The sequence below is a fragment of the Streptomyces sp. NPDC012827 genome, assembly GCF_042900905.1.
GTDB classification, from domain to species: Bacteria; Actinomycetota; Actinomycetes; order Streptomycetales; family Streptomycetaceae; genus Streptomyces; species Streptomyces gulbargensis.
Genome location: NZ_JBIBBY010000008.1, coordinates 115,344 through 346,029, shown reverse-complemented (window position 1 = coordinate 346,029; position 230,686 = coordinate 115,344). Strand labels below are relative to the sequence as shown.

General features: G+C 73.7%; 187 protein-coding genes, 1 tRNA gene and 2 pseudogenes (1 of these 190 running past the window's edge). 109 read left to right on the top strand and 81 right to left on the bottom strand.

The features are described from left to right. On the top strand, positions 1 to 310 hold the final stretch of the coding sequence (locus ACFY60_RS20090) for a MerR family transcriptional regulator (RefSeq protein WP_388612134.1). The gene continues 776 nt to the left of window position 1, outside the view; the window shows 310 of its 1,086 coding nt (coding positions 777-1,086); the start codon falls outside the window, past its left edge; the stop codon is at positions 308 to 310. Positions 311 to 349: 39 nt separating this feature from the next. Beyond that, on the top strand, positions 350 to 562 hold the full coding sequence (locus tag ACFY60_RS20085) for a hypothetical protein (RefSeq protein ID WP_388612098.1): 213 nt from the start codon (positions 350 to 352) through the stop codon (positions 560 to 562). A 5-nt stretch (positions 563 to 567) separates the two neighbouring features. Here ACFY60_RS20085 and ACFY60_RS20080 read toward each other — a convergent pair whose 3' ends face one another. Then, positions 568 to 1,104, bottom strand: a complete 537-nt coding sequence (locus tag ACFY60_RS20080) for a DUF309 domain-containing protein (RefSeq protein WP_388612097.1) — start codon at positions 1,102 to 1,104, stop codon at positions 568 to 570. 128 nt (positions 1,105 to 1,232) lie between these two features. On the opposite strand from ACFY60_RS20080, the gene ACFY60_RS20075 reads away from it, so the two are divergent. Further along, positions 1,233 to 1,306, top strand: a tRNA-Pro gene (locus ACFY60_RS20075). A gap of 246 nt (positions 1,307 to 1,552) precedes the next feature. On the opposite strand, the pseudogene ACFY60_RS20070 reads toward ACFY60_RS20075, so the two are convergent. The 3 genes and pseudogenes from ACFY60_RS20070 to ACFY60_RS20060 form a co-directional block, all read right to left on the bottom strand. Further along, a pseudogene (locus ACFY60_RS20070) lies at positions 1,553 to 1,765 on the bottom strand (integrase); the annotation flags it as partial. A 548-nt stretch (positions 1,766 to 2,313) separates the two neighbouring features. Beyond that, entirely contained in the window at positions 2,314 to 2,595 is a 282-nt protein-coding gene (locus ACFY60_RS20065; protein ID WP_388612096.1) for a hypothetical protein, read from the bottom strand. 116 nt (positions 2,596 to 2,711) lie between these two features. Further along, complete coding sequence (locus ACFY60_RS20060; protein ID WP_388612095.1) at positions 2,712 to 8,957, bottom strand: RHS repeat-associated core domain-containing protein; 6,246 nt, start codon at positions 8,955 to 8,957, stop codon at positions 2,712 to 2,714. Positions 8,958 to 9,779: 822 nt separating this feature from the next. Here ACFY60_RS20060 and ACFY60_RS20055 point away from each other — a divergent pair. After that, entirely contained in the window at positions 9,780 to 11,654 is a 1,875-nt protein-coding gene (locus ACFY60_RS20055; RefSeq protein WP_388612094.1) for an amino acid adenylation domain-containing protein, read from the top strand. 79 nt (positions 11,655 to 11,733) lie between these two features. On the opposite strand, the gene ACFY60_RS20050 is transcribed toward ACFY60_RS20055, so the two are convergent. Next, the gene (locus tag ACFY60_RS20050) at positions 11,734 to 12,006 is read right to left on the bottom strand and encodes a phosphopantetheine-binding protein (RefSeq protein WP_388612093.1); all 273 of its coding nucleotides are present in this window, start codon (positions 12,004 to 12,006) and stop codon (positions 11,734 to 11,736) included. Positions 12,007 to 12,242: 236 nt separating this feature from the next. Here ACFY60_RS20050 and ACFY60_RS20045 point away from each other — a divergent pair, with 236 nt between their 5' ends. Together ACFY60_RS20045 and ACFY60_RS20040 are read left to right on the top strand one after the other, a co-directional pair. Beyond that, positions 12,243 to 12,515 carry a phosphopantetheine-binding protein gene (locus ACFY60_RS20045; RefSeq protein WP_388612092.1) on the top strand — a complete coding sequence of 91 codons (273 nt, stop codon included), beginning with the start codon at positions 12,243 to 12,245 and terminating at the stop codon, positions 12,513 to 12,515. Positions 12,516 to 12,532: 17 nt separating this feature from the next. Further along, the gene (locus ACFY60_RS20040; RefSeq protein WP_388612091.1) at positions 12,533 to 14,284 is read left to right on the top strand and encodes an amino acid adenylation domain-containing protein; all 1,752 of its coding nucleotides are present in this window, start codon (positions 12,533 to 12,535) and stop codon (positions 14,282 to 14,284) included. A 98-nt stretch (positions 14,285 to 14,382) separates the two neighbouring features. Here the strand turns inward: ACFY60_RS20040 and ACFY60_RS20035 are convergent, their stop codons facing one another. From ACFY60_RS20035 to ACFY60_RS20025, 3 genes are all read right to left on the bottom strand, one after another. Next, complete coding sequence (locus ACFY60_RS20035) at positions 14,383 to 17,514, bottom strand: amino acid adenylation domain-containing protein (protein ID WP_388612090.1); 3,132 nt, start codon at positions 17,512 to 17,514, stop codon at positions 14,383 to 14,385. Positions 17,515 to 17,554: 40 nt separating this feature from the next. After that, positions 17,555 to 18,643, bottom strand: coding sequence for an amidinotransferase (locus tag ACFY60_RS20030; protein WP_388612089.1), 1,089 nt, complete (start codon positions 18,641 to 18,643; stop codon positions 17,555 to 17,557). A 67-nt stretch (positions 18,644 to 18,710) separates the two neighbouring features. Next, on the bottom strand, positions 18,711 to 18,914 hold the full coding sequence (locus ACFY60_RS20025) for an MbtH family protein (protein WP_388612088.1): 204 nt from the start codon (positions 18,912 to 18,914) through the stop codon (positions 18,711 to 18,713). 405 nt (positions 18,915 to 19,319) lie between these two features. Between ACFY60_RS20025 and ACFY60_RS20020 the strand changes: the two genes are divergently transcribed. The 7 genes from ACFY60_RS20020 (at position 19,320) to ACFY60_RS19990 (ending at position 36,919) form a co-directional block, all read left to right on the top strand. Continuing rightward, complete coding sequence (locus ACFY60_RS20020) at positions 19,320 to 20,300, top strand: fatty acid desaturase family protein (protein WP_388612087.1); 981 nt, start codon at positions 19,320 to 19,322, stop codon at positions 20,298 to 20,300. 234 nt (positions 20,301 to 20,534) lie between these two features. Continuing rightward, complete coding sequence (locus ACFY60_RS20015) at positions 20,535 to 29,660, top strand: amino acid adenylation domain-containing protein (RefSeq protein ID WP_388612086.1); 9,126 nt, start codon at positions 20,535 to 20,537, stop codon at positions 29,658 to 29,660. Position 29,661: 1 nt separating this feature from the next. Then, positions 29,662 to 31,410, top strand: a complete 1,749-nt coding sequence (locus tag ACFY60_RS20010; protein ID WP_388612085.1) for an ABC transporter transmembrane domain-containing protein — start codon at positions 29,662 to 29,664, stop codon at positions 31,408 to 31,410. 5 nt (positions 31,411 to 31,415) lie between these two features. Further along, positions 31,416 to 33,218: an ABC transporter ATP-binding protein gene (locus ACFY60_RS20005; protein WP_388612084.1), complete on the top strand. Its 1,803-nt coding sequence runs from the start codon at positions 31,416 to 31,418 to the stop codon at positions 33,216 to 33,218. After that, complete coding sequence (locus ACFY60_RS20000) at positions 33,209 to 34,468, top strand: acetyl-CoA carboxylase biotin carboxylase subunit family protein (RefSeq protein ID WP_388612083.1); 1,260 nt, start codon at positions 33,209 to 33,211, stop codon at positions 34,466 to 34,468. Before ACFY60_RS20005 ends, ACFY60_RS20000 begins: the two co-directional genes overlap by 10 nt. Before the next feature lie 10 nt (positions 34,469 to 34,478). Beyond that, on the top strand, positions 34,479 to 36,086 hold the full coding sequence (locus ACFY60_RS19995; protein WP_388612082.1) for a PhpK family radical SAM P-methyltransferase: 1,608 nt from the start codon (positions 34,479 to 34,481) through the stop codon (positions 36,084 to 36,086). Between the two features lie 104 nt (positions 36,087 to 36,190). Then, entirely contained in the window at positions 36,191 to 36,919 is a 729-nt protein-coding gene (locus ACFY60_RS19990) for a thioesterase II family protein (protein ID WP_388612081.1), read from the top strand. Here ACFY60_RS19990 and ACFY60_RS19985 read toward each other — a convergent pair. Continuing rightward, positions 36,914 to 38,041 carry an aminotransferase class I/II-fold pyridoxal phosphate-dependent enzyme gene (locus ACFY60_RS19985; RefSeq protein WP_388612080.1) on the bottom strand — a complete coding sequence of 376 codons (1,128 nt, stop codon included), beginning with the start codon at positions 38,039 to 38,041 and terminating at the stop codon, positions 36,914 to 36,916. The genes ACFY60_RS19990 and ACFY60_RS19985 overlap by 6 nt on opposite strands. Beyond that, positions 38,038 to 39,096 carry a fatty acid desaturase gene (locus ACFY60_RS19980; RefSeq protein WP_388612079.1) on the bottom strand — a complete coding sequence of 353 codons (1,059 nt, stop codon included), beginning with the start codon at positions 39,094 to 39,096 and terminating at the stop codon, positions 38,038 to 38,040. Before ACFY60_RS19980 ends, ACFY60_RS19985 begins: the two co-directional genes overlap by 4 nt. 463 nt (positions 39,097 to 39,559) lie before the next feature. Between ACFY60_RS19980 and ACFY60_RS19975 the strand changes: the two genes are divergently transcribed. From ACFY60_RS19975 to ACFY60_RS19950, 6 genes are all read left to right on the top strand, one after another. Then, positions 39,560 to 39,907 (top strand): hypothetical protein, encoded by a 348-nt coding sequence (locus ACFY60_RS19975; protein WP_388612078.1) that lies wholly within the window; start codon positions 39,560 to 39,562, stop codon positions 39,905 to 39,907. Between the two features lie 121 nt (positions 39,908 to 40,028). Beyond that, a complete protein-coding gene (locus tag ACFY60_RS19970) occupies positions 40,029 to 41,360 on the top strand; it encodes a pyridoxal phosphate-dependent decarboxylase family protein (protein WP_388612077.1) in 1,332 nt (443 codons plus the stop codon). A 15-nt stretch (positions 41,361 to 41,375) separates the two neighbouring features. Further along, positions 41,376 to 41,693: a Dabb family protein gene (locus tag ACFY60_RS19965; protein WP_388612076.1), complete on the top strand. Its 318-nt coding sequence runs from the start codon at positions 41,376 to 41,378 to the stop codon at positions 41,691 to 41,693. 6 nt (positions 41,694 to 41,699) lie between these two features. After that, positions 41,700 to 42,614, top strand: coding sequence for a phytanoyl-CoA dioxygenase family protein (locus tag ACFY60_RS19960; RefSeq protein ID WP_388612075.1), 915 nt, complete (start codon positions 41,700 to 41,702; stop codon positions 42,612 to 42,614). 78 nt (positions 42,615 to 42,692) lie between these two features. After that, positions 42,693 to 43,706 (top strand): 4-hydroxyphenylpyruvate dioxygenase, encoded by a 1,014-nt coding sequence (hppD, locus tag ACFY60_RS19955; RefSeq protein WP_388612074.1) that lies wholly within the window; start codon positions 42,693 to 42,695, stop codon positions 43,704 to 43,706. Further along, a complete protein-coding gene (locus tag ACFY60_RS19950; protein WP_388612073.1) occupies positions 43,703 to 46,159 on the top strand; it encodes an aminotransferase class I/II-fold pyridoxal phosphate-dependent enzyme in 2,457 nt (818 codons plus the stop codon). Before hppD ends, ACFY60_RS19950 begins: the two co-directional genes overlap by 4 nt. A 54-nt stretch (positions 46,160 to 46,213) precedes the next feature. Here the strand turns inward: ACFY60_RS19950 and ACFY60_RS19945 are convergent, their stop codons facing one another. Then, the gene (locus ACFY60_RS19945; protein ID WP_388612072.1) at positions 46,214 to 47,536 is read right to left on the bottom strand and encodes an ROK family protein; all 1,323 of its coding nucleotides are present in this window, start codon (positions 47,534 to 47,536) and stop codon (positions 46,214 to 46,216) included. Positions 47,537 to 47,712: 176 nt separating this feature from the next. Here ACFY60_RS19945 and ACFY60_RS19940 point away from each other — a divergent pair, with 176 nt between their 5' ends. From ACFY60_RS19940 to ACFY60_RS19925, 4 genes are read left to right on the top strand one after another with little or no spacing between them, the layout of a single operon-like run. Further along, positions 47,713 to 49,023 (top strand): ABC transporter substrate-binding protein, encoded by a 1,311-nt coding sequence (locus ACFY60_RS19940; RefSeq protein ID WP_388612071.1) that lies wholly within the window; start codon positions 47,713 to 47,715, stop codon positions 49,021 to 49,023. 14 nt (positions 49,024 to 49,037) lie between these two features. Continuing rightward, complete coding sequence (locus tag ACFY60_RS19935) at positions 49,038 to 50,033, top strand: carbohydrate ABC transporter permease (RefSeq protein ID WP_388612070.1); 996 nt, start codon at positions 49,038 to 49,040, stop codon at positions 50,031 to 50,033. A 31-nt stretch (positions 50,034 to 50,064) separates the two neighbouring features. Continuing rightward, positions 50,065 to 50,904 (top strand): carbohydrate ABC transporter permease, encoded by an 840-nt coding sequence (locus ACFY60_RS19930; protein ID WP_388612133.1) that lies wholly within the window; start codon positions 50,065 to 50,067, stop codon positions 50,902 to 50,904. Between the two features lie 34 nt (positions 50,905 to 50,938). Continuing rightward, positions 50,939 to 52,294, top strand: a complete 1,356-nt coding sequence (locus tag ACFY60_RS19925) for a GH1 family beta-glucosidase (protein ID WP_388612069.1) — start codon at positions 50,939 to 50,941, stop codon at positions 52,292 to 52,294. Between the two features lie 37 nt (positions 52,295 to 52,331). Here ACFY60_RS19925 and ACFY60_RS19920 read toward each other — a convergent pair whose 3' ends face one another. Next, positions 52,332 to 53,351 carry a LacI family DNA-binding transcriptional regulator gene (locus ACFY60_RS19920; protein WP_388612132.1) on the bottom strand — a complete coding sequence of 340 codons (1,020 nt, stop codon included), beginning with the start codon at positions 53,349 to 53,351 and terminating at the stop codon, positions 52,332 to 52,334. A 217-nt stretch (positions 53,352 to 53,568) separates the two neighbouring features. Between ACFY60_RS19920 and ACFY60_RS19915 the strand changes: the two genes are divergently transcribed. The 4 genes from ACFY60_RS19915 (at position 53,569) to ACFY60_RS19900 (ending at position 61,799) form a co-directional block, all read left to right on the top strand. Then, complete coding sequence (locus ACFY60_RS19915; protein ID WP_388612068.1) at positions 53,569 to 55,770, top strand: discoidin domain-containing protein; 2,202 nt, start codon at positions 53,569 to 53,571, stop codon at positions 55,768 to 55,770. A 140-nt stretch (positions 55,771 to 55,910) separates the two neighbouring features. Beyond that, positions 55,911 to 58,088, top strand: coding sequence for a discoidin domain-containing protein (locus ACFY60_RS19910; protein WP_388612067.1), 2,178 nt, complete (start codon positions 55,911 to 55,913; stop codon positions 58,086 to 58,088). A gap of 141 nt (positions 58,089 to 58,229) precedes the next feature. Continuing rightward, entirely contained in the window at positions 58,230 to 59,321 is a 1,092-nt protein-coding gene (locus tag ACFY60_RS19905; RefSeq protein WP_388612066.1) for a DUF1996 domain-containing protein, read from the top strand. A 42-nt stretch (positions 59,322 to 59,363) separates the two neighbouring features. Beyond that, on the top strand, positions 59,364 to 61,799 hold the full coding sequence (locus ACFY60_RS19900) for a glycoside hydrolase family 3 C-terminal domain-containing protein (protein WP_388612065.1): 2,436 nt from the start codon (positions 59,364 to 59,366) through the stop codon (positions 61,797 to 61,799). 13 nt (positions 61,800 to 61,812) lie between these two features. Here ACFY60_RS19900 and ACFY60_RS19895 read toward each other — a convergent pair whose 3' ends face one another. Beyond that, complete coding sequence (locus tag ACFY60_RS19895) at positions 61,813 to 61,977, bottom strand: hypothetical protein (protein WP_388612064.1); 165 nt, start codon at positions 61,975 to 61,977, stop codon at positions 61,813 to 61,815. Between the two features lie 138 nt (positions 61,978 to 62,115). Further along, a complete protein-coding gene (locus ACFY60_RS19890; RefSeq protein ID WP_388612063.1) occupies positions 62,116 to 62,502 on the bottom strand; it encodes a thiol-disulfide oxidoreductase DCC family protein in 387 nt (128 codons plus the stop codon). Positions 62,503 to 62,692: 190 nt separating this feature from the next. Between ACFY60_RS19890 and ACFY60_RS19885 the strand changes: the two genes are divergently transcribed. Together ACFY60_RS19885 and ACFY60_RS19880 are read left to right on the top strand one after the other, a co-directional pair. Next, the gene (locus tag ACFY60_RS19885) at positions 62,693 to 64,174 is read left to right on the top strand and encodes a serine/threonine-protein kinase (RefSeq protein ID WP_388612062.1); all 1,482 of its coding nucleotides are present in this window, start codon (positions 62,693 to 62,695) and stop codon (positions 64,172 to 64,174) included. Between the two features lie 125 nt (positions 64,175 to 64,299). Further along, positions 64,300 to 65,223, top strand: coding sequence for a YihY/virulence factor BrkB family protein (locus ACFY60_RS19880; protein ID WP_388612061.1), 924 nt, complete (start codon positions 64,300 to 64,302; stop codon positions 65,221 to 65,223). A gap of 145 nt (positions 65,224 to 65,368) precedes the next feature. Here ACFY60_RS19880 and ACFY60_RS19875 read toward each other — a convergent pair whose 3' ends face one another. Beyond that, positions 65,369 to 65,584 (bottom strand): DUF6243 family protein, encoded by a 216-nt coding sequence (locus tag ACFY60_RS19875; RefSeq protein ID WP_388612060.1) that lies wholly within the window; start codon positions 65,582 to 65,584, stop codon positions 65,369 to 65,371. Between the two features lie 298 nt (positions 65,585 to 65,882). Here ACFY60_RS19875 and ACFY60_RS19870 point away from each other — a divergent pair, with 298 nt between their 5' ends. The 11 genes from ACFY60_RS19870 to ACFY60_RS19820 all read left to right on the top strand — a co-directional run bounded on the left by ACFY60_RS19870 (position 65,883) and on the right by ACFY60_RS19820 (position 75,111). Continuing rightward, positions 65,883 to 66,734, top strand: a complete 852-nt coding sequence (locus ACFY60_RS19870; protein ID WP_388612059.1) for a DUF72 domain-containing protein — start codon at positions 65,883 to 65,885, stop codon at positions 66,732 to 66,734. Positions 66,735 to 66,954: 220 nt separating this feature from the next. Continuing rightward, positions 66,955 to 67,347 carry a hypothetical protein gene (locus tag ACFY60_RS19865; protein WP_388612058.1) on the top strand — a complete coding sequence of 131 codons (393 nt, stop codon included), beginning with the start codon at positions 66,955 to 66,957 and terminating at the stop codon, positions 67,345 to 67,347. 49 nt (positions 67,348 to 67,396) lie between these two features. Further along, positions 67,397 to 67,831, top strand: coding sequence for a MaoC family dehydratase (locus ACFY60_RS19860; RefSeq protein ID WP_388612057.1), 435 nt, complete (start codon positions 67,397 to 67,399; stop codon positions 67,829 to 67,831). Between the two features lie 3 nt (positions 67,832 to 67,834). Beyond that, positions 67,835 to 69,085: a cytochrome P450 gene (locus ACFY60_RS19855; RefSeq protein WP_388612056.1), complete on the top strand. Its 1,251-nt coding sequence runs from the start codon at positions 67,835 to 67,837 to the stop codon at positions 69,083 to 69,085. 26 nt (positions 69,086 to 69,111) lie between these two features. Beyond that, on the top strand, positions 69,112 to 69,873 hold the full coding sequence (locus ACFY60_RS19850) for a 4'-phosphopantetheinyl transferase family protein (RefSeq protein WP_388612055.1): 762 nt from the start codon (positions 69,112 to 69,114) through the stop codon (positions 69,871 to 69,873). 93 nt (positions 69,874 to 69,966) lie between these two features. Continuing rightward, positions 69,967 to 71,640 (top strand): AMP-binding protein, encoded by a 1,674-nt coding sequence (locus ACFY60_RS19845; RefSeq protein WP_388612054.1) that lies wholly within the window; start codon positions 69,967 to 69,969, stop codon positions 71,638 to 71,640. A 46-nt stretch (positions 71,641 to 71,686) separates the two neighbouring features. Further along, positions 71,687 to 72,478, top strand: a complete 792-nt coding sequence (locus ACFY60_RS19840; RefSeq protein WP_309051929.1) for a ferritin-like domain-containing protein — start codon at positions 71,687 to 71,689, stop codon at positions 72,476 to 72,478. After that, positions 72,475 to 73,020, top strand: a complete 546-nt coding sequence (locus ACFY60_RS19835) for a PaaI family thioesterase (protein ID WP_388612053.1) — start codon at positions 72,475 to 72,477, stop codon at positions 73,018 to 73,020. The genes ACFY60_RS19840 and ACFY60_RS19835 overlap by 4 nt, the downstream gene beginning before the upstream one ends. 69 nt (positions 73,021 to 73,089) lie before the next feature. Next, on the top strand, positions 73,090 to 73,353 hold the full coding sequence (locus ACFY60_RS19830) for an acyl carrier protein (protein WP_388612052.1): 264 nt from the start codon (positions 73,090 to 73,092) through the stop codon (positions 73,351 to 73,353). A gap of 4 nt (positions 73,354 to 73,357) precedes the next feature. Continuing rightward, positions 73,358 to 74,209, top strand: a complete 852-nt coding sequence (locus ACFY60_RS19825) for an SAM-dependent methyltransferase (protein ID WP_388612051.1) — start codon at positions 73,358 to 73,360, stop codon at positions 74,207 to 74,209. Between the two features lie 8 nt (positions 74,210 to 74,217). After that, complete coding sequence (locus tag ACFY60_RS19820) at positions 74,218 to 75,111, top strand: acyl-ACP desaturase (RefSeq protein WP_388612050.1); 894 nt, start codon at positions 74,218 to 74,220, stop codon at positions 75,109 to 75,111. A gap of 99 nt (positions 75,112 to 75,210) precedes the next feature. On the opposite strand, the gene ACFY60_RS19815 is transcribed toward ACFY60_RS19820, so the two are convergent. Then, the gene (locus ACFY60_RS19815) at positions 75,211 to 77,142 is read right to left on the bottom strand and encodes an FAD-dependent oxidoreductase (RefSeq protein WP_388612049.1); all 1,932 of its coding nucleotides are present in this window, start codon (positions 77,140 to 77,142) and stop codon (positions 75,211 to 75,213) included. A gap of 217 nt (positions 77,143 to 77,359) precedes the next feature. On the opposite strand from ACFY60_RS19815, the gene ACFY60_RS19810 reads away from it, so the two are divergent. Together ACFY60_RS19810 and ACFY60_RS19805 are read left to right on the top strand one after the other, a co-directional pair. After that, positions 77,360 to 79,237 carry a hypothetical protein gene (locus ACFY60_RS19810; protein ID WP_388612048.1) on the top strand — a complete coding sequence of 626 codons (1,878 nt, stop codon included), beginning with the start codon at positions 77,360 to 77,362 and terminating at the stop codon, positions 79,235 to 79,237. A gap of 411 nt (positions 79,238 to 79,648) precedes the next feature. Beyond that, positions 79,649 to 80,152, top strand: a complete 504-nt coding sequence (locus ACFY60_RS19805) for a MarR family winged helix-turn-helix transcriptional regulator (RefSeq protein ID WP_388612047.1) — start codon at positions 79,649 to 79,651, stop codon at positions 80,150 to 80,152. An 11-nt stretch (positions 80,153 to 80,163) separates the two neighbouring features. Here ACFY60_RS19805 and ACFY60_RS19800 read toward each other — a convergent pair whose 3' ends face one another. The 6 genes from ACFY60_RS19800 to ACFY60_RS19775 form a co-directional block, all read right to left on the bottom strand. Continuing rightward, the gene (locus ACFY60_RS19800; RefSeq protein WP_388612046.1) at positions 80,164 to 81,963 is read right to left on the bottom strand and encodes a PP2C family protein-serine/threonine phosphatase; all 1,800 of its coding nucleotides are present in this window, start codon (positions 81,961 to 81,963) and stop codon (positions 80,164 to 80,166) included. Further along, positions 81,960 to 83,036, bottom strand: coding sequence for a SpoIIE family protein phosphatase (locus tag ACFY60_RS19795; RefSeq protein ID WP_388612045.1), 1,077 nt, complete (start codon positions 83,034 to 83,036; stop codon positions 81,960 to 81,962). The genes ACFY60_RS19800 and ACFY60_RS19795 overlap by 4 nt, the downstream gene beginning before the upstream one ends. Then, complete coding sequence (locus ACFY60_RS19790) at positions 83,033 to 83,476, bottom strand: anti-sigma regulatory factor (protein ID WP_388612131.1); 444 nt, start codon at positions 83,474 to 83,476, stop codon at positions 83,033 to 83,035. The genes ACFY60_RS19795 and ACFY60_RS19790 overlap by 4 nt, the downstream gene beginning before the upstream one ends. After that, complete coding sequence (locus ACFY60_RS19785) at positions 83,476 to 83,895, bottom strand: STAS domain-containing protein (RefSeq protein ID WP_388612044.1); 420 nt, start codon at positions 83,893 to 83,895, stop codon at positions 83,476 to 83,478. The genes ACFY60_RS19790 and ACFY60_RS19785 overlap by 1 nt, the downstream gene beginning before the upstream one ends. Then, complete coding sequence (locus tag ACFY60_RS19780) at positions 83,892 to 84,788, bottom strand: STAS domain-containing protein (protein ID WP_388612043.1); 897 nt, start codon at positions 84,786 to 84,788, stop codon at positions 83,892 to 83,894. The genes ACFY60_RS19785 and ACFY60_RS19780 overlap by 4 nt, the downstream gene beginning before the upstream one ends. Before the next feature lie 108 nt (positions 84,789 to 84,896). Beyond that, positions 84,897 to 86,087, bottom strand: coding sequence for a PP2C family protein-serine/threonine phosphatase (locus tag ACFY60_RS19775; RefSeq protein WP_388612042.1), 1,191 nt, complete (start codon positions 86,085 to 86,087; stop codon positions 84,897 to 84,899). Between the two features lie 192 nt (positions 86,088 to 86,279). Here ACFY60_RS19775 and ACFY60_RS19770 point away from each other — a divergent pair, with 192 nt between their 5' ends. Then, positions 86,280 to 86,714 (top strand): MarR family transcriptional regulator, encoded by a 435-nt coding sequence (locus ACFY60_RS19770; RefSeq protein WP_388612041.1) that lies wholly within the window; start codon positions 86,280 to 86,282, stop codon positions 86,712 to 86,714. 315 nt (positions 86,715 to 87,029) lie between these two features. Here the strand turns inward: ACFY60_RS19770 and ACFY60_RS19765 are convergent, their stop codons facing one another. Then, a complete protein-coding gene (locus tag ACFY60_RS19765; protein WP_388612040.1) occupies positions 87,030 to 87,671 on the bottom strand; it encodes a hypothetical protein in 642 nt (213 codons plus the stop codon). Then, a complete protein-coding gene (locus ACFY60_RS19760) occupies positions 87,671 to 88,288 on the bottom strand; it encodes a hypothetical protein (RefSeq protein WP_388612039.1) in 618 nt (205 codons plus the stop codon). The genes ACFY60_RS19765 and ACFY60_RS19760 overlap by 1 nt, the downstream gene beginning before the upstream one ends. Before the next feature lie 151 nt (positions 88,289 to 88,439). On the opposite strand from ACFY60_RS19760, the gene ACFY60_RS19755 reads away from it, so the two are divergent. Further along, positions 88,440 to 88,766, top strand: coding sequence for a YkvA family protein (locus ACFY60_RS19755; RefSeq protein ID WP_388612038.1), 327 nt, complete (start codon positions 88,440 to 88,442; stop codon positions 88,764 to 88,766). A gap of 24 nt (positions 88,767 to 88,790) precedes the next feature. Here ACFY60_RS19755 and ACFY60_RS19750 read toward each other — a convergent pair whose 3' ends face one another. Further along, the gene (locus ACFY60_RS19750; RefSeq protein WP_388612037.1) at positions 88,791 to 90,599 is read right to left on the bottom strand and encodes a SpoIIE family protein phosphatase; all 1,809 of its coding nucleotides are present in this window, start codon (positions 90,597 to 90,599) and stop codon (positions 88,791 to 88,793) included. A 584-nt stretch (positions 90,600 to 91,183) separates the two neighbouring features. On the opposite strand from ACFY60_RS19750, the gene ACFY60_RS19745 reads away from it, so the two are divergent. Then, entirely contained in the window at positions 91,184 to 91,630 is a 447-nt protein-coding gene (locus ACFY60_RS19745; protein ID WP_388612036.1) for an SSI family serine proteinase inhibitor, read from the top strand. 230 nt (positions 91,631 to 91,860) lie between these two features. On the opposite strand, the gene ACFY60_RS19740 is transcribed toward ACFY60_RS19745, so the two are convergent. From ACFY60_RS19740 to ACFY60_RS19730, 3 genes are all read right to left on the bottom strand, one after another. Continuing rightward, complete coding sequence (locus ACFY60_RS19740) at positions 91,861 to 92,076, bottom strand: hypothetical protein (protein ID WP_388612035.1); 216 nt, start codon at positions 92,074 to 92,076, stop codon at positions 91,861 to 91,863. 74 nt (positions 92,077 to 92,150) lie between these two features. Beyond that, a complete protein-coding gene (locus tag ACFY60_RS19735; protein ID WP_388612130.1) occupies positions 92,151 to 93,200 on the bottom strand; it encodes a TerC family protein in 1,050 nt (349 codons plus the stop codon). 240 nt (positions 93,201 to 93,440) lie between these two features. Continuing rightward, positions 93,441 to 93,995 carry a helix-turn-helix domain-containing protein gene (locus ACFY60_RS19730; protein WP_388612034.1) on the bottom strand — a complete coding sequence of 185 codons (555 nt, stop codon included), beginning with the start codon at positions 93,993 to 93,995 and terminating at the stop codon, positions 93,441 to 93,443. Between the two features lie 189 nt (positions 93,996 to 94,184). Here ACFY60_RS19730 and ACFY60_RS19725 point away from each other — a divergent pair, with 189 nt between their 5' ends. Both ACFY60_RS19725 and ACFY60_RS19720 read left to right on the top strand, forming a co-directional pair. Further along, positions 94,185 to 95,309: an aryl-sulfate sulfotransferase gene (locus ACFY60_RS19725; protein ID WP_388612033.1), complete on the top strand. Its 1,125-nt coding sequence runs from the start codon at positions 94,185 to 94,187 to the stop codon at positions 95,307 to 95,309. Further along, complete coding sequence (locus ACFY60_RS19720; protein WP_388612032.1) at positions 95,306 to 96,667, top strand: uracil-xanthine permease family protein; 1,362 nt, start codon at positions 95,306 to 95,308, stop codon at positions 96,665 to 96,667. The genes ACFY60_RS19725 and ACFY60_RS19720 overlap by 4 nt, the downstream gene beginning before the upstream one ends. A gap of 58 nt (positions 96,668 to 96,725) precedes the next feature. On the opposite strand, the gene ACFY60_RS19715 is transcribed toward ACFY60_RS19720, so the two are convergent. From ACFY60_RS19715 to ACFY60_RS19700, 4 genes are all read right to left on the bottom strand, one after another. Beyond that, entirely contained in the window at positions 96,726 to 97,760 is a 1,035-nt protein-coding gene (locus ACFY60_RS19715; protein WP_388612031.1) for a LacI family DNA-binding transcriptional regulator, read from the bottom strand. 126 nt (positions 97,761 to 97,886) lie between these two features. Then, positions 97,887 to 100,790, bottom strand: a complete 2,904-nt coding sequence (locus ACFY60_RS19710) for a protein kinase (protein WP_389458883.1) — start codon at positions 100,788 to 100,790, stop codon at positions 97,887 to 97,889. A gap of 330 nt (positions 100,791 to 101,120) precedes the next feature. Next, on the bottom strand, positions 101,121 to 101,690 hold the full coding sequence (locus ACFY60_RS19705; protein ID WP_388612029.1) for a GNAT family N-acetyltransferase: 570 nt from the start codon (positions 101,688 to 101,690) through the stop codon (positions 101,121 to 101,123). A 142-nt stretch (positions 101,691 to 101,832) separates the two neighbouring features. Beyond that, complete coding sequence (locus ACFY60_RS19700; RefSeq protein ID WP_388612028.1) at positions 101,833 to 103,041, bottom strand: hypothetical protein; 1,209 nt, start codon at positions 103,039 to 103,041, stop codon at positions 101,833 to 101,835. Between the two features lie 105 nt (positions 103,042 to 103,146). On the opposite strand from ACFY60_RS19700, the gene ACFY60_RS19695 reads away from it, so the two are divergent. The 14 genes from ACFY60_RS19695 to ACFY60_RS19630 all read left to right on the top strand — a co-directional run bounded on the left by ACFY60_RS19695 (position 103,147) and on the right by ACFY60_RS19630 (position 120,074). Continuing rightward, a complete protein-coding gene (locus tag ACFY60_RS19695) occupies positions 103,147 to 104,133 on the top strand; it encodes an ABC transporter substrate-binding protein (RefSeq protein ID WP_388612027.1) in 987 nt (328 codons plus the stop codon). 122 nt (positions 104,134 to 104,255) lie between these two features. Then, positions 104,256 to 105,182 carry a FecCD family ABC transporter permease gene (locus ACFY60_RS19690; protein ID WP_388612129.1) on the top strand — a complete coding sequence of 309 codons (927 nt, stop codon included), beginning with the start codon at positions 104,256 to 104,258 and terminating at the stop codon, positions 105,180 to 105,182. A gap of 215 nt (positions 105,183 to 105,397) precedes the next feature. Further along, the gene (locus ACFY60_RS19685) at positions 105,398 to 106,330 is read left to right on the top strand and encodes a FecCD family ABC transporter permease (RefSeq protein WP_388612128.1); all 933 of its coding nucleotides are present in this window, start codon (positions 105,398 to 105,400) and stop codon (positions 106,328 to 106,330) included. A 94-nt stretch (positions 106,331 to 106,424) separates the two neighbouring features. Then, positions 106,425 to 107,222, top strand: a complete 798-nt coding sequence (locus tag ACFY60_RS19680) for an ABC transporter ATP-binding protein (RefSeq protein ID WP_388612026.1) — start codon at positions 106,425 to 106,427, stop codon at positions 107,220 to 107,222. An 82-nt stretch (positions 107,223 to 107,304) separates the two neighbouring features. Then, positions 107,305 to 107,418, top strand: coding sequence for a streptamidine family RiPP (amiA, locus tag ACFY60_RS19675; protein ID WP_309051450.1), 114 nt, complete (start codon positions 107,305 to 107,307; stop codon positions 107,416 to 107,418). A gap of 85 nt (positions 107,419 to 107,503) precedes the next feature. Next, complete coding sequence (locus ACFY60_RS19670) at positions 107,504 to 108,430, top strand: hypothetical protein (RefSeq protein WP_388612025.1); 927 nt, start codon at positions 107,504 to 107,506, stop codon at positions 108,428 to 108,430. Then, positions 108,427 to 109,911 (top strand): CocE/NonD family hydrolase, encoded by a 1,485-nt coding sequence (locus tag ACFY60_RS19665; RefSeq protein WP_388612024.1) that lies wholly within the window; start codon positions 108,427 to 108,429, stop codon positions 109,909 to 109,911. The genes ACFY60_RS19670 and ACFY60_RS19665 overlap by 4 nt, the downstream gene beginning before the upstream one ends. Continuing rightward, positions 109,908 to 111,311 carry a YcaO-like family protein gene (locus tag ACFY60_RS19660; RefSeq protein ID WP_388612023.1) on the top strand — a complete coding sequence of 468 codons (1,404 nt, stop codon included), beginning with the start codon at positions 109,908 to 109,910 and terminating at the stop codon, positions 111,309 to 111,311. The genes ACFY60_RS19665 and ACFY60_RS19660 overlap by 4 nt, the downstream gene beginning before the upstream one ends. Before the next feature lie 8 nt (positions 111,312 to 111,319). Then, on the top strand, positions 111,320 to 112,525 hold the full coding sequence (locus ACFY60_RS19655; RefSeq protein WP_388612022.1) for a SagB/ThcOx family dehydrogenase: 1,206 nt from the start codon (positions 111,320 to 111,322) through the stop codon (positions 112,523 to 112,525). Further along, on the top strand, positions 112,522 to 114,261 hold the full coding sequence (locus ACFY60_RS19650) for an ABC transporter ATP-binding protein/permease (protein WP_388612021.1): 1,740 nt from the start codon (positions 112,522 to 112,524) through the stop codon (positions 114,259 to 114,261). Before ACFY60_RS19655 ends, ACFY60_RS19650 begins: the two co-directional genes overlap by 4 nt. After that, entirely contained in the window at positions 114,258 to 116,003 is a 1,746-nt protein-coding gene (locus ACFY60_RS19645; protein ID WP_388612020.1) for an ABC transporter ATP-binding protein, read from the top strand. The genes ACFY60_RS19650 and ACFY60_RS19645 overlap by 4 nt, the downstream gene beginning before the upstream one ends. A 115-nt stretch (positions 116,004 to 116,118) precedes the next feature. Beyond that, positions 116,119 to 116,604, top strand: coding sequence for a TrkA C-terminal domain-containing protein (locus ACFY60_RS19640; protein ID WP_309050806.1), 486 nt, complete (start codon positions 116,119 to 116,121; stop codon positions 116,602 to 116,604). Between the two features lie 537 nt (positions 116,605 to 117,141). After that, the gene (locus tag ACFY60_RS19635; protein ID WP_388612019.1) at positions 117,142 to 118,359 is read left to right on the top strand and encodes a cation:proton antiporter; all 1,218 of its coding nucleotides are present in this window, start codon (positions 117,142 to 117,144) and stop codon (positions 118,357 to 118,359) included. Between the two features lie 86 nt (positions 118,360 to 118,445). Beyond that, positions 118,446 to 120,074, top strand: a complete 1,629-nt coding sequence (locus tag ACFY60_RS19630) for an adenosine deaminase (protein ID WP_388612018.1) — start codon at positions 118,446 to 118,448, stop codon at positions 120,072 to 120,074. A 220-nt stretch (positions 120,075 to 120,294) separates the two neighbouring features. On the opposite strand, the gene ACFY60_RS19625 is transcribed toward ACFY60_RS19630, so the two are convergent. Then, on the bottom strand, positions 120,295 to 121,515 hold the full coding sequence (locus ACFY60_RS19625) for a cytochrome P450 (protein ID WP_388612017.1): 1,221 nt from the start codon (positions 121,513 to 121,515) through the stop codon (positions 120,295 to 120,297). 331 nt (positions 121,516 to 121,846) lie between these two features. Here ACFY60_RS19625 and ACFY60_RS19620 point away from each other — a divergent pair, with 331 nt between their 5' ends. Together ACFY60_RS19620 and ACFY60_RS19615 are read left to right on the top strand one after the other, a co-directional pair. Then, on the top strand, positions 121,847 to 122,044 hold the full coding sequence (locus ACFY60_RS19620) for a hypothetical protein (protein ID WP_388612016.1): 198 nt from the start codon (positions 121,847 to 121,849) through the stop codon (positions 122,042 to 122,044). Between the two features lie 126 nt (positions 122,045 to 122,170). Beyond that, positions 122,171 to 122,680, top strand: a complete 510-nt coding sequence (locus ACFY60_RS19615; RefSeq protein WP_388612015.1) for a DUF5709 domain-containing protein — start codon at positions 122,171 to 122,173, stop codon at positions 122,678 to 122,680. Between the two features lie 38 nt (positions 122,681 to 122,718). Here the strand turns inward: ACFY60_RS19615 and ACFY60_RS19610 are convergent, their stop codons facing one another. Next, on the bottom strand, positions 122,719 to 123,753 hold the full coding sequence (locus ACFY60_RS19610) for a DNA topoisomerase IB (RefSeq protein WP_388612014.1): 1,035 nt from the start codon (positions 123,751 to 123,753) through the stop codon (positions 122,719 to 122,721). A gap of 194 nt (positions 123,754 to 123,947) precedes the next feature. On the opposite strand from ACFY60_RS19610, the gene ACFY60_RS19605 reads away from it, so the two are divergent. Continuing rightward, complete coding sequence (locus ACFY60_RS19605; protein ID WP_388612013.1) at positions 123,948 to 124,421, top strand: hemerythrin domain-containing protein; 474 nt, start codon at positions 123,948 to 123,950, stop codon at positions 124,419 to 124,421. Between the two features lie 263 nt (positions 124,422 to 124,684). On the opposite strand, the gene ACFY60_RS19600 is transcribed toward ACFY60_RS19605, so the two are convergent. Then, the gene (locus ACFY60_RS19600) at positions 124,685 to 125,101 is read right to left on the bottom strand and encodes an STAS domain-containing protein (RefSeq protein WP_388612012.1); all 417 of its coding nucleotides are present in this window, start codon (positions 125,099 to 125,101) and stop codon (positions 124,685 to 124,687) included. A gap of 132 nt (positions 125,102 to 125,233) precedes the next feature. After that, positions 125,234 to 125,635 (bottom strand): ATP-binding protein, encoded by a 402-nt coding sequence (locus ACFY60_RS19595; protein ID WP_388612011.1) that lies wholly within the window; start codon positions 125,633 to 125,635, stop codon positions 125,234 to 125,236. A gap of 277 nt (positions 125,636 to 125,912) precedes the next feature. Between ACFY60_RS19595 and ACFY60_RS19590 the strand changes: the two genes are divergently transcribed. Further along, positions 125,913 to 127,280 carry a family 2 encapsulin nanocompartment cargo protein terpene cyclase gene (locus ACFY60_RS19590; RefSeq protein WP_388612010.1) on the top strand — a complete coding sequence of 456 codons (1,368 nt, stop codon included), beginning with the start codon at positions 125,913 to 125,915 and terminating at the stop codon, positions 127,278 to 127,280. 16 nt (positions 127,281 to 127,296) lie between these two features. Further along, a complete protein-coding gene (locus ACFY60_RS19585; protein WP_388612009.1) occupies positions 127,297 to 128,190 on the top strand; it encodes a geranyl diphosphate 2-C-methyltransferase in 894 nt (297 codons plus the stop codon). Positions 128,191 to 128,267: 77 nt separating this feature from the next. Here the strand turns inward: ACFY60_RS19585 and ACFY60_RS19580 are convergent, their stop codons facing one another. Both ACFY60_RS19580 and ACFY60_RS19575 read right to left on the bottom strand, forming a co-directional pair. After that, on the bottom strand, positions 128,268 to 130,664 hold the full coding sequence (locus ACFY60_RS19580; RefSeq protein WP_388612008.1) for an ATP-binding cassette domain-containing protein: 2,397 nt from the start codon (positions 130,662 to 130,664) through the stop codon (positions 128,268 to 128,270). 121 nt (positions 130,665 to 130,785) lie between these two features. Continuing rightward, positions 130,786 to 131,739: a glycerophosphodiester phosphodiesterase gene (locus ACFY60_RS19575; RefSeq protein ID WP_388612007.1), complete on the bottom strand. Its 954-nt coding sequence runs from the start codon at positions 131,737 to 131,739 to the stop codon at positions 130,786 to 130,788. 210 nt (positions 131,740 to 131,949) lie between these two features. Here ACFY60_RS19575 and ACFY60_RS19570 point away from each other — a divergent pair, with 210 nt between their 5' ends. Together ACFY60_RS19570 and ACFY60_RS19565 are read left to right on the top strand one after the other, a co-directional pair. Beyond that, complete coding sequence (locus ACFY60_RS19570) at positions 131,950 to 132,696, top strand: IclR family transcriptional regulator (protein WP_388612006.1); 747 nt, start codon at positions 131,950 to 131,952, stop codon at positions 132,694 to 132,696. A gap of 165 nt (positions 132,697 to 132,861) precedes the next feature. Continuing rightward, positions 132,862 to 133,332: a hypothetical protein gene (locus ACFY60_RS19565; protein ID WP_388612005.1), complete on the top strand. Its 471-nt coding sequence runs from the start codon at positions 132,862 to 132,864 to the stop codon at positions 133,330 to 133,332. A 74-nt stretch (positions 133,333 to 133,406) separates the two neighbouring features. Here the strand turns inward: ACFY60_RS19565 and ACFY60_RS19560 are convergent, their stop codons facing one another. From ACFY60_RS19560 to ACFY60_RS19545, 4 genes are all read right to left on the bottom strand, one after another. Next, entirely contained in the window at positions 133,407 to 134,849 is a 1,443-nt protein-coding gene (locus ACFY60_RS19560) for a GH1 family beta-glucosidase (protein ID WP_388612004.1), read from the bottom strand. A gap of 116 nt (positions 134,850 to 134,965) precedes the next feature. Next, complete coding sequence (locus ACFY60_RS19555) at positions 134,966 to 135,880, bottom strand: carbohydrate ABC transporter permease (protein ID WP_388612003.1); 915 nt, start codon at positions 135,878 to 135,880, stop codon at positions 134,966 to 134,968. Between the two features lie 4 nt (positions 135,881 to 135,884). Next, positions 135,885 to 136,889, bottom strand: a complete 1,005-nt coding sequence (locus tag ACFY60_RS19550; RefSeq protein WP_388612002.1) for a carbohydrate ABC transporter permease — start codon at positions 136,887 to 136,889, stop codon at positions 135,885 to 135,887. 94 nt (positions 136,890 to 136,983) lie between these two features. After that, the gene (locus ACFY60_RS19545; RefSeq protein ID WP_388612001.1) at positions 136,984 to 138,324 is read right to left on the bottom strand and encodes an ABC transporter substrate-binding protein; all 1,341 of its coding nucleotides are present in this window, start codon (positions 138,322 to 138,324) and stop codon (positions 136,984 to 136,986) included. Between the two features lie 391 nt (positions 138,325 to 138,715). Between ACFY60_RS19545 and ACFY60_RS19540 the strand changes: the two genes are divergently transcribed. Further along, positions 138,716 to 139,756 (top strand): LacI family DNA-binding transcriptional regulator, encoded by a 1,041-nt coding sequence (locus ACFY60_RS19540; protein WP_388612000.1) that lies wholly within the window; start codon positions 138,716 to 138,718, stop codon positions 139,754 to 139,756. A 58-nt stretch (positions 139,757 to 139,814) separates the two neighbouring features. Here ACFY60_RS19540 and ACFY60_RS19535 read toward each other — a convergent pair whose 3' ends face one another. The 3 genes from ACFY60_RS19535 to ACFY60_RS19525 form a co-directional block, all read right to left on the bottom strand. Beyond that, on the bottom strand, positions 139,815 to 140,564 hold the full coding sequence (locus tag ACFY60_RS19535; protein WP_388611999.1) for a D-Ala-D-Ala carboxypeptidase family metallohydrolase: 750 nt from the start codon (positions 140,562 to 140,564) through the stop codon (positions 139,815 to 139,817). 184 nt (positions 140,565 to 140,748) lie between these two features. Continuing rightward, positions 140,749 to 142,500, bottom strand: a complete 1,752-nt coding sequence (locus ACFY60_RS19530; RefSeq protein ID WP_388611998.1) for a glycoside hydrolase family 6 protein — start codon at positions 142,498 to 142,500, stop codon at positions 140,749 to 140,751. A 17-nt stretch (positions 142,501 to 142,517) separates the two neighbouring features. After that, on the bottom strand, positions 142,518 to 144,065 hold the full coding sequence (locus ACFY60_RS19525) for a cellulase family glycosylhydrolase (RefSeq protein ID WP_388611997.1): 1,548 nt from the start codon (positions 144,063 to 144,065) through the stop codon (positions 142,518 to 142,520). A 264-nt stretch (positions 144,066 to 144,329) separates the two neighbouring features. Between ACFY60_RS19525 and ACFY60_RS19520 the strand changes: the two genes are divergently transcribed. The 4 genes from ACFY60_RS19520 (at position 144,330) to ACFY60_RS19505 (ending at position 149,747) form a co-directional block, all read left to right on the top strand. Beyond that, on the top strand, positions 144,330 to 147,248 hold the full coding sequence (locus ACFY60_RS19520) for a glycoside hydrolase family 48 protein (RefSeq protein ID WP_388611996.1): 2,919 nt from the start codon (positions 144,330 to 144,332) through the stop codon (positions 147,246 to 147,248). 225 nt (positions 147,249 to 147,473) lie between these two features. Then, a complete protein-coding gene (locus ACFY60_RS19515; RefSeq protein WP_388611995.1) occupies positions 147,474 to 148,538 on the top strand; it encodes a LacI family DNA-binding transcriptional regulator in 1,065 nt (354 codons plus the stop codon). Further along, positions 148,519 to 149,058: a SigE family RNA polymerase sigma factor gene (locus ACFY60_RS19510; RefSeq protein ID WP_388611994.1), complete on the top strand. Its 540-nt coding sequence runs from the start codon at positions 148,519 to 148,521 to the stop codon at positions 149,056 to 149,058. The genes ACFY60_RS19515 and ACFY60_RS19510 overlap by 20 nt, the downstream gene beginning before the upstream one ends. Continuing rightward, positions 149,058 to 149,747 carry a hypothetical protein gene (locus ACFY60_RS19505; protein ID WP_388611993.1) on the top strand — a complete coding sequence of 230 codons (690 nt, stop codon included), beginning with the start codon at positions 149,058 to 149,060 and terminating at the stop codon, positions 149,745 to 149,747. The genes ACFY60_RS19510 and ACFY60_RS19505 overlap by 1 nt, the downstream gene beginning before the upstream one ends. 61 nt (positions 149,748 to 149,808) lie before the next feature. On the opposite strand, the gene ACFY60_RS19500 is transcribed toward ACFY60_RS19505, so the two are convergent. From ACFY60_RS19500 to ACFY60_RS19445, 12 genes are all read right to left on the bottom strand, one after another. Beyond that, on the bottom strand, positions 149,809 to 150,960 hold the full coding sequence (locus ACFY60_RS19500) for a pectinesterase family protein (RefSeq protein ID WP_388611992.1): 1,152 nt from the start codon (positions 150,958 to 150,960) through the stop codon (positions 149,809 to 149,811). Between the two features lie 143 nt (positions 150,961 to 151,103). Next, entirely contained in the window at positions 151,104 to 152,405 is a 1,302-nt protein-coding gene (locus tag ACFY60_RS19495) for a polysaccharide lyase family 1 protein (protein ID WP_388611991.1), read from the bottom strand. A gap of 3 nt (positions 152,406 to 152,408) precedes the next feature. Continuing rightward, positions 152,409 to 153,215 carry a rhamnogalacturonan acetylesterase gene (locus ACFY60_RS19490; protein ID WP_388611990.1) on the bottom strand — a complete coding sequence of 269 codons (807 nt, stop codon included), beginning with the start codon at positions 153,213 to 153,215 and terminating at the stop codon, positions 152,409 to 152,411. Continuing rightward, the gene (locus ACFY60_RS19485) at positions 153,212 to 154,552 is read right to left on the bottom strand and encodes an ABC transporter substrate-binding protein (RefSeq protein ID WP_388611989.1); all 1,341 of its coding nucleotides are present in this window, start codon (positions 154,550 to 154,552) and stop codon (positions 153,212 to 153,214) included. Before ACFY60_RS19485 ends, ACFY60_RS19490 begins: the two co-directional genes overlap by 4 nt. Positions 154,553 to 154,663: 111 nt before the next feature. After that, the gene (locus tag ACFY60_RS19480; protein ID WP_388611988.1) at positions 154,664 to 156,208 is read right to left on the bottom strand and encodes a family 43 glycosylhydrolase; all 1,545 of its coding nucleotides are present in this window, start codon (positions 156,206 to 156,208) and stop codon (positions 154,664 to 154,666) included. Beyond that, positions 156,205 to 157,050: a PmoA family protein gene (locus tag ACFY60_RS19475; protein ID WP_388611987.1), complete on the bottom strand. Its 846-nt coding sequence runs from the start codon at positions 157,048 to 157,050 to the stop codon at positions 156,205 to 156,207. Before ACFY60_RS19475 ends, ACFY60_RS19480 begins: the two co-directional genes overlap by 4 nt. Continuing rightward, positions 157,047 to 158,216 (bottom strand): Gfo/Idh/MocA family protein, encoded by a 1,170-nt coding sequence (locus tag ACFY60_RS19470; protein ID WP_388611986.1) that lies wholly within the window; start codon positions 158,214 to 158,216, stop codon positions 157,047 to 157,049. The genes ACFY60_RS19475 and ACFY60_RS19470 overlap by 4 nt, the downstream gene beginning before the upstream one ends. Next, positions 158,213 to 159,130, bottom strand: a complete 918-nt coding sequence (locus ACFY60_RS19465) for a carbohydrate ABC transporter permease (protein ID WP_388611985.1) — start codon at positions 159,128 to 159,130, stop codon at positions 158,213 to 158,215. The genes ACFY60_RS19470 and ACFY60_RS19465 overlap by 4 nt, the downstream gene beginning before the upstream one ends. Further along, complete coding sequence (locus tag ACFY60_RS19460; protein WP_388611984.1) at positions 159,127 to 160,065, bottom strand: carbohydrate ABC transporter permease; 939 nt, start codon at positions 160,063 to 160,065, stop codon at positions 159,127 to 159,129. Before ACFY60_RS19460 ends, ACFY60_RS19465 begins: the two co-directional genes overlap by 4 nt. A gap of 184 nt (positions 160,066 to 160,249) precedes the next feature. Beyond that, a complete protein-coding gene (araD, locus tag ACFY60_RS19455) occupies positions 160,250 to 161,971 on the bottom strand; it encodes an L-arabinonate dehydratase (RefSeq protein WP_388611983.1) in 1,722 nt (573 codons plus the stop codon). After that, positions 161,968 to 162,870: a dihydrodipicolinate synthase family protein gene (locus ACFY60_RS19450; RefSeq protein WP_388611982.1), complete on the bottom strand. Its 903-nt coding sequence runs from the start codon at positions 162,868 to 162,870 to the stop codon at positions 161,968 to 161,970. Before ACFY60_RS19450 ends, araD begins: the two co-directional genes overlap by 4 nt. Before the next feature lie 2 nt (positions 162,871 to 162,872). Continuing rightward, complete coding sequence (locus ACFY60_RS19445) at positions 162,873 to 163,523, bottom strand: GntR family transcriptional regulator (RefSeq protein WP_388611981.1); 651 nt, start codon at positions 163,521 to 163,523, stop codon at positions 162,873 to 162,875. A 215-nt stretch (positions 163,524 to 163,738) separates the two neighbouring features. Between ACFY60_RS19445 and ACFY60_RS19440 the strand changes: the two genes are divergently transcribed. After that, positions 163,739 to 164,470: an alpha/beta fold hydrolase gene (locus tag ACFY60_RS19440; protein ID WP_388611980.1), complete on the top strand. Its 732-nt coding sequence runs from the start codon at positions 163,739 to 163,741 to the stop codon at positions 164,468 to 164,470. Positions 164,471 to 164,526: 56 nt separating this feature from the next. On the opposite strand, the gene ACFY60_RS19435 is transcribed toward ACFY60_RS19440, so the two are convergent. Further along, positions 164,527 to 167,403: a glycoside hydrolase family 3 C-terminal domain-containing protein gene (locus ACFY60_RS19435; RefSeq protein WP_388611979.1), complete on the bottom strand. Its 2,877-nt coding sequence runs from the start codon at positions 167,401 to 167,403 to the stop codon at positions 164,527 to 164,529. Positions 167,404 to 167,737: 334 nt separating this feature from the next. On the opposite strand from ACFY60_RS19435, the pseudogene ACFY60_RS19430 reads away from it, so the two are divergent. The 3 genes and pseudogenes from ACFY60_RS19430 to ACFY60_RS19420 form a co-directional block, all read left to right on the top strand. Then, a pseudogene (locus ACFY60_RS19430) lies at positions 167,738 to 167,986 on the top strand (carbohydrate ABC transporter permease); the annotation flags it as partial. 35 nt (positions 167,987 to 168,021) lie between these two features. Then, entirely contained in the window at positions 168,022 to 168,228 is a 207-nt protein-coding gene (locus tag ACFY60_RS19425; RefSeq protein WP_388611978.1) for a hypothetical protein, read from the top strand. Beyond that, on the top strand, positions 168,225 to 170,519 hold the full coding sequence (locus tag ACFY60_RS19420) for a glycoside hydrolase N-terminal domain-containing protein (RefSeq protein ID WP_388611977.1): 2,295 nt from the start codon (positions 168,225 to 168,227) through the stop codon (positions 170,517 to 170,519). The genes ACFY60_RS19425 and ACFY60_RS19420 overlap by 4 nt, the downstream gene beginning before the upstream one ends. 46 nt (positions 170,520 to 170,565) lie before the next feature. Here ACFY60_RS19420 and ACFY60_RS19415 read toward each other — a convergent pair whose 3' ends face one another. Then, positions 170,566 to 171,588: a zinc-binding dehydrogenase gene (locus tag ACFY60_RS19415; protein ID WP_388611976.1), complete on the bottom strand. Its 1,023-nt coding sequence runs from the start codon at positions 171,586 to 171,588 to the stop codon at positions 170,566 to 170,568. Continuing rightward, positions 171,585 to 172,739: a mandelate racemase/muconate lactonizing enzyme family protein gene (locus tag ACFY60_RS19410; RefSeq protein WP_388611975.1), complete on the bottom strand. Its 1,155-nt coding sequence runs from the start codon at positions 172,737 to 172,739 to the stop codon at positions 171,585 to 171,587. Before ACFY60_RS19410 ends, ACFY60_RS19415 begins: the two co-directional genes overlap by 4 nt. Positions 172,740 to 172,938: 199 nt before the next feature. Here ACFY60_RS19410 and ACFY60_RS19405 point away from each other — a divergent pair, with 199 nt between their 5' ends. Further along, the gene (locus ACFY60_RS19405) at positions 172,939 to 173,709 is read left to right on the top strand and encodes an IclR family transcriptional regulator (protein WP_388611974.1); all 771 of its coding nucleotides are present in this window, start codon (positions 172,939 to 172,941) and stop codon (positions 173,707 to 173,709) included. A gap of 236 nt (positions 173,710 to 173,945) precedes the next feature. Here the strand turns inward: ACFY60_RS19405 and ACFY60_RS19400 are convergent, their stop codons facing one another. Together ACFY60_RS19400 and ACFY60_RS19395 are read right to left on the bottom strand one after the other, a co-directional pair. Then, the gene (locus tag ACFY60_RS19400) at positions 173,946 to 175,526 is read right to left on the bottom strand and encodes an arabinogalactan endo-beta-1,4-galactanase (RefSeq protein ID WP_388611973.1); all 1,581 of its coding nucleotides are present in this window, start codon (positions 175,524 to 175,526) and stop codon (positions 173,946 to 173,948) included. Positions 175,527 to 175,671: 145 nt separating this feature from the next. Continuing rightward, the gene (locus ACFY60_RS19395; protein WP_388611972.1) at positions 175,672 to 177,705 is read right to left on the bottom strand and encodes a beta-galactosidase; all 2,034 of its coding nucleotides are present in this window, start codon (positions 177,703 to 177,705) and stop codon (positions 175,672 to 175,674) included. A gap of 210 nt (positions 177,706 to 177,915) precedes the next feature. On the opposite strand from ACFY60_RS19395, the gene ACFY60_RS19390 reads away from it, so the two are divergent. From ACFY60_RS19390 to ACFY60_RS19375, 4 genes are read left to right on the top strand one after another with little or no spacing between them, the layout of a single operon-like run. After that, positions 177,916 to 179,232, top strand: a complete 1,317-nt coding sequence (locus tag ACFY60_RS19390; RefSeq protein WP_388611971.1) for an ABC transporter substrate-binding protein — start codon at positions 177,916 to 177,918, stop codon at positions 179,230 to 179,232. Next, positions 179,229 to 180,161 carry a carbohydrate ABC transporter permease gene (locus tag ACFY60_RS19385; RefSeq protein WP_388611970.1) on the top strand — a complete coding sequence of 311 codons (933 nt, stop codon included), beginning with the start codon at positions 179,229 to 179,231 and terminating at the stop codon, positions 180,159 to 180,161. Before ACFY60_RS19390 ends, ACFY60_RS19385 begins: the two co-directional genes overlap by 4 nt. Next, positions 180,158 to 181,078 carry a carbohydrate ABC transporter permease gene (locus ACFY60_RS19380; protein WP_388611969.1) on the top strand — a complete coding sequence of 307 codons (921 nt, stop codon included), beginning with the start codon at positions 180,158 to 180,160 and terminating at the stop codon, positions 181,076 to 181,078. Before ACFY60_RS19385 ends, ACFY60_RS19380 begins: the two co-directional genes overlap by 4 nt. A 29-nt stretch (positions 181,079 to 181,107) precedes the next feature. Next, the gene (locus ACFY60_RS19375; RefSeq protein ID WP_388611968.1) at positions 181,108 to 182,133 is read left to right on the top strand and encodes a LacI family DNA-binding transcriptional regulator; all 1,026 of its coding nucleotides are present in this window, start codon (positions 181,108 to 181,110) and stop codon (positions 182,131 to 182,133) included. Between the two features lie 25 nt (positions 182,134 to 182,158). On the opposite strand, the gene ACFY60_RS19370 is transcribed toward ACFY60_RS19375, so the two are convergent. The 4 genes from ACFY60_RS19370 to xylA all read right to left on the bottom strand — a co-directional run bounded on the left by ACFY60_RS19370 (position 182,159) and on the right by xylA (position 186,264). After that, positions 182,159 to 182,806 carry a lactate utilization protein C gene (locus ACFY60_RS19370; RefSeq protein ID WP_388611967.1) on the bottom strand — a complete coding sequence of 216 codons (648 nt, stop codon included), beginning with the start codon at positions 182,804 to 182,806 and terminating at the stop codon, positions 182,159 to 182,161. Beyond that, entirely contained in the window at positions 182,803 to 184,227 is a 1,425-nt protein-coding gene (locus ACFY60_RS19365; RefSeq protein ID WP_388611966.1) for a lactate utilization protein B, read from the bottom strand. Before ACFY60_RS19365 ends, ACFY60_RS19370 begins: the two co-directional genes overlap by 4 nt. After that, positions 184,224 to 184,940 (bottom strand): (Fe-S)-binding protein, encoded by a 717-nt coding sequence (locus ACFY60_RS19360; RefSeq protein WP_388611965.1) that lies wholly within the window; start codon positions 184,938 to 184,940, stop codon positions 184,224 to 184,226. The genes ACFY60_RS19365 and ACFY60_RS19360 overlap by 4 nt, the downstream gene beginning before the upstream one ends. Positions 184,941 to 185,094: 154 nt before the next feature. Continuing rightward, positions 185,095 to 186,264, bottom strand: a complete 1,170-nt coding sequence (gene xylA / locus ACFY60_RS19355) for a xylose isomerase (RefSeq protein WP_388611964.1) — start codon at positions 186,262 to 186,264, stop codon at positions 185,095 to 185,097. A 207-nt stretch (positions 186,265 to 186,471) separates the two neighbouring features. Between xylA and xylB the strand changes: the two genes are divergently transcribed. Together xylB and cpt are read left to right on the top strand one after the other, a co-directional pair. Then, positions 186,472 to 187,956 (top strand): xylulokinase, encoded by a 1,485-nt coding sequence (gene xylB, locus ACFY60_RS19350; protein ID WP_388611963.1) that lies wholly within the window; start codon positions 186,472 to 186,474, stop codon positions 187,954 to 187,956. Between the two features lie 254 nt (positions 187,957 to 188,210). After that, positions 188,211 to 188,744 (top strand): chloramphenicol phosphotransferase CPT, encoded by a 534-nt coding sequence (gene cpt, locus ACFY60_RS19345; protein ID WP_388611962.1) that lies wholly within the window; start codon positions 188,211 to 188,213, stop codon positions 188,742 to 188,744. Between the two features lie 126 nt (positions 188,745 to 188,870). Here the strand turns inward: cpt and ACFY60_RS19340 are convergent, their stop codons facing one another. Further along, on the bottom strand, positions 188,871 to 190,229 hold the full coding sequence (locus ACFY60_RS19340; protein ID WP_388611961.1) for an erythromycin esterase family protein: 1,359 nt from the start codon (positions 190,227 to 190,229) through the stop codon (positions 188,871 to 188,873). Positions 190,230 to 190,454: 225 nt separating this feature from the next. On the opposite strand from ACFY60_RS19340, the gene ACFY60_RS19335 reads away from it, so the two are divergent. The 3 genes from ACFY60_RS19335 (at position 190,455) to ACFY60_RS19325 (ending at position 193,754) form a co-directional block, all read left to right on the top strand. After that, entirely contained in the window at positions 190,455 to 191,270 is an 816-nt protein-coding gene (locus tag ACFY60_RS19335) for a S1 family peptidase (RefSeq protein WP_388611960.1), read from the top strand. Between the two features lie 120 nt (positions 191,271 to 191,390). Beyond that, entirely contained in the window at positions 191,391 to 192,596 is a 1,206-nt protein-coding gene (locus tag ACFY60_RS19330) for an ROK family protein (RefSeq protein WP_388611959.1), read from the top strand. Positions 192,597 to 192,878: 282 nt separating this feature from the next. Then, a complete protein-coding gene (locus tag ACFY60_RS19325) occupies positions 192,879 to 193,754 on the top strand; it encodes an alpha/beta fold hydrolase (protein WP_388611958.1) in 876 nt (291 codons plus the stop codon). A 27-nt stretch (positions 193,755 to 193,781) separates the two neighbouring features. Here ACFY60_RS19325 and ACFY60_RS19320 read toward each other — a convergent pair whose 3' ends face one another. Together ACFY60_RS19320 and ACFY60_RS19315 are read right to left on the bottom strand one after the other, a co-directional pair. Then, complete coding sequence (locus ACFY60_RS19320) at positions 193,782 to 194,765, bottom strand: M23 family metallopeptidase (protein ID WP_388611957.1); 984 nt, start codon at positions 194,763 to 194,765, stop codon at positions 193,782 to 193,784. Positions 194,766 to 194,822: 57 nt separating this feature from the next. Further along, on the bottom strand, positions 194,823 to 195,935 hold the full coding sequence (locus ACFY60_RS19315) for an SPFH domain-containing protein (RefSeq protein WP_388611956.1): 1,113 nt from the start codon (positions 195,933 to 195,935) through the stop codon (positions 194,823 to 194,825). A gap of 223 nt (positions 195,936 to 196,158) precedes the next feature. Here ACFY60_RS19315 and ACFY60_RS19310 point away from each other — a divergent pair, with 223 nt between their 5' ends. Both ACFY60_RS19310 and ACFY60_RS19305 read left to right on the top strand, forming a co-directional pair. Then, entirely contained in the window at positions 196,159 to 197,592 is a 1,434-nt protein-coding gene (locus ACFY60_RS19310) for a WGR domain-containing protein (protein ID WP_388611955.1), read from the top strand. Next, the gene (locus ACFY60_RS19305) at positions 197,589 to 198,065 is read left to right on the top strand and encodes a hypothetical protein (RefSeq protein ID WP_388611954.1); all 477 of its coding nucleotides are present in this window, start codon (positions 197,589 to 197,591) and stop codon (positions 198,063 to 198,065) included. Before ACFY60_RS19310 ends, ACFY60_RS19305 begins: the two co-directional genes overlap by 4 nt. Positions 198,066 to 198,087: 22 nt before the next feature. Here ACFY60_RS19305 and ACFY60_RS19300 read toward each other — a convergent pair whose 3' ends face one another. Then, positions 198,088 to 198,510, bottom strand: coding sequence for a DUF350 domain-containing protein (locus ACFY60_RS19300; RefSeq protein WP_309050956.1), 423 nt, complete (start codon positions 198,508 to 198,510; stop codon positions 198,088 to 198,090). 271 nt (positions 198,511 to 198,781) lie between these two features. Here ACFY60_RS19300 and ACFY60_RS19295 point away from each other — a divergent pair, with 271 nt between their 5' ends. Both ACFY60_RS19295 and opcA read left to right on the top strand, forming a co-directional pair. Next, positions 198,782 to 199,321: a DoxX family membrane protein gene (locus ACFY60_RS19295; protein WP_309050963.1), complete on the top strand. Its 540-nt coding sequence runs from the start codon at positions 198,782 to 198,784 to the stop codon at positions 199,319 to 199,321. A gap of 108 nt (positions 199,322 to 199,429) precedes the next feature. Further along, on the top strand, positions 199,430 to 200,344 hold the full coding sequence (gene opcA, locus ACFY60_RS19290) for a glucose-6-phosphate dehydrogenase assembly protein OpcA (RefSeq protein ID WP_388611953.1): 915 nt from the start codon (positions 199,430 to 199,432) through the stop codon (positions 200,342 to 200,344). A 124-nt stretch (positions 200,345 to 200,468) separates the two neighbouring features. Here opcA and ACFY60_RS19285 read toward each other — a convergent pair whose 3' ends face one another. Beyond that, positions 200,469 to 201,440, bottom strand: a complete 972-nt coding sequence (locus tag ACFY60_RS19285) for an acetylxylan esterase (RefSeq protein ID WP_388611952.1) — start codon at positions 201,438 to 201,440, stop codon at positions 200,469 to 200,471. A gap of 356 nt (positions 201,441 to 201,796) precedes the next feature. On the opposite strand from ACFY60_RS19285, the gene ACFY60_RS19280 reads away from it, so the two are divergent. The 4 genes from ACFY60_RS19280 to ACFY60_RS19265 all read left to right on the top strand — a co-directional run bounded on the left by ACFY60_RS19280 (position 201,797) and on the right by ACFY60_RS19265 (position 204,729). After that, a complete protein-coding gene (locus tag ACFY60_RS19280) occupies positions 201,797 to 202,078 on the top strand; it encodes a hypothetical protein (protein WP_388611951.1) in 282 nt (93 codons plus the stop codon). Positions 202,079 to 202,205: 127 nt separating this feature from the next. After that, positions 202,206 to 202,631, top strand: coding sequence for an aspartate 1-decarboxylase (gene panD, locus ACFY60_RS19275; protein WP_345289176.1), 426 nt, complete (start codon positions 202,206 to 202,208; stop codon positions 202,629 to 202,631). A 460-nt stretch (positions 202,632 to 203,091) separates the two neighbouring features. After that, positions 203,092 to 204,519, top strand: a complete 1,428-nt coding sequence (locus ACFY60_RS19270) for a transglycosylase family protein (protein ID WP_388611950.1) — start codon at positions 203,092 to 203,094, stop codon at positions 204,517 to 204,519. A gap of 9 nt (positions 204,520 to 204,528) precedes the next feature. Further along, positions 204,529 to 204,729 (top strand): hypothetical protein, encoded by a 201-nt coding sequence (locus tag ACFY60_RS19265; protein WP_388611949.1) that lies wholly within the window; start codon positions 204,529 to 204,531, stop codon positions 204,727 to 204,729. A gap of 332 nt (positions 204,730 to 205,061) precedes the next feature. Here the strand turns inward: ACFY60_RS19265 and ACFY60_RS19260 are convergent, their stop codons facing one another. Beyond that, positions 205,062 to 205,823 carry a carbonic anhydrase gene (locus tag ACFY60_RS19260; RefSeq protein WP_388611948.1) on the bottom strand — a complete coding sequence of 254 codons (762 nt, stop codon included), beginning with the start codon at positions 205,821 to 205,823 and terminating at the stop codon, positions 205,062 to 205,064. A gap of 171 nt (positions 205,824 to 205,994) precedes the next feature. On the opposite strand from ACFY60_RS19260, the gene ACFY60_RS19255 reads away from it, so the two are divergent. From ACFY60_RS19255 to ACFY60_RS19245, 3 genes are all read left to right on the top strand, one after another. Further along, positions 205,995 to 206,708 carry a (2Fe-2S)-binding protein gene (locus ACFY60_RS19255; protein ID WP_388612127.1) on the top strand — a complete coding sequence of 238 codons (714 nt, stop codon included), beginning with the start codon at positions 205,995 to 205,997 and terminating at the stop codon, positions 206,706 to 206,708. A 54-nt stretch (positions 206,709 to 206,762) separates the two neighbouring features. Further along, positions 206,763 to 208,238 (top strand): SDR family NAD(P)-dependent oxidoreductase, encoded by a 1,476-nt coding sequence (locus ACFY60_RS19250; RefSeq protein ID WP_388611947.1) that lies wholly within the window; start codon positions 206,763 to 206,765, stop codon positions 208,236 to 208,238. Between the two features lie 293 nt (positions 208,239 to 208,531). Next, a complete protein-coding gene (locus tag ACFY60_RS19245) occupies positions 208,532 to 208,702 on the top strand; it encodes a hypothetical protein (protein ID WP_309053903.1) in 171 nt (56 codons plus the stop codon). A 121-nt stretch (positions 208,703 to 208,823) separates the two neighbouring features. Here ACFY60_RS19245 and ACFY60_RS19240 read toward each other — a convergent pair whose 3' ends face one another. The 3 genes from ACFY60_RS19240 to ACFY60_RS19230 are packed head-to-tail and all read right to left on the bottom strand — an operon-like array spanning position 208,824 to position 211,766. Further along, entirely contained in the window at positions 208,824 to 210,248 is a 1,425-nt protein-coding gene (locus ACFY60_RS19240; RefSeq protein ID WP_388611946.1) for a lipase maturation factor family protein, read from the bottom strand. Between the two features lie 22 nt (positions 210,249 to 210,270). Further along, positions 210,271 to 210,834, bottom strand: coding sequence for a DUF1990 family protein (locus ACFY60_RS19235; RefSeq protein ID WP_388611945.1), 564 nt, complete (start codon positions 210,832 to 210,834; stop codon positions 210,271 to 210,273). Between the two features lie 29 nt (positions 210,835 to 210,863). Continuing rightward, positions 210,864 to 211,766: a YndJ family protein gene (locus ACFY60_RS19230; protein WP_388612126.1), complete on the bottom strand. Its 903-nt coding sequence runs from the start codon at positions 211,764 to 211,766 to the stop codon at positions 210,864 to 210,866. Positions 211,767 to 212,070: 304 nt separating this feature from the next. Here ACFY60_RS19230 and ACFY60_RS19225 point away from each other — a divergent pair, with 304 nt between their 5' ends. The 8 genes from ACFY60_RS19225 to ACFY60_RS19190 all read left to right on the top strand — a co-directional run bounded on the left by ACFY60_RS19225 (position 212,071) and on the right by ACFY60_RS19190 (position 222,229). After that, the gene (locus ACFY60_RS19225; RefSeq protein ID WP_388611944.1) at positions 212,071 to 213,321 is read left to right on the top strand and encodes a DUF6777 domain-containing protein; all 1,251 of its coding nucleotides are present in this window, start codon (positions 212,071 to 212,073) and stop codon (positions 213,319 to 213,321) included. A gap of 65 nt (positions 213,322 to 213,386) precedes the next feature. Next, positions 213,387 to 215,489: a SpoIIE family protein phosphatase gene (locus ACFY60_RS19220; RefSeq protein ID WP_388611943.1), complete on the top strand. Its 2,103-nt coding sequence runs from the start codon at positions 213,387 to 213,389 to the stop codon at positions 215,487 to 215,489. A gap of 127 nt (positions 215,490 to 215,616) precedes the next feature. Continuing rightward, positions 215,617 to 217,002 (top strand): wax ester/triacylglycerol synthase family O-acyltransferase, encoded by a 1,386-nt coding sequence (locus ACFY60_RS19215; RefSeq protein ID WP_388611942.1) that lies wholly within the window; start codon positions 215,617 to 215,619, stop codon positions 217,000 to 217,002. A gap of 58 nt (positions 217,003 to 217,060) precedes the next feature. Next, positions 217,061 to 217,936 (top strand): Fpg/Nei family DNA glycosylase, encoded by an 876-nt coding sequence (locus ACFY60_RS19210; protein ID WP_388611941.1) that lies wholly within the window; start codon positions 217,061 to 217,063, stop codon positions 217,934 to 217,936. A 31-nt stretch (positions 217,937 to 217,967) separates the two neighbouring features. Then, entirely contained in the window at positions 217,968 to 218,720 is a 753-nt protein-coding gene (locus ACFY60_RS19205; protein WP_309051051.1) for a LytTR family DNA-binding domain-containing protein, read from the top strand. 140 nt (positions 218,721 to 218,860) lie between these two features. Beyond that, positions 218,861 to 219,247 (top strand): hypothetical protein, encoded by a 387-nt coding sequence (locus tag ACFY60_RS19200; protein ID WP_388612125.1) that lies wholly within the window; start codon positions 218,861 to 218,863, stop codon positions 219,245 to 219,247. Positions 219,248 to 219,257: 10 nt separating this feature from the next. After that, positions 219,258 to 221,024 carry a cation acetate symporter gene (locus ACFY60_RS19195; protein ID WP_388611940.1) on the top strand — a complete coding sequence of 589 codons (1,767 nt, stop codon included), beginning with the start codon at positions 219,258 to 219,260 and terminating at the stop codon, positions 221,022 to 221,024. After that, positions 221,021 to 222,229 (top strand): histidine kinase, encoded by a 1,209-nt coding sequence (locus ACFY60_RS19190; protein ID WP_388611938.1) that lies wholly within the window; start codon positions 221,021 to 221,023, stop codon positions 222,227 to 222,229. The genes ACFY60_RS19195 and ACFY60_RS19190 overlap by 4 nt, the downstream gene beginning before the upstream one ends. Positions 222,230 to 222,262: 33 nt before the next feature. Here the strand turns inward: ACFY60_RS19190 and ACFY60_RS19185 are convergent, their stop codons facing one another. The 3 genes from ACFY60_RS19185 to ACFY60_RS19175 form a co-directional block, all read right to left on the bottom strand. Beyond that, on the bottom strand, positions 222,263 to 222,781 hold the full coding sequence (locus ACFY60_RS19185) for a hypothetical protein (RefSeq protein ID WP_388611937.1): 519 nt from the start codon (positions 222,779 to 222,781) through the stop codon (positions 222,263 to 222,265). Between the two features lie 179 nt (positions 222,782 to 222,960). After that, positions 222,961 to 223,374 (bottom strand): PaaI family thioesterase, encoded by a 414-nt coding sequence (locus tag ACFY60_RS19180; protein WP_309051056.1) that lies wholly within the window; start codon positions 223,372 to 223,374, stop codon positions 222,961 to 222,963. Between the two features lie 4 nt (positions 223,375 to 223,378). Then, the gene (locus ACFY60_RS19175; protein ID WP_388611935.1) at positions 223,379 to 223,945 is read right to left on the bottom strand and encodes a sigma-70 family RNA polymerase sigma factor; all 567 of its coding nucleotides are present in this window, start codon (positions 223,943 to 223,945) and stop codon (positions 223,379 to 223,381) included. Between the two features lie 259 nt (positions 223,946 to 224,204). On the opposite strand from ACFY60_RS19175, the gene ACFY60_RS19170 reads away from it, so the two are divergent. After that, entirely contained in the window at positions 224,205 to 225,416 is a 1,212-nt protein-coding gene (locus tag ACFY60_RS19170) for a CapA family protein (RefSeq protein WP_388611933.1), read from the top strand. A gap of 122 nt (positions 225,417 to 225,538) precedes the next feature. After that, positions 225,539 to 226,420 (top strand): polysaccharide deacetylase family protein, encoded by an 882-nt coding sequence (locus ACFY60_RS19165; protein ID WP_388611931.1) that lies wholly within the window; start codon positions 225,539 to 225,541, stop codon positions 226,418 to 226,420. A 67-nt stretch (positions 226,421 to 226,487) separates the two neighbouring features. Here the strand turns inward: ACFY60_RS19165 and ACFY60_RS19160 are convergent, their stop codons facing one another. Continuing rightward, positions 226,488 to 227,150, bottom strand: a complete 663-nt coding sequence (locus ACFY60_RS19160) for a class F sortase (protein ID WP_388611929.1) — start codon at positions 227,148 to 227,150, stop codon at positions 226,488 to 226,490. 414 nt (positions 227,151 to 227,564) lie between these two features. On the opposite strand from ACFY60_RS19160, the gene ACFY60_RS19155 reads away from it, so the two are divergent. Further along, positions 227,565 to 228,047 (top strand): hypothetical protein, encoded by a 483-nt coding sequence (locus ACFY60_RS19155; RefSeq protein ID WP_352060282.1) that lies wholly within the window; start codon positions 227,565 to 227,567, stop codon positions 228,045 to 228,047. A 106-nt stretch (positions 228,048 to 228,153) separates the two neighbouring features. On the opposite strand, the gene ACFY60_RS19150 is transcribed toward ACFY60_RS19155, so the two are convergent. Further along, positions 228,154 to 228,720, bottom strand: a complete 567-nt coding sequence (locus ACFY60_RS19150; protein ID WP_388611928.1) for a hypothetical protein — start codon at positions 228,718 to 228,720, stop codon at positions 228,154 to 228,156. A gap of 164 nt (positions 228,721 to 228,884) precedes the next feature. Continuing rightward, positions 228,885 to 229,649 carry a hypothetical protein gene (locus tag ACFY60_RS19145; protein WP_388611926.1) on the bottom strand — a complete coding sequence of 255 codons (765 nt, stop codon included), beginning with the start codon at positions 229,647 to 229,649 and terminating at the stop codon, positions 228,885 to 228,887. Positions 229,650 to 230,686 lie beyond the last annotated feature (1,037 nt).

Here is a 230,686-nt window from a genome sequence, read left to right as displayed (position 1 = left end):
CCACCCCGACCGCGCCCTGCTCCTGCGCGCCCTCGACGGCACCGGTCCCGCCACGCCGGACCTCACCGTCCACGAGGCGCGTCCCGGCGACCGCTACCTCCTGTGCACCGACGGCCTCTCCGCCGTCGTCCCCGCGGACGACATCCGCCGCGCCCTCGCCGCCCACGGCACCCCGGAGGAGACCGTCCACGAACTCACCGCCCTCGCCCACGCGCACGGCGGGCCGGACAACCTGGCGTGCGTCGTCGCGGACGTCACGCCCGTGTCACCCGGCGGGGAACCCCACCCGGCTCCCGGGCGTCTCTCCTGACACCAGGAGATCGATGGTGCACGAACCGAGCGAGGTGCCATGCACGCGAACGACCCGACGAAGCTCGAAACCACCCTGGCCGACGGCAGGCGCATCACGCTGACCCTGCCCCCGACGAACGCGCCCTGGGCCGCCGACGGCCTCGGCTCCCTCCGCCCGGTCCGCCCCACCCACACGGGCCGCCGGGAGAACCCCCCGGTCCTCCCGGAAGAACCCCCGCTCCCGCTCCAGGTCGCCCTCCTGGGCCTCTGACCCCGTCAGCCGGCCGCCCCGTCCCCCCGCTCGCCGAGCAGACGGGGCGCCTCGGCCGCGGCGTCCGGCACCGGAGCCCGCCCCGCGACGGTCGGGCGCTCCAGCCGCGCCGCGAGCTCCCGGGCCCAGCCCGCCAGCCCGGCGACATCGATCCCGTACGGCGCGGCGTCAGGCCACCCGGCCTCGATCCGGCCCGCGCCGCGCCGCAGCAGCCGCGCGCCGCCCGCCGCGTTCCCCCGGGCCCCGTGCGTGAGCCCCACCGCGAGCTGCGCCAGCCCCTGCCACAGCTCCCGTTCCTCCTCCGGGCCCGACTTCCAGGCGTCCTCGAACACCTCGTGCGCGTGGAACGGCATCCCCGCGTCCAGCAGCCGCTGCGCCTCCCGCACCGTCTCCGCCGGCCCCCGCACCACCCCCTCGGGCTGCCGCGGCACCCCCTCCACCCCGTACGGCAGAGGCCGCCCGAGCCCGTCCCGCGGCCGCGCGTTCCGCGCCCGCCCCTCCGCGTCCCGATCCCTGCCGTGCTCCCTCGGTGTCCCGTTCATCCCCCCATTCTCCCCACCACCCCCTCCACCACCACCGACGCGGTGACAGCCCGTGCGTCACCGCACCCCCGGAGTGAGGTAATGTTCTCTTGCACGCCGCGCCGGGGAAACCCGGCGAAGACGGGCACCGGGACGTGGCGCAGCTTGGTAGCGCACTTGACTGGGGGTCAAGGGGTCGCAGGTTCAAATCCTGTCGTCCCGACTCGAAAGAGTCGCAGGTCAGGGGCCGTTTCAGAGCAATCTGAGACGGCCCCTTGACCGTTTTCGGGGACCACTTGGGGACCGGCGCGGGCGGACGACGGCGACCGGGCTCGGCGGCGAACGTGGGGACGCGGAGCACGCTCAGGTGGGCGGTGAGGGCGGCGCCTGCGGCGGTGATCTGGCGGACGTCGGGGTGCAGGTATCGCTGCGTGGTGGTGAGCGATCCGTGGCCGGCAATCTTGCGGAGGACGTGCACGGGGACGCCGGCGTCGGCGAACCAGGTGAGTCCGGTGTCGCGGAGGTCGTGCCGGCGCAGGCGTTCGTGGCCGAGCTTGGTGACGACCTCGTCCCGGTGAGTGGCGTCGCGCAGAACGGCGGTGGAGATGCGACCGCCGCGAGGTCCGGTGAACAGGCGGGCATCGGGGCCGGCGGCCCCGGTGGTTGCCGTAGAACGCCGCACCGCTGAACCCGCCCGTGATCGAGCGTATCTCTCGTTCCTTCCGCCCGGTGCTGTGCACGGCGGTCGGCCGGGCCCCGTGCCGCTCCTGGCGGGACATGCGATGTCACGGGCCCGTGATCCTCACCCTGCCAAGACCGTCGAGGCCGCCCCATGGCGGCTCAGCCGGCGTTCGACGGTCGCGGGCTGGTCGGGTCGGTGCCGGGGGCGAGCGGTTGCCGGCCGAGGAGTTCGGCGAGGCCGCGGCGGGGTCCGCGATGTCGAGGGCCAGGACGTGCCAGGCACCGGGACGGAACGCCTCGGCGACGGTGCGTCCTTCCAGCTGGGGGTGCCCGGCGAGATGCAGGTCGCGTCGAGGACACCGTCCTCGGTCACGTCGCCGAGCACCACGGGGACGCCCAGGTCACGGGCGAGAGGGAGGCCACGGGCCTCGGGGTCCTGCTCGACGCGAGTGATCGAGCGGGTCACGCACGTTCCCTGACCGCCGGGCGTTCAGCAGTTTTCCTGGAGGAAGGGACGGACTCAGCAGCGACCGCGTGCTCTGTGGCTCCTCAAAGGCCGACGAAGGGCAGGAGGTGTGCGTCTTCGAGGAGGTCGGTCATCGAGAACAGCTGTGCTACAGCCTGCAAGGTCCCGTATTCCTCCGCGGTGATACGGACGCCGAAGAATCGGATGATGTGACACAAGTCGTCCAAGGCCAGTTCCGGCTCGGCATTCTCGATGGCCTCGGCCGTGGACCGCAAGGCCTCACGTGCTGGGTGAGTGGGTTCCAGCCGGGCTCGTACGGCCGCCACGACGGTGCCGAGGTCGGTGTTCGTGTCGTCTTCTCGCACTGCTCTTTTTCCTTCTGTCTGCCGTGGTTTCGAAAGGCCCCGCCCAGGGCCGTGCCCCCGGACCCGTGGTGGGGTCCGGGGGCACGGTGTGAGGGGCAGGGGTCAGCTGCTTCGTATCACTGGCTGGGGTTGATGAAGGCGGACATCACGCCGACTGGCTTTCCGTCGGGGGCCGCGAAGGTCCGGTAGTACACCGTGACGGTGTACTTGGTCTTCGTCCGGCTGCATATGCACTTCCTCTTCGAGTAAGTGTAGGTGATGTCCCACTTGCCAGCAGTGGCGGTGCCCCACTGCCAGGCCCACTTGCCGTTGTCCAGCGCCTTCTTGAGGTCATTCACCATGTTGTCGTTGTTCCGCCAGGAGCTGGGCTTGCCCCTGCCGACGTGCCGGTCCCTGATGTGCTCCAGACCGAACTTCGTGTAGTGCTTGCTGACGTTGGTCCGGCTTCCCTCGCGGATGGTCCGCCAGTGGCTCCAGCTGCCTCGGGACCACATCAGGATGCGCCACTTGTCGCACTTCTTGAAGGGGTTGCCCCAGGCTCCGCAGCGGCCGTCGAGGTCGACGGCGTTCACCGGGTCGGCGCAGCCGTAGTCGTAGGCGTTGCAGTTGCCGCCGAAGACCGGGTCCGACTGGAGGAAGCGGCCGGTGTTCGGGTCATAGAGGCGTACGCCCATGAGCGTGACGCCCGACGGAGTCTCACTGGAGCGCTGCTTGCCGCCCAGCCAGCCGTAGCGGGCGGAGGACTGCCCCGCGCGCGCTGCGCCGTTCTCGTCACTGTCGAGAGCGACCGGCGCCTTGCCCGCGTCCAGCGGCAGCTGGAGCATCACGTCGCCGTGGATGTTGGTCAGGTGCAGGACGGTGCCACCCGTCTTGGTGGTCGTGGCGCCCAGGCCACCGCCGGCAGCGGCGACATTGCGGGTCACCGTGCCCGCCGCGGTGTCCTCGGTCACCCACCGCGGGCTGTCCTCGTCGTTGGCGTAGTGGTTGACCTTCGATGCGGTCTGGGTCCAGGTGCCGCCGCTTTCGCTCTCCGTCTTCCACGAGCGGAAGCGCAGGTTGGCGTCGAGCTGCCAGGTCTGCCGCTTGCTGCCCGCGGTCTGCTGGTGGACGAGGTCGTTGGCGTAGTAGCCGATCGTCGTGCCCGGCAGGGAGGTGGTGCGTCCGAAGGCGTCGTAGACGTGGCTGCCACCGGCGATGCGGTCGGCGCTGTCGTAGCCGGTCGTCTTCGACGTGGCGCCGGTGCTGGTGCACGCGGTGCCCGGAGCAGCGATGGCCGTCGTGGCCGCGGTGCGGTTGGACCGCTTGTCCAGGGTGTAGGTGCGTCGGGTGCAGATCGAGTCGACGGTGTCGTCGACACCGGTGAGACGTCCTACCGCGTCGTAGCTGTAGTCCTGGTACGACCAGCCCGTCGCCGAGGTCACCCGGCCGTGCACGGACTCCAGGACGGTGCTGCCGGCCAGCACGGTGCCGTCACTGTCGCGCGTGTAGGCGCGGCTGACGACGGCTCCCGTCGGGTCCTTCTCCTGCCGCAGTGTGTAGCCGCCGGGAAGCTGCTCGGAGGTCACCGCACCGTCGGCGTCGTAGGCCGCGGTGAAGGCGCCCGCGATGGAGTCGGTGGACTTCGTCAGCATGCCGCGCGGCTCGATGGCCGTGTCGTAGCCGTAGACGGTGGTGGAAGGGACGTTGTCCGTCGTCTTCGTCGGTCGTCCGAGCAGGTCGTATTCCTTGGTGGTCACGCCACCGTCGGAATCCGTGTAGCTCACCTGTCGGCCCAGCTTGTCGTACTGCCGGGTGATGGTGCCGCCGGTCGGGGAGACGGTCCGCACGGTCTCTCCGTTGGCGGGGTCGTACTCCGTGGTCCTTGTGGGGACCGCTTGTCCGAGGCCTCCGGTGATCGTGACGGTGGCGGGTCGCCCGGCGCCGTCGAAGGTCTGCGTGGTGGTGCGGGTGACACCGCCCGCCGTCTCGGTGGTCTTGGCGGGGTTGCCCCACCAGTCGTATTCAAGGGTGGTGGTGGGCAACTGCGCGGGATTCGTTCCGCCGCCCGCCACCGGACCGGCCGAGGCGACCGAGCAGACCATGCCGTCCCATTCCGGGCGACCTGAGCATGCTCCGGTCCCGCCGGCGGACCAGTACGTGGTGACCTGGGTTCCGGCGTCCGTGCTGCCGGCTCCGGGGCTGGTCAGCCGGGAGACCCGGCCCTGCGCGTCGTACTCGGTGGTGGTGGTGATCGCCAGGCCCGCCGGATCCTGGATCACCTGGGTCGGGGACCCGGTGGTCCAGTCGTACCGCATGTCCGTGACGTCGGCGTCCGCCAGCAGGTCCGGGTACTCGCGTACCTGGGCGCCGACCGTGGTGCGGGTCAGCAGGTCCTGAGGCGCGAAGGGGTCGCCGGTGGGACGGCCCGTGTCGTACTCGTTCACCGTGCGGGCCCGGGCGACGACCGGGGCGCCGGCGGACAGGACGACGGTGCTGCCCGAGACCAGGTTGCGGGTGAGTTCCACCCGGCTGAGCGGGCCGAGCTGTTCGGTCTTGCGCTGGCCGGCGCTGTAGGTGGTGCGGGTGGACAGCAGGGAGGCGCGTTCCGCGGAGGGCAGCCCGGCGATGCCGAGTTCGGCCTGGGCCGCGCGGTCGTCAGCGGTCAGGCCCAGGGCCAGGGACCGGTTGCCCGCCGACAGGTCGCTGACGACATTGCCGAAGGTGTCGTACTCGGTGGCGGTGATGTGACCGCCGGGCGCCGCGGTGTTGGTCTGCCGTCCGGAGACATCCAGATAGTGGACCGTGCCCCGGGTGTAGGCGCCTGCGGCCAGGTCACCACCCGTGTGCGAGGCCGGTACGGAATCCGCAGGGAAGACGGCCGCCGCGTAGAGCGGTGCCCGCTGCTGGCCCCACTTGCGCACCTCGGAGGCGCTCATCTGGTACGGAGCACTGGTGCCGGAGAGCGGCACGTCATAGACGAGGGAGGTGGCTGCCACGCCCTCAGCGACGTCCGTCGTACCGGGCTTCAGACCCGGCCGCGAAGCCTTGAGGAGCATGCCGTCGCCGGACGCCGTGTCGTTGCCCGCGTGGCCGTAGGTGAAGGTCCAGGGGAACTCACCCGGCTCGGTGAAGCCGGTGACGCGGCCCGCGGCATCGTAGACGTACTCGGTCTTCAGCGACGGGGTGATCTGGGGGTCCCAGGCCTGGGTCAGCCTTCCGGCACCGTTGTACAGATAGGCCTGGACGGCCTTCGAGGTGGCTGCGGCAGCTCCCGGGGCGGTCGACCAGAGCCGGATCTCCTTGACCTGGCCGGCGATGTCGCCCGGAGCGGTGTCGGTCGCCGTGGTGGCCCCGGCGTAGACGTACTCCATCACCCGGCAGCCCTTGGTGGCCGGAGTGGCGGAGCAGGTGGCGGCGGAGACGGAGGAGGAGGCGATCAGCTGCTTGGGGCGCGCGAGCGTCTTGCCGCCGCTGACCACGGACTCGGAGACCAGGCTCGTCGTGGAGTCGGCCTGACCGATCTGGGAGGTACTCGTGAGCTGCCAGGTCGTCGCGGCCGGCGCGACCTTGGCGAACTTGGCCGTACCGCCCTCGCCGTCGGACAGCGAGAAGGTGCCGGTGACCGAGCCGGTGAGGGTCAGGTCCTCCAGACCCGGTTCGGAGACCCAACCGGTCCGCGCCGCGTTTGCCGTGAAGTGGAGGGTGCTGTTGTCCTGCAGGACCAGGTCCACGGCGGTGTCGGACACCTTGCGGATGTGGCTGTACTCCGTCTCCGTCTGCTGCGCGACGGTGCCCGCGACCCACTGGGGACCGAAGATGGCCGCCTGGCCCTCCTGCTTGCCACCCGCGTCGGGAGTCCGGGAGGACGCCGTGCGGTTGACGGACAGCCCGAAGCGCGCGGTGTCCTCCTCGACGATGGAGAAGTCACCGGTGAGAAGATTCGCCACTCCGGGACCGACCTGGTTGCTGGCCGCCCCCTCAGCGTTGCGGTCGACCACCAGGGCGACGGGCTCGCTGCTGCCCGAGGTGCTGCCGGTACCACTGAAGTCGGCCTTGATCTCGACCGCTCCATCGGGATTGACGGTGCTGGCCGCGTTCCAGGTCAGCGGCGCGTTGCGCCCGGCGACCAGAGGCACCGGCCAGCCGGCGATGGCGTCACCGTTGTCCGTGACGTCGGCTGCCGGGATCGGCACCCACGGGTCGGCCGCGGAGCGTCGCCAGGAGAAGGAGACCTGGCTGTACAGGGCCGCGGACCCCTCCGCGACGAGCTGCAGATGCCGGGCGGTGCGGTCACCGTCCCAAGGCTGGACCAAAGCTCCCGGACCGGCCTGGAAGTTGTACTGGGCGACGTCGGACTTGTTGTCGGCCTTGTCCACCGCGCGAACCAGCAGGGTGTGCGAGCCATTGCGTGGCGGAGTGACCGAGAGGGCCTTGGCGGCGGTGGAGCCACCCGTGGTGACCTTGGTCCAGGTGACGCCGTCGAGCGACCACTCGAGCCAGTTGTGGTCGGTGCCGCTCGGGGTGACGGTGAAGGTGCCGGGCTGCCCGGCCCCCTTGACCCACTGCCCCGTCGGGTAGTCGGTCGAGGTGATGCCGGCGGGCGCAGGGGGGGCGGTGGTGTCGACCGTAAAGGTCTTCCACTCCGACCAGCCCAGGTTGTAGTGCGAGCCGTCGTACGGGCTGCTGCGGAACTTGTACGTCTTTCCGTTGGCCAGCACCCCGGCCGGCACGGTCACCGGGGCAGCCTGCCCCGACGGTACGAATCCAGATCGCAGTACGGCACCGACCTGTGCATTCGTGACGGAGTCGAAGATCTGGTACGCGCCCTGGACCTTGTCACCGTTGGGGTCGACGAAGGTGTCCCGAAGGGTCGGCGTCACCGTGTTGACCACGTACGAGCCGGAGTACGAGAAGAAAGGCGGGCCCGCCTCCTGCTTCGTACCCGTGCGCGGCCGGTAGTTGTAGGTGACGACCAGCTTGGGCGGATTGGTGGCTGCGTTGGCGGAGTTGACCCGCTTCCACTGCCCCGTCAGAGTCTCGTCGGAGGCGCGCAGACCCATGTGGGACTTGGCGGCCTTGGCCGAGGCCCACTCCTGCACCATCGTCGTGACGTTCGCGTTGATCCAGCCGTCCGGCTGCGTGCTGCACGAGGCGTTGCCGCGCGTCTCCGAGGACGTGGCCTTCTCCGCGATCCACGCCGGCTGGTTGGGCGCGGCCCAGCGCGAGGAGGTCGTCGCGGCGCCGGTGGACCACACCTCCCAGGGCTGCGTGGGACAGGAGGTGCCGGTGTAGTTGCCGGAGTGGAAGTTCCACAGCGACAGCTTGGCGTCCGTCACCAGCGCGTCCGCGATCGGCGCGGTGTTCCAGGAGACGAACGAACGCGCCGTGCGGTAGGTGCCGTCGGCGTTCTTGGTACCCGGGTTGCCGAGGTCGAGCTCGACGTCCGTGGACCAGTCGACCGTGGTGCCCTGCTGGACGTACGTGTCGAAGACGTTCGACAGGGCCGAGGTCGACGGGTCGACCGTGACCGGGTACTTCGTGGCCGGATCGGCCAGGAACGTCGCGTCGGGCGTGAGGACCAGGTCCACGCCGCCCTTGGCCTTGACGACCTTCATGCCGACCCTGACCTGGCGGGCAGGCTTGCCGGACACGGGGTCGACGGTCGCGTCCCACATCACCGGGGCGGGCATGACCGCGGTCTTCTTCGACTTCTTGTCCGTGAAGAGCACACTGCCGTCGGCCTGCTCCTCCACCTTCAAGCCCTTGGCCCTGAGCGGCAGCGTGTAGGAGTAGCCCTCGGCCGGCCTCTCCTTGATGTCCACGAACTGCTCGAAGCCCGTACGCGTCGCCTCCACGATCACGTCGGCGCCGGGCACCGCATTCACATAGGTCGCGCGGGTCCCGTCGAGCTTCGGCGCGGGCAGACCGCCCCTCCACTGGAGGGTGATCTGCTCGTCTCCCTGGCCAAGCGTGACCAGGTCCGTGGCGGGAGCGGACTGCGCGGCACGCAGCGAGCGTGCGGGTACCCCGCTCTTGCCCGCGAGGGTCAGCCCCTCCGGGTGTGCCTTGGCAGCGACTGAACCGTCGGTCTGAGCGGCCAGCTCGACATCGACATCGCGCCAGTCACCCGCGACGGCGTCCCTGAAGCGGATCGGCCCGGCGGACAGCTCGGTGGTCAGCGAACCGTCCTTGTTGGCCCACGTCGTGGAGGTCTCGGACCGTTCCGACAGAGCCTCCACCCGACGCCCGGACAGTCGAGCCGCCACACGCGCCGACGCGACGTCGGCCGCCTGCGTCACCGCCTTCTGCTCCGGTTCGGCTGCGGGCGCCTGCTGTGGCTGAGCCATGACGGAACTTGTGCCGTCCAGCAGAGTGATGGCCATGGCCAAGGCGAGACCGCTCGCTGCGAAGCGGACTTTCCTCCCGGGTCCCGGTCTTCCGCGCCTACTTGGCACAGATATGTGAATCGTCATCGTTCCCCGGTCTCTTATGTTTTTCATGCACCTTCTGTGATGCACCTGTGAACGTACCGGAGAAGGAAAAGGCGTAGATGCCATGAACGCCGCAAATCGACGACGAGGGTTCCCGTTCGCGAAGTGATCTGCAACACTTTGTTGACCCGGTGTCACGTAAAGACGGAGAACCATAGCTGAGAAGGTCAAGGGCGGGATGGGCCCGCCTCACTTCTCAGCAGCGCAGCACCGCAGACGAGCGCGAGCAGGCCCTTGATCGGATCGGAGAGGTCCCTCCATCGGCCACGTTCGCCCCACCGGCTCCACCCGCGCCGACGGCCGGCGGGTTGAACCCCGCGGTCACCGTGCACTCCGAACAGCACGTGGTCGACGCAGCGCGCATCATGGGAGTGATCTTCGGCCTCACGGCCGTCACGGAGCGGCTCCGGCGGCGCAGACTCAAACGCCTGGGCCTGCGGGGGATGCACCCCCAGCAGGGTCCGGACGGGTGAGGCCGAGGGAGGCAGGGCACCGTCACGGAATCGCACGGCCGGTTCTTCGATGGACCGGCCTGATGCTGATCGCCCGGCTCCGACGGCCCCCCGCCGCTCCCGCGACGTGACCCTCCTCGCGCCGCCCCGCACCGGTACCCGGGTCCGGCGGCGGAGAGCGCTCGCCTCCTGCCGGACCTGCTGACGAGCCGGTGGTGACTCCGCTACCGTCGGCGTCTCCGGACGACCTTGAGGAGCTCAAGTGCGCGACAGAACCAACCCGTTCGACGATCCGGATGCCTCCTTCACCGTCCTGTCGAACGTGGAGGGGCAGCACTCGCTGTGGCCGGTGTCCGTGCCGGCGCCGGCGGGCTGGAGTGCCGTCCACGGCCCTTCCGGTCGGGACGCGTGCCTCGCGTACGTGGCGGAGCACTGGACGGATCTGCGGCCGTCGAGCCTGGGCTCCCGCGCCGGCGATCCCTGGGCCGCCGCTGCCGACGCCGCGGGCGCCGCCGACCGTGAGGACCGTGCCGGCGGGCCGCCGGCGTCCACCCCGCTCCACGGCCCGAAACGGGCGCGGAACGTCGGCGACACCCTCGACGGACTCATCTGCCGCTACGCGGAGACGACTCCTGACGCGATCGCCGTCACGGACCCCGAGGGGAGCCTCACCTACGCCGAGCTGGTGCAGCGGGCCCAGGGTGTGGCGGCGGCGCTGCGCGCCAGGGGGATGGAGACCGAGACCCGGGTCGGCGTGCTGGTGCCCCGCTCCTGCGACTACGTCGTCGCCGTGCTCGGCGTCATGCTCGCCGGCTGCGCGTTCGTGCCGCTCGACCCGGAGTACCCGCTGGCCCGGCTGACGCAGGCGCTGCGCGACTCGGGCGCCGCCGGGATGATCTGCCGCAAGGACACCGCGACACTGCTTCCGTTCGACGGAGAGACCGTCCGGCTGGACGAGACCGAGGCCACGGAAGCGCCGGCGCCCGTCAGGCCCACCGGCCCCGGCCCCGGTGGCGTGGCCGACGACGCACGCCGGCTGGCGTGCGTCCTGTACACCTCGGGCTCGACGGGCCGGCCCAAGGGCGTGGCCCTTCCGCACGCGGCGCTCGTGAACCACTTCCTCTGGGAGGCGGAGTTCCTGCGGGTCGGTCCGGCGGACCGGATCGCGCAGCGCGCGCCGAGCGGCTTCGACGCGGCCCTGTGGGAGCTGGCGGTGGCGCTGCTCTCGGGGGCCACGCTGGTCGTCGTCCCGACCGAGGTCGGCACCCTCACCTCCGCGTTCCGGGACTACGCCGCCGCGCGGGGCATCAGCCTGATGCTCGCGGTGCCGACCTTGCTCCAGGCATACCTGGAGTCCGGGGTGCTGCGGGAGGTGCCGTCCCTGCGGACCGTCGTGTCCTGCGGCGAGGCCCTGCACCGGTCCCTGGCGGAGTCGATCAGGGCGGAGACCGGGGCGCGCGTCGTGAACGTGTACGGGCCGACCGAGGGCGGTGTGGGGGCCATGGAGTTCTCCCTGGACGCCGACGTGGTGTCGGCCACGGTGCCCATCGGGAAACCGGCCGGGAACGTGACGATCCACCTCCTCGACGACCGCCTGCGGCCCGCCCCGACCGGGGAGGCCGGCGAGGTGTACATCGCCGGACCGCAGCTCGCCCGGGGCTACTTCGGCGCACCGGCCCTGACCGCGGAGCGCTTCGTCGCCGACCACCTCGGCGGAGCCCCGGGTGCGCGGATGTACCGGACGGGGGACCTGGCCCGGCTGCTGCCGAGCGGAGACCTGGAGTATCTGGGCCGGGGCGACGGGCAGTTCAAGCTCCACGGCGTCCGCGTGGAGACGGCCGAGGTCGAAGCGGTCCTCGCCGCCTGCCCCGGCGTCAGCGCGGCGGCGGTCGCCGTCCGGCCGGCGGCGGCCGGCAGGTCGGTCCTCGTCGCGTACGTCGTCCCGCTGCCGGAGGCGGGGGAAGGGCTCGTGTCACGCCTGTACGCGTTCGCGCGGGACCGCCTGCACGGGGCCATGATCCCCGCGCGGTGCGTGCTCATGGACCGGCTGCCGCTGCTGCCCAACGGGAAGGTCGACCGGTCGTCGCTGCCGGCCGTGACCGAGCGGCCCGGAAAGCCGGCCAGGGCGACCCCTTAGGGCGGCCCGGAACCCGGACGCCCGGAACTCGGACGCCGGGCCCGTCGTCACGACGGCGGGCCGGCGTCCCCGCGCGTCGTCACCACTCGGTGACGACGGTGCCGTCCGGTGCGGGCAGGTTCGCCGCCTCCCGTTCCGCGTCGATCGCCGACGCGAGCGCTCCCAAGGTACTCAGCGTCATGATGGATTTCATCGGGACATAGACGTCGAAGGTCTCTTTGATCATGTTGGCGATCCTGAACGCGTCCATGCTGTTGCCGCCGTATTCGAAGAAGTTCGACTCGCTGTCCACCTCGTCGACGTCGAGAATCTTCTGCCACATCGCGGCGAGCAGCTGCTCCGTCTCCGTCAACTCTGCTGTCCCCCACCTCGACCGGGCATCGCGCTGGACGCCGGGAGTCTACCCATCCGAGTACGTCGTGTACATGTACCTCAAGCGGGGAAAGAAGGTCCGCGGTGGGAATTCCGCGCCCTCAACTGCCGCTGCGGAACACCGTCTTGCGCGGCACGGAGTGGTGATCGTAGGCTCGTCGAGATCATCCTAACTGGCAGTTCCGGTCGTGGGGATACGCGGGGAGGGCTCCAACCATGCCTGTGCGGGAACAGCAAGTCTCCGAAATCTGGGCGGAAGTCCTCGCACTACCCGAAGTGGACGTCGACGCCAACTTCTACGATCTCGGCGGACATTCCCTGCTGCTGATAGAACTCGTCGGCCGGCTCAACCAGAAACTGGGAATCGAGACGGACGTCGTCACGGTGCTGGAACACCCCACCGTCGTCGACTTCACCGCGCACTGGAATTCCCTCGGCGCGGCCGGGACGGACACCCAAACCCCCACCGCGACCGGGGTCGACCGCTGACAGGATCCGGAGGCGTCATGACCCCCGACCGGCCCGACGGGCTCGCGCGGCTCTTCCTGGCGTCCGCCCGCCGCGCGCCCGACCGGGCCGCGGTCCGGGACGCGGACGGATGCTGGACCTACGCGGAGGTCGCACGGGCGGCCTCCGCGCTGGCCGGCCGGATCGCCGCCGCCGGGGTGGCCCCCGGCGACCGGGTGGGTGTCATGGCCGCGCGCCGGGCGGGCGGTCCGGTGGCGATCCTCGCCGTTCTGTGGAGCGGCGCCGCCTACGTACCGGTCGACCCCGACTGGCCCGCCGAGCGCCGGGCCGCCGTCCTGCGGGACGCGCGGGTACGGCTGCTGCTCGCGGTCGACACGGCGCGGGAGACACCGGACGAGGTCCCGCGACTCGACCTGACCACGGGGGCCGTGCTGACCCCCGCCGGACCCGGCGACGAAGCTCCCGCCGCCCCGCGCCCCCGCCCGGAACCGGGCGCGGCCTACGTCATGTTCACCTCCGGCTCCACCGGGACGCCCAAGGGCGTCGAGGTGCGATCGGCCTCCGCGGCCGGCCTGGTGACCTCGGTGGCTTCGCTGATCGGCATGGGCGAGGACTCCGTCTTCGTGGCGATGTCCTCCTTCGCCTTCGACATCTCCGTGTTCGACATGTTCGCCCCCTGGTCCGTCGGCGGCGAACTGGTCGTCGTCACCGATGTGCAGATCCTCGCCAACCAGGTGGGACCACTCCTCGACGCCCCCGGCCGCCAGGTCTTCACACAGACCACCCCCACGGTCCTGGGGCACCTGCTCGACGCCGGGCTGGACGTACCGGCCTCCACCGTCCTGTTGCTCGCCGGAGAGCGCCTGCGCCGCTCGCTCGTCGCGCGCGTCACGCACCTGCGGCAGGTGTGGAACCTGTACGGGCCGACCGAGACCACCATCTACGCGACCGCGCACGCCTGTCTGCCGCTGGACCCCGACGACCCGGAGCCCGACCTGCCCATCGGGACCGCGGTCAACGACGCGGAGCTGGAGATCCGGCCGCTGTCCGACACCCGGCCGGACGCCGGCGAACTCGTCGCCGGCGAGCTCGTGATCGGGGGCCCCGGTGTCGCCCTGGGGTACTTCGGACGCCCCGACCTGACCGCCGAGCGCTTCCCCGACGGCGGGACGCGGTACGCCACCGGGGACCTGGTCCGGCGCCGCGCCGACGGCCTGCTGGTGCACGCCGGACGGCTGGACCGGCAGGTGAAGATCCGCGGCAACCGGGTCGAGCTGGACGAGGTCGAGACCGCGCTCGCCGACCTCGTCGGTCACGGCCGCGTCGCGGTCCGCGTCGACACCCACCGCGTCCTTGGCCCGCACCTCGCCGCGTACGTCAGCGATCCCCCCTGCGACGCCCCCGCGCTGCGTCGTGGGCTGTCCGGCCGCCTCCCCGCGTACATGGTGCCCACCCGCATCCACCAGGTGCCCGAGATCCCGACGACCAGCAGCGGCAAGACCGACCACCGGGCCCTGCGCGCACCGGACGACGACGGGACGGGAGAGGAGGGCGCGGTCCTCGACACCGTCGCGAAGCTGTGGGAGCAGCACCTCGGCGCGCCTGCGGCGCCCGACGCCAACTTCTACGCGGCCGGCGGCGGACCGGCCGCCGCCCGGCGGATCGCGGAAGGGCTGCGGCAGGCCCACGCCACCGGCGTCGACGCCGCGCTGGTCCTGCGCCACCCGGTCCTGGCCGACCTCGCGGCGGCCGTCACCGCACGCGTACGGGAGACCCGCTCGCAGGGCTGAACCACCGGAAAGCCGCCCGCCGCGCTCGCGGCGCGGCGGGCGGCCCTCGCGGTGTCGCGGACCGGCCGGCCCGTCGGCGTACCGCTCCCGGAACGCTCTCAGGGGAGCCGTACCGGCATCCCGTCCACCGGCGTGTCCGGGTCGGCCAGGCCTGCGGCGAGCAGGGCCAGCAGCACGTCCTGCCACTGCCGCGCGGAGCCCCGGTCGAAGCGGTCGGACGCGTACTCGATCTCGCCCGCGAACCCGGTGGCGTCCTGCCGCACCGTCCAGGTGAGCGCGACCCTCGCGGTCCCCGGGTGGACGAACTGTTCGGCGATGTCGAGACCCTCGATGTCCCCGAAACCGTCCAGCGGGGTGGACTGCAGCGCGAAGATCGCCTGGAACAGCGGGTTCTCGCCGACTCCGCCGGACCGCCGCAGGCCTTCCACCAGCTCGGAGAACGGCAGCTCCTGGTGGGTCAGCGCCCCCGCCAGCGCCTCGTCCGTCCGGGCGATCAGCTCGCGGAAGGTCATGCCCTCGGTGAAGCGCATCCGCAGCGGCACCGTGTTGACGAGGTAGCCGATCAGTTCCTCCGTGCCGGGCCGGTTCCGGCAGGCCATCGGCACGCCGACCACCGTCTCCCCGACGCCGCTCGTCCGCCGCAGCGTCGCGAAGAAGGCCGCCAGGAGCACCGCGAAGTCCGTCGTGCCGCACCGGCCGGCGACGTCCCGCACCGCCGCCGGGTCCACGGCGGTACGGGGCAGCTCCAGAGCGAACCCGTCGGTGCCGGCCCGTCCGCCGGACGCCGGTGCGGGGAACGGATCGGGGGCCGGCAGCTCGCCGGCGAACCGGTCCCGCCAGTACGCCCGCTGCCGCTCCGCTTCCGGACCGCGCAGCCAGAGTTCCTGCCAGGCCGTGTAGTCGGCGTACTGGACGCCCGGCTCCGGCAGGGGCCGGCCGGAGTAGAGGGCGCCGAACTCCCGCCAGAACACGGCGAGCGACCAGGCGTCGAAGACCGCGTGATGCACGTCGAGGAGCCACAGGTGCTCCTCGGCGCCCACCCGGAAGCACGCCGACCGCAGCAGCGGTCCGGTGGCCAGGTCGAACGGCCGGCCGGCCTCCCGCCGCGCGAGCCGGACGGCCTCGTCGGCGTCGGCGGCGACGGTCAGCGCGGTGTGCACCGGGCCCGGCGGCAGGATCCGCTGCCGGAGCCCGCCGTCCCGGTGCTCCAGCACCGTGCGCAGCGCCTCGTGCCGGGCGACGACGCCGGTCAGTGCGGCGTCGAGGCGGTCGAGGTCGAGCGGGCCGCCGATCCGGTAGCAGACCGGGATCGCGTACGTGGGGGAGCCGCGGTGCACCTGGTCCACGAACCACAGGGCCCGCTGCCCGCGCGAGGCGGGGGGCCGGTCGCCGTGCCCGCCGGTGGGCACCACGGCGGCACCGGCCGCGGTACGCCCGTGCTCCCGCCGCACCACGGCGGCGAGGCCCGCCACCGTCGGGGCCTCGCGCAGCTGGGCGAAGGTGAGGGCCACGCCCGTCACCTCGGTGACCTGGCTGAGCAGCCGCAGGCCGCGCAGGGAGTCACCACCGGCGGCGAAGAAGTTCTCGTCGCGGCCGACGGGCGGGCCGTCGAGCACGTCTCCGGCGAGGCCGGCCAGGACCCGTTCGAGGGTCGACGTCCCCGGCGCGGCCGGATCGTCGGCGCGGGCGGGGCGCCCCGCGCGCGGGGGTGCGGTGGCGGGCAGCCGGGAGCGGGCCACCTTGCCGTTGAGCGGCGAACGCGGAATGCGGTCCAGGAGCACGAAGGTCTGGGGCACCATGGCCTCGGGCAGCCGGCCGGCGGCGTCGGCGCGGATCGCCGCCTCGTGCACGCCGGGCTCGGCCTCGACGTACGCGACGAGCCGGGAGCCGAACGGCGGGTCGTCGACCGCGATGACGACGGCGTCCCTGACGCCGGCGCAGTGCAGGACGGCGCTCTCCACCTGGCCGGGCTCCACCCGGTGGCCGCGCACCTTGACCTGCCGGTCCGAGCGGCCCAGGAAGAGCAGCGTCCCGTCCGGCCGGCGGCTGGCGCGGTCGCCGGTGCGGTACATGCGGGAGCCGGGCGGGCCCTGCGGGTCGGGCAGGTACCGTTCGGCGGTGGCGACCGGGTTGGCGTGGTAGCCGCGCGAGACGGGCGGCCCGCCGACCCACAGATCGCCCGGCTCGTCGTCCGGCACCGGCCGCAGGCCGTCGTCGAGGACGTAGAGGGCGGCGCTCGCGAAGGCGCGCCCGATGGGGACCAGCGCGTACGCGTCGGGGCCGGGGTCGGTGACCTCGCCGTCCGGGCGGTGGAGCGCCACGCTGATGGAGGTCTCGGTGGGACCGTAGTCGGAGACCCAGTCGATCTTCTCGGCGCCGGGGACCCGGTACCAGGCGGCGAGCTTCTCCACGTGGATCTTGTCGCCGCCGATGAACACGACGCGCAGGCAGGCGGGAAGCCGGACGAGACCGCTGGTCAGGTCGTCGACCCACTGGTGCCAGTAGGCGCTGGGCAGGCTCACCATCGTCACGGCCAGCCGCTCGACGAGATCGGTGAACTCGACGCTGGTGAACTGGCGTTTGCCGGGCATCACGACGGTGCCGCCGGCCACCCACGCCGGCCAGATCTCCTCCAGGGCGGCGTCGAAGGCGATCGCCGTCGACTGGAGGAGTCGGTCGGTCGCCTCCAGGCGCAGCTCGGCCCGGAGCGACCGCGCGTGGTTGACGAAGCTGTCGTGCTGGACGGCGACCCGCTTGGGTTTGCCGGTGGAACCGGAAGTGAACACGCAGTACGCGAGGTTGGAGGGGTGCAGGGCCGGCCGCGGCGCGGTCGCGGGACGGTCGGACAGGTCGATCCCGTCCGCCTCCCACACGGGCACGCCCCCGGGGGCCACGGGGAGCCGCGCGTCCCGGACGACCAGGACCGCCCCCGCTTCGGTGAGCATCGCCTCGGCGACGTCACGCGGCAGCGACGGATCGACCGGTACGTACACGCCGCCGGCCTTCCAGATGCCCAGCATCGTGACGAGCAGCCGCGGTGACGGCTCCATGACGACACCGACCAGGCGCTCGGGACCGATGCCCTCGGCGGCCAGCCGCTGCGCGAACCGGTCGGCGTGCCGGTCCAGTTCGCGGTACGTGAAGGTGCCGCCGTCCCAGGCGGCCGCCACCGCGTCCGGGGTGCGCGCGGCCTGGGCCTCGAAGAGGTGATGAATACAGGGACCGGGCATCAGGCTCCTCGCTCCGAATCCGGTGTACGGGTGGGGGACGTCAGAAGTAGGAGCGGAGGCTGCCGCGCCGGCGGATGTCGGTGGTCGCGCAGTGGAAGGAGCCGCCGAAGCTGTTGAAGTTGCGGAACGGGCAGGGGACGGCCTCCATCCCCCAGCCCTCGGCCAGCCGGCGCATCGGTTCGTCCTGCGCCTCGACGATCATCGTCTCCTCGTCGATCATCAGCACGTTCATGTTGATCCACTTGCTGGTCATGTACAGCGGATGCCCGTCCGGGATCACCGGCGCCGGCGCGGACCGGACCTCCCAGTCCTTGAAGATGTCGGGCACCTCCGGCACCCGCTCCGGATGGATCAGCAGCTTGCCCTCGGCCAGCGGCATCAGGCTGGCGTCGATGTGCATGGGATGGTCGTCGGCCAGCCGCAGCTCGTGGACCCGGTAGTCGTCGCCGAGGTGCCGGCGGACCCACTCGATGCCCAGGGCGTTGGTGACGTGGCTGCGCTGCGCGAAGATGTCCCGGCCGCAGCGGATGAAGTCGGCCGCGTCGAAGGTCGGCTCGTACTCGGTGATCACCGAGCGGAACGGTTCGCCCTCCGGCTGGTCGGTCCAGTCGGCCACGTACAGCTCGTCGGGCAGTTCGGGCTTCGGAGGGGAGGTCCAGCGGGCACCCTGCTGGAAGTACTCCTTGAGGAGCGTCCGGTAGGCCGACGTCGCGTGCGCGCGCGACCGCCAGGCCATCGGGGCCTCGATGACGTCCTGTCCGACGACGAGCAGGAGGTCCCGGGGCATCGCGTCGTACAGGCCGGTGCTCGACCAGCCGGGCGCCCCGTAGGCGCGGCTGTGGTCGCGCACGTCGGGCCGCCGGACCTTGACCCCCCGGCCCTCCAGGATGTCGACCAGCTGGTCGAGTTCGTCGCGCGCGGCGGCGACCTGGTCGGCGGGGAACGGCTGCCCGGCCCGCTCCCGGAACACGGCCCGCTGCTCGGGCGACAGCGGGGCGCCGACCGCGACGTGCCACGGCGGGAAGTGCGCCCCGTCGACGATGCCGACGATCACCTCCTCCAGCGGATCCCACTCGTTGTAGGAGCTGACGGGGCACTCCGGCTCGGCCGAGACCTCTGATTCACGCATGGCGACGCTCCATTTGTGGGGGGCTGGCGGGAGGAAAATCGGGGAATCGCTGCCTTCCAGGGCCTTTTCAGGCGCCCGCGTCCATGAAGGTGCGCAGGCTCGCCGGCCGCAGGTCCGTCCACCGCTCGGCGATCAGGTCCAGACAGACGGAACGCGGCGCCGGACCGCAGACGGTTTCCCAGCCGGCCGGGACTTCGCGGCTCGCGGGCCAGAGCGAGTACTGGTCCTCATGATTCCGCACGGCGAAGCACAGGTCCTCGGGCTCCAACATGATTGCCTTCCTCGGCAGGTCGGATCATCCAGACGGACAGCGGTCGTTTCGACACCTTTGTGCCGGGCTTCCGATGCGCATGTGCGGGACGACTTCGGTGATCACGGCCCGGCGCACAACGTGCAGTACTTCACCAAGGTCAAGTTGCCGTGTCAATAGCGCACACGTCTTGCCCTTTTCACTCGCCATCGATCCAACTCGGGCCTGCCGCCGAAGAAGTTGACAGACGTGTTCTTGAGGTATCGATCACCAAGGTCTAGGGTCGGGACCCGCCTCGGCGAACGCGACCCGCATGCGTACGGGTGCCGAACCTGGAAACCGTGGACGAACGATCCGAACCCCCACCCCCCGTTGCGATCCGACGGCGGTGACCGGGGGTGCGGCCATTCGCAACGAGGGGAATCAGTGAAGATCTGGAAGAACACCCCCAAGGACTCGATCCTCGTCGCACTGAGCCTGGGACAGTTCGGCGTGACGCTCGGCCTGGCGCTCACCTGGAACACGAACGGGCTGTCGGCCAGAGTGGCCGGAGGAGCCCTGCTCACCGCGATGATGACCTACAACATCATCGTCATCTCTCATTTGTTCACCCATGTCCCGTGGTTCGTGAGCAATCGGCTGAACGCCGTGATATCCCTCGTCAATTCTGTCAACATCGGACAGTCCGTCCAGGCGTACCAGCTGACGCACGTCCGCAACCACCACCGCTTCAACAACGACCGCCCGGGCCCCGACGGCGCCACCCGGGACACGTCGTCCACCTACCGCAAGGGGAAGAACGGGCAGCACCAGCCGCTCGCGGCCTATGCCCTCGGCGGCGCCGTCGACTCGTTCGCCGGCCGCGCGAAGGACGTGGCCGCGGTGACCCGCCTGTGGAGCGTCGGCCGGAACGAGGAGCAGCTGCTGTCGCTGGCCTCGCGCCGCGAACCGCGAAGAACGCGCGAGCTGCGGCAGATCCAGGCCGACCGCGCCGCCCATTGCCTGTCCCTGGTCGTGTTCGCGACGCTGTCGTGGGAGTGGACGCTCCTGTGCTACCTGCCGGCGTACTTCGCGGCGCTGGCGCTGGTCAACGTGCAGAACTACTACCGGCACTACGGCGCCAACCCGGAGGACCGCGCGGCGGACTCGGTCAGCCACTACAGCCGCCTCTACAACCTCCTCACCTTCAACGACGGATACCACCAGGAACACCACCTCAGCCCGGGTTCCCACTGGTCCCAGATGCCCGCCGTCTCCTCCCGCCACCGCGACCGCCTCGACGGACAGCCGCGGATCGTCAGCCCGGTGCCCGCCATCGTCGGCTTCCTCCACCGCGATCGGCCCCTGCTGCACGAGGCGGGCGCGGCGGGCACGTCCCCGGCCCGGGACACCCCGACCACGACCTGACCGCCGCCCACGCCGGGAGCCGGACGCCCGCTCGCCACCGGCACCCCGGTCCGCGGGGAACCCGCGCGCCGGCGTGCCCGTCCGGCACCCGGCCGTCCCGGCTCCCGCCACCCACGCACCGGAGTCCTCGCAACGCTGCCCTCGCGCGAGCCTCACCGCCCGTCGCCACGGATGCGGCGACCGCCGCCACCGCGGCCGAGCGTCGCCGCATGACCAGAGAGTTAGGAGATCGCAGTGGTATCTCAGGGGGAAGCAGCGGCAGCCGGAGACCCGCTGTCCTTCGTGCGGGAGCTGGGTCGCCGCGGCGTGCGCTTCTACCTGGAGCAGGGCGCGCTCAAGTCCGTCGGCACCGGTGAACTCTCCGACGGGGAAGCCGCCTTCGTACGACGGCACAAGGCCGAGATCGTCGCACACCTGCTGGCACAGGCCGGTGGCGAGCTGGACGCCGCCGACACCGGCGGACCGGCACCGCTGAGCTACCAGCAGGAGCGCCTCTGGGTCCTCGACGACATCGCGGAGCGCTCCGAGGAGTACAACTCCGTCGAGGCGTTCCGCGTCCGGGGCGCCGTCGACCTCGACCGGCTCGGCGGAGCCCTGCGGCGCCTGGTCCGGGAGAACGAGATCCTGCGCACCGTGTACCGGATGACGGGCGACACGGTCGGCCAGGTCGTCCTCGACACGGAGCTGCGCATCGACCGCGAGGAGGCGGCGACCCCCGAAGAGGCCCTGGAGAAGGCCCGGGCGGCCCAGCTCGCCGAGGCGGCGCACCCGTTCGATCTCAGCGCCGAGATCCCGGTACGGTGCCGGCTGATCGTCGCGCCCGGCGACGAGTGCTACGTCGTCCTGAACTTCCATCACATCGTCTGCGACGGCTGGTCGATGCCGGTCCTGTGGCGGCAGCTGAGCCGCTTCTACGACACGCCGGACGCCGCGCACCGGACCCCCGGGACGCCGTACGCCGCGTACGCCCGGTGGCAGCGCCGCACCCTCACCGGCGACGTCCTCGACACGCTGGTGGACCATTGGCGGGACCGCCTGGACGGCGCGCCCCTGACCCACGCCCTGCCGGTCGACGGCGGGGCCCCGGACGCGCGCAGGCAGGTCGCAGGCATCCACACGCGGCGCGTCGACGGTGACGCGTACGAGGCGTTCACCAAGCGCTGCGTGGCCGCCGGCGCCCACGAGTTCGCCGGCCTGCACGCCGTCCTCGCGATCCTGGCGGCGATCGTCAGCGGCCGGCCGGAGACCGTCATCGGCAGCCCCATCGCCAACCGCGAACTGCCCGGCATCCAGGAGACCGTCGGCTTCTTCGTCAACATGATCTCGGTGCGCGGCGAGGTCCACGACGACGACACCTTCGCCGGCGTCCTCGCCGCCAAGAAGGCCGAGATCGAGTTCGGGTACGCCTTCCAGCAGGTGCCGTTCGAACGGGTCGTCGCGGCCGTCACCGACGGGCGCAACGACACGTCCCCCGTCTTCCAGATCGTCCTCGCCCTCCAGAACGTCGCCACCGGCGGGCCGGCCCTGGCCGGCACGCGGATCGACGCGCTGCCGGACGTGCAGGAGCGCAGCCGCTACGACCTGGAGGTCTTCGTCCACGACGACGGCGACGGCGGCAGGGAACTGCGGTGGGTCTACGACGCCGGCCTCTTCGACCGGGCGACCGTCGAGCGGTGGGCCGGCTGGTTCACGGAGATCCTCCGGACCGTCGCCGCCGACGCCGACACCCCCGTCGCGGACCTGCGGACCGCCCTCGCCCGGCGGACCCCCCAGGACGCCGCCGTCACCGACGCCCCCGACCTCGTCCCGGCGGCCTCCGCCGACGAGATCGACGTCCTCGCGCGGATCGCCGCGACCGCCGCCGCCGACCCCGACCGGGTGGCGGTCAGCGACGGCGACCGGCGCACCACCTACGGCGAACTGCTGCGCCGCGCCACGGAGATCGGCGGCGCCCTGACCGAACGGTACGGTCCGCAGGCCGTGTTCGCGCTCGACATGGACCGGTCCGTCGAGCTGGTCGAGACGATCGTCGGCATCATGGCCGCCGGCGGGACGTACGTCGCCCTCGACCCGCACGACACCGCGGCCCGCCGCGCCGCGGTCCTCACCGCCGCCGCACCCCGCTGCCTCCTCACGGCGGGCGGGCACGGCCCGCTCGACGCGGCCGGTGGCCTGGAGGCCGTCGACGTACGGACCCTCACGTCGGACGGTCCCGGCCCGCGGGGCCCGCTGTCCCCGGACTGCGACCTCTACCACGTGTTCACGTCCGGCTCGACCGGCCGGCCCAAGGGCGTACGGGTCACCTACCGCAACCTCGCCGTCTACCTCGGCGGCGTCACCGGCAGGCTGGACCTGCGGCCCGGGTACCGGTACTGCTGGCAGTCCAGTGTGGCCACCGACTTCGGCAACACGGTCCTGTTCGGAGCCCTCGCCACCGGCGGCCGGCTCGACGTCGCCACCCGGGACGACATCCTCGACGGCGCCGCCCTGAGCGCCTTCCTGCGCCGGAACGACACGGACGTCCTGAAGATCACGCCCAGCCACCTGGCCGCCCTCCTCGACACGCACCCCCTCACCGCCCTCCTGCCGAAACGGACCCTCGTGCTCGGGGGAGAGGCGGCGTCCCCGGCGGTCGTCCGCGCCCTGCGGGACGTCCCGCCGTCGGTCGCCGTCCACAACCACTACGGGCCGTCCGAGACGACGGTCGGCGTGTTCGTCGCCGACGTGACCGACCCGGCGGCCGCCGCGGCGCTCCCCATCGGGCGGCCCCTGCCCGGCGTCACGTTCACGATCGAGACCCCCGACGGCGCCCCGGTGCCCTTCGGGGCGGCGGGCGAGCTGGTGATCCGCGGTCCGCAGGTCGCCGCCGGCTACCTCGGCGCATCCCAGGACGGGCCGTCCGCGTTCTTCGCCACGGACACCGGACGCGGCTACCGGACCGGCGACCGGGTCCGTCTGCGCAACGACGGCCAGGTGGTCTTCCTCGGCCGGCAGGACGAGCAGGTGAAGATCCGCGGCCATCGCGTCGAACTCGGCGAGATCCGGGCCGCCCTGGAGTCGACGCCCGGCGTCGGACGCGCCGAGGTCCTCGTCGACGAGGACGCCCACGGCGCCCCGCGCGTGGTCGCCTTCGTCCGGAAGTCCGACGGCCCGGGACCCGACGGCTCGGAACCCGACAGTCCAGGACCCGACGGCCCCGCCCACCAGGACGCGCCGGCCCCGGTGGACGCCGACGCCGTGGTCGAACAGTGGCGGGAGGTCTACGACTTCGCGTACGCCGAACGGGTCAGCGGGAACGTCGAGTTCAACGCCTCCGGCTGGATCAGCTCCTACACCGGCGAGCCCATCCCGGAAGCGGAGATGCGCTCCTGGCTCGCCGGCACCCTCGACCGCATCGCCACCGTCCGGCCGAAGAGCGTCCTGGAGATCGGCTGCGGACTCGGCATCATCGCCTACCCGCTCAGCCGCCGCGTGGACTCCTACCTGGCCTGCGACTTCTCCTCGCAGATCATCGCCATGAACGAACGGAACGCCGCGCGGATCAGCACCGGGCCCCTGTCGTTCTTCACCTGCGACGCGATCGACATCGACCGCCACGCGGCCCGCATCCGCGAGGCGGGCGTCGACACCGTCGTCATCAACTCGGTGGTGCAGTACTTCCCCGGCCTGGACTACCTGGAAGAGGTGCTGGACAAGGTCCTCGCCCTCGACTGCGTCCGCCACGTCTTCGTCGGCGACGTCCGCCACCACGACCTGCTCGACGAACTCAGTCTCTCCCTCGTGGACGCCCGGACCCCGGACGGCGAGACACGGTCGGACCTGGAACGGCTCCAGCTGGCGGACGCGCAGTCCGCGCAGGTCACCGAGCTCCTCATCTCCGACACGTACTGGACGCGGTTCGCCGCCCGGCGCGACGACGTGACCGGCGTCAGCGTCCTCCCGCGCACCGGCCCGGTCGCGAACGAGCTGTTCGACTTCCGGTACGACGTCATCCTGAGCAAGGACCCCGACCGGCTGCACCACATCGGCTCCGGTGGCCCGGTCGAGGTGCGGGACGGGGACCTCGCCGTGACCGACGACCTCTGGCGCTCCCTCGCCGCCGGCGAGACCGGCACCGCCGTCGTCCGGGGCGTCCCCCACCCGCGTACCGCCGCACACTGTGACGCCCTGCGGGCCGCACGGGCGAACGTGACCGCCGGTCCGGCCGCACCACGCCCGGCCGCGCCGCACCCTCCGCAGGACGCCCTCGCCCGGCTGCGGCGCGCCGCCGACGCCCACGGACTGCGCACCAGCGCCCACTACGCCCGTGACGAGCACGGCTACGTCAGCCGTCTCGACGTCGTCGTCTTCCGGTCCGACCACGCCCGGTACGCCGACAGTACGGCCCTCGGCGACTCCCACGCCGACCGCACCCGGCCCCTCAGCACCACGCCGACGGCCGGGCGGCCCGCGGGCACCCTGCTGGACCGGGTCGCCGAGACCGCCGCCACCCTGCTTCCGCCGCACCTGCGCCCCGACCGGCTCGTCCTGGTGCCGGCCTTCCCCCTCGGCAGGACCGGAAAGCTCGACCGCCAGGCGCTGCGCGCACTGGCGGCCCGCCAGGAGGCGGCCGGCGGCCTCGGGGAACTCGTGGGCGACACCGAGACCGCCCTGGCCCGGATCCTCCGGGACCTCCTCGCGAACGGCGAGCGGATCGACCGCGAGAGCGACTTCTTCGCCGTCGGCGGACACTCCCTCCTCGCCGCCCGCTACGCCCACGCCGTCAACCGCGCCTTCGGTCTGGAACTGCGCGCCAAGTCCGTCTTCGACCGGCCGCGCCTGAAGGACTTCGCCGCACTCGTGACCGCCGGCCGCGACCGGACCGGCCCCGAGGGCGCGGCCGGCGACCCCCTCGGCCTGGCGAAGCGGGCGATCTCACCGCTGCAACAGCGCTTCTGGACGATCGCGAAGTCCTCCGGACCGTCCACCCTCTACAACACGACCCTGCTGCTCGAACTCACCGGCCCGCTCTCCGTGAGCGCGCTGCGGACGGCGTTCCAGCAGGTCGTCGCCCACCATCAGGTGCTCAGGAGCCACTTCGAGGAGGAAGGCGACAGCGTCTTCATCCGGCTGCGCGACGCCGCCGACCTCACCCTGTCGTACCTGGAGATCCCCGGCCTGACCCCCGAACGCGCCGAACGGCTGCTCATCGAACGGATCAACCGGCCTTTCGACCTCGCGACCGGCCCGCTCGTCGAGGCGGCGCTCGTCGCGGCGTCGCCCGACACCCACTACCTGATGCTGTGCATCCACCACATCATCACCGACGGCGCCGCCGAGGCGATCCTCGTCGAGGACCTCCAGGAGTGCTACGAGGCGGCCCTGGAGGGCCGCGAGCCGCGCTGGCGCGACGACGGCGCCACCTTCTTCCGCTACCTCGCCCGGACCGAGTGGCCGGGCCGGGAGAGCCTGGACTTCTGGGCACGGCAGCTCGACGGCGCGCCCCTGCGGCACAATCTGCCGCTGGACGGCGACCGCGCGCCCCAGTCCGTCCACGACGGCGCCTCCTTCAGCTCGGTGCTGTCCGTGGAGGCCACCGCCGCGCTCGCCGCCCTCGCCCGGCGCCACCGCACCACGATGTTCGTCGTGCTGAACGCCGTCGTCGGCGTCTTCTTCTCGTTCCTGTCCGGGGAGGACGACCTCGTCGTGGGCGCCCCCTACGACTGCCGGGAGACCGAGGCCGACAACGTGGCGACGGGCATGTACGTCAACACGGTCCCGTTCCGGCACCGGATCGACTGGACGCGCACGCTGGACTCGCTGATCGTGACGGAATGGGCCTACTACCGGGAGGCGTTCGCCCACCGGCACGTGCCCTTCGACCGCCTCGTCGAGCACATCAACCCGGAGCGCGTCGCCGGGATGAACCCGATCCTCCAGATCGTGCTCGCGCTCCACCCGGAAGGGCGCAGCGTCTTCCCCTTCCACGACTGCCAGGCACGCCCGATCAAGGCGGCGGCGGTCGACTCCAAGTTCGACCTCCTGTTCAACTCCAAGGTGATCGACGACCGCCTCACGATCCACTGGGAGTACAAGAAGCACCTGTTCTCGGCCCGTCGCGTGGAGGCGATGGCGGAGTTCTTCGGCTCCTTCGTCGAGACCGCCGTCGGCCACCCGGACGTGCCGCTCGGCCGGCTCGACTTCGCCGGCCGCGCCGGCGACGAGGCGTCCCTGGCCCTGCTGAGCGGCCCCACCGTCCCCCTGACGGACTCCAGCTACCTCGACGCCTTCGCCCGCTCGGCCGCCGCCGCGCCGCGGCGGCCCGCCGTCCGCGGCGCCTCCGGCGACTTCGTCGACTATCGCACGCTGGACGAACGGTCGGACGCCCTGGCCGCCCTGCTGCGCGACCACGGGGTACGCGAGGGCGACCTGGTGGCCGTGTGCCTGCGGCGGTCCGCCGAGTTCCTGCTGACGACGCTCGCGGTGAACAAGGCGGGAGCCGCGTACGTCCCCATGGACTCGGAGTACCTGCGGAAGAACCGGACGGCCCTGCTGCGCGAGCACCGTGTCGTCTGCGCCGTCGTCGAGGACGACGACGTCCCGGAGCTCCCGCGCGACGTCACGGTGCTCCGCCGGCGGGACATCCCGCGGGCCGGCAGCGGCGCTCCCGCCGCCCGGCCCGAACTGCGGCACGACGACCTGTGCTACGTCATCTTCACCTCCGGCTCCACAGGGAAGCCCAAAGGCGTCGCGGTCACCCACGGATCGGTGGTGAACTACCTGGCGCACTGCTCCGCCACCTACCTCGAAGGCGACCCGCGGGTCGCGGTCCTGTCCAGCCCCCACTCGTTCGACGCCACCGTCACCACCAGCCTGTTCGCCCTCGCCGCCGGCCTCACCGTACGGGTGGTCGAGACGGACCGGGAGATCAGCGGACTGCGCGACCTGCTCACCGAGGACCAGGGCGAGCGGCTGCTCCTCAAACTGACGCCCTCCCACCTCGTGGCCCTGTCGAACCTCGGGGTCACCCGGCAGCCGTCGGACGCCCGGCACGTCTTCGTCATCGGCGGCGAGGACCTCAAGGCCGCCGTCGCGGCGCCCTGGTACCGGGCGTTCGGGCGGAGCCGGTTCTTCAACGAGTACGGCCCCACCGAGGCCACCGTCGGCTGCGTCGTCCGGGAGATCACCGAGCCGGACGTCCGCACCGGCTCCGTCCCCATCGGCACCCCGATCTGCAACACGACGATCGCCGTGGCGCACCGGGACATGCTGTGCGTCCCGTACCAGCGCGGCGAACTCGTCATCATGGGCGCCGCGCTGGCCCGCGGCTACCTGGACGCCGAACAGACCGCCGCCGTCTTCCGGCCCGTGCCCGCGGCCGGCGGCGCGATCGGCTACCACACCGGCGACCAGGCATCGCTCGTCGGCGAGACGTTCCGCTACCACGGGCGCGGCGACGGCCACATCAAGATCCGTGGATTCCGGGTCAGCCTGGCCGAGATCGAGGCGGTGATCGGCGGCATCGACGGGGTCCTCGACTGCGCCTGCGCGATCTCCGAGGACGGCACACGGCTCTCCGCCTACGTCGTGCCGGCGGCGCCGGACTCCCGCACCTGGGGGAACGAGACCGAACTCCGCAACGCCGTCCGGCAGCTGCTGCCCCGGTACATGGTGCCCGACACCCTCACCCTGCTCCCCGAGCTGCCGCTGACCGCCCACGGAAAGGTCGACCTCGCCCGGCTCACCGCCCCCGGCTGCGAGCCCCCCGCCCCGCGCGACGACACCGCGGAACCGGCCGACGAGACCCTGGCCCGGCTCACGGCGATCTGGCGGAAGGTCCTCGACGTCACCGGCGACCTGCCCACCGACGCCTCGTTCTTCTCGCTCGGCGGCAACTCGCTGCTGGTGACGCTGCTGCTGATGCGGATGAACGAGGAGTTCGACACCGACATCGGCCTCGACGTGCTCTACCGGCACGCCACCCTCGGCGAACAGTGCGCGCTCCTCGCCACCGACCCGGCGGCGGCCCCGGCCCCCCACGACGCGCCCGAGCCGCCCGCACCGAGCGCCGCCCCCGGCGAGGTCCCCCTCACCGCCGCCCAGCGCCGGTTCTACTTCATGGAGAAACTGGGCTCCGGCACCGACCACGCCGTCTCCCTGTGCTTCCACATCGACCGGGGCGTCGACCCCGGCCACCTCAGGGACGCGCTGCTGGCGGTCATGGAACGGCACCCGATCCTCACGTCCCGGGTGTCCCTGCGCGCCGGACTTCCCGTCCTCACCCCCGGCGACGCCACCCCCGCCCGGGACCGCGTCGTGATCGTCCCCTGCGCCGACGGCGACGAGTCGAGGCAGCGGATCCTGGCCCGCCGCGACAGCGCCGTGAACCTCTTCCACGACCCGCTGTGCAAAGCGTTCGTCCACGACGTGCGGGACGGCACCGTCGACCTCCAGATCATCGTGCACCACATCGTCTTCGACGACTGGTCCGAGAAGATCCTCCTGGAGGACCTGACCCGCCTGTACGCGGAGATCGCGGCCGGCCGGACGCCGTCACCCGGCCGCGCGGTGCCCTTCCAGCAGTACGCCGCCGGAGCCGCCGGCGACGCCGACACCGTCCGGGCCCACACCCGCTGGTGGATCGAGACGCTCAAGGGCGCCCCGGCCACCCACGGCCTGCCCAGGACCGACCGCCCGGCCGCCCCGGGCGAGCCGGCCGGCGTCCTGGAGTTCCCCCTCGGCAAGGACACCCTCGACCGCCTCGACGACACCTGCCGGCGCCGCGGCGTCACCCGCTTCAACGCCGTGCACACCGCCCTGGCCCTCGCCCTGTCCACCGTGAGCCGCAGGCGCGAGACGGTCATCGGCGTGCCGGTCACCAACCGGGCCGACGCCACCTACCGGGACACCATCGGACTCTTCATGGAGACGCTCCCGCTCCGGACGGACACCGGCGACGGCGACGCCTCGTTCGGCACCCTCCTCCAGGACAGCCACGCCCGCTTCGCCGACGCCCTCGGACGCACGGAGTTCCACGTCGAAGAGGTGATGAACGCCCGCGCCGCCGAACACGCCGACGGCACACGCTCGTTGTACGAGATCATGCTCACGCTCCACAACGACGGCGGAACCACTCTCGACTTCGGGGGCGTCCCCGCCCGACGCGTCCTGATGCCCCGCCAGGAGGCGAAGCTCGACCTGATCATCGACGTGAAGCGCGTGGGCGAACAGCTCCACACCTACTGGGAGTACGACACCGCGGTGCTGTCCGGGACGACCGTACGGCACCTTCTCGACGAATTCGGCACCTGGCTCGACTGGGGCCTGACGCGACCGGACGAACCCGTCCGGAACCGAGGCACCCTGCGGAAAGAACAGTGACGTGAAAAAATTCCCCGTCCCCGACCCCGGCGTCCCCGACCACCGCTCGGCCGCCCGCTACCTGCTGTGGCTCGCCCGGCGACAATGGCAGCCGGTCGCCCTGGGCACCGTCTGGGGCGTGCTCTGGCTGGTCTCGCTCGCCCTGATGCCCGCCGTGCTGGGCCGGGCCATCGGCGAGGGCATCGCCGCCAAGGACAGCGACGCCCTGCTCCGCTGGAGCCTCCTGGCGCTGCTGCTCACCGTCCTCACCGTGACCTCGGGCATCGGACGGCACCGCAGCGCCATGGCCAACCTCTACGCCTCCGAGTTCCGCACGGTCCAGGTGGTCACCCGGCACGTGACCAAGCTCGGGGCGACCCTGCCGAAGGTGGTCCGCAACGGCGAGGTCGTCACCATCGGCAGCGCCGACATCGGCTCGATCGGCGGAGTCTTCCAGCACCTCCCGGTCACCATGGGCGCGGCCGGCGCCATCATCGTGGTGGGCGTGCTCATGTTCAGCGCGTCCGTTCCGCTCGGCCTCACCGTCCTCATCGGCACCCCCGTCCTGATGGGCGTCACCGCCCTCCTGACGAAACGCCTGCAACAGCGCCAGTCCAGCTTCCGCACCCTCCAGTCGCAGCTCACCTCCATCGCCGTCGACATCGCCGCAGGCCTGCGGGTGCTCCGGGGCATCGGCGGCGAGAAGGCGTTCGAGCGGCGCTACCGGAAGCAGTCCCAGAACCTCCGCGAGGCGGGCGTCCACGTGGCCCGCGTCCAGTCGCTGTTCGACGCCATGCAGGTCCTCGCGCCCGGCGTCTTCGCCGTCGGCGTGACCTGGCTCGCGGCCACCCTCGCGATCAAGCAGGAGATCTCCGTCGGCGACATGATCGCCTTCTACGGCTACGCCACCTTCCTCACCCTGCCCCTGTCCATCATCGCCGCGGCGGCGAGCGCCACGACCAACGCCTACGTCGCCTCCGGGCGGGTCGCGGACTTCCTCCGCCTGGAGCCCGAGTTCGGCCCGGCCGCACCGCCCGCCGACGGTGACGGCGACGACCTGGCGGCCGGCGTGCCACCCGCCGCCGCGGTGCCCGCGGCACAGCTCGCCGACGGCGCGTCCCGGCTGTCCGTGCCCCGCGAGGGCGTGCTCGGCGTGGTCTGCTCCGACCCCGCCGAATCCGCGCGCCTCGCCCTCCGCCTCGCGCGGTTCGCCGACTCCGGAGCCCCGACCCTCGGCGGCGTACCGCTGGCGGAGCTGCCGCTGCCCTGGCTGCGGCGCCGCGTCGTCCTCGTACGCAACGAGGACGCGCTCTTCGGCGGCCCGCTCAGCACCGAACTCGCCCCCGCCGGGCGGGAGATCGACCGGGACGAACTGGAACGGGCGCTCCACGCGGCCGGCGCCGAGGACATCGTCCGGGGCCTGGACGGCGGCCTGGACACCGTGCTCCAGCACGGGGCGAAGAACCTCTCCACCGGCCAGCAGCAGCGGCTCCGGCTGGCCCGGGCCCTGGCCGCCGACCCCGAGACCCTCATCCTGATCGACCCGACGAGCGCCGTCGACGCGCTCACCGAGGCCCGCATCGGAGAACGCCTCGTCCGCCACCGCGAGAACCGCTCCACGGTGGTCTTCACCTCCAGCGCCCTGATGCTCGCCCAGGCCGACTCGGTCTGCGTGGTGGAGGACGGCGTCGTCACCGCCGCCGGCAGCCACCGCGAGCTGCTCGCCGAGTCCCCCGCCTATGCGGCCGTCGTGAACCGCGGAGAGGCGTGATCCCCGTGCCCCCCAAGATCCTCCCCGTCTCCGACCCCGCCGCCGCCCGCCGGTACGGCTGGCAGACCATGCGCCGCCACCCGAGACTGCTGCTGGGCGCGCTGGGACTGAACGCCGCCGCGGCGGCCGCGGGACTCGTCGGCCCCCGGCTCCTCGGCGAACTCGTCCAGGACGTGTCCGGCGGCACCACCACCGGACACGTCACCCGGGTCGTCGCCGTCCTGCTGTTCTTCGTGCTGCTCCAGTCGTGGCTCATCCGCGGCGCCACGGTGTTCGGCGGCCGCCTCAGCCAGGCCGTCCTCGCCGAGATGCGCGAGACGTTCATCGAACGGGTCCTCAAACTGCCGCTGTCCACGGCCGAGAACGCCGGAGCCGGCGATCTCATCTCCCGGGCGTCCCGCGGCGTCGACGAGATGCAGCGCACCGCCCAGTACGCGCTCCCGGCGATCCTGACGGCCGCCTTCACCTTCCTCCTCAGCATCGTCGGCATGCTCGCCGTCTCGCCCGCGCTGACCGTCGTCATCCTGGTCGCCGTGCCGCCGGTCGTCCTGGTCACCCGCTGGTACCTGAGCCGGTCGACCGAGGCCTACCGCGCGTACAAGACCGCCGCGGCCGGCATGACCGAGGAACTGGCCGCCTCCACGGACGGCGCGGCGACCATCGAGGCCCTGGGCCTCGCCCGGCGTCGCGTCGCCGCCGGAGACGCCTCGGTGGGGGCCACGTACGCCGCCGACATCGGCACCCTCCGGCTGCGGACGGTCTTCCTGCCGACCGCCGAGATGGGCTACCGGCTGCCGATGATCGCCGCCCTGCTGATCGGCGGCTACTTCTACACCGAGGGCTGGGCGAGCCTCGCGGCCGTCACCGCCGTCGTGCTGTACACCCAGCAGATGTCGGAGCCCATCTCGCAGGCGCGGGACTGGCTCACCGAGATGCAGACCGCCACGACCTCGCTCCAGCGGCTGCTCGGTGTGACGGAGGTCCCGCCGGACCGCCGGGTCCGCGAGCACACCGTGGACGCCGACCAGGGCCTCGTCCTCGAGAAGGTCACCTTCGGCTACGGAGACGGCGAAGGCCCCGAGGTCCTGCACGGCATCGACCTCACCGTCCGCACGGGTGAACGCCTCGCCATCGTCGGACCGTCCGGCGCGGGAAAGTCCACCCTGGGCCGTCTCATGGCCGGCATCCACGGCCCCACCACGGGCTCCGTCCGGCTCGGCGGCGCCCCCCTCGTCGAGCTGCCGCTGGAGCAGCTGCGCAGCGAGGTGGCGCTGGTCAGCCACGAGCAGTACGTGCTCGGCGGCACCCTCCGCGAGAACCTGGCCCTCGCGGTCAGGGACGGGGACACCGCCGGGGACGAGGTGATCTGGGCGGCGCTGAAGGCGGTCGAGGCGCAGGAGTGGGTCCAGGCGCTCCCGGACGGACTGGACACCGTCATCGGCTCCGGCGGCACCGGCCTCACCCCGGCGCAGTCCCAGCAGCTCGCCATCGCCCGCCTCGTCGTCGCCGACCCGAAGGTCCTCGTCCTCGACGAGGCGACCTCCCTGCTCGACCCCACCTCGGCCCGCGACCTGGAACGCTCCCTGAACGCCCTCCTGGAGGGCCGGACCGTGATCACCATCGCGCACCGCCTGCACACCGCGTACGACGCCGACCGCATCGCCGTCATCGACGACGGCCGCGTCGTGGAGCTCGGCTCCCATGCCGAGCTGATCGCGAACGAAGGCTCCTACGCGCGGCTCTGGCGGTCGTGGCACGGCGGGGCCCCGGAAGCGCCGGCCGGCACGGAGGGGGAGCGATGCTCGTAGTGCCGTACACCGTCGGCCCCGCGAGCCCCGTGCAGATAGCGGAGGCGTGCGAGGGGCGGACCGACCTCGTGTTCCTCGTGGACGCCCACGACCCCCAGGCCACCCCGCTCGTCCCCCTGCTGGAGGAACTGGCGCCGGTGGTGGTGCACGACGGGGACACCGCACGGGTGATCGACGCGCTCGCGCCGCTGGGCCCGCGCGGCGTGGTGACCTTCGCCGAGCCGACCCTGCGGATCGGCGCGGCCGTCGCCGACGCCTTCGGCCTCCCGCACCACGGCGAGGAGACCTGCGGGCTGCTCACCAGCAAGCTGCGGCAGCGCGAGCGGCTGAACGCCGCCGGAGTCGGCCACGTCCCCACGGCCGCGTTCCGGCTCGACGATCCGGCGGCGGTGACCCTGCCGCCGGGATTCCCCTTCCCGGCGATCGTCAAGCCGGAGGAGGGCGTGGCCAGCCGGGACACGGTGTACGTGGCGTCGGCGGGCGACCTGCCCGCCCGGCTCCGCGAGCTGCCGACCGGCCGGACCTACGTCTGCGAGGCGTACATCCCGGGCGCCGACCTCTACGGCACCGACTGGCTCGCCGACTACGTGTCCGTCGAGTCCGCCGTGTCCGGGGGCGCGGTCGGGCACCTCGGGGTGAGCGGGCGGCTGCCGCTGGTGGCGCCGTTCCGGGAGGGCGGCCTCGTCTTCCCGGTGCCCCCGGAGGAGAAGACCGCGGCGGCCATCACCGACCTGGCCGAACGGGCCATCGCCGCCCTCGGCATCACCACCGGCCTCGTGCACACCGAGATCAAGATGTCCCCCGACGGCCCGCAGGTCATCGAGGTGAACGGGCGCCTGGGCGGCACCATGTCCCGGCTGATCCCGCGCGCCCTCGGACTCGACCCGGTCAGCCTCGCCGTCGACCTCGCCCTGGGCGCCCCGCTGCCGGCCGGCTTCGGCACGCCGAGCCGGGTGGCGATGCTCGTCTACGTCCAGGCGCCCATGGAGGCCACCGAGCTGGCGGCGACGCCCCCCGCCGCGCGCCTGCGGGCCCTGCCGGGCGTGTTCGGGGTGGACGTCCTCGCCAGGCGCGGCCGGCCCGTCGACTGGCGGAGCGGGTCGCTGGGGCGGATCTGCGACGTCTGGATCGACGCCCCGTCGACCGAGCGGCTGCGGGAGCGGTACCGGGCCGTTCTCGACGTCCTCGACAGCGGCCTCGCCTGGAACCACGCCATCGCACCGACTCGGGACGACCGACCAGCGGACTAAGGAGACGACCATGGTGGACTGCCTGATCATCGGGCACAACGAAGGGCACTTCCCCAGCGACGTCCAGATGGTGGAGCGCATGGGCGTCGAGTCCGGGGCCTTCCGCGACCTCGCCCTGAGCTACGTGCAGTGGGACGGGACGCCCATGCGCGCGCTGGACGTCTTCAACCGCCTGAACGTCCCCGACTCCTACGGGGACCGGAGGCGCTACCACAACTTCGAGATGCTCTGGCCGGCGGTCTCCTACCTCGGCTCCTTCCTGAGCCGGCACGGCTTCTCCTTCGACTACGTCAACCTCTTCCAGCAGGAGAAGGAGGACCTCAGGCGGAAACTGGAGGACAAACCCCTCACGGTGGCCGTCACGACCACGCTCTACGTCACCGCCGGACCCGTCATGGAAGTCGTCAGGACCGTCCGCGAACAGTGCCCCGAGACGACCATCGTCGTCGGCGGCCCCTTCGTCCAGAACTACCGCAAGCAGCTGGAGAAGAAGGACCTCAACGCCCTCTTCACCATGATCGGCGCGGACATCTACGTGGACAGCAACGAAGGCGAACTCACCCTCGCCCGCGTCCTGTCGGAACTGCGCGACGGCCGGCGCCCGGGCAACGTGCCCAACGTCATCCACCGCGACGGCGACGAGTTCGTCTTCAACGCCACCGAACTCGAATCGAATCCCCTCGACGCGAACCCCGTCGACTACGGCGCGTTCTCCTCCTCGCTCGGCAGCTTCGTCTCGCTGCGGACCGCCAAGTCGTGCCCGTACTCCTGCGCCTTCTGCGGCTTCCCCGCCCGCGCCGGCAAGTACGTGTACCTCTCGCCCCAGCAGGTGGAGGCGGAACTGGACCGGATCAAGGAGTCCGGCGAGGTCACCAACCTCACCTTCCTCGACGACACGTTCAACGTGCCCAAGGGCCGCTTCAAGAAGCTCCTGCGCATGATGATCGACAAGCAGTACGGCTTCCGCTGGAACTGCTTCTACCGCAGCGACCACGGCGACCAGGAGGTCATCGACCTCATGGCGGAGGCCGGGTGCGAGGGCGTCTTCCTCGGTATCGAGTCCGGCTCGGACCGCATCCTGGAGGCGATGAACAAGACCGCGCGGCGTGCCGACTACCTCGCGGCCATCCCCGCCCTGAAGAAGAACGGCATCGTCACCCACGCCAACCTCATCGTCGGCTTCCCCGGCGAGACCGAGGAGACCGTGGCCGAGACGCGGAGCCTGCTGGAGGAGGCCCGGCCCGACTTCTTCCGGGCGCAGCTCTGGTACGCCGACCCCATCACCCCGGTCTGGGAGAGGCGCGACGAACTGGGCATCCAGGGCTCCATGTTCACCTGGTCGCACCACACGATGGACGCGAAGACCGCGATCGGCATCGTGGACGACCTCTTCGCGACGGTCCGCGAACCGCACTGGCTGCCGCAGACCGGTTTCGAGCTGTGGAGCGTCTTCTACCTGATGCGCCGCGGCATGACGCTCGACCAGGTCAAGGGAGCCGTCGGCGCGTTCAACTCCGCCGTGGCCGAGAACATAGGCCGCGGCAAGCCCACCGAGATCAGCCCCGGCGCGCTCGCCCGGATCCGTGAGGCGTACCGGTTCACCGAGGCGAGCGCCTGACGGCGACCGGCCGACCGGTCACGCCGTCCCGAGAGCGGTCCGGTGCCCCTTCCGTGCGGCAGGGGCACCGGACCGCCGCCCTCACCCTCCGCAGAAGGCCCTTGATGTTCACCACCTTCCGCCGCCCGCTCCGGCACCTGAACCGTCTCATCTGCTTCCCCTTCGCCGGGGGAGGAGAGAGCCACTACCGGGACTGGGCCGGGCGCGTCCCGGACACCGACGTCGTCGCGGCCCGGCTCGCCGGCCGGGAGAGCCGCTTCACGGAGCCGCCCCGGACCGACTTCACCACCCTGCTCGACGAGTGCCTCGCGGCCATCGAGCCGTATCTCGGCGCTCGGACCACGCTGTTCGGCCACAGCTTCGGGGGGCTGCTGGCCTTCGAGGTCGCGCGGCGCCTGGAGGCCCGGGGGAGCGGTCCGGCGCTCGTCATCGTCTCGGGCTGCGACGCGCCCCGCACGATCGTCTCCGCCCCGCCGGGGGACCTCGGCGACGCCGCGCTGCTCGCCACCCTCGGCGAGCACAGCGCGGTCCCGGGCGAGATGGCGGCGAACAGGGAGTTGCTGGAGCTGATGCTGCCGGCGTTCCGCGCCGACCTCCAGGCCAAGGCGAGCTACCGCGTCGACCCGGCGGACCGGCCGCTGGGCCGGCCGGTCCGCCTCTACTACGGCACCGAGGAGGCGTTCGACCCGGACCAGGCGCGCGAAGGGTGGGCCGAGGTGGTGTCCGGGCCCGTCACCATGCGCGGCTTCCCCGGCGGGCACTTCTTCGTGAACAGCGCCCGCCGGCAGGTCCTGGAGGCCATCGCCTCCGACATGGCCCGTGCCGGGCTATGACCGGTAGCGCCGGGCCAGGTGGTCGTCCAGCCGCTCCAGGGCGTCGGGGAGCGCGGTCCGGCCCAGGCCGATGCGGAAGCGCTGGTCGTCGAGGTCGAAGACGCTGTCCGGGAGCAGCAGCACGCTCTGCTCCAGGGCGAGGTCCCGCACGAAGTCCTCCACGGGGACGGGCAGCAGAAGCTGCGGGAAGCCCATGGGGGTGGCGCGGGGCGGCTCCCAGGCGAGCGCGTCCGGGTGCCGCCGGACGAACGCGTCGGCGAGCGCCAGGTTGTCGAGGATGATCCGCAGACTGCGGGCGACCAGCCGCTCCCGCGCCCGCAGCGCGATGAGCGCCAGGATCTCCGACGGCGCCGAGGCGCAGACCGTGGTGTAGTCCTTGATGCCCCGCGCGGCCTGGGTCAGCGCTTTGTTCCGGGTGGCCATCCAGCCGACGCGCAGCCCCGCGAGCGCGTACGCCTTGGACAGCACGCCGATGCTGACGGTGTGGTCGCCGAGGTCGCTGGCCGCGGGCAGGGTGGTGCCGGGCTCGAACTCCAGGTAGCGGTAGACCTCGTCGGAGACGACGGTGACGCCGGCTTCCGCGGCCAGCGCGATCAGGGCCTCGAACTCGGCGCGGCTCGGCAGCGCGCCGGTCGGGTTGTGGGGGAAGTTGACGAACAGCGCGCGGGTGGTGGGCCGGAACGCGGCCCGTACCGCATCGAGATCCAGGCGCCAGCCGTGGTCGGCGTCCAGCCGGACCGTGGTGAATTCGGCGCCCAGGGCGGGGATCACCCGGTGCAGCCCCTCGAACGCCGGCCAGACGACCACGGCGTGGTCGCCGGGCCCCAGCAGGGCGTTGGTGACGAGGAACAGCGCCTCCACGGCGCCGCCGCCGCACACGGTGACGTGGTCGGCCTCGGTCCGCGTGTACTGGCCGGCGATCGCCTCGCGCAGCAGCGGATGCCCGACGGGGTCCGTGTAGCCCAGCTCCAGCCCCTCCCACAGGGCCAGGGCCTCGGGGTCGGCGAGGTCCAGCAGATCGCGCATGCGGTAGCTGTCGACGTCGGAGGCGCAGGCCACGTACGTGGTGGAGGACTCCCACTGCCCGAAGAATTGCTCGATCTTGCAGCTCTGCGGAATCACTGCGCGTGGCCTCCTGCGTCGTCGGAACCCGCGGTTCCCGGGGTGGCGGCCGCGGGGCGTGCCGGGGCTCCGGCGGGGCCGTCGGCGGGCAGCATCTCGTAGATCTGCCGCATCCCGCCCAGCACGCCGTCGAGCCGGGGGAGCGCCGCGTACACCGGATCGCGGCGCAGGATCGCGTCCACCTCGCGCAGCCGCCACATCGGGGTCCGCGGGAAGAGGTGGTGCACCAGGTGGAAGCCCTCGCCGTCCGCCTCCCCGAGCAGGAAGCGGGACACGAGACCGTACACGCGGTTCCAGGTCAGGTGGATGTCCACCCGTGGCGCGGTCTCGATCAGCGGGAAGTGCTCCATGAGTTCGGCCACGGCCCCGATCCAGACCTGCGTCGTGACCAGCGGCACGAACCACAGCGCGAGCAGCCACGGCCACCAGCCGCCGATGACCGCCCACGCCACCACCGCGGCCAGCAGCGCCACCCGCGTCCACCGCTCCGCCAGGCGCTCGTCCTTCGTCACGATCCGGTGCCGCAGCAGGTAGAGCACATACGAGACGGTGGCCCGGGGCCCCACGACCGACCGCAGGTACCGGCGCAGGGACGCCCGCCCGAGGTCGTCGCCGCACAGCCCGTTGTCCCGGTACTGCCGGTAGTCGGGGTCGAGTTCGGGGTCCCCGAGCCGGCCGTGGTGGTCGCCGAGGTGCGAGGCCCGGTAGCCGGTGAAGCTCTGGAGCACCGGATACCCGCCGAAGAGGGCCCCGATGACGTCGCCTGCGCGGTGGTGCGCCATGAACGCGCGGTGCACGGCCATGTGCAGCACTCCGGCGACGGCCCGCTGACGGCCGCCGATGAAGAAGACGGCGACGATGTAGACCAGGACGGCCGCCACCGGCGGAAGGTGGTGGAAGGCGAGCACCGAGGCCGTGCACCAGGCGGCGATCCAGAACCAGTGCTCGATCACTTCGAGCGGCCCGTGCCAGTTGTCCGGCCGCGACACGGCCCGGACCTCGGCGAGGATCTCCGGCGAGAAACGGAATCTTTCGTTGCGATGAGCTGTGGACACAGTCGTAGCCCTCCCCGGCGGGACCATTCCACGGCGCCATGTGTCCGTCAAGGGCACCTCGGCGCGGCCTGAAGTGGTGCTCCGCCTGCGGTGGTCGAGTTCATCGGCGTGATACGGGGGCGCATGCCGGGACGAGCCGGGCGGGGCACGGCCCGCCCGGCCCCGCCCGGATGGCGAAACGTCTACAGATACTTCGCGAAATGGGCGCACCGGCGCCTGTCGAAAGAGGCGCCTGACTCCTCGTCGAGTTTGACAGACTCTTGCTCGGAGCAGTGTTCGGACTGTAACTTTATGATCGCATGTCGTTTCGTGATCGACCCGTCACTGAATACACGGTAGCCGCCGCCCCCTCCACGCCGAAATATCCCGGCAGCGGGCTCCACGGGCGGAACCCACGCAGCTCCCGCCCCGGCATCTCGCTTCGCTCTTCGCTGTCCCAATCGACTGAGGATGGTTGTTCCGCATGGTCACGGTCATCGAGAACTGGCTGTTGAAACCCGAATTCGCCGGGCAGGCCCTCGAACTGATGCAGGAGATGGACGACATCGTGGGCCCCAACGCCCACGACGATCCGGGATGGTGCGAGCACGGGCGTTTCTACCAGTTGCAGAGCCGGCCGGCGGAAGTCTGGATGATGTACACCTGGCGCTCCCGGGAGGCGCACGAGGTCTTCATCAAGAAGGAAGAGGAACTCCTCACGGAGTTCTACGAGCGATACTGCGCGCGGCCCCGCCACATCATCTACTTCACGGAACTCCCGGTCGACGTGGAGGCGCTCGCCGACCGGTCCGCCGATTCCACTCGTGGCTGACGCCGTGCAGGACTGGTCACCCGCTGAGTTCGAAAAGCACGGCGCCGAGGTCCTGGCTGCGATACGCGAGCATTTCGAGCGGATCCGAGAGGTCCCCGTCAGTCGCCCTTACGACACGCGGGTGCTGCTCGAAGAGTTCGAAGGCCCGATGCCGGACGAGGGCGAGGAATTCACGAAGATTCTCGCGGAGACGCGCGAGAAGGTCGTGCCGAACCTGGTGCAGTGGAATCACCCGTCCTTCTTCGGCTACTTCCCCACCTGCGCCAGCTTCCCGGGCGTCCTGGCCGAGACCCTCACCGCGGCGCTCAACGTCAACACCATGCTCTGGAAGACGAGCCCCGCCGGCTCCGCCGTCGAGACCGTCGTGCTGCGCTGGCTGGCCGACCTCGCCGGGTACCACACCGATGCCGACGGCCTGCTGCTCGGCGGGGCGTCCCTGGCGAACCTGTTCGCCCTCGGCGCCGCACGCGACGCCGCGCTGGGCCCGGAGATCCGCGAGCACGGCCTCGGCTCCGCGGGCCGGCTCCGCGTCTACGCGAGCGACCAGGCCCACAGCTCGATCGAGAAGGCCGTGATCGCCCTCGGTTTCGGCGCCCGCAACCTCGTACGCGTCCCCTCCGACGCGCACCACCGCATGCGGCCCGACGAGCTGGACGCCGCTCTGCGGCGCGACCTGGCCGCCGGAGCGAAGCCGGTGGCCGTCGTCGCGACCGTGGGCACGACCTCCACCGGCGCCGCCGACGACCTCGCGGCCCTCGCCCGCGTCACCGAACGCCACGGCGTCTGGCTCCACGTCGACGCCGCCTACGGGGGCTTCTACCGCGCCTGCCCGAGCCTGCGCGACCGCGTCGAGGACGTCCGGGTCGGCGACTCCCTGGTGGTGAACCCGCAGAAGACCCTCCTCGTGCCCCTGGACTCGACCGCCCTCTTCTGCCGCCGTGCGGGGGCCCTCGCGGAATCGTTCCGCCTCGTGCCCGACTACCTCACTTCCGAACGGCCCGCCGCATTCGACTACATGGACCTGTCCCCCCAACTCGGGCGGGGATTTCGCGCGCTGAAAGCCTGGTGGGTCCTGCGCACCTTCGGCCGCAACGGACTGACCGCCCACCTCGAACGCTCCGTCGAGATGGCCGACGCCCTGCGTGAGAGCGCCGCCGCGCACGAGGACTGGACCGTCGTCGGTACGACGCCCTACCCTCTCGTCTGCCTGCGTTACACACCGAAGCGGGACGGCGAACCGCTGTCCGGAAACGCGCGCGACCAGCTCAACGCGGCCGTCGCCGCCGCCGTCAACGAGAGCGGCCGGGCCTTCGTCTCCCACTCGGTGCTGAGAGACGGCTACGTGATCCGCGTCGCCGTGGGAAACGCCCGTACGACACCGGAGGACGTACGGGCCTTGTGGCGGCTCCTCACGACGACGGCCGAAGCCCAGTACGCCGACCAGCGGTTCTGACGGAGGGAACGGCACATGATCCGGCACATCGTCCTCCTCCGGCTCCGCCCGCCGCACACCCCCGACGAACCGGCACTCCAGGAACTCGAGCGGGACACCCACCGCCTCCAGGACGCCGTACCGGCCATCGAGGAGATGCGGTTCGGCAGGAACGTGACGCGGCGCGCCGACGCCCACGACTACGCACTCGTCGCCCTCGTCGCGGACGAGGCCGCGCTGGCGGCCTACCTGGACCACCCCGCCCACCGCGAGGTGTCCGCCCGGTGGGCCGCCGTCAGCGACCGCGCCGTCGCCGACCTGTACGAGACCCCGTCCCCCCACGAGGAGGAGTAGGCTCCCTTGGACGACCAGTCCTTCCATCTGACCGACGCCGAGCGCGGCCTGCTGCCCGACGCGACGGACCTCGCGTTCTACGCCGAGCACGGATGGTGGCTCTCGCCGAAGCTCTTCACCGACGACGAGATCGACACCCTCCTCGAAGCCAGCGAACGCTTCTACGCCGGACACCGCGACCGGCGGCTGCCGCGCCGGCCGAAGCGCCTCTCCTACTGGGTGCCGGACATGGGCGACGTCCAGCGCCACAACGACTACATCCACTACGAGGACGCCACCATCGGTGCCCTCCTGCGCAAACCGCTGATCGGCGCCGTCGCGGCACGACTGGCCCGGACCGACGCCATCCGCATCTTCCAGGCGACGCTCATCTACAAACCGCCGCGCCGCGCCGAGACGAGCAACGTCGTCCCCTGGCACTTCGACCGCGACTACTGGGCCACCTCGACCAGCGACAACATGCTCACCGCGTTCATCCCGCTGCACGACTGCACCGTCGAGATGGGCACGATCGAGATGATCGACGGCTCCCACCGCTGGAAGGAGCGCGACCGCGGCGCCGTCACCTCCCGGCACTTCGCCGAGATCCGCCAGGAAGCCGACGCGGCGCTCCGGGCGACCGCCGCCCACAACGGAGCCGTGATCACACAGGTCCCCGTCGAGATCCCACGCGGCCACATGAGCTTCCACCACTGCCGCGTCTACCACGGCAGCGGAACGAACCGCTCGCCGCTCCCGCGGCGCGCGATCTCCCTGCACCTGCAGGACCGTGCCAACGCGTACCGCGCATGGAGGCTCGCCGACGGGACGACCGCCGAGTACAACCACGACGTCCTCGTCCGGCGCACCGCGGACGGCCGGCCCGACTACGCCGACCCGGAGTTCTGCCCGACGATCTGGCGCGACCCCCACGCCGGCTGACCCGAGCGCGGCCGGCGCCCCACCCGCCACGGTCCGCCGAGCCCCCGGAACACCGGCCCCGAAAGGATGACAACCACCGTGCACGACATCGCCTACCTGGAGATATCCGCGACCGACCACACCTCGGCGGTGGACCACCTCACCCGGTCGTTCGGCTTCACCGAGGTGGCCACCTGCGACGAGCCGCACCGGTCGTCGACACTGCTGCGCCAGGGCGACGTCCGGATCATCGTCACCTCGGGCCCGGCCACCGAGACCTACCTCGCCGCGCACGGCGACGGCATCTCCGACATCGCCTTCTCCTGCGCCGACATACCCGCCGCCCTGGACCGGGCCGAGGCCGCCGGTGCCCGCCGGCTCGGACCGGCGACCCTCTCCGGCTTCGGCGACGTCCGCCACACCCTGGTCCCGCGCGGCCCGCACACGGACGCCCGTCCCGGACTCCCGGACGACCGCCCCTGGGTCACCGTCCCGTCCCCGCCCGGCCCGGCGACCGAGGGCTTCGTCCGCGAACTGGACCACCTCGCGGTCCTCGTCCCGCACGGCACGCTCCACGACACCGTGCGCTTCTACGAGGACGCCTACGACCTCAAGCAGTACAGCAGCGAATACGTGGAGGTCGGCGCCCAGGCGATGGACTCGATCGTCGTGCGCAGCGGCTCCGGCAAGGTGACCTTCACGATCATCGAACCCGACGCGACCCGCCAGAGCGGCCAGGTCGACGGCTTCCTCAGCCGCAACGCCGGCGCCGGCGTCCAGCACCCGGCGTTCCTCGTCGACGACGTCGTCGCCGCGGTCCGGGGCCTCCGCGCCCGCGGCGTCCGCTTCCTCACCACCCCCGACGCCTACTACCAGGCCCTGCACGAGCGCGTCGGCCACCTCCAGGAGACCATCGACGACCTCCGCGACACCCACGTCCTCGCCGACCGCGACGAATGGGGCTACCTGCTCCAGCTGTTCACCGAATCGCCCTACGAGCGGAACACCATGTTCTTCGAACTCATCCAGCGCCGCGGAGCCCAGGGCTTCGGCGCCGGCAACATCAAAGCGCTCTACGAGTCGGTCGAGCGCGAACGGGTGAGCGGAGCATGACCGGAGCGGCACCCGAGCGGCCCCTCCGCACCCTCGCCGACGACGAACGGCTCGCCCGCGCACGCCTCGCCCCGGACGTCTGGGACTGGATCGCCGGCGGAGCGGGGCAGGAGCGCACCCTCGCCGCCAACACCGAGGCGTTCGACCACCTCCGCCTGCTGCCCCGCATGCTGACCGGAGCCCAGGCCCCCGACCCCGCGACGAAGCTGTTCGGCACGTCCTGGAGCGCCCCGGTGGGCGTCGCGCCCATGGCGTACCACACCCTCGCCGACCCGGCCGGCGAGCTCGCCACCGTGCGCGCCGCCGGCGACGCCGGCCTCCCCGTCGTGGTCAGCACCTTCGCCGGGCGGACCTTCGAGGAACTGGCCGCCGAGGCGCGGGCCCCCCTCTGGCTCCAGACCTACTGCTTCCGCGACCGGTCCGTCACCCGCGACCTCGTGGCCCGCGCCGAGGCAGCCGGCTTCGGGGCCCTGATGCTCACCGCCGACGCCCCCCGGCTCGGCCGGCGCCTCCGCGACCTGCGCAACGGATTCCGGCTGCCGCCGGGCATCGTCCCCGCGAACCTGCCGGAGGCGGACTACTCCTCGCCCGGCGCGCACGCCGCGACCGAGTTCGACCCCGCGCTCGACTGGACGGTCGTCGACTGGCTCCGCTCGATCACCCGGCTCCCCGTCCTCGTCAAGGGCCTGCTGGCCCCCGGCGACGCCCTCCGCGCCCTCGACGCCGGCACCGACGGCATCGTGGTCTCCAACCACGGTGGCCGGCAACTCGACGGCGTCCCCGCCGCGATCGAGGCCCTGCCCCCGATCGCGGACGCCGTGGCCGGCCGCTGCGCGCTGCTCCTCGACGGAGGCGTACGCCGCGCCACCGACGTCCTGGCCGCGCTCGCCTCCGGCGCCGACGCGGTCCTGATCGGGCGTCCGGTCCTGTACGGCCTGGCCGTCGACGGCGAAGCGGGCGTACGCCACGTCCTGCGGACCCTGTGCGACGACCTCCGGGACGCCATGGCACTGGCCGGGGCGGCCACCGTCGCGGACGTCGACGCGGAGCTGCTCGCCCCGCCCCCGCACCGGCGGCCGGTGCGCGGCGCCGACACGCGCCACCCGTCGCCGCGCCTGCCGTCCCCGCGTCCGCCGTCCCCGCCGGACGGCCGGATGCGCAAGGAGGACCTGCACGCCAGCCTGGCCGACCCGGTGCTGGACACGATGACCTTCCTCAACGAGATCACGGCGCGCTACCCCGACGCCGTCTCCTTCGCCCCGGGCCGCCCCTTCGAGGGCTTCTTCTCCGTCGAGGACGTGCACGGCCACCTCGACCGCTACCTGGACCACCTGAGCGGGCAGGGCAGGACGCCCGAGGAGATCCGCACCTTCCTCTACCAGTACGGCGCCGCGGCCGGCCAGATCCGCGACATCGTGGCGGACTCGCTCCGCGCCGACGAGGGCATCGACGTCGCCGCCGAGGCCGTCGTCGTCACCGCCGGCTGCCAGGAGGCCATGCTCATCACGCTACGGGCGCTGTTCCGCGACCGCGAGGATGTCCTGCTCGTCTCGGCTCCGGCCTACGTGGGCATCACCGGGGCCGCCCGACTGCTCGACATCCCGGTCACGGGGATCGAGGAGGACCCCGTCACCGGACTGTCCTGCGCCGCCGTCGAGGCCGCCGTCCACGCCGAACGCGCGCGCGGCGGACGCCCGAGGGCCCTGTACGTCGTCCCGGACCACTCGAACCCGTCGGGCAAGACGATCGACGCGCCGACCCGGCGCGAGCTGCTGGCCCTGGCGCAGCGCCTCGACCTCCTGGTCCTGGAGGACAGCCCGTACCGCGGGGTGAGCCCCGGCGAGCGCGTCCCCACCCTCAAGGCCCTCGACCGGGACCGCCGCGTCGTCCACCTGGGCTCGTACGCGAAGACCGCCTTCCCCGGCGCCCGGGTCGGCTTCGCGGTGGCGGACCAGACGGTCGTCTCCGCCGACGGCACCACCACGCTGCTGGCCGACGAACTCGCCAAGGTCAAGAGCATGGTGACCGTGAACACCTCGACCCTGAGCCAGGCGGTGGTCGCCGGCATGCTCCTCGCCGCCGACGGAGAGCTCTCCCGGGCGAACGCGCCCGCGGCCCGTCACTACGGCGACGCGCTGCGGACCCTCCTGTCGTCCCTGGAGGAACACTTCCCGGCCGACCGGCAAAGCGCCCACCGCGTGCACTGGAACGCCCCGACCGGCGGCTTCTTCCTGGCCGTCCACGTCCCGTTCACGGCCGACGAGCAGGCCCTCGCCCGCTCGGCGCAGGACTTCGGCGTCATCTGGACGCCCATGGCGTACTTCCATCCGGCCGGCGGCGGAGAGCACACCATGCGCCTCTCCTTCAGCCTCCTGGCGCCGGACGACATCCGCGCCGGCGTCGGAAGACTGGCCGCCTTCATCGCGGCGGAGACGGCGCGCGCTCCGGCCTGACCGGCGGGCCCGGTCGGGCGACCGGGGAGTGGTCCCCTCGTCCCGCTCCGCCGGTCACTGGGCCGCGCGTTGTTGCAGCGTCCTCTGCCATGCCGGGAGCGGTTCCTCGGCCTCGACCGTTCGCCGGTGGCCGCCGCGGGCGAAGAAGTCGGCGAGCGGGAGGGTGCCCGCCCCGATGGTGACGGCGTCCGGCCCGAAGGTGCCGAGGTCGATGCGGACGCGCGCGGCGGGGTGGGCCAGGGCGTAGGAGGTGGCGTAGGTCCGTACCGACTGGAGGAAACGGGGGCCGAGCTGGAGGCCCGCCCAGCCGCCGACGAGGATGCGTTCGGGCTGGAAGAGGTTGATGAGGTCGGCGAAGCCGGCCCCGAGGTACTCGGCGGTCTCCTCCAGCACGGCCAGGGCCGTCATGTCGGGGGCGGGCGAGCTGCCGTCGGGGCCGGGGGAGGGGTAGGCGGCGGCGAGCATCGCGGTGAGGCCGGTCTCCTCGTCCGCGGAGGCGGGCAGGCGACCGCCCGCCTCCGCCCAGCGTTCCAGGAGCGCCTCGGATCCGGCGTACGCCTCGAGGCAGCCCTGGGCGCCGCACCGGCATCGGCGGCCCCGGACGCGCACGGTCAGGTGCCCCCATTCCACCGCACGTCCGGTCGGCATGTCCTCGGTGACCACGCAGGCGCCGACGCCGGAGCCGAACAGGACGACGACGGCGCTCTGCGCGCCGCGGCCGGCTCCGAACCACATCTCGGCCTGGCCGAGCGTCTTGGCTCCGTTGTCGATGTAGTACGGGACGGCCGGTGGCAGCAGGCGGGCGTCGCGCAGCAGCCGCTCCAGTGGTACGGCGTCCCAGCCGATGGTCTGTCCGTGCACGACGGCGCCGTCCTCGGGCGTGCGGGCGACGATGCCGGGGACGCCGATGCCCACGCCGAGCAGGCGTTCCGGTGGGATGCCGGCCGCGTCGAGGACCTCGGTGATGCCTTCGCGGAGGTGTCCGACGACGACGCCCACGTCGTAGCGGTCGATGCGGCGCGCCCCTCCCGGACGGAGGGGTTTCTCCGCGCGTGCCAGTTCGGTGAGAGCGAGGTCGAAGAGCTCCACCCGCACCCGGGTCTCGCCCACGTCCACGCCGATGACGTATCCGCTGCGGGGGCTGATGCGCAGCAGGGTCCGTGGGCGCCCGCCCTTGGAATCGACGCTGCCCGCTTCCTCCACCAGACCTTCGGCGATCAGGTCCGACACCACGTTGCTGACGGATCCGGAGCTCAGCCCCGTGACGGGGCCCAGCGAGTAGCGGCTCAGGGGCCCGTCGAAGTACAACCGCTGCAACACGGCGGTCCGGTTCTCCCGTCGCAGGTCACGTACCGTTCGGCCGCTGCGTGCTTGCACTGCGTCCCCCGTCCCTTGAGGTCTCTGGTCGAAACATACCCGGTGAACGCCCTTGACGCGCCCTTCACTTGGGTTTTAACTCACATCCTAAATTAAGCCGTGGGGTTGCTGGGGTCGCAGAACGCCGCCCCGCCCGCAGCCGGCTTCCCGTCCCTTCCCGAAAGGCCTCTGGAGCCATGCGCAGAGTCAGAGCCGCAGCCATCGGCGCCGTCACCCTCTCTCTCGTCCTCTCGACCGCCGCGTGCGGTGGCGGAGAGGGCGGCGGCTCCGACGCCCGGCCCAGGACACTCACCTACTGGGCGTCCAACCAGGGCGCCAGCCTCGAGGTGGACAAGAAGGTCCTCCAGCCCGAGCTCGACAAGTTCGAGAAGCGGACGGGCATCAAGGTCGAGCTGGAGGTCGTGCCCTGGGGCGACCTGCTCAACCGCATCCTCACCGCCACCACCTCCGGCCAGGGCCCCGACGTCCTCAACATCGGAAACACCTGGAGCGCCTCACTGCAGGCCGGCGGGGCGCTGCTGCCGTGGGACGAGGCGAACTTCGAGAAGATCGGCGGCAAGGACCGCTTCGTGGACTCGGCGCTCGCTTCCACCGGCGCACCGGGCCAGGACCCGGCGGCCGTCCCGCTCTACTCCATGGCGTACGCCCTCTACTACAACAAGAAGATGTTCGCCGAAGCCGGCATAGCCGAGCCTCCGGCCACGTGGGACGAGCTGGTCGCCACCGGCAAGAAGCTGACCAAGGACGGCAAGGCCGCCATCGGTGTCGAGGGCTCCAACCTCTCGAACAACATCCACCAGGTCTTCGTACTCGGCAAACAGCACGGCGCCGACTTCTTCACGCCCGACGGCAGGGCCGACTTCACCTCGGACGGGGCCGTCGCCGCGGTCAAGCAGTACGTCGACCTGATGGCGGAGCACGGAATCGTCGCCAAGGGCAACGCCGAGTACGCGCAGAACCAGTCCCTCAGCGACTTCGCCAAGGACAGGACCGCCATGGTGCTGTGGCAGACCGCATCGGCCACCTTCGCCTCGCAGGGCATGAAGGAGGACGAGTGGGGCGTGGCACCCGCCCCCGTCCGGTCCGGAGCCCCGGGCCGGGGCAGGCAGACCAACTCCATGGTCGCCGGCATCAACATGGGCGTGTTCAAGAACACCAAGAACCTCGACGGCGCCCTGAAGTTCGTCGCCTTCATGACCGGCGACGAGGAGCAGAAGATCCTCAACAAGGCCTACGGCTCCATTCCGCCGGTCACGTCCGCCCAGCAGGACCCGGCCTTCGGCACCCCGTCCCTCGCGGTCCTGCGTGACACCCTCGCGACCAGCGCGGCCGCTCTGCCGCAGGTGCCCGAGGAGTCGCAGTTCGAGACCGTCGTGGGCACCGCGGTCAAGGAGCTTTTCGCCGAGGCCGCCGCCGGACGGCCGGTGACCACCGAGTCGGTGAGGGCCAAGCTCGAAAAGGCCCAGCAGCAGATGCCGAAGAAGTGAGCGCGGACACCTCCATGGCCACCACCCTCCCCCCCGACACGGGCAGGCGAACGGCACACGAGCCCCCTCCCCGAGCGGCACCACGCAGCCGCCGCTCCGGACGGCTGCGCCGTGTCTCCCTGCCGTACCTCCTGCTGCTTCCCGCCCTCGTCCTGGAGCTCCTGGTCCACCTGGTGCCGATGCTGATCGGCATCGTCGTCAGCTTCAAGGAGCTCACGCAGTTCCACCTGCGCGACTGGAGCGCGGCGCCCTGGGCCGGGATGGAGAACTACGCCCTCGGCATCGACTTCGACGCCCCGCTGGGCCAGGCGCTCCTGAGCTCGTTCGTCACCACGTGCCTGTTCACCGTGCTCTCCGTCGGGCTGTGCTGGCTCCTCGGCACGACCGCCGCGATCTTCCTGCAGGAGACGTTCAGAGGCCGGGGCCTCCTGCGCACGGTCTTCCTCGTGCCGTACGCGCTGCCCGTCTACGCCGCGGTCATCACCTGGGCGTTCATGTTCCAGCGGGACAACGGTCTGGTGAACCACGTCCTCCACGACCAGCTCGGCCTCACCGACAGCCCGCCGTTCTGGCTGATCGGCGAGAACAGCTTCATCACGCTGCTCGTCGTCTCGGTGTGGAAGGGGTGGCCCTTCGCCTTCCTCATCATGATGGCCGGCCTGCAGAACATCCCCCGCGAGATGTACGAGGCCGCGGCCCTCGACGGCGCCGGAGTGTGGCAGCAGATCCGCCGGATCACGCTGCCCTCGCTGCGTCCGGTCAACCAGGTGCTGGTGCTGGTGCTGTTCCTGTGGTCGTTCAACGACTTCAACACGCCGTTCGTCCTGTTCGGCAAGGCGGCACCCGAATCCGCCGACCTGATCTCCCTGCACATCTACCAGTCCTCGTTCCAGACCTGGAACTTCGGCACCGGCTCCGCCATGTCGGTCCTGCTGCTGCTGTTCCTGCTCGTCGTGACGGGGGCCTACCTCGCGGTCACCTCCCGGGGAAGGAAGACGAGCGATGTCTGACCCGTACCGGCGTGCGCGCCTCAGGTCCCCCATGGCGCCTTCCCGGTCGTTCCTCTGGAGCCGGCGGATCTTCCTGACGCTGCTGACCGCGTTCGTGCTGCTGCCGGTGTACGTGATGGTCTCCAGCTCGCTGAAGCCGCTGGCGGACGTGTCGGGGAAGTTCCGGTGGATGCCCTCGGAACTCACGATCCGGCCCTACTTCGACATCTGGGAGACCGTTCCGCTCGCCGACTACTTCGTCAACTCCCTGATCGTGGCGGGCGCCGCGACGGTCTGCTCCGTGGTGATCGCGGTCTTCGCCGCCTACGCGGTGAGCCGCTACACCTTCCGCGGCAAGCGCGTCTTCACGGTGACCGTGCTGTCGACGCAGATGTTCCCCGGCATCCTCTTCCTGCTGCCGCTGTTCCTCATCTACGTCAACATCGGCAATGCCACGGGCGTCGCCCTCTTCGGCTCGCGCATCGGGCTGATCATCACGTACCTCACCTTCTCCCTGCCCTTCTCCATCTGGATGCTCATCGGGTACTTCGACTCGGTGCCCCGCGAGCTCGACGAGGCCGCCAAGGTCGACGGCTGCGGCCCGCTCGGCGCCCTCTGCCGGGTGATCGTCCCGGCCGCCGTCCCCGGCATCGTCGCCGTCGCCGTGTACGCGTTCATGACCGCCTGGGGCGAAGTCCTGTTCGCCTCCGTCATGACCAACGACACCACCCGCACCCTCGCCGTGGGGCTCCAGGGCTATTCCACCCAGAACGACGTGTACTGGAACCAGGTGATGGCCGCCTCCCTGGTGGTGAGCCTGCCCGTCGTCGCCGGTTTCCTGCTCCTCCAGCGCTACCTCGTCGCCGGGCTGACCGCCGGCGCCGTCAAGTAAGCCGTTTCCGCGGCCGACCACCGAGAGGTTCTCCGTGTCCGACTCCATAGACCTCGGCGCCTTCCCCCCGGACTTCGCCTGGGGCACCGCCACGTCCGCCTACCAGATCGAGGGTGCCGTCACGGAGGACGGCCGCGGCCCCTCCATCTGGGACACGTTCTCCCACACGCCGGGCAAGATCGACAACGACGACCACGGCGACGAGGCGTGCGACCACTACCACCGCTGGCCCGAGGACGTCTCGCTCATGCGGCGGCTCGGCGTCGACACCTACCGCCTGTCCGTCGCCTGGCCGCGCGTCGTCCCCGACGGCAGCGGAGCGGTCAACGCCGCCGGCCTCGACTTCTACGACCGGCTGATCGACGGCCTGCTCGCCGCCGGCATCACGCCGTCGGTCACGCTCTACCACTGGGACCTGCCCCAGGCACTGCAGGACCGTGGCGGCTGGACCGCGCGGGGGACCGCCGAACACTTCGCGGCGTACGCCTCCGTCGTCGCGGAACGCCTCGGGGACCGGGTCACCCAGTGGGCCACCCTCAACGAACCCCTCTGTTCGGGCTGGATCGGTCACCTGGAGGGCCGGATGGCCCCCGGCCTCACCGACCTGACCGCCGCCGTGCGGGCCTCCTACCACCTGCTGCTCGGCCACGGTCTGGCCACCCGGGCCGTCCGCGCCGCCTGCCCCGGCGCCCAGGTCGGCATCGTCACCAACCACAGCACCGTCGCGGCGGCTTCGGACAGCCCCGAGGACATCGCGGCGGCACTCCGCATGGACGGCCACACCAACCGCTGGTGGCTCGACCCGGTCTACGGCCGGGGCTTCCCCACGGACATGCGCGAGCTGTACGGCGTGGAGCTGCCCGAGCAGGCCGGTGACGCGGAGACCATCGCCGCGCCGCTCGACTGGCACGGCCTCAACTACTACTTCCCGGTCACCGTCACCGACGACCCGACCGGCCCCGTCCCGTACGCCCGCGAGGTGCGCCTGCCCGGCGTGCCCCGCACGGGCATGGACTGGCAGATCGACGGGGGCGGCCTCGAAGCCCTCCTGCTGCGGCTCACGGAGGACTACGGCATCGGCAAGCTGTACGTCACCGAGAACGGCTCCGCCTTCCCCGACACCGTCGCCCCCGACGGGGAGGTGCACGACCCCGAGCGGACCGCCTACGTCGAGGAGCACCTGGAGGCCTGCGCCCGAGCCCTTCGCAAGGGCGTCCCGCTCGCCGGGTACTACGCCTGGTCGCTGCTCGACAACTTCGAGTGGGCCTACGGCTACGACAAGCGCTTCGGGCTCGTCCACGTCGACTACGCCACCCAGAAGCGGACCGTGAAGACGAGCGGCCGGCGCTACGCGGAGATCATCCGCGACCACCGCCGGGCGCACGCGTAGTCGGCCGCCGTGGCCAACGTACGCCGCCGGCGGCCGCTCAGGCCGACTCGCGCACCACCAGCTCGGGGTCGAACAGCACGGAGGCGGGTGCGGTGCGGGTCCCCTGAATGTGTTCCGACAAGAGACGAGCCATGGCTCCGGCCATCTTCTCCACGGGCTGGCGCACCGTGGTCAGGGGAGGGCGGCACGTCACCGCCACGCTCGAGTCGTCGAAGCCGATGACAGCCACGTCCTGCGGGATCCGCTTGCCTCGCTCACGCAGGAACTGACAGGCGCCCTGGGCCATCAGGTCGTTCGAGGCGAACACGCCGTCCACCTCCGGGTGACGGGTCAACAGGTCCGCCATGGCGGCGGCACCGCTGTCGACCGTGAACGTGCCTTCGGCGACGGGGACGTCGGCGACCCCCGCGGACGCCAGCGCGTCGCGGAAGCCGTCGAGACGCTCGCGGGCCGCGGGGATCGACCGGGGGGCCGAGATCGTCGCGATGCGGCGGCATCCCCTGGCCAGAAGGTGCTCGGCGGCCAGCCGGGCTCCCTCGGCATGCGCGAGGTCGACGTGACTGACGGTCCGCGGGTCCGCCGGGCGGGCGAAGAGCACCACGGGCAGACCCGCGGCGGCGAGCATCGTCGGGAGGGGATCGGCGGCCTGGACGGACACCACCAGCGCGCCGTCCGCCGTGCCCTGGCCGAGATAGTCGACGACCTGCTCCCTGGCGGCGTCGGACTCGGCGACCAGGAGCACCGGATGCGTCGCGTGTCTCCGGAGGTACCCGACCACGCCGCTCACCACGCGGCCGAAGAACGGGTCGGCGAAGACGCGTGAGGTGAAGGCGTCTCCCGCGCCGGAGAGGATCAGCGCCACCGTCTCCGTCCGCCGGGTGACCAGTGACCTGGCGGCCCGGTTGGGCCTGTATCCGGTCTGCTCGATCGCATGGCGGACGAGCTCCTGGATGTCGGGGTCCACGTTCCGGGTCCCATTGACGACCCGTGACACCGTCGCCCGCGACACTCCCGCCTGACGTGCGACGTCTTCCAGCGTCGGGCCCCTTCTGCTCATACCGCGAACTTTAACGTGCTGCTCGCGCGCGACAGAGGCATCGCCGGCCGGCCCACTGGAGCCCGCCTCGGCCATGGCTGACGGTCGGCGGCCCGAAGGATCGTTCGACTTAATAGAAGGCAAAAGAAAAGAGGTGACGGGTTCTTGACCCCGTCTCAGCTGACAGGTCAAGGTCGGGAGAGCGCTCTCCCGACTCACACTCGTTAAGGAGCCCTTCATGCCTCTCGGCATACCGGTCGCAGCCCCACCCCGCAGACGACGCCCTCTCCTGGGCCGGAAGGGGATCGCCGGGGCGGTCGCCGCCGCCCTGGCCGGCAGCCTGCTCTCGCTGGCCCCGGCCACGACGGCACACGCCGCCCCCACCCTGCTCTCGCAGGGGAGAACGGCCACCGCCTCCTCCACCGAAGGCCCCGCCTTCCCCGCGAGCGCCGCGGTCGACGGCAATCTCACCGGCACCCGCTGGGCCAGCTCCTGGCAGGACGCCCAGTGGCTCCAGGTCGACCTCGGCAGGAGCGCCACGCTCAGCCACGCCGTCCTGACCTGGGAGGGCGCCTACGGCAAGAGCTACCAGATCCAGTCCTCGGAGAACGGCACGGACTGGCGGACCGTCACCGCCGTCTCCGCCGGCGACGGCGGCACCGACGAGGTCACCCTGTCGGGGACCGGCCGCTACGTCCGGATGAACGGCCTCACCCGGGGCACCGGCTACGGCTTCTCCCTGTGGGAGTTCCAGGTGTACGGCTCCACCGACGGCACCGGACCGACCCTGCCCGGCGGCGGCGACCTCGGCCCCAACGTGCACGTCTTCGACCCTTCCACGCCCGGCCTCCAGGCCAAGCTGGACCAGGTCTTCCAGCAGCAGGAGTCGGCCCAGTTCGGTTCCGGCCGGCACGCCTTCCTGCTCAAGCCCGGCACATACGGCAACCTGAACGCGCAGATCGGCTTCTACACCCAGATCGCCGGCCTCGGGCTGCGTCCCGGTGACACCGTCATCAACGGTGACGTGACCGTCGACGCGGGCTGGTTCAACGGCAACGCCACCCAGAACTTCTGGCGCGGCGCCGAGGGCCTGACCCTCAACCCCGTCAACGGCACGAACCGGTGGGCGGTCTCCCAGGCCTCCTCCTTCCGCCGGATGCACGTCAAGGGCGGCCTCAACCTGGCGCCCAACGGCTACGGATGGGCCTCCGGCGGCTACATCGCCGACTCGAAGATCGACGGCCAGGTCGGGAACTACTCGCAGCAGCAGTGGTACACCCGGGAGAGCTCGATCGGCGGCTGGTCCAACAGCGTGTGGAACCAGACCTTCTCCGGCGTCGAGGGCGCACCGGCGACCTCCTTCCCCGAGCCGCGCTACACCACCCTCCACACCACCCCGATCTCCCGCGAGAAGCCCTACCTCTACCTGGACGGCGGCGAGTACAAGGTCTTCGCGCCGGCCAAGCGCGTGAACGCGCGCGGCACCAGCTGGGCGAACGGCACCCCGCAGGGCGAGTCGATCCCGCTGAGCCAGTTCTACGTGGTCAAGCCGGGCGCCACCGCCGCCACGATCAACCAGGCGCTGGCCCAGGGCCTGCACCTGCTGTTCACCCCGGGCGTCTACCACGTGGACCGGACCATCGACGTGAACCGCGCCAACACCATCGTGCTCGGCCTCGGCCTCGCCACGATCGTCCCGGACAACGGCGTCACCGCGATGAGGGTGGCCGACGTCGACGGCGTCCGGCTCGCCGGCTTCCTCATCGACGCGGGCCCGGTGAACTCCCCGACCCTGCTGGAGATCGGCCCGCAGGGTGCCGGCGCGGACCACTCCGCCAACCCCACCACCGTGCAGGACGTGTACATCCGCATCGGCGGTGCCCATGTCGGCAAGGCCACCACCAGCATGGTCGTCAACAGCGACGACACGATCGTCGACCACACCTGGGTGTGGCGCGCCGACCACGGCGAGGGCTGGGGCTGGGAGACCAACCGGGCCGACTACGGCGTCCGGGTCAACGGCGACGACGTGCTCGCCACCGGTCTGTTCGTCGAGCACTTCAACAAGTACGACGTGGAGTGGTACGGCGAGCGCGGCCGCACGATCTTCTACCAGAACGAGAAGGCGTACGACGCGCCCAACCAGGCCGCCATCCAGAACGGCACCACCAAGGGGTACGCCGCCTACCGTGTCGACGACTCCGTGAACACCCACGAGGCGTGGGGTCTCGGCAGCTACTGCAACTACAACGTGGACCCGACCATCGTCCAGGACCACGGCTTCAAGGCACCCGTGAAGCCGGGGGTGAGGTTCCACAGCCTCCTGGTGGTGTCCCTCGGCGGCATGGGCCACTACAACCACGTCATCAACGACACGGGGGCGTCCACCATCCCCGCCGGCACCTCGACCGTGCCCTCCACCGTCGTCTCCTTCCCCTGACAGCCGTCGCCTCACCGCCGGTCCTCCGGTGACGCCACGGAGCCGACCGCGAACTCCCCGGGCCGGGTGACCGGTCCCCGCGCCCCGGCCCGGGGCACTTCCCGCAGTACGCGACCAGCCAGTCGACATCAGGAGCCGCAATGTCCCCTCCCCCCTCCGTGGCCGCCCCGGCCCACCGCACGCGCGGCGCGGCGGCCGCTCTCGTCCTCGGAGCACTTCTCGCCTCCTCCCTCACCACCCTCGCCACCGCTCCCGCCGCGAGCGCCGCGGAGACCCTGCTCTCCCAGGGGAGGACGGCCACCGCCTCCTCGCAGGAGGGCGAGGCCTTCTCCGCCGCCGCCGCCGTCGACGGCAACCTCACCGGAACCCGGTGGGCGAGCCGGTGGAGCGACGCCCAGTGGCTCCAGGTCGATCTCGGAGCGACCAGGAACCTGAGCCGCGTGGTTTTGACCTGGGAAGGCGCGTACGGCAAGAACTACGAGATCCAGGTCTCCGACAACGGGACCGACTGGCGCACGGCGAGGACCGTCACCGGCGGCGACGGCGGCACCGACGACCTCGCGATCTCCGGTTCCGGCCGGTACGTGCGCATGAACGGCCTCGTCCGGTCCAGCGGCTACGGCTACTCCCTGTGGGAGTTCCAGGTGTACGGCACCGACGGAGGAACCCCTCCGGTGGGCGGCGCGGTCAAGGTGACCGGCTCGCAGGGGAACTGGCAGCTGACCGTCGGCGGACAGCCGTACACCGTCAAGGGCCTCACCTGGGGCCCGGCGATGGCCGACGCTCCCCGCCACATGCCGGACCTGAGGTCCATGGGCGTCAACACGGTCAGGACCTGGGGGACCGACGCCTCCAGCAAACCCCTGCTCGACGCTGCGGCCGCCCACGGCCTCAAGGTGATGAACGGCTTCTGGCTCCAGCCCGGAGGCGGGCCCGGATCCGGCGGCTGTGTGAACTACGTGACGGACACGGCGTACAAGAACACCATGCTCACCGAGTTCGCCACGTGGGTGGACGCCTACAAGTCCCACCCGGCCACGCTCATGTGGAACGTCGGCAACGAGTCGGTCCTCGGCCTGCAGAACTGCTACGGCGGCGCCGAGCTGGAGAACCAGCGCAACGCCTACACCTCCTTCGTCAACGACGTCGCCAAGAAGATCCACTCCATCGACCCCGACCACCCCGTGACCTCCACGGACGCGTGGACCGGCGCCTGGCCCTACTACCAGCGCAACGCCCCGGACCTCGACCTGTACGCGATGAACGCCTACGGCGACATCTGCGGCGTGCGGCAGGACTGGATCGACGGCGGCTACGACAAGCCGTACCTCATCACCGAGACGGGCAACGCCGGCGAATGGGAGGTGCCCGACGACCTCAACGGCATCCCCGACGAGCCGACCGACGTCCAGAAGGCCGAGGGCTACACCAAGGCCTGGGAGTGCGTCACCGCTCACCACGGCGTGGCCCTGGGCGCGACGATGTTCCACTACGGCATCGAGCACGACTTCGGCGGAGTCTGGTTCAACCTGCTGCCCGACGGGCTGAAGCGCCTGTCGTACTACGCCGTCAAGAAGGCGTACGAGGGTTCCACCACGGGCGACAACACCCCTCCGGTCATCACCGGCATGACCGTCACCCCCGCCTCATCCGCCCCCGCCGGACGTGAGTTCACGGTCCGCGCCGACATCCGTGACCCCGACGGCGATCCGGTCACCCCCAGGATCTACCTCAGCGGGAAGTACGCCAACGGTGACAAGCGGCTGGTCGACGCGCGGTGGCGCTCCCTGGGCAACGGCACCTTCGCCGTCACCGCCCCCGAGAAGCCGGGCGTCTGGAAGGTCTACGTCCAGGCCGAGGACGGCCGCGGCAACGCCGGTATCGAGACCAAGTCCGTGAAGGTCGTCGCCCCGCCCGTCAGCGGCACGAACATCGCCCAGGGCCGGCCCACCACCGCCTCCTCCGCCCAGGCCTCCTACGGCGACTGCCCCTGCCCCGCGAGCAACGCGACCGACGGCAACACCTCCACCCGCTGGGCCAGTGACTGGAGCGACCCGCAGTGGATCCAGGTCGACCTCGGCTCGGCCAGGCCCATCCGCACGGTCCAGCTCGTCTGGGATTCGGCCTATGCCACGTCCTACGAGGTCCAGGTGTCCGACGACGGCCGGAACTGGCGCACGATCCACACCCGGACCGCCGGCGACGGCGACATCGACACGATCGAGACCTCCACCACCGCCCGGTACGTCAAGCTCCAGCTGACAGCCCGGGGCACCGGCTGGGGCTACTCGCTCCACGAGTTCGGCGTCTACGGCTGACGGTCCTCCGACAGGGTGGCGGGGCCTGCCGTTCGGCTCCGTCCCCCCCCGCATCCCCGCACGAGGCACAAGCCGTCCACACCCACCGACGCGTGGCGCCTTCGCGTGCACGCGACCTCCCTCCACGGGCAGGAGATCCCCATGAGATCGAGTCCGAAGCGGCTCTCCGTACTCCTCGTCAGCACGGCCCTCATCGCCGGCGCCCTCGGCATCGGCACCATGGCCCAGGCCACGGACCCGGCCGACGGCATCCCGCCCGCCGTCGCCGCGGCCGCCCACCACGTCGGGCACCACATGGCCGCCTCCACCGAGGCGTCGGGCGACGACGCCGACGGGGACGGGTACATCCCCGCCAACCCGCCGGTCACCGGCGTCACGCCGTCCACGGCCACCCCGCCCCCGGCCTACCACCACGAGTTCCAGGCCGGCTGCGCCGTCTCCCACACCGCCCCGGACGACCCGATCGTCTACCCCGGCCAGTACGGCAGGTCCCACGACCACACGTTCATGGGCAACACCTCCACCGACGCCGCCAGCACCACCGGCTCGCTCTCCGGAGGCGCCACCACCTGCAAGGCGCCCGCGGACGCCTCCGCGTACTGGATGCCCTCGCTGTACACGGGCGACCGGAAGATCCTGCCCGTGGGCCCGCAGGTCATCTACTACAAGGCGGGCGTGACCGACTACCGGAGCGTGCGGCCCTTCCCCAAGGGGCTGCGGTTCGTCGTCGGCAACCCCACGCAGACCGCGCAGGAGTTCCGTGGCCACAAGGGTTTCGTCGAGGGCTGGGAATGCGGTGACAGCTTCTTCAACACCGACATCCCGGCGAGCTGCCCGAGCCGGCCGGACGTCCAGCTCAACCTGCGCATGCAGGCGCCGAGTTGCTGGAACGGGCTGCACCTCGACACCCCCGACCACCAGAGCCACATGGCGTACCCGGTCGTGAAGCCCGGCACCAACGACAACATGTGCCCGGCCTCCCACCCGGTCGCCCTGCCCATGATCGAGTTCAAGATGGCCTGGCCGGTCAACGGCGACATGTCGCAGGTCCGTCTGGCCAGCGGCCGCGGCTACTCCTTCCACTACGACTTCTTCAACGCGTGGGAGGAGCGCACCCTCAAGGCCCTCGTCGACCACTGCATCAACGGCGGTCTCCAGTGCGACACCCGGGGCTTCGACCTGTACCGCCCCGAACGCGGCGCCGTGCTGAACGCCGACCACCGCCTGCCCTGAGCCGGCCCGCGATCCGGGAGACGATGACGTGAGGGGGCGGGAATGACCGAGGACATGATCGATCTGCTGCTGGAAAAGCTCGACCTGACCCGGAAAGTACGGCTGCTGACCGGTGCCACCACCTGGCGGACCGCCGGTGAACCGGCCGTCGAACTGCGGCAGATGGTCATGTCCGACGGCCCCGCGGGCGTACGGGGAGAGACGTGGGACGAGCGGCGTGCCTCCGTGCTGCTGCCCTCTGCGTCCGCGATCGCCGCCCTGTGGGACGAGGAGCTGACCGGACGACTGGGCGGTCTGCTCGCCTCCGAAGCGGCCCGCAAGGAGGTGGACATCGTTCTCGCCCCCACGCTCAACCTGCACCGCACTCCGCTGGGAGGGCGGCACTTCGAGTGCTTCTCGGAGGATCCCGAGCTGACGGGCCGCACCGGCGCGGCGCTGATCCGGGGCATCCAGGCGGTCGGTGCGGCGGCCACGGCCAAGCACTACGCCGCCAACGACTCCGAGTCCGAGCGCATGCACGTCGACGTGAGGGTCTCCGAGCGGGTCCTCAGGGAGGTGTACCTCGCCCCGTTCGAGGCGGCCGTCGAGGCGGGCGTGTGGCTGGTCATGGCCGGATACAACAGCGTGAACGGCACGACCATGACCGCCCACCGCCTGCTCGCCGAGCCGCTCAAGGACGACTGGGGCTTCGACGGGGTGGTCGTCTCGGACTGGGGCGCGCTCCGCTCCACGACGGCCCCCGCGCTCGCCGCGCTCGACCTCGCCATGCCCGGGCCGCAGGGGCCCTGGCAGGCGGACCTGGTCCGGGCGGTGAAGGACGGCCTCGTCCCCGAGGAGGTCGTCGACGACAAGGTGCGACGCCTGCTGAGACTCGCCGGCCGCCTGCGCGCGTTCGGACCGCGCGGGCCGCGACGCGCGCCGGCGTCCTCGTCCCGCGACACCCGCGCGCTGCTGCGCCGGACGGTGGCGGCCGGCTCCGTACTCCTGCGCAACCGGGGAGTGCTTCCGCTGGACCGGACCGCCCTGTCGACGGTCGCGGTCATCGGCGTGCACGCCGCGTCCCCCCGGGTGCAGGGCGGCGGCAGCGCGGGCGTCTTCCCCTCGGCCACCGTCACGCCGCTCGACGCAATCCGCGCCCGCCTGCGCGGACACGCCCGCGTCGTCCACGTACCCGGCCCCTCCCTGGGAACGCCCCCGCCCCCACTCGGTCCCGGTCGAAGCACCGACCCCAGGTCGGGGGAGCCCGGAGTGCTGCTGCGGCTCCTGGACCCCGCCGGTCAGGAGGTGCACGCGGAGCACCGCCTGTCGGGGAGGCAGCTGGAACCTCCGCTCGTCCCCGGGGCGCACACCGTGGAGGTCAGCGCGCTGATCAGGCCGGAGACGACAGGGGAGTGGACCTTCGGCGTCGCCGGCTTCGGCCGCATGTCGCTCACGCTCGACGACCGGACCGTGTGGGAGGGCGAGTTCCCGTGCACCACCGACGATCCGGCCGTCGTCCATGTGACCCCGCCCCTCCACACCGTACGGGCGGCGATCCGCACACGACAGCCCGTGCATCTGGTGGCCCGGCGCGAACTGGTCCCCGGAGCCGGACGGGCGGTGATCCTCGCGGCGGCGCCCCCGGAGCACCCGGCGGCGGCCGCGCTCGCCGAGGCGGTGGCAGCGGCGCGGAACGCGGACGCGGTGATCGTGGTGGTCGGCACCACCGAGCACACCGAGACCGAGGGACGCGATCGCGCGGACCTCTCCCTCGGCGGGCACCAGAACGCGCTCGTCCACGCCGTGGCGGCGGTCAACCCCCGCACGGTCGCCGTGGTGAACAGCGGGGGCCCGGTGGAGCTTCCGTGGCGGGAGGAAGCCGGTGCCGTCCTGCTCACCTGGTTCCCCGGGCAGGAGGCCGGCTCCGGGCTCGCCGACATGCTCTTCGGCTTCGCCGAGCCCGGCGGCCGTCTTCCGACGACCTGGGCGGCCTCGCTCCACGACGCCCCCGTCACCCGGTCACAGCCTCGTGAGGGCCGGCTCCACTACGAGGAAGGCCTGCACATCGGCTACCGCGCCTGGGCGCGCGCGCAGAGCGAACCCGCCTACTGGTTCGGGCACGGCGAGGGGTACACGACCTGGGAGTACGGGCCGGTACGGGCCCCGGCCCGGGTGACGGAAGGCAGCCCGTTCACCGTCGGCGTCCGGCTGCGCAACACAGGCGCGCGTCCCGGCCGTGAGGTGGTCCAGGTGTACCTGGCCCGCCCCGACTCCACCGTGGAGCGACCGGCCCTCTGGTTCGCCGGTTACGCCGCGGTCCACGCGGAGGCCGGCGCGACGACGACCGCCGTGGTGGACGTACCCGCCCGCGCGCTGCGGCACTGGTCCGAGGCCGAGCGGGCCTGGCGCACCGAGGCGGGGACCTACCGGATCATGGTGGGGAGGTCGGCCGGTCACCTCGTGTGGCACGGCGAGCTGAGCGTCCGGGCGCGCGGGTGACGCGGGGGCGCCCTCACTTCTCCGAACCAGGCCCTGACGCCCCCTCGCCCTCGTCGACGACCGCCCGGGTGGGGCGGGGGAGAGGGATGCGGGTCTGTCCCTCGATCGGTGCCGGGGTGCGCTCGCCGAGCCGGTCCTCCAGCTGGCGGAGCCTCGTACGCGTCTCCTCGGGCGTCATGCTTCCCCCCTCACCGCTGCCGCGGACCGGGAGCGAGGAACAGGTCGGCGTCGTCGGTCATGCTCGTCTCCTTCACGGACGCGATCGTCGAGTGCCGTCCTCGCCTACCCCCTCCGGCGCGAGCCATCGCCGCTCCGGTCAGTCCCGCCCACGGCGCGCCGGCGCCGCGCACACCGCCGTCCCGCCCGGCATCCGGTGCCGGTTGTCCGCCACCAGCCGGTAGACGGCGTCGGCGGCCCACCGCCATGGCGGCAGCATGAGCAGGGCCCCCAGCGGCGCCCAGCCCCGGCCCGCGCGCAGCAGGATCTTCGCCACCGCCCGGGCGCCGCCGTACACCTGCCCGGACGGGGTCACCCAGAGCGCCTCGTGTGCGGCTCGCTCCGGCGTCACGCCCAGCGCGGCCGGATCCGCGAACCGCCGGGCGACGATCTCGCAGTCCGGGCGGAGGCGTTGTCCGACGAACGAGACGCAGGCCGTGCAGAAGCCGCAGTCACCGTCGAAGACGAGCACCGGTCGTGTACGCATGACTCCATCATGCCGAAACGACGCCCGATCCCCCTTTCCGCAAGACCGTGGGCGGGACGGGGGATGTCCGGCGGCTGAGGGGGCACACGTGCACAGGTACTCGCACCCACGCGGCCGGGGATGCCATCGGCAGCGCGCACGTGGGCGGGCCGACGACGGCAGGTGACAACGGGACGCAGGGAGCGCAGTGATGAAAGTCCGCTCGTGGCCGATCCGACCGGACCTCCGGCTCACCGCCCACGCGGTGGCCGGCCGCTACCGGCTCGACGACCTGCTGGGTCGCGGCGGCGCCGCCGATGTGTACGAGGGCCTGGACCTGCGCCTGCGGCGGCCGGTCGCCGTGAAGGTCTTCCGCCCGGACGGCACCACCGACACGGAGGAGCGGTTCGACGGCGAGGGCCGGCTGCTGGCCCAGCTGCAGCACCCCGGACTGATCACCGTGTACGACTGCGGCCGCGACGACGGAACGCCCTACCTGGTGATGGAGCTGGTCAGGGGAACGACGCTGCGCCGGCGGATCGCCACGTCCCCGCTGGCGCCCGCCGAGGCGTGCCGGATCGGCGCCGCGCTGGCCTCGGCGCTGGCCCATGTGCACGAGGCCGGAGTCGTCCACCGCGACGTCAAGCCCGCCAACATCCTGCTGGACGAGGAGGGCGCTCCCCGCCTGACGGACTTCGGCATCTCCCGGCTGCTCGGCACCACGGCCCAGACAGTGACGGGCGCCCTGGTGGGCACCGCCGCGTACATGGCCCCGGAGCAGGTGCTGGGCCGGGGCGCCGGGCCGGCGGCGGACATCTACAGCCTGGGCCTGGTCCTCATCGAGTCGATCAAGGGCGAACTGGAGTACGGCGGGGCGCCGCTGGAGGCCGCGATCGCCCGGTTGCACCGGCCCCCGCTCGTTCCGCCGGACATACCGGCGGCGGTCGCCGAACTGCTGGCAGCCATGACCGACGCGGACGAGAGCCGCCGGCCGGACGCCCGGGCCGTTGAGCGCGCCCTGGCCGCCCTGACACCGGAGGATCTCGGGGAAGCGGCCGACGCCCCCGCAAAACCCTCCGTGCTCGCGGCTCCGCCCACGCGCGGCGAGCACGGCGGCGGTGAGCGGAATCCCGACACGCTCAGGACGAACGGGGCGGGAGCGGCGGTGGGGGGCGCCGGCGTGGAGGCCGCCGCCCCCTCCCTCGGCGGGCCGGTGCCCGCACGCTCCTCCGCCGGGCGGCCCGCCGCGCACCGGGTCGCCCGGAACCTGCTGACCGCCGGCGCGGCCCTGACCGTCCTGGGCGTCGGACTGGCCGGTTCGGTGGGCGGACCGTCCGCCGGGGCGGAGAAGGCCGCGCCCGCCCCGCCCCGCCCCGCCGCGTCCGAGCCGGCCTCCCCGACCGCGAGCCGGTCGAGCGCTTCCGCCTCCTCCACCCCGTCCTCCCCGACCGCCTCGCCCGCCGGGGCCGCAGCCGTCTCCGCGTCAGCACCGCGGTCCCCCTCGTACGCCGGGGACCGACGCACCGCCGGCTCCGAACGCGCGGCGGTCGACACCGGGGCACCGTCGGCTTCCGGCATCCCGGAACGGCAGCGTGAGCGTGCGGCCGTTCCGGAAGCCGCCGGGCCGGCCCACGGGAAGGGCAAGGCGCGGCAGGAGAAGCCGAAGCCGGCCAAGGGCAGGCACGCGCGGTGACACCGCCGAGGCCCCCGGCACGCACGACGCCGCCCGGCGGGGCACCGGGCGGCCGACTCGCCGACGGCCCGGCCGGGACGGTGGCGCCGGGGGTGACGGCAGGCGCCGAAGGGAGCGGTGGTGTCATGACGATCGGTGTACCCGCGAGGGGCCCGGCCCGCGATCGGCGCGCGTACGGGGCGTACGCCAGGGCCCTGGCCCGTACACCGGTCGCCGTCTGGAAGGAGGACCTCACCGACTGGGCGGCGGCGCTGACGTACTACGCGGTGCTGGCCGTCTTCCCGGCCCTGCTGGTGATGATCTTCTCCATCACCCTGCTCGGCAGCGACACGCCCCAGGAGGTCGTCGTGCGACTGGCCGCCTTCGTACCGGAGGCGGCCCGGCCGGTCCTCGCCCAGGCGCTGGGCAATCCGCAGGAGGGGTCGTCGGGACGCCGGCTGCTGCTCGTGGTCACCGCCGCCGCAGCGCTGTGGTCCGCCTCGAGCTACCTGGCCGTCTTCCGGCGCGCGCTGCACGCCATGCACGGGGTCACCGACTGCCGCCCGGCGTGGCGGACCTTCCCCGCCCTCGTGCTCAGGACGTCGACCGTGCTCGCACTGCTGGTCAGCGGGGTGCTGACGCTCACGGCCGCCGAGCGGGTCGCCCGGGCCATCGGCCGGGGCACGGGAACGGACCACCAGGCCGCCCTCATGTGGGCGGGCCTGAGATGGCCGTTGCTGTTCACGGTGGTCGTCGCCCTGGTCCTGCTGCTCTTCCGGTCCGGGCCGCCGGAGACCCGGGGCGCGCGGCAGACGCTGCCCGGCGGAACGCTGGCGGTGCTGCTCTGGCTGCTGGCGTCGGCGGGCTTCGCCTTCTACGCCTCGCACATCGCGACGTACAACCGTCTCTACGGTTCCCTGGAGGGCGTGGTGGCCTTCCTGGTCTGGCTGTGGCTCTCCCACGTCGTGCTGCTGGCGGGCGCGCGGTTCAACGCCGAACTGACGCGGGACGGGCGACCGGAACGGCCCGATCCCTGCTCCGGTGATCAGGCCGACGCCCCGGCACGGTGACGCCGGCCACGGTCACGGCGACGGAGCTGTCGCTGGCTGTCGCTGCCCGCCCGGTGGCTGAGGGTCCGGAACCGTCCGCGACGGGCCTGACCCCCTGTGGTGTCGACCCCTGCCCCGGGCGGTGCCGCTCCCCGGCAGCGGTGCGTCAGCTCTGTGCGGTGTCGTCGCCCGCCCGGTCGGCGTCCTCGGCCGGGTGGGTCTTCTCGCGCATCTTGCGCGCCAGATCCGCCTTCCGGTCGGCGGCGTTCCGGCGGTCGAGGTTGCGGTGCGGACCGTTGTTCTGCCGTTCGGCGCGGGACAGCCTCTTGCGCTGGCCACCGCCCTGGCCCACGGGGTTGTTGATGTTCTTGCTGTCGGTCACGGGTTCTCCCGGTGGTGAGGTGAAGCGCTCTGCGGACGCATGGGTGGGGGACGGGCGCGGCGTCGTCGAAGGACGCCGACGAGGGGCCCGTCACGCTCTCACTCGTGAATCGGCGTCCGGAAGAACATGACGAAGACGTTACCCGGTCCCGTCGGCTCCGCGCGCCGGGGAGCCCCGGCGCGGCCGTCCGGGGCGCCACCTGCTTCCCGGGGCCGTACGGCGAGCCGCGGAGATCGGCTCCGCGGCGTGCGGCGCGTGCCGACCCGGGTACACGGGCCGTGACGAAGGGACGGCCGGCATGGGCGAGATACTGATCGGGACGTGTTCGTGGACGGACAAGGCGCTGGTGTCCAGTGGGTGGTACCCGCCCGGGCGGCGTGATCCGGAGGGGCGGCTGCGGTACTACGCCGAACGCTTCTCCGTCGTGGAGGTCGACGCGGGTTACTACGCCCTCCCCAGCGTGCGCAACAGTGTGCTCTGGAGCGAACGCACACCCCCGGGCTTCCGGTTCGACGTCAAGGCGTTCTCCCTCCTCACCGGCCACCCGACGCGCAAGGCCGCCCTGCCCGCCGATCTGCGGGGCCACGACCTCGGGGATCCGGAGCTGCTCGACGAGGTCTGGCACCGTTTCGGCGCGGCCCTGCGGCCCCTTCGCGAGTCCGGCCGGCTGGGCACCGTACTGTTCCAGTTCCCGCCGTGGTTCCGCCCGGGCGCACGGGCGGAGACCGTGCTGCACGACACCAGGAAGCGCGCGCACCGGTGGCCGATGGCCGTGGAGTTCCGCCATCCCGACTGGTGGCGCGAGGACCGGCGGGAGCACACCGCGGCCCTGCTGAGGGACCTGGACGCCACCGCGGTGGCCGTGGACACGGCCCGAGGGTTGCCCACCTCCATGCCCGGCGACACCCCCGTCACGTCCTCGGAGCTCGCCGTCGTCCGCTTCCACGGCCGCAGCGCCGCCTGGGGGACCGGCAGCAAGGAGGACCGCTTCCGTCACACCTACACCCGCGAGGAACTCGTCGCCTGGCTGCCGCGTCTGCGCTTCCTGGCGGACCGGACCGAGCGGCTGCACGTCCTGTTCAACAACTGCTGCGGCGACGCCGCCGTACGCGCCGCCGAGACCATGCGCGGTCTGCTGGAGGATTCCTGAGACCCGGGTGGTGCCGTGCGGGAACGGTCCCCGCCCCCTTGGCGGCCCTCTCCCGGCGCCGCCGGGCCGTGGCAGCGATCCGGCCAATGTGACGCAGGCCACAATTACCGAACGCCTTTCCGCGTGACCGCCCGGTGAGGCATGATTCGAGCAGGCCGCTACCTACTGGTAGGTAGTGACCGGCCATCTTTCGCCACGTCGGTTTCCCGTACTGGAGGGGATGTTGTCGTCCATCGCCATCAAGAACGCCGTCCACGGAGACATCTCCGTCGGCACCGTTCTGACTTGGACCAAGCAGTACACCGACCAAGAAGTGCGCGACTACTACGAGTTGGCGGGCGAGCCGACCGAAACGCTGCCCGAGCACCTGCCGTACGTACTGACCGTCGCGCCGCTGACCAAGCTCGGCGGTGACCTCGACTACCTCTCCCAGCGCATGGACTGGCAGGCCACCCGGCCGCTGGGGCGCAACGAGGAGATCGTCGCCGAGCTGGAGGTCACCCGCCTGGAACCGACCGCCGGGATGACCAAGATCGCCTTCGACGCCCGCATCCGGTGCGGGGACGAGGTCGTGATCACCGGCCGCAGCAAGGGGCTCATCGTCAGCGCGTGACCCTCAGTGCTGACACGTAAAGCGCTTCAAGAGAACGGATGGTTCTGCCGTGAGCACCACCCGCACCAACACGCGCACGTTACGCACCGAAGACATCGACGTCTGCGCCCGCCTCACCGGCGACCTGGGCGCGCACCACATGGGTGGACACGGTGACCGCCGGATGGCCCAGGGCGCACTCACCCTCTCCGTGGTCCCTCTGCTCGCCGATCCCGGCGTGCACATGCGGGATCTCTCCTTCACCTTCCTCGCCCCGGTCTACGAGGGCGACACCGTCACGGCCACCCTCCGCGCCACCGGGGCCGACGCCGGACAAGCCCCCGCCGGGACCGGACAGGTGCCCGCCGACCGGGCGCTGATCACCTGCGAGATCAGCGTGGTCAACGACGCCGGCACTCCCGTGCTGACCGGCACCGGCATCGCCGAAGTGCCCCGCGCGACGGCCGACGACCTGCTGAACGACTCCACCGGCGGGGGGAGTTGACCCGTGCGTGAGGAGAATCCCGCCGCCGGCCTCAAGCTGCTCACGCCGGAGGTCTTCACCGACCCCTACCCCACCTACGCGCTGCTGCGCGAGCACGATCCGGTGCACTGGGACGACCAGCTCAACGGCTTCCTGCTGACCCGCTACGAGGACGTGAACGCGGCGCTGCGCGATCACGAGACCTTCTCGTCCCGGCGCATCCACCTGCTCGCCGCGCGCGGCGGAGCCAACCCGACCCCCGCGATGCGGCGCTTCGTCTCGCTCGCCTCGCAGTGGATGTGGATGCTCGACCCGCCCCAGCACACCCGGGTCCGCAAGCTGATGAACCAGGGCTTCAGCCCGCGCGACGTGCGGCTGCTCGAACCACGGGTGGCGGGCATCGTGACCCGGCTCGTCGACGCCATGCTGGAGAAGGAGGACGGCTTCGACCTGATTCCCGACCTGAGCTACGCGGTGCCGGCCGGTGTGCTCCTCGCCCTCTACGACCTGCCCGAGGAGGACGGCTCGCTCATCACCCAGTGGTGCGACACCATCAAGATCTTCCTCGGTGGCGCCCCCGACCTGCTCGGCACGCACGCCCCGGCGGTCCAGTCGCTGCAGCGGATGATGGACTACCTGGGCGCCGTGATCGCCGAGCGCAGGAAGGCCCCCAAGGACGACCTGATCTCCCGGCTGGTGCAGGCCGAGGAGGACGGCGAGCGGCTGGGCGACGAGGAGCTCTGCTCCAACCTGCTGCTGCTGTTGGTGGCCACGTACGAGACGTCCGTCGACATGATGGGCAACGGACTGCGCGGGCTCCTCACCCAGCGCGACCAGTGGGAGCTGATCAAGGCCCGGCCGGAGCTCATCCCGGCCGCCGTGGAGGAGATCCTCCGCTGGGATGGTCCGGTGCAGCTCACCCACCGCCTGGTCACCCGCGACATCGAGCTGCACGGCACCCCCATCAGGGAAGGCCAGCTCGTCTACCTGGTCAGGGGAGCGGCCAACCGCGACCCGGAGCACTTCCGCGACCCGGACCGGATCGACGTCACCCGCACCGAGACCGGGCACGTGGCGCTCGGCACCGGCGTGCACTTCTGCATCGGGGCCGGCCTGGCCAGGCTGGAAGGCGCCTGCGTGCTGCGGGAGCTGACCCTCCGGGCGCCCGACCTCGCACTGGACGAGACCCGCCCGTACCGCTGGCGCGCCGACAACCTCCAGTTCCGCGGACTCGCCACGCTGCCCGCCAGGGCCGGCGGCCGGGCACCGGCATAGTCCACGGCGCCACCGGCGGGGACCTCATGGCACCGTCGACCGACGCCGGCCCGCACCGAGCCCCCTTCCTCCACCTTCACCTCGCGGACCTGTCCGCCGTGTACGCGGCGGCGGAACAGGGCCCGCCCGCGCTGCCCGAACCGGAGGGCGCGGCACTGCGCGACCGGTACACCCCGGGCCGCAGACGCGTTCAGGCGCAGGCGTCCCGGCTGCTCGTCCGGGCCGTCCTGAGCCGGGCCACCGGCCGGCCGGCGCACCGGGTGCCCGTCGTCACCGACGCCGACGGCCGCCCGCACCTGTCCGGGACGCCTGCGCGGTGGCCGTGCTTCAACGTCAGCCACGACAGCGGGCTGCTCGCACTGGTGCTCGGCACCGGTCCGTGCGGGATCGACGTGGAGGACACCGGCGAGGACGTGCTGCGCGAGGTCGCCGGCCGCTTCTGCGGCGGGCCGGACCGCGCGCTGCTCTCCGCACCGGACGGGGCACGGCGCCTGTGGGCGGCCAAGGAGAGCGCGGCCAAGGCGCTCGGGCACGGACTGCGCGCCGGACTCTCCACGATCCACTTCACCGGCCACCCCGGCCGGGAATGGGCCGGGGTCACCTGGCGCGGCCGGCCGGCCGGTCTGCGGACGCGCGTGGTGAACCTCGGCGACCGCCACCTGGCGGTCACCGCGGCGGAGGTGCCCGCCGTCGTGCACCTCACCCGGTGGGCGCCGCACCACACCGGCCCCGACGGCCGCTGGGAGCTGCGCCCCGGCGCCTCCACCCACATGACCACGGGTCGCTGACGACCGCAGCGACCTCGACACCGACGCCGTACGGAAGGCATGGACGTCCGGGCGACGCATGCCGTCGTACGCCGCGTACGAGAGGGGGAACCCATGGACGAACCGACACTGCACACCGCCCTGGACCGGATCGCCGCCCGGCACGGGGACGTCACCGTCGACTTCCCGGCCGACAAGGTGGAGCTCAGCCTGACCGGCCTGGGCGCGCGGTCCCGGCGGATCGCGGCGCACCTGAGAGACCTGGGCATAGGAGACGGCGACCGGGTCGGCGTGCTGTCCACCAACGAGCCGGACTTCCTGCTGATCCTCTTCGCGCTCAGCCGCCTCGGCGCCTGCGCCTGCCCGCTGCCCATGCACGCGAAGGAGGGCGCCGGCCGGCTCGTCGGCGTGCTCGACGACGCAGGGATCAAGGACGTGGTGGTCTCGACCCGCCTGGCCGCGATGCTGCCCTTCATCGAGGAGGCGCTCCCGGGCCGCCGGGTGCTCGGGGCGGCCGGCATCCTGGCCCACGGGGAACGGGACGAGGCGGACGAGGTGAGCGGCACGGACGTGCCCGCCACGAACGAGATCGTCCTCCAGTACACCTCGGGCAGCACCTCGCACCCCAAGGGTGTCCGCCTGACCCACGCCAACGTCCTCGCGACCCTGCGCGCGATCCGCGACGGCATCAGGCTCACGCCCGCCGACAAGAACTCCAGCTGGCTGCCGCTCTTCCACGACATGGGCCTCTTCGGCACGCTCACCGGCATCCTGACCGGCGTGCCCTGCACCATCTGGCGGCCCTCGGCCTTCGTCAAGGACCCGGCGCGCTGGCTGCGGCAGTTCGCCGACGGCGGCTACACCATCAGCCCGATGCCCAATTTCGCCTACGACTACCTGGTGGAGGCCGTGCCGGCCGACGAGGCGGCCTCGTACGACCTGTCCCGCTGGCGGGTGGCGTTCAACGGCGCGGAACCGATCGCCGTGGACTCGCTCGAGACCTTCTTCGGACACTTCGCCCCGGCCGGCTTCGATCCGCGCGCGATGCTGACGGTGTACGGACTGGCGGAGGCGACGCTCGCGGTGACCTTCCCGCCGCTCGGGCGCGGTCCGCGCTTCGACTGGGTGGACCGCGCCGCGCTCGCCGAGCGGGGCGCCGCCGTACCGGTCGAGCGGACGGCACCGGGTGCGCGCGGTGTGGTCGCCGTCGGCCGGCCGGTGCTCGGGATGGACCTGAGGATCGCCGATCCGGACGGTGGCGGCGGCGCGCTCGGCGACCGGTCGGTCGGCGAGGTCCAGCTGCGCGGGCCGTCCGTCACATCAGGGTACGTCGACGACGCCGGCACCCTGGACCAGCCGTTCACCGCCGACGGCTGGCTGCGCACCGGGGACCTCGGGTATCTCGCCGACGGTGAACTGCACATCACCGGGCGCGGCAAGGAGATGCTCATCCTGCGCGGCGACAACTACTACCCGGACGACGTGGAGAGCGCCGTACGGACCGACGAGGCCGTGCACCGCCGCCGCTGTGTGGCCTTCGTCCACCAGGAGCGCGACCACACCGAGGGGCGGGGCGGCGGTCGGGAGACGATGGTCCTCGTCGCCGAGACCGCCCGCCCCGAGGCGGAGCACCCCGCCCTGTCCGACCGCCTGCGCACGCTGGTGCGCCGGGCACTGGGCCTGGACGACCTGCGCGTCGTGCTCGTGGCCCCGGACACCCTGCCCCGTACCACCAGCGGAAAGCTCCAACGCCTCGCCGCCAGGAACGACTTCGCCGACGGCCGCTGAAGAACGCCGACCGCCGCAGCCACCGCCACGACCAAGGGATGAACTGATGCACAGTTACGACGTCTTCACCCAGTACGAGCGCAACCACTGGAAGCTGACGGACATCGACTTCTCCGCCGTCGACAAGGGCAAGGTCAAGCCCGAGTACGTGACGATCGCCAAGAGCGCCGTGATGGGCGAGTCGAACGTCATCGCCGCCGTGCACGGCTTCCTCAACGAGTTCGTCGACGACTACGACTTCTCGACCTTCGCCGTGGTGTGGGGCAACCAGGAGGTCCAGCACCACTACATGTTCAAGGCCTGGCTCGACGCCATAGGCGAGAAGGTGGACGACACGGCGGTGGCCGCCATGCGGGCCCCGTACGACCCGGGCATCACGCCGTCCGCGACCCTGGCCACCAACATCATCTCCGAGCTGACCGTCAATCACATCTACCGCAGGGTGGCGGGCGCGGTGGACGAACCGGTCCTCCACACCCTGCTCCTGAACGCCAGCCGGGACGAGGCCGGGCACGCCCGGGAGTTCATCCACTACTGCAAGGAACGGCTCCTTCGGCACCCCGAGGAGACGGCATCGGTCCTCGAGACGCTCTACGTCTACACCTCGGACAAGCGCATCAAGCACCCCGTCGGCATCTTCAAGAGCGAGCTGACCGAGCTGGAGGACCACGAGACCATCGACACCGCCTTCGAGCTGTTCCTGGAGAGCATCGCCGACGCCGACGAACTGCTGGAGCTCCAGGGGAAGATCCGCAAGGTGTTCGGCAGCATCGTGGACATGGACCTGTCCACCAACGGCAAGGTCCGCCGCGCGCTGGCCGAGGTGATCGCCGCGTGACCGGGCTCACCACGGAAGCCGACGCGCGGGACGGCGTTCCGGCCGAGCTGCCCTGGCGGGTCCTGCCGGACTACCAGTGCTTCGGCTGCTCGCCGGCCAACGAGCGGGGGCTGGGCCTCCGGTTCCGGCACACCCCGGACGGCGGCCTCGCGTGCACCCTCGCCTTCGACCGGGCCTTCGAGTCCTACCCGGGCGTGGTGCACGGCGGGATGTCCGCCACGGTCTGCGACGAGATCATGGGCAATCTGCTGGTCCTCCGCCTGGGCGTCTCGGTCTTCACCACCAGCATGCGCACCCGCTACGTCGAACCCCTCGCGATCGGCGCCACCTACCACTGCACGGCGAGCACCGAAGCGGTGGCGGGCGACACGGGCCCGTACACCGCCCACGCCCAGATCACCGACGCCGCCGGACAGGCCGTCGTCTTCGTCACGGGCTCCTACCAGCCGGTGACTCCGGAGCAGGCCAAGGCCCGGATGGCGATGTCCGACGACGAGGTCCGGCTCGTGGACGAGGCGCTGTCCGCGCTGCGTACCGACTGACCGGCGCACCGGCCGGCCGCCCGGCACGGCCCTTCCCGCACAGACACCGCACGAGGAGAGAGAGCGAACATGTCCCAGACCCCCACCAAGGACGAGATCATCCGCACCGTGACCGACCTGGTCGCCACGGAGTTCGGCCGCCCCGCGGCCGTGTTGACCCCCGACCGCGACCTCACCTCCGTCGAGGGCGCCGACTCGGTCAAGGTGCTGCGGTCCGTCGCGCGGATCGAGCGCACGTACGACATCGAGCTGGAGGACGACCAGGTCTTCGGCTTCAAGACGATCGACGACGTGGCCGACGCCGTCGCCGCGCTCCTCGCCGAGCGGGGCTGACCCCATGACCGTCGACCACATCGAACCGGCCGCGCCGAAGACCAACCAGCACTACGACCAGGACCCCCGGGTCTTCGAGCTGTACCTCGACCGGACCCGCAAGTACAGCGCGGGGATCTACCGCACGGACGAGGACACCCTCGACCAGGCCCAGCAGAACAAGCTGCACTACGTCGCCGGCCGGCTCGGCATCCGGGAGGGCGGCCGGCTGCTCGACATCGGCTGCGGCTGGGGTTCACTGATCCTGTTCATGGCGGCCGAGTACGGCGCGACCACGACGGGCATCAGCCCCGCCCCCAACCAGCACGCCTACATCGCCGAGCAGGCCGCCGCGAGGGGCCTGGCCGGGCAGGTGGAGACCCGCGTAGGACAGATCGAGGACCTGGAGCTCGAACCGCGCTCCTACGACGCGATCACCATGCTCGGGTCCATCGTCCACATGCCCGACCTCGACGCCGTCTACCGCAAGGCCTGGGCGGCCCTCAAGCGGGGCGGCCGCATGTACGTCTCCGAGAGCTGCTACCGCAACAACGCCAAGCGGGCCGAGTTCGCCGAGCGCGAGAACTCCGTGTTCGTGCGGGACTCGATCTTCGGCTGGGGCGACATGCGTCCGCTCTCCGACCTCGTGCGCGGCGCGGAGGACGCCGGGTTCTCGGTCGTCGCCGTGGACGACCTGACCGAGGGCTACCGGCGCACGATCGAGGACTGGCTCGCCAACGTGGAGCGCAACGCGGCACGCCTGGACGAGATCGAGCCCGGCCTGTCCGAGCAGCTGACCCGTTATCTCAGGACGGCCAACGCGGGGTGGGGCTACACCACCAAGCACTACTCGCTGACCCTCGCCAAATCGCGCTGATGGAGGGCATGTTGACCGAGATCGACGCCATACCCACCCGGGGGAGGCGCGGCCAGGCCGGCGGGCCGTTGCTGCCCGCCACGGACGTGGACGCGGCGGTCGGCGCCTTCCTGCGCACCTCGCCCCCGGCGAAGCGCTGGGACACCGACTTCAGCTTCGACTGGTCCCGGGCCGACGCGGGCCGGCTGACCGAGGGCGAGCGGTCGGCGGTGCAGTTCGTCACCATCATCGAGGACCATCTGCCCGGCTACTTCGCGCTGTACGAGCAGAACTTCCCGGTGGACGACAGCGTCGATCGCGAGACGTACGTCCACAACCGGGAGCTGTACCACTTCACCGTCCGCTGGGCGCAGGAGGAGGACACCCACGCACGGGTACTGGCCCGCTACCAGCTGGCCACCGGCCTCGCCGAACAGCGGGAACTGTGGGACTCGCTGGCCGACGAGGGACGGAAGCACTTCGACCTGCCCTACACGCAGGCGGTCCAGTTCTTCGTCTACCCCCTGGTGCAGGAGAAGGCCACCCAGATCTACTACCAGCATCTGCGCCAGGTCGTCGGCGATCCGCTCCTGAAGGACATCCTGGTCCGGCTCAGCAGGGACGAGGCCCGGCACTTCTCGTTCTTCGCGGACATGGTCGGGCGCTATCTGCAACGTCACGGGGACGCGGTGGTGGAGCCGATCCGCGAGGTGATCGCCGAGTTCCGGATGCCGCTCGCGGACACCATCCGCGGGTACTGGCGCTGGGCCCTGAAGATCGCCGACACGGCACGTTACGACCACACCGAGGCGTACGACCACCTGGTGAAGGTCGTCAATCGCGCCGTGGACGCCAGGTCGGACAAGGTGGACGAGCTCGTCTCGTTCGTCCGGGCATGCGGACAGCTGGGCCCCCGGCTCTGAGCCACCCGCTCACCCGTCCGGATCCTGTCGTGCCGGCCGGTGGTCGCGGGCCCGGGGCTGTCGCGGAGAGCCGCCACAGCCCCGGGCCCCGGCCGCCGGTCAGGCGCGGCCCGCCGTCACCTTCCCGGTGTGCACCTCGAGAGCGGTGCGGACGGCGGATTCCAGCGCCCCTTCGATCCACGCCGGCTTGACCGAGGTGTGACAGCCCGCGAAGTGCAGCGGGCCCTCCGCGACCGGCACGTGCGGGAAGAGTTCCGTGTGCTGGCCGGGGAACAGGACGGACGCCTCACCGTACGCGTAGGGGTCGCGCATCCAGGACTGGGTGCGGCCCACCCCGGTGTAGAAGACCTCGACGCGCTGCCCGTACACGTCCTGGACTCCTCCGAGCGCCCGGGGGTACCGCTCCTCGTCGTCGAAGGCGTCCCATTTCAGGGCGTCGTCCGCCCAGCTGTACGAGGCGAGCAGGACGCCGCCCTCACTGCCCGGTACGGGGTGGGACGGTTCGAACATGAACCGGTTGGGATTGTCGGTGGTCGAGCCGCCGCCGATCACCATCGCGGCCTCGGGCTGGTCCCGCAGGGTCGAGCGGTGGGCGGCGTAGTGCACGCGCTGGGCGTCGGAGATGTGACCGCGCGGCACCGAGGGATGCGCCCCGAGGAGTGAGCCGTCGGCCGGGGCGCCGCCGCGCCGGTACCGCTCGTAGAGGCCGGGGCGGATCGCGTCCAGCTCGCGCCGCCAGTCGTCCTCGTCGAACTCCCACCAGCGGCGCGAGAACTCCAGCAGTACCTTGGTCGCCGCGTCGTAGTGGAGCTCCGTGACGGCCCGCCGCTTGCCGTAGGAGAGCTGCGGGGTGAAGGTGACGTGGCGGAGTCCGGAGAACGGGACGGTGATGACGGCCTCGTCACCGGTGAAGGCTTCCCGCACGACCCTTCCGCCACGGCCCTCGGACACCGTGTGCACGGTGACACCGCCCCGCGGACCGTGCTCGACACGGACGGCCCGGCGGTCGAGGCGGACCAGGTCCTTCACGCGCGCGTAGAGCGCGTCCGCCAGGGTCGCGGTGCCGTCGGGCAGCTCGTAGAAGGCGGTGTCGGGGCTGATCAGCGCGGAGGACAGGAAACTGTGCAGGAACGACAGGTGCAGCCGTGACGTGACGTTCTGCACCGTGCCGACGAGGTCGATCGTGCGCTCGTCGAGTCCCGCCTCCTCGGTGAGGTACCGGAACATGGACCAGTGGCCGTACCGCTGGAGGACGGTGGCCCAGCCCTCGACGAGGTCCCTGCCCTGCTTTCCGTCGATGAGGGCCCGGGCGGGCGCCAGGGCGGCCCGGTAGATCTCCGCGGCCGTCGTGTCCAGATACTTCTCCGGTACTCCGAAGTGCCTGTTCAGGACACGCGGCCGGCGCTCGTACTCCGCGCGCCGGACCCGGACCCCGTTGGCCTGGATCCACGTCCGGTTCGCCGGCCTGCCCGAGGGGTCGACATCGGTGAGGTGGAACCTGCGCCGCTCCAGACCGAGGGCGTCGATCAGCCCGATGACCAGCGGGTGGCTGGCGGGGATGCGCATCGCTCCGGCCTCCGCGTACTGCCGGGGATCGGCGAACGGCTGCGCGGCGTTCTCGTGGCCCCCGGTGCGGAAGGTCTTGATCCGGCCGCCGACCCGGTTGCCGTTGGCCTCGATCACCGTGACCTCGTGCCCGGCGCGCCGCAGGAGATCCGCCGCGACGAGCCCCGCCGGCCCCGCCCCGACGACCAGGACCCGCTTGCCGCCACCGTGTCCGCGCGGCAGGCCCGTCTCCAGCAGGATCCTGGCGTACCGCGGGACGAGGGCCTCACCGTGCTCGTCCAGCACCAGAATGGCCCTGGCCACCCGTTCGCAGACGTCCCGGGGCGCGCCGCCCGGCACCGGCGGGACGCTGCCCGCCACGGTCGCGGGCGCGGCCGCGGCCTGGGGAGCGGAAGGCAGGGTGAGGGCGAGCGCGCCGGTGCCGGCGGCGGTGACCAGGGCGCGCCTCTTGAGCTCGATATTCACAGGGGGCACCCTTCGGGAAGCCGCCGGCGGTACGCGCGGGACACGCCCGCCCGCGCCGGCGATTCACCTGTACGTGGTGCCCGCCGCCACCGCCGCCGTGGGGCGGACGCGTGACGCGGAGGTCCTGTCGGCCGGGCCTCGTAGGCCGTCGCGGTGAGAACTCGCATGATGGCTCCGACGCTGATCACCGGCGGAGCCCCGCGAGGCAGGAGTTCTTGTGCTGCAGAAGTTCCGCTATCGGGTCGACAACGTCATGGGCCGGGGCGCCCCCGCCCTGATCGGCGTCCTCGCCGTCCTCTGCTGCCTGCTCGCGGCCCTCAACGGTCTGCTCCTGCTGGCGTTCGCCCCCGACGGCATCCGGCCGGACAACGCGCGCTCCTCGATGTGGGCGGGGTTCCTCAGAGTGCTGAGCCCCACCATCCTGGTCAAGGACCGGGGATCGGTCCTCTTCCTCGTGGTCGCGGTGCTCATGGCCTTCGGCGGCATCATGCTGATGAGCACGCTGATCCCGGTGATCAGCGCCGGGTTGCAGAACCAGCTCGCACGGCTGCGGGCCGGAAGGACCCCCGTGGTGGAAACCGGCCACACCGTCATCCTCGGCTGGTCCTCCCAGGTCCATGTGATCGTGGCGGAACTGGTCGAGGCCAACCGCAGCCGCCGCCAGGCCTGCATCGCGGTCCTCGCGGAGAAGGACCGGTCCGAGATGGAGACCGAGATCCGTGAACGGGTCGGCGACACGGCCGGCACCCGTATCGTCTGCCGCACCGGCAACCCCGCCGATCCCCAGGACGTCGGCATCGTCAGCCCCGGGCGGGCCAGGTCGGTGATCGTCCTGGCGGCCGAGGACGACGCCCCGGACTTCGGCGTCATCAAGTCCCTGCTCGCCGTCGCCGGAACGCCCGGGGACGAGGGCACCGGCCCGCTCCTCGTCGCCGGGGTCGCGGACGAGCAGAACCTCGCCGCGGCCCGCCTGGCGGGCGGACCGCGCTGCCGTGTCGTCAGCACGCAGGGGTTCATCGCCCGCCTGCTGGTGCAGAGCAGCCTGCAGTCGGGACTCTCCCGCGTCTACAGCGAGCTGCTGGACTTCGCCGGCCAGGAGATCTACCTGACCCACCAGCCGGAACTGGCCGGGCGGCGCTTCGACGACGCTCTGCTCGCCTTCCGGGCCTCCACCGTCATCGGACTGATGCGGCAGGACGGCCACATCCTGATGAACCCGCGCGGCGACACCCGCGTCGAGGCCTCGGACCGGATCGTCGTCATCAGCGAGGACATCAGCACCATCGCCCTGGCCGACCCCGCCACGGAGGAGTTCACGCCCGTGCCCCCGCCCCCCGCGGTGACGTCGCGGAGCCCGGGCCGCGGTGTCCTCGTCCTCGGCTCCAACCGGCGCCTCGGGGCCATCGTCGAGCAGCTGGGTGCCCACCTTCCGGCCGGCTCGCGCGTCGACGTCGTCACCGACACGCCGACCGTGATCGAGGCGGGGCGCGGCAACGGACTCGAACTGACGGTCCGACGGGCGGACATCACCCGGCGGCACGTCCTGGAGGACCTGTCCGTGGACGGGTACGACCACGTCATCGTCCTCTGCCCCGGCGACCGCGACCCGCAGGAGGCGGACGCCGGGACCCTCGCCACCCTGCTCAACCTCCGGGATCTGGCGGAGCGCACCACGCACCCCTTCACCCTGGTGACCGAGATGGCCGACGACCGCAACCGGGTCCTGGCACAGGCCGGCAAACCCGACGATCTCATCGTGAGCGGCAACTTCCTGAGCCTGCGCCTCTCCCAGATCTCCCAGAACCCCCACCTCGACAGGATCTTCGACGAACTGTTCGCGCCCACCGGCTTCCAGATCGCCCTGCACCCCGCCGCGCACTACGTGCCGCTGGACCGGCCGGTCACCTTCGGCTCCGTCGTGGGCGCCGTCCGGCACCAGGGGCACCTGGCCATCGGCCATCGCATCGCCCGGCACATCGGACAGGCACCCCACCACGGGGTCGAGCTCAACCCGGACAGGGGGCGGGCGCGGACCTACACGGACCGGGACCAGGTCGTCCTGCTCACCGGCCGTTCACTGATCCGCCCCGACTGACCCCCGACCGCGCGCCGCTCGGCACGCTCCCGGTGTCTTCACGACCCCGCCGCGTCCCCCACACGCCCGTGCCGGTTCGTCCACAAGCGCCCGGGGGCGCCCCACCCTGGGCTAGGTTGCTGGCATGCCGGTCGACGTCGAAGCACCCAGCGCCGCGAAGTCTTCGCCGAGAGGGCTCTCGACATCGCCACCCGGGCGGCGGACGCCGGCCCCGTCCTCCGGCTCGCGCGCCGTCGCGGAGGGGGGCCCGGCCGGTCCCTCGCGCCCCTCCCGCCCCTGATCCGTCTCCCTGTCCCACCCGGTTTCCCACGATGGCTCGACCGGCGGTGCTTGCTCGGCGACTCATCGGGTAACGCGTTTGAATGAGGGTGTTATCCATATGGGCAGGCGAATGCTGAAAGCGATGGGTTCGTGACTCGTCTCAGTGGCTCCGGAGACGATCGGTCGAAGGGAACGGACGGAGATCCGTCGTCCCTCGCACGGGAGATCTCCGACGCGGTGGACGGTCTCGCGCACCTCTGGGCGGCGGCCAGTCAGGAGGCGAGCCTGCGGCTGTCGCCGCACCAGCTGCGGGCGCTGCGGATTCTGCGGTCCGAGCCGGGGCTCAACCTCACCACGCTCGCGGAGGGCATGGAGATAGGGCTGCCGACGGCCAGCCGGCTGTGCGACCGGCTGGCGGCGGCGGGGCTGCTGGAGCGGGTGCTCCACCCGCACAAGCGCCGTGAGGTCCAGCTGAACCTCACGCTGCACGGCCGGCAGGTCCTGGACGAGGTGGCGGCCCACCGGTCACGGGCGCTCGCCGAGGTCCTTGCCACGATGAAACCGGACGACCGGGAGGCCCTGAGCCGGGGCATGCGCGCCCTCCTCGCCGCCCAGGAGGCCGACGCCCGGCACACGGGCGGCCACCGGTTCTGACCGCGGTCCGGTCACCTTCCGGCCGCCCCCGGCTCCCCGGCCGCCCCCGGCGGCGTCACCATGTGGCACATCAGCAGGCAGACGTCGTCGTCCCGTTCGGAGTCGTGCAGGAGTTGTTTGAGTACGTGGTCGGCCGCGGCGTTGAGGTCCTGTTCCAGTTCGGTGGTGTCGAAGGCGGCCATGGAGCGGGCGAGGCGTTCGATGCCGGGGTCGATGCCGTCGGCGCGGCGTTCGACCAGACCGTCGGTGTAGAGGACCAGGGAGGAGCCCGGGCCCAGCTCGGCCCGGTGGTCCTGGTAGGTGAAGGGCACGGGGATGCCCAGCATCACGCCGGGCTTGGCGTCCAGGACGCGTACGGAGCCGTCGGCGGCGCGTACCACGGCGGGCAGGTGGCCTGCGGACGCCCAGACCACCTCCGGTTCGCCCGGCTGGAACCGGGCGATCATCGCCGTGGCGTACAGCTCGGGCTGCAGGTGGCAGAGCATGCGGTGCAGGTGGCTGAGGATCTCGCCGGGGCTCTTGTTCTCGACCGCGTAGGCGCGCAGCGCCGTGCGGAGCTGGCCCATGACGACGGCGGCGTGCAGCCCGTGGCCGGTGACGTCTCCTATGACGGCCAGGAGGCCGCCGTCGGGCTGGAGGAAGGCGTCGTACCAGTCGCCGCCGATGTTCAGGCCGCGGGTGGCGGGCAGGTATCGGGCGGCCAGGAGCAGGCCGGGTGGGTCGGGGAGGTCGGTGAGCTGGGCGCGTTGCAGGGCTTCGGCGGTGTCGCGGTACTGCTCGTAGCGGCGGGCGTTGTCCAGGGCGATTCCGACGCGTCGGGCGAGTTCGACCAGCATGACCGCGGTGTCGGCGTCGAAGCGGGGGCCGGGGGCGGTGAGGGTGATGACGCCCAGGAGGCGGTGGGCTGTGAGGGGGATGGCGAGGAGTGGCCGGTCGGGGGAGAGGAGGGAGGGTGGGAGGTCGTCCGTGCCGGGCAGGCCGCCGGGGTGGGCGGCGGCGTGCTGGGGACGGCCGGTGCGGGCGGCGGCCACCGCGGCCAGCGAGTGCTCCCGCGCCCGGTAGGGGCGCCCACCGTGCCCTTCGTTCGCGTTGTCGTCACCGCCGTCCTCGTCCGCGCCCTCCTCGTCGAAGAGCCAGACGTCGAGGTGGGCGGCGTACTGCGGTACGAGCATGTCGGCCAGGCGGCGCAGGACGGCGGTGGCGCTGAGGGAGGCGGTGATGGCGGCGCTGGCGTCGGCGAGGAAGGTGAGCAGCCGGCGGGCGCGTTCGGCCTCGGCGCGGGCGGTCCGTTCGGCTTCGAGCAGCTCGCGCTGGGCCACCGCCGCCGCTTCCAGGTCGGAGTGGAGGGCCAGGACGCCCTGGTTGGTCTTGTGCAGCTCCTCCTCGTGGAGCCGTACGAGATCCTCCCGCTCGTCGAGGAGGCGCAGCACGGTCGCGGTGGTCTCGTCGGCACGCAGCAGAGCCTCGGACAACGGCGAACCGGGGCGGGAGCCGTCCGGGGCAGCCGGGTGCGGCAGGGGGCAGGAGAGGGCGGGCGCCGTCCCCGGGCCGGTCGCGGGGGCGCCGACCGGCTCCAGGAGCACCTCCAGACGGCCGTCCCGCCGCCCGCCGGGCGGGTGGACCCGGAGCAGCAGGGCCCATACGCCGCCGTGGTCGAGACAGTGGCGCAGCCGCGCCGTCAGGGCGGTGAGGAAACGGGCCCGCTCCAACGCCGGAGCACCGCCCTCGGTGAGGATCCGGTCGAGGGCGGCGCGGGCCCGGGCCGCGTCGGCGAGCGACGCCAGCTTCCGGACGTGAGTGGTCGCGGTCATGGACTCCCATCCGAGGGGGCAGGGGCCAGTACGGCCACGCAGGTGTCGTCGCGCTCGGGACGCGCGGCGCTGCCGGCGTCGCGGAGGATGACCGCGGCGACCACCGCCGGGTCATGAGCGGCGAGCAGGGGATCGTCCGGGGGCACCCAGCGGCTGGGGAGGCCGTCGCTGTGCAGGACCAGCAACCGGTCCGGCCCCCAGTCCGCCTCGCGTACGGGGACCGTGGCGGGGAAGTGGGCCCCCACGATGCCGGGATGGGAGACGAGGTGCTGCCATCCCTCGGGGGTACGGAGCCTGGCCCCGATGTTGCCGACTCCCGCGAACGACAGCCGGCCGGTGTCCTCCTCGAGCCGGGCGACGCCGACGGCGGCGCCCCGCGTGGTGCGCAGCGCGGTGTGCAGCCGCCGCAGGATCTCGGCGGGCGGAAGGTCCGCGCTCCGGCGCAGGGTCTCGACGGCGGCGGTCGACGCCAGGGCCGCCTTGGCGCCGTGCCCGAGCCCGTCCGCGAGCATGAGCGTGACGTGCGATCCCGAGCGCACCGCGACGCAGGCGTCCCCGGAGTGTTCGGCGTGGGCGAGGGAAGTGGTGACGCCACCGGCGCGCACGCCCTGCCGCAAGGAGCCGGCCGGCGTGCGGGAGGCGGTTCTGGAAGGCCGCTCCCGGCCGATGCGCGCCACGGCGACGGTGCCGCGTCCCGGCGCGCTGTGCAGGTCGAACTCGTGGGACACGCGCCGGCAGGTGCCGAGACCGGCGCCGAGGGACGCCCGGGCGGTGGTGGAGCCGTCCCGCAGCGCGGCGGCGACGTCGGCGATGCCGGGCCCGTGGTCCAGGGAGGTGATCTGGACGCAGGGCGCGGCATCGGGGACGGGGTGGGCCGGGCCGGCCGGCTCGATCATCACGCGGCCGCCGCCCGCGTGTTTGACCAGGTTGGTGGCGAGCTCGGTGGCTACCAGCGCCGCGACCGCCGTGGCGTGTGCGTCCAGGCCGGCGTGGGCGGACGCGGCCTCGGCGGCGACGCGGACGTCCCGGACGCGGGTGGAGTCCTGTACGGGGATGTCCCAGACCCTGCTCATGGGGTGCCTGTGCGGGGTGTGGGCAGGCCGGACACCCAGTCGGTGATGGTCACGGTGGTGCCTTTGCCGGGCTGGCTGTCGATGGTGAACTCGGCGACGAGGCGTTTGGACCCGCTGAGGCCTTTTCCGAGGCCGCCCGCGGTGGTGTAGCCGTCGGTCATGGCGAGTTCGAGGTCTCGGATGCCGGGGCCCTGGTCCACGAAGGAGAGACGCAGTCCGGTTCTGTTTCCTTCGGTCAGGGGTGTCATCTCCATGTGGCCGCCGCCTCCGTGGACGAGGGTGTTCCGGGCGAGTTCGCTGACCGCGGTCACCAGTTTCGTCTGCTGGACGAGGCCGAATCCGAGGGTGGTGGCGGCCTGGCGTACCTGTTGGCGTACCCAGGCGAGGTCGGCGTCGGAGCTGATGGTCAGGCGTGTGGCCGGCATGAATGGGGCATGCATCACGCGCCCTCTTCCGGGTGGGTGGTCGGGGCCGCGGGGGAGGGGTGGCCGAGGAGGAGCAGGGCTCTCTCGACGTCCAGGGCGGTGTCCAGGCCGGGCATGGTGAGACCGAGTTCGACCAGGGTGATGGCGACGGAGGGGCGCATTCCGGCGAGGACCGTGCGGGTGGCGAGCAGGCGGGCGCTGGCGGCGATCTCGGCGAGGATGCGGCCGAGGAAGGAGTCGACGATCTCGACGCCGGAGATGTCGATGACCACGCCGCCCACGGGTGCGGGGCTGGAGGCGATGCGCTGGGTGATGTCGTGCTGGAGCCGCTCCGCCGCCGTGTCGTGCAGGTCGCCCTGCAGGGTGACGAGCAGGACGTCGCCCAGGACGAGGACCGGTACCGGTCCGGGCTGGGTGGCGAAGGGCCCCGTCACCGCGCGTTCCCTCCCATGGCCGGGCGGGGGGAGACGACGATGCCCTGCTGGCTGAGTGCGTAGGCCAGGGCGTCGGAGAGGCCGGCGCGCGTGATGATCGTTCCGAGGTCGATGCCGAGCTGCACGATGGTCTGGGCGATGGCGGGCCGAATTCCGGAGACGATGCATTCGGCGCCCATGAGGCGGGCGGCGGCGACGGTTTTCATCAGGTGCTGGGCCACCAGTGAGTCGACGGTGGGCACCCCGGTGATGTCGAGGATGGCGTAGCGGGCCCGCTGGTCCACGATCGCTTCCAGCAGGCTCTCCATCACGATCTGGCTGCGTGCGCTGTCGAGGGTGCCGATCAGCGGCACGGCGACGACACCGTCCCACAGGCGGATGACAGGTGTGGCCACCTCCATGAGCTGCTGGCGCTGCCGGGCGATCAGCTCCTCGCCCGCGTCGACCGTGGTCTCCATGACGACCAGACGGAGCGTGCCGATCAGGACCGTCAGCGCGACCTCACCCGCTTGGGCCCGGGGGTCGGCGGGGTCGTCGTACTCGGCGCGCAGCAGGCTGGTGACCGGCTCGCGCAGCCCGGCGACCTCACCCGCGATCTGCGACGGGGTGTACCCGGCCTTCGCCCGGGAGGCCGCCATGCGGCCGAGCTGTTCCCTCACGGAGTCGAAACCGGGGGCCCGGAGGTCCTCCGGCCGTCCGCTGCGGGCCACTTCGGCCAGGGCGTCCACGACGGCCTTGCACGCCTCGACCGCCTCGTCGCGTGACACGGTGAACACCGCGCGGAACAGGGCGGCCTCCGCCCACCGCTGGGCGATCTGCTCGCGCCGGCGCTCCAGGAAGTCGCTCAGCTCCCGTGTCACGTCGAGGGCCGTTTCGTGCTCCGTCACCTGCATCGTCTCCCTGCTACGAGACCCGGGGCCGTCCGGTCGGCCGTCCCCGAGCAATTATTGCTACATGACAAACGTTAACGCGAGGTCGCACCTCCGACCCACACGCGATCGTCACATCCGCTCACCGCCCGTTCGGTCACCGGGGGGCCTTCCCCGCCAGTCCAGGCACACCACCAGGGCATCGTCGTCCGGCGTCGACCGTCCCCGGTGTCCGCCGAGCTCCCGCAGGATGGCACGGGGCACCTCGGCGGCGGGCAGCAGCCGCGTGGAGTGGACGGCCCGGGTGAGGGCCTCCTCGCCGTACTCCTCCCCCTTGGGGGACGCAGCGGCGTGCACCCCGTCGCTGACGAAGACGAGCCTGTCGCCGGGCTCGACGTGGAAATCCTGCGCCACGTAGTCGGTCTCCTCGAACATGCCCAACGGCAACTGGGCCTCGAAGGTGACGTGTTCCACGACGCCGCGGCGCAGCCGCACCAGCCGGGGCGAGCCCGCGTCCACCACCCACGCCCGTCCGGTGGCCAGATCGAAGTCGAACATGAGGACGGACAGGTATGCCCGCCCCTGGTAGTGCGCGTAGACGGCCTGATCGGCCAGGGCCGCCTGGTCGGCGAGCGAGATGCCGGCCCGCCGGGCGTTGCGCAGCGCGTTGATGGCCAGGTTCGTGAGCAGGGCGGCCTCTATGCCCTCGCCCATGCCGTTGGTGACGTAGAGCATCAGGTGGTCGGCGGTGGAGGACCAGTCGAAGTTGTCCCCGAAGATGGCGTACGCGGGCTCCAGCTGGGCTCCCAGGTCGTACTCGGCGCGCGAGCACGAGCGGCCGGGCAGCAGCTGCCACTGCATCTCGGCGGCCAGGGTGAGCCGGTCCTTGCGGCGCGCCTGGAGGTACAGGTCGGTGTCGCGCTCGGCCACCATCAGCTCACGGGCCAGCACGTCGGCCGTCTCGGCCAGTTCGGGCGCCCACCGCCGTGCCGCGTCACTCCCGGGCAGGGTCACGGTCAGCACGCCCAGCCGGTCCCCGCGCACGCTGACCGGCAGGTGCAGGCGCGCCCGCCCGTCCTTCTCCTCGAGGTACGGCTCCTGGGAGCCGAAGGCGCGGCCGGCCGGACTGTTGTGCACGGACACCGGCTCGCCCGACAGCGGCAGGACCGACACGGGCTGGAGGACGGTCAGGCCGTAGTCGGCCATGAACAGCTCGATGTCCTCCGCGTCGTACTGTTCCGTCAGTACGGCACGGATGGCGTCGAGCAACTCGTGGGGAGCCGCCGCACGCAGCGCGCGTTCGGCGGCCAGAAGTCTCTTCATGTCGGAAACACACCATTCCTTCTCCGCTGCGGGTGCCCCTCGGCCGGGGCCGGGTTCCGTCGGGAACACCCCGGCCCGGGGGCATCGGTGATCAATGCGTACGCCTAGTACGCTGACAGGCATCCCCGTGCCTGCGAGAGTGTGACTGTGACTGCCTTCCGCCGCCGCCCAGAGCCCGACGAGGTCGCACGTGTGACGACCACGGCCGTCGAGCTGCTGGAAGTCGTATGGGGCCGGGCGTCGACCGCACCCACCTCGGCCTCCCAGCTACGGGTGCTGCACATCCTCGAACACCACGAGGGCATCAACCTGCGCACCCTCGCCGAGTCGCTCGCCTCCACCCCGCCCTCCACCAGCCGGCTCTGCGACCGGCTCGTGGCGGCCGGGTTCGTCGAGCGGACCGTGAGCCAGGGGGACAGGCGGGAGGTCCGGCTGCACCTGAGCGCCCCGGGCCGCGCGTTCCTCGCCGATCTGCGCGCCCGCCGGGAGCGGGAGCTGCGGCAGGTGCTGTCGGACATGCCCGCCGAGAAGCGGGTCGCGCTGCTGGAAGGGCTGGAGGCCTTCTGCTCCGCCGCCGCGACGCAGATACACGGCGTCACCCCCGACGCGGCCGGCCGGACCGCCTGAGCGCCCGTTCGCCACGCCGGTGCCACCGGCGCCTCACGGTGCGGGTGGCCAGCACACGAAGACATCTCCGCCCACCGGAGCATTCCTGGTCCTTCCCCGTGTGCGTCCGACACGCCTACTCTGTTGCTCCACGGCCATAGTTGTCAAACGGCAACAATACGTCCGACGGCCCCGCCCGCACTCTGCTACCCCGTCGAGGCGGACATGTGCGGTGCTTGTGTGCCATGTCTCCCGGAGGAGTGACGTCCACCCGTCCGGAGGGCCGGAAACCCCCTGGTGTCCAGGGGGTTTCCGGTCCTCGGGAGGTGGCCGCGCTCAGGTGCCGAGCAGCCGCCGCGTCACTTCGCGGTAGGTCCGCAGCAGCACCCGGAGCCGCTCGGTGTCCCGGTTCGGGCCACCGGCCCGGCCGTCCTCCCGCCAGTCCGCCCGCAGCGCGGCCCGGCGGTCCCGCAAGGAGGCGAGGAGCTGTTCCTCCGCCTCCGCCAGGACCTCGTCCGCCTCGGCGACCGATTCGTGGGGCGCGTCGACGAACCGTACGAGCGCCTGGTGCAGGCGCTGTTCGAGACGGTCGCGCGTGTCCTCGTCGAACAGCCGGTCGTCGTCGGCCGGAGCCGGGCTCCCGCCGGGGGCGGACCCGGCGTCCGGCTGGTCGGCGGCGTCCCGTCCGCGCGGCGCGGCGGGGGTCGCGGCGGGAGCGTTCCGCTCGCTCCCGCCGTTCCGGCCCGCGGCACCGGGATCCTCGGACGGGACGGTCGGCTGCCGCTGCCGCGGCAGTGCGGTGGGTGGTGGTACGGCGGGCGGGGGCGCCGGAGGGCCGGTGCGCTGGACGGGGACGCTCCCGGGCGGCGGCCCCTCTCCGTCGAGGGGCGCGGCCGGGCCCGTCGGGGGAGTGGACGCCTGCCGCGGGTCCTCCTCGTCCCCGCCCTTGGCCCACCGGTCATGGTTCTCGTGCGCCATCACGCACCACTTCCCTTCGGCTTGAGGAGATGGGGCGCCCGGTGCCGCCCGGAGGCCGGGCGGCCGGTGACGGAGGACGTGGCCGCCGTCAGCTCCTCGAACAGGGCACGCGCCCCGAGCAGCGCCCTGCGCATCTCCTCGGTGGAGGCCGCCTGGGTACGCGCCGCGTGCCGCAGCGCGCGCAGGCCCTCCACCTGATGCGGGTGGTGCACCGACAGCGCGGCGAGCTGCTCCTCGCGCCGGTCGGGCTCGGGGAAGCCCCGCGTCGCCGCGATCCTGGTCAGAAGCTCGTCGGCATCGGCGAGGGCCTGCCCCGGCGCGTCGACGAAGCGTTCCTGGAGCGTGGCCCACCGGCCGGTGTAGTGCTCGCGGACCGCCGCCTCCAGCGGCAGCGGACGGATGCGGCCGTACCGCTCGACCCGCTCGCGCAGATCGCGGTGGGCCGACTCGCGGTCGCCGCCGTGCTGTTCGAGGGTGCGGTCGTACTCGGGGCCGAAACGCCGTTCGAGGGAGCGCCTGCCGCCGTCCGCGCCGGTACGGGCCCGGAGCAGGACGCCGGCCGCCACCAGCGCGGCGAGCAGCGCCACGAGGATGAGAACTGCGGTCACGGTCGACATGGTTGCCTTCCTGGACGGTGACTCAGGGCTGGCTGGTCGTCACGGTGTGGTGGGCGCCCGCCGATCCGCATTGCCGCTCACCGGGAGGTCAAACCCCGCCGCCCGACGGGCCGGCCCGCGCGGCGCGGCCGTGACGGGGTAGGAGAGCGCCATGGACAACGCACCCTGGCTGATCGTGGCCCTGGTTCTCGTACTCGCGGTGGCGGGCTGCGCGGCCGTTCTGCTCGTCCGGGTCCTGCGGGCCCGCAAACTGCTGCTGGACGCCGGAGTCCCGCTGCGTTCCAAGGCCCTCTTCTGGACCGCGGTCGTGTACACGGTCTCGCCGGTCGACCTGCTGCCGGACCCCGTGTACCTGGACGACATCGGCGTCCTGCTGCTCGCCCTGCGGGCGCTGGGGGCCGCGGCGGCCGGACACGGGGCGGCCCGTCAGGGACCGCCGCCGGCCGGGGAGTCGAAGCGGCTGCCGCCGTCCCCCTGAGGCGCCCCGCCGCGGGGGCCGCCCTCAGGAGGGCAGGTTCTGCTCCGCCCAGACCACCTTGCCGGTGACGGTGCGGCACGAACCCCACCGGCGGCACAGCATGTTGATGAGCTGAAGGCCCCGGCCGCCCTCGTCGCTGAGATCGGCGTGCTGGATCTGCGGCAGGTCGGGACCGGTGTCCGAGACCTCCACGACCAGGCGCTCGCCGCGCAGCAGCCGGAGCCGGCCCGGCCCGTTGCCGTACCGCAGGGCGTTGCCCACGAGTTCGGAGACGACCAGTTCGCACACGTCGGCCAGCTCCGTCAGCTCCCACGCGGCGAGCTGGTCGGTGACCAGACCCCGGGCCACGGACGCCGCGCGCCCCTCCCGTGGCAGGGTCCACTCCCGCACGTCGGCCGGGGCGCCCGTGGCGTCCCCGGCGGTCGTCGCGACGAGGAGCACGGCCTCGTCGAAACGGGCCGCGCCCGCGGGAGAGCACCCGATGAGGCCGCCGCCTTCGACCGCCTCCGGCGCCAGCCCGCCCGCCGCCGAGCGCAGCAGGTCCAGCTGCCGCTCCAGGTCCGCGTGCCGGGACTTCACCAGGCCGTCGGTGTACATCACCAGACTGCCGCCCGGCGGTACGCGCAGGCGGACCGCGTCGTACGGGATCACACCCGCCCCCAGCGGCGCGCCGACGGGGACGTCCGCGAACGCCGCGGCGTCCGGCCCGCCGAGCAGCAGCGGGGGCAGGTGCCCGGCGCTGGCCAGCGTGTACGTCGAGTCGGCCGGGTCGAACACGGCGCAGAGGAAGGTGGCGACCTGCTCGTCCTCCAGGTCGCGGGTGGCGAGGTCGAGCCGGGCCAGGACGCGCTCGGGCGCCATGTCCAGGGTCATCAGGGTGCGGGCGACCGCCCGCAGCCTCCCCATCGTGGCGGCGGCGGGCAGCCCGTGCCCCATCACGTCGCCCACCATCAGGGCCGTACGCCCGCCGGGCAGCGCCATCACGTCGTACCAGTCGCCGCCCACGCCGTGATGGGCTGTGGACGGCGCGTACTCGCCCCGCACCCGCAGACCGGGCGTCACGGGGGTCGCGCGGGGCAGGAGGCTCCGCTGGAGCGAGACGACGTGCTCGCGCTCACGGCCGTACAGCCGGGCGTTGTCGATGTAGACGGCGGCCTGCGAGGCGAGCTGTTCCGCGAGGGCCAGGTCGGTGGCCGAGAACGGTGGGGTGCCCGGTCCGCGGACGAAGTCCGCGCTGCCGAGCAGCAGGCCCCGGGCGATCAGCGGGACCGCCAGGTAGCTGTGCACCCCGGCGGCCCGCATCTTGGCCGCGGCGCTCCCGGTCGGGGCGACCCTGAGGAAGTCGTCGTCCCGCATCCGGCTCACCAGCACCGGCTTGCCCTGCCGCAGGCAGTAGCGGTGGAGCAGCGTCTCGTGCGCCTCCTCGGCCCGGAAGGTGGTCTCGCCGACCGGGGTGGGCTCCAGGGAGGAGAGCGCGTCGACGGCGCACACGGCGGTGGCCCGCATGGGAGGGACGCCGGTACCCGTCCAGCGCAGTCCCTCGTCGCCCCGCAGGACGCTCTCCAGGATGTCGACGGCGGCGCCGTCGGCGAAGCCGGGCACGGTGAACTCGGCCAGCTCCTGCGCGGTGCGTTCCAGGTCGAGGGTGGTGCCGATCCTGGTACCGGCCAGATTCAGCCAGGCCAGCCGGTCACGGGTGGTGAGCCGGTCGAAGGGCGTCCGCGCGCCGCCCCGCCCGAACCGCCCCCCGGATCCGGCCGAGCGGTGCGCCGCCGCACCCCTCCCGGCCGAGGCACGGCCGACCAGGCGCCGTCTCCCCTTGCCGTCGTTCACTCTTCCGGCCTCCCGACAGGAACTCGACCGCTGTTGGTGCCCAGCATGCACGTTTTCCGGCCGCTTGGCTTCGTCCCGGCCGCTCCGATACCGCCGGGACACGGAGAAGGCGACGGACTCCGGTGTGCCCTTCCGCCCTCCGCGGGGGAGAACTCGCTGGTCACGGGCCGGACCGAAGGAGTTCGCCCGGAATTCGTCCTGGGCGGCGTCTCTCCTCGGTTCGATCTCCGGCGGGCCGGAGATCGAAGCGGAGCCTCCCGCCCCGCCCTGCCGGCCGCAGGGGCCCTGCATTCCGGACGATCGTGACTCCGCACGGAAGGTCCCGTTTTGAACCTTTTTTGTGACGTCGCAGGCCAGCGGATCGTCCGAGCTTGTACCGCTGCGCCGACCGCGCCCCGGAGGCGGCGGAGGAAGAGCGGAACACCGCCTCTCATCTGCCCGAACGACCAGTCGGTCGGGGTCCGTGGCGGGCGACGGCCGGAACCTTGCGACCAGGTGTGCGATCAGGCTGCGCCTCGACAAAACTCCGAGCCGTGGCCGATCGGCCCGCAACCCTCAAGGTCACCTCACGAAGGGACACTCCTGTGCGTTACTTCCGCACCCTCGGCGCCACCGCCTTCGCCACCGCGACGGGCCTCGCCCTTGTCGGCACCGCCCTCACCGGCACCGGCACGGCCGAGGCGGCGCCCGCGAGCCTCTACGCGCCGTCGGCGCTCGTCCTCACCATCGGTGAGGGCGAGGACCCGGCGACCGCCACCGTCACCCGCGCGGTCACCCTGAACTGCTCTCCGACCCCGTCCGGCACCCATCCCGCGCCCGAGGAGGCCTGCGCGGAACTGGCGGCGGCGGACGGGGACTTCACGAACCTGACGGCGATAGGGGAGGACCGCCCCTGTACGCGCGAGTGGAACCCGGTCACCGTCACGGGGGACGGCGTCTGGCAGGGGCGGCGCGTCACCTGGTCGGAGACCTACGGCAACCCGTGCGAGCTGTCGGCCCGCACGGCGGCGACCGCGGTCTTCGCGTTCTGACGGACGCCCACGCGAACCCACGGACGCCGGGCGATCCGGCGAAGCCGCAGGCGGCCGCCGTGATCCGGCGCGCGCCCTCGGAAGCCGTGGGACCCGCCCGGGACGTGACCGGACCCGACGGACCTCGGGAACGGTCTTCCCCGGGCGGACCCCAGTCACCGGCCCCCGCGCCGCACCGGGCGGGGCCGGTGTCCCGTACCGCCTCGTCGCCGCCGACGCCCGCGAGGGGCTCAGGGCGAGGAATCGCCGCGCGCCGTCCGTGTGTCGGGCGAAGGCTCCTCCAGATACTCGGGGCAGTCCGGGTTGCGGCACGGACCCGGCCCCCACTCGGGGACGAAGGCGCCCAGCGTCTTGTGCCGGCGCTTCACCACGGTGTCGACGGTCTGCTTGCAGACCGGGCAGACAAGCACGCCGTGCTGCCCGGTCGGGTGCTCGTTTTTACCCATTTTTTAACGATAGTCCTGTGCCGGGCGGGAGGGAAGCCGGTCTCGGGGGGGTCTTCCGGGCTCGCCCGGAGCGGTCAGCCGGGTGGGCGGGAAGGCGGGTCGCCCGGGCCGGCGTCCCGGGCCTCCGGGGCGGGGTCCGGTTCCCCCGGGGAGTCCGCGTCCTCCGGGCCGGCGTCCCCCGGCTTCTTGCCCCCGGGCGGCAGGCGCAGGCTGAACACGACGGAGGCGGTGAGGATCGCGGCGATGACGGCCAGGCTGATCGGGGACGGGATCTCCGGAACAGCGGGGCTGATCAGCTTGTGGGACGCCTGGAGGATCAGCTTGACGCCGATGAACGACAGGATCACCGCGAGGCCGGTGTTGAGGTAGTGGAAGCGGTCGAGGAGACCGGACAGCATGAAGTAGAGGGCGCGCAGGCCGAGGATGGCGAAGGCGTTGCTGGTGTAGACGATGAAGGCGTCGTCGCTCACGGCCAGCACGGCCGGGACGCTGTCCACGGCGAAGATCAGGTCGGCCGCCTCGATCGCCGCCACCACCGCGAGCAGCGGCGTCGCCACGCGCCTGCCCGCCTCCTTGACGAAGAACTTCGCCCCCGCGTACTCGTCACGCACCGGTACGACCTTCCGCAGCAGCCTGACGGCGAAGCTGTTGCCCGGGTCGAAGGTGTCGTCCTCCTCCCTGAGCAGCTTGTACGTGCTGTAGAAGAGGATGGCGGCGAAGACGAAGAGGATCGCGGTGAAACGGCTGACCACGGCCACGCCGAGCGACAGGAAGACGCCCCGGAAGACCAGGGCGCCGATGACGCCGAAGAACAGCACCCGGTGCTGGTAGGCGCGGGGCACCTTGAAGTACCCGAAGATCACGGCGAAGACGAAGAGGTTGTCGACGGACAGACTCTTCTCCAGCAGCCAGGCCGTCGTGTACTCCGTGCCCGCGGTCGTCCCGAGGACGAGGAAGACGACGGCGCCGAAGACCAGTGCGAGGCCCACCCACAGGCCGCTCCAGGCGGCCGCCTCCTTGAATCCGATCACGTGCGCGCTGCGGTGGGCCAGCAGGTCCACCGCCAGCGACACCACCACCGTCGCGGCGAACGCCGCCCACAACCAGAACGGGACCTCGAGCACGGCGGTCACACTCCCCGTGACCTGACGCTGACCTGACTTGCCTGCCGGCCGACCCGCGCCGGGCTTCACGGCCGGCGTCTCACGTACCGGCCCCTTGGTACGAGTCTGGGGCATGGCGCCCGATGCCGCCGCTCCTGGCGGCGGGCGGACGGCGGCCGGAGCGGAGGTGCCGCCTCCCGGCGCCGGTTCGCCGCCGATCCGCATCACGGGGCCGCGGGCGGACCGCCGCCGGCGGGTTCCTCACGGCTCCAGCAGCTCCAGATGTTCGCCGACCGCGACGACGAGGACCCGGGAGCCGGAATCCGTGGTGCGCCAGCGGTGGCGCACGCCGCCCGACAGGAGCAGGGAGTCACCGCGTTCCAGACGGTGGAGCCGGCCGTCGGCCTCCACCTCCACCGCGCCGTCCGCCACGTACATCAACTCGTCGTGCCGGTGCCGGAACTCACGGTCCGCCTCGTGCCGGCCCACGAACTCCAGCGCGTGCAGCTGATGACGGCCCCGCACGACCGGCCGGACACGGCCCTCCCGGTCCAGGCCGCTGTCGTCCCCGGCGCGCACGACGTCGACGGTACGGGTCTCGTCCGAGGCGGCGAGCAACTGCACCGCCGTGGTGCCGAGCGCGTCCGCGATCCGCTGGAGCGAACGCATGCTGGGGCGCGCCCGGTCGTTCTCGATCTGGCTGAGGAACGGGGAGGAGAGCCCGCTGCGCCGCCCGACCTCGGCGAGCGTCAGATCCAGCGCCCGGCGCCGGCGGCGCACGGCGGCGCCGACCCGCGGTGTGTTCGCGGCCTCCATGACTGCTCCCGTCCTTCCCGCCCCGCGGCGCCGCTCCGCCCGGTCGGCGGCGCCTGACCGCAGCCTACGCCGCGCGCGGCGGGCCGCCGCCGACGATTTCGTACAGCTGACACACGCACGTCACACCCCGCCCCTACCGTCAAAGTCAGTTGTTCTCATCAAAGAAAGTTTGAAGCGAGGAGCTCCGACATGCCCCTGATCGACCAGAACTCGCGCCGCCGGCGCCCCACCGGCCTCATCGCCCTCGACGACACCGCGGCGTCGGAGGGATACACCCTCTACGCGCCCCTCACCGGCACCGGCGAGGTCTACCTCGTCGACCTCCACGGCCGCACCGTCCACCGGTGGAACCTGCCCTACCGCCCCGGCCGCCACGCCCGGCTCCTCGACGGCGGAACCCTCGCCTACAACGGCGTACTCCCCGGCGAGAAGGCGCTGTTCCCGATGTGGCACAAGTACCGGGGCGGCGTCATGCTCCGTGCCGCGCCCGACGGAACCGTGCTGCGCGAACACCGCGACCCCCTCCAGCACCACGACGCCCACCACCACGCCGACGGCCGCGTCCTCTACACCGCCCTCGAACCCCTCACCGGGGCCGACGCCGCGGCGGTACGGGGCGGAGTGCCCGGCTCGGAGGCCGCCGGCGGCACCGTCTGGGCCGACACCGTCAAGGAGATCGGCCCCGACGGCGAACTCCTCTGGTCCTGGCGGGCGGCGGAGCACCTCGACCGGGACTCCTTCGCGCTCCACGAGGCGTACGCCCGGGAACACTGGCCCCTGATCAACAGCGTCACGCCCCTGCGCGACGGCAACATCCTCGCCAGTCTGCGCAGCGTCTCCGCCGTCGTCGTCATCAGCCGGGACACCGGCGAGATCCTCTGGCGCAGCCGCCCCGGAACGGTCAGCCAGCAGCACGCGCCCACCGAACTGGACGACGGCAGCCTCCTCGTCTTCGACAACGGCGTCTTCCGGCCCGGCCACGACGTGCCGTACTCCCGCGTCGTCGAGATCGACCGCACGACCGGAGACGTCGTGTGGGAGTACCACGACCCCGCCCGCGAGTTCTTCTTCGCACCGTTCATGGGCTCGGCGCAGCGCCTGCCCAACGGCAACACGCTCGTCACCGACTCCCCGTCGGGGCGCCTCTTCGAAGTGACGAGGGACGGCTACCTGTGCTGGGAATACGTGGTCCCCCACTTCGCCGGCTACGGCGAGAGCGAGGTCCGGGGCCTCTTTCCGTCCGAGCCCAACGCCGTCTTCCGCGCCTACCGTTACACCGCCGACGAGATCCCGTGGCTGGAGGCCACGGCATGACGACCGCCCCGGCCACCCCTCCGTCCCCCGCCCCGGCCGGCGCGCCCGCGCCCGTCGACGCGCGGGTGCCGCTGCGCCGCCTGGCCCCCCTGGCGGCGCAGCACGTCCTCGCGATGATCGCCGCCCCCGTCTCCACCGTCTTCCTCGTCTCCGGCACCCTGCGCATGCAGGCGGGGGCGACGGCCTCGCTGCTCAGCGCCGTCCTGCTGCTGTGCGGCGCGGGCGCGCTCCTCCAGTCCCTCGGCGTGGGGCGGATCGGTGGCCGCCTTCCGTTCGTCATGCTGCCCGGCGGGGCGGCGACCGCCCTGTTCCTCCAGATCGCGCAGGAGCACGGCGCGCCGACCGCCACCGGCGCGGTCCTCCTGGCGGCAGGACTCCTGCTGGCCGTCCTGCCCCTGTACACCCGGGTCGTACGGCTCTTTCCGCCGCTCGTCATGGGCGTGACCGTGCTGCTCATCGGCATCGCCATGATCCGGGTCGCCGCCCGCCTCGTCACCGGGCCGGACGGCACCGGCGAGCCGCGCGCGGTGCTCCTGGCCGCCATCACGGTCGCGGCGACCGCCGCCGCGTACGTACTGCTGCGCGGCGTCCGGCGTCAGACCTCGATCCTCCTCGGCATGGCGGCCGGCACCGCCGTGGCGGTGGTGACCGGCCTGGGGGACTTCACCCCGGCGGCCGGCGGCGGCTTCGCCCTGCCCGCCTTCCTGCCCTTCGGCTCCCCCCGCTTCGACGTCCTGGCCGCCCTCCCGCTGCTGGTGTTCAGCCTCACCACCCTGGCCGAGATCACCGGCCAGACCGTGCTCAACAGCGAGACCGTCGGCCGCAGGCCGGAGCCGGCCCGCGACGTGCCGCGCGTCGCCCGCGCCGACGCCCTGGTCTCGCTGGCCGGCGGCCTGTTCGGCACCTCGCTCATGGTCACCAGCGCCGAGAACATCGGCATCGGCCGCCTCACCGGTGTCCGCAGCCGCTTCGTCACCGCCGGCGCCGGTGTCCTCCTCGTCGCGCTCGGCCTCGCTACCCCCGTCTCCCGCGCCCTGGCCGGCATCCCCGAGGCCGTCGTCGGCGGCTCCTCCCTCGTCGTCTACGCCGTCATCGCCGTCCTCGGGGTCGACATGCTCCGCCGCGCCGACCTCTCCGCCACCGGCCACGGCACCCTGACCGCCGCCCTCGCCCTCACCGCCGGTCTCCTGCCCCTCCTCGCCCCCGACCTGTACGCGGGCTTCCCCACCTGGGCCCGCACGATTCTCGGCAGCGGGGTCGTCGCCGGCACCCTCACGGCCGTCGTCCTCACGGCGCTCCTGCGACCGCGCGGCCGGCGGGAGGCGGAAGGGGGAGGCGACCCGCCGGGCCGGCCGTGAGCGGCCGCGCCGCCCGCACGGCGGCCCGGCGCGGCACCGGGCCGGCGCGCGGAGCCGGTCACGGGGCGAGCGCGGGTCCGATCGCGGAGCCGCTGGAGGCGCGGACCGTCAGGTGCGGGGAGAGGCGGCGGGCGGCCGGGGTGCCACCGGAGAGGTGGCGGAGGAGTTCGCGCAGGGCCGTGCGGCCGAGGTCCTTCATGGGGGAGTGGACGCTGGTCAGCGCTACCGGCAACTCCGCCGCGACGGGGATGTCGTTGAAGCCGGCGAGCGCGAGGTCGGCACCGACGCGCAGGCCGAGGTCACGGGCCGCGCCCATCGCGCCGATCGCCGCCAGGTCGTTGACCGCGAAGAGGGCGGTGGGGCGGGGCGCGGAGGCGAGCAGTTCGGTGGCGGCCCGCCGGCCGCCGGCCGTGTCGAAGCCGCAGGCGCGTACGGCCTCCGGGGGCAGCGGCAGCCCCGCCTCGCGATAGCGGTCCGCGAAACCGGTGGTGCGGTCCGTGCCCGTACTGGCGAACGCCTCGCCCGCGATCACACCGACCCGGCGGTGCCCCAGACCGAGGAAATGCTCGGCCACCAGCCGCCCGCCGAGGCGGTCGTCGCAGACGACGGCCGGATGCCCGCCGTCCGTACGGCGGTTGACGAGGACGAACGGCGTGCCGCTCCGTTCGAGGCCGGCCAGCGCCGCCCCGTCCAGGTGGGCGTCGCCGATGATCAGCCCGTCCACCCTCCGGGCGAGGACCATCTCGATCCGCTCGCGCTGCGTCGCCGGCTCGTCGTGCGTGTTCGTGACGAAGGTGGAGAACCCGCGGGCGGTGGCCTCCTCCTCGATGCCCTCGTAGATGGTGGCGACCACGACCTCGGACAGCCGGGGGAACAGGACGCCGATGAGCCGGCTGCGGCGCGTCCGCAGGCTGGTGGCATGCGGGTTGGGACGGTAACCGAGCTCCGAGGCCAGCTCCTCGACGCGCCGCGCCGTCCGCGCCGACGCCGCGCGCCGCCGGGCGTCGGGCGAGCCGTGCAGGACCCGCGACACGGTGGAGACGTGCAACCCGAGCCGGTCCGCGATCTCCCGCAGCGTCACCGAGTCCCCCATGCCGGCCCTCCTCCGCGTCCCGCGCTCCACGGCCGCCCCGGCGGGTCAGCCGTACCCCGTGGATCATCGCAGAGCGGCCTTCGCGTACCGCGGCCGGTACCGCCCGAGGATCCGTCCGCCCCGCCGTCATCCCCGGCCGAGCAGATCCAGCAGTTCCCCGCCGACCACCGGGCGGCCGTCCACCATGCGGCCGACCCGCTGCGCCTGGTACGTGGCCGACCCGCGGCCCCGGGCGACCAGGTAGACGTCCGGCGAGACGGCGAGGTTGGGATGCGCCGCCCTGGCGTGGAGCTCGGCGGCGGTCAGGGTGAGGACGGCGGCGAGAGCCGCGACCGTCGCCGGCCGCGCGGGCGCCGCGAGAAGGCTGCGCATCTGCGGGACGCAGACCAGGATCCCTTCCGGCTCGGGAGTCCCGAACAGGGCCGGCGCCAGCCAGTCCGGAGCGATGGCGCGGGACGCCACGAACACGTCTTCCCGGTGCCACAGTTCCGCGATCACGTCGCCGTCGCCCGTCTCGGTCCGGACGGTCCGCAGTCCGTCCAGCCGGCAGACGTTCCGCCGGGCGCTGCTCCACAGCCCCTCGAGTTCGCCGTCGGAGAGCAGCTGGGGCTGGACGAAGTCGACGTTGTCGCCCTGCCGGATCGCGAGCGCCGTCCTCAGACCGGGCAGGACGTTCCGGTCGACGCGTTCCAGCGCGGGCGGGAACCGGTCGGGCGGCAGGAACACGGGATGCACCCGCTCCGCCAGTTCCTGCCCGAGCGCGACCGTCCGGGGAGCGGCCTGGGCACGGGCGGGCGCCCCGGCCGGCGCGCCGGCCTCCCGCCGGTGCGCGTCAGGCCCGTCCGGCCCCTCCGGGGACGGAGCCGTACGCCGCCTTCCGGGCCACCACCTCATGAGCCCCCTCCTCGCTCCGCGACCGCCCGGGACCGCCGGGACGTCCTGTGCCGGGAGCGCGGGCTCCGCGGTGGCATCGGGCGTGTCGTCCGCCGCCTCCGGGAGGGCGGTGCGTTCGGCGGCCCGCCGCCGCCACACCCGGGCCTCCCGCACCCAGCGGGTGACCCGGGGGTGCGACTCGCCCCAGCGGCCCAAGGCCGCCGCCACCACGTCGACGTACATCTCGGCCGCCCGCGCCGGGTCCCCGGCGTCCCCGGTCCAGGTCGCCAGGCTCGCCCAGATCTCCAGCGCCTCCAGGCTGTCCGCGCCGAAGTGGGCCCGGGCCCGGGGCAGCAGGTCCTCGTACCTGTCCCGGGCGGCCACGGCGTCCCCGGCGGTGCCGAGCGTGTACGCGATGCCCTCCAGGGCCCCCAGCGTGAGGGAGTGGGCCTCACCCAGCTCCCGCCGGCACTCCTCGTGCAGAGCCCGGAACAGTGCCAGGGCCGCTGCCGGGTCGAAGGGCCGGGTCCAGAAGGCCTGTTGGTGGCGCCACTGGGCGATCCGTTCGGCCGGGATCTCCGCGCCCGCCGCCCGCGCGCTCGCCAGGGCGCGCGCGTACTCCTTCGCGGCGGACTCCGGGCGCCCGGCCCGCCCGTACAGCTCGGCCAGCTCCACATGCGCCTCGGCGACCGCCGCCGGCCCGGCGAGGGGCGGGGCGGCGCCCTCCGCGGGGGCCGGCGACGTCACCGGGCCCGCCGCGTCCGACGACGCCCGGACACGCCGTAGTACGTCCTCCTGGAGCAGGATCGCCTCCCCTGCGTTGCCCGCCACCGCGAGCAGGGTCACCCGCAGCCGCCGCAGGCGCAGGACCTCCGGAGCGGCGGGCCCGAGCGCCACCGCGGCCGCCTCCACGAGCTCGCCCAGTTCGAAGGCGGCCTGCGCCGGCTCGCCGGCCCTGCCACGCCAGCGGATCGCCTCCCCGCGCAGCACGAACGCCTCGGGATCCTCGGACCCGTAGAAGTCGGCCACCTCGCGGGCGAGTTCGTCGAAGGCCCGGCGCAGCTCCTCCGCCTCCCGTTTCGGTACGTGCCCGGCCCACTCCGCCACCCCCGGAACGGCCCAGGGTGGCAGCGCGTGCCCGGCCGGCCCCGCCGCGCGCTCGCGGAGCGCGCCGATCCGCTCCCGTAGCCGGCGGTCCCGCCCCTGGTCCAGCATCGCGCCGAGGACCCGTGCCTCGGGTACGGCGTGCAGGACGGCGCGGGCGTACGACTCCAGCGCCGGGCGGAGCCCGCCCAGAGCCGTACCGAAGGCCGCGGGGGCGTCCGTCGCCCGCAGCTCCGCGACGAGTTCGCCGGGTGAGGGACGGTCCGCCGGGTCGGGGGCGAGGCAGTCGGTGACGAGCCGCCGCAGACCGGGGGCGAGGCCGGTCAGGTCGGCGTCGCCCTCCACCGTGCGGACCTGGAGTTCGAGCGGGGTCGTCCCCCGCCACGGCAGCCGCGCCGTCGCCGCGTGGAACAGCAGCACGCCGAGCGAGAAGACGTCGCTCGCGGCCGTGACGCGCTCCGGATCCGTGATCTGTTCCGGGGACATGAAGCCGGGCGTGCCCCATGCCTCGCCCCGGGTGACGGTCCGGTCCTCCATCCGGGCGATGCCGAAGTCGATCACGCGCGGCCCGTCGGCCGCCAGCAGGACGTTGGCCGGTTTGAGGTCCCGGTGGATGATTCCCGCGCCGTGGATGCCGGTCAGGGCCACGGCGACGCCTCCGCCCAGGGCCCGCACGACGGGCTCCGGCAGCGGACCCAGGTGCCGTACGAGGTGGTCGACGGCGGGTGCCGGGACGAAGGCCTGTGCCAGCCAGGGCAGGGGCGTCTCGGTCTCGGCCGCGATCACCGGCACGACGTACGGGTTGCGGACCCGGCGGGCGGCCTGCACCTCACGGGTGAACCGGCGCCGGATCCGCTCCTCGCTCAGCAACTCGGCACGGACCGTCTTCACCGCCGCGAGCACCCCGTCGGGACCGGCGCACAGGTGCACCTCGCCCATCCCGCCCGCGCCGAGCCGGTGCAGGACGCGGAACGGCCCCACCATGCGGGCGGTGACCGCCCCCTCGGCGGTCGCCGGGCCCGCCGGCCGCGTCCACGGCGGAAGCGCGAGCACCGCGCCACCGGCCGCCCCTTCCGGCACTTCCCGCCCGGTACCGTCCGCGCGCGGCACCGTCCGCGCCATCATGTGCCGCGGATCCCGGGGACGCTCTCCTTCCGCCCCGTCCGGCGGCCGCCGTTCCCCCGTCGCCCCCATCACGCACCCCCGTCGATCGACCTCAACCGCGGTTTGTGTCATGCCATTTGACGCCGTCACGATGGCATGCCCAAACGTTTGGCGCAATGGTTTGGGTGCGGGGAGGGGCGGCGGCGGGGGAAGGCCGGGGACGCGCGGAAGGTGTGGTAGGCGGGGCGGCGGGAGGCCGCGGCGTACCGGCCGGCGCCGTCAGCGCAGGTCGAGCAGCATGACGCGGTGAAGGACGGTCCCCGTGCCACCGGGTCGCGCCTCACCGACCGCGCGGTAACCCCAGGACCGGTAGGCCGCCGACGCCGCGGTGTTCTCCGGGTGGACGTTCAGCAGCATCCGCTCGGCCCGCAGGCCCTCGCGCAGCGTCTCGTGCAGCCGCCGGGCGATGCCCTGTCCGCGCCACGGTCCGCGTACGGCGAGTTCCCGCAGTCCGAAGGTGCGGTGCCCGTCCTCCCGCCGCAGGTCGTCCGGGACGGCGTGGGTCAGTTCGTCCCACCAGACGGCGTCGGGGGGAAGCGGGTGGCCGTACGCGAGGCCGACCGGTTCACCCTCCTCCGTGCGGGCCAGGGCGGCGCGGAAGCCCGGCCTGCCCGCGAGAGCGGGGAACCGGGCGAACGCGGCGGCGACGTCGTCCTCGGTCTCGCGGGCCGGGGGCTCGGCGAAGGCTTCGGCGTAGATCAGCCTGAACGCCTCCTGGGCCTGTACGGCGGCCGCTCCGTCCATGCGCTCGACGGTGACGGCGTCCCGTGACGCCCCCCGCTGCCCCATGTGTCGCTCCCCCCGGCGGCATACCGCGGTGCCCCTCGGTCCCGAGGCCCGCTCCCACCCCCGGACCCTATCGGTGCCGGACGCAGGGCCGTTGAGGGGTGCCGTGCCGCCGACGGGGCCGTGGGGACGTGCGCCGCACCGCTCACCGCCCCACGAGATCGCCACCGGCGCCACCCGGCTGCGGCAGCAGGACCGCGTGACCTCCGTGGTGGAGCGGGGTCGGTACGCGAAGGGGGGCCGCCGGTGTCGCGGTGCGGGCGTCCACGAGGTGGACCTCGCCGTGGCCGCCCCGCGTCACCGCCACCCAGTCCGCCTCCGGTGAGGCCGCCACCGCCCTGCGCTGCACGCCCTCCCACGGGGTGCCGCCGCGCCGGGGCGCGCCGCTCATGGCCGGGAGCGGCACGCGCCGCGTCGTACCGTCGTCGTCCAGCAGGACCAGCTCGTCCCCGTCGGGGTGGACGCGGGCGAACGCGCCGGCGGTGCGGGTGAGGGCCAGCCGGAAGACGAGGCCGGGGCCCAGGTCGGTACGGGCCGTGCGGCCGGTGTCCAGGTCGTGGCGCCAGGCCTGGTTCGTCCAGTCCGGCCAGCGCAGCGGGTCGGCGGGGCCGCCGCGCAGGGTGGACCACAGGGCCCGCCGCCGGGGGTCGAACCGGAGGTACCAGCCGCGGGCGGGGCCGGGGGCGCCCCAGGGTATCGGGGCCTCCGCGACCAGGCTGTCACCGTCCCGTCGCGCCCGGTGCACTCCCTCGCCCGTGGCCGCGAACACCCGTGATTCCAGCGGGTCCTGGGCGTCGCCGTGGCCGTCGCCGGGGAGCGGGAGAACCTCGGCGGGCGTGACCTCCGGGCAGCCGGGCGGGGCGGCGAGAAGCTCGGCGAACCGGTGGACGGCCAGGGCGCCCGGCTCGCGGTGCCGCAGGACGAGCAGCGGTTCGCGCGGGCCGAGCACGGTCACGCCCGGTTCGCCCGGGCGGGTACGCACCCGGACCGCGTCCCCGGTGGACAGGTCCACGACGGTGACGAGTGGGGACCAGGGCGCGGTGTTCCGGCCGAGTCCGGTGGTGACGGCCACCCACCGCCCCGAGGGGTCGGCCGCGAGGTGCTCGGCCGGTACGGCCACGGGGACGGCGCACTCCACGAGTTCGGGTCCGGGGCCGTAGGGGGCGAGGACGAGCAGTTCGCCCCGGCGGTCGTCCACGCAGGCGACCCGTCCGCCGGGCAGGGACAGGAACCCCGCGTGCTCCGAGAGATGCCGGCCGCGCAGCCCTCCGGCCGGGGTGCCGTCCGGCACCGTCACGAGATGCACCGCTCCTTCGACGTGGTCGGAGAGCAGGAGCAGGGGAGTGGGGGTCATCGGTGGTCCTCCGTCGGGGCGGGTGGTCCAGGGGCCATCTTGGTGAAAATGATTATCATGTATGGTCGGTGCGTTTCCGGACCACGAGAAGAAACGAGGGCACCGATGCTGCGCTCACGTCTGAGAGTCGTACGGCGCGGTCTGGCCGCCGTCATCCTGGGTTCCGTCCTGGCGGGGTGCGGCACGTCCGCACAGACCCCGGCCGCCGGCAACGGAGCCACCGGCGCCAAGGGCGAGGTCACCGACATCAGGGTCGAACCCATCAAGGAGACACGCGCGTTGAAGGACGCCCGGGGAGTCTCCGTCTCCCTGCAGCGCAAGCCCGAGCGCATCGTCTGCCTGGTGGCGATCTGCGACGACATCCTCACCGAACTGGGCCTCGTCCCGGTCGCCACCAACAGCCGGCTCCTCGCCCGGCCCGGCTTCCTCGGCGAGGAGAAGGCCAAGCGGGTCGCGGTCGTTCCGGGCGGGTTCATCGCCCCCGAGGTGGAGGCGATCCTGTCGCACAAGCCCGACCTGGTGATCGGGCTCGAGGACACCCACGGCAAGCTCGCGCCCGCGCTCAAGGGCGCCACCACGTTCTGGCCCGTACAGCCCACCACCTGGCAGGACAGCGTGGGTTACCTGCGTGACCTCGCCGCGCTCACCGGCCGCACGGCCGAGGGCGAGAAGGCGGAGAAAACCTTCCGCACCAAGCTGGCCGCCGCCGAACGGCAGCGCAGCGAGAAGACCGCCCTGATCATCTACGGCAGCGACGAGAACTTCGGCGTGGCCGTCCCCGGCACCGACGTCGCCGCCGGTCTCCTCCCCAAGCTCGCCGACTACCCGTGGAAGTCCCGGGGCGTCGAGGGCAGTTACAGCCTGGAGGAGATCCTCGCGCGCGACGTGGACGTCCTCTTCGTCGAGACGATGAGCTTCGGCGAGCCGGACGGCACCCTGTCGGAGAAGCTCGCGAAGAACCCCCTGTGGAGCAAGATCCCCGCCGTCCGGAACGGCGACGTGCACGAGGTCGACTCCGAGGTCTGGGCCAAGGGGCGCGGCACGCGCTCGCTCGGCCTCGTCCTCGACGAGGCCGTGGCCGCCCTCCGGTGAGCACGCCCACCGAGTCCCTCGCACCGGCGGCGGATCCCTCCGCCGCCGGTGCGCGGAAGCGGCCGCCGGGGGAGCGGGGCGCACGGGTACGCCGGTGGGCGCAGCCGGCCGCCCTCGCCGCCCTGCTCCTGGTGGCGGCCTGGTGCGCCCTGTCCCTGGGCACCCCGTACGTGGCGCCGCACCGGCTGTTCGGCGGCGGCGACGAGATCGCCCGGGTCGTCGTCACCGAACTGCGCGTCCCGCGCCTGGTGCTGGCGCTGGTCGCCGGGGCCTGCCTGGGGGCGGCGGGACTGGTCCTGCAGGAGGCGCTGCGCAACCCGCTGGCCGTCCCCGAGATGCTGGGCGTGTCCTCCGGGGCCGCCCTGGGGGTGGCCGCGCCCCTGGTCCTCGCGGTGGCGGTGCCCGCCGCCGTCGAGCCGCTGCTGGCCATCGGCGGAGCCGCGCTCGGCGGCGGCCTCACCCTGCTCGCCGCCGGCCTCGGCCGCAGTCCCTCCGCCGTCCTCCTCACCGGCGCCGCGGTCGCCGCCGCCCTGCAGGCCGCGCTGCTCGTCCTCATGGTGATGGCCGACCAGCTCGACCTCCAGCTGATCTACCGCTATCTGCTGGGCTCGCTCTCCGCGCGCACCTGGGAGGACGTCACGGGCCTCTGGCCGTGGCTGCTGATCGCCGTCCCCGCCCTGGTGCTCTGCGCGCCCGTGCTCGCCGTGCTGCGCCTCGGCGACGACGACGCCGAGGCGCTGGGCGTGCGGGTGCGGCGGGCGCGGTTCACGGCGCTCGCCGTGGCCGTCGTCCTCATCGCCCCGGTGACCGCCGTCTGCGGCCCGGTCGCCTGGGTCGGTTTCCTCGCCCCCCATCTGGCCCGCCGCCTCGCCCCCCGCGCCGACGCCGTGCGCTGGCTGCCGTGGTCGGCCGCCTGGGGAGCGGCCGTGGTCGCCCTCGCGGACGTCCCGGCCCGGCTGGCCCTCGCCCCCGTCGAGACGCCGGCCGGCGCCTGGACGGCGCTCCTCGGCGTACCGGCCGGGGTGGCCCTGCTGCGGAGGGCCGCGTGATGACGGACTCCCCGCACCCCGTGCAGAACACCGGCACCTCGCGGCACCCGAAGGCCCCCCGGAACCCCACGACCTCGCGGAGCACCGACACGTCGACGGTCGCGGCGGCCACGGCGCCCACGCCCGCGAGCCGGGGGCGGACCGGCCGGCGCTTCGGGACGCTCGTGCCGCTCCTCCTCCTGGCCGCGGGCACCTCCCTCCTCGCCGGCCGGGCGATGTCCCCCGGCCTGGTGGCCGAGGTGCTGACCGGCGGTGGTGACGCGCTGGACCGGCACGTCCTCTTCCAGCTGCGCCTGCCGCGCCTGCTGGTCTCCCTGGGCGCGGGCGCCTGCCTCGGGGCGGCCGGCCTAATCCTCCAGTCGGCGCTGCGCAATCCCCTCGCGGGCCCCGAGGTCACCGGTGTGACCCCGGGCGCGGTGCTCGGTGCCGTCACCGCGACGGGGCTCGGCCTCGCCGGTTGGGAGTCGCCGTTCGCCGTGGTCGTGGCGGCGTACGCGGGCGGCTGCGCCGGAGCCGGGCTGCTCTGGCTGCTGGCCGGCCGGGGCGGGGGCGACCCGGCGCAGACCGTGGTGCACGGGGTGCTGGTCTCGGCGGTCCTGGGCGGGCTCACCGCGATGGTGCTGCTCGTCGCCCCCGGGGAACTCGGCAGCGTCGTGCAGTGGCTCGTCGGCAGCACCGAGGGCCGGGTGTGGGAGCACTGGAACCTGCTCTGGCCCTGGGCGCTGCCCTGGCTCCTCGCGGCCTGGCTGCTCTCCGGGCCGCTGACCCTGCTGCGCTGCGGTGACGAACTCGCCGCCGCCGCGGGCCTGTCGGTGCCGCGGGCCCGGACGCTCGCCCTGCTGTGCGCGGTGGCCCTGACCGCGGGGGCCGTGGCCTCCGTGGGCGCGCTGGGGTTCGTGGGGCTGCTCGTCCCGCACCTGGCGGTCGCGGTGTTCGGCGCCGACCTGCGGCTGTCCCTGCCCGGGGCGGCGCTGCTCGGCGCGGTCGTGGTGTGCGGCGCGGACGCGGCGGCACAGGCCGCCTCGACGCTCCTGGCGGGGACGGAGACCGGCGAGCGGCTGACCCTGCCCGTCGGAGCGCTCACCACCTGCGCCGGCGCGGTCCTGCTGCTGCTGGTCGTGCGCCGCGCCCCGGACCGGGGCTTCTGACGCCCGTCCGTGGGGCCCGTCCGCTCGGCGGGCCCCACGGGCGTTGCGGACCTGACGGACGCGCGACGCGCGCGACGGAGACGAAGGACTGAGCATGAGCGAACCCGTCGGCATCCGGGTCGAGGGGGTCCACTTCGGATACCCGGGCCGGCCCGTGCTGCGAGGCGTGGACCTGGACGTCGCGCCGGGAGAACTCACCGCCCTGGTGGGCCTCAACGGCTGCGGCAAGTCGACCCTGTTGCGGCTCGCGGCGGGGCTCCTGCGGCCCGGCGCGGGCCGGGTGCTGCTCGGCGAGCACGACCTCGCCCGGCTCTCCCGGCGGGCCGCCGCCCGCCACGTGGCCCTGCTGCACCAGTCGGCCCCGTCGGTGCCGGGTATGACGGTACGTCAGCTGGTGCGTCAGGGGCGGTACGCGGCCCGCGGCCCGCTCGGCATGCTGCGCGAGGGCGACGACGCGGTGGCGCGCCGCGCCCTGGCGGACGTCGGGGTGGCGCACTGGGCAGAGCGTCCGGTGGAGGCCCTGTCCGGCGGCGAGCGGCAGCGGGTACGGCTCGCCATGGCCCTGGCCCAGGACACCCGTGTCCTGCTGCTCGACGAGCCCACCACGTACCTCGATCTGCACCACCAGCTCGACGTGCTGCGCACGGTGGTGCGGTTGCGGGAGGAGCGGGGGCTGACCGTCGTCATGGTGCTCCACGACCTCGCCCACGCCGCCCGGTTCGCCGAGCGGATCGTGGCACTGAGGGACGGGCGGGTGGTGGCCGAGGGGTCGCCGAAGGAGGTGGTCACCCCGGCGTTCCTCGCGGACGTGCTCCGTGTCGCCGGCCGGGTGGGCCGGGACCCCGAGGGCGACTGGCCGGTGTGTTACCCAGATCACCCTCTCGACGACTAGTAAAACGATAATCATATTCATTAGTGTTCCGGTCGTGGGGCTCGACCGGGCACCACAACCGCCTTGTGAAGGAGGAACGTTCATGGAGAACGAGCAGGTCTTCGCTCCGATCGTCGACCCGGGTCAGCTGGCCCACGACTCGGCTTCCCACTCCAACGCCCTCGTCGAGAACCCCTTCGAGGACACCGAGGAGTAAGCGAGGGCTTCTCCCTCACCCGCGGGCCCGTCCTCCCAGGGCGGGCCCGCCTCCCTTTCCCCTCCCGACCCGTAGGAGAACCGACGTGGCCCGCAGTCAGCTCGCACCGGGAGTCGAGGTCGTCGCCGTCGGCGGGGACGGCCTGGCCGTCCGCACCGCCGACGGTGAGTTCCTCCGGGTCCGCACGGGCGACGTGTACGGCGACGCGCTGTGCGCCCGCCTGGCCGGGACGGTCCCGGCCACCGCCCCGCCGGGCGACACCACCGGGACCGGCACCGGTGAGGACGCCGACGCCGGCCCGCGTACCGGATCCGCCCCCGAACTCGACCGGCTCGTCGCCGCGTTCGACGCCGCCGGCTACCTCACCGCCCCCGAGCACCCCGACGGCACGAACCCGGGGCGCACCGAGCCGCACGCCCCCACCCCCTGGCCCGCCGACCGCCGCACCGTCCTCCTCCTCGGGGACCCCGTGCTCACCGGCCCGCTCGCCCGCCTGCTGCGCGCCTCGGGGGCCGAACCCCGCCCCGGTACGCCCGGGGAACCGCTCCCCGCGGACACCGCCGCCGTCGTGTGGTGCCTCGACGGACCCGTTCCCGACGGCCTGTGGGACGAGGCCGACCGGCTGCCCGCACGGCGGATCGCCTGGCTGCGCAGCCACCGCGAGGGCTGGCAGGCGTACGTGGAGCCGGTCGCCGCCCTCCCCGGCGACGTCACCTCCGCCCACGTCCGCGCCCGCCGCCTCGCCGCCACCCCCGCCCACCGCGAACTGGCCGCCTACTGGAGCGGCCCCCGGACGAGCGGCGCGCCCGTACGGCTCACCGCCCCGGCCGCCGCCCTGCTCGCCGCGCTCCTCGCCGACGACCTCACCCGCTGGGCCACCGGCGCCCCGGACACCGGCACCCTGCCCGCCCGGCGCCGCCTGCGCCGCGTCGACCTGCGCACCCTGACCGTCACCGAACACCCGGTCCTGCCCGTCCCCGACGTCGCACGGCCGCCGGCCGCCGCCCGGTGAGCGCGTTCACCACGGCCGTGGAAGGCCTGGCCACCGACGTCCGGCTGCCGGAGGGCCCCGGCCCGTTCCCGGCCGTCCTGCTGCGCACCCCGTACGACCGCCGGGCGCACCGCGCCGAACTGCGCGGCTGGGCCCGCCGGGGGTTCGCCGCCGTGGCGCAGGACGTCCGCGGCCGGCACGCCTCGCCGGGGGAGTGGCGGCCCTACACGGACGAGGCGTCCGACGGGGCGGTCACCGCCCGCTGGATCCGCGGCCGTCCGTGGAGCGACGGGCGCCTCGTCGCCGCCGGCGCCTCCTACGCCGCCCACTGCGCCCTCACCCTCGCCCTGGACGCGCCCGAGGACGCGCGCCCCGACGCCGTCATCGCCGCCGTGCCCGCCCTCGGCCCCGCCGACACCGCCCGCGAACCCTCGGGCGCCGAACGGCTCCTGGCGCGTGCCGGATGGTGGGCCGCGCACGGCGACCGGCCCGACTCCGACGGCGCCGCCCTCGACAAGGCCCTCGCGGCCGACCCGGCGGCCCTCGCCCACCTGCCGCTCCTCGACCTTCCGCACCGCCTCGGCAGACACCTGCCGTCCTGGCCGCGCGTGTGGGACCACCACGACCGGGGGGCCCTGCCGGCGCGGGCCGGCACGGCCCGCCTCCCGCTCCTGGCCGTCGGCGGGCACCACGACCACTTCGCCGCCGACACCTTCGCCCTCTGGCAGGGCTGGGGCGGCCCGTCGGCGCGGCTGCTCATGGGCCCGTGGGGGCACGGCCTGGTCACCGCCCCGGGTCCCGGCGCCCACCCGGCCCACCGCCTGCGCCTCGGCGACCTCTACGCCCACTGGGCCCACCGCGCCCTCGCCGGCCGGATCACACCCGGACGGTCCGGCGCGCTCGCCCTCGCCGGCAGCCCCCTGTGGGTGCCGGCGGACGCCGAGGGCACGCCGTACGCACCCCGCCTGGCCCCCCTGCACGGAACGCGCTTCACCGCCGACCCCCGGCACCCGGTGTCCTCCGCCGACCTGACCGTGCCCACGGGCCGCCCGGTGGCCGACCGCTGCGTCCTCGCCACCGCACCGCTGCCGCGCCCACTCGACCTCCTGGGCCCCGCGACGCTGCGGCTGCGCGCCCGCGCCGGCACCCCGTCCGCCGACTGGTTCGCACGCCTCGTCGCCCTCACCCCCGAGGGGCCCGCCGAGCGGCTCGCCCTGGGAGTCGTCCGGCGGACCGGACGGCCCGACGCGTACGAGGAGTTCACGGTGGACCTGGGACGGATCGCCCGGCGGCTGCGGGCCGGCACCCGGCTCCGCGTGGAGATCGCCGGACACCACTTCCCCGCCCACGCCCGCAATCCGCACACCGGCGAGGACCCGGTCACGGCCACCCGGCTCGCCCCCTCCCCGCGCGAGGTCGACCCGGCCCGCGCCGCACTCCGGCTGAGCGTGCTCCGCAGCCGCCCCGTCCCCGCCGACCCCGCCGAGGAGATACCGCGATGACGCCCCCGCCCCCGCCCGCACCCCGGCCGCTGCCGCTGGACGCCCTGGTCGACCCCGTCTGCGGCATCGTCCGCAAGGTCAAGCCCGTCGACCACCCGGCCGGCGCCCCGCCCCGCTACACCGCGATGACCGCGGAGGTGGCCGACGCCCGCAGGCTCGGCCTCTGGCCCGCCGACCGGGTCTCCCTCGGCACCTCCTTCGGCGACCCCGACACCGCCCGGATCGCCGCCATAGCCGAGGGCGTCGAACGCTACTGCGGCAACCGCGTCCCGCCACCCGGCCACCCCGACGCCCCGCTGCGCGCCACCGCCGCCGACCTGGCCGCCCGGGGCCTGCGGCTCTACGGGCCCGGTGACCTCCCCGCGTACGCCGACTGGCAGTACGCCCGCCCCGGCTTCCCCTACCGGCCCCTCACCGGCGACACCCCCGCCCTGTGGGCACGCGGCACCGAACGGCTGCCCGGCGGCGAAACCACCGAGGTGTGGGCGCCCGTCGCCCTCACCCACCTCAACTGGCGGCAGGGCGATCTGCGTGCGCTGCCCCGCACCCACCACCTCAACTACGCGGGCATCGCCACCGGCCAGGGCCTCGACGACGCCGTCGAACGCGCCCTGCTCGAAATCGCCGAGCGTGACGCCCTCGAACTGTGGTGGCACCTCGACGGCCCCACCCGCGGCATCGACCCCGCCACCGTGCCCGGCCTCGCCGACGACCTCGCCGGCAGCGGACTGCGGGTGTGGATCACCGAGATGCCCTCCGAGTTCGCCCCCTGCATGGCCGCCCTCGTCCACGACCCGCGGCTCGACCTCTACGCCGCCGGGTTCGCCTGCAAGTACGACCCCGCCGACGCCGCCCGCAAGGCCGTCCTCGAAGCCGTGCACACCTGGGTCTTCACGCAGGGCCTCACCGACCCCGACGGCTGGGTCTTCCAGGCCGTCGACGCCGGACTGCTCGCCAAGGGCCTCTACCTCGACCACCGCGAGGACCGGCGCTACCTCGACTCCTGCGGCGACCACTTCGCGCGCGTACGGGACCTCGGCGCGCACGTCCAGGTCTGGCTCGACCCGCGCATGGCCGCCGAAGCCCGGCGCTTCACCGCGCCCGCGCTCGGTCTCGTCCCCCTCTCCGCCGTCGCCCCCGGCAGCAGGCGGGCCATGGACGAGGCCCTGGAACACGGTGGCCACCGCGTCATGACCTTCGATCTGACGACCGAGGACATCGGCGAGACGGCGCTCCGCGTCGCCCGGGTCCTGGTCTCCGGGCTCCTCCCGAACGCCCCCGCCGCGTTCGGCTACTTCGGCTGTCCGCGGCTCGCGGAGACCGCCGTGGCCCGGGGCTGGCGCACCACCGCGCCCCGCGCGCCGGAGGACTTCACCCTCGCCCCTCCGCCCCACATGTGAGCCGCGCCGTGGATCTCGTCACCGCCCTCGCCCGGGCCCGCGGCGCCGAGGCACCCGGGCCCGACACCTCCGCCGGGCCGCCGGTCCCCGCCTGGCCCGGACCCGGCCTCGCCCTTCCCCCGGCCGGGCCCGGCCGGCTCGACCTGGACCGGCTGCTCCGCCTCTCCCTGGCCGCGGCCGACGCCACGGGCCGGTTCCGGCCGGCTCCGTCCGCCGGCGCCCTGCACCCGGTGGACGCGGTCCTGGCCGTCGGCGAGGGCGGCTCGCTGCCGCCGGGACGGTACGGCTACGACCCGCTGACCCACCGCGCCCACCCGCTGACCCACCGGCCGGCCCCCGCCCCGCCCGGAGCGCCCCGGGCCGGGTCCCGGACCGCACCCCCGCACCCGGGTACGGCACCGCACGCCGGCCCCCTCGCCGTACCGCCCGGCGTGACCGTCGAACTCGCCGTCACCCCCCGGCGCACCGAGGCCCACTACGGCCACCGCGCCGCGCCCCTGCTGCTGCTCGACACCGGGCACGCCGCCGCCGCGCTGTGTCTCGCCGCGCTCGCGCTCGGCGCCGTACCGCCGCGTCCCCGCCTCGACGGCGCGGAGGAGACCCCGCAGGCCACCGTTCACGTCCCCCCGCCGTCGACCCCCGCCACCACCGACCCCGCACCGCCCACCCCCGCCGAACTCCTCGCCCGCCGCAGCGCCCCGCCGCCGCTGACCGGCACGCCGGACCCGGGCGCCCTGCGCGCCGTCCTCGCCACGGCACGCGCGGCGGGCGCCGGGCACCTGCGCTGGTGCGTCGCGGTCGGCGGCCCCGAACCGGCACTCCTCGAGAGCGCGCCCGACGGCACCCTGCGCCGGCTCGCCGCCAGCGACGCCCGGCCCGCCCTCGCCGTCTGGGCGGCCGGGCAGGGCTGGCTCGCCGGCGCCGGCGCCGTCCTGCTCGCCCACGGCTGCCCGTCCGGCGCCGACGCGCCCCGCATCCGCCGCGACCACCTCCACGCCGGGTACGCCGTGGGCCGCGCCCAGCTCACCGCCGCCCGGCACGGCCTCGCCTGCCGGCCCGTCGGCTCCTGGCAGGGCGCCGACCTCGGCGCGGCCCTCGGCGGCGCACCCGAACAGAACTGGATCGTCCACGGCCTCGCCCTCTCCCTCACCCCCGCCGGCGGGCGGGGGCGCGGGGCCGGGCCGTCGGGCCGAGCCGAGAAGAGGACCCCGTGATCATCCACCCGGAGCTGCGCCGCGCCGCACGCCACGCGCGCCGCACGCTGCTCGCCGCCACCCTCCTCCAAGGGGCCGTCACCCTCGGTTGGCTCGCCCAGGCCGTCCTGCTCGCCCAGGCACTCGCCGCCGTCGCCCTCGGCCGCACCGAGTCCCTCCCCGCGCTGCTCGCGGCGGTCCTCGGCGTGGTGGCCGTCCGCGCCGCACTCGGCTGCGCCCAGCGCCGTACCGCCGCGCGTGCCGGCGCCCGCGTCCGGGTCCGGCTGCGCGACGAACTCCTCGCCCACCTCGGCCGGCTCGGGCCCGCGCATCTGACGACCGCCAGGACGGGAGCCGTCCGCACCACCCTCGTCGACGGCGTGGAGGGCGTCGACGCCTACGTCTCCCGCTACCTGCCGCAGCTGCTCGTCACCCTCGTCGCGCCCGTCCCGCTCCTGGTCCTCGTCGCCGCCGTCGAACCGCTCGCGCTCCTCGGACTCGTCCCGGCCCTGCTCCTCGCCCTCGCCGGCCCCCGCGCCTGGGACCGGCTCCTCGCCCGGCGCGGCAAGGAGCACTGGGACACGTACGAAGGGCTGGGGGCCGACTACCTCGAAGCCCTCCAGGGCATGCCCGCCCTGCGCGCCGCCGGCGCCGTCGGCCGCACCCGGCGGCGTCTGGAGGAGCGTTCCGCCGAACTGCACCGGGCGACCGTCGCCCAGCTCCGGGTCTCCCTGGTCGACACCGGCATCACCGACCTGGCCGTCCAGGGCGGCACGGCCGCCGCCGCGCTGCTCGCCTGCTGGTCCGCCGCCACGGGTGGCACCGCCCCCACCGGCACCTACCTGGTGCTGCTGCTCGCCGGCGAGTGCTTCCGGCCCGTCCGCGACCTGGCCCGCGAATGGCACGCCGGCTACCTCGGGGCGTCCGCCGCCGACGGCCTCGCCGCCCTGCGCACCGCCGAACCGGCCGTCCCGGACACGGGAAGCGTCCCGGCCCGCCGGCACCGGGCACCCCGGATCGACTTCCAGGACGTCACCTTCACCCATCCCGGCGCCGGGGCGCCCACCCTGCGCGGCGTCACCTTCACCGCCGAAGCCGGCCGGACCACCGCGCTCGTCGGCCCCTCCGGCGCGGGCAAGTCCACCCTGCTCGGCCTGCTCCTGCGGCACCACGACCCCGAAAGCGGCCGGGTCGCCGTCGACGGCCGCCCCACCACCGCGTACACCCTGGACTCCCTGCGCCGGGGCATCGCCGTCGTCTCCCAGGAGACCTACCTCTTCCACGCCTCCATCGCGGACAACCTGCGGCTGGCCCGGCCCGGCGCCACCGACGCCGACCTGGAACGCGCCACCCGCGCCGCCGGCGTCCACGACGAGATCGCCGCCCTCCCCGACGGCTACGCCACCGTCCTCGGCGAACGCGGCGCCACGCTCTCCGGCGGCCAGCGGCAGCGCCTCGCCCTCGCCCGCGCGCTGCTCGCCGACGCCTCCGTCCTCGTCCTGGACGAGGCCACCAGCGCCGTCGACGAACGCCGCGAGGCCGCGATCGTCCGGGACCTGACGGCCGCCGCGCGCGGCCGGACCGTCCTCGTCGTCGCCCACCGGCTCGCCGCCGTGCGGCACGCCGACCGCATCGTCGTCCTCGACGGCGGCCGCGTGGACGCCGTCGGCGACCACGCCACCCTCGTCGCCGCCGGGGGACTCTACGCCGAGCTCGCCGCGGCGGGCCGCACCCACGACGAAGGACTCGCCGCATGAGCACCGCCCCTGACCTGCCCCACGGCCGGGGCGCGCTGCGTGCCCTCCTGCCGGCGCTCGCCGGACACCGGGCCATGATCGCGCGCACCTGCGCCGCCGCCGTCGCCGAACAGGCCTCCCTGGTCACCCTCGTCACCCTGGCCGCGTACACCGTCGGCAGCGCGATCGGCACCGGCCGCGCCCCCTCGGCCGCCACCGTCACCGCGCTCGCCGCCCTGGTCGTCCTGCGCGCCCTGACGACCTGGCGGGAGATGGACCTCTCGCACGACCTGGCCTACCGGGTCCTCGCCGAGCTGCGGGTACGGATCTTCGACGGCCTCGCCCGCAGCGCCCCCGCCCGGGTGGCGGGCCGGCGCAGCGGTGACCTGGCCGCGACGGCGATGGCCGACGTGGAGTCCCTGGAGTTCTTCTACGCGCACACCACCGCCCAACTCCTCGCCTCGGGCACCGTCCTCACCGGTGGCGCGGTGGTGCTGGCAAGGACGGAACCCTGGCTCCTCGCCGCCCTCCTCCCGGCCGCGCTGCTCCTCGTCCTGGCCCCCTTCGCCGACGCCCGAGCCCGTACGGTCCGCGGCGGCCGGACCCGGCGGGCCGCCGCCGAACTGTCCGCCGACACCGTGGAGACCGTCGACGGCCTGCGCGAACTGCTGGCCTTCGGCGGGCTGGCCGCCCGCCGCGAACGGCTGGCGGCGCGCGGCCGGAGCCTCGGGGACGCCCAGCGCGCCGAGGTCACCCGCGAGGCCGTGTCCGCCGCCGTACGGGATCTGCTCATCGTTCTGGCCGTCCTCGGCGTCGTGGCCGCCGCGGCCCGTGCCGTGAGCGCCGGACGGCTCGACGGCGCCTGGGCACCCGCGGCGATGGCCCTGGCCCTGGCCGTGCTCGGCCCGGTCGCCGAGTCCGCCCGCTCGCTCAGCCAGGCCATGGGGCTGCGCGCCGCCGCCTCCCGGGTCGACGCGGCGGTCACGGCCCCGGCCCTCGCCCCCGAACCCGCCGCCCCGCGCCCGCTGCCGCCCGGCCCACTCGGGCTGCGGCTGGAGAGGGTGAGCTTCGGCTACGGGGGCCGGCCGGTGCTCCGGGACCTCGACCTCACCGTGCCCGCCGGCCGGACGCTCGCGCTCGTCGGCGCCTCAGGGGAGGGCAAGTCCACCTGCGCCCACCTGCTGGCCCGCTTCTGGGATCCGCTCGCGGGCGCGGTCCGGCTGGTGCCCGGCACGGGCGAGCCCGTCGACCTGCGCGAACTGGCCGACACCGAGCTCCGGAGCGCGATCGCCGTCGTCGGCCAGGACACCCCCCTCTTCCGGGGCACCCTGGCCGAGAACCTCCGCCTGGCCGCGCCCGACGCCGGTGACGACCGGCTGGCCGAGGTGGCGGAGCTGTGCGGCGTCGACCGCGTCGCCGCCCTCGGCACCCTGATCGAGGAGCGCGGCGCCACGCTCTCCGGCGGCCAGCGCGCCCGCATCGCCCTCGCCCGCGCGCTGCTCTCCGACCCCCGGGTCCTCGTCCTCGACGAGACCACCGCCCACCTGGACAACGGCGGCGACGCCGAGCTCGCCGCCGCGCTGGCCCGCACGCGTGCGGGGCGGACCACGCTGGTCATCGCCCACCGGCCCGCCACCATCCGCCGGGCCGACCGGATCGCCGTGCTCCAGGGCGGCCGGATCGTGGAGGAGGGCACCTGGGAGGAGCTCACCGCCCGGCCCGGCGGCGCCCTGACCCGGGTCCTCGCCCTCGCTCCCCGCTGAGACCTCCCCTCCCGGTCCCGGCCCGCGTCCTCGCGAGCGGGTCGGGCTTGCCCGTCCGGTGCGCGAGGGATCACGATCGACGGCGTCCGTCCGACCGCACAGTCCGGGAGTCCCCATGCCGGTTCCGCACACGAGCAGCACGCCCCTCCCCGGGATAGGGGTGCGCTACGACCTCACCACCCGCGAGCACCGCCGCCTGTCGGTCATCGCCCACCGCGACGGCAGCCGCACGCTCAACGCCTACCGCAGGGACGATCCCGACGAGTGCGCCCTGTCGGCCCGGCTGACGGCGGGGGAGGCGGAAGCGCTGATCGGCGCGCTGATGCCGGCCCACCACAGCTCCAGCCTCCTGTCCACCACCGACCTCGGGCTCGTCGCCGACCGGATCGAACTCTCCGCCCACGCCCACTGGAACGGGCGGACGCTCGGAGACACCCGGTTGCGCTCGGAGACCGGTGCGTCCGTGGTCGCCGTGCTGCGCCGGGCCGAGGCGATCCCCTCCCCGGCACCGGACTTCCGGCTCGTGGGCGGGGACACGCTCCTCGTGATCGGCACCCGCGAGGGCGTCGAGGCCGCCGCCGTGATCCTGGGCCGGGAGTGACCCCTTCCTCCCGGGACGACCGCTCACTCCCCGCACGCGGAAAATGTCCTACGGTAAGATTCTTTACCGGGCGCTTACGCTCGACCGGGCGGAGACGCGCTCATCTTTCCTGGAAGTGGAGCGAGCGGCCGTCCGGCCGCCGCCGGTGAACGGGTTCGGGGGTGCGCCGCGGTGCGAGACACACACATTCCCCGCGCGTCCGCCCCCACGGCGCCCCGAAGGCGCCGCCGCCGTCCCGCCCGGGCCGTACGCATCGACGACACGGCCCGCGACGGCGTACCCGATACCGGGCGCGCCACCGCCCGCTCCTGACGCCCCGCCGGCCTCGCCCCGCCGGACCCTCCCCGGGCGGGAGCGCCGGCGTACGCCACGCGCCCCGGCCCCGCCGTACCCCACGGCCGCCGCCCGCCCGCGCCACCCGCTCGCCCGCCGTGCCCCCCCCGTACCGTCCCACCCGCGCAGCTCAGGGGACCCGGGCCCGCCCGCGTCCCGAAGGCACTGACGCCGTCACCGCACCCGACCGGAGGTCCGACGCCCGTGCACCACACGACCGCCCTGCTCATCGAACTCGGAGCCATCATCCTCGCCCTGGGCCTGCTCGGGCGCCTGGCCGGCCGGGTGGGCTTCTCACCGATACCCCTCTACCTGCTCGCCGGGCTCGCCTTCGGCCACGGCGGCATCCTCCCCCTCCAGGCCAGCGAGGAGTTCGTCGCCACCGGCGCCGAGATCGGCGTGATCCTGCTGCTGCTCCTGCTCGGCCTGGAGTACAGCGCCTCCGAACTCGTCACCAACCTGCGGACCCAGTACCCCTCCGGCGCCGTCGACCTGGTCCTCAACGCCGTGCCCGGCGCCGCCGCCGCGCTCCTCCTCGGCTGGGGCCCCGTCGCCGCCGTCGCCCTCGCCGGCGTCACCTGGATCTCCTCCTCCGGGGTCATCGCCAAGGTCCTCGGTGACCTCGGCCGCCTCGGCAACCGGGAAACACCCGTCATCCTCGGCGTCCTCGTCATCGAGGACCTGGCGATGGCGCTCTACCTCCCGATCCTGACCGCCCTGCTGGCCGGGGTGAGCCTCGCCGGCGGCGCGGTCACCCTGCTCATCTCCCTCGGCACCGTCGGCGCCGTCCTCTACGTCGCCCTGCGCCACGGCCGCCTCATCAGCCGGGCCGTCTCCTCCGACAACGCCGAGATGCTCCTCCTCGTCGTCCTCGGTCTCACCCTGCTCGTCGCCGGCATCGCCCAGCAGCTCCAGGTCTCCGCCGCCGTCGGCGCCTTCCTCGTCGGCATCGCCGTCTCCGGGGAGGTCGCCGAAGGCGCCAGCACGCTCCTCACCCCGCTCCGCGACCTGTTCGCGGCCGTCTTCTTCGTCTTCTTCGGGCTCTCCACCGACCCCGCCGACATCCCGCCGGTCCTCGTCCCCGCCCTGATCCTCGCCGTGGCCACCGCCCTCACCAAGGTGGCCACCGGCTGGTACGCGGCACGGCGCGCCGGCATCGGCGGCGCCGGCCGCTGGCGGGCGGGCGGCACGCTCGTCGCACGCGGCGAGTTCTCCATCGTCATCGCCGGCCTGGCGGTGGGCGTCGAACCCCGCATCGGCCCGCTGGCCACCGCCTACGTCCTGATCCTCGTGCTCCTCGGGCCGCTCACCGCCCGCTTCACCGAGCCGCTCGCCCGGCGGTTCCCGCGCCGCCGCGAGCCCGCCGCCCCGGCGCCGGCGCAGGCCGAACGTACGGCCGACACCGTCGCGGTCGACGCCTGAGCATGTGAACGACCCGTGCCCCGGTCGGGTGGCCTTCGCCGCGAGTTCCGCGTCGGGCCCGGCCGGGACGGTCACCGTACGTGATCATGTCGCCCGTGATCTCGACACCCACCGGAACCGGAGGCCGTACCCGCCTCCGTACCCGCCGACTCCTGCCCGCCGCGCTCGGCGCGCTGAGCCTCGTCCCCCTGCTCGCCGCGACCCCCTCCGCGGCCTCCCCCTCGGAGAAGCGCCCCGCGGCCGCGTCCGGCGCGCGGACCCCGGCGGAGGCGGCGACCGCCGCCTACCTGGACGCCGTCCGCGCCGACCCCCGCCTCGCCCGCCGCTTCTTCGAACGCCTCCCCAAGGGCGGCGACCTGCACAACCACCTCGCCGGGGCGGTGTCCACGGAGTACCTGATCCGGCTCGCCGCCGAGGACGGACTGTGCGTCGACACCCGCACGATGACCGCCGTCGCCGCCCCGTGCGGCGCCGGCACCCGCCCGGCCGCCGACGCGCTGACCGACCGGGCCTTCCACGACGCGATCGTGCGCGCCTGGTCCATGCAGGACTTCCCGCCCGGCGGCAACGGCCACGACCACTTCTTCGACGCCTTCGGCAAGTTCGGCGAGGTGACCTGGCGTCACCGGGGCAAGCTCCTCGCCGAGGTCGCCGACGACGTCGTCCGGCAGAACCAGTTCTACCTGGAGACCATGGTCACCCCCGCCTCGGAGGGCGCCAAGAGGCTGGCGGCGGAGGTCGGCTGGACCGACGACCTCACCGCCCTCCACAAGAGGCTCACCGCCGGCGGGCGCCTCGACCGGCTCGTCCAGGAGGCGCGCGCGGAGGCCGACCAGGGCGACGCCGAGTTCCGCCGGGCCGCCGCCTGCGGCACCGAGCGGGCCCGGCCCGGCTGCGCGCTGCCCGTCCGCTGGATCTCCCAGGTCTCGCGGGGCACCGCCCCCGAGCGGGTCTTCACCCAGATCGCCCTGGGCATGCGCCTCGCCGAACGCGACGGCCGCTTCGTCGCCGTCAACCTCGTCCAGCCCGAGGACGGCGCCGTCGCGCTCCGCGACTACCGCCTCCACATGCGCATGATCGCCCACCTCCGGAAGACCTACCCGAAGGCCCACGTCACCCTGCACGCCGGCGAGTTGTGGCCCGGCCTGGTCAAGCCCGCCGACCTCACCTTCCACATCGCCGAAGCCGTCGGCGTCGCGGGCGCCGAACGCGTCGGCCACGGCGTCGACCTCGTCCACGAGGACGACTGGCACCGCACCGCCCGCGCCATGGCGGACCGCCAGGTCGCCGTCGAGGTCCCCTTCACCAGCAACGCCCAGATCCTCGGCGTCAAGGGCGACGACCACCCCTTCGAGACCTACCGCGCCCACGGCGTGCCGGTCGTCCTGGCCACCGACGACCCCGGCGTCAGCCGCGTCGACATCACCCACGAGTACCAGTACGCCGCCCGGACCTACGGCCTGTCCTACCCCGAGCTCAAGGACCTGGCCCGGGCCTCCCTCCAGTACGCCTTCCTGCCCGGCCGGAGCCTGTGGCGCGGCAACCCCACCCGCGACGGCTACCGTCTCACCGCCGCCTGCCGCGCCGCCCGCCCCGGCGCCGCCGAGCCCGACGGGGCCTGCCGCGAACTGCTGACCACGAGCCCCCGCGCCGCCGCCCAGTGGCGTCAGGAGAGCGCCTTCCAGCGCTTCGAAAGCACCTTCGCCGGCCGCTGACCGGATGCCCGTGCCCGCCGCACCCGCCGGGGCGCGGCGGGCACCGGCATGTGCCGTGAGGCAGCACGCCGCCGCCCCGGGCAGCCGCGCACCGACCCGGGGACGAGGCGTCCGCCCCCTTCGGACGCGATCACAGGGACGGAGACGACCGGAAGGGCGAAGGTCCGGGAACCGCTGCGGCAGACGCCGACCGCTCCGGCGCAGCCGGTCGGGTTCCGGCTCAGGTCCCGACCACCAGCCGGACACCGCTGCGGGGCCGGGTCGGGATCCGGTGCAGCGGTATCCGCAGATCCTGGTCCGGGACGGCGAAGTCCAGCCGGGCCAGCTCCCGCGCCAGCACCGACAGGACCGCGACCGTGATGTCCTCACCCGGGCAGCGGTGCCCCTCACGCGGCCCCCCGCCCTGCGGAATCAGGTCGTCGCGGTGCGGCTCGGCCCGCAGGAACCGCTCCGGGTCGAAACGGTACGGCTCCTCCCACAGCTCCGGGTCGTGGTTCTGCCCGAACACGTCCAGGAGCAGCATCGTGCCGCGCGGCAGACGCTCGCCGTCCAGGACCAGACCGTCGGGCGCGAGAGCGCCCAGGAAGGGCACGAACGGGTAGAACCGCCGGACCTCGTGCGCGAACGAGACGGCGTACGCGCCCCGGTCGTCCTCCTCCGCGAGCCGCCGCCGCACGGCCGGGCGCCGGCTCATCGCGTGCGCGGCGAAGGCCGTGAACCAGGCGATCGCGACCGTGGGCCGCACGATGTTCAGGAGCTCCACCGCGGCCGTGTGCGGGTCCAGGAGCGTGCCGTCCGCCTCCCGGTGGCTCAGCACCGCCCCGAAGGGGGTGTCCGCGGCGGCGCCGGACTCCCGTGCCTGAACGACCACTCGGGACAGCAGCTCCTCCTGGCGGGCCCGCGCCCGCCGGGCCCGCAGATGCCGGGGCCCGGGCGTGGCGAAGCCGTCGACCATGGCCACGCAGTCCCTGGCCAGCCGGTCGGTGGCCGCCCGGTCGCCGCCGGGCAGCCCGGCCCAGTCGCTCACCGCGCGTGCCAGGACGAGGGCGGCCTCGTCGAAGAGGCGGACCTCCTGGCCGCGCCGGCCGCCGACGACCGCCCGGAACTCCTCCCGCACCCGCCCGGCGAGCGCGCCGACGGCGGCGGGGTCCGTGAGCCGCGCCAGGAACAGTGCCTTGCGGGCCCGGTGGTCCGTGCCGTCCAGGGTGTGCACGGCTCCCCGCCCGAAGAGGGTGTCCAGGACCGGGCCGGGCAGCGCGCCGTGCCGCCGCGCGTGGTGCTCGTCGTAGAAAGAGGCCACCGCCCCGGGCCCGTGCAGCACCCGCACCGGCCGCCCCATGAGACGGGTGCGCAGCGGCCCGTCGCCGGGATGGTCGCGGCGCAGCCCGGGGAGCCAGGCGTAGCCCTTGAGGAGCAGGGCGAGGGTCTTGTCGGCGGTCACGGTGCCTCCCGTTCCGGCGGAGCGCCGGCCGGCGCTCCGCCGCGTGTGGTCGCGTGCGTACGGCCCCGCCGCCGTCCCGTACGGCCACGGCTCCGAGAGCCGTGCGGACACGGCGACGGGCCCGGTCCACCCCCGGAGGGCGGGGCCCGGAGGGGTGGCTTCCGGGGGCGACTGCCCGGGGACGGCACGATCAACCACCACGGCCGCCGGGCGGGGGCACCGGGCCCGCGCCTGCTGCCGACCTGGGGGAATCCCCGGCGGAAATGTCTGTCCCGCCGCCGAGGGGGTAGTCGCGCAGGCGTGAGGAAGCGACGGCGGGAGGAGGCCCCCGATGCGCGACAGCGCGGAACGGAAGGCACCCGACCGGGCGCGCGGCGACCGTCCCCGGCTCACGGACGAGGAGTTCCGGACGCTGCTGGAGGAGGCCCGCGCGGAGGTACGGCGGCGCTCGTTCGCCGCGCCGCCCCCGGAGGAGCCCGTACCCGCCCCGGGCACGGGGCACGTGGAACCCGGCGCGGCCGCCCACTGATCGCCCGCTCGGGTCGAGGAGTGGCACGACCCGAGCCGCCGGTCGACCCGCCGCCCTACGGTGAGCCAGGGGAACGGCTGTCCCGCGCATCGGCAGGGGAACGCCGCACGGGAGAGGAGAGCCGACATGACCGAGGACTCCTCGGCCGCGGAGGAGGCCCGCGGGGACGACGTCCACCAGCCGGAAGGCTCGGACGGCCCCCACCGGCCCAGCGGCCCGCTCGCCTCCGAGAACGAGCTCGGCACCGGCCCCACGGAGTCCCTGGAGGGCCGGGGCTGGTCGCCGCCCGAGCGGCCGCGCGCCGTCACCGCGTACGGGACCACCCCGCGGGAGCAGCGCGAGGGCGCTCCGCTCGACGACCGGCTCGCCGAGGAGCAGCCCGACGTCCGGCCCGGTGACGGTGACGAGCTGGGCGACCTGCCCGACGGTGAGGGGGATCCCCTCGACCAGGAGGCCGGCGCCACCCGCGCCGGGCGTCCGGCCGCACCCGACTCCGCCGTCCCGGGCGGCGTGACCGCCAAGGACGTCGGCCCGGACGACGGCATCGCGACCGCCGAGGAGGCGGCCGTGCACCGCGACACGGGCGTCGACGGCGCGTCGTACGGATCCCCGGACGACGACCTCCCCGAGACCTGAGCACGGGCGGGCCCCGCCCGCCTCCGGGGGGGGCGGGGTCAGCCGCGCGAGGACGGGCCGTTTCCGTCCAGCAGGTCGAGGACGGCCCGTTCGATCGCGCCCTGCGTGGCGGGCTGCCCGAACACCCCGTGCTCGCCGAGCCGTTCGAGCACCGGGGCGATGGTCACCCCCTCCGCGTACCGCTCCAGCACCGCCGGCGCGATGTACGAGGCCCGGCAGACCGCGGGGGTGTTGCCCAGGTACGAGGCGACCTCCCGGACGGCCCGCACCACCGCACGGCGGCGCGCCGTCACCGACTCGCGGCCGGCCCGCTCGGACACGGCGAGCGCCACCGCCGCCAGCACCGTGGCGTGCCAGGTGCGGAAGTCCTTCGCGCTCAGCTCCACCCCCGCCTTCTCCCGCAGATAGCCGTTGAGCTCGCCGGCCCGCACCTCGTGCCAGGCCCGCCCCTCCCAGTACGCGAACACCTGGTCCCCGCCGCCCCGGCGGCGCAGCAGGGAGCGCACCACCCGGCAGACGTCCTCGTCCACCACGGAGGCGGTGATGTAGTTCCCGGACTTCCCCGGGTAGGCGAAGGCGATCTCGTCCCGGGAGCAGCGGACGTGTTCGCGCAGGAGCGTCGTCAGCCCGTAGGACTCGTTGTCCCGCCGGTAGCGGTCGCCGCCCACCCGGAAGAACCCCAGGTCCAGGAGGCGGGCCGCGCAGGCGAGCACCCGCTCGCGGCAGAGGCCCCGGCGGGCGAGGTCCTCCTCCACCGCGCGCCGCAGCCGGGGGAGGGCGGCCGCCGCCTCCCGTACGTGGGCGTGCTTGGCGCGCTCCTGCCGGGCCCGGAACTCCGGGTGGTAGAGGTACTGGCGGCGGCCCGCCGCGTCGGTGCCGATGGCCTGCAGGTGTCCGTTCGGCCAGGGGCAGATCCACACGTCCCGCCAGGCGGGCGGGATGGCGAGAGCCCGCACCCGCTCCTTCCCGGCGGGCCCCAGCGGCCGGCCGGTCTCGTCCAGCAGCCGGAAGCCCCGGCCGTGGCGCACGCGCCGCCAGCCGGGACGCTCGGGATCGCTCGTCCGCAGTCGCACGTCCCACGGTTGCCCCCGCCACCCCTCGCGTACTCCTCGGTGCCGCCAGGCCCACCCTCACCGCCCGGCCCGCCCGCGCCCGGCGTCTCACCCGGACGGCGGCGCGGGCCGGTTCACCTCGGCGCGGCGGGGCATGCGTGGGAACGGAAGGGCCCGGCCGCGCGCCGGGCACGGTTCGGACAGGAAGGACGCCCATGGACGGCATCGTGCTGCTCCGCGAGGACCACAAGACGGTGGAGAAGCTGTTCAAGGAGTTCGAGCGGGCAGGCGAGGACGCGCACCGCCGGAAGCGGGAGATCGCCGACGAGGTCATCAAGGAGCTCACCGCCCACGCCTGGATCGAGGAGCGGATCTTCTACCCGGCGGCCCGGGAGGCGGCGCCCGACACCAAGGACCACGTCCTGGAGAGCGTCGAGGAGCACCACGCCGTGCTGTGGATGCTGTCCGAACTCGTGGACTTCGACCCCGAGGACGAGCGCTTCGACGCCAAGATGTCCGTGCTGATGGAGAACGTCCGCCACCACGTCGAGGAGGAGGAGAAGGAGTGGTTCCCGGACGTCCGCAAGGCCCTGGGCCGCAACCGGCTCCAGGAACTCGGCGAGGAGATGGAGCGGGAGCGGAAGAACGCCCCGGCCAACCCGCTGGACGTGCCCAGCGCCGACGCGTGACCGCGCGGGGCCGCCGGGACCGGGAGTGAGGCCGGGGGCGGCCCTCGCGGGGAGGGCCCGCCACCCGGGGCGCCGCCGCCCGGAGGGGGGGAGACCGGGCGGCGGCTGGGGGGTGTACACCCGGCCCCGCGCCTACCCTGCCGCGCCGCGTTCACGCGTCGGAATCGAGGCGGATCCAAGGAGTGTTCCCGGGCCGCACGTGAACCGGCCGCGCCGCCGCCGGGCGCCGGCCCGTCACGACAGGCGGGCGTGGGCCCGGTCCGTCACGACAGGCCGGCGTCGGCCCGGTCCGTCGCGAAGTGGAAGAGGCGGTGGGTGCCGGTGATCTCGAAGAGCCGGCCCAGCTGGCTCGGCAGCGGACCGACCAGCACCAGACGGGCATGGCCGCCGTGCGCGGTGAGGAGCTCGTAGAGGAAGGACGAGTCCCCGAAGGTCACGCGGGAGACGTCGAGGAACGTGCACACGGTCGCGTCCCGCCCCGCGTCCGCCAGGGCCCGGCGGAGGCAGCCGACGCACTCGCCGTCGAACTCGCCGCTCGCCGTCAGCAGCACGGTGCCGGGCGACGCGGGCTCCTCCCACCCGATCCGGGCCTGCCCCCTCGGCGCCAGGTAGAGGCGCCGGCCGGAGGCGAGGAAGGTGTGCGGGACGACACCGTGACCGGAACGGTCGTTCGTCACCACGGGGATGCGCCTCGATCCTGGGGGCGGGGGAAGCGCGGGACGACCGCGCTCACGTCCCTCCAGTGTGCTCCCCCGGGGCCGGGGGCGCAGAGGGGAACCCGGAGGGCCGTCCCAGGACCGCTCGCGCGCGGCTCAGGCGGTACAGATGTGCGCGTGCACGGTCTTGCCGTCGCCGTCGACGGGGCGGACCGACAGGTCGTCCGCCAGGCGGCTCACGAGCAGCCATCCGTAGCCGCCGAGGGCGCCCGACGGATCGGGAGCCCGGGGCCGCGGCGGCTCGGGGCTGTGGTCGGTGACGTCGATGTCGATGCCGTCGTGCCGCACGGCGAGGTCCAGCGAGCAGGGGCCGCGGGTGTGCCGGACGGCGTTCGTCACGAGCTCGCACGTCACGAGCAGCGCGTCCTCCTCGTCGCGACGGCGGACCGTCAGACCGGCGAGCAGTGCCTCGTCGATGATGCCCCGGACCTCTTGCCGGGCCTGGGCGGCGGCCCCCGAGCCCCGCAGCTCGCGGTGCCGGCGGAGGAAGGGCGTCACGTGTCTCACTCCCTCGGTGAGCAGGGCGTTCTCTGAACCGTACGTCTGCCCGCCACTCGCCGACAGATTCGTGAACTACGGGGAGAAACAGTGAAAAACCCTCGTATGGCGCGAAACCGCCGATACGCGCACCGGTTTGCCGGACGGGGCACCCGGAGCGGAACGGGATTCCCGCCGAGCGGGCCGGGCGCCGTGGCCGAGGGGCCGTACCAGGCGGCCGAAAGCTGTCGGTCGCCGAAGTAAACCTCTCGCGACACAAGATCGCTGCATCGAGGTAATGCGTCCGTGCTCACGGCGTACGAGAGGTCTACGGAGCGTTACTGTTCCCCCGGATCCGGTCGGATTGCCGGAGATTCACCCCCTTCTTTCCCTTTCGCTCGTCCGGCGTGCCCGTGTGCCGGACGCCGCCCCGCGAAGCAAGGAGCCACGGATGCCCGAAGCCGGGCCCTCCCCCCTGCGACCGAGCCCGCCCCCGGCCGGTACGACGCGAGCCGTCACCCCGTCCGTCCTGGACCGGATCCTGCGCGGCCCCAGCGGCCTCGGCACGGCGGGCCTCCAGCTGGGCCTCGGCGGCGGGCCCCCGGCCTCCTCCGCCCCCACGGCCACCGCGTCCGCCCCCACGGCCACCGCCCAGGCGCCCGAGCGCCCGGCCGCGCCGGAGGCCGAGGGCAGAGCCGTCCCCGGCCTCTACCACCACCCGATCGCGGAGCCCGACCCCGCCCGGGTGGCGGAGGTCAGCCGCCGCATCAAGGCCTGGGCCGAGGACGAGGTCCAGCTCTATCCGGAGGAGTGGGAGGGCGAGTTCGACGGCTTCTCCGTCGGCCGCTACATGGTCGCCTGCCACCCCGACGCCCCCACCGTCGACCACGTCATGCTCGCCACCCGCCTGATGGTCGCCGAGAACGCCGTCGACGACTGCTACTGCGAGGACCACGGCGGCTCACCCATCGGCCTCGGCGGACGCCTCCTCCTCGCCCACACCGCCCTGGACCCCCTCCACACCACGGACGAGTACGCCCCCGGCTGGCTGGAGTCCCTCGGCTCCGACGCCCCGCGCCGCGCCTACCGCTCCGCCATGGACCACTTCGTCCGGCAGGCGACCCCCTCCCAGGCCGACCGCTACCGGCACGACATGGCCCGGCTCCACCTCGGCTACCTGGCCGAGGCCGCCTGGGCCCAGACGGACCACGTGCCCGAGGTCTGGGAGTACCTGGCGATGCGGCAGTTCAACAACTTCCGCCCCTGCCCGACCATCACCGACACCGTCGGCGGCTACGAACTCCCCGCCGACCTGCACGCCCAGCCGGCCGTGCAGCGCGTCATCGCCCTCGCCGGCAACGCGACCACCATCGTCAACGACCTGTACTCCTACACCAAGGAGCTCGCCGGCCCCGGCCGGCACCTGAACCTGCCCGTGGTGATCGCCGAACGCGAGGAACTCTCCGAGCGCGACGCGTACCTGAAGGCGGTCGAGGTCCACAACGACCTCATGCACGCCTTCGAGACCGCCGCCGCCGACGTGGCCGCGGCCTTCCCCGTACCGAACGTGGTGCGGTTCCTGCGCGGCGTGGCCGCCTGGGTCGACGGCAACCACTACTGGCACCGCACCAACACCTACCGCTACAGCCTGCCCGACTTCTGGTAAAGAACGGATCCATCCAGTGACCACTGACCTCACCGGCACCGCCGCCGTCACCGACGCCGCCCCGGCGGTCATCCCCGCCCCGGCCACGCCCTACCAGAGCGACATCGCCCGCTACTGGAACAACGAGGCGCGCCCCGTCAACCTGCGCCTCGGCGACGTCGACGGCCTCTACCACCACCACTACGGCATCGGCGACGTCGACCACGCCGCCCTCGGCGACCCGGCGGACGCCGGCTACGAGGCGAAGCTGATCGCCGAACTGCACCGTCTGGAGTCGGCCCAGGCCGAGGTCCTGCTCGACCACCTCGGCCCCATCGGCCGCGAGGACACCCTCGTGGACGCCGGCTGCGGACGCGGCGGCTCGATGGTCATGGCCCACCAGCGCTTCGGCTGCTCGGTCGAGGGCCTCACCCTCTCCTCCACCCAGGCCGACTTCGCCAACAAGCGCGCCGCCGAACTCGGCATCGCCGAGCGCGTCCGCGCCCGGGTCTGCAACATGCTCGCCATGCCGTTCGAGACCGGGCGGGCCGCCGGTTCGTGGAACAACGAGTCGAGCATGTACGTCGACCTCCACGACCTCTTCGCCGAGCACTCCCGCGTCCTCGCCGTCGGCGGCCGCTACGTCACCATCACCGGCTGCTGGAACCCGCGCTACGGCCAGCCCTCGAAGTGGGTCTCCCAGATCAACGCCCACTTCGAGTGCAACATCCACTCCCGCCGCGAGTACCTGCGCGCCATGGCCGACAACCGGCTCGTGCCGCAGGCCGTGATCGACCTGACCCCGCAGACCCTTCCGTACTGGGAGCTGCGGGCCACCTCCAGCCTGGTCACCGGCATCGAGGAGGCGTTCATCAACTCCTACAAGGACGGCTCCTTCCAGTACGTCCTGATCGCCGCCGACCGGGTCTGACGCCCGGCCCGCCGTCCGGCACGCACGGGCGCCGGGACCGTCCGCCGACGGTCCCGGCCCCCATCGCCCCACAGCTGTCAGGCGCCCACGTACTGCGCCAGGTGCTCCCCGGTCAACGTGGAGCGGGCCGCCACCAGCTCCGCGGGCGTGCCCTCGAAGACGATCCGGCCGCCGTCGTGCCCCGCCCCGGGACCCAGGTCCACGATCCAGTCGGCGTGCGCCATCACCGCCGGGTGGTGCTCGATGACGACGACCGACTTCCCCGAGTCCACCAGCCGGTCGAGCAGCCCGAGGAGCTGCTCCACGTCCGCCAGGTGAAGGCCCGTGGTCGGCTCGTCCAGGACGTACACCCCGCCCTTGTCCGCCATGTGCGTGGCGAGCTTGAGCCGCTGCCGCTCACCCCCGGACAGGGTCGTCAGCGGCTGACCGAGGGTCAGATAGCCGAGGCCCACGTCGGAGAGCCGCTCCAGGATCCGGTGCGCGGCCGGGGTGCGCGCCTCACCGGCGGCGAAGAACGCCTCCGCCTCGTCCACCGGCATGGCGAGCACCTCACTGATGTCCCTGCCGCCGAGGCGGTACTCCAGGACCGAGGCCTGGAACCGCTTCCCCTCGCACTCCTCACAGGTCGTCGCGACCCCCGCCATCATCGCCAGGTCCGTGAAGACCACCCCGGCACCGTTGCAGGTCGGGCAGGCACCCTCCGAATTCGCGCTGAACAGCGCCGGCTTGACCCCGTTGGCCTTGGCGAACGCCTTGCGGATCGGGTCGAGCAGCCCCGTGTACGTCGCCGGGTTGCTGCGCCGTGACCCGCGGATCGGGGCCTGGTCGACCGCGACGACCCCCGCCCCGGGCGGAATCGACCCGTGCAGGAGCGAGCTCTTGCCCGACCCCGCGACCCCCGTGACCACGCACAGCACCCCGAGCGGGATGTCGACGTCCACGTCCCGCAGGTTGTGGGCGTTCGCGCCCCGGATCTCCAGCGCGCCGGCGGGCGTGCGCACCGACTCCTTGAGGGAGGCCCGGTCGTCCAGGTGGCGGCCCGTCACCGTGTCCGAGGCCCGCAGCCCCTCCACGGAACCCTCGAAACAGACGCTCCCGCCCGCCGTGCCGGCCCCGGGACCGAGGTCGACCACATGGTCGGCGACGGCGATGGTCTGCGGCTTGTGCTCCACCACCAGGACCGTGTTGCCCTTGTCCCGCAGCCGGAGCAGCAGGGTGTTCATCCGCTGGATGTCGTGCGGGTGCAGGCCCGTGGTCGGCTCGTCGAAGACGTACGTCGTGTCGGTGAGGGAGGAGCCGAGGTGGCGGATCATCTTGACGCGCTGCGCCTCACCGCCCGAGAGGGTGCCCGCCGGGCGGTCCAGCGACAGGTACCCGAGGCCGATCTCCTCGAACGAGTCGAGCGTCCGCCGCAGGGTGCCGAGCAGCGGAGCCACCGACGGCTCGTCCAGCCCGCGCACCCAGGCCGCCAGGTCGGTGATCTGCATCGCACAGGCGTCGGCGATGCTGATCCCCTTGATCTTCGAGGCCCGCGCCCCTTCGCTCAGCCGGGTGCCGTCGCAGTCGGGACACGTCGTGAAGGTCACCGCCCGCTCCACGAACTCCCGGATGTGCGGCTGCATGCCCTCCTTGTCCTTGGAGAGCATCGACTTCTGGATCCGGGGGACCAGCCCCTCGTACGTCATGTTGATCCCCGCGATCTTCATCCGCGTCGGCTCGCGGTACAGGAAGTCGTGGAGCTCCCGCTCGGTGAACTCGCGGACCGGCTTGTCCGCGGGGAAGAAGCCGGACTCGCTGTAGAGCCGGGCGCTCCAGCCGCCGCCCTTGAAGCCCGGCACGGTGATCGCGCCCTCGTCGAGGGTCCTGGACGCGTCGTAGAGCTGCGCCGGGTCGAGTTCCGAGACCGTGCCCCGTCCCTCGCAGCGCGGGCACATGCCGCCGGTGCGCGAGAAGGTGGCCTTCTCCGCCTTCGTGGTGCTGCCGCGCTCCACCGTGATGGCGCCGCTCGCCCGCACCGAGGGCACGTTGAAGGCGTACGCGCTCGGCGGTCCGATGTGCGGGTCGCCGAGCCGGCTGAAGAGGATCCGCAGCATCGCGTTGGCGTCGGTGGCCGTGCCCACCGTGGAGCGCGGGTCGGCGCCCATCCGCTGCTGGTCCACGATGATGGCGGTCGTCAGCCCTTCGAGGACGTCGACCTCAGGACGGCCCGGCGTCGGCATGAACCCCTGCACGAAGGCGCTGTACGTCTCGTTGATCAGCCGCTGCGACTCCGCGGCGATGGTGTCGAACACCAGGGAGCTCTTGCCCGAGCCGGACACCCCGGTGAACACCGTCAGGCGCCGCTTGGGGATCTCGATGCTGACGTCCTTCAGGTTGTTCTCGCGCGCCCCGTGCACGCGGATCAGATCGTGGCTGTCCGCGACGTGCGGCGTGGCCGGCGCCGTACCGGCTTCCGTCCCCTTGGCCTTGCTCATCGTGTCTCCCCTGTGCCGGGCGGGCCGCTCGCCACGCCCTCGTGGCCCGAAGCGTAGGCGATGCCCGCCCGGCGGGAGAGGAGGAACGGCAGGGCCCCGGACACCCCGGCCGGGGCCCCGTCTACGCCCCTGCGGCCCGGCCCGTCAGCCAGCCCGCGAGCTCCGTCGGACGGTTGGTGATGACCCCGTCGACCCCCAGGGCGTCCAGCTCCTTCCAGCGGGCCGGCCGGTCGACCGTCCACACGTTCACCGCCACGTTGGCCGCGTGCAGCTCCTGCACGGCGAGCGGGCGGGCCGAAAGCCCGCGGTCCGAGACGTTGTACGCGGCCAGACCCAGCTCCCCGGCGACGGCCACCGGATCGGGGTCCAGCGTGTCCCGCAGCAGCCCCAGCGGCAGCTCCGGCGCGAGCTCCCGGACGTACCGCAGGGCGGCCGGGTCGAAGCTCTGGACGAAGACCCGGTCGGTCATCCGCAGGCTCCGGACCTCCCGTACGATCCGGTCCACCTCCTCCCGCCCGTGCGGGCCCTTGATCTCCAGGAGCAGCCTGCCCCCGCGCGTCCGCAGGTCCGTCAGCTGGGCGGCGAGGGTGGGGACCCGTGCCCCGGCGAAGGCGGGCGCGAACCAGGACCCGGCGTCCAGGGCGTCGAGCTGGGCGGAGGTGAGCGAGCGGATCGGTCCCGTGCCGTCGGTGGTCCGGTCGACGGTGGAGTCGTGCAGGACGTACGGCACGCCGTCCTTGCTCGGCTGCACGTCGTTCTCGATCCAGACCGCTCCGCCGCGGCGGGCCACCTCGTCCGCGATCAGGGTGTTCTCCGGAGCCGCCGAGGAGGCGCCCCGGTGGGCGATGACCGTCATCGGCTCGCCCGCCCGGCGGACCCAGGAGCGGGAGCCGGCGGGCGCGCCGGGCGCGGCCGGCGCCGCGACAGGGGCGGACGCGGCGCGCGGCGCGCCGCCGGCCGGTTCGGACAGGAGCAGCGACGGGGCGGCCAGGACGAGGACGGCGGCGAGCGCCGTCGACCCGTAGCCGAGGTGGTGGGGACGCGCCCGGGGCGCGCTCGGTGGTACGTCGTTCATGAAGGCCGAGCCTAGAGGCGGCGGATGACCCTGCCGGGACCCCACACCGGACACCGTGTGACGAGTCGGCAAAGGACGGGCGCCGCTCCCGGGGCGCGACGCGCGGAGCGAACTCCTGGCCGGACGGCCCGGCCCGGGTGCATGGTGGAAGGCGTGCCCGGAGCCGTGCCGTCGGGGGACAACGGCCGGGCGGAGAGACAGGGGGAACCCATGGACACCGGTACGACCACGGCGCGAAGAACGGCGCGGGTGACGGCGGACGACGCGGGCGGTCGGGACGCGGCGGCCGGCGGGCGCGGGCGCGGCGTGCTGGAGGGCGCGTTCGCCCTCCTCGACGCCCTCCGCAGGACCGGCGACGAGGCCGGCGTGACCGAACTGGCCCTCGCCTGCGGCGTTCCCAAGGGCAGCGTGCACCGGCTCCTCGACCAGCTGGTCGCCGTCGGCGCCGTCGAACGCAGGGGCTCCCGCTACCGGGTCGGGCCCCAGCTGTACCGCCTCGGCCAGGCCTGGGAGCCCCACCCCGGGCTCCGCCCCGCCGCCCGGCTGCCGGTCCAGCGGCTGCGCGCCGCCACCGGCGCCAGTGTCGTCCTCACCGTGCTGCGCGAGGACATGGCGATCACCGTCGGCTCCGTGCCCGGTGAACTGGAGGCGGTCGTCCCGGTCCGTGACGGCACCGCCTTCCACCTCGACACCGCCGCCGGCCGGGCCCTGCGCGGTCCCCGGCGGGGCGGCGCGGTCCTCGACCGGGAGGACGTGATGGACGGCGTGTGCTGCGCCGCGCTTCCGGTCCGCGCCCCCGACGGACGGATCGTCGCCGCGCTCGCCGGGCTGGTCCCGGCCGGCCGCCGGCTCGACGCGCTCGCCCAGGCCGTGGCCGAGGCGGGCGCCGCGATCACCCGGGTCCTCGCCCGGGGCGTGCCCCGCGGCACCGTCCCGCCCGCCGCGCTCGTCCGCTGACCGGCCGCCGGAGGCGGTCCGTTCCGTCCAGCGGAACGCGCGGAGAACCGGCGGGGCGGCCCGGGGCACAGTAGGTGTCGTGCCGGGGGGAACGGCACACCGGCCCGCCGGAGCGCGGGCCGGGACCACTGTCACGCGAGTGACCCGAGTGTGGGGGGACACCACATGCGCAAGAACCGAGCCGCACGCCTCGCCGCCACCGCTCTGCTGGGCCTCGGCAGCGTCGGCCTCTTCGCCGGCACCGCCCAGGCCGAGCCGATCGACTACGTGAAGATCGAGCTGTTCGAGCTGCACTGCCAGAAGAACAGCGAGGGCGACCACGACGAGGCCTACCTCAAGATCACCGACGCCAACGGCAACGCCGTCAAGGTCTGGCCGGGCAACGGCGTCAAGTACCAGACCATGGGCACCGGTTACGTCCGCTCCATGGCCGACGGCAACGGCAGCGCCGCCCTGATCCTCGGCAAGGAGCAGGCCCGCACGATGACCCTGTGGGACTACGACTCCACCAGCGGCGACGACAAGCTCGGCGCCACGCTCGTCACCGGCAGCGAGGCCGGCGCCGAGACGCAGTGGCGCACGGTCGAGGGCTCCGGCGGTGTGTACGTGATCGGCTACCGCGTCATCGACATCTGACCGACGCCCGCACCCGCGACCGGGGGCCGTGCCGGAACCACCGGCACGGCCCCCGCCGTGTGCCCGGCCGAGGATCAGACGCCGTCCGGGGCGTGCAGCTCACCCGAACGCGCCACCCGCGCGTACCACCGCGCGCTCGACTTCGGCGTGCGCTCCAGCGTCCCGTAGTCCACGTGCACCGCGCCGAACCGCTTGGCGTACCCGTACGCCCACTCGAAGTTGTCCAGCAGCGACCACAGGAAGTAACCACGCACGTCCGCCCCGTCGGCCATCGCCCGGTGCACCGCCTCCAGGTGCGCGTGCACGTACGCGGCGCGCTGCGGGTCGTGCACCGTACCGTCCTCGCCGACCACGTCCTCGTACGCCGCACCGTTCTCGCTGATCACCAGCGGAAGGTCGGGGTACGCGGCGGAGAGCCGGGTCAGCAGGTCGTACAGGGCGCTCGGGTCCACCGCCCAGCCCATCGCCGTCGGCTCGCCCGGCGCGCGGTGGAAGGCGACCGAGTCGGCCCCCGGCCACGGCGAGAACGCGCTGTTCCCGTGGCCGTCGTCCTGCGGCTTCTCCGCGCCCTCCGCGACCTGCGAGACCACCGTCGGCGTGTAGTAGTTGACCGCCAGAAGGTCCAGCGGCTGGTGCGCCGCCGCCGTGTCCCCGGGCCGGACGAACGACCAGTCCGTCAGATGCGCGGTGTCGGCCAGCAGGTCCTCCGGATAGGCGCCCTCCAGCATCGGGCCCAGCCAGATCCGGTTGCCGACGGCGTCGATCCGGCGGGCCGCCTCCCGGTCCCCGGCCGAAGCCGTGAGCGGCCGCACCTCGTGCAGGTTGAGCGAGACGGCGACCTGACGATCCGCCGGCAGCGCCGCCCGCAGCGCCTGCACCGCGAGACCGTGCCCCAGGCTGAGGTGGTGGGCCGCCCGCAGCGCGGCCACCGGGTCGGTGCGGCCCGGGGCGTGGACGCCGGAGCCGTACCCCAGGAAGGCGCTGCACCAGGGCTCGTTGAGCGTGGTCCACCGCTTCACCCGGTCACCGACCGCCCCGGCGACGATCGCCGCGTACTCGGCGAACCGCTCGGCCGTCGCACGCTCCGGCCAGCCGCCCGCGTCCTCCAGCTCCTGCGGCAGGTCCCAGTGGTAGAGGGTCAGGGCCGGCTCGATCCCGGCGGCGAGCAGCTCGTCCACGAGCGCCCGGTAGAAGTCCAGGCCCTTCTGGACGGCCGGCCCCCGCCCGGTCGGCTGCACCCGGGACCAGGAGACGGAGAACCGGTAGGCGTTCAGGCCCAGTTCGGCCATGAGCGCGACGTCCTCGCGGAACCGGTGGTAGTGGTCCACGGCCACGTCCCCGGTGTGCCCCTCGAAGACCTTGCCGGGCGTGTGCGAGAAGGTGTCCCAGATGGACGGGGTCCGGCCGTCCTCACGGGCCGCCCCCTCGATCTGGTACGCGGCGGTGGCCGCGCCCCACAGGAAGTCGGGCGGGAACGAACGGGTGGCGGTGAGCGGCCGGGTTTCGGACGCGGTCATAGGAGGGGGCTCCCAACGGGGTACGGGTCGGTCCTCCCGCGGCCCGGCGTCTGCGACGGGCCGTGGGGGATCCGGGGACGGATGGGGACGCGCGCGGCGCGCGACGGGCGGGACGGTCAGCTCTTGACGGCGCCCGCCGTGATGCCGCCGACGATGTGCTTGCCCAGGAAGGCGAAGACGAGCAGCAGCGGCACGGTGGATATGAGGGCACCGGTCAGCACGATCGCGTGGTCCACGCTGTGGTTTCCCGCGCCGAGCCCGGCCAGCGCCACCTGGAGGGTGGGGCTGCCGTCCGGGGTGAGCGCGATGAACGGCCAGAAGAAGTCGTTCCAGGACTGCACGAAAACCAGCATGCCGAGGACGGCCATGGCGGGGCGGGCCACCGGGAAGACCACGTGCCAGATGATCCGCAGGCTGTGCGCCCCGTCCATGCGGGCCGCCTCCACCAGTTCGACCGGCAGCGCCTCCACCAGGAACTGGCGCATGAAGAAGACGCCGAAGGCCGCGACCAGCGAGGGCAGCACCACCGACTGGAGCTGGTCGACCCAGCCCAGGTCGGTGATGATCCGGTAGAGCGGGATGACGCTGAGCTGCGGCGGGATCGTCATCGTGGCCACCACCAGGGAGAGCAGCATGGTGCGCCCCCGGAACGGCAGTTTGGCGAAGGCGAACCCGGCCAGGGTGGAGAACAGGACCGTGGAGAGCGCGACCAGGCTCGCCACGATCGTGGTGTTGATCAGCGCCTCGCCCATGTCGACCTGGTCCCAGGCGAAGGCGAGGTTGTCCAGGAGCCGGGGACCGGGCAGCAGCGGCGCCGGGGCCTCCACGACCCGCTCGCCGGTGTGCGAGGCGGCGACCACGTTCCAGTACAGCGGGAAGAGGGAGACGAAGGCGGCCGCGGCCAGCAGGACGTAGGTGAGCGGTCCCGCGTGGTGCTGCCGGCCGGCCGACGGACGGAACCGTCCGCGCGGCGCCGCGGGCACCGCCGGGGCCGTCGGTTCGGCGGGCGTCGTGTCGAGTGTGCGGGCCATGAGGTCAGCTCCCCAGCTTCTTGCGGTGGTGGCGGGAGACGAGTGCCTGGACGCCGCCGATCAGGAGCAGGAGCAGCAGCATGACCCACGCGATGGCCGAGGCCTGGCCCAGCGCGCCGGTGACCCACCCCTTCTCGTACATCAGCAGGCTCAGCGTCTGGAACTGGTTGCCGCTGCCGCCGCTGATGCCGACGCTGCCGCCGTACAGCATGGGCTCGCCGAACAGTTGGGTGGCGCCGATGGTGGAGACGATGATGGTGAAGAGGATCGTCGGCCGGATCGACGGGATGGTGACGCTGAGGAACTGGCGCCAGCGGGAGGCGCCGTCGAGCGAGGCCGCCTCGTACAGGTCCTGCGGTACGGCCTGCATCGCCGCCAGGTAGATGAGCGCGTTGTAGCCGGTCCAGCGCCAGGTGACGATCACCGAGATGGCGATCTGCGCGGGCCACTTGGACGACTCCCAGTTCACCGGGTCGAAGCCGACCCAGCCGAGCAGGCTGTTGATCATGCCGTAGTCGGTGTTGAACAGCTGGGCGAAGACCAGGGTCGCCGCCGCGATCGAGGTGGCGTACGGGGCGAGGATCGCGACCCGGAAGAAGCCGCGGGCCCGGAGCTTGTAGTTCAGCAGGTGCGCCAGGCCGAGGGCCATGAGCAGCTGGGGAACGGTCGAGATCACGCCGATGGTGAAGGTGTTCAGGAGCGCGTTCCAGAAGAACTCGCTGGTCGCGAGGTCGGAGTAGTTCTCGAGTCCCTTCCAGGAGGCCTCGCCGCCGAGTTCCACGCGGTGGAGCGAGAGCCAGCCGGTGTAGATCAGCGGGAAGAGGCCGAAGGCCGCGAAGGTGAGGAAGAAGGGGGCGACGAAGACGTACGGGGTCGCCTTGAGGTCCCAGCGGTAGAGGGTGCTGCGCCGGCCGCCCGGGGCGGCTCGCCGACCGCGCGGGCCGGGGGAGGAGGGCGGTGCTGCGGGCGGCGGGGAACCGTCCCGGTCCGCCCGAACGGAGGTGGCCACGGGGGCGTCCTTCCAGGTCGATGCGTGCGGTGGTGCGGTCGGGTGCCGGTACGCGCCGCCGACGGGCGGCGGGCGGACCGGCACCCGGCCCCCGCTACTGGTCGATCTTGTCCTCGATCAGCTTCCTGACGTTCTCCCAGGCCTTGGCCGGGTCGGTGCCGCGCTGCTCGATGTCGAGGATGCCGTTGTCGGTGAGGAAGGTCTTCACCTGGCCGTCCCAGCGGCTGATGGAGGCGGGCCGGATGCCGGCCGCGGCGGACGAGAAGATCTTGCCGACGGGGGTGTCACCGAAATACGGCAGCTTGGCGTCCTGCACCGCCGACGAGGTGAGGGTGTCCTTGGAGGAGGGAATGTTGCCGTTCACCGCGAACACCTTGGCGTGCTGCTCGGGAGCGGTCAGCCAGGCGGCGAGAGCGGCGGCCTCCTTGGCGTGCTTGCCGGACTTGGGCACGGCGAGGAAGGCGCCGCCCCAGTTGCCGGCGACCGGCGGCGCGGCGATGTCCCACTTGCCCTGGTTGGCGGGGCCGGCCTGGTCCTTGATGATGCCGGTCATCCAGCTGGGGCAGGCGACGGTGGCGAACTTCGAGTTCTTGAACGCCGCGTTCCAGGTGCCCTTCTCGTCGAACTGGCGCAGTTTGGCGGTCAGTCCGCCCTGGGCCGCCTCGACCGCCGTGTTCCAGGCCTTCTTGACCCCGGGGCTGTTCTCCCAGTCGAGCTTGCCGCTCGCGTCGGCGTACTGGACGGGGTCGCTGGCGACGACCGCGTTGAACAGGCCGCTCGCGGAGTCGTGGAAGGCGGTGCCGGCCGGGGCGTTCTTCTTGTACGTCTCGCCGGTCGCGAGGAACTTCGCCCAGTCACCGGCCCAGAGCTTGGCGACCTCGTCGCGGTCGGTGGGCAGCTGGGCCTTGGCGAAGAGGTCCTTGTTGTAACAGATGGCCATCGGGCCGATGTCGGTGCCGAGGCCGATGACCTTGCCGTCGGCGGTGGTGGCCTGCTTGACCTTCCAGTCCAGGAACTTCGAGACGTCGGCGCCGCCCTCCTTGCCCAGGTCGACCCACTTGCCGCCCATGGTCTCGCCGGTCGCCTCGGCGATGTAGCCGACCTCGATGGCCTGGATGTCGGCGAGGCCGCTGTTGCGGGAGAGGCGCAGCTTCAGCGTGTCCCAGTACTTCTGGCCGTCGGCGACGTTCGACTCCTCGATCTTGATGTTCGGGTGGAGCCGCTCGTACTCGGCGTAGAGCTTCGCGCCGGTCTTGTTGTCGTAACCGAAGGAACCGAAGGTTCCGACCCGCAGCGTGATCGTGCCGCCGTCCTTGCCCGCGGCGTCGTCGTCGCCGTCGCCGCCGCAACCACTGAGCAGGACCGTGCCGGTGACGGCGGCGGCGACCGCCGTGATCAGGGGCCGGCGTCCGCGTCTGCTGCTGGAAGTGCGCATTCCACTCTCCTCGTCCCAGGTGGTGCCCGTTGTGCGCCCGAAGCTCCGGCCGGCCTCCCGAGGCTCGGCGTGGCCCTGCCGGGACCGGTGGAGCGGGCTGTGTCCGCACCCCCATATGGGAGCGCTCCCACGTCGTTGCCGGAAGGTTGCCGCCGGGCGGGTGCACGTGTCAAGACATGAACGCGGATTCGTTACCGGAAGGTTTTACGGGGGTTTCACGTCCTCGGGGGCGGTGCGCCATGTCATCTCCTGAACGCATCCGGCGTGACGGGAAGCCGTTGGCCACGCTAGGGTGGGAGCGCTCCCATGGCCTGAACGGTGCCGTGCCGCGGCTGCCGAGTGCCGCCGGGCCGAGGGGTGCGCGCCGGCGAAGGAGGGGAGTTCGGGAGTGGTGAGCGGACGGCAGGGCGGCAGGCCCACCCTGGAGCAGGTCGCGGCCCGGGCGGGCGTCGGCAGGGGCACGGTCTCCCGGGTCATCAACGGCTCCCCCCGGGTGAGCGAACAGGCCAGACGGGCCGTCGCCCGCGCCGTGGCCGAGCTCGGCTACGTCCCCAACCAGGCGGCCCGTGCCCTCGCCGGCAGCCGCACCGACGCGATCGCGCTCGTCATCCCCGAGGCCGAGGCCCGGCTGTTCGCCGAGCCGTACTTCCTCGACCTCATCCGCGGCGTGAGCGCCGAACTCGCCGACGCCGACAGGCAGTTGCTCCTGACGCTGGTGCGCAGCGAGCAGGAGCGGCAGCGCTTCGAGCAGTACCTCGCCGCCCAGCGCGTCGACGGGGTCCTCCTGGCGTCGGTGCACGGCGACGACCCGCTGCCCGACCGGATCCGCGAACTCGGCATCCCCGTCGTCATGAACGGCCGCCGCTCGGAGGCCGAACCGGTCCCGTACGTCGACTCCGACAACATCGGCGCGGGCCGCGCCGCCGTCGCCCACCTCGTGGCACGCGGCCGGGACCGGATCGCCACCGTCACCGGGCCCCTCGACATGTACGTGGCGCGCGCCCGGCTCGGCGGCTACATGGCCGGGCTCGCGGAGGCCGGGCGGATCCCGGACAACTCCCTGGTGTCGGCGGGTGACTTCACGGAGGAGGGCGGGCGGCGGGCGATGCTGCGGCTGCTCGACCGCGGACCGGACCTGGACGCGGTCTTCGTGGCCTCCGACGTGATGGCCGCCGGGGCGCGCGGCGCCCTGCGCGAGGCGGGCCGCCGGGTGCCCGACGACGTGGCCCTGGTCGGCGTCGACGACTCACCGGTGGCCCGGCTCATGGACCCGCCGCTGACGAGTGTGCGCCAGCCCATCGAGGAGATGGGCCGCACCATGGCGCGCATGCTGCTCCGGGAGATCGCCGGGACCCCGGAGGAACCGCGCCGCCGGGTGCTGCCGACGGAGCTGGTGGTACGGGACTCCTGCCGGGCCGTGTCCGGGACCTAGGCCGTGTCTTTCGGATCTTGCCGGGCGCGCGGGGCCGGCGCGCGGCCCCGCGGGGCGGTCAGATGCCGCAGCTGGAGGCGGACCAGAAGCGGCTGCTCCGGTGGTCGACGTGGGTGTGGTCGTCGTGGCCCGGGTAGCCCGGACCGAGGATGCCGTTGAAGCCGTGGTTCCGGGCCTGCTGGGCGAGGCGGCAGAGCGAGTGCGGGCCGGAGCCGAGGTCCGCGGCGTCGCCGTAGAGGTGCCGGCTGGTTGAGGCGCCCCCGACGGCGTCGTTGCAGGCGTGGCTGCGGAAGCCGCTGGTGACCCGGATCGGCTCGTCGCCCAGGGCGTGGCGCAGGGCCTCCAGCTTCCACATCGTGCGCAGGGCGTTGGCCTTGGCGGTGGTGGCGCTGACGGCGCCGCCCGCCCAGGTGGTGTTGCAGTTGTTCAGTTCCGCGTAGGAGAAGTGGACCGGCGTGCAGTCGTCGTCCTGGAGCTCGTAGATCTTGGCGAAGGTGGCGGGTCCGGCGACGCCGTCGGCGCTCAGGCCGTAGGCGGTCTGGAAGCGTTTCACGGCGGCCGTGGTGGCGGGCCCGTAGGAGCCGTCGATCGCGAGGACGCCGCCGTAGCCGGGGTGGCCGGCCACGCGGATCTGCAGCTGGGTCACATCGGCGCCGGAGGCGCCCTGGGAGAGGGTGCGCGACCAGGTGTAGCAGCCGTCGGCCCGGGCGGTGCCCGGGGTGGCGACGACGGCCGCGAGGCCGGCGGCGAGGAGGGCGAGGGCGAGCAGGAGGCGGGGAAGGATCGAGCGGGGAGCACGTGCGTGCATCGTGCGGTCCTCCATCTGCGCGGGAATGTGCACGATGACGTGCACCTGCCATGCGCAGGGTGGCGTCCGGGGTTGACGCGCGTCAACCACGCGGGCCCGCCGACATTCGTCGGACCAATGGCAGAGGCACGCGGGCAGGTGCCGCACCCCGTCCTCCGGACCGGGTGCGGCACCTGCCGGGGTGCTACAGCGCGGGGTGCGCGTTCCTCAGGAGCTCCTGGAACTGGGCCGAGAACCACTTGCCGGACAGCGGCGCGTCCGGCAGGGCGCCGGACATGCTGTTGCCGTTGCGCGGGTTGCCCGTGTACGTCGGGTCGCACATGCGGTCGAAGCCCTTGCCCTCGTTGTTCGGGATCTCCTTGCTGGCGCCGTCGGACTCGCCCGGGGGCTTCATCCAGACGTACGCGTCGATGCCGGCGGCGGGGGCCGCCTGGGGCCGCTCGCCGAGGCCCGCCCCGGCCTGGTTGCACCAGTTGCCGAGGTGGATGCGCCGGTCGTAACGGCCGCCGTTGACGTAGGTGTCGACGCTGGTCGTCGCGCCGGGGCCGGTGGGACGCTGGGTGCCGCCCCAGCCGTTGCGGGAGGTGTCGATCAGCATGCCGAGGTTGCTGTCGAAGCCGAGCGAGACCAGCTTGGCCCGCATGGCCTGGGCGTAGGACAGCTCGTCGGTGTACTGGTTCCAGTCGATCCACTTCGACGTGCGCACGGAGGTGCCGTTGACACTGTCGGTGATCTTGAAGTTGTCCTCCTTCAGGGCGCTGTAGTTCGCCGTGTTCACGATGAAGCCGTGGACGTTGGCGACGGTGGAGCCCTCCGCGGTCGCCGCCTGCTTGAACAGCTCGGCGGACGGGCCGAAGTTGGAGTCCCAGCCGAGCCAGCCGTGGTGACCGGCGTCGACGTAGTTGTAGACGTTGGCGACCGCGCCGAGCTTGGCCAGCGCGTAGCCGACGCCCTTGATGTAGTTGCCGTTCTCCTTCATCACGTTGCAGTTGGCCGTCTCGGTGGGCCGGCCGGCGACGTTCGTCACGAGGTTGGGCAGGGAGTCGATCTCGACGGTGGTGACGATCCGCAGGCCCGCGTACTTCGGGTCGGCGAGGATCGCCGCGATCGGGTCGATGTACTGGGTCTTGTACTTGTCGATCTCCGTCGGGCCGAGCTCGCCGTTGGAGGCAAGGGCGGAGCAGTCGCGGCCCGGCAGGTTGTAGATGACCAGCTGGACGACCATCTCGCCGGTGCCCTTCTGCTTGAGGGCCTCGTCGAGGTGGGCGCGCAGGCCCATGGAGCCGTTGGCGCCGTTGATCGCGGCGATGCGGTCGAGCCAGACACCGGTGGGCTGGTTCGAGACCTTGGTGCCGCCCGGCTCGGCGGCCGCATGGGCGGACCACTCCGGGTTCACGTACACCTTGGCGCCCGCGTACGGGTTGTCGGCCTTCGTCCCGGCGGGCGGCGGCGTGGTGGGCGGTGTCGTCGGGGGAGTGGTCGGCGGGGTCGTCGGTGGCGTGGTGGGCGGCACCGAGCCGGTGCACGTCACGCCGTTGAGCGTGAAGCTCGCCGGCAGGGCGTTGGTGCCGCTGTAGGTGGCGTTGAAGCCGAAGGACGTCGAACCGCCGGTCGCGAGCGTCCCGTTGTACGAGAGGTTCTTCGCGGTGACGGCGGCGCCGGACTGGGCGAGTGTGGCGTTCCAGCCCTGGCCGACCTTCTGGTCGCCGGCGTAGGACCAGCCCAGCGTCCAGGCGCTGACCGGGTCCCCGAGGTTGGTGACGGTGACGTTGGCGGTGAAGCCGGTGCTCCACTGGTTGGCGACCTGGTAGTCGACCTTGCATCCTGCTGCGGCGGCGCCGGCGGTGGCGGTGCCGAGCGCGGTGGCCGTGGCGCCGGTGGCGGCGATCAGGCCGAGCGCCGCCAGCAGGGCGGTGCGGTTCTTCGTGCGGCTCATGGGAGTGGGGGTTCCTCTCAGGGAGTGAGGGCGCGCAGGTGGTCGCGCAGCCCGATGCCGAATGCGGTGGGGGTGCCGTCGTACGAACTGATCAGTGCGGGGCCCGAGTTGCAGTTCCACGTGTTCCAGGTCCAGCCCAGGTACGACAGGCCGCGGTCGTCGAACCACTTCATGACGCGGTCGATGAACGCGTGTCCGCAGGTGTTCTCACCGATCTCGCCCGCGAGCAGAGGTACCTCGGCGGCCACGGGGGCGAGGGTGTCGTTCCAGCACGTCTCGGTGGAGCAGGTGTTGAAGTTGTAGACGTGCCAGGCGGCGGCCAGATTGCCCGCCGGGTCCGTGGGGCGGTACCTGAGCCACTGGCTCAGGTCGTTGGAGTAGGCGATGCCGGGGACGAGGACGAGGTTGGTCGCGCCGGTGGCGCGGACCGCGTCGACCAGGTCCTGCATGCCGGCGACCTCGTAGCCGATGCCCGGGCAGGTGCCGCCGTCGCGCCAGCAGGCCCACGCCTGGGCGGCGGTGGGGGTGGCCCGGTCCGGGTAGGGCTCGTTGAACAGGTCGAAGACGACCCGCCGGTCGTGCTTGAAGGCCTGGGCGACCGAGGTCCAGAACTCCGGTGTGTACCGGGCGTTCGGCATCGGCTTCTGGCAGGAGGCGTGCACGTCGGCGCAGCCCGCGGAGTTCCCGGTGTACTGCCCGTAGGTCCAGTGCAGTTCGACCACGGGGGTCATGCCGTGGGCGAGGACCCGGTTCACCAGGTCCTTGACCGCGTTCACGTACGCCGTGCCGCGGTACTCGGGCTTGATGTTCCCGTGGCCGAGCCAGCACTCCTCGTTGAGGGGAATGCGGACGGTGTTGGCCTTCCAGCCGGCGATCGCCCGGATCGAGGCGTCGTCGACGGGACCGTCCCAGATCCCGTGGCCCTGGACGCAGGCGAATTCACCGCCGGAGCGGTTGACGCCGAGGAGACGCCGGGTCGCGCCGTTCTGGTCGACGAAACGGTTCTGGCTGACGCCGAGTTCGGGCGCGCCGGTGACCGGGGCCGGGGGAGTGGTGGGCGGAGTGGTCGGGGGAGTCGTCGGGGTGGGGGTCGGGGTCGGGCCGGGGTCGGTCGGAGTGGGGGTCGGGCCGGGCGTCGGGGTGCCGGCCGTGGTGCAGGGCGTGCCGTTGAGCGTGAAGGTGGTGGGGGCCGGGTTCGCCCCCGTCCAGGAGGCGACGAAACCGGTCGCCGCCTTCGCCCCCGTACCGAGCGAGCCGTTCCAGCTCTCGTTCCGTACGGTCACGGCGGCACCCGACTGGGACCACGCGCCGCCCCAGCCCTGGCCGACGACCTGGCCGGCCGGGAAGGAGAAGCCGAGGCTCCACCCGTCGAGCGGGGCACCGCCGTTGGTGACGGTGACGGCGCCCTGGAAGCCCCCGGACCACTGGTTCGTGACCGAGTACTCCACCGTGCAGCTGGGCGCGGCCGCGGCTCCGGAGGCCGTACCCATGAGGGCGAGCGCGCTGCTCGCCGTCGTGAACGCCGCTCCTGCGAGCAGCGCGGACAGACGTGGGGGATGGCGCATGAGCGAGTCCTCACAGCGAGGGCACAGCCCTGACGGTGTGCCGACTGGATGGAACCGCTCCCACTGGTCGGCCAGACCGTAGCGCCAACGGCCGCCAAGGAAAAGAGGCCTTGGGCAAATTCCTCGCCGACCGACTTCGAGTCTTCACGCACCTTGACGGCGTTGCGGCCCAACTGCACAGTGGGAGCGCTCCCACTGGTTCAAGGCTTGACCGTCTCCTGCTCTCGCACCCCCGACCTCCCGAGCCGCGAGGAGAACCACCCCATGCCACGAACACGCTCACGGCCCCGCAGATCCCTGACCGCGCTGGCCGCGGCCCTCTCGCTCCCCCTCGGCCTCCTGGCCGCCGGCGCCGCCGGCACCACCACCGCGCGGGCCGCCGCCGCCGTGCAGTGCAGCGTCGACTACCGGACCAGCGACTGGGGTTCGGGCTTCACCGCCGAACTCACCCTCACCAACCGGTCGTCCGCGCCCCTGAACGGCTGGACCCTCACCTACGCCTACACCGGTGACCAGAAGCTCACCAACGGCTGGAGCGGCCTCTGGTCCCAGTCCGGCAAGAACGTCACCGTCACCAACGCGTCCTGGAACGGCACCGTCGCCGCCGGAGCGGCCGTCACCACGGGCGCCCAGTTCACCTACACCGGCGCCAACGCCGCCCCGACCTCGTTCGCGGTCAACGGCACCCCCTGCGCCGGTGCCCACCAGCCCCCGGTCGCCGTGCTCACCAGCCCGGCCGCCGGTGCGGTCTTCACCGAGGGCGACCCCGTGCCGCTCGCCGCCACCGCCGCCGCGGCCGACGGGGCCACCGTCGAGAAGGTGGAGTTCTACAGCGACACCACCCTCCTCGGGACGGACACCACCGCACCCTTCACCCTCGGCGCCACCGGCCTGGCCGCCGGCGCCCACTCCCTCTACGCCCGGGCCCACGACAGCCTCGGCGCCTCGGCCGAGTCCGCGCCCGTCGGCATCACCGTCACCGCCGGACCCGCCCTCGTCGCCGCCCCCGCCACGCTCTCCGTACGCCAGGGCTCCAGCGGCACCTTCGACCTGAAGCTCTCCACCCGGCCCGCCGCGAACGTCACCGTGAGCGTCGCCCGCACCTCCGGCACCACGGGCCTCAGCGCCACCCCGGCCTCCCTCACCTTCACCCCGGCGAACTGGAACACCGCCCAGAAGGTGACCGTCGCGGCGGCCGCCACCGGCACCGGCACCGCCGTCTTCACCGCCACCGCCCCGGGCCACGCCAAGGCGGAGGTCACCGTCGCCCAGCTGGCCGCCGGCTCCACCTACGACGCCCGCTTCCTCGACCTGTACGGGAAGATCACCAACCCGGCCCACGGCTACTTCTCGCCCGAGGGCATCCCGTACCACTCGGTGGAGACCCTGATCGTCGAGGCCCCCGACCACGGGCACGAGACGACCTCGGAGGCGTACAGCTACCTCATCTGGCTCCAGGCCATGTACGGCAAGATCACCGGTGACTGGACCAAGTTCAACGGCGCCTGGGAGACCATGGAGAAATTCATGATCCCCACCCGCGCCGACCAGCCCACCACCTCCTCGTACAACGCTTCCAAACCGGCCACCTACGCCCCCGAGTGGGACCTGCCCTCGCAGTACCCGGCACGGCTCGACTCCGGGGTCACCTCGGGATCCGACCCGATCGCCGCGGAACTCAAGAGCGCCTACGGCACCGACGACCTCTACGGCATGCACTGGATCCAGGACGTCGACAACGTCTACGGCTTCGGCAACGAGCCGGGGAAGTGCTCCGCGGGCCCGACGGCCACCGGCCCGTCGTACGTCAACACCTTCCAGCGCGGCCCGCAGGAGTCCGTCTGGGAGACCGTCACCCACCCCACCTGCGACAACTTCTCCTACGGTGGCAGGAACGGCTACCTGGACCTCTTCACCGGCGACGCCTCCTACGCCCGGCAGTGGAAGTACACCAACGCCCCCGACGCCGACGCCCGCGCCGTGCAGGCCGCCTACTGGGCCGACCTGTGGGCCAAGCAGCAGGGCAAGGGCGGCCAGGTCGCCGGAACGGTCGCCAAGGCCGCCAAGATGGGTGACTACCTGCGCTACGCGATGTTCGACAAGTACTTCAAGAAGATCGGCAACTGCGTCGGACCGACCGCCTGCCCGGCCGGCACCGGCAAGAACAGCGCCCACTACCTGATGTCCTGGTACTACGCCTGGGGCGGAGCCACCGACACCTCGGCCGGGTGGTCCTGGCGCATCGGTTCCAGCCACAACCACAGCGGCTACCAGAACCCGCTCGCCGCCTACGCGCTGAGCTCCTACGCCCCGCTCAAGCCCAAGTCGGCGACCGGACAGGCGGACTGGGCCACCAGCCTCGACCGGCAGCTGGAGTTCTACCGCTGGCTCCAGTCGAGCGAGGGCGCCATCGCGGGCGGTGCCACCAACAGCTGGCAGGGCCGCTACGCCACCCCGCCGGCCGGCACGCCCACCTTCTACGGCATGTTCTACGACGAGAAGCCCGTCTACCACGACCCGGCGTCGAACCAGTGGTTCGGCTTCCAGGCCTGGTCGATGGAGCGCGTCGCCGAGTACTACCAGCAGACCGGTGACGCCGACGCGAAGACCGTCCTCGACAAGTGGGTCACCTGGGCGCTCTCCAAGACCACGATCAACCCGGACGGCACCTACCGCATCCCGTCCACCCTCCAGTGGTCCGGCGCGCCCGACACCTGGAACCCGGCGAGCCCCGGCGCCAACAACGGGCTGCACGTCACCGTCGCCGACTACACCGAGGACGTCGGCGTCGCCGCCGCCTACGCCAAGACCCTCACCTACTACGCGGCCAAGTCCGGCCACGCCGAGGCCAAGCGCGTCGCCAAGGCCCTCCTCGACGGCATGTGGCAGCACCACCAGGACCCCCTGGGCATCGCCGTCCCGGAGACCCGCGCCGACTACAACCGGTTCGACGACCCCGTCCACGTGCCCAGCGGCTGGACCGGCGTCATGCCCAACGGCGACCCGGTGAACTCCACCTCCACCTTCGCCTCGATCCGCTCCTTCTACCAGGACGACCCGGCCTGGCCGAAGATCGAGGCCTACCTGGCGGGCGGCGCCGCCCCCGTCTTCACCTACCACCGGTTCTGGGCCCAGGCGGACATCGCCCTGGCCATGGGCTCGTACGCGGAGCTGCTCGAATAACAGCCCGCCCCGCCAGGAGCGGCCGCGCGTACGACGGTGCCGGGTGGACCCCAGGACGGGGCCCGCCCGGCACCGGGCCTTTCCCGCGCGGGCGGTCCGTCGAAGGCCTGCCGCCGGCCCCCGTCTGGACAGCCCGCCGAGCGGCCGCTTAGGGTCGGGTCCGAATCAACGTCACCACCGTCGGGCGGACGCCCGGAAGACCGGGAACAGCCGAGGAGAGCGCACGTGGTCACCCTCGCCGACGTCGCCCGCCACGCCGGGGTCTCAGCCAGCACCGTCAGCTACGTCCTCAGCGGCAAGCGGTCCATATCCGCCCCCACCCGCGAGCGGATCCGGCGCAGCATCGACGCGCTCGGCTACCGGCCCCACGCCGGCGCCCGGGCCCTGGCCAGCAGCAGGACCGACATCCTGGCCCTGATGATGCCGCTGCGCACCGGCCTCTACCTGCCCGTGATGATGGAGATCGCCATGGCCGTCACCACCACGGCCCGGGCCCACGGTTACGACGTCCTCCTGCTCACCGGCGAGGAGGGGCCCGAGGCCGTCCGCCGCGTCGAGGGCAGCGCCATCGCCGACGGCATGATCGTCATGGACGTGGAACTCGACGACCCCCGCCTCCCCGAGCTGCGATCCGCCGAGCGCCCCGCCGTCCTCATCGGGCTGCCCGCCGACACCGCCGACATCACCGGACTCGACTGCGTCGACCTCGACTTCTCCGCGGCCGGCGCCCGCTGCGTCGATCACCTCGCCGACCTCGGCCACCGCCGGATCGCCGTCCTCGGCGAACCCCCCGCCGTCCACGAGCGCGGCACGGGCTACGCCGCGCGCACCCTCGCCGGCCTGCGCGAGGCCGCGGCGCGGCGGGGTGTCGGCCTGCTCCACCGTCCCGTCGAGGGGACGTACGCGGCGGTCGCCGCCGCCGTCACCCGCGTCTTCGAGGAACGCCCCGGCACGACCGGCCTCGTCGTCCAGAACGAGGCGGCCGTCGAACCGCTCCTGGCGCTCCTGCGGCACCAGGGGCGCGCCGTGCCCGAGGACGTGTCCGTCGTGGCCGTCTGCCCCGACCAGGTCGCGCTGCACGCCTCCGTACCGCTGACCGCCGTCTCCGTACCCGCCCGGGACATGGGCCGCCGCGCCGTCGAGCGGCTCGTCGCCCGGCTCGCCGGCGAGGCCCCGCGCGGTACGGAGCTCCTCGCACCGCTGCTGACCGCCCGCGCCGGCAGCGGCCCCGCCCCGCGCACCGCGACCCGCACCCACCCCGAGGACCGCGGTGGCCACGGCGGGCGCTGACCACGGCGACGGCGCGAGTGAGTTCCGGACCTTCTTCGAGAACCACTACGCCGAACTCGCCCGCCTCGCACACCTGCTGACCGGCGAGACCGACGCCGCCGACGACCTCGCCGCGGACGCCATGCTCGCCCTCTGGCACCGCTGGGACCGGGTCCGCGCCGCCGAACACCCCACCGCCTACGCGCGCGGCGTCGTCGCCAACCTGGTCCGCACCCGCATCCGGGGCACCGTCCGTGAGCGGCGACGCATCGCCGCCTTCTGGGACCGCCGCCCCGAGCACACCGAGGGCCCGGACGTCCCCGCCGTCCTGGACGTACGGACCGCCCTGCGCGCGCTGCCCTTCCGCAAACGCGCCTGCGTCGTCCTGCGGCACGCCTTCGACCTGTCCGAACGGGACACGGCGCTCGCGCTCGGCGTCTCCGTCGGTACGGTCAAGAGCCAGACCGCCAAGGGCATGGCCGAGCTGCAGCGGCTGCTCGGCGACCGTGCCGCCCACGAACTCGCCGCGCGGAGGAGCTGATGGACGAGGCACAGCTGCGCCGCGAGCTGCGGGAGGCCGCCGCGGCCCACCGGCCTGACCGGGCCCGCATCCTCGCCCGGGTCGAACGGGGCCTCGCGGACCCGGACCCGGCCCCGACGCGGACCGTACGGCCCCGGTGGCGGACCGCCGTGGTGGTGGCCGTGGCCGCCGCCGTCGCGGGTGTCGTGGGGGTCGCCGGGCTCGTCGCCACCGGCACGGGGGACCGGCGGCCGGCCGGACCCTCCACCGTACGGCCCGCACCGCCGCCCGGACCCGTGGCCCGGGCGGCCGGCAGCATCGACCCCGGCAGCAACCGCTGGTGGGCCCAGAGCGATCTGGCCCTGACGACGCGGACCCCGGTCTCGGCCCTGACCGTCGAAGTACGCGTCGCCCGGACGGGCGGCGTCGTCAGCACCGGCCACTGGCGCACCCGGCCGGCCGAGGACTTCACCGTCGCGGTCACCGGTGAGCCGGACGCCCTGGTCTACCGCTGGACCCTCCGGCCGGGCCGGACGCTCCCGCCGGGCCCCCACACCTTCGCGGCCCAGTACAACCACGCCGAGGGGGACAGGGACGCCTCGGCCGACACGTACACCGTCGTCCTGACCGGCCCGGACGGCGGCCGGTCCACCCTCACCGGCGGCTTCGGCGCCGCCCCGCGGCAGGACGGTCCCGGCGCGGGCTGGTGACCCGCGGGAGCACGCCCCGGGGGTCCCGCCGGGCCGGCCGCGCGGCGGAGTGCCGCGGGCCTCACGCCTGCGCTCCCGCGCGGAAGCGGCGCGGTTCCCAGTCGCCGAGGTAGGCGCGGGGCGTGGCCCCGGCGGCGTCGGCCGGGGTGAGCTGCGGCCGGTTCTCCGGGACGGTGATCCGCGCGCCGGGGCCGGTGTTGCGGTACTCCGCGAAGCGCTGGGCCTGCCACGGGTGGGCCTCGCGCATGTTCGCGTACGGGGCGGCGGCGTCGATCCCCGGGCCGAGCACGCTCTCGCGGACCACCAGGGACGGCCGGGCGGTGGGGTCCGAGCTCGGCACCCACGGCCGGGCCAGCTTGTAGAAGCCGTCCGGGGCCTCGCTGGTGACCCGGCAGCGCACGGCGAGGAACCCGTAGGGGCCGGCGGCCGCCGTGGACGGGGCGAAGACGAACCCGTGCGGGGCTCCCGCCAGGTCCGGGCGGAGCAGCGTGCGGAAGTGGCAGTGCTCGAAGACGGCGGTGGCCCGCCCGAAGACGAAGTCCACGTCTCCCTCGGCGTAGCAGTGCGCGAAGTACTGGCGGGCGAAGGCCGACAGGGCGGCCGAGTCCGCGTACAGCGTGTCCTGGTGGCCGAGGAAGCGGCAGTGGAAGAAGGCCGAGCGGTCCCCCGTCACCTTGAGCGCCACCGCCTGCGTGCCCGGGTTCCCCGGCAGGTCCGTGCGGAGGAAGTCGTTGGCGAAGGTGACGCCCCGGGCGGTGAAGCCGTCCGCCCGCAGCGTGGTGGTCGCCGAGCCGCTGGTGCCGTGGGTGCCGCCGCCCGGCCGGGGCGTGCCGGCCGCGTTGTCGTACACCACGACCACGTCACGGGGGTCCCCGGTGGCGCCGATCCAGGTCATCCCGGCCCGCGCCGCGTCCACCGTGACCGTCTCGCGGTACGTGCCGGGCGCGAGGACCAGCGTCCACCCGGGCCCGTCGGCGGCGTCCACCGCGGCCTGGACGCGGGTGTGGTCACCGAGCCCTCCGGGATGCACGTACAGCGTGCGGTCGTCGGGGCGGCGGGACGGCGAACCGTGGCGGCCGAAAGGCCGCGCGGGGTCCGAAGGACGCGCGGCGGCCGGGCCGGAGGACAGGGCGAGGGCCAGGGCCGCGCCCGCGCCGCCGGTGAGGAGGGCGCGGCGCCCGGGGCCGGAACGGGGGGCGTGCGAGGAGGGCACGGGGATGCTCCTTCGCTGGTCGGTGGGGTGGGGAAGGGGGAGGGAGAACGGACGGGTGCCGGGAGGAGGATCCGTCCCGGCACCCGCGGCGGTCGGCGGCGAGCGCTCCCGTCGGGGCCGACGGCCGGGTGCGGCGGCGCCGCTCAGCGCAGGCGGCCGGCGCCCGCGCGGTGGCCGACGACCCCGGGCACGGCCCGCGGGTGGTCGACCCGGGTGCGCAGCGTCGGCGTCCAGCCCGCGTCCGCGCGCAGCGTCTCCTCGGGGAACTGCGCGTTGTGCACGGCGAGCAGGTCGACCGGCACCCCGTTGACGACATTGCCGGCCGTCGTGACCGGCGCGTCCTTCCACTTCTTGAGGATCCGCCCGGCCGGCACGCCCTCGGCGAGGGTGAAGGCGTTCTTCTCCGCGACGAGCCGCGACTCCTGCCCGATGCCGAGGCTGTACGCGTAGGGCGCGCCCCGCACCACGAAGTGGTTGTTGTACGCGTCGACCTGACCGAAGCGCACCCGCGGCGCCCGCTCCACCACGTTGTCGAAGAGGTTGTGGTGGAGGGTGACCCGCAGCTTGCCCCGGTCGGTGGCGCCCGCGCTGTCGCTGTTGCCGATCATCAGGGTCTTGTCGTGGTCCTTGAACACGTTCCACGACACGGTGACGAGGTCGGCGCCCCGCACCACGTCCAGTTCGCCGTCGTGCCGCTGGTACAGCTCGCCGAAGTAGGACGGCAGGGAACTGTCCGGGTGGGCCCCGTCGGTGAAGGTGTTCCGGTCGATCCACACATGGGTGGAGCCGTGCACGACGAGGCTGTCGTACTCCGAGTTCCAGGCGCCCCTCGCGCCGTCCGTCGGGTCCCACTGCGGGAAGCAGTCGAGCGGGCTCTCCAGGGTCAGGTTGCGGACGACGACGTTGTCCACGCCCTGCACCTGGAGGCTGCCACCGGTGATGCCGGCGTTCCGGCCGACACCCACGATCGTCGTGTTGCCGGGCACCTGGGCCTTGACCGCCCGGGCCTGCGCGGTGGCGGAGGCCGCCCGCAGCTCCTCCTGGGGGCCGCTGACCTCCTTCTCGTACCCCCACACCGCCGGGTCGTAGTCGGCCAGGTAGCGGGCGAAGTCGTAGCCGGGCGCGGCGAAGGCCCCGCAGCCGGCGGCCGTCGCGTCCAGGGTGCCGACGACCCGGACGATCCTCGGCCCGGTGCCGGGGACCGCGAGGGCCGCCCGGAACTCCTCCCAGGTGGTGACCGTGAAGACCCGGGAGGGGTCGGCGGCCGAACCACCGGTCGTGCCCGTGCCCAGGGCGGCCCAGCCGTCACCGGCCGGCAGGACCGCGCGGGCCGGGTCGCCGCCCGGCCGGGGGACGGCGTGGGCACCGGCCGCGGGGGCGGTGACGGTGATGCCGAGGGCGAGGGCGGCCGCGGCCACCGCTCCCCGTCGCGTGCGTCGGTTCACGGTTCAGTTCTCCTCGGGGGCGGGCGGCCAGGTGATGAGGCCGGGAGGAACGACGTCGTCCAGGCGGCGCGTCTCGCGCGGCGCGAGGACCCGGGTGCGGAGCAGTTCGCCGGCGACGAGCCGGGCCACCGCGATCGCGCCGGGCGGGTTGAAGTGGGTGTTGTCCTGCTCGGTGGCGGTCCAGTTGAAGTACGTCTTCGTGGCCTCGGGTCCGAGCCGCTGCCACAGGGCCAGCGACAGGGCCTCCACGTCCAGGAGCGGGACGTCCGCCTCACGCGCCACCTCGCGCAGGGCCGCCGGGTACGCGCCGAGCGTGCGCAGGGCGGTGCCGGCGGCGTCGAACTTCCGCCGCTCCACGGAGGTCGCCAGCACCGGGAGCGCTCCCCGGGACCTGGCGCCCTCCACGAACACCCGCAGGTTGTCCTGGTAGGTGGTCCAGGGATCGGTTCCGCGCGCGGGGTCGGAGGTCTTCTGGTCGTTGTGGCCGAACTGGACGAGGAGCAGGTCGCCGGGGCGGATCGCCGTGAGGACCGTGTCGAGCCGTCCCTCGTCCAGGAAGCTCTTGGTGCTGCGGCCGTTGACCGCGTGGTTGGCGACGGTCAGCTCCCGGTGCAGGAAGAACGGCAGGGCCATGCCCCAGCCGGTCTCGGGCGCCGCGTCGGCGTACTTCTGGGCGGCGGTGGAGTCGCCCGCGACGAAGAGGGTGCGCATCCGGCGGGGTCCTTCGGTACGGGCGGCGGCCGGGCCCCCGGCCAGGGCGAGCGCGAGGCCCGCCCCGGCCGCGACCACCCGGCGGCGGCCGACGCTCACTTGTTCTGCTGCTTCCACTCGGCCTGGGCGGTATTGAGCTGCTCCGCCAGGGCGTCGAGGAACTTCTTGGCCGTGCTCCTGCCGAGCAGGACCTTCTGGAACTCGGCCTCGTTGTCGGCCTTGGAGATGGTGTTCCAGTCCGGCAGGTAGTACGGCAGCTCCACGATCGTGGCCTTGCCGCTGAAGAGGACGCCGGCGGCCAGCCTCGTCGTCTCCGACTCCTGGATCCACGGGTCCTTCGCCGCGTCCGTGTGGGCCGGGATCGCGCCGGCCGACCGGTTCCACTTGCTGTTGGACTCGTGCGAGGCGGCGAACTCGATGAACTTCCAGGCGGCGGCCTTGTTCCTGCTGGACGAGAAGAGACCGAGGCCGTCCACCGGGTTGGAGACCTGCACGCGCGTGCCGTCGTCCAGGGTGGGGTTGGGGATGCCCCGGAACTTCTGCGTGCCGAGCGCCTTCACGTGGTCCTGGTACGACCCGAGGTTGTGGTTCAGCATGCCGATCTCGCCGCTGTCCCACTGGGCGACCATCTTGGTGAAGTCGTTGTTGACGTCGGCCGCCGGGGTGTTCTTCCTGAAGAGGCCGGCGTACTTCTCCAGGGCCGCCACGTTCTTCGGGTCGTTGACGGTGGTCCGGTCGCCGTTCCAGAACTGCTTGATGCCGCTCTGGCCGTACATGGCGTCCAGGGCCTGCGCGATGGAGCCCGCGCCGCCCCGGATGGTGTAGCCGAAGCGGTTCTTGTCCTTCTGCGTGAGCTTGTCGGCGGCCTCGTAGAACTTCGACCAGGTGGAGGGCTCCGCGAGTCCGGCCGCCTTGAACAGGTCGGTGCGGTAGTACAGGACGCCGTTGCTGGCCGAGGTGGGGACGGTGAACAGCTTGCCCTGGCCGCCGGCCGACCGCACGCTCTCGACCATGCTCTTGTTCAGCTTGCCGTTGAGCGAGCTCGCCTCGATGCGCTCGTCGAGCGGTTCCAGGGCGTTCTGCGCGGCGATGCCGGCGAGCATGGCCGCGCCGACCCCGCCGACGTCCGGCAGGCCGCCGCCCTGGATGGCGGTGTCGTACTTGGACTGGACCTCCTTCGAGGCGACGCCGACGTACTCGACGTCGATGTCGGGGTGCGCCTTCTCGAAGTCGGCGATGATCTCCTTCCAGATGTCGGTGCGGACACCGCCGTTGTTGTCCCAGAAGGTGATCTTTCCCTTGCCCGAGCCCTCGGCGCCCTGGTCGCCGCCCGCGCCGCTGCCGTCGTCGCCACAGGCGGCGACGGTCAGGGCGAGGACTCCGGACAGGGCGAGGGCGAGGGCGGCTCTGCGCCGTCCGCCGGAAAAGATGGTCATCGTCGGCTCTCTTCTCTCGGGTCGTGCGGGGGGAATGGGTGTGGGGTGGGGGAATTGCGGCGGTCGTACGAGGGGGCGCGGGGCGGCACCGGAGGCGTACGGCGGAGGCGCTCAAGGAGCCGGCAGGACGCGGAAGCCGGTGAAGACGGCCGTCCCGGCCGGCCCCGCGCCCCCGGCCGGTGCGCCCGCGAACAGGCCGAGGAGCGCGCCGACCCACCGCCAGGGGGTCGCGGCGAACTCCGGCCCCAGCGGCACGGGAGCCCCGCCGTCCTCGTACGAGAAGCGGCAGCGCGCGTCGGCCGTCACCTCGATCCGCAGCCGGACCTCCGGGCCCGCCACCGGCCGGGCGCGGGCCGCGTCCCGTTCCCGGTCGGCGTTGCCGGGCGCGAAGCGGTGCACCAGCCGGACCGTGCCGTCACCGGCGCGTTCCAGACCGATCCAGGCGTAGGCGTCGCCGAGGACGACGAGCCCGGCGCGGGCCCCGGGACCGGCGCCGTCGAGCCGCAGCCCGACCTCCACGGTGAGGGCCCCGGCCGGCAGCCGCTGCGTCAGCACGTGCGGCACGCTCCGCAGGTCGTCGAGGTGCTCGGACCGCACACAGCCGAGGCGCAGGCCGTCGCCCGTGTGCTGACTGGCCCAGCCCTCGCCCGGATTGGCCGTCCACTGCCACTGGCGGCCGAACCGCCCGCCGGGGAAGGTGTCGTCCACCGCCGGCCGTGACGGCGGCTGGTCCGGCAGGTCCGGTTTGCGGTGGACCCGGACGGGCGCGCCGTCCGCGCCGATCACCGGCCAGCCCTCCTCGTCCCAGCGCATCGGCTGGAGGTGGACGAGCCGGCCGTACGCCCCGCACTGCTGGAAGTGCAGGAACCAGTCCTCGCCGCGGTGGGTGCGCACCCAGCCGCCCTGGTGCGGCCCGTTGACGTCGGTGTCGCCCTGCGCGAGGACGATCCGCTCCTCGTACGGGCCGAAGAAGGACCGCGACCGGAACGCGCCCTGCCAGCCGGTGGCGACGCCCCCGGCGGGCGCGAGGATCCAGAACCAGCCGTCGTGCCGGTACAGCTTGGGCCCCTCCAGGGTGAACCAGCCGGGTATCCGGTCGGCGTCGACCAGGACCCGGCCCTCGTCGAGGACCTTCCCGCCGTCCGGGCTCATCCGGTGGCCGATGAGCCGGTTGTTGACACCGGCCCGGGACTTGGCGAGGGCGTGCACCAGATACGCCTCGCCCGACTCCTCGTCCCACAGGGGGCAGGCGTCGATCAGGCCCCGGCCCGCCTTCACCAGGTGCGGCGCCGTCCACGGGCCGCGCACCGAGGGCGCGTTGACCTGGAAGACGCCGTGGTCCGGGTCGCCCCAGAAGATCCAGAAGCGGCCGTCGTGGTGACGCAGGGACGGCGCCCACACCCCGCGGTCGTGCCGGGGCGCCGCGAACGCCGCCGCCGGTTCGAGGCGTTCCAGGGCGTGGCCGACGAGCGTCCAGTTGACGAGGTCCCGCGAGTGCAGCAGCGGCAGGCCCGGGGCCCGGCCGAAGCTGGACGCGGTGAGGTAGTGGTCCTCCCCGACCCGCAGGACGTCCGGGTCCGACCAGTCGGCCGCCAGGACCGGATTGCGGTACGTGCCGTCGCCGAGGTCGCCGCCGGGCGTCACGGGGGCGGTCATGAGGCCACCGCCCTGCGGGCCAGGGCCGCGGCCCCGTCCCGGTCGAGGCGGCCGTCGGCGACGACGGTCACGACCCGCCGTACCACCGTCTCCCCGGCGGCCACCGGAAGCCGGCCGCCGGAGGCGAGGGAGGAGCCCACCCCCGGGTACTCGGCGGCGCGGACGAACCACGGGTCGCGCCGGGTCGTCGCGGTCGCCCCCGCGAACACCAGGCTCCACTCCCCGCCGACCAGGGCCACCCAGTCGCCGGGGACGCCGTGGACCGTTCCCTCGCCGTCGCCCGCGGCGCCGAACACCACCGGAGGCGCCGCCTCCTTGGGCGCGCGCCAGAAGAATCCGCCGTACGCGGCGCCCGGGCGCCCGTTGGTGGCGGGGCTGCCGATCGACAGGGCCCGCCCGGACACGTTGGCCAGGGAGAAGGTGAGGTCCAGCGCCCACGCGGTGTCCGTGAGCGGCACGACCGCGACCGTACGGTGCTCGCGCAGCAGCCGCTCCCCGCCCGCCGTCCAGCTCAGCTCCTCCACGAAGCCGTCCGGGTCGCACAGCTTGAACCCGTCGTGGTGCTGGACGCCGTGGTTGTCGAGGGCGACCGGGCCCCGGTCGCGTACGAAGGTCCGCCCGCCCCAGAAGTTGTACCCGGCGACGTCCGGCACGGCCACGCCGGCGCCCAGGTGGTGACGGTGGTCCTCGGGGACCGTCTCGGTCACCGTCCGTCCGGCGAGGGTGGTGACGGGGTGCAGATGGGGCCGGGGCGCGTGGTCGGCGGCCAGATCGGGGCGGGTGGTGTAGCGGGCGACGGTCCGGCCCGCGCAGCGCAGCGACAGCGGCCGCTCGGTGTTCATCGGGCCTCCGCCCGGATCGGTGACGCCCAGGGGGCGCCGAGTTCGGAGAACAGCTTCAGTTCGGCGGCGCTCGCGTCCACCAGGGCGTCGATCCCGTCGACCACCCGGCGCGGCGCGCCCCCGCCCGGTGCGGTGTGCCAGTGCCCGGCGGGCAGTTCGCGCGGTTCGGGCGCGGCCCGTACCGCCTCGACCACCCGCATGAAGGCACCCGTTCCGGCCGGAGGCACCAGCAGCGGCTCGCCCCCGGTCACGTGCGCGACCAGGTTCTCCAGGAGGTCGGTGCGGCCGTACTCGGTCTCCACCGGACCGTGCCCGGCCCGCTGCACCAGCACCCGGTCCTGCCGGTACCAGAAGGTGATCCGGCCCCGGGAGCCGTGCACGACCACGTACGGCTCCGCCGGGTGCTCCGCGCAGAGCGTGGCGGCCACCGTCACCGGGTGCCCGGCCGCCGTCAGGACCCGGACCGCGGAGGTGTCGTCGGACTCGACGGCGTGCGCGTGGTACAGCTCGGTCTCGATGTGCTCGACGTCCTCCGCCCGGCCCGCGCCGGCGAGGGCGAGGGCCGTGGCGACCGCGTGGGCCAGCGGGTTGGTGAGGGCGCCGTCCACGACGTCCACCCCGTCCAGGCGCCGGTGTCCCGCCCAGGGGGCGCGCCGGAAGTACGCCTCGTCGCGCACCCACGCGCCCGCCGCGCCGACGCCGAGGAGTTCACCGATCGCGCCCTGGGCGATCAGGCGCCGGATGGCGGGTACGGCGTGCGAGCCGAGCGACTGGAAACCGATCTGGCAGGCCGCCCCGGCCGCCTCCACGCCCTGTGCCATCCGCCGGAACTCGGCGTACGAGGGGGCCGGCGGCTTCTCCAGGAGGACGTGCGCCCCGTGCCGGGCGGCGGTCAGGGCCATGTCGGCGTGGGTGTGGATGGGGGTGCTGAGCACGGCGATCCGGGCCCCGGTGGAGGCGAGCAGCGCCGCCAGGTCGGGGGACTGCTCCGGCTCCCCGAGGCCGTCCAGCTCCGCCGCGTCGAGGGGCCGCAGTTCGCAGATCCCGGCGAGGCGGACGAGTCCGAGCCGTTCGAGGCGGTGGATGTTGAGGAGGTGGCTGCGGCCGTGGCCGCGGGCGCCCGCCAGGACGACGGGCAGCGGTCCTCGGGTGCGTACGGCGCTCATCCCTTCACCGCCCCCGCGCTGAAGCCGGTCACGAGCCACTTCTGGATGAAGGCGAAGACGATGACGACGGGGACGGCGGCGATCACCCCGCCGGCGGCCAGCGCGCCCAGGTCGACGCTGTCGGCGCCCATCAGGGTGTTGAGGCCGACCGGGATGGTCTGCTTGCTCTGGCTGCTGAGGAACATGAGGGCGAAGAGGAAGTGGTTCCAGGCGTGGACGAAGGCGAAGGAGCCGACGGCGACCAGGCCGGGGCGGAGCAGCGGGAGGACGACGATCCGGAAGGCGTGGAAGCGGTTGCAGCCGTCGACCCAGGCGGCCTCCTCCAGGGAGTACGGCACGTTCCTGATGAATCCGCTGATGAGGATCATCGACAGCGGCAGCTGGAAGACGGTCTCGGCGATGATGACGCTGCCGATCGAGTTGATCATCCGCAGCTCGGCGAAGATCTGGAACAGCGGCACGAGGAGCAGGGCGCCCGGCACGAACTGGGAGCAGAGCAGGGCCAGCATGAAGCCCTTCTTGATCCGGAAGTCGAAGCGGGCGAGGGCGTATCCGCCGGCGAGCGCCACCACCGTGGTCGTGACGAGCACCGCCACGCCGATGAGCAGGCTGTTCTGGAAGAAGACGCCGAAGCTCCGTTCGGTCCACACCTTCTCGAAGTGGGCGGTCGTCATCGGCCACGGCACCAGCGAGGTGGAGCCCGCCGGGCGCACGGCGAACAGCAGGATCCAGTAGAAGGGGACCAGGGTGAAGACGAGGTAGATCCCGAGGGGCAGGTAGATCTGCCAGCGGGGGATCTCGTCCCAGGAGCGGCGGTGCCTCCGGCCGGTGGCCGGCGGGGTGCGGTCGGGGGGCGGCGCGGCGTGCGCGGCCCCGGGGGACGGGGCGGCGGTCAGGGTGGTCTCGGTCGTCACTTGCTGTCGCCTCCGAACTTGCTCAGGCGCAGATAGACCATGGAGCAGAAGAGAAGGATCACGAACGCCACCGTCGTCAGGGCGGAGGCGTAGCCGAAGTTGTGGGCGTCGACGCTGGTGTGCGCGATGTACAGCGGCAGGGTGGTGGTGACCCCCGCGGGGCCGCCGCCCGTCAGCGTGTAGAGCAGGTCGACGTTGTTGAACTCCCACACCGCCCGCAGCAGTGTGGACAGCACGATCGCGTCCCGGATGTGCGGGAGCGTGATGTGGAAGAACTGGCGCAGCCGGCCGGCACCGTCGACCTCGGCCGCCTCGTACAGGTCCTTCGGGACCGACTGGAGGTCGGCGAGGATGAGGATGGCGAAGAACGGCACACCGCGCCAGAGGTCGGCGATCACCGCCGCCGGGAAGACGGTCCCGGTGTCGGAGAGCAGGGAGGTGCCGTACTCGCCGATGCCCAGGTCGGCGAGGTAACGGGTGATGCCGGTCTGGGAGTTGTAGAGCAGCACCCAGATCGCGGAGGTGAGCACGCCCGAAACCGCCCACGGCGAGAAGACCAGGGCCCGGCCGAGGGCGCGGCCCACGAAGGTCTGGTTCACGATCAGCGCGAGGGCGAGCCCGAAGAGGAGTTGCAGGGTCACCTCGACGACGACCCACTTGAGGCTGAAGGTCAGGGTCCCCCAGAACTTCGGGTCCTCGGTGAAGATCCGGGTGAAGTTCTCCAGGCCGGCGAAGCCGTTCCGCCAGGGCTTGGTCGGGTTGTGGTGCCGGAGGCTGTAGTAGAAGACGCTGAGCACGGGATAGGCGATGAAGCCCAGCATCAGCAGTCCCGCTGGGGCGATCAGCAGGTACGGCAGCCGGCGGGGGGTCGATCCCGTGCGGCGGCGACCCCGTGCCGTGGCGGCTGGGGGCGAAGGGGTCACAGCTGAGGCCATGACGGCGGCTCCGTTCTCGGGCGTGCGGTGCGGGGGGTGCGCGGGCGCCGGTGAAGCGCTTCGCGCACGCTGTTCGAAATCCCGGACGATCGGGCCGGGGCGGGGGAGGGGATCGGAGGGACGCGGCTGCGGTCCCGGGCCGCGGTGGGGCGGCCGGACCGGTCGCGGCCGGCGTGACGGGCGGTCAGCCCGCGTACGGATCGGGAGTGGCCCCCGGCCTCGCCAGGAACGCGAAGTCGCAGCCGGTGTCGGCCTGGGAGATCTGCTCCATGTACAGCGCCCCGTAGCCGCGCTCGTACCGGGCCTGCGGCGGAGTCCACGCGGCCCGCCGGCGGTCCAGCTCCTCGTCCGTCACGTGCAGGTGGAGGGAGCGGGCCGCGACGTCGAGGGTGACCGTATCGCCCGTACGGACGAGGGCGAGGGGTCCGCCGACATGGGACTCGGGCGCCACGTGCAGCACACAGGTGCCGTAACTCGTCCCGCTCATCCGGGCGTCGGAGATCCGCACCATGTCCCGCACCCCCTGCTCCAGCAGGTACCGGGGGATCGGCAGCATCCCGTACTCCGGCATGCCCGGACCGCCCTTGGGGCCCGCGCCGCGCAGCACCAGGACGTGGTCGGCGGTGATGCCGAGCGCCGGGTCGTCGATCGTCCGCTGCATCGTGCGGTAGTCGTCGAAGACCACGGCCGGACCGGTGTGCTTCAGCAGGCGCGGCTCGGCCGCGATGTGCTTGATGACCGCCCCGTCCGGACACAGGTTGCCGCGCAGCACCGCGACCCCGCCCTCGGCGGCCAGCGGCCGGTCCCGCTCCCTGATCACCTCGGAGTCGTGCACCCGCGCGCCGTCGAGCTGCTCCCGCAGGGTGGCGTGGGAGACGGTCGGCCGGTCCAGGTGCAGCACGTCGGTCAGCCGGGACAGGAAGCCCGGCATGCCGCCGGCGAAGTGGAAGTCCTCCATCAGGTACTGCCCGCCGGGACGCAGGTTCGCCAGGACCGGCACGGACCGCGCGATCCGGTCGAAGTCGTCGAGCGTCAGCCGCACGCCCGACCGCCCGGCCATCGCGATCAGGTGGATGACGGCGTTGGTGGAACCGCCGAGCGCCAGGACGGCGGCGACCGCGTCCTCGTACGCCTCCCGGGTGAGAATCCGCGAGAGCCGCAGGTCCTGCCGTACGAGCTCCACGATCCGCAGCCCCGAGGCCGCGGCCATCCGGTCGTGCCCCGAGTCGACCGCCGGCACCGAGGAGGCGCCCGGCACCGTCACGCCGAGGGTCTCGGCGGCGGCGGTGAGCGTGGAGGCCGTGCCCATCGTCATGCAGTGACCGGGGGAACGGGCGAGCCCGTTCTCCAGCTCGGCCATCTCGCAGTCGCCGATGGTGCCGGCCCGCTTCTCGTCCCAGTACTTCCACATGTCCGTGCCCGAACCGAGGGTCTCGCCGCGCCAGTGGCCCGGCAGCATCGGCCCGGCCGGCACGAACACGGCCGGCAGGTCCACCGAGGCCGCGCCCATCAGGAGCGCCGGGGTCGTCTTGTCGCAGCCGCCCATCAGCACCGCCCCGTCGACCGGGTAGGAGCGCAGCAGCTCCTCCGTCTCCATCGCGAGAAGGTTCCGGTAGAGCATGGGCGTCGGCTTCTGGAAGGTCTCCGACAGGGTGGAGACCGGGAACTCCAGCGGGAAGCCGCCGGCCTGCCAGACCCCCCGCTTCACGGCCTGCGCGCGGTCCCGCAGGTGCACATGGCAGGGGTTGATGTCCGACCAGGTGTTGAGGATCGCGATCACCGGCTTGCCGAGGTGTTCCTCCGGCAGGTAGCCGAGCTGCCGGGTCCGGGCGCGGTGGCTGAACGAGCGCAGTCCGTCGGTGCCGTACCACTGGTGGCTGCGCAGTTCCTCGGGCCTCTTCGTCACAGCGGCCACCCCGCGGCTATCGCGGCGACCTCGGCGCGCTCCGCCTCGGGAAGTTCGCGGCTGGGCGGGCGGATGTCGCGGCGGCACAGGCCGAGTGAGGCGAGGGCCTCCTTGACCACGGTCACGTTGTCGGCGTTGCCGTTCGCGGCGCGCAGTTCCTCGAAGCGGCGGATCCGCTCCCAGACCTTCATGGCGGTCGGGTAGTCACCGGCCCGCAGGGCGCCGAGCATCTCCAGGGAGAGCGCGGGGGAGACGTTGACCAGACCGGAGGTGAAACCGGTCGCGCCGCTCGCGAAGTAGGAGGGCGCGTACGGTTCGGCGAGGCCCGCCACCCACACGAACCGGTCGAGGCCCGCGTCCCGGGCGAAGCCGGCGAACCGGGCCGCGTCCGGGACGGCGTACTTCACGCCGATCACGTTCGGGCAGGCCGCGCCGAGTTCCGCGAGCCGCGCCCCGCCGAGCGCCGGGTTGCGGACGTACGGTACGACACCGAGCTCCGGGACGGCCTCGGCGATCGCCCGGTGATAGGCGACCCAGCCGCTCTCGGAGACGTACGGGTGGACGGGCTGATGGACCATCACCATGTGGGCGCCCGTCTCGCGGGCGTGCCGGGCCGCCTCGACGGCGGCCGGCACGTCGTGACCGACGCCGACCAGGACGACGGCGCGCCCGCCCGCCTCCTCGACGGTCGCCTCGGTCAGGGCGCGGCGCTCCACGGGGGTGAGCGCGTAGAACTCGCCGGTGTTGCCGTTCGGTGTGAGGGTGCGGACACCGCCGTCGAGCAGCCGGCGCAGCAGCGCCCGGTGGGCGCCGGTGTCGACCGTGCCGTCCGCCGCGAACGGGGTGACCGGGATGGCCACGACGTCGGCGAGGGCGGCCCTCAGGGTCTCGGATTCCATGGTCACTCGCAGTTCACAGAGGGTTCGGGGAAGGCGCGCTCGACGAAGGAGGCGATGTGGTCGTGCACGGCCCGGCCGGCCCCGTCGACATCGCCGGCGGAGGCGAGCCGCAGGATCTCCGCGTGCTCGGCGGCCTCGCGCTCCCAGGACGGGACGGAGGCCCAGGCGACCGTGGAGACCAGCGCGGCCTGGTCGCGCACCTCGTCGAGCATGCGGCCGAGCAGCGGATTGCCGCAGGGCAGGTACAGGGCACGGTGGAAGTCCCGGTTGGCGAGGGACCGTTCCGCCGGGTCCAGGGCCGCGGAGGCACGCAGCAGCGCGTCGTGCGCGGCGTCGAGCGGGGCGCCCGAGGCGACGGCGCGGCGGACCGCCTCCGGCTCCAGGAGCAGCCGTACGTCGTACACGGCCCGGGCCATGTCGGCGTCGACCATCCGGACGGTGACGCCCTTGTACTGGCTCATCACCACCAGCCCGCTGCCCGCGAGGGTCTTGAGCGCCTCGCGCACCGGGGTCTTGGACACCCCGAAGCGCGCGGCGAGTTCGGCCTCCACGAGCGCCTGGCCGGGTCTGAGGCCCCCGGTGAGGATGTCGTGCTTGATCGCTTCGAGCACGTACTGCGTGCGCGAGGGGATGGGGCTGGGGGCGAAGGCCATGGAGCACTCTCAGATCTCGTGTATCGCGTCTGATATATGACGTACGAAGTGCAACGGCCATGAAGCTATGGGGGCGTTCACGTTTCGTCAATGCTTCGCGCAAGCGTTTTCTACGAAGGGGCGCCCGGGTCGTGCGCGTCCGTCCCCGCCGTGCGGCCGGGCGGGACGACCCGCCGGTAGAGTCGGCCCGGGGACGTACTGACCAAGGGGGACTCATGGCGACAGCGGGCACACCGCCCATCGTCTTCGTGCACGGGACGCGGTTCAGCGCGGGACAGTGGAGCTCACAGCTCGACGCGCTGCGGGACGAGTTCCGGGTGGCCGCTGTCGACCTGCCCGGTCACGGCGCCCGCTCCGCCCAGCCGTGGAGCCTGGACGCCGCGACGGAGATCATCGCGTCGGCGGTGGACTCGCTCGAGTGCGGGCCGGCGCTGGTCGTGGGCCATTCGCTCGGCGGATACGTCTCGCTGGAGTTCGCGCGCCGCTGTCCCGAGCGCTTGCGCGGGCTGGTCCTCGCCGGGGCCAGCGCTTCCACGCGCGGCCCGTGGGCGACGCCGTACCGGTGGCTCGCGGGGCTCGTCCCCCGTCTGCCGGCGGACCGCCTGTCCCGGTGGAACGACCGGCTGCTGCGCCGGCTCCACCCTCCCGAGGTGGTGGAGGCGACCATCCGCGCCGGTTACGCCTTCCACAGCCTGCCGGCTGCCTGGGGCGAGGTGCTGGGCCGCTTCGACGCGAGCGCGATGCGCCGGGTGGCGGCTCCCGTGCTCATCCTGAACGGGGAGAAGGACACCGTCTTCCGGTCCGGTGAGGCGGAGTTCGCCCGCGCGCACGCGGACGCCCGCGTCGAACTGATCCCACGGGCCCGGCATCTCGCGAACTTCGACGACCCGGCTGCCTTCAGCGCGGCTGTCCGCCGCTTCGCCCGTGAGCTCGCCGTGCGCGACTGACGGCGTCCCCGCAATGCCCCGGGCCCCGCGGAGGCGGGGCCCGGGAGGCCCGGTCCTCAGCCCGCGAAGCTGAGGTGGGCGAGGCGCAGCGGGCCGTGGAGTTCGGTGTGGAGGTCCACCACGTCCTGGAGGGCGATCGGGGCGCCGAGCGTGCGGTAGGCGTAGGGGCCGCCCGTCGGGGGGACGGGGACGCGGGCCAGGACGGTGCCGTCGGGGAGGGACAGGACGACCTCGCCCTCGCCGGCGACGGAGAGGGCCACCTCCGTCACCCCGTCGCCGAAGTCGCAGGCACGGTGGACCAGCCGGCCGCCGGCCCCGGGCGACAGCGGGGTCACCGCGTCGCCCGCGTGCTTGGCGCGGTCCACGATCGCCGTGCCGGACTGCTCGTCGTAGTCGGCCGCCTCCAGGCCCGCCGTCAGGACCGGGCGCGGCCCCGGTGCCGTACCCGCCACCTCGACGCGGACCGTGCGGCGCAGGTCCGCGCTGGAGGCGCCGGCGTGGATCTCGTACGGGCCGGGCTCGACCGTCCAGCGGCCGTGCGCCACGTCCCAGTGGCCGAGGGACTCCAGCGGCACCGTGAAGGACAGTTCCGCGCCGGCGCCGGGTTCCAGGCGCACCCGCTCGTGGGCGAGGAGTTCGCGGTGCGGGCGCGGGACGGAGGGGGCGACCGCCCGGTCGTACACCTGGACCACCTCGTCGGAGGCGACCGCACCGGTGTTGGTGACCGCGCAGGAGATCCGGAGCGCGTCGCCGTCGACCGCCGCCGTCAGCCCCTCGTACCCGAAGGCCGTGTACGACAGGCCGTGCCCGAACGGGAACAGCGGCGTGCCGTCGAAGTACAGGTACGTCTGCCGCCCGCCGATCACGTCGTAGTCGAGCATCCCCGGCAGGTCCGCGTCCGAGGCGTACCAGGTCTGCGGCAGCCGGCCGGCGGGGGAGACGTCTCCGGCGAGGACCCGCGCGAGCGCCGTGCCCGCCGCCTGGCCGCCGTGCGCCGTCCACAGCAGGGCGGGCAGGGAGGCGGCCGCCTCCGGCACGGCGTACGGGTAGGACGAGACCAGGACGAGGACGGTACGCGGGTTGGCGGCGTGCGCGGCCCGCCACAGCCGCTCCTGGTGCGGCGGGAGCGCCAGCGTCGTGCGGTCCTCGGTCTCCCGGCCGCCGATGTGCGGGTCGTTGCCCGCGACCACGACCACGGTGTCCGCGCCCGCGGCGGCCCGGGCCACCGCCTCCTCGCCCCGCTCGACCGTCTCGACGGTGAACACCTCGGCCGATTCCCGCCCGGCGGCAACCTTCACGCCGTCGGCGGCGACAGAGACGTAACCGCCCGTCCCGAGGTGCAGAAGGAGGTGCCCGCCGCCATGGGCCTGGAGCCGGAACGTCTCCTGGACGACCCAGCCGCCGGGTTCGTCCGCCGACGCGCGCACCAGGCCGTCCCCGGCGACCGACAGGTACCGGCCGCCGGGCGCCCGCAGGGTCAGCACCCCGTCGCCCCAGTCGACCAGGTCGAGGACGGATCCCGTGGCGTCGGCCGTGAGCGGCGGGAGGTCGGTGCGGCCCGCCACGAGGGCCGGGTCGAGCGCCGCCTCCGCGCCACGCGTCCCGTCCTCCGGTGCCGCTTCCGGGACCCGCAGCAGGTCGCCGGAGGCGGTCCGCAGCCGGATCCGGTCGACGCCCTCGGCGAAGTCCACCCGGTGCGCGCCGAACCGTTCCCGCAGGCCGTCCAGCGGGGAGGAGCGGTGGAGCAGGGAACCGCTGTACCAGTCCAGTTTGACGGCGTCGCCGAGCAGGCCGACGACGGCGATCCGGCCGGCCTCCCCGTCCAGCGGCAGCAACGGCCGGCCGCTCTCCGGCAGGGCTCCGGCCTCCACGGGTTCGTTGCGGAGCAGGACGATCGCGGCCTCGGCGGCCTCGCGGGCCAGCTCCCGGTGCTCGGGCGTGTCGAACCGGTCCTCGTGCGCGTACGGATCGAGTTCCGGGTCGAACTCGCCCAGCTGGAACCGGACGGTCAGCTGCCGCCGTACCGCCCGGTCCACGTCCTCCTGGCCGATCAGCCCCCGCTCCATGGCGCGGCGCAGCCGGCCGAGGACGATCGAGGAGTCCGTGCCGTGGTCCGTGAAGGAGTCGACCCCGGCGCGCAGAGCGGCCGCCACCGCCTCCTCGTGGCTCGGGAAGTAGCCCTGCGAGTCGGCCAGGTTGGACGGCGCGCCCGCGTCGGAGCAGACCAGCAGCTCCTGGTCGGTCCAGTTGCGCAGCTCCGTCTCCAGGTGGGGAGAGAGGTGGTTGGGCCGTCCGTTGACCAGGTTGTACGCGGGCATGACACCGGCCACCGCGCCCGCCTCCACCGGGCCGCGGAAGGCCCGGAGGTCGTACTCGCGCAGCACGCGCGGACGTACGGACGCCGAGGAGGTGTCCCGGGCCGCCTCGTTGTTGTGGGCGAGCCAGTGCTTGAGGACCGGCGCGGTGCGCCAGTGGACGGGGTGGTCGCCCCGCAGGCCCCGGGTGTACGCGGTGGCGATCGCGGAGGTCAGCAGCGGGTCCTCGGAGTAGCCCTCCTCGCCCCGCCCCCACAGGGGGTTGCGCAGCAGGTTGACGGTCGGCGCCCACACGTTGAGCCCGACCCGGTCGTCCTTGGCGCGCATCGCCCGCGCCTCCCGGGAGACCGCCTCGCCGACCCGGCGCACCAGCTCCGGGTGCCAGGTCGCGCCGAGGCCGACGGCCTGCGGGAAGACGGTCGCGGGGCCCATCCAGGCCACGCCGTGGAGAGCCTCCTGACCGGTGCGGAAGGCGGCGACGCCGAGCCGTTCGACGGCGGGCGCGAACTGGTGGAGCAGCGTGAGGCGCTCCTCGGGGGTGAGCCGGCCGAGGAGGTCGTCGACGCGGCGGGGGACGGGGAGGGCCGGATCACGGAAGGGCGGCCGGTCTGCGGTCACGTGCGAATCCCTTGGGCGGCGGGGTGGTGGGGGCTGCGGAGGCGGGAGAATCCGACGCCTTCGAAGCGCTTCGATGCTCGGTCGGTGCGCCTCGGGTGTCAAGGCGTCAGGGAGCCGTACTTGCCGCGTGGCGGCACGTACGCGAGAGCCCTCAGGAGCCCGCACAGACCTGACAGTCTCGGGGGCGGCTCTTGTCGCGCCTGCGGCGTTGCCTTAACCTCGCAGCGATATCGAAGCGCTTCGACTTGCTGTGTGCGGCCCGCCCGCGCGCGCCGGTCAGTGCCTCGCCGACGCGCAGGCTCCCGGAGGGTCCGGGCGATGACGCCGGATCCGCTGGTGCGCCTGGTCCAACGCCTCCGTCCACCTCGCCGACCAGGACATGATGCCCCGCGTGCTTCTCCCGCTCGTGCGGAAGTGGGAGAGCCCCGTCGGACCCGGCCAGGCCGTCAAGGGCGGCACCCTGTCCGGGCTCGCCGTCGGGACGGCCGTCATGGTCCTCACCCCGCTGCCCCCGGCCGCCCTCCCGCCCTTCGTCCGGAAGCACGTCGCGAAGGGCATGCGCACCGGCGCCGTCAAGGGCTGACCGGCGCCCCGCCCCCTGCCTACCGGAAGAGTCCCATGCCGAGCCCCGACGACCTCACCCGCCCGCCCGGCCGCCCCTCCCGGCTCCCGCACGGCGGCGACCGGAACCCCGAACAGTGGCCCGGGGACCCCGTCACCGTCCCCCTGCCCGGCCCCCACCGCGACCCGCTCACGGGCGAACGCGCCGGGGTGACCGTCCGCCCCGACCGGTTCGGCGCCGCCGCCCCGGAGGACACCCCGTGACCCGCGGCCCCGTCCACGGCACCTGGGAGCCGGCGCCCGCCGCCCGCTGGGAGGACGCCTACCTCACCGGCAACGGACGCCACGGCGCCCTGGTCCACGGCGACCCCGGGGACGACCGGGTGATCGTGACCCACCACACCCTCGTACGACCCCACCACGCCCCAGGCGACACCGACCCGCCCCGGCTCGCCGCCGCGCTCCCCGCCCTGCAGGACGCCCTGCTCGCCGGGGACACGACCGCCGCCGAGCACTTCACCGACGGCCGCCCCCTGCGGTGGGTCGCACCCTTCCACCCCGCCTTCCAGACCCGCGTCCGGCGCCCGCCGGGCCACCCCGCCGCCCCCGTCCGGCGTTCCGTCGACTTCACCACCGGCCTCGTCACCTCGGTGTCCGGCGCCCGCCGCGCGGAGGTCTTCGTCTCCCGCGCCGACGACGTCCTCGTCCAGCACGTCACCGCCCCGGGGCCCGCCGTCGAGATCACCCTCGACGAGCGGCTGCCCGGCGCCCCCGCCACGGCCGGCGTGGCTCGCGGCACCGCCTGCTCCGCCGGTGAGACCGTGCTGACCCTGCGGGTCCGCTACCCCGGCAGCCCCCTCGGCTACACCGGCGTCACCCTGCTCCGCGCCGATTCCGGCCGAACCACCCTGACCGCCCGGGGCGTACGCGTCGAGGGCGCCGGCCACCTGCTGCTGCTCACCCGGGTCCGCCGCCACACGGGGGAGCTCGACCCGGAGACGGAGGCCGACGCCCTGCGCGCCCTGCTCACCGCCGCCGCCCGGGGACGGCCCTCACCCGGGCCCGCCGCCCTGCACCACCGGCTGCTCGCCCGCCACACCGCCCTGCACCGCCCCGCCTACCGGCGCGTCGTCCTCGACCTCCACGCCGACCCGGCCGAACGGGCGCTGCCCGGCTCCGCGCTCCTGCGCCGCCCCCACAGCCCCGCCCTCCTCGAACGCCTCTTCGCCGCCGGCCGTCACCACCTGCTCTGCTCCTCCGGCATGCTCCCGCCCCGGCTCACCGGACTGTGGACCGGCGACTGGGACACGGCCTGGTCCGGCGCCTTCACCACCAACGCCAACCTCAACCTCCAGACCGCCTCCGCCGTCGCCGCGGACCTGCCGGAGGTGACACGGGCCCAGGCCGCCCTGATCCGGGGCCAGTTGGATCACTGGCGGGACAACGCGCGGGCCATCTTCGGCGCCCGGGGCGTCGCCGCCCCCTCCCACACCGACGGCGTCAGCGGGCACACCTACCACTTCAGCCGCGCCTACCCCCTCCACCTGTGGACCGCGGGCGCGGACTGGCTGCTCAAACCCCTGCTCGACCAGGACGAGGCCGACGGCCGGCGCGATCCCTGGCTCACAGGGGTCCTCACCGAACTGGCATCCTTCTACGAGGACTTCCTCACCCGGACCGGCCCTGACGGCCACCTGGCCGTCGTCCCCTCCTACTCCCCGGAGAACCGCCCGCGCGGCGGCAGCTGGGGCGCGGTCAACGCCACCATGGACCTCGCGGCAGCCCGGCACGCCCTGCGCGCCGCCGCCGACCGGCTCCCGCCCGCCCACGCCGCCCGCCTGCGCGCCCTCGCCGACCGGCTGCCCCCCTACCGGGTCAACGAGGACGGGGCGCTCGCCGAATGGGCCTGGCCCGGCCTCGCCGACCGCTACGACCACCGGCACCTCAGCCATCTCTACCCGGTGTGGCCGCTGGACGAGATCGACCCGGAGGACACCCCCGGCCTCGCCCGCGCCGCCCTGCGCGCCCTCGCCCTGCGCGGCAGCGAGAACGACTCCGCGCACGGCCACCTCCACCACGGTCTCGTCGCCGCCCGCCTGGGCGACGCCCACCGCACCACGGAGGCGTTCGCCCGGGTGCTCACCGGCGACTACTTCCACGACTCGCTCATGAGCGCCCACTACCCGGCCCGGAACGTCTACAACGCCGACGCCGCCCACGCCCTGCCCGCCCTCGTCCTGGAAGCGCTCGTCCAGTCCCGCCCGGACCGGCTCGTCCTGCTGCCCGCCGTGCCCGACCGCTGGCCGGCGGGCCGCGTCACCGGCGTACGGACCCGGTTCGGCGCCCGTGTCGACCTCAGCTGGTCCCCGGCCGGTCACCGGGCCGTCGTACACCCCGCCCGCGACGCCGCCGTCACCGTCCGGCACCCCGGCGGCAGCCGCCGGCTGGACCTGCGCGCGGGCCGGGTCACGGTCGTCACGGGCCCCGCGCCCCGGCGGCCCCCCGGCGGAGGACCGGGCGCCGCGGCGGCGGACCCGAACCCTCCCGCACGGTGAGGACCGGAGGGAGCGGCTGGTCCGACGGAAGGGTCCCGTCACGTTGTCAGGGGACGAGAAGCACCTTGCCTGTCGCCGGATCGCCGCCCCCCACCAGGGCGAGCGCCTCACCGAACCGTTCCAGCGGGAAGGTGTGCGTGACGAGCGCGGCCGGGTCGAGCAGACCGGCGGAGAAGGCGCGGACCGCGTCCGCCCAGGCCGCCGACGAGGCGCCGAAGACGCTGCGCACCTCCAGCTGACTGACCGACAGGTGCACGGGATCGATGCCGGCCGCTCCCTCCGTGAACATCCCGGTCAGCACCACCCGGCCGCCCCGGCGGGCGAGCCGGCAGGACGAGGCGGCCGTCGTCGGCGCCCCCGCCGTCTCCACCACCAGGTCGAAGCGGCCCTCCGCGCCCGCGGCCTCCGCCGGGCCGAGCGCCCGGTCCGCCCCGAAACCGAGGGCCCGCGCGCGCCGGGCGGCGCTCGGATCGATCACGGTCAGCTCGGCGGGGGAGGAGGCGGCGAGCCACTGGACGGCGAGCGCCCCGAGGGTTCCGGCGCCCACGACGGCGATGCGTCCGCCCGGCCGGGGCCGCCCGGCCCGTACCGCCCCGGCGATCACGGCGGCGGGCTCCAGGAGCGCGGCCGCCCGCAGGTCGGCCCCCTCGGGCAGGGGGTGCAACAGCCGCGCCGGGACCAGCAGGTGGTCGGCGAAGGCGCCCGGCTCGGTGAAACCGGTCTCCGCGTACCCGCCCGTGCACAGGCTCGTCTCCCCGTCCCGGCACCGTTCGCACGTCCCGCAGGGGCGGAAGCCCTCCGCGACGCACGGCCGGCCCACCAGCGCCCCGTCCACCCCGGGTCCCACCGCCTCGACGGTGCCCGCCCACTCGTGGCCGGGCACCACCGGATAGCGCACGTAACCAGGGGCGCGGCGGCCCTCGTACAGCTCACGGTCGCTCCCGCACATCCCGGCCGCCGCCACCCGTACCCGCACCTCGCCCGGCCCGGGTACGGGGACGGGTGAGGTGACCAGGCGGTGCGAGCCCGGCCGGTCGACGAGGACCGCCCGGCCGGTCGTGGCGGTCACGCCGGCCGCCTCCGCTCCCAGCCCTCGGCCCACAGGTCGAACCGGGCCCGCTGCCGCGGGAACTCGGCCGCCGCGTCCACATCGAACTCGACACCGAGGCCCGGGGCGTAGGAGATCGTGAAGCAGCCGGTCTCCGGGTCCACCTCGGGGGCCCCGCGGACCACGTTCCTGATCTCCGCGTCGGCGAAGTCGTTGAAGTGCTCCAGAATCTTGAAGTTGGGTGTGCAGGCGGCAAGTTGCAGGGAGGCGGCGGTGAGGACCGCGCCGCCCACGTTGTGCGGGGCGACCAGGACGTAGTGGGTCTCGGCGGTCGCGGCGAGTTTGCGCGCCTCCAGGATGCCGCCGATGTGCCCGACGTCCGGCTGGATGACATCCGCGGCCTGCGACTCGAACAGCTCCCGGAACTCGATCCGGTCGTGGATCCGCTCCCCGGTCGCCACCGGCATCTCCACCCGCTCCGCCACCTTCGCCAGCGCCTTGAGGTTCTCCGGCGGCACCGGCTCCTCCAGCCACGCCGGCCGGTACGGCGCCAGCTCGCGCGCCAGCCGTACCGCCGTCGCCGGAGAGAAGCGCCCGTGCATCTCCACCATCAGTTCCACGTCCGGCCCGACCGCGTCCCGGACCGCCTCGACGAGGGAGACCGCGTACCGCGAGGCCGCCGCGTCCAGCTCCAGATGACCGTTCCCGAACGGGTCGATCTTCAGCGCGCGGTACCCGCGCTCCACCACCCCGCGCGCCGCCGCGTGGTACCCCTCGGGGGTCCGTTCGGTGGTGTACCAGCCGTTCGCGTACGCCTTCACCCGCTCGGTCACCTTGCCCCCGAGCAGCTGCCAGACGGGCACGCCCAGCGCCTTGCCCTTGATGTCCCAGCAGGCCATCTCCACGACGGCGATCCCGGACATCACGATCTCGCCGGCCCGCCCGAAGTCCCCGTACTTCATGCGCCGCACCAGGTCCTCCACCGCGAAGGGGTCGGAGCCCGCGATGTGGTTGGCCTCCGCCTCGCGCAGATAGCCGAGCAGCGCGTCGGTGTGCCCCAGCATGCGGGTCTCCCCGACACCGGTCAGCCCCTCGTCGGTATGGACCAGGACGTACGTGAGATTGCGCCACGGCGTGCCGACGACATGAGTGGTGATTCCCGTGATGCGCACGGTGGTTGCTCCTTGGGACGTCGGAAGGGAGGGGGAGGGCCCGGCCGACCGGGGTGCCGGCCGGGCGAAGCGGCGTGACCGCGGGCAGCGGCCCGCCCGGCGCCGGGCGTTGCCCCCACCCCGGCGCACGGATAGTCTCTGTTCGCGATTTCGATCGCAGTATGGAATACCGAACGGTGCGAGGGTGAGGTGGGGGGCCATGGGACGACTCGTTCCCGCGGTGACCAGGGCGTTCGACATCCTGGAACTGTTCCTCCACGGGGACGGGACGCTCTCCGCCCCGGAGATCACCCGCCGCCTCCAGCTGCCGCGCACCACCACCCACGAACTGGTCACCACCCTGGTCGCCCGCAACTACCTGATGCCCGTGCCCGACCAGCCCGGCCGCTACCGCCTCGGCGTACGCACCTACCAGCTCGGCAGCCGCTACGCCGAGGAACTCGACCTCGCGGCCGAGGGACGGCAGGTCGCCCAGGAGGTGGCCGAGACCTGCGGTGAGACGGTGCACGTGGCCCTCCTGGAGGACATGGACGTCATCTACATCGCCAAGGTGGACTCCACCCATGCCGTACGGATGGTCTCCGCCGCGGGACGCCGCCTCCCCGCCCACTGCACGGCGGTCGGCAAGATGCTGCTCGCCACCCTTCCCGAGGCCGAGCTCGAGGCCCGCCTCGACGGGCGCGAGCTGACGGCGATGACCCCGAACAGCCTCACCGACCCGGACGCGCTGCGCGCCGCGCTCGCCGAGATCAGGGTCCTCGGCGTCGCCGTCGAGCAGCGCGAGTCCAACCCGGACGTGAGCTGCGTCGCCGCGCCGGTACGCGACCGAGGCGGCCGGGTGGTCGCCGCCCTCTCCATCTCCGTCCCCGTCCACCGCTGGCACGAGGAGCGCGAGAACGAACTGACCGCCCTGGCCGTGCGCGGCGCCGGCGACCTCTCGGCCCGCCTGGGTTTCCGCGCCCCGCGCTAGGCCGTGTCTTTCGGATCTTGCCGGGCTCGCGGCGCCTGGCACCGCGCCCCTCCCCCGTGGCCCTTCGGGCACGGGAGGTGCCCCCAGCGTTGACGTCGGTCGCCGATGCTCCGCATGGACTCCCTCCTCCGCCTTGCGATGCACGGCGCCAGACGCCGCTCCCTGATCCGGCCTGATCCAAAAGACACGGCCTAGAACGGGCCCGGTCCCCCCGCGGCGGAAGGTCAGCGAAAGGGTCAGCGGTGGGCGAACCAGGAGGCCGCCGGCAGCAGCCTGCTGTCGTAGTCGAACAGGGCCTGGTTCTCCCAGCCGTTGCCCGAGGCCGGGTCGGCCGGGTCCCAGCCGTTGCCCGCGACGGCCGTCCAGGCCGGTTCCCAGTACACGACACCCAGCCCACGGCCGTTCGGCACCGCCTCCACCACGTTCATCACGTCCCGCAGCCAGGCCGACTGACCGGCCGGGCTCGCCGGATAGCCGGCCACCAGCTCCGAGGGCCGGTCGATGATGTTCTCGTGCGCGTCCTCGCTGTCCAGACGGAACGGGTAGGCCGTCTCCACCACCAGGACCTTCTTGCCGTAGCGGGCGGAGACGTCGTCCAGATTGGCCTGGAGCGCGGACAGAGCGCCGTGCCAGTAGCCGTAGAAGGACAGCGCGATCACGTCGTAGGGGACGCCCTGGGCGGCCGCGTTGTCGAACCAGCTCCGGTACAGGGCGTTGTCGCCGCCGTGCGCGAGGTGGAGCGCGATCTGCGTGGACGGCGAGACCGCCTTGGCGGCGGCGATGCCGGACTTCAGCAGACCGGCGAGCCGCGGCCAGTCGCCGGTCGAGCCCTCGGGCCACAGCATGCCGGTGTTGATCTCGTTGCCGATCTGCACCATGTCGGCGGTGGTCCCCTGCGCCTTCAGGGCGTTGAGGACGTCGTACGTGTGGTCGTACACATCGGTCCTGAGCCGGTCGTACGAATGCCCCTGCCAGGCGGCGGGCTTGGTCTGCGCGCCCGGGTCCGCCCAGGTGTCCGAGTAGTGGAAGTCGACGAGCAGCTTCATGCCCTGCGCCTTGATGCGCCGGGCGGTGGAAAGGACGCGCGCCTTGTCGTTGTAGCCGTCGGCCGGGTTCACCCACACCTTCAGGCGGCCGTAGGTGGCGCCGGCGCCCTTGAGGAGCGCGACGGGATCGCCGGCCGTCCCGGAGGCGTTCTTGTAGGTGCCGCCCAGGTCCTCGCTCTTCTTCAGGCCCGAGAGGTCCACGCCCTTCACGCTGAGCCCGGTCGAGCCGGGGGTGAAGGTGAGGTCGTCCACGTTGAGCCAGTTGCCCGCGTGGGCGTCGGAGTTGACGCTGATCGTGCAACCGCCGCCGACGACCTTGACGGAGGTCACGATCCGTATCCACGAGCTGGTCGTGACCGGCAGGTCGGTGCGCTGCTCCGGCGAGCCGCAGTTGCGCAGCGCGAGGTAGGCCGCCTTCTGGCCGCCGCCGGAACGCACCCAGGCGCTGAGCGTGTACGTGCCGTCGGTGAGCCCGGAGAGGTACTGGTAGGTCTCGACCTTGTACGCCGATGACGACCAGTGCGAGAGGCGGTGGCCGCCGCTGCGGCCGCCCGCCTCGGTGAAGGAGGCGGCGTGCTGGCCGGCGGCGGAGTAGGTGGACCAGCCGGAGGGGGTGGCCGTGCCGGTGCCGTCGGCCTCGAAGCCGCCGTTGGTGAGGGTGCTCGCGGCGGCGGCCTGCTGCGCGGGCAGCGGACCGGCGAGGAGGGCGGCGCCCAGGGCGCCGGCGAGCGCCGCGGCCCGCAGGCGGAAGCGGCTCTTGGTGAGGTGCATCGTCGATGTCCCTTCGACGGTGAAGGCGGGGGAAGTGGTGGTGCGGTGGTGCCGTCGTGCGGTGGGGCGGCTCACCCGGGGGCGGCGCGGCGACGCGGCCGCCCCCGGGGAGATCAGGGGGCGGGGAGCGGGGCGTGGGCGGGCGTCAGCCGTCGAGGCGCACGACGCGCACGGCTCCGGCCGGGACGGCGAGCCCGCCGCTCACCGGCGCCCCGCCGAGCAGCTCCGTACCGGTGCCGGTTCCGGGTCCGTCCAGCGGCACCTCGGCGTCCTCGGGGGAGTGGTTGAGCGCGAAGAGGTAGTGGCCCCCGGGACCGGCGCGGCGCACGACCTCCACGTCGCGCGGCAGGCCCGGACGGCCGGGCACCCCGGCGTCCTCGCAGGCGGCCGCCACGATCGCGTCCAGCGAGGCAGCGTCGAGCCGGGTGGAGACGTACCAGGCGGTGCCGCGCCCGAGCCGGTGCCGGGTCACGGCGGGCCGGCCGGCGGCGGGCCCGTCCGCGTACGACCACACGGTCTGCGCGCCGCGCGGCACGACGAACTCGGTCCACACGTCACCGGTGAGCGAGGCGCCGCCGGGACCGGTGATCCGGACGCGCTGGTCGTCCAGGAGCGGGGACCACTCCTCCACGGTGAGGCCGAGGACGTCGCGCAGGGCGCCCGGGTAGGCGCCCGGGTGAACGGCGTCGTGCTCGTCGACGATCCCGGAGAAGTACGAGACGACGAGCGTGCCGCCGTTCTCCACGTAGGCGCGGAGGTTGGCCCCGGCGGCCTCCGTCGTCAGGTAGAGCGCGGGCACGACGACCAGCGGGTAGGCCGACAGGTCGGACTCCGGGTGGGCGAAGTCGACGGTCAGGTGCCGGTCGTACAGCGTCTCGTAGAAGCTGTCGGCCCGCTCGCGGGCGTCGTGGGCCTCGCTCGGCCGCCAGTCGAGGCCCTGCGCCCACCAGGAGTGCCAGTCCCAGAGCATGGCGACGTCCGGGACGGTACGGGTGCCGCGCAGCTCGGCGAGCGCGTCGAGGCCGGCGCCGAGGGCGACGACCTCCCGCCAGACCCGGGTGTCGGTGCCGCCGTGCGGGACCATCGCCGAGTGGAACTTCTCGGCGCCGCGCCGGGACTGGCGCCACTGGAAGAACATCGCGCCCTCCGAGCCCCGGGCCACATGGGCCAGGGAGTTGCGGGCCATCTCGCCGGGCCGCTTGGCCGGGTTGCGGGCCTGCCAGTTCACCCCCGACGTGGAGTGCTCCAGGAGCAGCCAGGGGGCGCCGCCCGCGACCGAGCGGGTGAGGTCGGCGGCCATCGCCAGGTTGACGTGGGTGCGGCGGCCGTCGGTGATCAGGTAGTGGTCGTTGGTGACGAGGTCGACCTCGCGGCCCCAGGTCCAGTAGTCGACGGAGTCGCACTGGCTGAGCGCGGTCATGAAGTTGGTGGTGACCGGGATGCCGGGTGCCAGACCGTGCAGGATGTCGCGTTCCATCCGGAAGTTCTCCAGCAGGGTCGCGTCGGCGAAGCGGCGGTAGTCGAGCCGCTGGGCCGGATTGCCGGCGGTCGGGGTGGCGCGCGGCGGGTCGATCTCCTCGTACGAGCCGTAGCGCTGACCCCAGAAGGCGGTGCCCCAGGCCTCGTTGACGGCCTCGACGGAGCCGTACGTCCGGTCGAGCCAGCGGCGGAAGTGGGCGGCGCAGCTGTCGCAGTAGCAGGCGCTGACGGGCACGCCGTACTCGTTGTGGACGTGCCAGAGGGCGAGCGCCGGGTGGCCGCCGTAGCGGCGGGCCAGCTCGGTGGTGATGCCGGCGGCGGCGGCGCGGTAGGCGGGGGAGCTGTGACAGATGGCCCCGCGTGAGCCGTGGGAGTACCGCACTCCCTCGGCGGTGACCGGCAGCGCCTCGGGGTGGAGGCGGTAGAACCAGGCGGGCGGGGCGACCGTGGGGGTGCCGAGGTCGACGCGGATGCCGTGCTCGTGCAGGAGGTCGAGGAGCCGGTCGAGCCAGCCGAAGTCGTACCGGCCGCGCTCGGGTTCGAGGAGGGCCCAGGAGAAGATTCCGACGCTCACCATGGTGACGCCGGCCTCGCGCATGAGCCGGACGTCCTCCTGCCAGACGCTTTCCGGCCACTGTTCGGGGTTGTAGTCCCCGCCGAACGCGAGCCGGTGCAGGCCCTTGGGAGTGGTCTGCGGCATGAGTCTCTCCTGAAACCTCGGACGGGGCTGAAGAGTTCCCGCACATGGGAACGTGCACACACCAGATCTCGATGTGACAACGCAACATAACCGCACAGGAACAACCATTGACAAGTGTCTGGAACGTTTCTCTACTGTGAACGCTCACAGACGCATGGTCGGCCTCTCCGTCCGAAGGAGAGGCCCCTTTCGGTCAGGGAGAACCCACCCATGCCCCACATCACGCGCCGCGCTCTCGCCGCCGCCACCGCCGTTCTGCTCGGCGCCACCGCGCTCACCGCCTGCGGCTCCGGTTCCGGCGGCGGGGAAGGCGCCGGATCCGGCCCGGTCGAACTCACCTACTGGGCCTGGGCGCCCGGCATGGACAAGGTCGCCGCCCTCTGGAACGCCGAACACCCCGACATCCGGGTCACGGTGCAGAAGCAGGCCTCCGGCGACGACCTGGTCACCAAGATCATCACCGCGGCCAAGGCCCACGAGGGCCCCGACCTGGTCCAGGCCGAGTACCAGGCCCTCCCGACCCTCGTGAGCAACGACGCCCTCGCCGACATCGCGAAGGAGACCCGGGGCGTCGAGGACAAGTTCGCCCCCGGCGTCTGGCAGCAGACCACTTTCGGCGGCGAGGCCGTCTACGCCCTGCCGCAGGACTCCGGCCCGATGATGTTCTTCTACCGCGCCGACCTCTTCCGGCAGTACGGCCTGACCGTACCCACCACCTGGGACGAGTTCGCCGCCACCGCCCGCGCCCTGAAGGAGAAGGCCCCCGACAAGGCCCTGACCACCTTCTCCGCCAACGACGCCGGCCTCTTCGCCGGACTCGCCCAGCAGGCCGGCGCCCGGTGGTGGACCTTCGAGGGCGACACCTGGAAGGTCGGCATCGACGACCCCGCCACCCGGAAGGTCGCCGACTTCTGGGGCGGCCTGGTCGCCGAGGGCGCCATCGACAACCAGCCCATGTACACCCCCGCCTGGAACAAGGCCCTCAACACCGGCGAGCAGATCGCCTGGGTCTCCGCCGTCTGGGCCCCGGGCACCCTGACCACCGCCGCCCCCGCCACCAAGGGCAAGTGGGCCATGGCCCCCCTGCCGCAGTGGACCCGCGGCGCCTCCGCCACCGGCAGCTGGGGCGGCTCCTCCACCGCCGTCACCTCCGACTCCCCGCACAAGGAGGCCGCCGCCAAGTTCGCCGTCTGGCTGAACACCGACCCCAAGGCCCTCGCCGCCCTCGTCAAGGAGAGCGGCATCTATCCCGCCGCCACCGCCGCCCAGACCAGCGGCGCCCTCGCCCAGGCCCCCGACTTCTTCGGCAACCAGCCGGACTTCTACACCCGCGCCGCCGAGATCGCGAAGACCACCGCCCCGGCCGCCTGGGGCCCGAACGTGAACGTCGCCTACACCTCCTTCAAGGACGAGTTCGGCAAGGCCGCCAAGGCCCGGACGCGGGCCGCCTTCGGCACCGCCCTCGCCGGCGTCCGGAACACCACCGTCGCCGATCTGCGCAAGCAGGGCTTCGAGGTCGCCCCGTGACGCAGCCCGCCCGGGGCGTGCGCCGGTCGTACGGGGTCAAGGCGGCCCCGTACGGCTTCCTCCTTCCCGCCGCCGTCCTCTTCGTCCTCTTCTTCGCCCTGCCCATCGGCTACGCGATCCGCCTCAGCTTCCACAAGACCGAGATCAAGGGGCTCGGTCTCGGCAAGGGCGCCAAGTCGGAGGTCTTCGCCGGCCTGGAGAACTACACCTCCGCCCTCACCGACCCCGAGTTCACCGCCGGCGCCCTGCGCGTCCTCGGCTACGGCGCCCTCGTCGTCCCCGTCATGCTCGGCCTCGCCCTGATCTTCGCGCTCCTGCTCGACTCCGAGCGCGTCCGGGCCCGCTCCTTCGCCCGGCTCGCGATCTTCCTCCCGTACGCCGTCCCCGGCGTCATCGCCGCCGTCCTCTGGGGCTTCCTCTACCTCCCGGACGTCAGCCCCTTCCACTTCCTCCTGGACCGGCTCGGCCTTCCACGGCCCGACCTGATGGACGGCGGCCCCCTCTACCTCGCCATGGCCAACATCGCCGTCTGGGGCGGCACCGGCTTCAACATGATCGTCATCTACACGGCGCTGCGCTCCCTGCCCCCCGAGATCCACGAGGCGGCCAAGCTGGACGGGTGCTCCGAGTTCCAGATCGCCCTGCGCATCAAGATCCCGATGGTGGCGCCCTCCCTGGTGCTCACCTTCTTCTTCTCGGTCATCGCCACCCTCCAGGTCTTCAACGAACCCACCACGCTCCGGCCGCTCACCAACGGCATCCCCTCCACCTGGAGTCCACTGATGAAGGTCTACAACGACGCCTTCACCGGCGGGAACATCCACGCCGCGTCCGCCACCGCCGTGATCCTCGCCCTCGCCACCTTCGTGCTCTCGTTCGCCCTCCTCCGCGCCTCCAGCCGCCGCACCGCACGAGGAGCCGGCCGATGACCGGACTCACCGCCCCCTCGACGCGTACGACGGCCCCCGGCGTCGCCCAGGACCCGCTCCCCGCCGCCGGCGCGGGCACCCGGGGCCCCCGCCGCACCGCGCTGCTCCCCACCGCGGCCCTCGTCCTCGGCGCCCTCTACTGCCTGCTGCCCGTCGCCTGGGTCCTCGTCGCCGCCACCAAACCGGGCGACGAGCTCTTCTCCACCTTCACCTTCCTGCCCGGCACCGGCCTCGGCGACAACGTCACCGACCTCACCGCCTACCGCGACGGCATCTACTGGCGCTGGATGCTCAACTCCGTGCTGTACGCGGGCCTCGGCGCCGTCCTGTCCACCGCCGTCTCCGCGCTCGCCGGCTACGCCCTCGCCGTCTACCGCTTCCCCGGCCGCGAAGCCTTCTTCAACGTCATGCTCACCGGCGTCCTCATGCCGCCGGTCATCCTCGCCATCCCGCAGTACCTGCTGCTGGCCGAGGCCGGCCTCACCGGCACCTACGCCTCGGTGCTGCTGCCGCTGATCCTCTCCCCGTACGGCGTCTACCTCGGCCGCGTCTACGCCGAGGCCGCCATCCCCATGGAACTCGTCGAGGCGGGCCGCATGGACGGCGCCGGCGAGTGGCGGATCTTCCTGAGGATCGCCGTCCCGATGCTCTCCCCGGGCCTGGTGACGATCTTCCTCTTCCAGTTCGTCGCCATCTGGAACAACTTCCTGCTGCCCTTCATCATGCTCGGCGACGACGAGAAGTTCCCCATGACCGTCGGCCTGTTCACCCTCCTCAAGCAGGGCGCCTCCCAGCCCGCCCTCTACACCCTGGTCATCACCGGCGCGCTCCTGGCCATCGCCCCGCTCATCGCCCTCTTCCTCGTCATCCAGCGCTTCTGGAGCCTCGACCTGCTCTCCGGCGCCGTAAAGTCCTGAACACAGGGGATCGAGGGGAACCACACAGCATGAGCACAGCAGCGAGCAGGCGCCGCCCGGCCACCATCCACGACGTGGCCCGCGAGGCGGGCGTCTCGCGCGGCACCGTCTCCCGTGTCCTCAACGGCGGCCACTACGTCAGCCCCACCGCCAAGGCCGCCGTCGAAGCCGCCATCCGCAGGACCGGGTACGTGGTCAACCGGCACGCCCGCTCCCTGATCACCGGCCGGTCCGACTCGGTCGCCTTCCTCCTGACCGAACCGCAGGAGCGCTTCTTCGAGGACCCCAACTTCAACGTCCTCCTGCGCGCCTGCACCCAGGCCCTCGCCGACCGCGACATCCCGCTCATCCTCATGATCGCGGGCACCGAGGACGAACGCCGCCGCAACCTCCGCTACATCGAGGCCGGTCACGTCGACGGCGTCCTCCTCGTCTCCAGCCACTCCGGGGACCCCGTCGTCACCCGCCTCCACGAGGCCGGAGTCCCCGTCGTCGCCTGCGGCAAGCCGCTCGGGCAGACCGCCCGCATCGGCTACGTCGCGGCCGACGACCGCGAGGGCGCCCGCGACATGGTGCGTCACCTGTACGCCTCCGGGCGGCGCCGGATCGCCACCGTCGGCGGCCCCCTCGACACGCCCGGCGGGGTCGAGCGCCTCGCCGGTTACCGGGAGACCCTCGCCGAGTGCGGCCTGCCGGCCGACGAGGCGCTGATCGCCACCGGCGACTACAGCAGGGCCAGCGGCGAGGAGGCCGCCCGCGTCCTCCTGGAACGCGCCCCCGACATCGACGCCGTCTTCGTCGCCTCCGACCTGATGGCGCAGGGCGTCCTCGACACCCTGGCCCGCGCCGGCCGCCGGGTCCCCGAGGACATCGCCGTCGGCGGCTTCGACGACTCCCCGGCGGCGCTCTCCTCCCGGCCCGCCCTGACCACGATCCGCCAGCCGTGGGACCGGATCAGTGCCGAGATGGTGCGCATGCTCCTCGCCCGGATCGCCGGAGAGGAGCCGTCGGCGGTCATCCTGCCGACCGCGCTCGTCCGGCGGGAATCGGCCTGACCCGGTCCCGGACGGAACCCGCTCCTCAGCCCTCCGTCACCAGGACCACTTCCAGCGTCCGGGGGCCGTGCACCCCTTCCACCCGGTCCAGTTCGATGTCGCTCGTCGCGGACGGGCCGGAGATCCAGGTGAGCGGGCGCGCCGGGTCGAGCCGGGGCAGTGCGAGCGGCACGGAGGCCACCACCTGCTCCGGGGCCCGCACCACGCACAGGTGGAGGTCGGGCACGAGCGTGAGGGCCCGCCGGCCCTGCCCCGGACCGCCGTCCAGGACGATGGTGCCGGTCTCGGCGACGGCCAGGGCGCATCCCGTCACCACCGCGTCCGTGGCGTCCAGTTGCGCCGGTGCGAGCGGCGGCGGCCCGTCCGTCCGCAGCTGTGCCGTCGTCCGCGCGAGCCAGGCGGCGGGCAGGCCGGGCGGTACGGCGACACTGCGGGCGCCGCGCTCGGCGAGGACCCGTCCGATCAGCTCCGCGAGCCCTCCGGGCCCGGTGCGGTGCACCCGGGCGCGGTAGTCGGCCAGATTCTCGTGCAGCAGGTCGAGCAGCGCCGCCGGATCGGCGGCGCTGTGGCTCGTACGGTAGTCGCGGACGGCCGGCGGGGCCTCCGGCGAGCCGGCGACGGCGGCCCTCACCCGGGCGAGGATCCGCTCGCGTGAGGAGGACGGGGACGTCATGCGCGGTTCTTCCTCCACCAGTCGCGGAACGGTTCGGCGGGCAGTTCGGGCAGGTCCCGGTGCTCGGTCCAGCGGCCGACCCCCGGCCCGGGCAGCGTCTTCGGCAGCACGGCACGGCTCGCGGACGCCAGCCGCTCGCCCGCCACGAGCGCCGCGGGACGGTCGAGCAGCCAGGACGCGGCCCGGACCGCCGCCTTCTCCAGCCGGTGCCCCTTCCCGCCCTCCTCCGCCACCCGCTGCCGCAGGTGGACCAGGATCCCGGGGATGTCGATGGCGACCGGGCACACGTCGTAGCAGGCGCCGCAGAGCGAGGAGGCGTACGGCAGCGAGGCGTCGACCGCGCTCGCGGTACCGCGCAGCTGCGGAGTGAGGACGGCGCCGATCGGGCCCGGGTAGACCGAACCGTACGCGTGCCCGCCGGCCCGCTCGTACACCGGGCACACGTTGAGACAGGCCGAACAGCGGATGCAGCGCAGTGCCTGCCGCCCCACCTCGTCGGCGAGCGCGGCGGTGCGCCCGTTGTCCAGCAGCACCAGATGGAAGGCGCGCGGCCCGTCGCCGTCCGCCGTCCCCGTCCACATGCTCGTGTACGGGTTCATGCGCTCGGCCGTCGAGGAACGCGGCAGGGTCTGCAGGAACACCTCCAGGTCCCGCCAGGTCGGCACCACCTTTTCGATGCCGACCACGGAGATCAGGGTCTCCGGCAGGGTCAGGCACATCCGCCCGTTGCCCTCCGACTCCACCACGACGAGGGTGCCGGTCTCGGCCACCATGAAGTTGGCCCCCGAGATCCCGACCTTCGCCCGCAGGAACTTCTCCCGCAGATGCAGCCGTGCCGCCTCCGCCAGCTCGGCCGGCGCGTCCCCAAGGCCGTCCGGCGCCGGCCGCCCCCAGGCGCCCATCCGCGCGCGGAAGATGTCCCGGATCTCCCCCCGGTTGCGGTGGATGGCCGGCACCAGGATGTGCGAGGGGCGGTCCTCGCCGAGCTGCACGATCAGCTCCGCCAGATCCGTCTCGTACGCGGAGATCCCCTCCGCCGCCAGGTGTTCGTTGAGCCCGATCTCCTGCGTGGCCATCGACTTGACCTTGACGACCTCCGTCTCCCCGGTGGCGCGTACCAGGGCGGTGACGATCCCGTTCGCCTCCGCCGCGTCGGCCGCCCAGTGCACCGTCCCGCCCGCCGCCGTCACCGCCTCCTCCAACTGGAGGAGGTACGTGTCGAGGTGACGGAGTGTCCGGTCCTTGATCCGCCGGCCCGCCTCGCGTAGCTCCGCCCAGTCGTCCAGCTCGGCCACCGCCCGCGCCCGCTTGTCGCGGATCGTGTGCGTCGCGTGCCGCAGATTGGCGCGCAGCGTCGGATCACCGACCGCCGCCCGCGCCGCCTCCGGGAACGCCGGCATGCCGACGAAGGTTCCGCTCACCGCCAGGGCTCCTCTTCCGTGCTCGCCAGGATCTCCGCCAGGTGCACCGTCCGCAGCGGCGCGCCCCGACGGCTCGCCATGCCGCCCAGGTGCAGCAGACAGGAATTGTCCGCGCCGCACAGCACGCCGGCACCGGTCGCCAGGGCGTTCGTCAGCTTGTCCGCCCCCATCGCGGCGGAGACGTCCGGGTTCTTCACCGCGAAGGTTCCGCCGAAGCCGCAGCACTCCTCGGCGCCCGGCAGTTCCACCAGGTCCAGTCCCTTCACCGCCTCCAGGAGCCGGCGCGGCCGCTCCCCGAGCCCGAGGAGCCGCAGACCGTGGCAGGACGGGTGGTACGTCACCCGGTGCGGGAAGTACGCGCCCACGTCCGTCACCCCCAGGACGTCGACCAGGAACTCCGTCAACTCGTACACGCGGGGGGCCAGTTCCGCCGCCCGTGGCCCGAACGGCGGATAGTGGTGGCGGACCATCGCCGCGCAGGACCCCGAGGGGACCACCACGTGCTCGTACCCGGCGAAGGCCCGCACGGTGCGCCGCACCAGCGGTTCCGTCTCCCGCCGGTATCCGGTGTTGAACTGCGGCTGCCCGCAGCAGCTCTGGGCCGCGGGGAATTCCACCGTGACCCCCAGCCGCTCCAGGAGCCGGACCGTCGCCACGCCCGTCGCCGGGAACACGGCGTCGTTGACGCAGGTGACGAAGAGGGCGACGCGCATCAGCAGTTCCTCGGGGACGACGGCTCCGGTCGGGCGGCGGCACGGTCCCGGGCCCATCCGGCGCCCCCGCGGTAGGTAGTGTCGCAGGGGCCGCGTCCGCGCGACGAGCCGGCGCATCGACGACGACGGTACGGCTGACCTCCCGGAGGGGGCCTCAGGCGACGCCGAGCAGGTGCTCCAGGGCCAGCTGGTCGAGGTGCTCGAAGGCCATGGAACGCGCGGCCGCCGCTTCCACGTCGAAGGTCTCGTACGCGGTCGGGTCCGCGAGCAGCGCGGCCAGACCGTCGGCGGCGGTGGGCACGGCCAGCTCCGGCAGCCGGGACGCGGCCAGCGCCGCCACGACCCGCGGGTCGGCGCGGAAGGCGGCGGCGCGCTCCTTGAGGATCAGGTAGTTCCGCATGCAGTTCTTCGCGGACTCCCACACCCCGTCGGTCCCGTCGGTCCGCACCGGCTTGAAGTCGAAGTGGCGGGGGCCGGTGTAACCGGCGTCCTCCAGGAGGTCGACGAGCCAGAAGGCCTGGCGCAGATCACCGGCGCCGAAGCGGAAGTCCTGGTCGTACTTGATGCCCGACTGGCCGTTCAGGTCGATGTGGAACAGTTTGCCCGCCCACAGCGCCTGCGCGATGCCGTGCGGGAAGTTCAGCCCGGCCATCTGCTCGTGCCCGGTCTCCGGGTTGACCCCGACCAGCTCCGGCCGCTCCAGCCGCTCGATGAAGGCCAGCGCGTGCCCGACGGTGGGCAGCAGGATGTCACCGCGCGGCTCGTTCGGCTTGGGCTCGATCGCGAACCGCAGGTCGTACCCCTGCTCGGTGACGTGCTGGCCGAGCAGGTCGAACGCCTCCTTCATCCGGTCCAGCGCCACCCGCACGTCCTTGGCCGCGCCCGACTCCGCGCCCTCGCGGCCGCCCCACGCCACGTACACCGTCGCGCCGAGCTCCACGGCCAGGTCGATGTTGCGGATCGTCTTGCGCAGCGCGAAGCGGCGCACGTCCCGGTCGTTCGCCGTGAAGGCGCCGTCCTTGAAGACGGGATGCGTGAAGAGGTTGGTGGTGGCCATGGGGACCTTGAGGCCCGTGCGGTCCAGCGCGGCCCGGAAGCGCTTGACGGCCGTGGCGCGTTCGGTGTCCGTGGCGCCGAAGGGGATGAGGTCGTCGTCATGGAAGGTGACGCCGTACGCGCCGAGGGCGGCCAGCCGCTCGACCGTCTCGACCGGGTCCAGGGCGGGGCGGGTGGCGTCCCCGAAGGGATCGCGGCCCTGCCAGCCGACGGTCCACAGGCCGAAGGTGAATCGGTCCTCGGGGGTGGGGGAGAAACGCTCCGGCATGGTGTGTCCTCTGCGAAGTCGTCAGGGGCGCCGGGTACTGGCGGCCCGATTTGTTTTCTGCGATAACTAATCCGGTCACCAGTCCTACCCCACGCGGTGCCCCCGGCGCCAGACCCGGCGCCCGACCGGCGGCAGGCCACCCGGACGCCGCACCGGACCGCACACCACCGACCCGGGCCCGACGAAGAGAAGAGATGAGGTGAGAGCGTGTCCCCGAGCCGCTCCGTCGTGATCGGCGTGGACAGCTCCACGCAGTCCACCAAGGCCGCCGCCGTCGACGCCGGCACCGGCGAGCTCCTCGCCCTCGCCCGGGCGCCGCACACCGTCACCGGCAGCGGCGGCGCCCGCGAGACGGACCCCGAGGAGTGGTGGACCGCCCTCGGCACGGCGGTCCGCGCGGCGGTACGGGACGCCGGCGTCCCCGCCTCCGCGGTCACCGGCCTGGCCGTGGCCGGACAGCAGCACGGCCTCGTCGTCCTCGGTCCCGGCGGCCGGCCCGCCCGGCCCGCCCTCCTGTGGAACGACACCCGCTCCGCACCGCAGGCCGCCGCCCTGGCCACCCGCCTCGGCGGCCCGGCCGCCTGGCAGGCCAGGACCGGCTCCGTCCCCGTCGCCTCCATGACCGCCGCCAAGTGGCAGTGGCTCCGCGCACACGAGCCCGCCGTCGCCGAGGCCGCCACCGGCGTCCGCCTCCCGCACGACCACCTCACCGAACGCCTCACCGGCACGGCACTCACCGACCCAGGCGACGCCTCCGGAACCTGCTGGTACCGCACCGACGACCGCGCCTACGACCCCGCGATCCTCGACCTCCTCGGCCTGGACCGGGCCCTGCTGCCCGCCGTCGCCCCGACCGGCGCCACGCCCGCCGGCACCCTCACCCCGGCCGCCGCCGAAGCCCTCGGCCTGCCCCGGACCGTCGTGGTCGCCGCCGGCACCGGCGACAACATGGCCGCGGCCGTCGGCCTCGGCCTCGGCGGCGCCGGCCTGCTCGACCACCCCGTCGTGAGCCTCGGCACCTCCGGCACCGTCTTCGCCGCCACCCGGAGCCGTCCCGCGGGCCCCGACCCCGCGCTCGCCGGATTCGCCGCCGCCGACGGGACGTACCTCCCGCTCGCCTGCACCCTCAACTGCACGCTCGCGGTCGACCGGTTCGCCACCCTCCTCGGTCTCGACCGCGAGGACGCCCGCCCCGGCGGCGGCGCGGTCGTCCTCCCGTACCTCGACGGCGAGCGCACCCCCGACCTGCCCCACGCCTCCGGGCTCGTCACCGGCCTCCGCCACACCACGGACCCGCGAGCGATCCTCGGCGCCGCCTACGAGGGAGCCGTCTTCACGGTGCTCCGCGCCCTCGACGGCCTCCTCGCCGCCTGCGGCCTCGACCCGGCCGACCCGGCGGTACGCGACCGCCCCCTGCGCCTGATCGGCGGCGGCGCCCGCGGCCGTGCCTGGACCGAGACCGTCCGCCGCCTCTCCGGCCGCCCGCTCGTCGTCCCGGCGGCGGGTGAACTCGTCGCCCTCGGCGCCGCAGCCCTGGCCGCCGCCGCGGCCACCGGCGAGGACCCGGTGGCCCTGGCGGGCGCCTGGGGCACGGGCGCGGGCGAACCGCTGCCGCCCGTGGCGCGGGACGAGGAGACCTGGGACCGCGTGGCGGGGGTCCTGGAGGCGGCGAGCGGAGGGCTGCTGGGGTGAGGCGGGGGCCTGGAGGGCGGCGGCCGTGAGGAAACGAGGTGCGGCCGTGGGGCCACCGCCCCGGACGGCTCCGGGGCCGACGGCCCGGGCGCTGTCGGCCCCCGGGGCCACGGCCCGGCCCGCCGGTGCGTCGCCGCGCGGGGGAGGGGAGTTGCCCACCGGCCGCGACGACGTGCCCCGCCTCATCGCCCCGCACCTCCCCCGGACCGGAAAACCGTTGGGTACGCCCTGGTCAAGGACCTTAGGGTGGCGCCGTGACGACCCAGGTGATCGTGTTGAACGGCGGCTCCAGCTCCGGTAAGTCCGGCCTCGTCCGGTGTCTCCAGGCGGTGCTGCCGGACCCCTGGCTGTCCGCGGCGATCGACGCCTTCGTCGACTCGCTCCCCGCTTCCCTGCGGCTGGGCGACGCGGGCATCGGGTTCGCCGACGACGGCGCCGTACACGTCGGGCCGGCGTTCCGGGAGCTGGAGGCGGCCTGGCGGGAGGGGGTCGCGGCGATGGCCCGGGCCGGCGCCCGGGTCGTCGTGGACGACGTCTTCCTCGGCGGGACCGAGTCGCAGGAACGGTGGCGCACCGCCCTCGCCGGCCTGGACGTCCTGTGGGTCGGCGTCCGCTGCGCCGGTGAGGTCGCCGCCGCCCGCGAGATCGCGCGCGGCGACCGGCCCGAGGGCATGGCTGCCGCGCAGGCGGAGTCGGTCCACCGGGGCGTCGTGTACGACCTGGAGGTCGACACCACGCACAGCGAGTCCCTGGACTGCGCGCGGACCATCGCCGCCCACCTGCGCTGACACTCCGTCGACTGGTGCGCCGTCACCTTCCGCCCTGCCCGCGGGCGTCGGCCGGCTCGGGGCGCCGGCGCCCTCCCGGTTCCCTGTCGTGACCGTCACCCCGGCCCGGCGCTCGCCCCCTCGGGTTCAGAGCCTGTCGGCGGCCCGGACCCGGTGGAGGTGCACGAGGACGTCGTAGGCCCGGCCGATCGCGAGGGTGGGCAGCGGGTCGGAGGTGAACGTCGAACCGGCGTCGTGGACCGGCCGGGGCCGGTCGAGCCAGGCCCGGGCCGCGGCGGGCGCCGCCCGCAGGTCCAGGTAGAAGTCCCGGTTCCCGACCCGGTCCAGGGTGTGCTCGTGCATGCCGGGGCGCGCCGCCGGAACGGTGACCGGCTTCCAGTCGCCGTCGAGGCTGGTGTCCTTGGTGAGGAAGGATCCGCCGGCGAAGGTGAAACCGATCGCCGCGTAGTCACGGCCCAGGCGGTCGCGCAGCACGGCGCCCTGGGTGCGCGGGTACAGATCGGGACGGGTGGACAGGTGGCCGACGTGCCCGTTGTGGGCGGACAACAGCATTCTGTGACCGGTCCGGCCCTGCCACCACAGCACGTTGTCGGCCATGGCCTCGTCGCGCAGGCGCTCCGCGGCCGTGACCGAGGCCGGGTCCGCGAGGTCCACGGTGGCGAAGGCGAAGGTCTGCGCGATGTTCCGGGCGTGCTGCACGGTCCACGCGTAGTCGTCATCCCCGGCCTCCTGGTGCCCGGCGACCAGGTCGAAGGCCTCCTGGGCCCGCGCGGCGTCCTCCTGACGTTCCGGGAGCGGCTTGCGCAGGTGGGCGAAGATGTCGTCGAAGGGGCGCAGCCCCGCGTACAGCTCCGTGAGCCGGGGCAGGGCCTCCGGCCTGACCGTACCGACGGACCGCTGGACCCGCTCGAACATGTGGTCGCCGAGTTCCGGTGCCCCGAGGTCGTCGCCCATGAAGTGGACCGGGCGGTCGGGACGGCGGCCGTTGTGGTCGCGCATCCAGCCGATCAGACGGACGAACTCCTCGCGTGCCCAGGGCGATCCGGCCAGCGTCTCCCGGGCGATCCGCCGCGCGTCGCCCGGCCCGCCCTGGAGGTACGCGTCGATCCTGAGCCCCGCCGACCAGCTCATCTCCAGGGCGAAGGTGGTGAAGCCGCGTTCCTCCACGAGGTACTGGAAGACCCGGTGCTTCATGGCGAAGAACTCGTGCGAACCGTGCGTCGCCTCGCCGAGGCCCACCACCCGCGCGCCCGCGACCATGGCGCCCAGTGCCCGCAGGTCCGCCGTCGTACCGCCCGGCTCCGTGGAGCGCAGCGGGTGCGCGGCCCGCTCCAGGGAGCGGACGACGCCCGCGGGGGACGCGCCGGGTACGAGGCGTGGCGACGAGGCGGCGGCAGCCACCGGGGCGGCCGCCGCCGAGGCGGCGAGCGCCGCCGTGAGGGTGAGCAGCCCTCGCCGGCCGATCGGCTTCCTGTACCCGTCCATGGTCATCACTCCTCGTGTGCGGCGGCTCCGCGAGCCGATGCAGTGATCTTGATGTGCCACGGCGGGGGACCGCAGTGAGGCCCCCCGCCGTCCTGGCCCGGGGGCCTGCCCCCGCGATCGGCGGGGGAGCGTCCCCGCCGTCCCCGGGTGCCGGCCGGATGGCGGGGCCGGCACCGGAGCGAACAGGGTGGAACCCCCGAGAGGTACGACGAGAGGGAACCCTGGATGTTCAGCATGAAGGCGGTCCGCCGCCGGGCGGCCCGCACGGCCACGGTCGGCGCACTCGCGGTGGCGGTGTGCGCCACGCTGCCGACCGGCGGCGCCGGAGCCGTCGTCAACGGGACCGAGCCGACGGAGCACTACCCGTTCATGGCGGTGATCCCGGAGTCGGCGCCCGAGCACGGGGTGCACGACGGCAACTGCGGAGCCTCGCTGATCGCTCCGCGGTGGGTGCTGACGGCGGCCCACTGCGTGCGGGGCGACGGTCTTCGACTGGACGGCGTCGTCCGGGTCGGCAGCACCGCCCGGAAGTCCGGGGGGACCGTCCGGGCCATCGATCGGACCTTCGTCCACCCCGGCTACCGGAACGGTGAGGGGAAGGCCGCCAACAGCGACGACATCGCCCTGGTCCGCCTGGACCGCCCGGTCCCCGAGAAGCCCGTCCCGATCGCGGAACGGGCCGGACGGCCCGGCACCCCGACCCGCATCCTGGGCTTCGGCACCACCTCCGACACCGAACTGGTCTTTCCGCAGCGGCTGCGGGAGCTGTCGACGCGCCGCGGCGCCGACACCGAATGCGCCCCCGGATACGCCGACCGGACCCGGCTGTGCACGGTCAGCCGCGTGCCCGCGGCCATGGCCTGCTTCGGGGACTCCGGCGGCCCGCAGCTCCAGAAAGGCCGGCACGGGCGGTGGGAGCTCGTCGGGGTGACCTCGGGTCCGGGCGCCCCTGGTGTCCCGTGCTCGGCCGGACCGGGCCTCTACACCAGCGCGCCGGCGTACGCGGCCTGGATCCGGCGGACCGTCAGGGACCACTCCTGATCCCGGGGGCGACGGCGGAGCCTCCCCGGGCGCCTGCGTGGTGAGCCGTGGCGGCGGGGCCGGCGTCCGCACTCCCGGGGTTTCAGGACCGGACGAGCAGGACCTAGGCTCACGCTCACCATGAACCAGCCCACGGAACCCAAGGCCGACACGTCGGGAGTGCGCCGCCACAATCTCAGTCTCGTCCTGCGGACCGTCCACGAGGCGGGCGAGACCACGCGGGCGGCGGTCGCCGCCCGCGTGGGCCTCACCCGGCCCGCCGTCTCCTCGCTGGTCGAGCAGCTGCTCGACCTCGGCTTCCTGGTCGAGTCCGGCAAGACGTTCAGCGGCCAGGCGGGGCGCCCGGGCACCGTCCTCAAACCGGCCGGCACCGGCCCCGCGGGACTCGGCGTCGAGATCAACGTCGACTACGTGACCGTGTGCGTCGTCGATCTCACCGGCGCCGACCGCGTCCGCCGCACCGAACGGCTGGACAACCGGACGGCCGGACCCGGCGAGGTCCTCGCGCGGGCCGCCCGCGTCGCCGCCGACGCACTCGGCGCGGCGGCCGGCCACCGCCTCGCCCCGGCGGGCGCCGGCCTCGCCCTCCCCGGCCTCGTCTCCGGCGGAACCGTACGCCAGGCCCCCAACCTCGGCTGGCACGAGGTCGACGCGGAGGCCCTCTTCGCCGCGGCGCTCACGTCGCTCCGCCCGGAGACCGCCGGTCTGGCGGTGACCTCCGACAACGAGGCCAACATGGCGGCGCTCGCCGAGCTCCGCTTCGGCGACCTCGGTGACCTGCGTACCTTCGTGCACCTGACCGGGGAGATCGGCGTCGGCGGCGCGATCGTCGTCCACGGCGAACTCCTGCGCGGAGCCCACGGCTTCGCCGGCGAGGTCGGCCATCTGGTCGTGGACGCGGACGGTCCGCGCTGCCGCTGCGGATCGCGCGGCTGCCTGGAGCAGTACGCGGGCCAGGCGGCGCTCCTGCGGGCGGCGGGCGTCCCGGACGTCGACGCCCTCGCCGACCGCGCCGCCGCCGCCGACCCCGGGACCCTCGCCGCCCTCACCGAGGCGGGCCGCATGCTCGGCCGGGCCCTCTCGGGCGTCGTCAACCTCCTCGATCCGGAGGCGGTCGTCCTGGGCGGCATCTACCCCCGCCTGCTGCCCTGGCTCGCCCCCGCCGTGTCGGAGGAACTCTCCGCCCGCGTCGTCTCCGGCCTCTGGTCCCCCGACGCCCGCCGCCTCCGCCCCGCCTCCACGACCACCGACGCCTCCCGGGGCGCCGCCTCCCTCGTCCTCCACGACGTCCTCACGGACCCCCTCGCCTACGCCCGCCCCGCCTGACCCGGGAGGCCGGCCGGCCCGCCGCCCGCACAGTGGGCGGAACGGTCGGAGCCACCGGCCGGTTCCGCCCGGCTCCGCCGTGAACCCCGCGAGCACCAGGAGCCGCCGCCCGTTCCCGCGTCCCCGGAGCACCGCGCCCCGCCTGAGACGGGGATCACGCCCCGACGGGGCTGCCCGTGCGGCCGGTGCCCCTTACGGTGGCGCCCACCGGGCCCCGGCAGGCCCGGCGGCCGGCGGGGAGACCGCCCGTCGCAGCGCACACGCAGGCAGTCGGGAGCCGTCATGTTCACCTACACGTCACAGGACGGCGTGGTCCTCCACGTGCACACCTGGCTCCCGGCCGGTCCACCGCGCGGCATCGTGCAGATCGCGCACGGGATGGGCGAGCACGCCGGCCGTTACGCCCCGCTCGCCGGACACCTCGTCGGGCGCGGCTACGCCGTCTACGCCGCCGACCACCGGGGCCACGGCCGCTCCGCGCACGCCGCGCTCGGGCACCTGGGCGAGGACGGCTGGAACCTGCTGGTCGCGGACATGGCCGCGCTCACCCGGATCGCCCGCGAGCGCCACCCCGGCGCCCCGGTGGTCCTCCTCGGGCACAGCATGGGGTCCTTCGCCGCCCAGCAGTACCTGCTCGACCATCCCGGGCTCGTCGACGGCGTCGCCCTGTCCGGCACGACGGCCGTGGACCGCCTCCTCGCCGGTCTCGCGGAGGCCGCCCGGAAGGCCGCCGAGGCGGAGGGCGGCGCGCGCGGCGGCGCCTTCGACGCCTTCAACGCCGGCTTCACGCCCCGGCGTACGCCTGCGGACTGGCTCAGCCGCGACGAGCGGCAGGTCGACGCCTACCTCGCCGATCCGCTGTGCGGCTTCACGGTCGACGCCCGCGGCATGGCCGACATGGGCGCCGCCGCCGCACGGCTCGCCGTCCCCGCCGGCATCCCGGCCGGGCTGCCGCTCCACGTCCTCGCCGGCGACCGCGATCCCCTCAACGCCGGTCTCACCCTCACCGATCTGCTGGTCTCCCGCTACCGTGCGGCCGGCCTGACCGACGTCACGTACCGCGCCTACCCCGGGGCACGCCACGAGGTGCTCAACGAGACCAACCGCGACGAGGTGGTCGCCGACCTCACCGCCTGGATCGAGCGCGTGACGGGCTGAGCGGCCCTGTGGACCGTCCCGCCGCCGTCAGACCGGTACGCCGTGCCTGCGCAGATACGCCAGGGGGTCCACGTCCGAGCCGAAGCGCGGGCCGGTCCGCACCTCGAAGTGCAGATGAGGACCCGTCACCCGTCCCGTCGCCCCCGACCGCGCGACGCGCTGCCCGCCGGCGACGTACTGCCCGGCGGAGACGTCGATACGGGAGAGGTGGGCGTACTGCGTCCAGTGGCCGTCCGGGTGGCGGATCACCACCTGGTAGCCGTACGCGCCGCCGTACCCGGCCGTCACCACACGCCCCGGCCCCACCGCCAGGACCGGCGTGCCCGAGGGCACCGCGAAGTCCTGCCCCGTGTGGTACCCCTTCGACCACGCCCCGGGCCGCCCGTAGGAGGCGGTGAGGACGTACGACGCGACCGGCGCCGACCGTCCACGGCCCTGCCCGGCCCCCGGCGGAGACACCGGCGCCCCCGGCTTCCGCCGGTGTCCCGGCCGCGGTTCCGGCTCCGGACGGGCCCCGGGGCCTCCCACGGAAAGGCCGGTCCGCCGTTCGTACGTGTCCCGGTGCGCGGTCCAGTACCAGTGGCCGCGCGACCGGTACCAGTAGACGCGGTCCCGCGCGTCCCAGCCCGCTCGGCCCCGGAAGACCGGCTCACCGGGACGGTCCGCGCCGGTCGTGCGCGCGGGTCTCCCGGACGCGGCCGCGCCCGTCCGCCGGAGGTACGTGGCGTGGTGGCCGGTCCAGCGCCACGCACCGGCCTCGTCGCGGAACCAGTACCGGGAGCCGTCCCGGCCGGCGTGCGCCGGGGCGGGTTCGGCGGCCGCGGTGCCGGCGCAGGCGCCCGCGAGAGCCACCGCCCCGGCGGCCACGACGACGGCGCGGCGCACCCCGCGCAGGCCGCCACCGGTCCCGTACCGGCTCCCCGGCGCACCGGGCCCCCGGCCGGGCACGGCCGCGCAGCCCGGACACGCGCAGCCGGCGGGTATCTCCTCGGTGAACACGGGAACGTCCATGGTCCTCGTCACTCCTTCTCGGTCTTCATCGGTCTGCGTCGCCCCACCCCGGCCCGTTCACTTCTCGGGCTGTCCGGGCAGGGCTCCCCGCCGGGTGCAGAAGGCCACGGTCAGGTCCTTCACCAGGGCCTGGCGTTCGAAGTCGTCGAGTTCGACCAGCCCGCGGGCGGTCAGCCGCGTCACCGTGTCGTCCACAGCGTCGATCACGCCGGTGAGGACCAGGTCGCGGTGTTTCGCGTCGAGCGCGGCGATCTGCCGCCGCCGCATCGCGGCCGCCACCTCGGGCGCGTACTCGACGCGGACCGGCTGCGCGGAGAAGACGGCGATCCCGACCGGTCGGCACTCGGCGGCGAGCAGGCGGGTCAGCGCGTCGCCGACGGCCTCCGTGTCCCGCAGGGACGGCGCGTCGCCCCGGAAGGCGTCCGCGGGCAGGCGGGACAGCACGCGCGCGGTGGCCGCCTCCACCTGCTCCCGCAGATAGGTGAGGTGGTCGTCCACGGCGAACATCGCGCGGGCCGTGTCCCGTACCGACCACACCACGAGGACCACCGCCCGCAGCGCCGAACCCTCGGCGTCCACCACCGCGATCGGCTCGCTGCGCCAGTGCCGCAGCCGCACGTCGATCCGGCGCCGGAGGACGAACGGGCTCATCCAGAGCAGACCGGTACGGCGCACGCTGCCCCGGTAGCGGCCGAACAGGGAGAGCACCCAGGCGGAACCGGTCCGCCCCCGGGTCAGACCGCCGAGGGCGACCACGGCGACGGCCGCGCAGCCGGCCGGTGCGGCCCACTCCCACGGCGCCGTGCGGCCGCCCGGCGGAGGGCCCGCCCGCCACAGGAGGAACGCCGCGCCGGCGAGGGCGGCCAGGGCGGCGAGAAGGGCCGCCCAGCCGGGCAGGGACCGGCCCGGACGCTCGCTCAGGTCCGGATCGGAGGGCGGCGGGCGGCGGGGCAGGCCCGCGGGGAGGACGGCCGGAGCCGTCGTCCGGGGCAGGGACGCGGTGGCGCCCGCACGGTGGCCACCGCTCGTGCCGTCGCTGTGCGTTCCGACCGTCGCCCGCGCGCGGACCGTGCCGTCACCGGGGTCCGCACGGAACAGGTCGTCCATCGGTATGCCGTCCGGGTGCGGGCGCACCCGCACGGGCAGGGGCCGCTTCTGTCTCTCGGTCATGAGGGCCCTTCCGGCCGTCCGGAAGGTGACGGCACGTCGGATGATCTTCGAAGGCCATCGTCACAGCCGCGCGTGTCCGCGATGCCGCGACGGAAGTCCTGAATGCCCGGGTCTTTGGTCCCCCCGGCCCCGCGGGGCCCGCCCTCCCGTACCCGGGCGACAGCTCCGCGGCCGCGGGCTCGCCGGCCGCCCGTTGTCAGTGGCTCCCCTTAGCGTTCCTCCCATGACGACGACCTATCTGGAGCTGTCGCAGGACGGCGGCGGTGCCCACAAGTTCTACGAAGTGACCGTCGAGGACCTCGCGGTGTCGGTCCGTTACGGCCGTATCGGCACGGCCGGGCAGACGCAGCGGTCCACCTTCCCGACGCACGAGAAGGCCCGGGCCGCCGCGGCGAAGAAGATAGGGGAGAAGGTCCGCAAGGGGTACGCGCCCGCCGTGCGCGGACAGCGCGCAGCGCGGCCCGTGACCCGCCGTGAGGTCAGCTCGGCGCCCTCCACCGCCCGCGCCGTCGCCCCGGTCCTCTGGCGGTTCCGCACCGGCTCCGCCGCCTTCGGCATCCACGTCGACGAGGAGCGCTGCTGGGTGGGCAACCAGGCCGGCGACGTGTTCACGCTCGACCGTTCCGGCGAGGTCCAGGCCCGTTTCAGCCTGCCGGACGGCGTCAAGTGCCTGGTGGCGGACGACTTCTGGATCTACGCGGGCTGTGACGACGGCAAGGTGTACGACCTGTCGTCCAAGCTTCCCTTCGCCGCCTACGACATCGCCACCGATGTCGACATCTTCTGGCTCGACATCCACGAGGGCGTCCTGCACGTCGCCGACCGCTCGGGCCGGCTCACCGTGATCGACCACGAGGACGAGCACCAGTGGGCGCGGGGCGGGCGCGGCGAGCACGCCTGGATGATCCGTGCCGACTCCGACGCCGTCTACCACGGCGACTCGCAGGGCGTCGCGGCCCACGCGCCGGACGGGGGCGGCGAGCTGTGGCACACCGCCACCGAGGGCGGGGTCCTCTTCGGCTGGCAGGAGGACACCTCGGTGTACGCGGGCACGGCCCGCAGGAAGGTGCAGCGCCTCGCGAAGAAGGACGGCCGGGTCGAGGCCGTGTACGCCTGCGACAGCCCCGTCTACTCGTGCGCGACCTCGCCCGGCGGGCGGTTCGTCTTCGCGGGCGACTCCTCCTCGTCGGTCTACTGCTTCGCGGAGGACGGCACCCGGCTCTGGAAGCTGGGCACCGGCGGGGGTTCGGCGCTGTCCATGCAGTACCGCGACGAGCGGCTGTACCTGGTCACCACCGACGGATCCCTGGTGTGCGTGGACGCGAGCGAAGCGGCGATCCAGGCCGCCCAGCGGGGCACCGTGCCGGTGGCCCGCGACATCAAGCTCGCCGCCGCCCTCCCCACGTACCAGCCGGCGACGACGGCCTCGGCCGTCACCACCGTCCGCGACGCCCCGGCCGGCGCGATCGTCGTCGAGTGCGTCCAGGAATCCGGCCGGACCCGGGTCCGGGTCGTCTCCGACGGGTACGAGTCCACGTGGAACGTGCAGTTCCCGAGGGCCATCCGGGAACCGGGCGCCCGCTACGTGGTCGACGCGCTGCACCCGGCGGCGGGCGGCTTCTACCGGGTCCGGGGTGACATCCGGCGGCTGCTGTGACCGAGCGGCCGGAGAAGGGCGCCTTCGAGGCGGCCACGGGCGACGGGCCGCCGCCTCCGGACGGGGCGGAGCAGCGGTCGCGTGAGGTCCGCGCCGCCCTCGACGGCCTGCTCGGGATCAGACGGCTGACCAACCCGCCGGGCGGCGGTGACCCCGCCGCCGTACCGGCCGTGTGGGAACGGCGGCAACCGGTCCGCGCGGTGTCCCTGGCCCTGGAGGCCGGCGGTGTCACGCCCTCGGCGGTGGACGCCTCGGGGGCACGCACCGCCACCGGCTACCGGGTGCGGGCCGGCGAGCGGCCGGGGACCGCCGTGGTGGAGTGGCTCGGCCCGCCCGGCGGGGGAGCGGCCGGGCAGGAGGCCTCCGCCCTGGAGGGCTGCGTCCCCGTGCTCGAACGGCTCGGCTGGGAGGCCCTGCTCTACCGGGGGCCGCGCGGCCGCCGCTTCCTGGAGGTCGAGCCGGTCACCCGGTAGCGGACGCCATCCTGGCGGACCGTCAGGCGATGGAGGCGGAGACGATCGCCGAGACCGCGAGATTGCAGGAGGCGGTCACCCACACCGCCGGGTGCGGCTCCGGTTCGACCAGCGTGGCGCCGAGCCGGCCGGGCGTCACGAGGTCGACCACCAGGAACGCCACGGCCATCATCACCAGGCCGAGCAGCCCGAACGCGGCCGTGGAGAGAAGGCCCTTGCCGAAGTTGTCGTACGTCGTCCAGATCGAGGTGAAGACGATGCCGCCGATGCCGAGGAGGGCCGAGCTCAGCAGGACGGAGGCGTTGCGGTTCCGCTCCTCCCAGATCTGCCGTCCGAGCTTGCCCGGGGTGAGCAGGTCCACCAGGACGATGCCGAGGATCAGCAGCACCACGCCGAGTGCGCCGTAGGCGGTGGCCCGGCCGAGGCCGTTGACGATGTCGGTCATGGAATGCCGGCTCCGGAAGAGATAGCGATCAGGAAAGATCGGCGGTCGAGGACCGGCAAAATGTAGCGCACAGGTCAAGAGCGCCCCATGGCCCGCCCGGGAACGGCCGCCGGGTCTCCGGGCGGCCGGGCCGGGGCCCCGGGGACGGCGGGCCCCTCGGTGAAACCTGACACGGATGGAGCAGCGGGGCGGGTGTCAGGGCGGCGGGGTCCGGCGCCGGGGCGGAGAGTGGACGGCGTACGTGTCCCCCTCCCCGCACCTGGAGAACGCCATGGCCCACCCCAACCGACGCGACCTCGGGCTGCTTGTGCTGCGGGTCGGCACCGGCGCCGTGCTCGCCGCGCACGGCACGCAGAAGCTGTTCGGCTGGTTCGGCGGCGGTGGCATCGAGGGCACCACGCACGCGATGGAGGCCATGGGCTTCTCCCCGGGCCGCCAGAGCGCCGTCGCGGCGGGCCTCGGCGAGGCGGGCGGCGGCGCGCTGCTCGCCCTGGGCCTCGCCACCCCGGCGGCCGGCGCGGCCGCGGCCGGCGCCATGGCGGGCGCGGTCGCCGTCCACGCCCCGGCCGGCTTCTTCGCCCAGGGCGGCGGCTACGAGTACCCCGCCTTCCTCGGCTTCACCGCCGCCGCCATCGGCATCGCCGGAGCCGGCCGCTACTCCCTCGACCACGCCACCGGGCACGTGCTCGACCGCCCCTGGGTGGTGGCCACCGCCTTCATCGGCACCGCGCTCGCCGCCGCCGCGGTCGTCGGCCGCCGGGCCCAGGTCCGGTCGGCCGACGACGAGGCCGCGGACGCGGAACCCGTCTGACCCGGACCCCGCCCCGGCCAGGAGCTCGCGGCCCGGCCGGGGCGACCCGCAACGCGCCCGCCCTCCGGGCGGGTTAGGCTCGCCGCAGAGGAAGGGACGGGCGCGGGCATGAAGATCGATCTCACGGACACCAACGCCAGCAAGATCAACAAAGCGATCCTCCAGGGCCGCCGGGCCGTCGGCACCCCCGCCGTCGGCGTCGTCCTCACCCTGGTGATCGTCACCGACGAGGAGAACGCCTACGACGCGGTCAAGGCCGCCAACGAGGCCTCCAAGGAACACCCGTCACGCATCCTCGTGGTCATCAAGCGCCACGCCCGATCCCCCCGGGAGCGGGCGGAGGCCCGCCTCGACGCCGAGGTCAGACTCGGCACCGACGCCGGCTCCGGCGAGACCGTGCTCCTGCGCCTCCACGGCGAACTCGGCGCCCGCGCCGACTCCGTGGTGCTGCCGCTGCTCCTGCCCGACGCGCCCGTGGTCGTCTGGTGGCCGGTCGACGCCCCCGGCAACCCCTCCCGCGACCCGCTCGGCGCGCTCGCCCAGCGCCGCATCACCGACATGTACGCCGTCGAGGACCCGCTGACCGCGCTGGAGACGCGTGCCGCCTCGTACGCCCCCGGCGACACCGACCTCGCCTGGACCCGGCTCACGCCCTGGCGTTCCATGCTGGCCGCCGCGCTGGACCAGGCCCGGACCACGGTGACCTCCGCCGCCGTCGAGAGCGAGGCGGAGAACCCGAGCGCCGAACTCCTCGCCCGCTGGTTCGAGGAACGCCTCGGCGTCCCCGTCGAACGGGTCATCAGCGAGGGGCCCGTGATCACGGCCGTGCGCATGGGCACCCCCGACGGCGAGATCCGCATCGACCGCCCCGAAGGCCCGGTGGCCCGGCTGGCGATCCCCGGCCAGCCGAGCCGCGTACTCGCCCTCAAGGTGCGCACCACCGCCGAGCTGATCGCCGAGGAACTCCGCCACCTGGACCCGGACGACGGCTACGCCGCCGCACTGCGCCGGCCGCTGCCCTGAGTACCTGATCCGCCGGTGCCGCACCCCCGGCCGGCCCGGCACCTCGACGAGTCCCGTACGCCCCCGGAGGCCTCGGCAGGCTCCGCACCCAGCGTGGCGCGCCGGTCACCGCCCGGCGCGCGGTTCAGCCGCGCAGCCGCTCCGGCAGCCAGCGCAGCTGCGCCGCCTGCTGGAACGGGCCGCCGCCCTCGTGATCGTTGAAGTCGTAGACCTCGATCGCCTTGTCCGGTTCCGCGTACGCGTTGAACGCCGCGAACACCGTCGACGGCGGGCACGTCTGGTCCTCCAGCGCGGTCGAGAACAGCGCCGGCGCCGACGCCCGCGCCGCGAAGTGCACACCGTCGAAGTACGAAAGGGTGGTCCGCACCCGCTCGACCCGGCCCCGGTGCGTCCTGAGGTAGTCGCCGATCTCCCGGTAGGGCGCCCGGTCGGTCACGGTCATGGCCCGGGGGAAGTCGCAGAGGAACGGTACGTCCGGCGCCACCGCCGCCAGGTCCCCGACCAGCCCGGCCACGGCCACGGTGATGCCACCGCCCTGGCTCACCCCCGTCACCGCCGTCCGTGCCGCGTCCACCAGGGGATGGGACCGGGCGGCCTCCACCGCCCGGACGGCGTCCGTGTAGAGCCGCCGGTAGAAGTACGTGGACGGATCCTCGATCCCGCGCGTCATGAAGCCGGGGAACGCGGGCCCGCTGCCCACCGGGTCGGCCGTGTCGCCGGGAGCCCAACCGCTGCCCTGGCCCCGGGTGTCCATCACGAAGTGCGCGAACCCGGCCGAGGCCCACAGGAGATGCGTGTGGGGGAGGCTGCGCCCGCCCCCGTAGCCGATGAACTCCACGACCACGGGCAGGGGTTCGGTGGTGCCGGCGGGAAGCACGAGCCACCCCTTCACGGGGTGGCCGCCGAAACCGGCGAAGGTGACGTCGTACGTGTCCACCGTCGTCAGGCCCGTCGTGACGGGATCGAACCGCGCGTCCAGCGCGTGGCCGCGCGCCTCCTCCAGGGTCCGCGTCCAGAACGCGTCGAAGTCCGCGGGCTCCCGGGACGCGCTGCGGTAGGCGCGGAGTTCACCGAGAGGAAGATCGAACCAGGTCATGAAACCGCCCTGTCGTGAAGGTCGCGTTCGACATGTCGACCGGCCACTTCCGGCCTGACTCACCCTAAGGGGTGAGCACCGCCGGGCAACCTGCTCCCGCTCCCCACCAGGACGCCGTCTTCCGCCTCCCGCGCCGCGGCCCCGTCCTCCGGCGCGACGGCCCGGCCGTGCGTCGTCGCGATAGCCCGTCCCGAACGCCCAAGGGCCCGGCCCCACCGGTCCCTGTCACCCACGCCGACGGGCCGGAGGGCGTGTCCCGCCGCGCCGGACGGCCGCGCGGCGCACTCCGTGGCATCCTCGGACGACTACGCCCGGGCCCCGCCCACGGGCCCCGTCGTCCTGCGCGGAGGGACACCATGCTCATCAGCCACGCCGTTCGCCACGACGTCCTGCACGTCGCGCTCGCCCGCGACCTGGACGTCACCAACCGTGCCGCGGCGGCCCTCCAGATCCAGGCCCTCGTCCACTCCCACCGCCCGGCCCGGGTCGTCATCGACCTGCCCACCGCCGACCCGACCCCGGCCACCCTCAGCGCCCTCGCCCGCGCCCAGCGCATGTGCGCCGGCCTCGGCATCCCGATCTCCCTGCCCGGAGCCAGCCCCCGCACCGCCCGCCTCCTCGCCGTCAACGGCGCCTGACGGAGCAGCCCGTGGTGCCGGAGTGATCAGACGAACACTGCCCTCCCCACCCCCCTCGTTGTAGGCTGAGGAGACCGCCCTTGACCTGCACAATCGCAGGCAGGGAGCCTATTTCGGGAGTCTTTCCATGCTGCGTACGCTGTTCAAGTCGAAGATTCACCGGGCGACCGTGACCCAGGCCGATCTGCACTACGTCGGCTCCGTCACCGTCGACGCCGACCTCATGGAGGCGGCCGACCTCCTGCCCGGCGAGCTCGTGCACATCGTCGACATCGACAACGGGGCCCGTCTGGAGACGTACGTCATCGAGGGCGAGCGCGGCTCCGGTGTCATCGGCATCAACGGCGCGGCCGCGCACCTCGTCCACCCCGGTGACCTGGTCATCCTCATCAGCTACGCGCAGATGGACGACGCCGAGGCCCGCTCCTTCGTCCCGCGCGTGGTGCACGTCGACGCCGGCAACCGCATCGTGGAGCTGGGCGCGGACGCCTCCGCCCCCGTCCCCGGCTCCGACACGGTCCGCCCGCCGCACGCCGTGCCCGCGCAGGTCTGAGCCTCGCCGAACCGTCGCCGCGCGGCGCGCGCGGCGACGGCTCGGGCGCGGGCGGGCGCCCCCCGGCCCGAAAAGGCGGATCCGGCGGGCGGCGACGCGGACCCCGGGTCACCCTGGAGGCAGGCAGACCCTCCGACGAGAGGCCCGTGATGACCCACCCCTACCCCGACCCGCTGCCGCCCTCGCCGATCCCGCCGCCGGTGCCCGCGCCCCCGCCCGTTCCCCCGCCGAACCCGGTTCCGGTCCCGCCGGACCCCGAGCCCGGCCCGGCTCCCCAACCGGGCGGGCCCGTACCGGAACCCGAGCCTCAGCCCCAGCCGGGGCCCGCGGGCCCGGCCGGGCCGGCCTTCTGACGTCAACACCGAGGTGACGCAAGTCGCCCGAGATTCCGTGCGCCCCTTGTCACGCACTGTGCGCCACCCCTAGCTTGGACCGCCGCTGCTGTGTTCAAGGGGGGCCCATGGCCGTACGCGGACGTCACCGCCGTCACCAGCCGAGCCGGTTCAACCGCGCCTCGCTCACCGTCACCGCGGGCGGGGCCGGAATGGCGCTGCCCCTCATGGGCGCGGGCGCCGCCGAAGCCGCCTCGCTCGACGTGTGGGACAAGGTCGCCGGTTGCGAGTCCTCGCACAACTGGCACATCAACACCGGCAACGGCTACTTCGGCGGGCTCCAGTTCAGCCAGTCCACCTGGGAGCGGTACGGCGGAACGCGGTACGCCCCGCGCGCCGACCTCGCCTCCAAGGACCAGCAGATCGCCGTCGCCGAACGGGTCCTCAAGGGCCAGGGGCCGGACGCCTGGCCCCACTGCGGACCTCGCGCCGGCCTCGCCCGGGGCGGACCGGCGGCCGGACCCACGGCGGAACCGGCCGGGAACGACATGCGTACCGCGTCCCTGCCCGCCCAGCGCGCCTTACCCACCCGGGCCGCGGCACCGGGACCGACCACCGTGCCCGCCCTCCGCGAGATGTACACGGTGACATCCGGCGACTCCCTGTCGAAGATCGCCCGCGAGGAGCGGGTCCGCGGCGGATGGAAGGGCCTGTACGACACCAACCGGACCGTCGTCGGGGACGACCCCGACCTCATCCACCCCGGACAACGCCTCACCCTCCGCATCGCCGCCCCGCCCAAGGCCCCGAAAGCTCCGCGGGCGGCCTCCGCCCCCGCCGCCCAGCGGCCGACCGCGCCTGCGGCGAGACCGCCGGCCGCCGCGTCCCCGCCGCCGCAGTCCCCGCCCGCCAGGACCCCCGCCACGCGGCCGCCCGCCGCAGGTCAGCCCGACGACCGGACCCGCCCCGCCACGAAACCGGGCACCAGGCCCGCCACCAAGCCCGCGCCACGGCCCGCCTCCCGCCCCACGGCGCGGCCCGAGGTGAAGCCGGCTCCGAAACCGGCCCCGAGGCCGCCCGCCCGGCCCGCCGCCAAGCCGAAACCCCGCCCGGCCGTTCCGAAGCCGCGCCCCGCCACGCCGCCCCGCGAGGACCGGTACGCGGCTCCCGTCGCCGCCGACATCGGCACCCGCTACCGCGTCCAGGGCTCGTCCTGGTCCAGCGGCTACCACACCGGCGTCGACTTCCCCGTCCCCACCGGGACCAGCGTCAGGGCCGTGTCCGACGGCCGGATCGTCTCCGCCGGCTGGGCGGGCGCCTACGGTTACCAGATCGTCCTCAGGCACGACGACGGCCGCTACAGCCAGTACGCGCACCTCTCCGCCCTCTCCGTCCGCGAGGGCCAGCGCGTCCACGGCGGCCAGCGCATCGCGCGCTCGGGATCGACCGGCAACAGCTCCGGACCGCACCTCCACTTCGAGGTGCGGACGGGTCCCCGGTACGGCTCCGACATCGACCCCCTCGCCTACCTCAGGGCCCGCGGGGTCGCCATCTGACACCCCCCGGTGCCCGGACGGACCACCGTCGCGGCCACCGGATCGACCACCGTGACCGTCGCCGGCGGAGCGGCGAGCCGCCCGGTCGAGGCCTGGGACGGCAGCAGCCGCCGACACGGCGAGCACCGACAGGACGAGCAGCCCGGTCCACCCGGCGAGCGCCGACAGGACGAGCAGCCCGGTGCACCCGGCGAGCGGCGCGCCGGGTGACCACTCCTCGGCGACGGCCTTGGTGACGACCGAGGCGATCCCGAAGGCCACACCCGTCGCCGGGGCCGGCAGCACGCCCCGGGTCAGGCCCGCCAGCCCGGCCGGGCCGGCGGTCGCCATCAGCGCCCCGCGCCAGGCCCGGCCCCCGGCCCGCCGGCCGACCAGGAAGGCCGCCGTCGGCAGGGCGCACACGATCGTGAGGGCGCCCAGCGGCTGGACCGGACCGTCCTCCTTCCGGGTGTTCGGTGTCGTCGTCCCCGGGAACGCCTTCGCCGTACCGCCGGCGCGGTGCACCGGCGGTCCGTACACCCGTGGGCGTACGCCCCCGCGGGTCAGAACGGGTGGAACGCGACCCTCCCGGTCTCCAGGTCGAAGCGGGCGCCGACGATCTCGGCCCCGGAGAACGCCTCGTCCCCGGCGAGCCGGTCCCTGACCCGGTCCACATGGCACCGCACCGTGTTCTCCACCCAGTCCCCGGGCAGCCCCCGGGCCGCGCGGGCGGCCGGTGCCAGCTCCTCCACGACACGCGCCAGATGCCCGGCGACCGGCACCCCCGTCCGTACGTGCTCCACGGCCGCCGACGCCGCCCCGCACCGCTCGTGACCCAGCACCACGACCAGCCCCACCCCCAGCTCCTCCACACCGAACTGGACCGACCCGAGGACCGCCTCGTCCAGAGCCTGGCCCGCCGTGCGTATCGACAGGAGGTCACCGAGCCCCTGGTCGAAGACCAGCTCGGGAGGGACCCGCGAGTCGACGCAGCCCAGGACCACGGCGAAGGGGTGCTGGGCGACGGCGACCGTGGACCGGCGGCCCGCGTCCTCGTGGGGATGCCGCTGCCGCAGCGCGGCGAAGCGGGCGTTGCCGGCCCGGAGCTCGGCCAGCGCCCTGCCCGCCCTCCACCGCGCCGACGGAGCCGCCGCCGTGCGGGAGGCGGCACCGGAGGCCCGGGCCACGGGCACGGCGGCGGTGGAGGCGAGGGCCGCGAGACCGAGGGCGAGCACCCCGCGCCGCCCGCCGCCCACCGGTGCGGGGGCGGGCGGCGACGAGGGGGCGGGGGAGGACGGGGACGCGGAGGACGTCGAAGAAGTCATGCCCCGAGCGTTACGGTGGGCTCCGCGCCGGCGCACCGGCTTGGGCAAGCCATGACCAAGCCTTGCCCTGGGGCGGCAGGAGTGGCGGCGGGGCCGCACCACCGCTGTGAGCGGCGGGAGGAGGAGCGGGGGCGAGGCCCGGACGTCCGGGCGGGGGAGGAGACAGAAGTGCTGGATGCCGACGGGAGCGCGTCGCCGGGCGGCTTCTTCGCCCTGCGTGCCACGCCCCCCTCCGGCGGCGGGGCACACCGCCCCCTCGCCCTGCTGTACGCGGGACACGACGGACCGCTGACCGCGCGCGTGAACCTCGTCTCCGCCCGGCTCGGCACCAGGGAGCGGCGCGTCGCCGCCTCCGTCGCCCACCTCGGGCTCGCCGCCCGGCTCTGGTCCACGGCGCTCGGACCGGCCGCGCTCCACGGACGGTTCCCGGAGCTCGACCCCGCCGACCTCCACTGGGACGGCTCCCTCACCGCGCCCGACGACCTCTGGTGGTCCGGCTCGGCCACCCTCCCCGCCACCGTCGCCCATCTGCGCGCCGCCGTCCAGGAGGCCCACCTCGTCCCGCTCCACGCGGCGCTGCGCCGCGACGGCCGGATCTCCCCCCGGCTCCTGTGGGGCAACGCCGCCTCGGCCCTGGCCGGAGCCCTGCGCGAGCTGACCCGCTGGTCGCGGGCCCAGGGGAGACCCGACGCGGCCGGACGGGCCGCCTCCCTCGTCGCCGGCCTCCTCGACCACCCCGACCTCGCAGGAACTCTCCGGGGACCGCGCCTGCGCCGGACCGGCTGCTGCCTCCACTACCGCGCCCCCGGCGGCGGCCTGTGCGGCGACTGTGTCTTCGACCACGCCCCCCGAACGGGTTTGGAGGCACGGCCCCCCGCTCCGTAAAGTTGCGTCTTCGACAGCAGTGACGGTACGAGCGATCGAGGAACGACGAAGGCCATGACGGTGACCGAAGAAACCCAGGACTACGGGCCGGGCATCGACCCCGAGCGCCTGGCCGTCTGCCTGAGCGTCCTGGAGGAGCTCGACAAGCTGGAGGTCGACCACCCCGACGCGATCGCCGTCCGGCGCGCCACCGCCGGCATCTACCGCACCGTCAAGCAGCGCCGCCGCCAGGAGCGCCGCGCCGCGAAGACCGCCAACGACCGGGCCGTCACCGAGGCGACCGCCACCGGCTCCGCCCAGCGGATCGACGACGAGACCGAGGGCATCCTGCCCTCCTCGGCCACCGAGGAAGGCCGGATCGCCGGCATACTCCAGCGCCCGCGGTCCTGCTACGTCTGCAAGACGCGGTACGTCGAGGTCGACTACTTCTACCACCAGCTCTGCCAGAAGTGCGCCGCCGAGAACCGGGCCAGGCGCGACGCCCGCGCCGATCTCACCGGCAAGCGCGCCCTGCTCACCGGCGGCCGCGCCAAGATCGGCATGTACATCGCGCTGCGGCTGCTGCGCGACGGCGCCCACACCACCATCACCACCCGCTTCCCCAAGGACGCCATCCGCCGCTTCAAGGCGATGGAGGACTCCGCGGACTGGATGCACCGCCTGGAGGTCGTCGGCATCGACCTGCGCGACCCCGCCCAGGCCGTCGCCCTCGCCGAGCAGGTCGCCGACGCCGGCCCGCTGGACATCCTCATCAACAACGCCACGCAGACCGTGCGCCGCCTCCCCTCCGCGTACGCCGCGCTCGTCGAGGGAGAGAGCGCGCCGCTGCCCGCCGGCGAGCTGCCCGCCCACCACGTCATCGGCGCCTTCAACTCCGGCGCCGTCGACGGTCTCGCCGCGCTGCCCGTGGGCACCAGCGGCCTGGAGGCGCAGAAGGTCGCCGACCTCGCCCTGGTCGCCGGCAACGCCAGCATCGAGCGGCACCTCGACGGCACCGCCATCGACGCGGGCGGCCTCCTCCCGGACGTCGTCGAGTCCAACACGTGGGTGCAGAGCATCGAGCAGATCTCCCCGGTGGAGCTGCTGGAGACCCAGCTGTGCAACTACACGGCACCGTTCATCCTGATCAGCAAGTTGCGCGGGGTCATGGCCGAGGCCGCCCGGAAGGCGTCCAGCGGACGCTCCTACGTCGTCAACGTCTCCGCCATGGAGGGCGTCTTCAGCCGCGGCTACAAGGGCGCCGGCCACCCGAACACCAACGCCGCCAAGGCCGCGATGAACATGGTCACGCGGACCAGCGCGCAGGAGATGTTCGAGACCGACGGCATCCTCATGACCTCGGTGGACACCGGCTGGATCACCGACGAGCGCCCGCACTACGACAAGCTGCGGCTCGCCGAGGCCGGCTTCCACGCCCCGCTCGACCTGGTCGACGGCGCGGCCCGCGTCTACGACCCGGTCGTGCGCGGCGAGGCGGGCGAGGACCTGTACGGCGTCTTCCTGAAGGACTACGCGCCCGCCAACTGGTAGGCGCCCGTTCCACGGCCCCGCGCGCATGTCCGGAAAAGAGCGTTCCGCCCCCCGGTGGAGCGCTCTTTTCGGCTCACTTCATCCGAACGCGTCACACTTCGGAGCCCGCTAGAGCGCAACCCCGCTCATTTGGTTACTCTGATGTCCACGGTCGGCCACCGAGGAGACACACCGTCCTCACGGCCTTCCGGGGGACTGGCCTGCCACCAAGGCCGCGGCCCCGCCCGATCAACGGCGCCACCGCGACCCGACCGGCCCTGTCCTCCCCCATACGCGACACAGAGGAGTGCGCGGTGACCACTGAACTGACCACGCAGGATCCGCGACCGTCCGAACAAGCCGAGTCCACCCGCCGCAAGGGCGAGCTGGGAAGCCTCGAAGTCTGGGCACGCTCGGCCCCGATCCGGCTCGCGGGCTACGAGGACGACCTCGCCGAGCCCCACATCCTGCCCGGCATCGACTGACCCGCCGCGACCGGCCCGCCGCCCGGGCGCGGGCCCTCGACGGCCGCCGTACGGTGCCCCCGCCCACCCGGGCGGGGGCACCGGCGCGTCCGGGCGCCGCACCCTGCGGACGGTCCGCCGTTCAGTCCCGCCCCGCCGGCTTCCGCAGCCGGGTCGGAGGCAGGTACTCCCGCACGAGTACGCGGTGCCACCACGCCCCGGTCTCCCGGAGCTCCCGCCAGGTCGTGTACCGGTAGCGGTACAGCCGGGCGCGGACGTACACGGGCGGGGCGTCCGGGAAGGGGTTGTGGCCGAGCAGCCGAAGAGTGTCCCGGTCGCCCTCCAGGAGGCGTTCCACGAAGGGCCCGAACCAGTCCTCGGCGTAGCCGGGCGAGAGGGCCGCGAACCACATGAGCCAGTCGAGCCGCAGGTGGTAGGGGGCGAAGGGCCGGGGCAGCCGGCGCGGGTCGCCCGGTTTGCCCTTGAACCCGTACTCCTTCCACACCGCGTCGGGACCCGGGACGGGGGCGTCGGTGCCCTCGACGACGATCTCGTACCGGACCCGGCCGACCGTGCCGAAGGCCCCGTAGCTGTTGACCAGGTGGAACGGGTCGTAGGACCGGTTCATCACCTGCCGCCGTGAGAGCAGGTTGCGCACCGGGCGGTAGCTGCGAACCAGGACCAGCACGGTCACGGCCAGGACCAGGACGACGTACCAGACGGGAGGATCGGGCCGCGACGGGGCCCCCGCGAAGGCGGAGGCGTCCACCGCCGCGACGGCGATCACGATGGTGAGCCAGTTCAGCCACGCGAAGTTGCCCGAGAGCACCAGCCACAGCTGGGTGGCGATCATCAGACAGGCCGCCACCGTGGCCACCGGCTGCGGAGCGAAGAGGAGGAACGGCACGCCGAGCTGCACCACGTGGTTGGCGGCCACCTCGACCTTGTGCAGAGGCCCCGGCAGATGGTGGAAGAACCAGCTCAGCGGGCCGGGCATCGGCTGTGTCTCATGGTGGTGGTGCAGACAGGTCAGATCACGCCAGCACCGGTCCCCCCGCAGCTTGATCAGCCCGGCGCCGAACTCCACCCGGAACAGCAGCCAGCGCAGCAGGAAGAGCACGAGGACGGGCGGCCCGGTCTCGTCGTTGCCGAGGAAGACCGCGAGGAACCCGGTCTCCAGGAGCAGCGACTCCCAGCCGAAGGCGTACCAGGTCTGGCCCACGTTCACGATCGACAGGTACGCGCCCCACAGCAGCAGCCACAGCAGCATGGAGACCGGCAGCGGTACGGCGTCCCCGGCGCCGGCCGCCATCGCGAGCGCCAGCGCGGCACCGGACCACGCCACGGCCGCGAACAGCCGGTCGGAGTAGCGCCGACGGAACAGTGAGGGCGCGCGGCGCGGGTCCGTCCGGCGCAGGTATTCCGGTACGGGAAGCATCCCGCGCTCGCCGATGAGCGCGCGGAACTGCAGGGCGGCCGACAGGAACGCCACGCAGTACAAGGCGGCCAGGCCCCGCTGGAAGACGATCCGGCTCAGCCCGTACTCGGGTGCGGTGAACCACTCCATCGCCTCCAGTATCGGCCCGGCGTCACGTCCGGACGAGACGGCGCAGCGTCCGGCCGAGCCGGCGGGCGTACGCGCGCTGGAGGAGCGGGACCAGCGGTCCGCCGAGGCGCGTGTACCAGGCGGCGGGACGGCTGAAGGCGGTGACGGTGAACCGGACGGTCCCGTCCTCGGAGAGCTCCACCACGAAGGACTCCTCACCGGACTCCGGGTGCCCGGTCAGGGTGCCGTAGGCGAAGCCGGCCCGCCGCTCCTCGTACACCGTCCAGATCACCACGCACGGCACGCCCAGCCGCAGCCGGCCGAGGCCGGCGGAGACCGTCACCCGGGCCCCGGGGGCGGCCCGGCGGGCGTCGGCGTCGACCCGCGCGCCGGAGGACCGGTGCAGCCGCCAGGTGGTGACGGCGTCCCGGGCGGCCGCGAAGGCGGCGGGCCCGTGGCCGACCACCGCGCTGTGGCGCAGATGGTGGTAGCCGCCGGGCAGTGCGCCCGGGGTACGGGTGGCGCCTACCTCGCGGTAGCTGAGGGCCGGCTCGGCGCGGCGGGAGGGGCCGGAGGGGCGGGCGAGGTCGTGCAGGAGGCGGGTCATGGCGGAAGCTCCGATCGGTCGCGGTGGGATCACGGGCGGGGTCGGGTCAGGGTGCCGGGGTCGGTCTCCGGCTCCGCCCCGGGGGTGGACAGGGGCGCCGGGCGGGCGCCGTGCTCCTGGAGGAGGCGGCGCCGGGCGAGCAGGGCGCAGACGGCGAAGCCGAGGGCGTTGCCGAGGCCGTGGGTGGCGGCCATCCACGTCAGGCTCGGGTGCGGCAGTCCGGTCGCCTCGCCCAGCGCCCAGCTGAGCGCGAGCACCATGGTCGCCGCGAGGACCAGGGCCGAGACGGCGAGCAGCGCCCTGGTCGCGGGGTCGGCCGCGATGTCCCGGCGTTCCCGCAGGGTGAGGACCGCGACCGCCGTCATCCCGGCGGTCAGGACGACGGCGCCGGCCAGTTCCGTCCCGTCGTTCACGAAGTAGCCGATCAGGACGAGCAGGGTGCCGGCGGGCACGCTCAGCGCGGCGAAGCGGGCGGCGGGCCCGTCCGAGGTCCGGTGGACGAGCCCGGCGACCAGGGCGGCGGCGAAGCCCGCGAAGTGGAAGTGCGGCACGGTCAGCGCGAGGAGGTCCAGGTCGAATCCGAACAAGGGGTGCCCCGCCCGCTCGGCGACCAGCGCGGTGCCGGCGACCGAGGGCGAGACCAGCGCGGTGAGGACGGCGATCTCCCGGGGCCGGAGGGAGCGGGTGAGGCGCAGCCGGGCCGGCGCCTGCAGCGCCAGGGCCAGGGTGGCGAGGGCGTAGACGGCGGCGAGGGCGGCCGCCGCTTCCGAGCGGGGGAGCCACAGGCAGACCGCGCCCGGCAGGGCCGGTAGCGGCCAGACCCGACGGAGGCGGTCCAGGGCCGGCGGGCGCGGCCCGCCGAGCAGGGCGAGGCCGGTCGGCACGACCCACAGCATGCCGAGCGCCACGACCGGATTCACGAGGAACGACAGCGTGGACACGCCCCACCACCTTCGACTTGAACGCGTTCAACCGATGGGTCGAGCGTAGATCCTCTCTTGAACGTGTTCAAGAGAGGGGGGGTCGTGGCACCGGAGAGGGGTGGTCCCGCGCCGACCCGGACGGCACCCGTGAAGCGCCGGACGGCGCCGACGACCCGGACGGCACCCTCGAAGCGCCCCGGTCGGCGGCCCTCCGCTTGCGGGGCGCCGCGCCCTGCGACAGACATGAAGGACCGGCCGTGACCCGGGCGCCGGCCGCCGGACGCGCGCCGGGGAGAGACAACGGGAGAACCAGGTGCCCTCAGCCACACCCCCGACGCGGGCGACCCCCGCCCCGCCCCCGACACCCCCCGCCCGCCCCCACGGCAGGCGCCGCCCGGGCATCCGCGCCGCGCTCGCCGCCGTCTCGACCGCCACGGCCCTGCTCCTCGCCGGCTGCTCCGCCGACCGCGCCGGCAACGGAGGCGAACCGGCCGCGCCTGCCTCCCCGGCGGCGGCCGACGACATCGTCCTCCAGCCTCTCGCCGCCCCCGGTCCCGATCCCTTCACCGCCTCCACCGCCCGCACCGACACGGCCCAGGCCTCCCCTCCGCCGGCCCCGAGCTCCGGTCCCGACGGACCCCGCGAGGTCACCGGTTCCGCCCCCGGCCTGTACGGCGGCGTCCGCTCCCGCGCCAGCTGCGACGTCGAACGGCAGATCACCTCCCTCACCTCCGACCGGGACCGGACCCGCGCCTTCGCCGAGGCCGCCGGCATCCCCGAGGCGCACGTCGGAGGCTGGCTGCGCGGGCTGACCCCCGTCGTCCTGCGCGTCGACACCAGGGTCACCAACCACCGCTACCGTGACGGAAAGGTCACCGCCTTCCCCTCGGTGCTCCAGGCCGGCACGGCCGTCCTCGTCGACCGGTACGGCGCCCCGCGCGTCCGCTGCGCCTGCGGCAACCCGCTTCGCGGCCCCGCCCCCGCCGCCGGCGGCGTCCACCGGGGTGACCCCTGGAGCGGCTTCGACCCCGAGCGGATCGTCGTGGTCCGGCCGACGAGCACCGTCGTCACCAGCCTGGTCATCGTGAACCTCGTCGACGGCCGCTGGATCGAACGGCGCATCGGCAGCGACGGCGCCGAGGACCGCGCCCCCGCGAAGCCGCCGGAGTGCGACCCCGACACCTGCCACCTGACCGGTACGCCCACCCCCGACGCCCCGTCCCCCGACGGCGCGGAGCCCGCTCCGACCACCCCCGACCCGACCGGGTCCGGCCCGGCGTCGCCGCCCGAGCCCGACCCCTCGTCCCCGGACCCCAGCACGCCCGCGCCCGAGGAACAGCCGGCCGACCCCGAGCTGCCGCCGATGCCCGACACCCCCGAGGTCCCCGACATGCCCGTCGTCCCGGATCCCGCCGACCCCGCCGACCCCTGGGCCGAACCGGTCGCGCCCGGTGACCCCGCCGAGCCCGGGCTGCCGCAGCGGCCCGAGCCGTACCCGGAATCCTCCGCCGACCCGTACCCGGACCCCTCCGGCGACGTTCCGCCCGAGACCTTCCCGGGGTGAGGAGCGACGGTGATGCGACGGATCTTCGTGGTGCGCGGCGCCCACGCCGCGCCTAGCGTGGCCCCATGAACGAGGGTGGAGCGGGCGGGCGGACGCCCGGGCGCGGCGGCCGCGCGCCGGCGGCGGACCGGGCGGGGGCGCCCATCCTGGAGCGCTACGGCTCGGCCTTCCGCATGGGCGGTTTCGACTGGGACCTGCTCACCGGCACCATGGCCATGGACGACGCCGCCCTCGAGGTCTTCGACATGGACCGGGCCGACTACGACGACCGGCCCGAGAGCCTCGGCGTCCGCGTCCTGCCCGACGAGGGGCGCCGCCTCGACACCCTCGTGGCGCAGGCGCTCAAGGACGGCAGCCAGGAGTACGGCGCGTACTTCCGCATCCGGCGCCGCGACGGATCCCACCAGTGGACCCACACCCAGGGCATCGTGGAGCGCGACCCCACCGGACGGCCGGTCCGCATCGTCGGCGTGCTCCGTGACGCCACCCACGAGCTCACCGAGTCCGCCGCGCGGCTGGGGCTCGACGAGGGGCGCCGCAAACGCGCCGGGGTGGTGGAGGGCACCACCGCCGCCCTCGCCTACGCCAGGACCGTGCAGGACGTCATCGACCTCCTCGACGACTCCCAGGCCCTCGAACACTTCGGGGCCGCGAGCCTCGTCATGGGCCTCCTCGAGGCGGGCCGCATCCACCTCGTCGCGGAGGGGCCGGCCGGCGCGTTCGTGCCGGGCACCCGCTTCACCCGGGTGGACGAGCCGTACCCGATGAGCGAGGTGATCCGCACCCTGCGGCCCCGGTTCATCGAGTCCGCGCGCGACTTCGCCGAGTCGTACCCGGTCCTCTGGCCGCACATCAGCGGCCTCGGCATCACCTCCGCCGCCTATCTCCCGCTCGTCGCCCAGGCCCGCCCGATCGGCGCCCTCGGTCTGCTCTACAGCGACCGGACCGGCTTCAGCGAGGACGAACGGACCCTGCTCGTCGCCCTCGGCAGCAGCATCGCCCAGAGCCTCCAGCGCGCGATGCTGTACGAGCAGGAGCACGACCTGGCGGAGGGGCTCCAGCAGGCGATGCTGCCCCGCCGCATCCCCCAGGTGCCCGGCGCGCAGGTCGCCGTCCGCTACCGCTCGGCCCGCCTCGGCCGGGACATCGGCGGCGACTGGTACGACGTCATCCCGCTTCCCGGCGGGCGGGTCGGCGCCGTCATCGGCGACGTCCAGGGCCACGACACGCACGCGGCGGCCGTCATGGGACAGCTGCGGATCGTGCTGCGGGCCTACGCGGCCGAGGGGCACACCCCCGCCACCGTGATGGCCCGGGCCTCCGTCTTCCTCCACGAACTCGACACCGACCGCTTCGCCACCTGCACCTACGCGGAGGCCGACCTCGGCACCGGGGTGGTCCAGGTGGTCCGGGCCGGCCATGTCGACCCGCTGCTGAGGGAGCCCGACGGCAGCTGCCGCAGGCTGCCGGTGGAGGGCGGTCTGCCGCTCGGCCTCTCCGCCGAGTTCGGGCGCCTCGACTACCCCGTGACCACGCTCGACCTGGACGCCGGCCAGACCCTCATGCTCTACACCGACGGGCTGGTGGAGAAACCGGGCGCCGACCTGGACGAGGGCCTCCAGTGGCTCTCCTCCCTCGTCCGGCGGGGCCCCGCCGACCTCCAGCTCCTCGCCGACCACCTCTGCGACGTGGTCGCGGACCGGGGCGGCGAGGACGACGTCGCCATCCTGCTGCTGCGCCGGCGCGGTGCGCAGCCGGGCAGGGCGGGCGGCCGTTTCCGGCAGCACGTGGCGCAGAGCGACCCGGAGGCGCTGAGTTCGGCCCGCCACATGATCAGGGCGGCCGTCCGAGCCTGGGGCGGCGGGGAACGCGCCTTCGAGATCGAGCTGGCCGCCGACGAACTCATGACGAACGCGCTCATGCACACCGACGGTGGCGCCGTCGTCACCCTGCGGGTCACCCCCTCCGGCGCGGGGCGGCGCATACGGGTCGAGGTCGAGGACCGCTCCAGCGCCCTGCCGCGCCGCCGCGAGGCGGGGGAGGCCGGGGTGTCGGGCCGGGGGCTGTTCCTGGTGGAGCAGATCTCCGACGCGTGGGGCGTCGAGTCCCGGGGCGGCGGCAAGTGCGTGTGGTGCGAGTTCGTCCTGACGGAGACCTCCGACCGATGACGCACGCCGATCGAGGTGCGGCCGGAAGCGGATGCGAACGGAGTGTTAACCGAGCGTACTTGACCGTAACTGACAGTACGCGATTGACTTCGTTCTCCCGCCCCTCCGCGCCGTACGTGAGGACACTGTGAGCAGCGAGCTTCTGGCCCCGCTCGACCTGGCCTTCTGGCATCTGGAATCCCCCGCCCACCCGCTCCACCTCGGCGCCCTCGCCCACTTCGGGCCCCCACCCGCGCCGACCGCCGGCGACCCCGGGCCCCCGGACCTCCTCTCCCTCCTCGCCCGCCGCGCCGCCGCCGTCCCCCGCCTGCGCACCCGCGTCCAGGACGTCCTCCTCCCCGTCGGCGGCGCCGCCTGGGCACCCGACCCCGACTTCGACGTACGCCGCCACGTCCACGAGATCGCCCTGAGCGGCGCCGACTTCCGGGCCGAGGCCACCCGGCTCGCCGCCGCACTCATGGAACGCCCGGTCGCCCGCGGCCTGCCGCCCTGGGAGATGTACCTGCTCAGCGGCGCCCCCGACGGCTCCTTCGCCGTCCTCGTCAAACTGCACCACGCGCTCGCCGACGGCATGCGGGCCGTGGCCATCGGCGCCGGCATCTTCGACGAGATCGCCGGCGGCCGCCGCACCGCCCCCGGAGCCCGTCCCCGGTCCGAACCGCACCGCTCCTGGCTCCCCGGCCCCGGCCGGCTCCTCGGCATCGCCCGCGACCGGATCGGCGACCTCGGCCGGGCGGTCGAGGTCGGCGCCTCCGTCGTCCGCGCCGGCCGGCTCGACGCGCGGGCCACCGCCGCCCTCGCCGCCGAGTCCAGCGGCACCCGCCGCATCGCCACCGCCACGCTGCCCCTGGACCGGATCCACCGGATCCGCCGCACCTCGGGCGGCACGGCCAACGACGTCCTGCTCGCCGTCGTCGCCGGAGCCCTCCGCCGCTGGATCGACGGCCGCGGTCTGCCGCTGCCCGGCGCCGACCCCCGCGCCCTGGTCCCCGTCTCGCGCCGCCGCCCCGGCGTCACCGCGGGCCCCGGCAACAGCCTCTCCGGCTACCTCGTCGACCTGCCCGTCACCGAACCCGACCCGGCCGCCCGGCTGGCTGCCGTCCGCCGGGCCATGGACCGCAACAAGGCGGCGGGACCCCACCGGGGCGCCGGCGCCGTGGCCCTCCTCGCCGACCGGCTCCACCCCCTCGCCCACCGCTTCGGCGCACCTCTCGCCTCCGGCGCCGCCCGGCTCCTCTTCGACCTCCTCGTCACCCAGGTCCCGCTGCCCCGCTCCGCCCTCTCCCTGGGGGGCGCCCCGCTCCAGGCCCTCTTCCCCATGGCACCGCTCGCCCGTGGCCAGTCCCTCGCCGTCGCCATGTCCCCCTACGGCGGCCACGTCCACGTCGGTCTCGTCGCCGACGGAGTGGCCGTCCCCGACCCGGAGGCCCTCGCCGCGGCCCTCACCGGCGAACTGGACCTGCTCGACCCACCGGCGGAAACCCGCGCGGACCCCGCCGGCGACACGCTCTGAGAGCCCGCCCGGACAACGCCGGGAAGCGTTCCGGCGCCCCGTGCGGCAAGGTGGAGCCATGCCCGAACTCCCCGAGGTGGAAGCACTGCGGGACTTCCTCGACACCCACCTGGTGGGCAAGGAGATCGTCCGTGTCCTGCCCGTCGCGATCAGCGTCCTCAAGACGTACGACCCGCCCCTGGGCGCGGCCGAGGGCACCGAGGTCACGGCGGTCGGCCGGCACGGCAAATTCCTCGACCTCACCCTCAGCGGCGACCCCGGCGGCGAACTGCACCTGCTGGTCCACCTGGCACGGGCGGGATGGCTCCGCTGGCAGGACCCGCTGCCCTCCGGACCGCCCCGCCCCGGCAAGGGGCCCCTCGCCCTGCGCACCGCGCTCGCCGGCGGCGACGGCTTCGACCTCACCGAGGCCGGCACCACCAAACGCCTCGCCGTCCACCTCGTACGCGACCCCCGCGAGGTGCCCGGCGTCGCACGCCTCGGCCCCGACCCGCTCGCGGAGGACTTCGGGCCGGAGGAGTTCGCCGCGCTCCTCGCCGGCGAACGCCGCCGGATCAAGGGCGTGCTGCGCGACCAGAGCCTCATCGCGGGCATCGGCAACGCCTACAGCGACGAGATCCTCCACGCCGCGCGGATCTCCCCGTTCAAACCGACCCAGAACCTCACGCCCGAGGAGACCACCGCCCTCTGGACCGCCCTGCGCACCACCCTCGGCGAAGCCGTCGAACGCTCACGCGGCCTCGCCGCCGGCAAGCTCAAGGCCGAGAAGAAGAGCGGCCTGCGCGTCCACGGCCGCACCGGGCAGCCCTGCCCCGTCTGCGGCGACACCGTCCGCGAGGTCTCCTTCAGCGACTCCTCCCTCCAGTACTGCCCCACCTGCCAGACCGGCGGAAAGATCCTCGCCGACCGGCGCCTGTCGAAACTGCTCAAATAGCGCCCGCCGCCCCTCGCCTAGACTCCCGCGCATGCTGCGCGTACTGGCCGTCGACGACGAGGAACCCGCCCTCGGGGAGCTGCTCTACCTGCTGCGCGCCGACCCGCGCGTGCGCACCGCGGAGGGAGCGGGCGACGCCACCGCCGCGCTCCGCAGGATCGGGCGCGCCCTGGAGGCCGGCCCCGGCGGCGAGGACGCCGTCGACGTCGTCTTCCTCGACATCCACATGCCCGGCCTCACCGGCCTGGACGTCGCCCGGCTCCTCGCCGGCTTCGCCCGCCCCCCGCTCGTCGTCTTCGTCACCGCCCACGAGGGCTTCGCCCTCCAGGCGTTCGACCTGAAGGCCGTCGACTACGTCCTCAAGCCCGTGCGCCGCGAACGCCTCGCCGAGGCCGTCCGCCGCGTCCACGAACTGGTCCACGCGGCCGGCGCGCCCGCCGCCCCGCCCGCCCCGGAGCAGATCCCGGTGGAACTCGGCGGCGTCACCCGGTTCGTCGCGGTCGACGACATCGCCTACGTCGAGGCCCACGGCGACTACGCCCGCCTCCACACCGCCCAGGGCAGCCACCTCGTCCGCATCCCGCTCTCCACCCTGGAGGAGCGCTGGGCGCCCCGGGGCTTCGTCCGCATCCACCGCAGCCACCTCGTCGCCCTCGCCCGCGTCGAGGAACTGCGGCTCGACGGCGGTGCGACGACCGTACGGATCGGCGGCACCGACCTCGCCGTCAGCCGCCGCCACGCCCGCCAGCTGCGGGACCTGCTCCTGCGCCGGGCCGGCGCCTGAGCCGTGCCGCCGTGGGCCCGGGCCCCGCCCCGTACACCTACCGCCGCCGCGGCACGCTGCGTAGACTCCACGCGACGTCAGGGCCGCACCGCCCGCCGTCCCCCGTCAAGAGCCGTCGAGAGATGCCGGAGCGGACCGTGATGTCCGAGCACCACCCGCCGCGCAGACCCCGGCGCGAGACCGTCACCCACGCCTCCGCCCACGCCGGCGGAACGCCGCCCCGGCCCGCCGCCCGCCGCCCGGTCCACCCCCCGGCCCGCTCCGAGATCGACGAGCAGACCACCCTCGGCCACACCTACGTCCGCGCCCTGATGCGCAGCCAGCTCCGGGCCGCGCTCACCGCCCTCGGAGCCCTTGCCCTGCTGGTCGGCACCCTGCCGCTGCTGCTCGCGCTGCCCGCCCCCGAGGCGGTGGTGTGGGGCGTGCTCGGGGTCGGCGTGTACCCGGTGGTGTGGGCCGTCGCCCACTGGTACGTCCGCCGCGCCGAGGCCAACGAACGGGACTTCACCGGCCTCGTCGAACGGTGAACCGCCCCGGATGAACCCGAACCACACCTACGCGGTCGTCGCCGTCACCGCCGTCGTCCTCGCCACCGTCCTCATCGGCGCCCTCGGGCTGCGGATCTCCCGCACCACCTCCGACTTCTACGTCGCCTCCCGCACCGTCCGGCCCGGCCTCAACGCCGCCGCCATCAGCGGCGAGTACCTCTCCGCCGCCTCCTTCCTCGGCATCGCGGGCCTCGTCCTCGTCCAGGGCCCCGCCATGCTCTGGTACCCGGTCGGCTACACCGCCGGCTACCTCGTCCTGCTCGTGCTGGTCGCCGCCCCCTTGCGCCGGTCCGGCGCGTACACCCTCTCCGACTTCGCCGAGGCGCGCCTCGAGTCACCGGCCGCCCGCCGTCTCGCCAGCCTCTTCGTCGTCGGCATCGGCTGGCTCTACCTGCTGCCGCAGCTCCAGGGCGCCGGCCTCACTCTGGAGATCCTCACCGGCGCCCCCGACTGGGCCGGCGGGCTGATCGTCGCGCTCGTCGTCACCGGCACCGTCGCCGCCGGCGGCATGCGCAGCATCACCTTCGTCCAGGCCTTCCAGTACTGGCTGAAACTCACCGCCCTGCTCGTCCCCGCGGTCTTCCTCCTCACCGCCTGGTTCGGCGACGGCGCGCCGCGCGCCCGTTTCGACGCCCCCGCCGCGCTGCGCGAGCACACGGTCGTGCGGCTCGCCGACACCGTACGGATCGGCCTCGACGCGCCGCTCACGGTCACCGTGACCGGCAGCGTGGACTCCGTCCGCCACGACCGCCGGACCGTCACCCTCGCCCCCGGCACCCACCACGTCCTCGCCGGCACCGAACTCGCCTTCGCCCCCGGCACCCGGGTCCCCGAACGGGCCGCCGGCCTGTCCCCGGACGTGGTCCGCGGCGACGCCCCGCTCGCCTCGCCCGGCTGGTCCCAGCCGCTCGCGGGCGGGCACGACGGCCACCAGCTGTACGCCACGTACGGGCTGATCCTCGCCACCTTCCTCGGCACCATGGGACTGCCGCACGTCGCCGTCCGCTTCTACACCAGCCCCCACGGCCGGGCCGCCCGCCGCACCACCCTCGTCGTCCTCGGACTCGTCGGCGCCTTCTACCTGCTGCCTCCGCTCTACGGCGCCCTCGGCCGGGTGTACGCGCCCGAACTCGCCCTCACCGGATCGGCAGACGCCGCCGTGCTCGTCCTGCCCGACCGGGTCCTCGGCGGCCTCCTCGGGGACCTGCTGGGCGCGCTCCTCGCCGGCGGGGCCTTCGCCGCCTTCCTCTCCACCGCCTCCGGCCTCACCATGTCCGTCGCCGGTGTCCTCACCCAGGACGTGCTGCCCTCCCGGGGCGTACGGCACTTCCGCCTCGCGACCCTGCTCGCCACCGCCGTCCCGCTGGGCGCGGGGGTCGTCGCGTCCAAGGTGCCGGTCGCCGACGCCGTGGGCCTCGCCTTCGCCGTCTCCGCCTCCTCCTTCTGCCCGCTCCTCGTCCTCGGCATCTGGTGGCGCCGTCTCACCCCGCCGGGCGCCATGGCCGGACTGCTCCTGGGCGGCGGCTCCGCCCTCGCCGCCGTCATGGCGACCCGGGCCGGGCTCGCCCCCGCCGGCTGGGCGCACACGCTCATGGCCTGGCCGGCCGTCTGGTCGGTGCCGCTCGGCTTCCTCGGCATGGTCCTCGTCTCGCTCGCCACCCCGCGCCGCGTCCCGGCCGGCACCCCGGCGCTCCTGGCCCGCCTCCACCTGCCGGAGGAGTTCGCCGCACCCGTCCCCGAGGGGGTGCGCCGATGAGCGGCACCGTCCTGGCCGCCGGGTCCGCCGCCGGGGCCGTACTCCTGGCCGCCGGGTACGTCCTCGGCCGTCTCACCGCCCGGCGCGGGCACGCCGCCGCCGACCTCGACCTCGGCACACCGGTCGAACGGGCCACCTTCCACACCCTCCACACCGCCTCCCTCGCCGCCCCGCCCCTGCGCGCGGGGCTCACCGGCGAGACCGCGGGCCGCGCCGCCCGGACCCTTCGCTCCCTGCTCGGCACCGAGGCCCTCTGCCTCACCGATCGCGGCGCCGTCCTCGCCTGGGACGGCCCGGGGGAGAACCACCACCGGGAACGTGTGCGGGCCCTGGTCGCCGAGACCCTGGAGACCGGCCGCAGCAGGTCCGCCCGGGCGGACTGCACCGACCCGGCCTGCCCGCTGCGCTGGGCCGTCGTCGCCCCCCTCACCGCCGAGGACGGTGTCCTCGGCGCGCTCGTCGCCTACGGCTCGCGCGAGTCGGCCGTCCTGGTGCGGGCCGCGACCGAGGTCGCCCGGTGGGTCTCCGTACAGCTGGAACTGTCCGAGCTGGACCGCTCCCGCCCCCGGATCGTGGAGGCCGAGATCAGGGCACTGCGGGCCCAGATCTCGCCGCACTTCATCTTCAACTCCCTCGCCGCCATCGCCTCCTTCGTCCGCACCGACCCGGAGCGGGCCCGTGAACTCCTCCTGGAGTTCGCCGACTTCACCCGCTACTCCTTCCGGCGGCACGGCGAGTTCGCCCAGCTCGCCGACGAACTGCGCTCCATCGAGCAGTACCTGGCGCTCGCCGGGGCACGCTTCGGCGACCGTCTGAAGGTGACCCTCCAGATCGCTCCCGAGGTGCTGCCGGTGACCCTGCCGTTCCTGTGCCTCCAGCCCCTGGTGGAGAACGCGGTCAAGCACGGCCTCCAGGACCGGGAGCGCGGCTGCCGGGTGACCATCGCCGCCCGGGACGCGGGCGCCGAGGCGGTGGTGACGGTCGAGGACGACGGCGTGGGCATGGACCCGGAGCTCCTGCGCGCCGTCCTGCGCGGCGAGCACCCGGCCGGGTCCGGCATCGGCCTCTCCAACGTCGACGAGCGGCTGCGGCAGGTGTACGGGCAGGAGCACGGCCTGGTCATCGAGACGGGGCTCGGCGCGGGCATGAAGGTGACGGTACGCATTCCCAAGTACCGCTCGGGCGTGCACCCTTCGGCCCCCTGAGCCCGGCGTGCGACGGCTCGGGCCGCGTCCCGTTCAGCGCAGGCGCAGCGCGAGGTGGGCGAGCGGCAGTCCCAGCTCCCAGGCGGGCAGCCACACCTGCACCGACTCGTCGACGCGGCAGCCCGGGCCGGTCGCGGCGGGGCCTTCGAGGTCGGCGGCGCGCATCCAGGTCCCGTTCAGGGTCCGCCAGGTGTTCCGCGCCAGGTCGAGGTCGGGGTCCTCGCCTCCGGCGGCGGGACGGCGGGCGATCCGCTCCTCCACCCAGGCCGCCCAGCCGCGGGCGTGGGCGGTGCGCCGCAGCCACGCGTCGGCGCGTCCGGCGGCCCCGTCGCGCGCCGCGGAGTCGGGGGCGTCCGGCGGGAGCGACAGGTGGACGGTGAGCGCGAGGGCCTGGCGTCCCGCCCGGAACTCCAGGGAGCCGGGCGGGACGAGACCGGCGGCACGCAGCAGTTCGTCGGACAGACAGTCGGCGCACAGCCAGGCCATCGGGACGGCGAGACCGCCGCCCGTACCGCCGGCGCCGTTCGTTCTCTCGGGCGGCAACGCTCCCACCTTCTCCCGGACGTCGCGGGACCCGGACTCGGGGTCCCGGGGGAGAGCTTCCTCCGGGAAGGGCGCCCGGGGGTCCCGCTTTGCTCAACTCGCCCGTGTGGTTTCGGATACGTTCTCCGGCCGGATCGGTGCCGTTGGGAAAGCGGGGGCCGCTGGGACGCGAGGGGGAGGGGGCGGGCTCAGCCGAGGAGCGCGTACACCGCGGTGGCGTGGGCGGCGGGTTCGTCCGATCCCTCCGCCGTCATGACGATGTCGGCGAAGGCCATCCGGCGGCCCGCCTTGGTCAGCCGGGCCCGGACGAGGACGTCCGTGCCGGTCACCGCCCGCTGGAAGGTGATCGACTGCTGCACCGTCGTCATGGGGACGAAGCCGCCGCGGGCCGCCGACACCGCGATCACGGTGGCGGTGTCCGCCGCGGCCATCAGGGCCTGACCGGAGAGGCTCCCGCCCTCCCGGGCGAGGCGTGGGGACCACGGCAGGCGGAGGACCGCCTCGTGGCCGTCGACGGAGGCGACCGAGAGCCCCAGGTCGAGCACCCAGGGGGCGAAGTTGTCGGCGAGGATCTTGTCCGCGGCGGCGAGTGTCAGCGTCACGGCGTCATTGTGGGGCTCCGGCGCGTGCCCGGGCAACGCCCGCGCGGCGCGGCCGGTAGCCGGGCAGGGAACGGCCCAGCTGCCGCAGCGCGTAGTGGGAACGCGATTTGACGGTCCCGGCGGGGATGCCGAGGTCGACGGCGGCCTCGTTGACGGTCAGTCCGTGGAAGTAGAGCCGCACCAGTACCGCGCGGTGTTCGGGGCTCAGTTCCCGTACGGCGGCCCGGACGTCGAGCGCCGCCTCGGCCGAGGTGGTGGGGTCGGCGGGGTCGGGGGTCACGGCGAGGACGCCGTCGCCGATCTCGGCCGGGCGGGCGAGGCGCGAGCGGCGGGCGTCGATGGCGAGCCGGCGGGCCACGGTGAACAGCCACGGCCGGATCGAGTCGTAGGGCCCGTCGAAGGCCTCCGGGTGCAGCCAGGCCCTGACCAGCGTCTCCTGCGCGAGGTCCTCGGCCCGCTGCCGGTCGCCGTAGGTCAGGCCGAGCAGGAAGGACAGCAGCGCCGGGCCGTGGTCCCGCTGCAGTTCCTCCAGGGTCCGCTCGTCGGTGGTCGCTCTCGTCGCCGTCGTCATGCTGCCCGCCTTTCCCGGTGCGTCGTCGTTCCGGGCCGTATCCGAACCCATGCAGGCGACGAGCGACAGAGAACGGACAAAGGCGTGCGACGAACGGTCGCACCGAGCGGCGAGTGGTACGGCGAAAGATCGAATGGAGAGGATGCGTCCGTTTTAGCGGGTTTCCTTACTTATACGGCTTTGACCCTTGACTGAGGCTTTCCCGAGAGATCAATTCATCAGAACAGATGTTCATCCTCAAAAATCGGGTGGAGCTCAGATGACCTCACGAACCAGACCCCGGGCGGTGGCCCTCGCCGCCGTCCTCCTCGCCGCGACGGCGTCCGGCTGCGGGGGAGGGACCACCCTGAGCGGCGCGGCCCCCACCCCGGAAGGCGCCCCGAGCGGCCGGTCCGCCGGGCCCGCGCCCTCCGCCGCCCCCGGTGGAGCCTCCGCGCCCGCGGGCTTCACCCTCATCGCCTCCGGCGACGTCCTCCCGCACGACTCGATCATCCGCCGCGCCGCCCAGGACGCGGGCGGCGACGGCTACGACTTCACGCCGATGCTCTCCGGGGTGCGGCCCGTCGTCTCCGCGGCCGACCTGGCCATCTGCCACATGGAGACCGTCTACGGCGAGCCCGGCGGCCCCTACACCGGCTACCCGTCCTTCAAGTCGCCGCCGGAGATCGCCGCCGCCCTCCGGACCACCGGCTACGACTCCTGCTCCACCGCCTCCAACCACACCCTCGACGACGGCGCCGCCGGACTGCGCCGCACCCTCGACGCCCTCGACCGCGCCGGGGTGCGCCACGCGGGCTCCGCCCGGACCGCGGAGGAGGCCGCCCGGCCGACGCTGCTCACGGCGGGCGGTGCCACGGTGGCCCAGCTCGCCTACACCTACGACACCAACGGCCGTCCGCTGCCCGAAGGACAGCCCTGGGCGGTCAATCTCATCGACGAGGCGAAGGTGATCGCGGACGCCCGGGCCGCCCGCGCGGCCGGTGCCGACGTGGTGGTGGTCAGCCTCCACTGGGGCACCGAGTGGCAGACCGAGCCGGACGAGCGCCAGCTCACCCTCGCCCGTACCCTCACCGCCTCACGGACCGGCGGCCGCCCCGACATCGACCTGATCATCGGCACGCACGCCCACGTGCCGCAGGCGTACGAGAAGGTCAACGGCACCTGGGTCGTCTACGGCATGGGCGACCAGATCGCCGGCGACATGATCAACCACGTGGGCGCCTACGACCCGCGCGGCAACCAGGGCACCCTCGGCCGGTTCACCTTCGCCCCGCCCGCCCGGCCGGGCGGGCGCTGGGAGGTCACCAAGGCGGAGTTCGTGCCGCAGTGGTACGACACGGGCCGCGGCCGGGTCGTCAACCTCGGCGCCTCCGACGGCGGCGACCCCCGGCACGCCGGCATCCGGGACGTCATCCGCCAGGTGGTCCTCGCCCGCGGGGCCGGCCAGGACGGCCTGGTCATGGGCAAGTAGGCCCATCGGTGGGGGTGCGGCCCCGCCCGCCGGCGCCCCGGGTGTCGGCCGGGCGGGTGCATTCGGAGCGGTGGCCGGTGTCGCTCGGCCGCACCGTGCTTCGCCCGTACGAACCATTGGTCATGAAAAAGGATCAGATGCCCATGGGGCGCCGGGCGGTGCTGCGCCTCGCCGCCGCCCTCGGGGCCACCGCCACGGTCGGCGTCCTCACCGCGGACCGGTTCGCCCCCGCCTCCTCCGACCGTGACCCGGCCCCCGCCCCCGCCGGAGCGCCCGGCGGCAGCGGGGGAGCGGCGGGCCCGGCCGCCGGACCCCGCGCCGGAGCCGCACGGCAGCTCCCCTCCGCGTACCGGCTCCAGCCCATGACCGCCTACGCGCCCCCGGCCTTCCGCCGGGCCGTCCCGCCCGTGCGGCGGCGCCCCTTCCTCAGCCTGGAAGGGGCGGGCCGCTCCATGGTGCTGACCTTCGACGACGGCCCCGACCCCCGCCACACCCCCGCCATCCTCAGCACCCTGCGCCGCCACGACTGCCGCGCCATGTTCTTCGTCTGCGGGGAGATGGCCGCCGCGCACCCGGACCTGCTGCGCCGGATCGCCGACGACGGGCACGTCGTCGGCAACCACTCCTGGTCCCACCCCCTCGTTCCCAAGCTGCGGCCCTCCCGGATCCGCGCCGAACTCGGCTCCACCAGCGACCTCGTCGAACAGACCCTGGGCACCGCCCCGCTCTGGTACCGCGCCCCCTACGGCGCCTGGAACCGCCACTCCTTCGAGATCGGCGCCGAACTCGGCATGGAACCGCTCGGCTGGACCCTCGACACCCTGGACTGGAAGGAACCGGGCAGCGGCACCATCGTCCGCCGGGTCCTCGCCGGCGCCGCCCCCGGCGTCGTCGTCCTCTCCCACGACGCGGGCGGCGACCGTTCCCAGAGCGTCTCCGCGCTCCGCCGCTACCTCCCGGCGCTCCTCGACGCGGGGTACGGCATCACCGTCCCCCGGCGCTGAGGCCGCACCGGAACGCGACAGGGCCCCGGCGCCACGACGGCACCGGGGCCCCTTCCCCGCGAGCGGCTCAGCGGGAGTCGACCATCCGGGCGTACACGACGACGTTCCCGTCGTACCCGTGGGCGCGGGTGTAACCGCCGCCGCAGGTGATCACCCGCAGCTCGGGCTGTCCGGTGTCCGCGTAGACCTGCACGCCCGGGAAGTCGTCCTTGCTGTACACCTCCACCCCGTAGATCTCGAAGACGGCCACCCGCCCGTCGTAGCGGTCGACCTCGATGCGCTGCCCCTTCTCCAGGGATCCCAGGCCGTAGAAGACCGCCGGGCCGCGGTCGTTGTCGACATGGCCGACGACGACCGCGGTGCCGCGCTGACCGGGCGCGATCCCGTTCTGGTACCAGCCGGCCAGGTTGGCGTCCTCGGGCGGCGGCGCGGCCACCCAGCCGTCCGGGTCGAGGCCCACGTCCATGATGGGCGCGGCCACCCGGATCGCCGGGATCCGGATGCGCGAGGCGGGCGCGAAGGGCAGAGGCTGCAGGGCGGACGTCCCCTCCGCCTGCGGCGGGGCCACCGGGCGGGCCACCGGCCGCGCCGCGGCGGTGGGCTGCGGCGGCCCGGAGTCGACGTCCACCCCGTTGCGCATCATCGCGAGCCCGGACAGCATGGCAAGGGCCAGGACGCCCCAGGGTTGGCGTCTCCGGCGCTCGGCGACGCGGAAGTCCTTCGGGGGCATGGTTCTCCCTTCGTGGCGTCGTCGAAACGGTAAGGGCGACACCGGGAACCGGCGCTCCGAACGGTGCGAACGGGTGGGCGGGGCCGCCGGACGGGTGGCGCGGCGCACCCGCGCGCCCGGGGACCGGACCGCCCGGCCACCGAGCCCCCGGGCTCCGGTCACGGCCGTGGCTGTGCGCACCACGGGTGACGGGGCGCTGACCCATCCGAGTATTCGTCCGACAATCGGCCCGACCTGCCGTGACCTGCGGATCCGTCCACCGCACGGGTCGTTTTACCGGCGTGTCGCCTCACTGGGGTGGCGGAGTGCCGAAGTGCAGGAAACGCCCCAAGTTGTGATGGTTCGTCATGGAAGGCGTACTCGTCGAATCTCCCGGAGCACCGCTTTGGGGCGTCTTCCACTGGAGGTTCAACCATGCGTGCTGCACGCACTCTGGCGGTGGCCGCCACCGCGTTCGCGGCGGTCGGGCTCGCGGCCCCCCTCGCCGCCGCCACCAACGGGCCGAGCAACGTCCAAGTCAACCCGTACGACGTCCACGCGGGTTCGACGATCACGATCACCGCCAAGGGCTGCGGCCACGGCGGCAAGGTGACGTCCAACGCGTTCCCGGAGACCAACCTGTCGGTGAACTCCAACGGGCTCTCCAGCGCCATCGCCCGCGTCTACAACAACGCCACCCCGGGCAACTACAACCTGGCCGTCAAGTGCAGCGACAACTCCCGCGTGGTCACGCACCCCTTCCGTGTCCTCGCGGGCCGGGGTGCCCTGGGCGGTATCGGCGGATCGCTCGCCCCCAGCTCCACCGAGATGGCCGTCGGCGGCAGCCTGGTCGCCGCCGCCGCGCTCGGCGGCGGTGTCTTCATCGCCCGCCGCCGCATGTCCGGCGCAGGTGCCTGACCGGCCGAACCTCCCGGTCGGCCCGCTGCGCCCGCCGCCCCCGGATCCTGGTGACAGGACCCGGGGGCGGCGGGCTGCCGTCCGGCACCGCCCGCCGTCCGTACGGTCAGTGCCGCCGGGCCGCGGCCGAGCGGCGGCGGACGACGTAGACCGTGCCGGTGGCGGCGGCGAGCACCAGGGCGGCACCGCCCGCGAGCAGTCCGGGCCGCACCCCCTCGTCCACGGAACCGCCCAGGCCGCCCTGCACCCCGCGCGGCGGCGTCAGAACGGTCGAGGCGGCCGTGGGAGTGGCCGGCGAGGTCCCGCTGATGGTGAGGGCGACGGTCTCCTGGACGCCGCCCGTGCAGTTGAACGACACCGTGTAGACCGCGCCGCGTTTGGCGTCCCGGTCCACGGTGGCGGTCACCGCCGCCCCCGGTGCGATGACGACGCTGTCGAAGACGGCGGCCGAGGCCGTCGCCGTACTGGCGCAGCCGGGGGCGCTCAGGGTCACCCGGCCGCCGGGGGCGACGAGCGAGGGGGAGACGATGACATCGCCCGGTGCCCGGGCGCCGGCCGCCCGTGGCTGGGGGGCGGGCGCACCGTCCGCCGCGAGGGCGGAGACGGCGGGGGCGGCCAGGGCGAGGGCGGCCGCCCCCACCAGGGCAGTGGACGCGGCACGTATCGCGCGCATGGTGGTTCCTCCGGGTCCCGAGGGGCAGCCGCGGCGGGATGTCCGCGAGTGGCCTGCGTGCACCTCGATGTCCGAAACGCTAGGAGCGCACTACCACACCCGCGAGCCCAGACGGGCGAATGGGGCATCCCGGTCCCCCGTCCGGCCCTGCGCCGGGCCCCGGCCTACCGTGTGACCTGCGGGAACAGATCGGTGAACGGCGTGGCGGTGGCGGAGATCCCCCGGCCGAACGGCGCGTCGAAGTCCCAGATGAGGAACAGCAGGAAGGCGATCAGCGCGCTGAACAGGCCGGCCAGCAGCAGTTCCCGTCCGGTGCGCCGGATCTGCAGCGTGAAGATCAGGCCCACCGTCACCAGGGCGCCGATGATCAGGCCGAACCAGACCACTCCCGGCATCGTCGCCCCGGCACTGTCGCCCCGGGCACCCCGGGCGTCGTCGACCACCGACACCTGGTCCACCAGCGGCTGGTAGGCCTGGCCCTCGAAGTCGTCGGCCGGCCGGTAGTCGGTGACGCTGCGGCGCACCCGCTCCAGGAGCGCGGTTCCCTCGTCACTGAGCTCCCCGTGGTCGGACATGTGCGCCCACTCCTTGTCGACGACGAAGGAGACGTACGCGTCCACATCGGCGCGGATCCGGTCCCGGACGGCCTGCGGGTACACCTCGGCGCGCGCGGAGATCTCGTGCAGCGCCTGCGCCTCCTGCCGCACGGTCTCCTGGGCGGCGCTCCGCGCCTCCCAGACGCCGGCGATGGCGAGACCGAGGACGATCGCGTAGATCACACCGATCATCATCGTCATGTACTCGATGACGTCGGGGGTCTCGCTGGGGTCGTCGTCCTCCGGGATCCGGCGGTTGTTGATGACGACGATGGCGAGGACGACGGCGCAGGCCGCGGCCATCGCCAGGGTGAGAACGAGCCATTCGGACATGGGCAACTCCGGTGCGGGTGGAAGGGGCCGGGTTCACCGGGACCGCGGACGCAGGATCGCGGTCGCGAGCACGGCGGGGGCGATGATCATCAACGTCGTGGTGACGACGGAGTTACCCCCGGCGGGCCGGGGACGGGCGGTGCGGCGGTAACGGGGCAGCGCCACGGGGCCCGCGGCCGGCGGGCGGGGCCGTGCGGAGGGCGCCGGTGCGGGCGCCGCCGGCGCGGGCCGGGGAGGGGACGTCCGCGCGGGCGGTACGGGGACGGTGGGCGCCGCCGGGGAGGCGGGCACCGGCGGGAACGCCGGAATCGACGCCGGCGGCGGCACGGGACCGGGGACGGCGGTGGGGGCCGGGGCCGGGGCCGGTGCGGGGGTCGTCCGTACAGGAGGCGGCGGTACCGGCGTGGGCCGCGACGGGGGCGGGGGGTGCGGAGTCGCCGTCGGAGTCGGGGCCGGCGGGGCGGTGGTGGCGGGCGGGGGAGGCGGGGACGGCGGCGGGGTGGGCGAGCACGGCCCCCGGCCGGCGGTCGCCACCGGCGTGTGCGAACCGCCGGGGCCGGTGATGGCGGAGGCGCAGGAGTCGGCGGCGGCCGGCACCGGCGCGGCGAGCAGCCACACCAGGGCGGCGGCCGCCAACGGCCGCGCGAGAAGTGATCCGTACAGAGACACGCCGACGAGCTTGATCACGTCCGTCCCCCCGCGGGGGCGGAAACGCTGTGGATTCGCCGGATGGAGGGCATCCTGAGAGGCGCCGCTTTGACGAATCGGCGTCCTGGTGGCGGTTTTGCGCTCTCCGGCCCCTGACCGGCCATAATGTGGATGGATTCCTTCCGCTTCATGGCCGATGATGGCCGACTCCCGCCCTTCACACCCCTTTCCGGAGAACTGGCCGGTTGTCACCCCGGGTTCGCGAGAAAGTGCCGCGGGGCGGGACGGCCGACGCCCCGGACACATCGCCCGAACATCCGAGCGAGGGAGGGGTCTTGGGGCCCGGCGAGGGACGTGTCGCCCGCGTCCCGTAGCCGACGCACGGTCAG

Coding starts and splice junctions, on each gene's coding strand:
- ACFY60_RS20085 (WP_388612098.1), top strand. CDS start 350: ATGCACGCGAACGACCCGACGAAGCTCGAAACCACCCTGGCCGACGGC.
- ACFY60_RS20080 (WP_388612097.1), bottom strand. CDS start 1,104: ATGAACGGGACACCGAGGGAGCACGGCAGGGATCGGGACGCGGAGGGG.
- ACFY60_RS20060 (WP_388612095.1), bottom strand. CDS start 8,957: ATGGCCATCACTCTGCTGGACGGCACAAGTTCCGTCATGGCTCAGCCA.
- ACFY60_RS20045 (WP_388612092.1), top strand. CDS start 12,243: ATGCCTGTGCGGGAACAGCAAGTCTCCGAAATCTGGGCGGAAGTCCTC.
- ACFY60_RS20040 (WP_388612091.1), top strand. CDS start 12,533: ATGACCCCCGACCGGCCCGACGGGCTCGCGCGGCTCTTCCTGGCGTCC.
- ACFY60_RS20035 (WP_388612090.1), bottom strand. CDS start 17,514: ATGCCCGGTCCCTGTATTCATCACCTCTTCGAGGCCCAGGCCGCGCGC.
- ACFY60_RS20030 (WP_388612089.1), bottom strand. CDS start 18,643: ATGCGTGAATCAGAGGTCTCGGCCGAGCCGGAGTGCCCCGTCAGCTCC.
- ACFY60_RS20025 (WP_388612088.1), bottom strand. CDS start 18,914: ATGTTGGAGCCCGAGGACCTGTGCTTCGCCGTGCGGAATCATGAGGAC.
- ACFY60_RS20000 (WP_388612083.1), top strand. CDS start 33,209: ATGCTCGTAGTGCCGTACACCGTCGGCCCCGCGAGCCCCGTGCAGATA.
- ACFY60_RS19995 (WP_388612082.1), top strand. CDS start 34,479: ATGGTGGACTGCCTGATCATCGGGCACAACGAAGGGCACTTCCCCAGC.
- ACFY60_RS19990 (WP_388612081.1), top strand. CDS start 36,191: ATGTTCACCACCTTCCGCCGCCCGCTCCGGCACCTGAACCGTCTCATC.
- ACFY60_RS19975 (WP_388612078.1), top strand. CDS start 39,560: ATGGTCACGGTCATCGAGAACTGGCTGTTGAAACCCGAATTCGCCGGG.
- ACFY60_RS19965 (WP_388612076.1), top strand. CDS start 41,376: ATGATCCGGCACATCGTCCTCCTCCGGCTCCGCCCGCCGCACACCCCC.
- ACFY60_RS19950 (WP_388612073.1), top strand. CDS start 43,703: ATGACCGGAGCGGCACCCGAGCGGCCCCTCCGCACCCTCGCCGACGAC.
- ACFY60_RS19940 (WP_388612071.1), top strand. CDS start 47,713: ATGCGCAGAGTCAGAGCCGCAGCCATCGGCGCCGTCACCCTCTCTCTC.
- ACFY60_RS19935 (WP_388612070.1), top strand. CDS start 49,038: ATGGCCACCACCCTCCCCCCCGACACGGGCAGGCGAACGGCACACGAG.
- ACFY60_RS19930 (WP_388612133.1), top strand. CDS start 50,065: ATGGCGCCTTCCCGGTCGTTCCTCTGGAGCCGGCGGATCTTCCTGACG.
- ACFY60_RS19920 (WP_388612132.1), bottom strand. CDS start 53,351: ATGAGCAGAAGGGGCCCGACGCTGGAAGACGTCGCACGTCAGGCGGGA.
- ACFY60_RS19915 (WP_388612068.1), top strand. CDS start 53,569: ATGCCTCTCGGCATACCGGTCGCAGCCCCACCCCGCAGACGACGCCCT.
- ACFY60_RS19910 (WP_388612067.1), top strand. CDS start 55,911: ATGTCCCCTCCCCCCTCCGTGGCCGCCCCGGCCCACCGCACGCGCGGC.
- ACFY60_RS19905 (WP_388612066.1), top strand. CDS start 58,230: ATGAGATCGAGTCCGAAGCGGCTCTCCGTACTCCTCGTCAGCACGGCC.
- ACFY60_RS19900 (WP_388612065.1), top strand. CDS start 59,364: ATGACCGAGGACATGATCGATCTGCTGCTGGAAAAGCTCGACCTGACC.
- ACFY60_RS19895 (WP_388612064.1), bottom strand. CDS start 61,977: ATGACGCCCGAGGAGACGCGTACGAGGCTCCGCCAGCTGGAGGACCGG.
- ACFY60_RS19890 (WP_388612063.1), bottom strand. CDS start 62,502: ATGCGTACACGACCGGTGCTCGTCTTCGACGGTGACTGCGGCTTCTGC.
- ACFY60_RS19885 (WP_388612062.1), top strand. CDS start 62,693: ATGAAAGTCCGCTCGTGGCCGATCCGACCGGACCTCCGGCTCACCGCC.
- ACFY60_RS19880 (WP_388612061.1), top strand. CDS start 64,300: ATGACGATCGGTGTACCCGCGAGGGGCCCGGCCCGCGATCGGCGCGCG.
- ACFY60_RS19870 (WP_388612059.1), top strand. CDS start 65,883: ATGGGCGAGATACTGATCGGGACGTGTTCGTGGACGGACAAGGCGCTG.
- ACFY60_RS19865 (WP_388612058.1), top strand. CDS start 66,955: ATGTTGTCGTCCATCGCCATCAAGAACGCCGTCCACGGAGACATCTCC.
- ACFY60_RS19850 (WP_388612055.1), top strand. CDS start 69,112: ATGGCACCGTCGACCGACGCCGGCCCGCACCGAGCCCCCTTCCTCCAC.
- ACFY60_RS19845 (WP_388612054.1), top strand. CDS start 69,967: ATGGACGAACCGACACTGCACACCGCCCTGGACCGGATCGCCGCCCGG.
- ACFY60_RS19840 (WP_309051929.1), top strand. CDS start 71,687: ATGCACAGTTACGACGTCTTCACCCAGTACGAGCGCAACCACTGGAAG.
- ACFY60_RS19830 (WP_388612052.1), top strand. CDS start 73,090: ATGTCCCAGACCCCCACCAAGGACGAGATCATCCGCACCGTGACCGAC.
- ACFY60_RS19825 (WP_388612051.1), top strand. CDS start 73,358: ATGACCGTCGACCACATCGAACCGGCCGCGCCGAAGACCAACCAGCAC.
- ACFY60_RS19820 (WP_388612050.1), top strand. CDS start 74,218: ATGTTGACCGAGATCGACGCCATACCCACCCGGGGGAGGCGCGGCCAG.
- ACFY60_RS19800 (WP_388612046.1), bottom strand. CDS start 81,963: ATGACCGCGACCACTCACGTCCGGAAGCTGGCGTCGCTCGCCGACGCG.
- ACFY60_RS19795 (WP_388612045.1), bottom strand. CDS start 83,036: ATGAGCAGGGTCTGGGACATCCCCGTACAGGACTCCACCCGCGTCCGG.
- ACFY60_RS19790 (WP_388612131.1), bottom strand. CDS start 83,476: ATGCATGCCCCATTCATGCCGGCCACACGCCTGACCATCAGCTCCGAC.
- ACFY60_RS19780 (WP_388612043.1), bottom strand. CDS start 84,788: ATGCAGGTGACGGAGCACGAAACGGCCCTCGACGTGACACGGGAGCTG.
- ACFY60_RS19775 (WP_388612042.1), bottom strand. CDS start 86,087: ATGAAGAGACTTCTGGCCGCCGAACGCGCGCTGCGTGCGGCGGCTCCC.
- ACFY60_RS19765 (WP_388612040.1), bottom strand. CDS start 87,671: ATGGCGCACGAGAACCATGACCGGTGGGCCAAGGGCGGGGACGAGGAG.
- ACFY60_RS19760 (WP_388612039.1), bottom strand. CDS start 88,288: ATGTCGACCGTGACCGCAGTTCTCATCCTCGTGGCGCTGCTCGCCGCG.
- ACFY60_RS19755 (WP_388612038.1), top strand. CDS start 88,440: ATGGACAACGCACCCTGGCTGATCGTGGCCCTGGTTCTCGTACTCGCG.
- ACFY60_RS19740 (WP_388612035.1), bottom strand. CDS start 92,076: ATGGGTAAAAACGAGCACCCGACCGGGCAGCACGGCGTGCTTGTCTGC.
- ACFY60_RS19730 (WP_388612034.1), bottom strand. CDS start 93,995: ATGGAGGCCGCGAACACACCGCGGGTCGGCGCCGCCGTGCGCCGCCGG.
- ACFY60_RS19725 (WP_388612033.1), top strand. CDS start 94,185: ATGCCCCTGATCGACCAGAACTCGCGCCGCCGGCGCCCCACCGGCCTC.
- ACFY60_RS19720 (WP_388612032.1), top strand. CDS start 95,306: ATGACGACCGCCCCGGCCACCCCTCCGTCCCCCGCCCCGGCCGGCGCG.
- ACFY60_RS19715 (WP_388612031.1), bottom strand. CDS start 97,760: ATGGGGGACTCGGTGACGCTGCGGGAGATCGCGGACCGGCTCGGGTTG.
- ACFY60_RS19705 (WP_388612029.1), bottom strand. CDS start 101,690: ATGGGGCAGCGGGGGGCGTCACGGGACGCCGTCACCGTCGAGCGCATG.
- ACFY60_RS19700 (WP_388612028.1), bottom strand. CDS start 103,041: ATGACCCCCACTCCCCTGCTCCTGCTCTCCGACCACGTCGAAGGAGCG.
- ACFY60_RS19695 (WP_388612027.1), top strand. CDS start 103,147: ATGCTGCGCTCACGTCTGAGAGTCGTACGGCGCGGTCTGGCCGCCGTC.
- ACFY60_RS19685 (WP_388612128.1), top strand. CDS start 105,398: ATGTCCCCCGGCCTGGTGGCCGAGGTGCTGACCGGCGGTGGTGACGCG.
- ACFY60_RS19680 (WP_388612026.1), top strand. CDS start 106,425: ATGAGCGAACCCGTCGGCATCCGGGTCGAGGGGGTCCACTTCGGATAC.
- amiA (WP_309051450.1), top strand. CDS start 107,305: ATGGAGAACGAGCAGGTCTTCGCTCCGATCGTCGACCCGGGTCAGCTG.
- ACFY60_RS19660 (WP_388612023.1), top strand. CDS start 109,908: ATGACGCCCCCGCCCCCGCCCGCACCCCGGCCGCTGCCGCTGGACGCC.
- ACFY60_RS19645 (WP_388612020.1), top strand. CDS start 114,258: ATGAGCACCGCCCCTGACCTGCCCCACGGCCGGGGCGCGCTGCGTGCC.
- ACFY60_RS19640 (WP_309050806.1), top strand. CDS start 116,119: ATGCCGGTTCCGCACACGAGCAGCACGCCCCTCCCCGGGATAGGGGTG.
- ACFY60_RS19630 (WP_388612018.1), top strand. CDS start 118,446: ATGTCGCCCGTGATCTCGACACCCACCGGAACCGGAGGCCGTACCCGC.
- ACFY60_RS19620 (WP_388612016.1), top strand. CDS start 121,847: ATGCGCGACAGCGCGGAACGGAAGGCACCCGACCGGGCGCGCGGCGAC.
- ACFY60_RS19615 (WP_388612015.1), top strand. CDS start 122,171: ATGACCGAGGACTCCTCGGCCGCGGAGGAGGCCCGCGGGGACGACGTC.
- ACFY60_RS19605 (WP_388612013.1), top strand. CDS start 123,948: ATGGACGGCATCGTGCTGCTCCGCGAGGACCACAAGACGGTGGAGAAG.
- ACFY60_RS19590 (WP_388612010.1), top strand. CDS start 125,913: ATGCGTCCGTGCTCACGGCGTACGAGAGGTCTACGGAGCGTTACTGTT.
- ACFY60_RS19580 (WP_388612008.1), bottom strand. CDS start 130,664: ATGAGCAAGGCCAAGGGGACGGAAGCCGGTACGGCGCCGGCCACGCCG.
- ACFY60_RS19575 (WP_388612007.1), bottom strand. CDS start 131,739: ATGAACGACGTACCACCGAGCGCGCCCCGGGCGCGTCCCCACCACCTC.
- ACFY60_RS19570 (WP_388612006.1), top strand. CDS start 131,950: ATGGACACCGGTACGACCACGGCGCGAAGAACGGCGCGGGTGACGGCG.
- ACFY60_RS19565 (WP_388612005.1), top strand. CDS start 132,862: ATGCGCAAGAACCGAGCCGCACGCCTCGCCGCCACCGCTCTGCTGGGC.
- ACFY60_RS19560 (WP_388612004.1), bottom strand. CDS start 134,849: ATGACCGCGTCCGAAACCCGGCCGCTCACCGCCACCCGTTCGTTCCCG.
- ACFY60_RS19555 (WP_388612003.1), bottom strand. CDS start 135,880: ATGGCCCGCACACTCGACACGACGCCCGCCGAACCGACGGCCCCGGCG.
- ACFY60_RS19545 (WP_388612001.1), bottom strand. CDS start 138,324: ATGCGCACTTCCAGCAGCAGACGCGGACGCCGGCCCCTGATCACGGCG.
- ACFY60_RS19535 (WP_388611999.1), bottom strand. CDS start 140,564: ATGCACGCACGTGCTCCCCGCTCGATCCTTCCCCGCCTCCTGCTCGCC.
- ACFY60_RS19530 (WP_388611998.1), bottom strand. CDS start 142,500: ATGAGCCGCACGAAGAACCGCACCGCCCTGCTGGCGGCGCTCGGCCTG.
- ACFY60_RS19525 (WP_388611997.1), bottom strand. CDS start 144,065: ATGCGCCATCCCCCACGTCTGTCCGCGCTGCTCGCAGGAGCGGCGTTC.
- ACFY60_RS19520 (WP_388611996.1), top strand. CDS start 144,330: ATGCCACGAACACGCTCACGGCCCCGCAGATCCCTGACCGCGCTGGCC.
- ACFY60_RS19505 (WP_388611993.1), top strand. CDS start 149,058: ATGGACGAGGCACAGCTGCGCCGCGAGCTGCGGGAGGCCGCCGCGGCC.
- ACFY60_RS19485 (WP_388611989.1), bottom strand. CDS start 154,552: ATGACCATCTTTTCCGGCGGACGGCGCAGAGCCGCCCTCGCCCTCGCC.
- ACFY60_RS19480 (WP_388611988.1), bottom strand. CDS start 156,208: ATGACCGCCCCCGTGACGCCCGGCGGCGACCTCGGCGACGGCACGTAC.
- ACFY60_RS19475 (WP_388611987.1), bottom strand. CDS start 157,050: ATGAACACCGAGCGGCCGCTGTCGCTGCGCTGCGCGGGCCGGACCGTC.
- ACFY60_RS19470 (WP_388611986.1), bottom strand. CDS start 158,216: ATGAGCGCCGTACGCACCCGAGGACCGCTGCCCGTCGTCCTGGCGGGC.
- ACFY60_RS19460 (WP_388611984.1), bottom strand. CDS start 160,065: ATGGCCTCAGCTGTGACCCCTTCGCCCCCAGCCGCCACGGCACGGGGT.
- ACFY60_RS19450 (WP_388611982.1), bottom strand. CDS start 162,870: ATGGAATCCGAGACCCTGAGGGCCGCCCTCGCCGACGTCGTGGCCATC.
- ACFY60_RS19445 (WP_388611981.1), bottom strand. CDS start 163,523: ATGGCCTTCGCCCCCAGCCCCATCCCCTCGCGCACGCAGTACGTGCTC.
- ACFY60_RS19440 (WP_388611980.1), top strand. CDS start 163,739: ATGGCGACAGCGGGCACACCGCCCATCGTCTTCGTGCACGGGACGCGG.
- ACFY60_RS19425 (WP_388611978.1), top strand. CDS start 168,022: ATGCCGAGCCCCGACGACCTCACCCGCCCGCCCGGCCGCCCCTCCCGG.
- ACFY60_RS19405 (WP_388611974.1), top strand. CDS start 172,939: ATGGGACGACTCGTTCCCGCGGTGACCAGGGCGTTCGACATCCTGGAA.
- ACFY60_RS19400 (WP_388611973.1), bottom strand. CDS start 175,526: ATGCACCTCACCAAGAGCCGCTTCCGCCTGCGGGCCGCGGCGCTCGCC.
- ACFY60_RS19395 (WP_388611972.1), bottom strand. CDS start 177,705: ATGCCGCAGACCACTCCCAAGGGCCTGCACCGGCTCGCGTTCGGCGGG.
- ACFY60_RS19390 (WP_388611971.1), top strand. CDS start 177,916: ATGCCCCACATCACGCGCCGCGCTCTCGCCGCCGCCACCGCCGTTCTG.
- ACFY60_RS19380 (WP_388611969.1), top strand. CDS start 180,158: ATGACCGGACTCACCGCCCCCTCGACGCGTACGACGGCCCCCGGCGTC.
- ACFY60_RS19375 (WP_388611968.1), top strand. CDS start 181,108: ATGAGCACAGCAGCGAGCAGGCGCCGCCCGGCCACCATCCACGACGTG.
- ACFY60_RS19370 (WP_388611967.1), bottom strand. CDS start 182,806: ATGACGTCCCCGTCCTCCTCACGCGAGCGGATCCTCGCCCGGGTGAGG.
- ACFY60_RS19360 (WP_388611965.1), bottom strand. CDS start 184,940: ATGCGCGTCGCCCTCTTCGTCACCTGCGTCAACGACGCCGTGTTCCCG.
- xylA (WP_388611964.1), bottom strand. CDS start 186,264: ATGCCGGAGCGTTTCTCCCCCACCCCCGAGGACCGATTCACCTTCGGC.
- ACFY60_RS19340 (WP_388611961.1), bottom strand. CDS start 190,229: ATGGACGGGTACAGGAAGCCGATCGGCCGGCGAGGGCTGCTCACCCTC.
- ACFY60_RS19335 (WP_388611960.1), top strand. CDS start 190,455: ATGTTCAGCATGAAGGCGGTCCGCCGCCGGGCGGCCCGCACGGCCACG.
- ACFY60_RS19330 (WP_388611959.1), top strand. CDS start 191,391: ATGAACCAGCCCACGGAACCCAAGGCCGACACGTCGGGAGTGCGCCGC.
- ACFY60_RS19325 (WP_388611958.1), top strand. CDS start 192,879: ATGTTCACCTACACGTCACAGGACGGCGTGGTCCTCCACGTGCACACC.
- ACFY60_RS19320 (WP_388611957.1), bottom strand. CDS start 194,765: ATGGACGTTCCCGTGTTCACCGAGGAGATACCCGCCGGCTGCGCGTGT.
- ACFY60_RS19315 (WP_388611956.1), bottom strand. CDS start 195,935: ATGACCGAGAGACAGAAGCGGCCCCTGCCCGTGCGGGTGCGCCCGCAC.
- ACFY60_RS19310 (WP_388611955.1), top strand. CDS start 196,159: ATGACGACGACCTATCTGGAGCTGTCGCAGGACGGCGGCGGTGCCCAC.
- ACFY60_RS19300 (WP_309050956.1), bottom strand. CDS start 198,510: ATGACCGACATCGTCAACGGCCTCGGCCGGGCCACCGCCTACGGCGCA.
- ACFY60_RS19295 (WP_309050963.1), top strand. CDS start 198,782: ATGGCCCACCCCAACCGACGCGACCTCGGGCTGCTTGTGCTGCGGGTC.
- opcA (WP_388611953.1), top strand. CDS start 199,430: ATGAAGATCGATCTCACGGACACCAACGCCAGCAAGATCAACAAAGCG.
- ACFY60_RS19285 (WP_388611952.1), bottom strand. CDS start 201,440: ATGACCTGGTTCGATCTTCCTCTCGGTGAACTCCGCGCCTACCGCAGC.
- ACFY60_RS19280 (WP_388611951.1), top strand. CDS start 201,797: ATGCTCATCAGCCACGCCGTTCGCCACGACGTCCTGCACGTCGCGCTC.
- panD (WP_345289176.1), top strand. CDS start 202,206: ATGCTGCGTACGCTGTTCAAGTCGAAGATTCACCGGGCGACCGTGACC.
- ACFY60_RS19270 (WP_388611950.1), top strand. CDS start 203,092: ATGGCCGTACGCGGACGTCACCGCCGTCACCAGCCGAGCCGGTTCAAC.
- ACFY60_RS19260 (WP_388611948.1), bottom strand. CDS start 205,823: ATGACTTCTTCGACGTCCTCCGCGTCCCCGTCCTCCCCCGCCCCCTCG.
- ACFY60_RS19250 (WP_388611947.1), top strand. CDS start 206,763: ATGACGGTGACCGAAGAAACCCAGGACTACGGGCCGGGCATCGACCCC.
- ACFY60_RS19240 (WP_388611946.1), bottom strand. CDS start 210,248: ATGGAGTGGTTCACCGCACCCGAGTACGGGCTGAGCCGGATCGTCTTC.
- ACFY60_RS19235 (WP_388611945.1), bottom strand. CDS start 210,834: ATGACCCGCCTCCTGCACGACCTCGCCCGCCCCTCCGGCCCCTCCCGC.
- ACFY60_RS19220 (WP_388611943.1), top strand. CDS start 213,387: ATGAACGAGGGTGGAGCGGGCGGGCGGACGCCCGGGCGCGGCGGCCGC.
- ACFY60_RS19210 (WP_388611941.1), top strand. CDS start 217,061: ATGCCCGAACTCCCCGAGGTGGAAGCACTGCGGGACTTCCTCGACACC.
- ACFY60_RS19205 (WP_309051051.1), top strand. CDS start 217,968: ATGCTGCGCGTACTGGCCGTCGACGACGAGGAACCCGCCCTCGGGGAG.
- ACFY60_RS19200 (WP_388612125.1), top strand. CDS start 218,861: ATGTCCGAGCACCACCCGCCGCGCAGACCCCGGCGCGAGACCGTCACC.
- ACFY60_RS19195 (WP_388611940.1), top strand. CDS start 219,258: ATGAACCCGAACCACACCTACGCGGTCGTCGCCGTCACCGCCGTCGTC.
- ACFY60_RS19190 (WP_388611938.1), top strand. CDS start 221,021: ATGAGCGGCACCGTCCTGGCCGCCGGGTCCGCCGCCGGGGCCGTACTC.
- ACFY60_RS19175 (WP_388611935.1), bottom strand. CDS start 223,945: ATGACGACGGCGACGAGAGCGACCACCGACGAGCGGACCCTGGAGGAA.
- ACFY60_RS19170 (WP_388611933.1), top strand. CDS start 224,205: ATGACCTCACGAACCAGACCCCGGGCGGTGGCCCTCGCCGCCGTCCTC.
- ACFY60_RS19165 (WP_388611931.1), top strand. CDS start 225,539: ATGAAAAAGGATCAGATGCCCATGGGGCGCCGGGCGGTGCTGCGCCTC.
- ACFY60_RS19160 (WP_388611929.1), bottom strand. CDS start 227,150: ATGCCCCCGAAGGACTTCCGCGTCGCCGAGCGCCGGAGACGCCAACCC.
- ACFY60_RS19155 (WP_352060282.1), top strand. CDS start 227,565: ATGCGTGCTGCACGCACTCTGGCGGTGGCCGCCACCGCGTTCGCGGCG.
- ACFY60_RS19150 (WP_388611928.1), bottom strand. CDS start 228,720: ATGCGCGCGATACGTGCCGCGTCCACTGCCCTGGTGGGGGCGGCCGCC.
- ACFY60_RS19145 (WP_388611926.1), bottom strand. CDS start 229,649: ATGTCCGAATGGCTCGTTCTCACCCTGGCGATGGCCGCGGCCTGCGCC.